Below are 230,686 nucleotides of genomic sequence, written 5' to 3'. Positions count from 1 at the left end.
AATCGCCGGTGTCAGTCCATGGTACTATTCAAGAAAGTTCAATGAAAGGTATGGCGTGGCTCCGCTGAGCTACCTGTCCCAATACCGCGTGTACCGCGCACAGGAACAGCTATTGTTAACTTCGGCAACCTCCCAGAAGGTAGCCAGACAAGTAGGCTTTGAGGATGTTCATTATTTCAGCCGCCGCTTCAAGCAGTTCACAGGAGTATCCCCGCGGAATTACGTCCAGACGCTAAGTCAACGCAAAATGGTCGTATTAAATCCGCTCTGTGCCGAAATTATGATTGAACTCGGTGTAATTCCACATGCCGTAGTTGTACCTCCCCTGCTTCTGGCTGAGCATCAGCGGGAGCAATTTATACACCATCAGGTTGAAATATTGGATACGCCGCAGTTTAATCTGGATGTGGAGAGGATCTCACATGCCGAGCCTGAACTGATCATTGGGACGTTCATTACGGAGAATAAGAAGCAGAAGCTGCACACAATTGCACCAATTATTGCCGATATGCCATCGAACCTGGAGGCTCAGCTTAACGCCTTGGCGGCATTGTTCCGGAAGGATAAGGAGGCCAGGAGCATTCGTGAGCACTTGGACCATCAATTAGATGAAGCACGAAAGCAACTGGATTCCCTGATCCACTCCGTGACTGTAATGGTTCTAAGAATTGAGCCTTTCGGTTACCGCTATATGGGGGGCTGCTCGAACGGGATGTCCAACGTGTTGTATGGTCAACTGCAATTAACGCTTCCAGAGCCATTAAGGACAGGAAAGGCCTGGTTTAATTCCTGCTCTGTCGAACTGCTAGGAAACGCTAATCCCGACTATTTATTTGTTGAGAAGCGGGTCATGGAGCATTTTGATGCCGAAGAGCAGATTAGAGAGTTGATGGAGAGCAGTGAATGGAGGCAGCTTAAAGCGGTTAAGAACAACCGTGTATTTTATATAGATACCCGTCTTTGGGTGGATGGATGCGGGGTCTTGGGGTATCCGATAATCCTGGACCAGATTGTCAGATGTCTAACAGGAGCGGATGAAGAGAAATGCTACGCACAATAATCCATATCAATACGCACAATACACTATGGAAAAGCCGCATTTTATTTGATAACCTTTGATAATAATTATCATTATCAATATAAGGGGCGAGTATTTCATGTTTAGACGTCGTTTCATCGGTATTGGATGATTGCTGTTGGCTGTGAGTCTGGTGCTTGGCGCCTGCTCCAGTGCATCCAATGCTGCAAATACGGGAGCAGAAAAAGCGGCGAACGAAGGAACCACAGCCAACGTGAGCAAGACCGTTCATGATACATTCGGGGATGTAGTCATTCCTGCGGAGCCCAAAAATCTGCTTGTAACCAATTCAAGCTACGCGGAATATCTGATTGAGATGGGCATTGTCCCGCAAATGGTACTTATGACTTTTGAGGTTGAACCGGAGTATCGTGCTCCTTATTTTGAGAAGCATGGTGTCAAAATGATTGAAAGTGATCAATATCAGTATAATTATGAGCAATTGCTGGCATTATCACCGGATCTGATCCTTACTCAAGGGGGAGGCATGGAGAAGACCGTATACGACGAGCTGTCGAAGATCGCTCCGACAGTAGCATTGAATACGAACAGCGAGATGGAGGCTGCCATGCCTTTAATGGCAGAGCTGTTCGACAAAACAGCCGAATCCGCAAAGGTTCTAGCAGAAAATGAAGAGAAGGTTGAACAAGCCAAGACAAAAATTGCCCAGGCTATTGGAGATAAAACTGTGCTTGTGCTTCGTGTGGAGTCTACTAGATACCGTTATTTAGGCTCAAAGGCAGGGGATAGCAGCAAGTTTTTCTATCAGACTCTAGGCCTTCATATTCCTGAAATTTTCAAGGATTCTGAAGACTGGTTTACGCCATTCTCATTGGAGATTCTGCCGGACATCAAACCGGATTACATTTTTTTGGAGGAAAGAGCGCTTAAAGGATATGATGCTTCACAATCATTAAAGGATCTGGAAAACAACCCGCTATGGCAGAACATGGATGCGGTTAAGAACGGGCATGTATTTCGCTGAAAACCAATGATTTTATTCAGGGTGTAGGTCCCATTGGATCTGTTCGGCTGATGGACTATATTGTAGAAAAGTTGGTGCCTTAAATGGACATGAAGCAACCGGATATTTATGACGTTACCATTGTTGGCGGCGGCCCAGCGGGTATGTACTCCGCTTTTTACAGTGGGATGAGGGCTATGCGTACCAAAATTATCGAGGCCAAAATGGAATTGGGCGGATTCATGCGTACTTATCCTGAAAAGCTTATCTGGGATGTTGGCGGGGTGGAGCCGATCCGCTGTGAAAGATTGATAGATTCCCTGGAGCGGCAAGCGAGAACCTTTGATCCAACCATTGTCTTCGGTCAGGAAATTGCCGATATGGAGCGCAGGGAGGACAATATTCTGGTGCTGACCTCCAAAACCGGCGAGCGTCATTACACACGTACGATATTGCTGTGTGCCGGAAGAGGGATGACACAGATTCAAAAGCTGGATGTGCAGGGGGCCAGCCGTTATGAATTGACGAATCTGCATTATACCATTACGGATTTGTCCCGATTTAAGGATAAACGTGTACTGATCTCCGGCGGTGGGGATTCTGCGGTAGATTGGGCGAATGAAATGGTGAAATTGGCCCGGCAAGTCACCGTTGTACATAGACGTAATAAATTTGCCGCGCTTGAGCAGTTTGTTGAACAGATGAAGGCATATGCGCAGGTATTGACCCCGTATAGTCTCTCTAAATTGTATGGGGCGGGAGATCGGATTGATCAAGTCGATCTTGTTCATACTGAGACAGGTGTTCCCCTGCAAATTGAAGTGGATGAAGTGGTTGTAAGTCATGGCTACGACCGTAATTTCGGCAATCTGGTAAGCTGGGGATTGAAACGGGAGGACTACGGGATAACCGTAGATTCACGGATGCGAACGAGTCAGCCGGGTGTGTTCGGAGCCGGTGATTTTATCACCCACGGCAGTAAGGTACGTCTCATCTCCGGTGCATTTAACGATGCCGTATTGGCTGTCAACAGTGCGAAATTGTACCTTGATCCTGCTGCCTCAGATATGGCAGGTGTCTCTTCCCATAATGCCCGATTCATAGAGAAGAACAAGGAGATTATTGGGCAAGAGGCCAAATAGTCAAAGCCCGCGCCAGGACGCGGGCTTTTTGTACATTTATTCTTCCCCGGCAGCCACCGGATTCTCCTCATAGCTAATCCAATCACTCCAGCTTCCCGCATAGAGCTTCACATTTTTGAATCCGGCCATCGTAAGCGCCAGCACATTCAGGCGAGCGCTTACGCCAGAGCTCAGCCTAATCCATCTGCAATTTCAGTGAGTTGAATATGTTGTAAAGTATTCTTTTACCGCCTGCCCCAAAAAAGATATAATTTCGTTAATGCTCCATTCCAGATAGAAAAGGTGAATCACGCTATGAATCCATTTATGAGAAAAGTCAATGTTCCTTACGTCAAATTCCGCAAAGCCAACACCCTCCGAAATGACTCGACCCAGCATGATTGGCAGCACTGGACGGGCTACCGGGATCAGATTCAGCAGGTTCTGGAGCAAACGCTGGAACATAACCGCTGCGGGCGCGGGCATATTTTACTGCTCGGAGCCGGGAACGGAAACGATGTGCCCATTTCGTATATCGAGACTATATTTGAACGGATCACGATCGTCGATATCGATGAAAAAGCGCTGGACCGCTTTCTGGCCAAGTCGGCACACCCGGAAAAATACGAACGGGCAATCATTGATCTGACCGGAGTAGGAATGGAAGTGTCTTCACCGGATGACTTGAAAGCAAAGGTTGACGAATTGCGGCCAAACGTGGATTTCTCGCCGCTGCATCCTCCTTTTGACGTGGTCATGAATTTATGCTTCACGACGCAGCTCATCTCCGCCTTTTTTTACCGGAAGAAAAACAAGGTTGCCCATACACCGGAATTCAGCGCTCAGCTGGATCGGCTGCTTGAACGGATTCATATCAACATCTTTCAATCTTTGCAGGGCCTCCTGGCACCGGACGGGGTGATTGTCCATTTAACCGATACTCTGCTGCTGCAGCGCATATCAACAACCGGCTATACCAGCCCGGCTACTGTTAAGACTCTGGAGCTGACGGGAGGAAATCTCCGGGAAAACTTGGACCTGATTTACGGGCATCTGCCGGAGATGGCGCAACAAGGCTTGTGCTTGCCGGGGGCATTTGTCCACGTTCATCCGCAAATTATGCGGCTCTATAAAGTTGAATTAAGGTTTTCGCTGTTGTGGGAGTTCGTCCATGATGAATACGAAGACAGGGATTACTTTGTGAGCGCTCATGTGTTGACCAAGCTGTAGCGGAAGGTAGCCGGAGTGGTCTTTAGCCGGGACTGACGAATGGGGGCGGAACCTGGGAGGAGGGGGTTTGGCTCTCCGAAAAATTCTGCATGGGCTTAACTTCAGCTCAAAGAGCCCGCGTTCAGCGCGGGCTCTCCGTATTTACTCTTCCCCTGTAGCCACCAAATTCTCTTCATACGAAATCCAGTCGCTCCAGCTTCCCGCATACAGCCGCACATTCTTGAACCCGGCCTTTTCCAGCGCGAGCACATTCGGGCAGGCGGTTACGCCGGAACCGCAATAGACGATAATCTCACGGTCCTTGTTAATTCCTGCAAAATGCTCCGCAAGCTCATCGGCGCTCTTGAAGCTTCCATCTGCATTCTGTGTGTCCTTCCAGAAGTAGTTGACCGCTCCAGGAATATGTCCGGCCTTCTTATCCATGGTCTCATTTTGGCCCTGATAGCGATCATTGGCACGGGAATCCACAAGAATGGGAAGAGCAGGAGTCGATGCGGAAGCGTCTGCCCCGGCCTCAACCGTCTGCCCGGACACCCGGCGAACCTCATCTACCCCCGCCAGCATCTGCGGCTGCACATTTGCGGTGAAGGTACTTGGCACCCGTACCGGCTGATGATCCGTGACCGGGAATTTGTCTGCCTTCCAGGCGCTGAAGCCGCCCTCCAGAATCAACACCTGCTCATGTCCCAGATAACGCAGCAGCCACCAGAGCCGCGCGGCGTTCATGCCGCTCTCATCGTCATAGGCAACAATGCGTGTATCGTTTCCGATTCCAAGCTTCGAGAGGCGTGTTGCCAGTGCCTGCGGGTCAGGCAGAGGGTGGCGTCCGCCATGTTCTCCTACCGGGCTTGAGAGATCCAGCTCCAGATCGAGATAGACCGCTCCCGGAATATGCTCCTGCTCATAGCTTTCTCGTCCAGCCTGAGGTTTCCCCAGTGTAAAACGGCAGTCCACAATCGTCTGCTCCGGCTCATAGAGTCTTGCCAGCAGCCAGCGCTTGGACACGGTAGCTTCCATAGTATCCCATCCTTTGCTCATATCAAGATGAATTTAATTATAGCGGAAAAAAACGACAGAGTCCGTTCTTTTAGAACAGATGCTGCCGTTTTTTTGGATACTTGATAAGGTATCATTTGAAATCAAAATTTTCCGTTATCATTGTTCCACTGGTCTTTTGCAGGGATTTTTTCAAGAGTGTCCCAGTGCTCAACAATCTTCCCGTTATCTACACGGTAAAGATCATAGAATGAGGTCGATGTATCTCCAATATGTCCTTCACTTATGGTCAATACAAAATTGCCTTGCCCAATTACATAATGAACCTTGTCATATTTGATTGCTTGTCCTTCTTTCGAGGCATTCTCAAGTTTGGTCTTGAAGCCCGTGAATCCATCCTGGCCTGTTGAGCTATGTTCAACAAAGTGTTTTCCATCAATATAATCCGCTGCTGCATTCAAATTTCCATCCTTTATGTTGTATGTATTGGGTTGGACTGATCCACCGCTTGAGCGCTGCACCGTCGCCATTCTCAAGTCTTTGGAGCACGGCAACGGCTTTGTCAGCATTACTCAAGGATACTTTGACATTGTGACTGGCTTGATTCCATTCCAAAGAATCCCCCAGACCTTGTACAATCAGCTCCGAAGGAATAAAAACCTGTCCTTTTACAAGTGTAGGTGCTACAGCTAATTTAAGGTTTTTTCCATTCACCTTGGCATTCTTACAGCCAATTTTGGCATAAATCTCGGTAGGGGGTTTGGTAATCAGTATGCTTTTCTCCGAATTATTCCATTCAATATGGGATAGCTTGTTACTGATTCCAAGCGCCACAGCCAGCGAGCGTAGCGGAAGTAGCACGGTATTGTTTTGTACTATAGCTTGTCCATCCAGCACCTGTCCTTCTACCAGAACTTTGATGCTCTGATTTGCTGCAAATGCAGAAGTGGACATGCTGAGAACGATTGCAGATGATAATAGAGCTATGCTAATTTTCTTCTTGGGTAACATAAACATTTAGCCTCCATAAATTTAAAATAGAAAAAAATGTAACTATCATAGTTACAAATTACAGGCGATGTCAACTTTCTTTTAGTAAAGCAAAGATAAATATATCGAACAGATTAGCTGTTCAATTCAGTGAAGAGCCCCGTTGTGAGTCTTCACAATAGGCTTTACAAAATCAATGAGTCGGTGTACTATGTAACTAATACACAAATACATTAATAAAATGTATTGTTAGGCCATAAATTTTGCCGATCAGGAGGCTGTTATGAATCAGATTGCGTATAAGCAAGAGCCTGCAGGGAATGAGGCTGATCTCCCAGTTCTGCAAATGGATGGAGTCAGCAAAATAATTAAGGGAAAAGCGATTGTGAACAAGCTGTCTTTTGACATCCGCAAGGGTGAGATTGTTGGACTGCTCGGTCCAAATGGTGCCGAAAAGACCACCACTATCCGTATGATGACAGGACTGATCCGAATGTCGGAAGGAGATGTAGTGGTACAGGGTCACAGCATCCGTAATGATTTCAACAAGGCTATCGCCCACATCGGTGCGATTATTGAGAATCCTGAATTTTACGGTCACATGACCGGCTATGACAATCTGATGCAATATGTGCGGATGAGCGATAACATTGCCGGGTCGCGGATTGCTGAGGTTGTGGAGCTGGTCGGTCTGCAGGAGGCAATGAGCAAGAAGGTTAGTGCCTATTCGCTGGGGATGCGGCAGCGTCTGGGGATCGCGCAAGCACTGCTGCATTCGCCGAAGCTGCTTATTCTGGATGAGCCTACAAACGGGCTTGACCCCGCAGGAATCCGTGAAATGCGCGAATATATGCGTAGGATAGCAGAGGTAGAGGGGATAGCGATTCTGATTTCCAGTCATATGCTTGCGGAGATCGAGCAGATTTGTCATCGTGCAGTTGTGATCCAGAATGGCAGTCTGGTGACAGTAACTTCACTTGGAGGAGAAGCGCAGGCAGAGGATGCTGTATCGCTTGCCATCCGTGTTGACGAGGTTGCTGCTGCCGTGACAGTCATTGAAGGGAAGCCGGGGGTACAGCTTGTCCGCATGGATGCGGCGCACTCCGAGGTTATTGTTAACCTGCCGGACTTGAAGGTGCCGGAGCTTGTTGCCGCTTTTAGTGAAGCCAAAGTGGGGGTCTACCGGATTACAGAAAATAAGCAAAGCCTAGAGGAAGATTTCCTGAAATGGACGGGAGGAAACCGCATTGCGTAAATTTAACAAGCTGGTGCTGAATGAGTGGCTGAAGCTATCGAAGAAACGCACCTTTTTCATCGCCTATGGGCTTCTGATTTTGCTGCCGTTATTGCTGGGCTACATTGTGCACACGGTTGCTGGTGAGAGCTATGCTTCGCCGTCAGCTTTTACAGCGGAAATGCTGCTGCCGACCCAAGTCGGCCAGATCCTGACCATTATGGTCATTATCGGAACGGCGGGGATTGTAGCTAAGGAGCATAGCCAGGGCACCATCAAGTTCCTGCTGATCCGCGCCCGCAGCCGGTCGGCGATTTTGGCCTCCAAATATGTAACCGTGCTGCTGTATGGCCTAAGCTTGACAATGGTTGCTGTGGCTGCAACGTTTCTCGCGGGGATGCTGTGGTTTGGAGGCAGCGGAGGCGATACAGGGATCACTGATATCCTTACCTCCTTGTTGTACACTTGCGTGTACATGATAGTGTATGCAACGCTCGCTTTCATGCTCGGAACACTGACCATCTCCACGGGCGTGACCATCGGCGCCACAATGTTCGCCATTACAATTGACCGGATGGTGCTCCCGCGCGAATTTTACAAATACGTATTATTTCCCAATCTGAATCTGTCTGCCTATGAGGGTGGCGGGGCGCCGATTCCGGGGATGACCCTGGGCTTTTCGATCATGATGCTTGCCGTCTATATGCTGCTGTTTCTTCTGGCGGGGTTTGCCGTGTTCAGACGAAGGGACGTTGCTTGATGACTATTGAATTTGACAACAATCAGCCGATTTATCTCCAGATTATGAATTACATCAAAGGGGAGATTGTTACTGGCAAGCTGAAGCCGGGCGATAAAATCCCCTCCGTGCGTGAATTGGCCGCTGAGCTGCAAATTAATCCGAATACAGTGCAAAGAACCTTTCAGGAACTGGAGCGTGAAGAAATCGTGGAAACCCGGCGGGGAATGGGCAGATATGTGACCGGCAATGAACAGACGATCCTGACGATCAAAAAAGAAATGGCGCAGGATGTGCTGGAACGTTTCATTCGCGGCATGCAGGAGCTTGGCTTTCAGGGTGAAGATATTCTGGCGGCTGTGGCGGAGAATATTGGGCTTGGCAATAAACAATAGGGGGATTGTCGCGGTGGACAGGATACTTCAAGTACAGAATGTAACCAAAAAATATGGCTCCAAACACGCACTGCGTGAGGTCTCATTTACGCTCAGTGCCGGTAAAATCGTCGGACTGCTTGGCAGCAACGGCAGCGGTAAAAGTACGCTTATGAAGCTGATCGCCGGACTGGCCCGGCCGACCTCAGGCAGTATTTCCGTACAGGGTGTGCCGGTAGGCGAAGCAAGCAAAACGCTGGTGTCGTTCATGCCGGACCGTCCTTTGACCGAACCTTGGATGAGTGTAAGAGACGCGCTGGAATTTCAGAAGGATTTCTATCCTGACTTCGACGAAGCCAAAGCGAAGCGGATGCTGGAATTCATGAAGCTTAGGGAGCAAGATAAGGTACGGACTCTGTCCAAAGGAATGAGCGAACGCCTGCAGTTGACTATGGTGCTCTCACGCAGAGCCAGCTTATATATCATGGATGAGCCGATTGGCGGCGTCGATCCGGTTGCTAGAACGAGGATTTTCAATGCGCTGGTGGAGTTCTATGAGGAAGACAGCACGATTCTGCTCTCCACGCACCTGGTGACGGACATTGAGCGGATTTTTGATGAAGTTATTTTTATAAAGGACGGCGAACTGGTGCTGCAAAGTGAAGTTGAGGATCTTCGGCTTCAGCGTGGAAAAAGCATTGATGAACTGTTTAGAGAGGTGTACGCAGAATGCTGAAGCTGTTGAAATATGAATATAGGCGCAAACGGGAGCGGGTGCTCGCTTTCTTCGTCATCATGCTGCTTGTCCAGGCTGGAATATGGATTACGAACAGATCCATGGGAACCGGTCTGCTCTCAATCAATATGCTGACGTATGGTGTTTTCGGTTATTCTATGGTGATCTCTGCCATCATCAGCTATGACCGTTATTTAAGATCCTATGCCAGACGGCTTGTGCCGGTCCCGGTCGTTCAGAATGTGCTTTCGCCGCTGCTGTTCTGCTGGGTGCTGCTGCTGTCTGTGGTAGGTATTGCCGCACTCCATTTGGGAATGTATATTCTGGCCTATTCTCCTGATTTTCTTAATGAGCATTTCTGGACTGTGGCTGCTTGGAACGTTTTTTATTTTGTCTGGCTGGCCGGTTTTGAACTCATTCTCCTGATGTTCGTCATTACTGTGGTCAGAAGCTTACGGATAAAAGGGAAAATATGGATTGGGATTGCGGTTTTTATGGTGCTTGAGAATGGTTTGAATTTTATAGAGATGCAGATATGGGGGAATCAGACAATTGGTCTTGAGAATGCCTTCCGGTTTAGTATTTATCAAACGTCACCTGCGCCAAGCAACCTTAAGGTGGATATCTCCGCAACCAATTTCTGGGCGTTCTTATTTGAGGCGGTTATTGGAGCGATACTCGTGTATGTTACTATTTTGCTTGTGAAAAAAAGGATCGAGAACTAGCTCCATTCCGCCGCGTGAAGCGAAAGCTTGGCATGAGCCGATCTTTCGCTTTTGTGCATAGGGAAGGCGTATGGGGGTCTGCAATCCAAAAAGACGTCCTCTGAAAGAGGGCGCCTATCAATCCAAATGTTCTATTGTCCCTGTGCGCTGCGTCCATTCGTCCAGATTTCCAGCTCACGGAGAAGCTGCTCTTCTTCCGCTTCCTGCAAATCAAGTCTTATCCCGTACTGGTATTGACCGAGCCCAAACATCCAGCCCCAGCGTACGCTGCCTTCGAATTGAAGCTTTTCTTCCGCAAGCTGGAAATGGATCGTCAGCTTCGTATCGCCCGTGGTAAAACGGATATTCAGCGAGGTGCGCACCTTGCAGCCGGAACGGCTGAGATCAAGCAGTACCCCTTCAGTTAATTTCCCGGCACCTGGACCGGAACTGCTAGCAGGAATTTCAAGCCAGCATTCTATTGGCTGGTTCATTACATATCGGAATGGTTCTTTTCTGCTGGAGTCGTCCATTTTTACCTCCGCTAGCTTTTTTGCTATTATATCGAAATGGACCGGGCAGGGCAATCTACTAAAGTGCTATTTTTAAAAAGAACAGGAGCACCGCGCTGCCCACCCGGGGACAAGGCGCGGGTATTCCTGTTTTTTATTGCAAATGCATATGTTTATTATATTCTCAGCTATTTTATCCGATACATATATTGACTCATTTCAATAAGGGAGAATTTGAATGTCCTTTAACCTGCGTACTTTATTTGCAAGTGCTTTTGCAGCCGCTATCATTCTTATAACTGTGTTGCTAGGCTATCTCATTGGCAGCCAGTCTGCGAAATCTGTTGAAGCCGGTATTGGCGGGTCGCTTGCCGAGGAGGCCTGTCAGTTGTCCGAGAAGCTGGATCAATTCATGTGGTCGCGTTCTGCAGAAGTTGAGGTGCTGAGCAAGCTTAAGGCTTTTCAGGAACCGGTAGATCAGGCAGAGGTCAGCGGCTTGCTGAATCAGTTGAAGAGCAGCCTGCCGGTGTTCACCTGGATTGGATTTCTCGATGCCAAAGGAAAGGTGCTTTCTTCTACAGACAATTTATTACTCGGACAAAATATCAGCCAAAGACCTGTCTTCCAGGAAGGCTTGAAGGGGCTGTACGCTGGCGATGTGCATGACGCGGTGCTGTTGTCCAAGCTGCTGCCGAATCCAAGCGGGGAAGTATTGCAATTTGTAGATGTAAGTGCTCCTGTCTACAGCACAAAGGGGCAGGTAAGCGGCGTGCTGGCTGCGCATCTTAGCTGGGAATGGTCGCGTGAGGTGGAGAAGTCCATTGTGGCTCCCCTGAAGGAACGTTTGCAGGACGTGGAGGCTTTTGTTGTCAGCAAGAAGGATAATACCATTGTGCTCGGTCCCGCGGAGCTGGTCGGCAAGCGAATGTCGGACGAAGCCCTCAAGCAGGCTAGAGCGGGAGCTAACTCATGGATGGTAGAAGCGGATGCTAATAACAAGGAGTCTTACTTGACAGGCTATGCTTACGGCAAGGGTTATCAGAATTATCCGGGGCTGGGGTGGACAGTGATCATCCGCCAGCCAACAGATGTGGCTTTTGCTTCGGTTCATCGGCTTGAACGCTTTGTTGTAATAAGTGGACTGGCAGCCGCCGTATTATTCGCTGTAATCGGCTGGTTTCTTGCAGGCTGGATTACCCGGCCGCTTAACAATATTACGAAAACAGCCGATCTTCTAAGCGCCGGGGCCAACGTGGAAATTCCTTCCTCAACCCGCTTCAAGGACGTGGCGGTTCTGTCCGAGTCCTTGCGCCATTTAGTCGGTAATCTGACCAAAGTAGAGAGCAAGCTGACCTATATGTCGGACATGGCGCTGCATGACAAGCTTACCGGGCTTCCGAACCGCGCGGCGCTGGATGAGTTCCTGGCTCATGCGGTCAGCAAAGCCAAGCAGAACCGGACCACACTCAGCTTCTTATACCTTGATCTGGACGGCTTCAAAAAAGTCAATGATACGCTTGGTCATGCTACAGGCGATGCTCTGCTGCAAGAAGTGGCTTTCCGGCTGCTTGATTGCACACGCGATAATGAAATTGTCGCCCGTCTGGGCGGAGATGAGTTCATCGTCGTCCTGAATACATCGGCAAGCAAACCCGCACACGAAGCGGAAATTGTGGCTTCACGGATCATCAGCAAGATTAACCTGCCCATTGTGATCAGAGGTGAGAATATTCATGTCGGCTGCAGCGTAGGCGCCGCTATCTGGTCGCCTGATGGTGCAGATACGGATGAGACGCTAAGGCTGGCGGATGAAGCGCTGTATATCTCCAAGCGCAGCGGCAAGAACCAGATTACCTTTGAGGCGGCTGGTTAAACATATCAAGCGATGCTGGAACCTTTCTTCATACCGCTGGTGAATTATCCGGCGTGCTGTGGAGAAAGGTTTTTTTTGTGATTCCGTCAGACCAACAGCACACGCATTTTGACGGAGCGAGCATTAGATGTAGAGAAAGGATGTGAGGACATGACGGAGAACGATTTTATTGCCACAATTGCGCCGTTTGCCGTTGCGGACATGAAACGCAGTCATATTGCGGCTTCGCTCACGATAGCACAGGCTGCACTGGAATCCGGCTGGGGCAGCAGCGGGTTAACTGTTAAGGCGGGCAACCTGTTCGGGATCAAAGGCAGCGGTCCAGCCGGAAGCATCACGATGCGGACCACTGAATACCGCAAGGGACAAGCCATCCAGATTTCTGCGGCTTTTCGCGCTTACAACCATTGGGGGGAATCCATTGCAGACCACTCTGCTGTAATCCTTGGAGGGGTCTCTTGGAATCGCAGCCTGTACAGCAAGGTAGCTTACACGGACGGGAGAACTGCTGCCCGTGAGATTGCAGCGGCAGGTTATGCCACTGATCCGGATTATGCGTCAAAGCTTATACAAATTATGAATACCTATAATTTATTTCAATATGATGAAGTGAAGGAGGAGGATGAGATGTCGGCAGAGGATAAACAGAAACTAATTGATTTGGAAACAGAGCTGAAGGAGCTCCGCCAACTGGTGTCCGGACTTACTGCGAGCAAAGATACACTAAAGACCGGATTTCAGGAGCAGGGCCAGACTCTTAAAAGTGTGCTGGAGCAGCTTAAGGCAGTCCAGGGACGAACAGCAATGGATGTGCCCGATTGGGCGCAATCTGCGGTTAACGCTGCCGTTGCCGCCGGCTTACTGGATACGCCTGCCGGTGGCAGCTATGATTTTTACAGAACGCTTGCTGTATTATACCGGGCGGGTCTGCTCTCAGCCAAGAAGGAGGTGTGATGCCAGGTGGGGAATGACGCGTTAAATAATGTGCTGGCGTTCGCTTCAGTCTTGGCCGTATTTGTAATGGCTCTTGTGCAACTGGTGAAGAATTCAGTGAAAATTCCGCGCAACCTCGTTCCGGCAGTAGGCTTAATTATCGGCCTGTTTGTCGGTGCAGTGGCGTATCCGTTTACAGACATGAATTTAGTTTTGCGCCTTTGGGCAGGAGGGCTGGCCGGGCTGTCGGCGACAGGACTTTTCGAACTGGCATTCAATAAAAGGGAAGGTTCAAAGAAAGAGTGATGGAAGCAATGAACAGCATCCTGTCTTCCTGCACATCATGGATATGACGGGATGCTGCTATTAATGAAGCAAGGCTTCTTGCGGTGGGGGCTGCTAAACGCAGCTTGCCTAAAAAATAAACCATTTTGCCCAATCTGCCAAAGGAAAAGGTACATATTCTGTTCTGTAGTGATCTTTCTGAAGGAGGTTATCTCATGGGAGCAAATTGCGGTTATGGCGGTAATGAAGCAGCAAATGTAGGTCCTTACGTTAGTCCTTTTACTTCTACATCTGCGATCCTGGTTCTTTACATCCTGCTGGTCATTATTTTGAGTGCCTGCTTCATCTAAGGCTGCGCTTCAATCAGCGCGTTTCCAGGGCTTATCATGCCTGGAACGCGCTTTTCTTGTGTTATTGCTGCGGACAAGTTCAAGCCGGTTAAGATGAATTAAATGTAACCTTTTACCATATGGTCCGTATTAGAAAAGGATGTTATTTTAGAGAGGAGATTACGGGATGAGCAAAAAAATCACATTCTTCCTAGTCTGTATTCTGCTGCTGGGTGGATGGTCTTGGCCGGCACCAGCCGCACACGGGGCAGGGCTAACGGTGAAATTCAGTATCGACAATGAGGTCCTGAAGTTTCCGGCCGGCGGCAACCCTTATGTAACCGGCAATACAGTAATGGTGCCTATTGGTACGGCGGGTAAAACGCTTGGCTTGGAAGTTGTTTACAGCAAAAAAGACAAGCTTCTGCAATTAAGCCGCAACGGGCAGCAGATATCACTGAAGCTGGGCAGCAGTGAAGTACTTATTAACGGAAAGGACAAGCTTGTAATGGATGGCAAGGCTGTTCAGCAGAACAACAGGATTTATGTCCCGTTATCATTATTCAACGCTATGGGATTAGTCACATCGTATGATTCAGCCTCAGCCCAAGCAGCAGTGAACACTCCGCAAAATTACTTAAAGACAGTTGTAAATCTGCTTGTCTCCGAAAAATTTGAGGTGTTATTCCAGCGTTATTTTAGCGAGGACGTGAAAAAAGCTCTTCCGGCAGCGGGGCTCCAGCAGGCTTGGGAGAGCACGGCTGCTCTATTTGGAGAGTTCATCAAGCTCAGTAACGTAACCAGCCACAGTGAGAACGGCCAGATTATCATTGCCGGTAAGGTTTCTTTTCTCAAGGGGGATTTAGTCATCACAACAGCCGTCAACAGCAGCGGTAAAATCATTGGCCTGAGGTTCTCGCTTCCTGCCAGCTCAGCTCCTGAGCTTAAGCTTCCCGAGGGAGTAACAGAGGAGGACGTCACTGTCGGTGCTGGAACCGCACATCCGCTCAAAGGCGTGCTGACGCTTCCCAAGAATGCGGCCCATCCGCTGCCTTCTGTAGTTCTTGTCCAAGGCTCCGGTGCTTCGGATTATGACGAAACGGCTTATGCATATAAGCCTTTCCGGGATATTGCATATGGACTTGCCCGGCAAGGTATTGCCGTCATTCGCTACGATAAGCGGAATCATGCATATCCTCAGGAATTCACAGGAGCTGCGGGGGCCCGCATAACTGTTAAGGAAGAAACGGTGGAGGATGCCATTGCCGCAGCTAAGCTGCTTAAGCAGGACAACCGGCTAGACCCTGGCAAAGTCTATTTGACCGGTCACAGTCTTGGCGGAATGCTCGCACCGAGAATTGACGCCGATGGCGGGGATTTTGCCGGATTAATTCTGCTGGCAGGCACACCGAGAAGCCTATGGGAAATCATGTACGACCAGAACAAGGCATTCCTTGATGCAATGGATAACGCCAATCCGCTCAAGGCACAGGGTAATGCAGCACTCGATGCTGAACTGACCAAAGCAAAATCATTGTCTGCGTTAACGCTTGAGCAAGCATTGGCAGCTCCAGATGTGTTCAATACTCCTGTTTATTATTTCAAGGAGATGGATTCACATAATACAGCGGATCTGGCCCGCAAGCTGACCAAACCGGTGCTTGTACTTCAGGGCAGTGATGATTTCCAGGTCTACGCGGACAAAGATTTTCCGTTGTGGAAGGAAGTTCTGAAAGGTGATGCCGCAGCATCCTTTAAGCTGTACCCCGGACTTAATCATTTCTTCATCAATTATGATGGAGCGGGTGCAGGAACAACTGCGGAATATAATATTCCCGGCATGGTAGATTCTCAGGTAATTACCGATATTGGTGAATGGATTAAAGCACAGCAGTAATTTTATAGGAGGGATAAATTTTGACTAATATTTCAAAGAACCTGACAGAACTGATTGGGAATACTCCACTGCTTGAGCTAACGAATTACGGGGAACGTCATCAGGTCCCGGCCAGACTGATCGCCAAGCTGGAATACTTCAACCCGGCAGGAAGCGTTAAAGACCGTATCGGTTATGCTATGATCAAAGACGCTGAAGCCAAAGGACTGATCCATAAGGATTCTGTTCTGATTGAGCCTACAAGCGGAAACACAGGGATTGGCCTTGCTTTTGCCGCTGCCGCGCTTGGTTATAAGCTGATCATTGTGCTGCCGGAAACGTTCAGTGTGGAACGCCGCAAGCTGCTTAGAGCACTTGGCGCAGAACTGGTGCTGACTCCAGGAGCTGAAGGGATGCTTGGTGCGGTCAAAAAAGCCGAACAATTGGCGGCTGCGACGCCCCACTCGTTTATTCCCCAGCAATTCAGCAATCCGGCTAATCCGCAAATCCACCGTGAGACTACTGCGGAGGAGATTTGGAGAGATACCGGAGGCGAAGTGGACATCTTTGTGGCGGGAGTAGGCACAGGAGGCACGGTTTCCGGCGTTGGAGAAGTTCTGAAAGCAAGAAAACCGGATGTACAGATCATTGCCGTTGAGCCTGCAGATTCGCCCGTTCTATCAGGAGGGAAACCAAACGCACATAAGATACAGGGCATCGGAGCCAATTTTGTGCCGGATAATTTCAATGATGAGGTTGTCGATGAAATCCTCCAGGTGAAGAATGAGGCTGCATTCGAAACAGCGCGGAGCATTGCCAGAACGGAAGGCCTGCTGGTGGGCATTTCATCCGGGGCCGCCGTATACGCCGCTGCTCAGATCGCCAAACGTCCGGAGAATAAAGGGAAGAATATCGTGGTTATCCTCCCGGATACCGGAGAACGATACTTGTCTACGCCGCTTTTTGAGGATGAGGGATGACTGATTGAAACGGCCTGGCATAGCTGACATGTTCAGAACCTTGTACACTTTCAGACGATGAAACTTCAAAGAAGACTCTCAATTTGGCTTCGCCAGATTCGAGGCTTCCATGACAGTCTCCTCTGTTCGGACATCGTTATTTCAGGATAGAATAAGCAGTTTGATTCTGGTACAATATATATAATAAGTTTGAAGGAGCGGAGCGCATGGATAACGATTTGGGACAATTGTTGCGATCTGTTATTCGGGAAGAATTGGTCCCTGTGAATGAACGATTGGACCGGATAGAAACTGAACAACAGAATATGAAACAAGACCAGAAAAAAATCTTAGAAGATCAGAATAATATGATAGTAGATCAGGAACTGATTAAACGTGCCGTCCTGGAAACGAATGAACGTGTGGTCAATATCGAATCCTTATTAGAGAACCAGCACACAATTATTGAACTGCTCTCGGCCCGATCCATTGAGCAGGAAGCCAAGCTTAAGCGAATCAAATAGTTAGCTTGATCCGGTGCACCCAGGCACCGGATTTTTGTTTGCTATCAGGACGATCTACTGCGATTCTCGGGGCTGCTGCTCATGAGAGGTGTATTTATACTTCCGACGCATTTAGATTATTACCTAATCGGCACCTAGCTACTGATTTTTGTGAATTATTCTTTATGTTGAATATCAAATAAACCCATGTTCCATAAGGGATAATGGACATAAAATCGGGCACCCCTTTCGGGGTGCCCTTTCATGGGAGAGGAGAAACCGGACGAAGAGCTTATGGGGAAACGTAAGCCTGCTCCGCGGTTGTCTACGACATTTTGTGATGTCGATAGTTACATGATGTCCCTGGGGTCCCATTCTTATACATAGACTGTCTGAAAAAATTTGCCGTCTCCTAAATATGACACATAAAGACATTCTTTTTATTTCAACGGACAATTGTGGTACTATAGGCTTGGACTTATGCCTTAGACGGCATAACTAACAGAGATACAAGAGCGGGTGAATGATTGGTGAGAGTTGTATCGGGAAGTGCAAAGGGCAGACCCTTGAAAAGTGTTCCGGGCAACGGAACGCGGCCCACAACCGACAAGGTGAAAGAAGCGATATTCAGCATGATCGGCCCTTATTTTGAAGGGGGAGCTGCACTGGATCTGTTTGCCGGGACAGGCGGACTGGGCATCGAAGCCTTGAGCAGAGGAATGGATAGCGCGGTTTTTGTGGATATGGAGCAGAAGAGCATTGATACAATACGCGCGAATCTGAAGGCAGCCAAGCTGGAGGAGCACGCAGAGGTCTACCGCAATGATGCTGGTAGGGCCTTAAGTGCGCTGGAGAAACGGGGAAGGGTATTTGATCTTGTATTCCTGGACCCTCCGTACCGGATGAAGCACGGGGATGAATTGATGCTGACCATGGTTCAGAAGGGACTGCTGCGCTTGGGGGCGGTTATTATGCTGGAGCATGAATCGGGCTATGAATATCCGGAGAATATTCCGGGATTCTATAGAACACGGCAGGCTGTATATGGAGAGACAACAGTCTCAATTTATGAGTTTGAAGCCGCGCCTCTTCAAGAAGAAGAGAGTGGTAAGGAGGGAAACGATGAGTCTGCAAATTAGAAAAGAACGTGTCGCCATTTATCCGGGAACCTTTGATCCGGTGACACTGGGACACATGGATATTATTCAGCGCGCAGCCAAACAGTTCGACAGACTGATTGTTGCCGTACTTAACAATTTAAGCAAGAATCCGCTATTTTCGGTTGAAGAGCGTACGGAGCTTTTGCGTCAGGCTACTGCGGATATTCCAAATGTGGAGGTGGACAGCTTCCGCGACCTGCTGGTTAATTACGTACGGCAAAAGGATGCCCAGGTGATCGTCCGGGGAATCCGCACGGTCACCGATTTCGAGTATGAGCTGCAGAACGCTTCTATTAATCATAATCTCGACCCTGATGCCGAAACGATATTTATGATGACTAATCCTAAGTACTCCTATCTTAGCTCCAGCGTTGTCAAGGAGATCGCCCATTTTGGCGGAAACGTCTCCGATTTTGTGACGCCAGAGGTGGAACAGGCAATGAAGGTCAAATTCAGCCGGATGGACGGCGGAGCCAAGTAATGACATAAACGGCCCCGGACAGGGCTATTAATAGCAGCAACAAAAGAGATTGCAGGCCAAACAACTGCGGCAGAGTGCTCCAGACGGTTAAAGGATTTAGTGTACCGGAGTGCAAGGCGGCTTCTGGAGCTGCAGCCGCAGGCAGAACAGCGGGGTGTAAGTTCAGCAACGGCTTCCACAGCAGTATGGTGAACAGGAAGGCGAATGTCCCGTGCAGCAGCCGGACAGCGGCAAAAGGCAAAAAACGGACGCCTGCCTGCTTCAGTACCGTCAAGGCTTGTAGCTGCCCGCAAATTCCGCTCCAGCCCAGAGCTGCAGACAGCATAGCTGCTCCAAGAATGCCTAAGGAGTCTAAGGGGGCAGGCGTTGTTCCTCCGGAAGTAAGGATATTTGCACCAAGATGAATCTCCAGCAGATTTGCCGGCAGTGCCGCAGGCAACTGCGGAAATGCAGTTGAGGCAATCTTGATGACTACAGCGAATATAATCATATAACCGCCAACGACCATCAGAGACTGCACTGCCGAACCAACAGATTCACCTAGCAGCCTGCCGAAGCTGCGGCCGTCCTGTGAACGGGCGGTTAAGGCTGCGAGATGTACACGTTTCAGCAAAGAGGCCTGTTTGTGGCTTGTCCTTGCTTTAGCGGATGCAGCTTGCTTCTTTGATTGTCCGCCAAGCAGAGCAGCGGTACAGCCGGCGGCCAGTCCTGCAAGCCAGTGAATGGCCAGCAAGCTATATCCTGCTGAAGAATTGTGCAACAAGGCTGCGCCCACCACAATAAGCAGTGTCACCGGACTGGCGAAATGAACCAGCGCGGCCATCCGTCCGGCCTCCTTGTCCGTAATGCTGCCTTGCTTGTGCAGTTGCATCACACCGACGGCTCCGGCGGGAAACCCTGCGGCCATGCCCAGCGCCAGCGTCCAGCCGCCGGCTCCCGGCAGCCGGAACAGCCGTTTCATTAGCGGCTCCAGAAGCACGCCTATCCCATGCACCAGACCTGAGGCGGTCAGCATTTCGGACAGGATCAGGAAGGGCAGCAACGCAGGAAAGACGATCGTCCACCAGAGCTTAAGGCCCTGCAGGGATGCCGCAAATGCAGACTCCGGCGCCAAGACGATGGCAATGGCGAGCAGAATGGCGACACCTCCGCCCAGAAAGGGCGCAGAGGCTGCAGTTATCCGGTGTATTTTAAAGTTATTCATTTTGAGCATCACCTCTTCATAGCATAGACAATAGCCTAAAGACTGTTATCAATTTATGCAGCTAAGACAACCATCATGCCTCAGTCGAAACGCTTGTTTTTATATAATCCAAGAATAATGAACATGTTCACACGCTGGATTATTCGAATGTATAGCATAGTGCCGTGGAAAGAAGGGAAAAGCAGTGAGGCAACCGAAACGCCGGGTAGGATTTCGCGCCGCAGCCTACTTGTTCACATTCGTGGTTATTCTCTATGTGGTTGTTTTTATGAATACGCCTTACATTGTTTATCAGCCGGGCAGCGCCTCCGAGGTGGCTCCGATGATTCATGTGCAGAATGCCGATTCCAGTGAACGGGGAACGTTCATGATGACTACGGTGTCCGCGAGTTACGCCAATGTGGCACTGCTGATCGCTTCTGTATTTAATTCGAATGCCGAAATTGTCCTTAAAGAGGCACGTCTTGGAGATAAAACAGAGCAGGAGTATGCGGCTGAGCAGGTCTATTACATGGACAGCTCGCAGTCGTTTGCTGTACAGGCGGCTTACCATGCGGCCAATATCCCCTATGAAGATGTTGTGGATTATTTGTTTGTGTTTTCGGTCCCGGCAACCGGCAATCAGGAGCAGTTCAAGCCCGGCGATAAAATCGTCACCGTTGAAGGACAGACCCTAAGCGGCCCAGAGGCTTTATCCGCTCTTCTGTCATCTAAGAAAGTCGGCGATAAGGTAGAGGTTGTACTGCAGCGGGAAGGTAAAGAAGTGAAGGAGCAAGTCACGCTCGTTGAGGTTAAGGATACGAAGACTGGAACGTCTAAGCCGGGTCTTGGCGTTGTTATCGGCGCTGTTCAAAAGGTGAAGCCCAAAGCGGCGGGGAAAACCGTCAGCTTTGTCAGTACGGATGTCGGCGGACCTTCGGCGGGCCTGATGTTCACAATGGAGATTTATAACCAGTTGACCCCTGGTGATCTAACCAAAGGCCACCGGGTTGCAGGTACAGGGACTATAGATCCTGAGGGGACCGTAGGAGCGATTGGCGGAGTCAAGCACAAGATTGTCGCGGCGGACCGGGAAGGGGCGGAAATTTTCTTCGTGCCGGTCAAAAATTATGAGGAAGCCAAGGCCAAGGCAGATGCAATCGGCACGTCCATGAAGCTTGTGCCTGTATCCACACTGGCGGAAGCGCTGAAATATATGGAGGAGCTGCCGGTCAAACCCTGACCGGCGGCTGTAAATAATCGTGGTACAGATCTGTGCGCAGCGGATTAGCGAACGCTCCCGCATAAGCGGATGCCGCCTGCAGATCCCACTCCAGATTAGGGTGGGAGAAGCGGGCAGGGCTTGTAACAACAGGCCAAGCTGCGCTGTGCTTCATTCTCTTCAGCAGTTGTCGCCCGCTCTCCCGGAAGCCAAGGACCCGGATATACCCGGGTCCTTGCGCCAGCTTAGCGGGCATCATTTCTGCTTTGCTGTGATTCAGCAGAACATGGAGCAGCAGACGCTGCAGTCTGGTGTGGGTGTAGCGTTTGCTCTTCAGTGCTTCTAACAGTCCGCTTACAGAGAAATGGGGCAGTGAAGGAAGAATCCGCAGCAGCCGGTGCTCCAGTCCTTCATTCATATCCTGCAGAGCGCGCAGCTCAGAGGCTGTGCGGGTAGAGAGCACATGGCGAAGCTGAATCCGGAAGCTCTCCAGATTCAGCGGACCTCTGCCTGCCGCATGCTCTCTCTCCAAGATGGATAGGCTATACTCCGGCATATAGGCCGCAGGCGATCCGCCCTCTGCAAGCAGCCTGCGGATTGCTGTGGCACTGGCAATGGATGAACCGCTCTGCAGCGGTTCATGGAAACCTGCGCCGGTACGCGGCACAGTTAACGGCTGGATCGCGCTGCCGAGCCGGCGAAGCGCGATCAGATAGTGCAGGCCGAGGCTGTTGTTCGGCTGGCGCAACAACTCGGCCGCATCAAAGGGTCTTTCATCTCCCATGAAAGACCCCTCCCAGACCGCCGCCGCCGCTGCGCTATACGCGGCGGGGAAGCTCGCTCCGAGCGCCATGCGGCGGCGGATCTCGCCCTGGAGCACGCTGCTCTCATCGGCCAGGAAGCCGGCCAGCGGCAGCAGCGCGCTTAAAGTGCCTGCTTCGGTGCCGAAGCACAAGCTGTCCACGACCCCGGTCGCTTCCAGCAGTGCTACTGCTCCGAAGGCGAACCATTCTGCCGGCTGAACGGCATACGCCACCGGCAGCTCAAGCACGAGGTCGGCGCCCATGTGGAGCGCCATCTCCGTGCGGGCCTGCTTGCTCACCGCCGCCGGTTCGCCGCGCTGGGTGAACGGACCGCTCATGACCACAATCGCGCTGTCCGCACCGGACAATTTTTTGGACGCTTCGAAGTGGTGGACATGTCCGTTATGTAAAGGATTGTACTCTGCAATAATGCCAACCGTATTCACGCTATATTCACTCCGTATCTGGATAATGGGATTCTGATTAGTTATATCATAATTTGTCTCCCCCCTTGAAACAATATAAAGGGAAAATGATTGACAAAGTTCGGCGATAATAGGTATAATAAATTTTGTTTGTTTGGAGTGATACTTATGAAGATTCACTTTCGCAAATTGGCTAATGCCGACGAGCCTCTGCATATTCAGGAAACGCTGGATGTCAGTGAGCTTGTCAAAGGGCGAAAGGATATTTTTGCTGTTGCACCACTTTCAGTGGACCTTAAAGCGCTGCCCGCGGACACCGATTGTGTGAACGTGGTGGGGAAATTGAATGGGAATGTGGACATGTTATGTGCACGTTGCCTTAGTGAGGTTAACAGTAAATTGAACATTCCTTTTGCTGAGACTTTCAAATGGCTTAAGCAGCCGCTTCTTCCCGAAGATGAAGATGATGAACTCATTTACATTGAGGACGAGATTGTGGATCTGGTCCCGTTCGTGGAAGAAAACTTCGTACTGCACTTGCCGGATTCGGTATTGTGCAAGGCAGACTGTCTTGGTCTTTGTCAGACATGCGGACAAAATTTGAACGAAGGCACCTGCAGTTGCGACAACACAGTGGTCGATCCAAGGCTCGCTGCGTTGAAAGGATTCTTTACCAAGCAAGATGACTAAGAACAAATCCCGGGTGATAACGGGTTAAAACGGAACTAGGAGGTGTAACACAATGGCAGTACCTCAACGGAGAACGTCCAAAACACGCCGTGACAAACGCCGCACCCACTTCAAACTGGTGGTGCCGGGCATGGTGAAATGCGAACAATGCGGAGAGCTGAAACTGGCTCACCACGTATGCAAAGTTTGCGGAACGTACAAAGCAAGAGAGATCATCAAGCAATAGTTTTAATAAAAGTAGCACCTCATCTGTCGGTGGGGTGTTATTTTTTTTGGAAATAGAAGAATGTTTGGGGGAAAAGATCAGCGGGCGGAGCCGCATGTGTCGGCTGGTTTGAAGTCAATGCTTTATTTTTGCAGCGGCATGCTTTATACTACATATTAGTACCTGGTTCTAAATGTTACTTATATCCATATAGCTTTTTACGACAGCGGCCATTCTCACGGCCGGATGCTTTTTTGCATGTGCCAGGAGGTGAGCCGACATAGAGCGGATGTCCAAGAAAGAGCGTCAGCAACAACTGCTGCAGATCATCGAAGGCAATCCTTTTGTGACTGACCGGGAGCTGACCCGGGAGCTGAAAGTCAGCATTCAGACGATCCGGCTGGACCGGATGGAGCTGGGGATTCCCGAGCTGCGCGAGCGGATGAAGCAGATGGCGGAGCATTCCTATGATCAGGTGCGCTCATTGCCTGCAGACGAAGTAATCGGTGATATAGTAGACTTACAACTGGACCGCAGCGGTATTTCCATATTTGAGATCCGTGAGGAGCATGTGTTCTCCAGAAACGGAATTGCCCGCGGCCATTATGTATTTGCCCAAGCCAACTCGCTGGCGGTTGCGGTTATCAATGACGAGATTGCCCTGACGGCTTCCGCCGATATCCGTTTTGTCCGTATGGTCCGTTTGGGTGAGAAATGTATTGCCAAAGCGCAGGTGCGTTCACTCGCAGGCCGGAACGGCAAAGCTGAAGTGGACGTATTTACCTATGTCGGAGAAGAACTGGTATTTCAGGGCCATTTCGTAGTGTACCGGTCCGCAGTCGAAGAATACAGCGAAGGGGGAAACCGCAGTGCTGATCGCCATTGATGCGATGGGTGGGGACAACGCACCCGAATGCAATGTTCAAGGCGCATTGTCCGCAGCCGCGGAGTGGAGTGACACGCAGATCGTTCTTGTCGGCGACGAAGCCAGGCTTGAACCGCTGCTGAAGAATAAACCGTCCAATGTGACTGTACGTCATGCAGGGGATGTGATTGGTTCCGATGAAGAGCCGGTGAAGGCGGTCCGCCGCAAAAAGGATTCATCCATGGTGGTTGCCGGACGTATGGTGCGCGAAGGTGAAGCGGATGCGATGATTTCCTCCGGGAACACCGGTGCCCTGATGGCTACGGGGCTGCTGATCGTGGGGAGAATGCAAGGTATAGAGCGTCCTGCGCTGGCCCCGATGATTCCGACCCTGGATGATGTCGGAGTGCTGGCCCTGGATCTTGGAGCCAATATGGATGCGAAGCCGCAGCATCTGGTGCAGTACGCGCTGATGGGCAGCATCTACCGCAGCAAGGTGCACGGCATGTCGAAGCCGCGTGTCGGACTGCTGAACGTAGGCACAGAGCCGGGCAAAGGCAACGAATTGACCAAGGAGGCATATCCGCTGCTGGAAGCACTGGATGGCATCCATTTTGTCGGCAATGTTGAAGCCCGTGATGTGCTGACAGGAAGCTGTGATGTGCTTGTCTGTGACGGCTTTGCCGGCAACATATTGCTGAAGACAATGGAAGGTACGGCAGGAGCGATGTTCTCACTGCTGAAGGAGCAGTTCAGCAAGTCGCTCAAGACTAAGCTGGGCGCGGGCCTGCTGATGCCGGAGCTTAGAGGCCTCAAGGGCAAGATGGATTATAAGGAGCACGGCGGTGCGCCGCTTCTTGGCTTGAGCGGACTGGTAGTGAAGGGACACGGATCATCGGACGGCAATGCGGTGAAGAATGCAGTCAGACAAGCGCGGATTGCATTGCAAGCTGAATTGGTATCCAGCATATCGAAGGAAATTAGCGGGAAGTGAGTGAAAACATGAAACAGTTGCGCCCGGTAGGGATTATCGGCACGGGAAAGTACGTGCCTGAACGGATTTTAACGAACAGTGATCTTGAGAAGATCGTCGAAACCAATGATGAATGGATCGTCTCCCGTACGGGGATTCGGGAACGGCACATCGCCGCTCCGCATGAAGCAACCTCGGATCTGGCTTACGAAGCCGCGCTCAAGGCGCTGGATTCCGCAGGCATGAAGGCTGAAGATTTGGATCTTATTATTGTAGCGACTGTTACACCGGATAGCACATTCCCTTCAACGGCCTGTATCCTGCAGGACAAGCTGGGAGCGAAAGGCGCAGCGGCATTTGACTTGTCGGCAGCCTGCTCCGGTTTCGTATACAGTCTGGCAACGGCAACCGGTTTTATCCAGAACGGTATGTACAACAACGCTCTGGTAATCGGTGCGGACACCTTGTCACGGATTACGGATTATAGTGACCGCAATACCTGCGTATTGTTCGGTGATGGTGCCGGCGCTGTTATTATCGGCGAGGTTCCGGAAGGCAGAGGCTTCCAGTCCTTCGATCTCGGTGCGGAAGGCTCCGGGGGAAGCCTGCTGAAGATGGAAGCGGGCGGTTCGCGTCTGCCGGCTTCTCATCAGACCATTGAAGACAAGAAGCATTTCATTTATATGAACGGCCGTGAGGTTTTCAAATTCGCAGTGCGGGTTATGGGCACGGCTACAGAACGCGTTCTTACCAAAGCGGGACTCGGCAAAGAGAACATTGATCTGTTCGTTCCGCATCAGGCAAATATCCGTATTATTCAATCTGCGATGCAGCGTCTGGATTTGCCGCCTGAGAAATGCGTAATTAATGTTGACAAATACGCGAATACATCAGCGGCATCCATTCCGCTTGCGCTGGTTGAAGCGGCAGAAGAAGGCCGGATGAAGGAAGGCGACACGGTGCTGATGGTCGGCTTTGGCGGCGGTCTCACATGGGGCGCTTCTGTACTGATCTGGTAATCCCGAGACCTCAACGAGAAGGAGTTCACATTTATGGGTAAAATCGCATTTGTCTTTCCCGGTCAGGGTGCACAGGCAGTCGGTATGGGTAAAGATGTATATGATGCTCTTCCACACAGCCGGGCGGTGTTTGAGAAGGGCGACGAGGTGCTTGGATTTCCGCTGAGCCGCCTTGTTTTTGAAGGACCGGACAGCGAGCTGAAACAGACAGCCAATACACAGCCTGCGCTTGTTACGACAAGTGTAGCCTATCTGGAGGCGCTTCGTGAACACGGAGTGAAGCCGGATTATGTTGCCGGGCACAGCCTGGGTGAATACAGCGCCCTGGTAGCCGCCGGAGTACTGTCATATGAGGATGCGGTCAGTCTGGTGCGCCTGCGCGGACGTTTCATGGAAGAGGCGGTTCCGGGCGGACAAGGCGCTATGGCGGCAGTGCTTGGTGCAGAACGCGAGGCGCTGGCTGGGTTATGCCGCAGTATTTCGGACGAAGGCAGTCCTGTGGAGCTGGCTAACGTCAACTGCCCGGGGCAGATTGTCGTCTCCGGTTCCCTGGCGGGTGTCAATGCCGTTGTTGAGCGCGTCAAAGAAATTGGCGGCAAACGGGCGATTCCGCTTGAAGTAAGCGGTCCTTTTCACTCCTCTTTAATGAAGGAGGCGGCAGAGCAGTTGGCTGTTGAACTGGAGAAAGTAACCTTTAATGCTCCCGCAATGCCTGTAGTTGTCAATGTCACGGCAGCTCCGGTTACAGATCCCGAAGAAATCCGTGAGCTTCTGGTGCGTCAGGTGTTCTCGCCGGTGCTCTGGCAGGACAGCGTAGAACACCTGATTGCTGCGGGAGTGGATACCTTCGTGGAGATCGGCTCCGGAAGTGTGCTGGCAGGCTTGATCCGTAAAATTGACAAGAACGTCAAGGTTGTCAATATTAACAGTCTGGAAAGTGCTCAAGCGGGCTTGTAGGCTACGGTATAACCAAAGTGAGTGGAATGGATGAAGGGGGAATATGACATGTTCTCAGCATTAAAAGGCCAGACGGCGCTTGTCACAGGCGGATCACGCGGCATTGGCCGCAGTATTGCGCTGCTGCTTGCGGAATATGGCGTGAAGGTGGCCGTGAATTATTCCGGCAACGAAGCGGCGGCACTGGAGACTGTGGCCCGCATCAACGAGCTCGGCTCGGAGGGCATTGCCCTCAAAGGCGATGTCGGCAACAGCCAGCAGGCAGAGGATCTGGTCAAAGAGGTTATTAACACCTGGGGCAAGATAGACATACTTGTCAACAATGCCGGTATTACCCGCGACAATCTCATTATGCGGATGAAGGAAGAAGAATTTGATCAGGTCATCGAAACCAATCTCAAAGGCGTGTTCAACTGTCTAAAATCAGTGACCCGCCCGATGATGAAGCAGCGTTACGGCCGGATCATCAATATTTCTTCGGTGATTGGCGTGATCGGAAATGCCGGACAGGTGAACTATTCCGCCGCCAAAGCCGGCATCATTGGGATGACAAAATCGGCTGCGCGTGAGCTGGCTTCCCGGGGCATTACGGTGAATTGCATCGCTCCCGGGTTTATTGACACCGAAATGACGCATCAATTGTCCGATGAAGTCCGCAGCGAGTATGAGAAGGGCATTCCCCTTGCCAGACTTGGGCGGCCGGAGGACATTGCTATGGCGGTCGTATTCCTGGCCTCGGAAGGGGCAACCTACATGACAGGCCAGACACTTCACGTGGATGGCGGAATGTACATGTAAGGCCAAAAAAGCAGTAAAAATGTTACGGGGGAAGAGAAGCGGGGCGGCCGGAAAGCGTTTTTGGTGCTCTATGGTATTTTGACTTCATATCTCGTATAATACCAAAAGAGGAGGTGAACCGGATGTCCGATGTATTGGAGCGTGTAAAACGCATTGTCATCGACCGCTTAGGTGCCGATGAAGCTGAGGTAACATTAGAAGCGTCTTTCAAAGATGATTTAGGTGCTGATTCTCTTGATGTTGTAGAATTGGTTATGGAATTGGAAGATGAATTCGACATGGAAATCTCTGATGAAGATGCAGAGAAGATTACGACCGTGGGTGAAGTTGTGAAGTACATACAATCTCATACCTAGAGTCATATGATTGAGAGTCCCGTTCCTACAGAGGGCGGGACTTCTCCTCATTTTATAGCGCCAAGGCTATGCCGGAGGATGCGAGATGCACCTTTACAGGGAAAATTACAGAACCGCTGATTATACAGTCATGCGGCGACTGAAGTTTATATAGTTTCTACTTAAGAAGATACAGCCTACAGATGGGGTGATTGCGTTTGAGTCATAGAGTGGTTGTTACCGGTATGGGCGTGATGACGTCATTGGGTAAGGATTTGGACACGTTCTGGAATAATCTGATGAGCGGCAAATCCGGAGTATCAGCGGTTGATTCCTTTGATGTCAGTGAATACCCTACCCAAATAGCAGCAGCAATTAGAGATTTTGATCCCGAAGCGTTGTTTGGCCGCAAGGAAGCCCGCAAGATGGACCGTTTTGTCCAATTTGCTCTGGCTGCGGGCGAAGAAGCGCTGAAGGACAGCGGACTTAAGATCGGTGAAGACATTGATGCGGATAGAATCGGTGTATCCGTCGGCTCCGGTATTGGTGGTCTGGGTACTTGGGAAGATAATCACAACATTCTTCTGGAGAAAGGACCGAAACGGGTCAGCCCATTCTTTATCCCGATGATGATTGCGAACATGGGTTCAGGCCAGCTATCCATTAGTTTCGGAGCGAAGGGCCCGAATACGACAACAGTGACCGCTTGTGCGACAGGAAGCCATTCCATTGGAGAATCCTTCCGTCTGATCCAGCGCGGAGATGCGGATGCAATGATCTGCGGCGGTTCCGAAGCAACGATCCGTCCGACAGGCATGGCAGGCTTTTGTGCAATGCGCGCCATGTCAACACGCAACGATGAACCTGAGAAGGCCAGCCGTCCATTTGACGTTGACCGCGACGGTTTTGTCATGGGTGAAGGCGCCGGTATTCTCATCTTGGAATCACTGGAGCATGCCGAGAAGCGCGGGGCGAAGATTTACGCGGAGGTCATTGGCTATGGACTGAGCGCTGATGCCCACCATATGACAGAGCCTGACCCGGATGGTGCGGCACGCTGCATGAAGATGGCGATCCGCGACGCCGGCATTGCACCTGAAGAGATTGATTACATTAATGCGCATGGCACTTCCACGCCTGTAGGCGACCGGTCGGAAACGGCTGCCGTCAAGAAGGCGCTGGGAGATCATGCCTATAAGGTCGCGATCAGCTCCACCAAATCAATGACAGGCCATTTGCTTGGCGCTGCCGGAGGTGTGGAAGCGATAATTTGCGGACTGTCTCTGCAAAAGAACATGATTGCTCCAACCATCAATTTGGACAATCCCGACCCGGAATGCGATCTGGATTATGTTCCGAATGTTCCGCGTGAGGCGGAGCTTAACATTGCCATGTCGAATTCATTCGGGTTCGGAGGACATAACGCGACCGTTATTCTCAAAAAATACAATCAGTAAGGGGACAGTGCAGTGAAAGGAGACCTGAAGCAGTTACAAAGCCAACTTCAAATCCAATTTCACGATGCTGTACTCCTGAAGCAGGCCTTTACCCACGCGTCTTATGTGAATGAACACCGTTTCAATCAGCACCAGGACAACGAACGTCTGGAGTTTCTTGGCGATGCGGTTCTGGAGCTTACGGTGTCAGAATATTTGTACAACTTGCTGCCGGACAGGCCTGAGGGAGAGCTGACCAAGCTGCGGGCTGCAATTGTATGCGAGCCTTCACTGGTCAGATTTGCGGAGAACCTGGGCTTTGGCCGTTATGTATTGTTGGGTAAAGGGGAAGAACTTACGGGCGGCAGAACCCGCCCGGCCTTGCTGGCCGATGTGTTTGAATCCTTCGTGGGAGCGCTTTATCTGGATCAGGGTCTTGAAACGGCCCGTAAGTTCCTGGATAATCATGTGTTCCCTCTGGTGGAAACGGACGGTAAGCTGCAAATGCAGATGAGCGATTTCAAGACGGAGCTTCAGGAGCTGATACAGCATCACGGTTTGGGTACGCTGGAATATCGGATTATTGAAGAACGCGGACCGGCACATGAACGGGAATTCGTCTCTGAAGTGTATATGTCGGGCCAGTCACTAGGTAAAGGAAGCGGCCGTTCCAAGAAGGAAGCGGAGCAGCAGGCCGCAGCGGCAGCACTTTTACATCTGAAGGAAGATGACGCATAAGTGCTCATTTTGCAAGATAAAATGAAATCAAGCCCGCGTTAAAGGGACTGTATAGAGTAGCAGACGGAGGAGAGCAGCAAGTGGTCTGAATGCCGGCGCAGAGGCGGAAGTCAGACCTTTGCTGCTCTTTTTCGAAATAGAACGTATATGTTTCACGCCATAAATTATTATTCTATTCTCGCTGAAACGGATACCGTCCTTATCAGGACGGCGTAGCCGTTTCTACTTGTATAGAGTGGTTCAAAACGCTATGGTATAATGGGGCGGAGGTGATAGGCGAGTTATGTTTTTGAAACGGATTGAATTAGCTGGCTTTAAATCATTTGCCGATAAAACGGAAATGGAATTTGTCCGCGGCATTACAGCCGTAGTAGGCCCGAATGGCAGCGGCAAGAGCAATATTTCCGATGGCATACGCTGGGTGCTGGGCGAGCAAAGCGCCAAGTCGCTGCGCGGCGGCAAGATGGAGGATATTATTTTTGCAGGCAGCGATGCGCGTAAAGCCGTCAATTACGGTGAAGTGTCGCTGACGCTGGATAATGAGGATCATGTGCTGCCGCTGGATTTCAGTGAAGTGACTGTAACGCGCCGTGTGCACCGCAGCGGTGAAAGTGAATATTTAATCAACAAGCAGGCTTGCCGGCTGAAGGATATCACAGAGCTGTTCATGGATACCGGGATCGGACGCGAGGCTTATTCAATTATCGGACAAGGCCGGATCGAAGAAATACTCAGTACCCGCTCTGAGGATCGCCGCGGCATCTTCGAAGAAGCCTCAGGTATCGTTAAATATAAATCACGTAAGAAAGACGCTGGACGCAAGCTGGATGAGACAGAGCAGAATTTGCTCCGTATTCATGATCTCATCAGTGAGCTGGAAGATCAGATCGGACCGCTTAAGGATCAATCCGAGAAGGCAATCCGCTACAAGGAGCTGCGGGAGCAGCTTAAGCAACTGGAGATTTCCGTATATGTCCATCAGATTGAAGGGATACATACCGCCTGGAAGGAAGGCAATGACAAGCTCGAGGTGCTGCGAGGTGAACAGCTTCAGTTGTCTACCGTTGTCTCAGCCCATGATGCAAGGCTTGAGAGCGGGCGTTCCGAGCTGCGGACGCTGGAGGAAGAAGTAGAGAAGCTGCAGGAGCAGCTCCTGCGGTATAGTGAAGCTAATGAAAAAAGCGAAGGGTACAGCGAGCTGTTGAAGGAACGCAGACGCAATCTGGAGAACAACCGGGAGCAGCTCATGGCTACGCTAGGTTCTGTAGGCGAACGTTCGGCCGACCGGCAGCGCGAGCTTGCGGAGCTGGAGCATAAGCTGAAGATGACCCGGCTGGCTCTTGAGGAGCTGCGGAAGGGGATCGCGGACGAGGAATCCCGGCTGGAAGGCGTCAGCGGCGGCATCAGCCAGAGTAAGGAAGAAAAGCTGAAGAGCGCTCTTCTCGAACTGATGAACCTGATGGCGCAGGCCCGTAACGAGATTCGCTATGCGGACCAGCAGAAGGAGAGCCTGGAGCGCCGGATGAGCCGCAGTCAGGAAGAGAGCGGTAAATGGACTGCCCGCCTGCAGGAGTTGACTTCCGCCCATACAGGGCTTAAGGATAAGATCGCCGGACTCGGCAAAGAGCTAGGCGCACTCCGCAATGCGTACATTACCGAGAGCGAGCAAACCAGTAAACGCCAGAAGCTGTTGGAGGAGACACAGGGCGGACTGCGCAAATGGGAGCAGAAGCGCGAAGCCCAGGTGTCCCGGCATGAGACGATGAAGGAAATGCAGGATGATTTCGATGGCTTCATGCTTGGAGTCAAAGAGGTGCTGAAGGGAGCACGCAAAGGCCAACTGAGCGGTGTGCACGGCGCTGTCGCGGAGCTGATCTCGGTTCCTGAGAAGTTGGAAATGGCGGTTGAGACCGCGCTGGGCGCTTCGCTGCAGCATGTGGTCATGGATAACGAAGCCGTGTCCCGGCAAGCGATTGCTTTTCTGAAGCAGCGCCAGCTTGGACGGGCCACCTTCTTGCCGCTGGATGTTATCCGGCCCCGGCAGATTAGCGGAAGCGATCTTAGTATGGTGGAAGGCGCGGAAGGTTTTGTTGGGATCGGTTCTGAGCTGGTGGGATTTGCAGATAAGTATGCCAGTATCGTCAGAAGCTTGCTTGGCAATGTTGTAATTGCTGAAAGCCTGGAGCAGGCGAACCGGATCGCGGCTAAATGCCAGTATCGCTATAGAGTGGTTACACTGGAAGGTGATGTAGTCAATGCGGGCGGCTCCATGACCGGGGGCAGCCAGCACAAGAAGAACAACAGCCTGTTAAGCCGCAAACGCCAGTTGGACCAGTTGTTCAGCGAGATCGAAGAGAGCGAGATTCAAATCTCCAAGCTGAAGCAGGGGATCAGCCGTTTGCGCGAGGAGCAGGAGAACGCTGCCCGGAAGCTGGAAGAGCTGCGGCATGACGGTGACGAGAAACGCCTGGAGGAGCAGCGTGTCTCCGGTGATTTGAAGCAGCTCGAACAGGAGCTGCGCCACGTACAGGAGCAGGTGGAAGGCGCAGGGGCCGAGCGCAGCAGCTTTGAGAGCGAGGTGCGCTCGCTGGAAGACAGCCGCAAGCAGGCGGTTGCCGAGCTGGAACGGCTGGAGCGGGAAGAGAAGACCGCGCACGAGGAGATCCGCAATGCCGAAACTGCCCGCAAGGCAAGTGAATCGGCCAAGGAAGAGTTGCAGAGCAAGCTGACCGGCATGAAGGTAACAGAGGGCAAGCTGGATCAGGAGATTTTCTCCCTGGAAGAGCAACTGCGGCGGATGAGGCAGGATGCCGGCTCGCAGGACAAAGAGCTGCGCCAGAGCCGCAGCCTCCTGATGACAATCGAGCAGGATTTGGAAGAAAACGCCCGGGAAGCCGTGCAACAGAAAGAAGACCTGAACAGCTACAAGCTAAAGAAAGAAGATACGGCCGCTAAGCTTGATTTGGCCAGAGCTGAGCGTGCAGCGCTGACACGCAAGCTGGAAATTGCCGAGGGCGAGACCAAGGATCAGCGGCAGGCACTGAGAACGGTTGAAGACAAGCTCCGCTCAACGGAGGTTGCCGTAGGCCGTCTGGATGTCGAGCTGGACAATATTCTCCGCAAGCTGAGCGACGATTATGAGCTAAGCTATGAGCTGGCGAAGCAGCGTTATCCTGTTCCTGAGGATGTGCCGGCAGCACAGGCGGAGGTGCAGCGGCTGAAACGAAGCATTTCATCTCTGGGCGAGGTAAATCTGGGTGCAATCGAGGAATACCAACGAGTACATGAGCGTTATACCTTCCTCAGCGGACAGAAGGATGATTTGGTGGAAGCCAAAACCACCCTTTACCATGTAATTCGTGAGATGGAAGAGGAGATGTCCAAACGCTTTAAGGTGACCTTTGATGCGATCCGCCGCCAGTTCGGCACGGTTTTCACGAAGCTGTTCGGCGGCGGCCGGGCGGACCTGATGCTGCTTGATCCCGAGCATTTGCTTGATACGGGGATTGATATTGTAGCACAGCCTCCAGGCAAAAAACTGCAAAACCTTCAGTTGTTGTCCGGTGGAGAACGGGCTCTGACTGCAATGGCGCTGCTGTTCGCAATTTTGCAGGTTAAGCCTGTGCCGTTCTGTGTGCTGGATGAGGTTGAAGCGGCGCTGGATGAAGCCAATGTGGTGCGTTTCGCCCAATACCTGCGGGAATTTTCGGGGCAAACGCAGTTTATCGTAGTCACCCACCGCAAAGGCACGATGGAGGAAGCGGATGTGCTCTATGGCGTGACGATGGAAGAAGGCGGAGTATCCAAGCTGGTCTCTGTTAAGCTGGAGGATGAGGAAGCGGAGATTGCCTAATGAGCAGTAATGCGCTGGTGCTTTGGCTCACAAGACTTTTGACGGATGCTTCCGAAGCGAGTTTTATTGCGAAGAATCTCAATGATATTATGCTCCATAAAACTTTAGGGGGAACTATATGAGTTTTTTTAGAAAATTGAAAGATAGCATCGCCGGCAAAACGGAAAGTGTAACCAAACAGTTCCGCGACGGTCTGGAGAAAACACGCAAAGGGTTCGTTGAGCGGGTATCGGATCTCATTATCCGGCGCAAAAAAATAGATGAAGAATTCTATGAGGAATTGGAAGAGATTCTGATCGGGGCCGACGTCGGTGTGAACACGGTTATGGTACTGGTTGAAGAGCTGCGTGCCGAAGTGAAGCAGAAGCGGATTGAGGATGCGTCGGAGCTTCAGCCTATCCTCTCGCGCAAGCTGATGGAGCTGCTGCGTGGCGATGATGATAACAGCCTGAAGGAGAATCCCGATGGAATCACCGTTATTTTGTTCGTTGGCGTGAACGGAGTCGGCAAGACGACAACCATCGGCAAGCTGGCTCACCGCTATAAGCAGGAGGGGAAAAAGGTGCTGCTGGCCGCAGGCGACACCTTCCGCGCAGGGGCCATAGAGCAGCTAGAGGTATGGGGTCAGCGGGCTGGTGTGGACGTTATCAAGCAGCAGGCGGGTTCTGATCCGGCTGCAGTAATGTTCGATGCCGTTCAAGCTGCCAAGCAGCGCAATGTGGATGTGCTGATCTGCGACACCGCAGGCCGGCTGCAGAATAAGAGCAATCTGATGGAAGAGCTGAACAAAATCTTCCGGGTCATCCAGCGCGAAATTCCAAGTGCGCCGCACGAAGTGCTGATGGTGCTGGATGCGACCACAGGGCAGAATGCTCTGACGCAAGCGAAGCTTTTTGGAGAAAAAAGCGGTGTTACCGGTCTGGTGCTGACCAAGCTTGATGGTACAGCCAAGGGCGGAATTGTCGTTGCGATCCGTCAAGAAATGAACCTGCCGGTGAAGCTGGTAGGACTTGGGGAGAAGATGGAGGATTTGCAGCCGTTTGATTCCACTCAATTTGTCCACGCTCTGTTCGCCGGCATGATTGCCGATGAATCGCTAGACGAAGAGCAGGAGTAATTCAAATAACTTTTCTTATAGAAGCTGTACTCTGTGAATGGAGTGCGGCTTCTTTTTTACAAAGTAATAAAGACCCGCAGAAGGCTGATTTCCCGCCAAACCGGATGGATGTTCTGATCGGACTTCCGCTGTTTCAATATATGAAAAATTCATAATAGTAATGCTTGTCAGCTCTCCTGCATACAATTCTATGTATTCTGTACAAACTCGCTTCCTAAATACAAACTCATTTAGAAAGGAAGCGATTCCATTTATGAAAAATGGTTCGTAAATTCCATTTCGTTGTTATATATATTGACATGAAGAATAACACTTACGTATTATTAATGTAATATTTAATGTTAGCGTATTTCGAATATTGTATTTCGAACGATTGTGTCAACAAACATCACACATTGATTGATTCGAAAGGGGTGGGGCTCATGTCCAAAATAGATCCTTTGCCCGGGCTGTCTCCGTATCCGCTGCAGCATTTTTATGATGAAATGTATGCTGATGAACGGAATGTCCGGCCGCATTACTCACATGTGAACCGCATGTTTTCCGGGATGAGCCCCGAGGAGCTGCAAGGCAAACAGAATCTGATGCAGCGCCGGATGATGGAAGAAGGCATTACCTTTACACTGTACAACCCTGCACAGGATCATCCGATGGAGCGCACGATTCCTTTTGACATGATCCCGCGGATTATCCCGAAAGGAGAGTGGGAGAGGCTTGAAGCCGGTATTGTTCAACGGATCACCGCTTTGAATCTGTTCATTCATGATATCTATCATGAGCAGTACATTGTCAAGGACGGTATTGTCCCGCGGCGGATGATTCTCTCCAATTGTTATTTCCGGCCGGAAATGTGCGGCTTACGGGTGCCTGGCGGGGCTTATGTCACTACTTCGGGTATTGACCTGATCCGTCACCATGATGGCGAGTATTACGTGTTAGAGGATAATTTGCGGACACCTTCCGGGTTTTCGTACCTTTTTAAAGGCAGATCCCTGATGAATCAGTTGTTTCCTGAATTGTCTTTTGCCAGCTCGATCCGCGACGTGGATCACAGCCTGAACCGGTTTCTGTCGGTGCTGCGCAGCCTGTCCCCCTCACGGATGAAGGACCCGGTCATTGCACTGCTGACTCCAGGTGAATACAATTCGGCTTACTATGAGCATGCTTTCCTGGCCCAGCAAATGGGGATCCACCTCGTGGAAGGACGCGACTTGGTTGCCCAAGACCATAATATATATTTGCGGGAAATGAACGGACTGCGCCGTGTGGATGTGCTGTACCGCCGGCTTGATGATGATTATATTGATCCGCTGGCCTTTCAGCCTGACTCGCTGCTCGGTGTTGCCGGCCTGATGAATGCTTACCGTGCAGGAAATATTGCCATCGCGAATGCACCCGGCACCGGCGTTGCCGACGACAAAGCAATGTACGTCTATGTCCCGGATATGATCCGCTACTATCTGAACGAGGAGCCTATCATTGGAAATGTGCCGACCTATCTGCTGTCCCGCCAACAGGAACGGCAGTACGTGCTTGATCATTTGCCCGAAATGGTGGTCAAGGAGACCTCGTTGTCCGGCGGATACGGCATGCTTATCGGAAGCGAGGCGACGAAGGAAGAATTAATGGAGTTCCGGCTCAAAATACTTGCCGATCCGGCACGTTACATTGCCCAGCCGATTATGTCGCTGTCGAGGGCGCCGGTGCTCTCAGGCGGCAGTATGATTCCTCGCCATATCGACCTGCGGGCATTTGTGCTGATGGGGGCAGACCGCAAGCCGCATGTGATTCCCGGAGGACTTACCCGGGTTGCCATGAAGGAAGGTTCACTGGTCGTGAACTCTTCACAGGGCGGAGGTGTTAAGGATACCTGGGTAATGGCCTAAGAATGAATGGACAGCAGAGCGTTTCAGAACGGACTCGTTAAGTACGGCATCCAAATGTTAAATAAAGGAGTGGCTACGATGCTGAATCGCAATGCGGAGGCTTTGTTTTGGATTGGGCGGTACATTGAACGGGCAGAGAATCACGCCAGGCTGATTGATGTGCACTATCATATTCAGCAAGAAGAAGACTTCCAGGCAGAAGGGCATAAGTGGTCAAGGCTGATTGATGCGCTTGGCGTCAGAGATGAATACCTGCAGCAATCGGGCAGCTTTTTGGAGCAGGATGTTTTGTCTTTCATCACGCTCGATCTGGGTAATTCCAATTCATTATTTTCTTGTGTGCATCAAGCCCGGAATAATCTTCGTACGCTCAGACAGCATTTGCCGAGTGAACTGTGGGATATTGTGAGCAGCTTCAATCTGTGGCTTGGCGAGCAGTCAGTGGCGGATATTATGTGCGGCCCTCACCAATTCTACCAGCATGTCAAAGAGCGGGCGGCGATGTTCCTTGGAGCAGAGCATTCGGTGATGCTGAGAGGCAATGAATGGCATTTTATCGAGAGTGGACGTTTTCTGGAGCGGGCGGAGAATACGACGCGGATTCTTCAGGCGGTGACGGTGTCCTGCAAGTCCAAGGATATCAACGCCATCTATACCCAGCTTCAAGCTGTACTTAAGTCGGTGAGCGGTTATCAGGCCTTCCGCCGCTATTATGCGGATGCAATGTCGCCGGAGAGTATTCTGGAGTTTCTGATTGCAAATGCCTATTTTCCACGGTCGATCCGATTCTCTTTTCACAAGCTGGAAGAACATCTGGCGAGACTTGAATTGGATACTTCGGAGAAGGGCTCCGGTCATGAGCGGGTGATCCGCCAAGCCGGCAAGATCAAGGCCGATCTCGATTATATGGAAAAAGAAGAAATCTCAGGCGATCTCGTGGAGGATGTGCTGGAGGCCCTGATGGAATCCTGCCAGAAGCTCGGCAAAACGATGGATGGTGCCTTTTTTCGCCGTGAAGGAGTGTCTGCATGAAAATTCAGATCGACCACACAACGACTTACAGCTACCCCGAGCCGGTCACGGACAGTGTCAATGAAATCCGGCTGACGCCGCGCACCAATTACCGTCAGTCCTGCTACCATCATGAGGTGGAGATTTTTCCACCGGCTAATTTGCTGACCTATGAGGATTTTTTTGGCAATCGGGTGCATGCTTACTCAGTGAACAAACCCCATACGGAGATGGTGATCCGCACCAGAGCGACTGTGGTTACTCTCGATAAATCTCAAGGCTCGGATCTGCCCCATATTTCACTTGAGGAGCAGGTTGAACTGCTGAACGATGAGCGATTTCAGAACCGCTATGTCGAGTTTATTTTGCCTACACGCTATACTGAAATAACGCCTGAACTGGTCGAATTTGCCTCGCAGCATCCTTTTGATGAAGCGGAAGATATGTATGAATGGACCAAACGGCTGTCATCGACGATTTACGAGCAGTTTACCTATGATCCCGAAGCGACCAGTGTCAATACAACCGTTAAAAAAGCGCTGAAGCTCAAACGCGGAGTGTGTCAGGATTACGCCCATCTGATGATTGCAGTCTGCCGCAGTGTCGGTCTGCCGTCGAGGTATGTGAGCGGATATCATTTTGTCGGTGACCTGCAGGGAGGCAATGCCAATTTCGAGCAGGCTTCGCATGCCTGGGTGGAGACACATATTCCCGGTACCGGCTGGCTCGGTTTTGATCCCACGAATAATGTTGAAGTGAACTGGCGTTATGTCAAGCTTGGGCACGGCAGAGATTATAAGGATATCGTTCCCGTAAAAGGCGTATACCGCGGAGTAGGCGGCACACTCACCGTAAAGGTGGATGTGCGGCATTTGGAGAATTGAATAATCGAAGCTAAGCCTGATATCGGCCCTGCTATTGCGGGGCTGTTTTCTTTTTTTGCATATTTTGATTATAAACAAGGCCGGTTTGGGTAATCTTGAAACAGAGAGTATTAAGCTGGAGGAAATGGAAGGGAGTGTATAGATGAGCCCGGATATAGCGAAAAAACAGCGGTTTCTTGGAAAAACAGCCATCATCACCGGTGCAGGCTCGGGAATCGGAAGAGCGACAGCGATTCAAATGGCCCGTGAAGGCGCCAATGTTGCCCTGTTCGACCTGGTGAATGACCGTACCTTTCTACTGGAGCAGAAGCTGAATAAGCTGCGCAAGGATTGTGCGCTGGCCATTGATGTGGATACCTCGGATGCTGAACGCATGGAGTCAGCGGTGCAAAAGGCAGTGGGGCATTTCGGCGGACTGGATATTGTTTTTGCCAATGCCGGGATTAACGGCGCAGTTGGGCCTATAGAGGAGCTTAGTCTCAGTGATTGGGAGCGCACCATCTCTGTCAATTTGACGGGTACCTTCCTGACGCTGAAATACAGCATTCCCCATCTCAAGGAAAAAGGCAAAGGGAGCATTATCATCACTAGCTCCATTAACGGCAACAGCCGTTTTGCCAGCTTTGGCTGGTCGCCATACAGTACTACTAAGGCGGGACAGGTCGCTTTTGCCAAGATGGCGGCCCTGGAGCTGGCGAAGTTCAAAATCCGCGTCAACGTCATTTGTCCGGGAGCGATTTCGACCAACATTGATGAAAGCACCGAGTTTAACGAGGAAGTCGAGAGCATCGTGATCCCGATTCAATTCCCGGAAGGTGCTCAGCCGCTCGCTGACGGACCAGGGAAGCCGGAAAATGTGGCCGAGCTGGTCTCCTTCCTCGCTTCAGACGAGTCGATCCACATCACAGGCGCGCAGATTGTGATTGATGGGGCAGAGTCTTTGCTTTCTTAAAAAAAGGTGCAGCTTTCGAGAGCATTCGCTGTATGAAGCAGTCTTATCCAATGGTCTTTCAGATCTGGGGGTAAGGCTGTTTGCGTTGAGATACAGTCCTTATCGGTTTATATAGCAAACAAAATAACAATAAAGTTGATAATAAGCAAACAAAATGATATTATGTCTACATAATAAACGAAAGAAGAGTTGGGTGATGAAGTTGCCGGATGGAAATGAACCGATCAGCATTTCGGAGAAATTCTGGAATGCCTCGATACTGGAGCTGAAGCAAGGTTATCAATATGAGGCCAGAGAGCATTCTGAATTTTATACTTGCCTTGTGTGTGGAGAAGAATTTGAGAAGGGCCTCATTTATAAGGAAGGGAACCAGTATTACGAAGCCGGGAAATTCGCAGCGCTTCATGTGGAGAGCGAGCATGGGGGCATGTTCAATTGGCTGCTGGGATTGGATAAGAAGCTTACCGGGCTGACGGAGCTGCAGAAGGGGCTGCTGAATGCTTTCCGGCAGAGCTTGAGTGATGGGGAGGCTGCGAAGGAACTGGGCATCGGCAGTACCTCCACTGTGCGCAACCACCGGTTTACACTGCGGGAGAAGGTGAAGCAGGCCAAGCTGTTCCTGGCTGTGATGGAGCTGGCCGAGGAGAAGCCGGGAACGTCGTCGCCCTTCGTCAGCATTCCCCGCTCTGCGGCGATAGTCGATGAGCGGTTTGCTATCACGGAAGAGGAGAATGCCGAGATTCTGAACACTTATTTTAAGATGGGACCGGAGGGGCCGTTGTCGGAATTTCCCAAGAAGCAGAAGCGGAAGGCCGCGATTCTCCGCCAATTGATCAAGCGTTTTGAGACGGGAAGGAAATATACGGAGAAAGAGGTTAACGCCATTCTTGGTGAAGCTTTCTCTGATCATGTTACGCTGCGGCGCTATCTGATTGATTACGGGCTGCTGGACCGCGAGGATGACGGAAGCAGCTATTGGGTTAGATTGTAACGGCGCCCGCCGTTACCGGATATTGAATTTGAAGGAGAGAAGAGAAGTTATGGAGAAAGCGAAACGCAAGGAGCTGGCTTACAGCTACGCGCACTCCCATCGTCCGATGGGTGTATATAGAATTGTTAATACGCAGAATGGTAAATCCTTGGTGGGCAGCAGCCTTAACCTGGACGGGGTCTGGAACAAGCATCAATTCATACTGGAAATCGGCAACCATGACAATAAGACACTTCAGGCCGATTGGAAGGAATATGGTAAAGAGGCATTTTCTTTTGAGATTTTGGAGCAGATCAAACCGGAGGAGGACTTCGTCGCTGAAGTATCTGAACTGGCGAAATACCGTAAGCTGCTGCCCGATCTGGAGAACAAATGGATGGAGCAGCTATCGCCTTACGGAGAACGCGGGTATCATAAGCACAAGCAAGGTTTATAACCCCCAGGATGAATTGCCCTAGCCGCTATGCTAAAATAAAGGCAATACGGAAGTGCCGGGAAGGTGGAGTGCTTGTAGAAGCGCCATTTCTTGGGCAGGGAAGAGGGGCGGTAGTATGGCGATATTATCCTGGCTCGCAGAGCAGCGCATTCAGGAGTCCATGCGAAATGGAGAGTTCGAGAATCTGCCGGGGCATGGCAAGCCGCTGGAGCTGGAGGATTTGTCCGGGGTGCCTGAAGACCTGAGAATGTCCTTCAAAATCATGAAAAATGCCGGTCTGCTCCCTGAAGAAGTGACGCTGCGTGCGGAATGTGCAACGCTGGAGAAACTGCTGGCAGCCTGTCATACAAGCGGGAATTCCGTTCATGGGGAACGGAAGGAGCTGGAGTCCAATCTTTCTCTGAAAAGACTGCGCCTGCAGGAGCTTTTACGGCAGCGCGGGCTGGAGAACAGCACGGTTTTCGCAGATTACGGCGATAGAATCCGGGAGCAATTGACCCGCCAAGAGGAATAACAAGGAGTTGCAGAAGTCATCCGGCCCTGAGCGGCTGGGTGGCTTTTTTGCAGAATATAAGAAAGTACTATATAGGTTGAACTTAAAAAAATCATAAAAAGGTAGGAGTGCGGAGGGGAAGTTTGGAACTGTAGGAGCGAACGCGTCCGCCTTTATGATTGAATTTCTACCGCGATCAGTGGTTTAAATCAGGAAATTCAATCATAACAGCGGCCGGAAGTCCAAACATTCCCCGCAGTTACGACCAGACCCAATATGAGAATCTATAGTTCAACCTATATAGGTTCACACATTACTTAATCCAGTGAAGCTTGAATTTCAGTCCGGTTTCGCCCATGATGTGTGTAGACAGGATATAGATGAAAAAGATTATGGAGAGATATGATGAAGCAGCTTCCAATTATGCAGGTGCTCCCTGATTTGCAGGCAATACTGAATACATCCCCTTCCGCCGTGCTTATTGCCGAGCCTGGAGCGGGGAAAACGACAGGAACACCGCCGGCTTTTCTGGATGCGCCGTGGATGGCCGGCAAAACCATACTGATGCTGGAGCCGAGACGGCTCGCAGCCCGTTCAGCCGCGGGCTACATGGCGGCCTGCATGGGCGAAAGTGTGGGCCAAACCGTAGGATACCGCATGCGTATGGATACTAAGGTGGGCAAAAACACGCGTATTATAGTAGTTACGGAAGGCGTGTTAACAAGAATGCTGCAAAGCGACCCGTCGCTTGGCGATGTGGGGCTGGTTATCTTTGACGAATTTCATGAGCGCAGCCTTCATGCTGATCTGGGACTGGCTTTGACACTGGAGGCGCAGTCTGTGCTGCGTGAGGACTTGCGGATTCTTGTCATGTCCGCCACACTGGACGGCGAGAGGGTCTCCGCTGTACTCGGGGATGCGCCCGTAGTGAAGTGTCCGGGCCGGACTTATCCGGTGGATACTATATATGTCCCGGGCACGGACGGGAAGCAGCTCGACAAATCGGCGGCATCCGCCGTCCGCCGGGCTTTATCCGAGCAGCCTGGCGATGTGCTTGTTTTTGTGCCCGGTGAACGGGAGATCCGGCAGACGGAAAGGGAGCTTGCGGGCGGCGGTCTGCCTCCCGGAACAGTGCTGCGGCCGCTCTATGGGCAGCTCCCGCAGGAGCAGCAGGACTTGGCGGTGGCGGCTGCTGTGCCGGGTGAACGCAAGGTGGTGCTCGCAACTTCGATTGCCGAGACCAGCTTAACGATTGAGGGCGTGCGCAGCGTAGTAGATACGGGCCTGCGGCGGACTCAGGTGTTCTCGCCGCGTACGGGCATGCCGCGGCTGACTACGGTGCCGGTCTCCAAGGCATCCGCCGACCAGCGGCGCGGCCGTGCGGGACGCACCGCGCCGGGTGTATGCTACCGGCTGTGGAGCCGGGAGGAGCATAACCGTCTTCCGGACGACAACGTGCCGGAAATCATGGAGACTGACCTGGCGCAGCTCGCGCTGGAGCTGGCGCTGTGGGGCGCGCGCAGTCCGGACGCGCTGCGCTGGCTGGACGCGCCGCCTGCTGCGCCTTACGCGCAGGCCGTAGCGCTGCTGCGCCAGCTCGGCGCGCTTGACGCCGGCGGCGCCATTACGCCGCACGGCCGCAGCATGGCCGCGCTCGGCGCACACCCGCGCATCGCGCACATGCTGCTGCGCGCGGCAGAGCTTGGAGCGGCGCCGCTCGCCTGCCGGCTGGCGGCGCTGCTCCAGGAGCGGGACCTCTTCAAGGGTCCCGCCGCACAGAGCTGCGACCTCACGCTGCGCGTGGAGGCGCTGCTCCGGTTCGAGCGCTCCGCTGACAGCGGCGGAGCGGACCCGGCGGCTCTGCGCGCGGTGCAGCGCGAGAGCCGGAATTTCCTGGCGCAGCTACAGGCAGCGCCAGGAGAAACGCCCGACAACATCAGCCGCACCGGGCTGCTGTTGTCGTTCGCCTACCCCGACCGGATCGGGCAGAAACGCGGCGATGGCGCGTTTCTGCTCTCCGGTGGCCGGGGGGCGGCGATGAAGGAAGGGCAGCCGCTTGCGCGCTCGCCCTATATTGTGGCGGCCGGCGTGGATGACCGTGCCGGCCAGAGCAGAGTCCTGCTGGCAGCCGACCTGCCGGCAGATGACCTGTTCATGCATCACAGGATTAGCTTCACGGAGGAACGTGAAGTCTACTGGGACAAGGACAGCGGAAGCGTGCAGGCGCGCAGACGGACGCGGCTTGGTGCGCTGGTCGTAAAGGAAACCGCACATGAACGGCCGACAGCGGAAGAAACAGAAGAGGTGCTGCTTGCCCTGATTGCTGCCGAAGGGCTGGAGCTGCTGCCCTGGGACAAGGGCACGGTTCAACTGCGCCAGCGGATGGAGTTCATGCATAGAATCAGAGAAGATTTTCCAGATGTGTCTGATAACGTACTGCTCGCTTCAGTTCATGAGTGGCTCCAGCCTTATATTCAGGGAATGCGTAATCTGCGCGACCTCCAGAGGGTGCCGTTATCGCGGGCGCTGGAAGGGATGCTGGACTGGAACAGCCGCCAGACTCTGGACAAGGAAGCTCCAACGCATATAACCGTTCCGAGCGGTTCCCGGATTCCTGTAGATTATGGGAACCCGGGCGCGCCGGTATTGGCGGTTAGACTGCAGGAGATGTTCGGGCAAGTGGATACGCCGAGAATCGGCGGGGGGAAGGTCGCGGTGCTGCTGCATCTGCTCTCGCCCGCGAGGCGGCCGATGCAGGTGACGGCGGATCTGGCCAGCTTTTGGCGCAGCACCTATTTTGAGGTCAAAAAGGATCTAAAGGGCCGCTACCCCAAACATTACTGGCCGGATGACCCTATGCAGGCAATCCCGACGAACCGGACGCGCCCGGCGAAATAAAGGCCATCCATTTATAATCATAATCTCGCAAAGACTGCACCACAGGCATGATCACCTGGGCTGCAGTCTTTTTATATTGCCTTAATCCACACCTGGAATTCTTACATTTCATCATATGAAAAATTCACAATAGAAAAATCAAAACAAAAGCACCCTTGTTACATCTCCTGACCCTACAACTACACCTGCCCTTATCACTTATCCCGAAAGAAAAAGGTGGGCAACACTCCCAAAATTTCTTATTGTGAAACTTGGAAAATAGTGCTTATACTAGAGTTAGAGCAGGAAACTTAAGGTAATCTACCCCTTTGGAGGTGTCTTATGGCGTTTATGATTGCCCAACGGGCTTTTATCAAGGTATACCTGATTACGATGGTTGAACAGCATAAAGGCTACGGCTATCAGATGCTGGAGGATTTGCGCAGAGACTTCAAGGCACACGGCTATTCGCCGCCTCAAAGTGAAATTTACCGCGCTCTTCATGAACTGGTCCAGCAGGGGATTCTATACCGTACCAAACAACTGAAGGGGAACGACCCTAAAGTGGATTTTCAGGAAATTGTGCTGTACCACTTCACAGCGGATGGAGAGGAAAAGGCGAAGCTGTACAAAAAACAGGTGAAGACGGATTTGGACCGCTGTCTGGGCATTTTAAATAAAGCTGTTGCAGATAACTATTAGAATGACGCATTTTACCGGGCATCAGAACTACAACTTTAGTGATATTTTCAGCTTGCTGTCACCCTGTTATAATGATTACTGCCGGATGAATGCAGTATATACTTGGAGGTAACTTAAATGGACGAACACATGAAACGCCGGTTGGACAAGCAAAGAAAGCTATTCAGCCAGCTTGGCATTACACTCGACGCGCTGACAATTCATGAGAAGGAATTTAACACGAAGCTGCGCGGTTATGACGCAGAGGAAGTGGACACGTTCCTGGATAGCGTAATCAAGGATTACGAACGTTTTTATGCTACGATTGCCGATTTGATGGATAAATGGCAGGAGCAGCAGATTGAGCTGCGCGAATTGAAGGACAAGGCCAAAGCACCGGAACCCATTCCTGCACCAATCGTTAGAGGTATTGATCCGCTGGATCTGGAGGATATTATTCTCAAGCTGGAGAGTAATGTACGGCAGTTAAAGGACAGATTGCCCCGGAGCGAAGGTTATCTGTAAGATCATATCATGGGACGCACGATGGAGGTTAGACCATTGCTGAACAAGCAAGCCTGGAGCTTGAAAATCCGGGGCAAAATTTCGCTTGGATATATCATGATCCTATTTATGCTAGGTCTGTTTCTCATCGTTGTATCCACTAGGATTACTGATCTTGAGAAAGAGACTGTTTTTCTGAGCGAGCATGATATGCAGGTGCATGAGCTTACCTATCAGATAGAGAAAAATGTGCTTGATATGGAATCCGGTCAACGGGGTTATGCCCTTACCGGCAATAGCGACTATCTGCAGTCCTATAATGATGGAAGTGTGCAGTGGCGGATGAATTACGAGAAATTAAGCGGACTGATCGCCGATAATCCGGGCCAACTGCAGAATCTGAGAACGATCAAAGACAACATTGAGCTATGGATCACATCCGCCGGGCAGCATGTTGTGGAGCTTAAGCGGAATGGACAGGATAAGGCGGTTGCCGCATTTTTCCGCAATGATACCGGCAAATTAATTATTGATTCCATCCGCAAGCAGTCTGATTATTTCCGCGATAACGAACGCAAGCTGACCACTGGACGCATTGTTGATCTCAAAGCGGGCAACCACAAGCTTATGGTAACAATGTATATTCTGTGGATACTGGTGGCAGTGCTGACTTCGCTTGTTACCTACCTGATCTCTGAGAGCATCGCCAAGCCGCTGCGAAGAGTGATTGAGGCGATTCACGGCATCGCTGGCGGCGGCAACATGTCAGAGCGCATTAAAGTAAGAACCCTTGATGAAATCTATGATCTGGCGAATGCAACAAATGATCTTCTGGATACCGTGCAGCGGGAGCAATGGAGCAGTGATCAACTGGCAGCCATGTCTTTGGCAATTCAGGAAGCGACAGAGCTTTCTTTACTGGGCAGAACCTTTATGAATAAACTGTCGCTTATGCTGGAGATGCAATACGGCGCCATTTTTGTGCTTAACAAAGAGGGAGAATTCAAGCGGGTCTACTCGTATGCCGGGGCAGAGGATCAAGAAACCCGCTTCGGCGCAGACACCATCAAGTCCGGCGAGGGCCTGATCGGCCAAAGCGCAGCGGATAAGAGACTTATGGTTATTGAGAATTTGCCGGAAGATTATATCCGTATTAATTCAGGTCTCGGGAGAACTGCACCCAGGTTTGCGGTAATTGCCCCGGTGCTTTTTGAGAATAAAACGGTAGCAGTACTGGAGATAGCCTCGCTTACGAAATGGGCCCCCTACCATTTTAAGCTTTTGACAGAGCTGCTGAATGTGCTGGGGGTAACCTTGAATTCTGTTATCACCCGTATGGAAATCCAGTATTTGTACCATGAATCACAGGTGATGAACGGGGAACTCCAGGTGCAATCCGAAGAGCTGCAGGTGCAGACCGGGGAGCTTCAGAACCATACCCATGAATTGCTGATTCTCAACCGGGAGCTGGATCATCAGAAGACGGTGGCAGAGAATGCAGCCGTTCAGCTAGTAAAATATAATGAACAGCTCGAGCAAAGCTCCAGCTATAAATCCGAGTTCCTGGCCAATATGTCGCATGAGCTCCGTACGCCGCTTAACAGCATGCTAATACTGTCACAACTGCTGACTGAGAATCGCAACGGGACGCTTACGGAAGAGGAAATGGGCTATGCTTCGGTAATCCATTCGTCCGGCAGCGACTTGCTCGCGATGATCAATGATATTCTGGATCTGTCCAAGGTAGAAGCCGGTAAAATGCTGGTGGAATGGGAGGCAGTCAATCTTACTGAGGTGCCTGCTATGCTGCTGGGCTATTTCAGCACAACAGCCGACCAGAAGCATATTGATTTTAAAGTGACTCTTCGGCAAGAGGTTCCTGATATGATTTTTACGGATGAAATGCGTTTGCATCAAATTCTGCGGAACCTGCTCTCCAATGCTTTCAAATTTACTGCGGAGGGTTTTGTAGAGGTTGTAGTTAACCGTCTGGAGTCCTATTCAGGAGCCGATTATGAAAGTGCCGGCCCAGTGATCACTTTTGCCGTCATGGACAGCGGAATCGGGGTCTCCGAGGAGAACCGGGAGCTGATCTTTGAAGCTTTCCGTCAGGCTGACGGCACAACGGCCCGTAAATTCGGCGGCACCGGATTGGGATTGTCAATATCGCTTCAGCTTGCCAGGCTGCTTGGCGGTACGATTGAGCTGGACAGTGAAGAGGGGAGAGGCAGCACCTTTACGCTTTATCTTCCTTGCCGTGAGGAGGATACCGACATAGTGCAGGCGACCTCAGAGGCCGCTGCTGCACTTGAACGGGAGGATTCGCACAGCCGCCCGCTCGAAGCGGACAAGAACCTTTTCGATGAAGAATATCGGAAGCTAAACGGCACAACGGTGCTGATCGTTGACGACGATATACGCAACATCTATGCTCTTGAGACCGGCCTTGCACCCTATAAAATGAATATTTTGACGGCACAGTCAGGGTTTGAATGCTTGCAAAAGGTTAGGGAGCATCCAGATGTGGATATTGTGCTGCTGGACATCATGATGCCGAATTTAGACGGGTATGATACGCTGTCCATTATCCGTGAAGAGCTGCTGCTGCCGGAGCTTCCAATTATCGCAATCTCGGCCAAAACGATGAAGGAAGACCGCGAGCGGTGCCTGGCAGCCGGAGCTTCCGATTTTATAACCAAACCTGTGGTTTTACAGGATGTAGTGACGCGGATGTGCAGATGGCTTGAAGAACCGGCTCTGTAAATTGCAGAACAACGGTCCCGAATTATTTATTCGGGGCTATTGCAATATCTATAATACCGAGTATAATACTTGGTATATACGGATTAAGGAGTCGGTACACATGTCAGTCAATGATTATCTGGATCTTTACAACTACGCCAAATCAATTAACGATGAGCAGTGGCAGGCTGACATCATAGAGAGCTTGAAGAATTTTAAGGAAACATCGGAAGAGCAGAGAAGAATAGAGGGTGTCACAGAGCTCTGGAACAGATTTGATCACATCAACCTGATGCTGATGGAATTGTTCGATAAGCTGAAAGATAATGAAGCCGCCCGGGAAAGCGGACTGTGGAAAGAACGGATTTGGGAATTGAAGCTGGAGCGGATTACAATAGCCAAGCAAATTCAAGAGAGATACATTAAGATTAAATAAAAAAAGGCATGCAGTTAGTCTGCTCTGCCAGAACCTGTGAAAGATTATTACTTGGACATTTGCATTCCTTCGCGCATCATCGTCATACACATTGTCATCATTTCATCACAGTCCTGCATTTTCTTCATCATCATATCCATGTCCATGTCCATCATGCCCATTTCAGTCATCTTTTCCATGCACATCTTCATGGTGTTCATCTTGGACATCATGTCTTCCATACACATGTTCATCATCATTTCCATACACATCTTTTCCATTGCCGGTTCCACCTTTCATATTTTGGTTGGTTCAATTCTTAAATTACTATATTTATCTGGGATAAGCAATATGCTGCATATAAAAAAGCGGTTCCTTTCATATTTGAGGAGCTGCTTTTCTGCGTTTATATTCGGAAGAATTAGAAATGTTATGATAATTGTATTGAATTATGATACAAAATGGCGCTGACATTCGTCTTACTTATAGCTGCAGCTAATAAGGAGGATTTACAGAATGGAATTTCCGGAATCTGAACTGTTTCGCACTGTATTTTATGAACACTATCCGGTGGTGAAGCGAAAGCTGACGGCACTGGTACGCGACGAGTCGGCAGCAGAGGATTTGGCGCAGGATGTGTTTCTCAGATTATACCGCAATCCGCCCGATGATCCGGACGCACTTGGGGCTTGGCTCCATAGAGTGCTTACCCGGATCGGATACGATTACTTAAATAAAAAAGTCAGGGAGCGGAAGCTCCAGGATAAGCAGGAGCTGCTGTTCGGCACAGAGGCAGGTCCTCCAACCGGTGAAGAGACTGTACTTAGCAAGCTGGATCAGGAGGATGTGCGGGGATGGCTGGACGGCCTGCCTGAGAGGGACAGACAAGCGCTGTTGCTGCGATACTCAGGCTACAGCTACTCGGAGATTGCCGTCCAGCTTGGCGTTAATCCGCCGGTTGTCGGAACGCTGCTTAGCCGGGCCACTTACAAATTAAGACAGCAGGCAACGGAGTCGCTTCCACAGCCGGACTCACAAACCAATTTTTAGGAGGAACCATGAAATGACCAATCCTGTAAATAAACTTACAGATAACCCCGGAACGGATGAAGCATGGACGAAAATGGAGCAGAAGCTCTCCACTGAACCAGTGAATCCGGTATGGGCAACCTGGGGGCAGCGCGCAGTGACTCAGCATGAACCTTCAATGTATGGGGAAGACGCGGCAGAAGCGCTTATCAATGAAACTGCAGAGTTGCAGGCAGTAGCGCCCGGAGCACCTGAGTATACAGATGAAAGAAAGACCCGTGGCCGCTCACAGCGTACCGTAATGACCCGGCGCCGGAAATGGGCGGCAGCAGCAGCCGGCGTAGCCGCATTTGCCGCAATACTCTCCACACCTGTAGGCAACACGGCAATGGCTGCCATACTGGGTCAATTCCGCGTACAGGAAGTTACGCTGGTCAATGAAGATGATCTGCGAAACCTGTTCTACCAGCTCGGGGAGGGAGGGACTATTGGTGAAGCGGTTAACAAATTCGGCAGCTTCAGCAATTCCTCCGGCACGGTGTACGGCGTGTTTCCAGTGAATGCACTGAAAGACAAACTGGGCTACGCTGCGCTGACGGGTGAAGCTTTTAACCACATTAAATCGGTGTCTGTAAGTCCTTCACAGAAGATTACGCTGACATTGAAGGTCGATGAGGTAAACCAAGCGCTGAAGCGTCTGGGAGCGAAACAGCTATTGCCCGAATCCATTGACGGCAAACCGGTCACTCTACAGGTTCCCGAGTCCGTAAGCTACGATCTGTCCAAGGATGACCGTTGGGCAAGTCTTTTGCAGATGAATACACCTGTGGTGGATGTTGATCCTTCTATTAATGTCGAAGAAGCTGTCCGGGCGGTTCTGGACTTCCCGCTGCTGCCGGATAGTTTGAAATCCAGTCTGCAGCTAAGCAGTATTCTGGCCGGAGATATCCCTATGCCTCTGATTAAAGGGAATCATTCCGAGCAGATCACCGTGAACGGGACACAGGTGATCTTGGAAACCAAGGAATATTTCAATGGGCCTGTCTACAATGCAACCTGGGTGAACAAGGGGCAACTGCTAGAGCTGTCGGGAGGATCGCTATATCAGGATAAAGAAAAGTTCATGAACCAGCTTCAGGAGTTGATCGCGCAATGAGTGTACCTGCAATCGAAGCACAGCTATTGACCAAGGAATACAGCAATGGACGCGGCTGCCGTGATGTTACTATTACTGTTGAGAAAGGGGAAGCCTTTGGCTTCCTCGGTCCCAACGGTGCCGGAAAAAGCACCTTTGTCAAAATGCTGGCCGGATTAATCCGGCCGTCCAGCGGAAGCGCCGCTATATTCGGGCATCCGATCGGCTCACTTGCGGCCAAGGAGAAGATCGGTTATCTGCCGGAGCTGTACCGGTATCAGGAATGGCTGACCGGGGAAGAGGTGGTTAGACTTCACGCCCGCTTATGCCGTATCGCTAAGCCCGTAGCAGACCGCAGAATACCTGAGCTGCTGGAAGAGGTGGGGATTGGGCAGCGTGGCCGTGACCGCGTGAAGCATTATTCCAAGGGGATGCAGCAGAGGTTAGGCCTCGCTTGCGCACTTGTGAATGATCCGGAGCTTGTTTTTCTGGACGAGCCTTCATCGGCTCTTGACCCTATTGGCCGTATGGAAGTGCGGAGTATACTGGATGGGCTGAAGCAGCGGGGCATTACTATTTTTCTCAACTCTCACCTGCTTGAGGATGTTGAGGTGCTGTGCGACCGGATGGCGCTGCTGAATAACGGCGAGATCCTGCGGCACGGTACAGTCTCGGAAGTATTAAATAAGCGAACTAGCTGGCATTTTAAAGTGGGCGGCTTTTCGCCTTTTTTGCTGTCCTGGCTGATTGAGCAGACCGGGCTGCAGATTAGACAGTCGGCGGAGAAAGCGGATTGTAAAGAGGGCAGGGCTATAGCGCCTTCACCGATTGAAGACAGCACTGTGTGGCTGGAGGCGGAGGTCGAGAGTGAGGAGCAAGTCGGCTGGCTGAATACACTGATAATCCGGCAGGGCATGACCTTATATGAGGTTACCAGTAAAAAGGAACGGCTGGAAGAATGGTTCATGGATGCTGTTTCAGGTCTTAGCCACAGGGGGGAGCGGGAATGAGGATTATAATGGGAATGACCTGGCGGGAGCTGCTCCGCAAGAAGGTTATGCTGATGACGCTGCTGATGACTGCTGCCTTCCTGCTCGCCTTCTGGTTTGTTGCGTCTACTCTTGGACAGAGCGGGTCCCCCCAGAGATCGGGCATCGCGAACGGGGACAGCCTGATTGAAAGTTTTACAAGGGGCGTATTTATTTTATCCGTAGGCTATTTCTTCGGAGCGTTTGTCATCGCATTTCTGGCAATCTTCAGCTCCTTCTCGGCCATCGCGGGGGAAGCGGAACAGGGGGTTATGCAAGCTTTACTGCCTCGTCCGCTGCCGCGCTGGAAATGGTATCTTGGCCGCTGGCTCGGTTATGTCACATTGGGAATTCTTTACGCATTGCTTCTGTTTGCCGCCATATTGCTGATAGCGGATGCGCATGCCGCCATCCCCCGCGACGGGGCAGCTCTTGTACAAGCTTTCCTGCTCTTCGCCTCTGTAGTGCCGCTGCTGATCAGCTTGTCCATGCTTGGCTCCGGCCTGTTCTCGGCAATCGGGAACGGTGTCTTCATGACCATGCTCTACGGAGCGGGCTGGATCGGCGGAATGATCGACAAGCTAAGCGGTTCGCTTGGTTTGAAGGAAGAAGCGCAGCATACGCTGCACAATCTGACAGGGATCATGTCACTGCTTATGCCGGCGGATGGACTGCAGCGCAAAATGACAGCGGAGCTGTTCAACCTCTCTGAAATTAGCAGTATGATTAATATGAATATCAGTTCCTTTACACTGCTGGACATGAGCTCCAGTCCTTCGAATTCATTTGTCGTTTATGCCACGCTGTATACGGTTGTTGTGTTTGCAATAGGCATGCTGCGGTTTCAGCGGAAGGATCTGTAGCCCTGCTTTCATTAACAATAAACATAACAAATAGCGCCCTTAGCTGATTCCTTTAGATGGAACCGGATAAGGGCGCTGTTTGCGCATGCATGGCGGACTTCATTTACTTGCGCCGATCTCAATCCAATCTGTTGACCAATTGCTGATTTCACCAAGAATTGGAGCGAGTGCGTTACCTTTGCTGGTTAATGAGTATTCAATGCGTACAGGGATTTCAGGGTAGACTGTGCGCTGAATGATGCCTTCGTTCTCCATTTCCTTCAAGCGGTCGGACAATACTTTGCCGCTAAGATTGGACAGGCAGCTCTCAATTTCTCCAAACCGGCGGGGACCATTCATGAGCACGAATACTATAAGCGCAACCCAGCGTTTGCTAAGCACGTCTACCGCTTTTTCAAAGCGAGGACACATTTCGAAATTTTCCATAAAGCTCACCTCCACATTCATTATATCATAAACTTACAATAAGTAATCATTATTATTTAAATATATATTATAACTTGACGAAGTTATATTACAATGATAAACTAACTTACAAATAGTTACTCACTCAATTGGTTGGAATAAAGTTGGAATATTAAAATTTTACATTATATGTTTAGGACGGTGTTATCATGATCAAACCAGAAATCTTATCCATTCTGCAGAATAAAATCAAACGGATTACCATGGATGATTCCACTAATATACTAGTCGGACCTATCACACTGCCTGTGAATCTGGATGGAGAGACCGTTACCTTCAAATGGTATAGCTGGCTCAAAGCCACGGACGAGGAATTGCAGGGCGGCGACAGCAAAGAAGCGACTGAACTGCTGATTTCGCGGCTATCCTCGATGAATCTTGCGGAAGGACAGCAATCCAGCGTACTGGTCTACGGTGATTTTGAACATTCTGACGATGCGCTGATCCGCATGCACAGCATTTGCCATACCGGAGATATTTTTGGCAGCAAACGCTGCGATTGCGGATTCCAGCTCCGCCAGTCAATGAAGATGATTGCGCAGCATGGATCGGGAGCCCTATTTTACCTGGCTAATCACGAAGGAAGAGGCATCGGCCTGTTCAGCAAGGCTATGGCATACATTCTGCAAGAAGAAGGGTATGATACTGTTGAAGCCAATCTGGAGCTGGGTTTTGCCGATGATTCCAGAGACTATAGAGATGCGATCAGCGTTCTGCAGCACCTGCGCAGCAAACCTGTGACATTAATTACGAACAATCCGAAGAAGCTGGATGCCTTGAAGGCGGCCGGCATGAATACTGGCAAAAGAGTACCTTTATGGGGCGATGTTTCGGTTTTCAATGAAAAGTACTTGCGGACGAAAGTGACGCGTTCGGGCCATCTGGAGGCAGTGCCGAACGGCGATTTTTTTGAGGGACGAGTAGCCAAATAACACAGAGATGTTATAATGGGTTACTGAACCTAATTCTTAGTCCTAGTGAGGTACAATATGAATGCAATTCAAGTGCAGGACTTGCGCAAAACCTTCAAAGTCCAAAAAAACCGCGAGGGCCTCAAAGGGGCCTTCGCTGATTTGTTTAAGCGGCAATATTCCGAGGTTACAGCGGTAAAGGATATCTCGTTCAGCATTCCGCAGGGCGAGATTTGCGGCTATATCGGCGAGAATGGTGCAGGCAAATCAACTACAATCAAAATGCTCACCGGCATTCTGGTTCCGACCTCCGGCAGTCTTTCCGTTGGGGGTTATGTACCCTATGAGGAACGCGAGAAATTTGTAGGCAATATCGGCGTTGTATTCGGACAGCGCAGCCAGCTATGGTGGGATATCGGCGTTATTGAGTCCTTCCAGTTGCTGCGCAAGGTGTACCGGGTGCCGGAGATCGAATTCAAGAAGCGGCTGGATGAGCTGGTTGAACGGCTGGAGCTTCAGGATTTGCTTAACCGTCCGGTCCGTAAGCTAAGCCTTGGACAGCGGATGCGGTGTGAACTGGTTGCGGCACTGCTGCACAATCCGTCCATTCTGTTTCTGGATGAGCCGACGATTGGTCTGGATATTGTTGTGAAGTCGGAAATCCGCCAGTTTCTGAAGGATATGAACCGCGAGCATGGCACGACGATTCTGCTGACCACCCATGACCTGCAGGATATTGAAGCGCTGTGCTCCCGGGTGATTATGCTGGATGACGGACGGATTATTTATGATGGCGGCCTTGAGGAATTGAAGCAGCGCTGGGGAACCGGTCGTGAGGTGATTTTCCAATTCGGGACTGCCACGAAGCTTGCACAGCTTATGCACTGGACAGAAGGGATGCCGGTGACCTGGACAGCCGAGAATGATCTTGGCGCCAAGGTCTGGATTCCACTGGAGCTGAATGTATCCGATGTGCTCGGAAGAGTCGTTGGACAAGCGGATATTACGGATATCAAGATTGTTGAAACGAATACGGATGATATCGTCCGCAGCATTTATCAATCAGGCTCGGCGGATAAACCGGAGGAGAAGATCCTTGCTTTGCAGGATGAGAAAGAGGTCATCCATGTCTAACAAGCTTAGAGCTGCGACAGCAGATGGCGGCTCCTCTGCGGGCGGTTCAGACGAGAAGGGATGGCGGCTGCTGCTCGGCGCTTATTTTGATTTTATCCGCATCCGTTTTCTGACCATGCTGGCTTACCGTGTCAATTATTACTCCGGCATTCTCATTTATACGCTGAACATTGGGGTGAATTATTTCACCTGGAAAGCCATTTACGGCAACGGCGAATCCCTCGGCGGCTTCACGGGTGCGCAGATGACAACTTATGTTGCTGTCTCGTGGATGGCTAGGGCCTTTTACTTCAACAATCTCGACCGGGAGATTTCTACGGATATCCGGGACGGCAGCATCGCTATTCAATTTATCCGGCCGTATAACTATGTGCTGGTCAAAATGATGCAGGGGCTTGGCGAAGGCGTGTTCCGCTTCATGATGCTGATGATCCCGGGCATGGTGATTGCGGTTCTGTTGTTTCCGGTGCACCTGCCGACAGCACCTTCGGCCTGGGCCGGCTTTCTCGTTATGCTTTTTTTCAGCTTCCTGATCAGTTCACAGATTAACGTCATTACAGGGTTATCCGCCTTCTTCGTGGAGAACAACGAGGGCATGATGCGTATGAAGCGTGTCGTGGTTGACCTCTTCTCCGGTCTGATTGTGCCGATCAGCTTGTTCCCGGGCTGGTTGTCTTCTGTCCTCAAAGTTCTGCCTTTTCAAGCGATTACCTACCTGCCGGGCTCCGTATTTACGGGACGGGTTCAGGGCGTGGGCATTTGGAATGTGCTGGGGGTCCAGGTTTTCTGGTTCCTGCTGCTGCTGATTCCAATTGTCTGGCTATACTATGCGGCGCGTCAGCGGCTGTTCGTGCAGGGAGGGTGAACGAGGTTGTATTACTTGGGATTATTATTTGAGTATTTGAAAAATTATATGAAGACCCGGCTGACCTACCGCGCTGACTTCTGGGTGGAGGTGGTGTCGGATTTGCTGTTTCAGGCGACCAACTTCATCTTCATTCTGGTTATCTTTATGCACACCGACAGCCTGGGCGGCTGGAGCCAGAATGAGGTAGTGTTCGTATACGGCTTCTTTATGGTGCCTTTTGGCGTCTTCAGTTGCTTCGTGAATATGTGGGGCTTCAGTGAGCGCTACATTGTCAAAGGCGAAATGGACCGCGTCCTGACCCGTCCTGCACATAATCTGTTCCAGATTTTTCTGGAAAATGTAGACCCGCCCTCACTGGTCGGTTCAATTATCGGACTGATCGTTATGGGGATCAGCGGCAGCAATCTGGGCCTGCCTTTTGAATGGTGGACGATTCCGATGCTGATTATCCTGACGCTGAGCGCAGTTGCGATTTACACAGGGATCTATACGACTCTGACCTCATTGTCATTCTATTCCGATGCTCCAACCGGAATTCTGCCGCTCATGTACAACATCCAGACCTACGGCCGTTATCCGGTAACGATCTATAACCGTGCGATTCAGGTGCTGCTTACGTGGATTGTCCCGTTTGCTTTTGTCGGCGTCTATCCGGCAGCGTTGTTTCTTCACCGGGAAGAAATGCAGCATATGGCGCTGCTGACTCCGGTGGTGGGAGCCGTGTTTTTGGGAATCGGACTTCTATCCTGGAATTACGGAGTGAAAAGATATAAAGGGGCCGGTTCATAACACCGGACTCCAGTGCAGCAGCAGTAAGGCAGACAGGCGGTGAACCGCCGGGTCTGTCTTTTTTTTGAAATATAAGGTTTGTTCCAAAAGTATTATAAGATGTTACATAAATCTCTTTTAACTTGTGCAGCGGTTCCCCATAATGATTAGTGAGATAAAAGGAAGCGGGGCGCGGAACAATGAGATCGTACATCATAGGAGTGGATTTGGGCGGAACCAACATTAAGGCGGCTTTATTTGATACCGGTTTTGCCGCAGTCGGCGAGGTGTCGGTTCCGACAGAGGCGGCGGAAGGGCCTGAGCATGTGCTTGGCCGGATTCGTTATGCGATAAAGCTGCTGACCGAAGACAAGGGGATCGGCCTACAGAGCGTCACCTGCATGGGCATGGGAGTTCCGGGGCTGCTTGATCCGAGGGAGGGGTTGTCCCTGTTCTCACCCAACTTTCCGGGCTGGGAGCAAGTACATATTGTAAATGAGTTGAAGCCATACTATGACTTTCCTGTGTTTATTGATAATGACGTAAGAGTGAATTTATATGGGGAATGGCTGCATGGCGCGGCAAAAGGGCATCAGAATGTGGTTCTGCTGACCTTGGGAACGGGTCTGGGTTCAGGGATTGTGAGTGACGGCAAGGTGGTCTATGGAACGACGTTCAGTGCAGGCGAAATCGGCCACATGAATATGTACAGGCAGGGCCGTCCCTGCCGCTGTGGGAGCTCAGGCTGTCTGGGCAGATATGTGTCTGCGGTGGGCATGGTAAATACGCTTAAGGAAAAGCTGGGCGAAGGCAGATCTAGTATCATCCAGACCTGGACAAGCGGCGATAATGAGCGGATAACGGCTCTGATGATCTCGGAAGCCTACGATCTGGAAGACGGGCTGGCGATGGAGGTAATGCATGAGACAGGGACGCTGCTTGGCTTTGGACTGGCTAACGTTATCAATCTGCTGAATCCCGAGGTTATTGTGATCGGCGGCGGGATGTCTGCGGCTGGGGAGCGGCTGCTGCGCAGTGTCCGTGCAACCGTGAAGGAACACGCGCTGAAGCTGTCTGCCAGCAAGTGCAGCATTGCCCAGGCCGGGCTTGGCAGCCGGGCGGGAACGCTGGGAGCTGCAGCCTATGCATACCGGAAGCGGCAAGCATGATATGCTGTAAGCATAATGAAGATTTAAGCAGGAGGGCAATGATGAAACACGACATTCAAAGAGTGCCTTACGGCTACGAGCCGCCGGCTGCGGAGCGCAAGGGAACGCTGGTGTTTTATGATTCTTTTGAGCGGATCACGGATCAGGAGCTTGAACTCGCAGCCCAAACCGCGGCGGACCGCAAATTCACCAAGCTGGTGCTGTATCCTCTGCATGAAGAAACGGTAAGACGGATGAGCAAAGAGCCTGTACAGGCGTTCTATAAGCGGGAGGATCGTCTGCATGAGTGGAAAAGAGAACAGGGGCGTTCCTTCATTACAGTAGAGAGTCTCGAAGGCAAACGAAAGAAGTACACGCCGCTGGATTCTGCCCTTCGTCATATCAGTACCGTGTATCCATCGCCGTATTTTCTGTATCTGACGCCGGAGACGGCGAATCAGTTCGCTTCCTATTCTTCTTTTGAGGAGTGGATTGTTAAGATTCGTCTAATCCTGTCAGCGGCCCCAGCTTATGTACACCCGCGTCTGGAGAAGTTCAGGCATCGCTGGGATGTTGCCGGGGAAGATCGTGAGGAGTAAAGCATATTGCGACACGGGCGCCTGGCGGCAGTCAGGCGCCCCGCTGCATGCAGGGGGAAGATTCAATGCACAACTTTCTGCTTGCGTCTATAGGTGTACATTTTCCATTGATAGTGGATGAAGCAGCCGATGCAGAAGCCGAGAATGGCGACTGTGGCAGCCGCGGCGACCATAGCCGTGAAGATGTAGGCGGCCACTGTCCAGCCTGCCAGAAAGCTGACCAGACCGGCCGTGAGGCAGAAGACGGCGATGCTCTGGTTGAACTGCTGCTGATCCCAATCTTCAAGCAGATAGCTGGAACGTTCTTTGGTCAGAAAAATGGCGGCAAGCTTAATGACCGGATTGTAACCGAACAACAGGCCAGACAGTCCGGCGGCAAGCGGCACTGCGAGAATCCAGTACTGACCTGTAAACCAGGTTGCCAGTACGGATAAGACGATGAACGCCTGATTGGTTTTGACAAGTGGGCGTGGAATTCCCCTACTTGAGCCATTCTTACTCAATTAAATCACACCTTTCGCATGGGATTAATAAAATTATAACTCATTCAATTTATGAGGGCAATCCAAAAAATGCTTTTAATTTTAAATTAATCTTGACATTTCCCGCAAATTCATGGTTTTATTATGTAGACCAATCGTTATAATACAAGAAGGAGTGGCACGCTTGTCAAACAAGCCCAATGCGCGTGATGCGATTGTGGATTCCGCAACAAGATTATTTTTTACACAAGGCTATCATGCTACCGGTCTGAGTCAAATTATCAAGGACAGCGACTCGCCCAAGGGATCGCTCTATTATTACTTCCCGCACGGCAAAGAGGAGCTGGCCCTAACCTGTATCAACAAGACGAGTGAAATCGTCGCAAGGCAGCTTAGGCATTATGTGGAGAAGGATGTAAATATCGTTCAGGCGGTTCAGGAGTTTATCATGCAGATGGTCAAGGATGCGGAGGAATCCGATTATACAGGAATAGTCCCATTCAGCTTTTGGGTAGCCGTGGAGACTTCCTGCATTAGCGAAGAACTGAGAACAGCATGCCAGGCTGTATTCAAGGACTGGCAGGATGTGATTATGCAGCGTCTGCTTGAGGAAGGAAGCGATAGCCGGCAAGCAGCGGATAGGGCGTCTGTAGTCGTCTCCTTGTTCGAAGGAGCGCTATTGCAGACATTGACCTGCCGGAGTACTGTTCCGCTGCTCGCTGCTGCCAGAATGGTTCCTGTACTGCTGGGTTAAGCAAGAAACACAGAGAGAGAAATAAACGTATAATCAGGAGGATCTAAGAGTGGAAGCCACTATGACTGGAAAGAAACAAACCGGAGAAAAAAAGTTCAAAACCATTCCGATTCTCGTCTCCCTGCTGCTTGCCGGGTTTATCGGCATGTTCAGTGAGACAGCTCTGAATGTCGCACTAAGTGATCTCATGAAGGTGCTCAATATTACACCGTCCACTGCACAATGGCTGACAACAGCTTATCTGCTGACACTGGGTATTCTTGTTCCTATATCCGGTCTGCTGCTGCAGTGGTTCACAACAAGACAATTGTTCGTTGCCGCAGTATCCTTCTCCATCCTGGGAACGTTCCTGGCTGCGGCTTCGCCGAATTTTGAATTTTTACTTACAGCCCGTGTCGTTCAGGCAATGGGAACCGCACTGCTCCTGCCGCTCATGTTCAATACGATTCTGGTCATTATCCCCGCTGAAAAAAGAGGTGCGGCGATGGGGCTCATCGGTCTTGTCATCATGGTCGCTCCTGCGATTGGCCCGACGATTGCCGGGCTGCTGATTGAGAGCCTGAGCTGGCACTGGATCTTCTGGCTGTCTCTGCCGTTCCTGGTGATCGCCCTGATCAGCGGAATTCTGTTCATGCAGAACGTGACCGAGGTCACGAAGCCGAAGATGGATCTGCTGTCGATTGTGCTGTCCAGCGTTGGTTTTGGCGGTGTGGTGTTCGGATTCAGCAGCGCCGGGGAAGCGGAGGGCTGGGGAAGCCCTAAAGTGATCATTGCCATCGCCATTGGCGTGATTGCGCTTGTCCTGTTCGTCATCCGTCAAAATACGATGAAGCAGCCAATGATTAATCTGCGTGCATTTAAGTATCCGATGTTCGTGGTTGGGGTGCTGATGGTCTTCATCTGCATGATGGTCATTCTGTCCTCAATGCTCATTCTTCCAATGTATCTTCAGCAGGGGCAAGGCTACTCAGCCTTCAAAGCCGGTCTGCTGCTGCTGCCCGGAGGATTTATCAACGGACTGATGTCACCGGTTATGGGGCGATTGTTCGATAAATACGGCCCGAAATGGCTGGTTATTCCCGGGCTGGTTATTGTAGCGGTATCGCTGTGGTTCTTCTCAAACATCAATGCTACCTCCACTGTAGTTTTCGTAATTGTGCTGCATAGCGCGCTGATGATCGGGGTATCCATGATCTTCATGCCTGCTCAGACCAACGGCATCAATCAGTTGCCTATGGAATTGTATCCGGACGGTACCGCCATCATGAATACCCTGCAGCAGGTTGCAGGTGCAATTGGTACGGCGCTGGCAGTTAGCATCATGACCGCAGGCTCCAAGAGCTATCTGCAGTCGGTGAGCAATCCGGCCGACCCGGCCAATCTGCTGCCTGCGTTTACGCAAGGTGTGCAGAATGCCTTTATTTTTGGAATGGCGATGGCTGTTATCGGTCTGCTGGTCGCCTTCTTCTTGAAGCGTGTCATTGTTCAGCATAAAGTACAGGCGTCGATGCATTAATAAGAATCAGAAATTGGGCACATCCGCGAGGCGGGTGTGCTCTTTATTGTGTCAGAGTATTCAGAATGAAGGCGAGGAAAAGCAGAAGAGCCGCCCAGTTGGGCGGCTTGGAGGGCAAGTTTTTAGATATCAGTCTTCCAAAAAAATACATAATATTATCACAAGGTATATCTTCTAATACAAGTGCCAATTCGATAACTTTCAATTCCATATCTGCTCAACAAGCTTGCTGTATCAAGCGGTTTACCTGAATTAATAATGCGTAACAAATCACGTTGACAGTTATTTTATACCAACGCCTCCTAACACCAAACTAGTCCAGCATCAGAGCTAACTCTGTGGGTGAAGTCATACACGCAGGGGTTGGTGTAGAGAAACCGCAGTAGCGAAGTCGGCTCTTAGGGACCGGAGAGCCGTTATTTTCAAGCAAACGCCACTATTTGCGGCTTAACGGACCGAGGGGAGCTTATGGTCTCTCCAAGGAACGTTTAGGAGCGGAATATTTCATCATAAGGCCTGTGGTGTCCGAAACTTACCCAAGCCGTGACTCTCATCGTAATTAAGCGCACCTCAGTCCGTAACGCAAGGGCGAAACGCCAATTTAAGAACGAACCCCGTCTGGAAAGGGGAACACCTGAGGGAGGAGCGCTCCACGCCTTCCGTCCTTCAGGCATCTCAGCCCCTAATCTGCCATGTTAAAAAATCTGACGCTCTACTACTAAAATTAGCATAAGTATTTTCCATTGTAAGTAGGATAGAACTGTTCTACTTAGCCATAAGTTTCGGTAATTCTTCAAGCAGGCGGGTTCTTGTCAGGAGATCATCGAAATTCCACTTGCTGTCGGCATAGTACATTTGTCCGTTCTTGACTGCCGGGATGGATTTCCAGATAGCGCTGTTCAGCAGTCCGTCCAAGGCTGACGAGGTTTCATTCGTCTTATCGCCAAGCACAAAGACTACATCTCCAGAATAAGAAGGCAGAACCTCCTCCGAAATTTCGCTGAACCGTTCTCCCTGATTAATCAGCTCCTGAACTTTAGGGTTCGGCGTGAATCCGAGCATATCATATAGCGATACCGATATGCCCTGATGACCCATAACATATAGTGTTTTGCCAAGCTGGAGAAAGACGGTTGCGGTTTCACCTGACTTCAGTTTCAGCTTCAATTGCTCCTTAACGCTGGCGGCATCTGTCTCGTAGTCGGCTATTTTCTGCTCGGCGATGTCTTGCTTGCCCAGAACGTCGGCGATCTGGCGCAATCTTACATACGTATCACCTTCACCGATAACGACCGTAGGTGCAATGGAAGACAGCGGCTCCAGCAATTTTTCATCCCAATCACTGAAAATAATGAGATCAGGATTGAGTGAGAGAATCTTCTCCGGTGAGGAAGGATAGCCGACATCTTCGATACCCTCAAGGAGTTCCGGATAAGCAACCTGTGATGCGATGACCGTCAGGCTTGCCCCTATAGGTTTTACACCAAGCACAAGCAGGTCGCCCGGGTCACTTCCTACATATACAATTTTCTGCGGATTTACCGGAATCTCAACCTCACGTCCCTTGGAATCGGTAAATTTGCGGGTCTTCCCGGAAGCAAACGTCTCAGCAGATGGGCTTGAGCTTGGAGCCGAGGTCTGTACATTGTCTTTGCTGTCTGCTGCGGATGTAACATTCCGGCTATTGTTAGCATTGCCGCTGCAGGCAGACAGCAAGAGCATGAACAGAAGTAGAGAGCTTAACATCGTTAGGCGGGTGTGAATTTTTTGCATGAATCGTGAACCCCTTCCAATATGAAAATGATAATCATTATCAAATAAGCTATCACATCATTTCAAATTGCACAATACATAAGATATAATAGGACGCTGCTTACAGGTGTTATAAAATCCAGATTTTTGGTTAATGTTTAATGTATGTTTTATTCCCAGCAGCTTGTGTAAATAATACAGGAGAGGTGGAATCCGATGTGAAACGCAAAATCGCAGCCGTTATCCTCAGTATTCTGTTATTGGCAGCCGGGTCAGCATTTATATCGCCGCAGAGCGTTCAAGCCGCAGATAATGTGAAGGTAGTTCTGAATGGACAGCTATTGCCGCTTGATGGTGCATCAGCTTATAAGAATGGGTCAGGGGTTATGATACCGCTGCGAGAGACAGCCGAAGCCTTAAGGTACAAGACAACCTACCAGGGCAGCACAGGCCAAATCCAATTGACACGCTATAAAGAGACCATTGAGTTCAAGCTCAGCGGCCAAGAGCTTACGCTTAACGGCAAAGAAAAAATATCTTTCAAGGAACCGATTGAGGTCAGACAGAAACGGATTTATGTTCCGCTTTCCTTTTTTCATGCGATTGGGTTAATTACCTCCTATAGCCAGGCCGAGAGCCAAGCTGAGATTTACACTCCCGAGGTAACGGCAGGAGCGGTATCCGGGCTGCTTGCCGCAGGCAAATACCAGGAGCTTCAGAACCGTTATTTCAGTGAGCCGGCAGCGGAGCAGCTCTCCTTGCCGCAGATTCAGAAGAGCTGGGAAGGCATTGCGGGTCCGGCTGGGAATTTCTTCGGCATAAAAGCAACGGAAAGCCAGTGGGGCGAGGAGAATATGACGATCCAGAGCGTGCTTTCTTTTACCAAAGCTGAAGTGGCATTGACTCTGTCAATAGACAAAACGGGTAAAATCAGCGGACTCAAGCTTGAGCCGGTAATTGCGGATGAAGCTCAGTCCAGCCAGGCGAATTAACAGGTATATGGGGTGTACAGGGGGCTGTGAATGAGCAGCCTTCTTTGTGTTGAACGATGTCTTGCGGATGAAACCGTTTCACTATAAATTTGCTTGACAGGAGCCTAAATTGAGAGTAATTTTAAGTTCGGATTAAACGCTGTTTAAAACAGAGTTTAGCAACATGTACCAGGAAAGGGGGGGGATCAGCCAGAGTTATGATGAAAGATGACAACATCGTTGAAATAACAGACAAGGATACGAAGCAAACTATACTTGAAGCGACTTTAGATCTCATTCGCAGCGATGGATTCCAGTGTGCCACCATGCGCAATATAGCCGCCAAAGCAGAAACGAATCTGGCCCTTGTCAATTATCATTTTGGCTCCAAAGAGAAGCTGTTGGCAGATGCGGTACGGATACTGCTCTCTACCTTCGACAATGCCTTTTCAGCGCTGGAGGACGACACAATGCTTCCAAGGGAGCGGCTTAAGCAATTTTTTCTTCGTTATATTGAAGAGCTTAAGCGTTACCCCGGATTGGCTAAACAAATGCTTGACCAGAGACACCATATCATGGGTTCCCTGGACGAATACACCCGTTACTGCAAAATGATGCGGCTCGAGAAGATTCTTCAGGCTATACAGGAAATCACCGGTGAGCATAATAAAAATGCTCTGATGACGATGTATCTTCAGCTATACGGCGCGGTGGTGTTTCCGGTAATCATGGTCTCAAGCCTGCCTGAGAATCAGACGGATATGCTGCCGTATTTCAATCTTCCTTCCATTGGGGAACAAATTGACGGACTGTTTGAACGTTATTTTGATTAATGCAAATATATAAAAAGAGAAAGAGTGGAGAATACATGTCAAAAACAACAAATGCGAAGAGTGCCCCGGTGGAGCAGCCTTTCTCATTAAAAGCTATACTGCCGCCGCTGCTGGCGATTATTGTCGGGATGATTATGGTTATCCTGGATGGTACGGTAGTCAATGTGGCTGTACCAAAGCTGGTCGATTACTTCAATACGGATCTCAAAACAGTGCAGTGGGCGATTACAGGCTACACCCTCGCCTTGGCTGCCGTCATTCCGCTGGCCGGTTATATGACAGACCGTTTCGGGTCCAAGCAGGTTTTCATCTCAACTGTTGCCATGTTCGTCTTAGGCTCGATGCTGTGCTCAATTGCGCAGACATCAACACAGCTTATTTTGTTCCGGGTCATTCAAGGACTTGGCGGCGGGATGGTTGCCCCAATAGGGATGGCGATGGTATTCAGACTTGCGCCGCCTGAACGAAGAGGCTCCATTATGGGGATGCTGGGTATTCCGATGCTGCTCGCTCCTGCACTTGGACCGGTATTGTCCGGTTGGCTGGTCGAGTATGTGAGCTGGCACTGGATCTTCCTGATCAACGTTCCCATCGGAATCGTCGGCATCATTCTTGGCATCAAATATTTGCCGAAGACAGAAAAGAAGGGCAAAGCCCATCTCGACATTCTGGGTATCATTCTGGCTCCGGTGGCGTTCTCCATGCTCGCCTACGGTGTAAATCAGGGCGGCAGCGAAAGCTGGTCTTCGACAGGAGCTGTTGTGGGCTTGGCTGTAGGCGGTGTGGCGCTGGTGCTGTTTGTTATCGTCGAGCTGCTTCACAAGCATCCGCTGCTTGAGCTGCGCGTGTTCCGTTCATCGGATTTCACCCGGGGGATTATTCTTAGCTGGGTGACGCAAGCGGCATTGTTCGGTTCCATGCTGTTCGTTCCGCTGTATCTCCAGCAGATCCGCAATTACACGCCGCTTGAGACCGGTCTGATCCTGCTGCCGCAGGCGCTGGCCTCCGGGATTGGGATGCCGCTGGGCGGAAGATTGTTTGACAAGATCGGTGCGCGTCCGCTGGTGTTTGTGGGTCTAAGTATTATTTCAACGGCACTGTTCCTGTTGTCTGGTGTGACCGTAGACACAAGCCTTCCAGTCATTATGGCCTGTCTCGGCTTGATGGGTCTGGGCATGGGTTTGTCGATGATGCCGGTCAATACACATGTACTGAATTCTGCGCCGCGTGAATGGGTCAACCGGGTAACTCCGCTAACCGCTGCTGCACAGCAAGTAGTTGTTTCCTTTGCCGTAGCAGGCATGACCGGTTACCTGACCAGTCAGATTACAACTCACATGGGCAAAATGGCCGCGGGGTCCAATCCGTTGTCGTCTATGGTGTTAGGGTTCAATGATGTGTTCTTCCTGTCCGCCTGCATTGCGATAGCGGGAGTGGTGCTAAGCCTAATTCTCCGCAAACCGAAGGTAGCTGTTGAAGCTTCACCAGACGGCCAGTCGACCGATCCGGCGATGATGATGGGCCATTAATCTGAATAAACGTGAAACATATAAATCCTTAAATTCCAAAAATGCCGCTTCAGCTTGTGCTGTTGCGGCATTTTTTTGCTTGAAATTATATCCAGTCCCTATAAATTGGCCCGCCGTTTCTTGTGCAGCCTGAAAGCTCCGGGGGCAAAATGCGCTTTGCCCAAAAGCTCGGAGAAGGCGATGCCCAGCAGAACGAGTGCCGCTCCGGTGTAGCCCTGCATCGACAGCTTCTCTCCGACAAACCAGTAGCCGAACAGGGCGGCGAATACCGGCTCCATGGAGAAGATCAGACCGGTGCGGGTCGGTGTCGTGTATTTCTGGGCAATGGGCTGAAGAATGAAGCCGCAGGCACTGCAAAAGAGTCCCAGCGCCAGAATGGCGATCCAGCCGGACGTCGAGGAGGGCAGCGAAGGGGTCTCGAACAAGGCGGACAGGACAAGCGCATATCCACCGGCGAAGCCTAGCTGCAGAATGCCGATGCTTAAGGAGTCGCAGGTTTTGACTGCTTTGCCAGTGAGCAGAATCTGCACCGCGTAGAATACAGCAGAGAGTATGCAGAGGAAGTCACCCGGTTGAATACGGAGTGAAGAATTTAAGGTCAGGAGTCCGATTCCGGCGATCGCCAATATAGTGCCAAATGCTTGTGGTGGCGCGACTTTTTTTCTGAATACAAGCACATCAATCATCGGGACAAAAATAACCGTCAAGGCGACGAGAAAACCCGCGTTCGAGGTAGTGGTGGTCTTAAGGCCGAAGGTGATGCAAGTAAACACGCCGAGCAGCAGGAATCCGAGCAATGCTCCGTATTTCAGTGTTCTGGTGTCCACCTTGCGGAGGCGCTTGTGAAACAGGAGTGCCGCCAGGATAAAAGCCAGTCCGAAGCGCAGCGCGATCAGATTAAACTCCCCGAGAGTCCCGAGCCCCATCTTCATGAACAGGTAGGAGGAACCCCAGAATATGGTTACTACAAAGAGCATCAGCTCAGCCTTGAGCGGCTTCATTTCATCATCATCCTTCTTCTATAAATCAATTGATTATAGTATAATACGCTCAAATACATAAGGTAACTGAATGTTTATCATACAAAACATGAGAATTATTCATGTATAACGGGAGGTGCCAAAGGCTTGAGTATTAGCAAATATGAGGTGTTCCTGAAGGTTGTCGAGCTGGGCAGCCTGACCAAAGCCGCAGAGGTGCTGGGTTTCACCCAGTCCGGGATCAGCCACACAATCAGCAGCCTGGAAATGGAGTTCGGCTTCTCCCTGCTGATTAGGAACCGTTCGGGCGTTAAATTGACAGTAAACGGGGAACAGGTTGTTCAGCCTATCCGCGAGATTATCAAATGGAATGAGCAGTTGAAGCAGCAGGTTGCGGACATCCACGGACTGGAGACAGGGACGATTACAATCGGCACCTTTACCAGTGTGTCAGTGCATTGGCTGCCGGGAATGATTAAGGAATTCCGCAAGGAATACCCTTATATTGAGTTCAAGCTGATGGAAGGGGGATATTTGGAGATTGAGCAATGGATCGAGGCCGGAGTTATTGATTGCGGCTTTATTTCGCTCCCTACAAGAGAGAAATTCGAGGTGTTTCCGCTGAAGCAGGACCGGATGCTGGCCATTCTCTCCAAGGAGCATCCCTTGAGCAGAGCGCCGTTTATGCCGCTCGCGCAGATTGCCTACGAGGATTTCATTATCCCGAAGGCCGGCTCGGATTATGATGTCAGACGGGTGCTGGAGAAGGCCGGAATCAAGCCGAACATCAAATTTTCAGCCGGAGATGATTATGCAATTATTGCGATGGTAGAGAATGGGCTGGGCATCAGCATTTTGCCGGAGCTGGTTATTCAGCGTCAAAAGCACAACGTAGCCATGCTGGAGCTGGAGGAGCGCAGCTTCCGCTCACTAGGGATAGCTGTCCATTCCATGAAATATGCGTCTCCGGCAACCAAACGATTCTTGAAGCATGTTCAGGATTGGTTCGTGGGAGAATAGCTTGGTTCGATTGGTGATTGGTGATTGACGAATGCCGATCTTCGTGAGAGAATGTACGCGTGTACATTATGAATTTCGAAACTATATCAGTTGGACTAAAGAAACCCTAAAACGGCCAGAAGTGCGGAGGGGAAGCTTGGAACTGTAGGAGCGGTATCGACCAGGCCCAACATGAAAATCTAAAGTTCAGCTTATATAGACTTACCTTGTGGAAAGGATGATTGCTATCGCAAGCCGCAAAGAAGTTGCCGAGCTGGCGGGAGTCTCCGAGGCGACCGTCTCCCGCGTATTGAACAACGTTGGGCCGCTTAAGGAGCAAACCAAGGAGCGGGTGCTGGCTGCTGCCAGAGAGCTTGGCTATACACCAAGCTCCCTGGCCCGCAGCTTTGCCCGCAGGCGGAGCGGCAACCTGGGTGTGATTATGCCTTACCTGCCCAAAGCGCGGTTATTCTCCGCGTATTACTTCTCCGAAATCCTCAGCGGTATCGGGAGCCGGGCAAGAGAAGAGGGGTATGATCTGTTAATGATCTTCCGCGATGCCGATGAACCGCTGGATTACAGCGAATTGTTCCGTATGCGCAAGGTGGATGCCTGCATCGTGCTTGGGGCCAAAGAGGACGCCGGAGAGCTTGCCGCTCTAAGGAAGCTGAAGGACGAAGGGCACCCGTTCTGTCTGGTCAACCAGCATTTTGAGGGCGAGAACTTTCACGAGGTGGATGCCGATCATGTTCTGGGCTGCCGCCTTGCGGTGAAGCATTTGCTTGAGCAGGGGTTCAGCAGAATTGCTTTCTTGAATGGGCCGGAGGCCTATTCGAACAGCCGCGACCGCCTGTCCGGATATACGAATGCTCTGGCGGATGCTGACATCCCTCTGGACCAGTCGCTCCTGTTCGAAGGGAATTTCAGCCGCAGAAGCGGAATTGCCGCTGCACGGCAAATTGCTGCGGAGCTTGAGCGCATTGAAGCTGTAGCCGTAGCCAATGACCGGATGGCGATTGGCCTGCAGCAAGGACTGCGGGAGCTGGGCATACCGGGAGAGAAGATGCCGGCAATCGTCGGTTATGACGATTCGGATGCCGCAGAGCTGGCGACACCTGCACTGAGCAGCGTGCGGGTTCCCTTTTACCAGTTGGGAGAAATTGCTGCGGCTAAAGTGCTGGCCCTCCCGGAGGGCAGCGAAGCCCAGGAAACAGGCGAAATCATTCGGGTCAAGCTTCCCGCTGAGCTGGTGGTTCGTGCTTCATCGCTAAAGGCTTGAAGAATCTGCACTTACATCACTTTGAGGAGGAATCAGATGAAACAGCTTCGTGTCGGAATGATTGGCTACAAGTTCATGGGGAAGGCGCACAGCAATGCGTACCGCAGTCTGCCGATGTTTTTCCCGAAAGCGCTTAAGCCGGAAATGTCCGTGTTATGCGGACGGGATACCGCGGCTGTACAGGAAGCGGCGGCCCGGCTAGGCTGGTCGGAAACGGTAACCGATTGGAGAGAGCTGGTCGCCCGCGACGATATTGATCTGATTGATATTAACGCGCCAAGCAATGTCCATAAGGAAATTGCGCTTGCGGCGGCGAAAGCGGGCAAGCATATCTTTTGTGAGAAGCCGTTGGCCCTGAACCTGGCGGATTCCCGCGAAATGCTGGAGGCTGCTGAAGCTGCCGGTGTTATTCATATGGTTGGCTTTAATTACCGGTTCTCTCCGGCTGTAAGGCTGGCCAAAAGGCTGGTGGAGAGCGGGCGGCTTGGAAAAATCTATCATTTTCGCGCCTGGTTTCTGCAGGACTGGATTATTGATCCCGAATTCCCGCTAGTGTGGCGGCTGCAGAAGGAGATCGCCGGGTCCGGCTCACATGGCGACCTCGGCGCGCATCTGATTGATCTGGCCCATTACCTGATCGGAGATATGGAGGAAGTGATCGGCATGAGTGAAACCTTCATCAAGGAGCGGCCTTTGGCAACTGAAATGACCGGACTTAGTGCCCGGGCGGGTGCCAATGCAGCTAAAGGACCGGTAACGGTAGATGATGCCACACTGTTCCTGGCACGTTTTGCAAACGGTGCGATTGGCAGCTTTGAGGCCACACGTTTTGCTGCCGGTCACCGCTCGACCAACTCTTTTGAGATCAATGGCAGCTTGGGCAGTGTAAAGTTTGATTTCGAGCGGATGAACGAGCTGGAGGTTTATCTGAGCTCAGATGCTGAGGATGTGCAGGGCTTCCGGCGTGTACTCGCCACCGATCCCGCCCATGACTACGCGGAAGCGTGGTGGCCGCCGGGACATACGATCGGGTTCGAGCATACCTTCATTCATGAAATACTGGAGCTGTCCTCCGCTGTTGCGGAAGGGCGCCAGCCCGTACCAAGCTTTGCCGATGGTGTGAAATGTCAGGCCGTGCTGGAGGCAGTGGAACGTTCCATTGAGGAACGCCGCTGGATTCCAATTTCTGAAATGTAGTTATTTCAATATTAGTATTCAGGAGAAGGAGTGACAATGATGAAGAAGGCATTAATCGTATGGGGCGGCTGGGATGGTCATGAGCCGGAGCAGGTTGCCGGAATATTCGCCGGGCTGCTGGGCCAGGAACGTTTCGAGGTAGAGGTTGCAGATACACTGGAGGTCTTTGGAGACCGGGAGAAGCTGCTGAGCCTTGATCTGATTGTTCCGGTCTGGACGATGGGGCAAATCACCCAGGAGCAGGTGGACAATGTATCGGCAGCCGTGCAGAACGGAACGGGACTTGCGGGCTGTCACGGTGGCATGTGCGACTCTTTCCGTAACAATGTGGATTGGCAGTTCATGACAGGTGGACAGTGGGTTGCCCATCCAGGCAATGACGGGGTTCATTACAAGGTGGAAATCCGGTCAAGCTCAAGTCCTCTTGTTGATGGCATTAGCGACTTTGATGTCTGCACTGAGCAATATTATCTTCATTATGATCCGGCGGTGGAGATTCTGGCTACAACACGGTTCCCCATTGTGGATGGGCCGCATGCCGCTAACAAAGCGGTAGATATGCCGGTTGTCTGGACCAAACGCTGGGGTCATGGCCGGGTCTACTACAATTCGCTGGGCCACCATGCCGATATCGTTGATCTACCTTCCGTGAAGGAATTGATGCGGCGCGGCTTTCTCTGGGCGGCGGACGGCAAAGAGATTGCTCAGGCGGCGTTAAAAGATCAAGCGGCTGTCGCCGGCTACAGCGGCATGGCGGACAGCCAACTATAAGGCGGAGGCGATCAGGACGATGGATAAAGTAAAAGTCGGCATTATCGGCTGCGGCAAAATCAGCGGCATCTATATGGAGAATTGTCAAAAGTTCGCGCTTTTGGACCTTGCCGCCTGTGCGGATATGGACCCTGCCAGAGCAGCGGAGCAGGCAGCAAACTACGGAATTCCCCTTGTCTATACGGTGGATCAGCTCCTGGAAGACCCGGAGATTGAGATCGTTATCAACTTAACGATACCTGCAGCACATGCCGAGATCAGCACCCGGGCGCTGGAGGCCGGAAAACATGTGTATGTGGAGAAACCGCTCACCGTTACGAGGGAGGAAGGGCGGAGAGTACTGGATTTGGCCGCAGAAAAAGGGCTGCTCGTCGGCAGCGCTCCCGAAACCTTCCTGGGAGCCGGTATCCAGACGGCGCTGAAGCTGATTGAAGACGGCGTTATCGGCCGTCCGGTTGCAGCAACAGCGTTCATGCTGGGCCGGGGACATGAGCATTGGCATCCTGATCCGGAGTTCTATTACGCTGCCGGCGGCGGACCGCTGTTTGATATGGGCCCCTACTATTTAACGGCACTTGTACAACTGCTTGGACCCATCCGCACCGTAGCGGGGATGACCGGCAAAGCCTTGGAAGAGAGAACCATCACCAGCGAGAAGAAGGCCGGGCAAAAGATTCCGGTGGACATTCCGACCCATGTCGCCGGAACGCTGCAATTTGCCGGCGGCGCAATTGCCACGCTGATCACAAGCTTTGACATCTTTGGCGGCAGCAGCCTGCCGCCGATTGAAATCTACGGCACGGAAGGAACCATTCAGGTGCCTGACCCCAATACCTTCGGCGGCCCGGTGAAATTCCGCCGGATTGGAGAAAGCGAGTGGAGTGAGCAGCCGCTCCTGCCAGGCTACGACCAGAATACCCGGGGAATCGGACCAGCGGATATGGCCTACGCTATCCGCAGCGGCCGGACGCACCGCGCCAGTGGTGAGCTGGCTTATCATGTGCTGGAAGCCATGTGGGCTTGTCATGATTCTTCGGATTCCCAACGGTTCTATGAAATGCAAAGCACCTGCAAACGGCCAGCCCCGCTTCCGCTTGGGCTGGAGCCATATACACTGGATTAAACCGGGTGGATGCTGTCAAGCCTTGGAAGGACGGATAAGGGCAATCTCTGTTCCCCGGATTCTTTCATAGCGGAAGCATACTCCGCACAAAAAGCTCCTCATTAGCCATGCGAATGAGGAGCTTTTTGTGTTGCGAAACCGGATTGTGCAGGCTGGACTAGAATCCTTTATATTGCGGCTCTTCTTTTTCCAGCTCGGTTACGCGGCTCTCTACCTGATCAACGATCTGCTGGGTCTGCTTCGCGGCACTCGTGAACAGGTTCTTGGCATCTTTATTTTGGGTTTCCATTGCGAACTGCTCCAAGCTGGCTTGGGCGCTTTTTAAAGATGAGACACAGGTCTTTACTTGTGAGGCTACTGTCATTTCATATTCCTCCTTGGATAGTGGCGCGTAATTTTCGCAACATAGTATCTGCCGGAGCTCTGGATTACATACAAGAAAAATTTTCTTGGTTAATCTCACTCCATTTTACGAATAATGAATGTTGGTACATCGCTTGATATATAGATAAGGAGGATTCACTAATGCCTGAATGGCTGGAGGTTGTTTGGCGAACGATGTTTGCGGTGGTCGTACTCTTCTTCTTGACGAAGCTGCTTGGGAAAAGACAGGTTTCACAGCTATCGTTCTTTGAGTACATTACAGGCATTACCATAGGCAGTCTGGCAGCTTACATATCTTTGGATACGGAAAAGACGTGGCACCTGGGCATCATTGCCCTTGTTGTCTGGGTAGGCTTCTCGCTGGGCATCGAGTTCCTGCAGATCAAGAGCAAAAAGATCAGAGACTTCATTGATTTCAAATCGACCGTGCTGATTAAGGATGGAAAGATCCTCGAAGACAATATGAAAAAAGAGCGTTTGACCACCGATGAATTGCTGGCAGAGCTGCGGAAAAAAGATGTGTTCAAGGTAGCGGATGTGGAATTCGCTATTATGGAGTCAGACGGGATGATTAACGTCCTGCTTACCCGGGAGAACCAGCCGCTAACGCCGAAGCATCTCGGTGTCAAAGTAGCGCCGGAGCAGGAGACGCAGGCAGTAATTATGGATGGCAAAATTATGGATGAACCGCTGGATACTCTCGGATTGACACGCGCCTGGCTGGATGGTGAGCTGGGAAAGCTTGAAGTGACCGCTGAAAATGTCTACCTGGGTCAGGTGGATTCCTACGGCGAGCTGACTGTAGACTTATATACTGACAGTGTGGAGCTGCCGCAGCCGCAGGACAAACCGCAGCTCTATGCCTTGCTGAAGAAATGTGAAGCGGACCTGGAGATGTTCGGCCTGTCAACCAATAATGAAAAAGCCAAGCAAATGTATGAGCAGTGCTCTGCGGATTTGCAGGCTCTGCTCACAAAGCTGAAGCCTTTCATTCAAAGCTGAATCCGGCGGTGCCGCAACGTATACAGCAGAACTAGCCAACAAAAATGATCCGTTTTTGTTGGTTTTTTGTTCTGTTCACATATATGTAATAATCTCCCTTAAAAACATCTGTACAATTACAAATATTTACTTATAGTGAAGATTAGGCTGACCGCTGCAAAAAAACAGAATCCTCAGCGATCTGCATATTACGAATCAGAGGAGGCTGACAGAAAAGATCATTGTTTGGTTAAAAAATACAAAACACTATGGAGGTTAATGTTAACGTGAAAATTAAAAAGAGATTTGCTCTCACCGCATGCGTTGCGCTTTCTGCTGCACTTGCTTTTGGCGGCTTACAATGGGGGATACCCTCAGTACAAGCAGCAAGTATTTTCAGCGATGATTTTGAGTCCGGCAATGCCGGCAATTGGACCAGCACGACTGGCACATGGTCTGTGATTAAGGACGGCGGCTCATCTGTATATTACCAGTCGGACAGCACCGAGGGGCGCACCTCGGCAGGCAGCAGCTCATGGAGCAATTACAGCGTTCAGGCTGATGTTAAGGTGGAGAATTTTAACGGAAGCAACCGTACTTATGTGTGCGGCCGCTATGTGGACGGCAATAACTACTACGCCGCTTCGTTGTCGAACAGCAATGGCGGGACACTTGAGATCCGCAAAAAATCCGGCGGTGCAAGCAGCACGCTTGCGGTCAAGACAGACTATCCAATCACAGCGGGAACTGTGTATACGGTTAAGCTCGAACTAAGCGGGGATTCGATCAGCATGTATGTGAATAATGAGCTGCAGTTAAATGCACACGATAACATTTTAACATCCGGGGGCATTGGCCTAGTCGCTTATAAGACCGCTGCCAAGTTTGACAACATTATTGTAAGCGGTACCAGTACGAGCACACCAACACCGTCTGCAACTGCTACGGCAACTCCGAAACCTAGCGCAACAGCGACAACCGGCCCGACAACAGCACCTACAACTACTCCAACTCCTATAGCAACGCCTTCGCCTACTCCAACGGCTGTACCTACATCTCCCCCGGTTTCGGGTGCGATATATGTGGCTCCGAACGGTGCAGCCGGCAATGCCGGGACGATTGGAAGCCCTACCACACTTGCATCTGCAATAACCAAGGTAGCGGCTGGCGGCACCATCTATATGCGGGGGGGTACGTATGCTTTTTCCTCGCCGGTTACTATTGAGCGGGATAACAGCGGCGCCTCCGGTTCACGCAAGAGCATTGTTGCTTACGGAAGTGAAAAGCCGGTGCTTGATTTCTCCGCCGAGAGCTTTGCCTCCACTGAACGCGGATTGCAAATCTTTGGACACTACTGGCAGGTAAAAGGGCTTGAGGTTAAGGGCGCGGGAGATAACGGAATTTTCATCGGCGGCAATTACAATATCATCGAGAATGTGGAGACCCACCATAATCGTGACTCCGGTCTGCAAATCAGCCGTTATGCTACATCGGCAGCAAGTATGAGCGACTGGCCGAGCTACAACCAGATTATCGGCGTATACTCCCATGATAATTTCGATCCTGACAATGGAGAGGATGCCGATGGCTTTGCCGCCAAGCTGACGATTGGTCCCGGCAATGTTTTTGACAAATGTATTTCGGCCTGGAATACGGATGACGGATGGGATCTGTACTCCAAGTCGGAAACCGGCCCGATTGGTGTCGTAACGATCAAGAACAGCATCGCTTACAAAAATGGGCAAACCTCGGACGGCAACACAACAGCCAACAGTGACGGAAACGGCTTCAAGCTGGGCGGCGACAAGATTGCTGTAAATCATATTGTGACGAACAGCATTGCCTTCCAGAATAAAAAGCATGGCTTCACCTACAACAGCAACCCCGGCTCTATTCAATTGACCAACAATACCTCATGGAGCAATGGCCAGAGCAACTTTGCTTTTGATGCAGGCACACATGTGTTCACGAACAACCTGAGCTTTGCCGGCACATCGAGCGACAAGACGAGCGGCACGGATGTTTCCGGCACCAATGTCTGGTGGAAAAGCAACGCCAGCACTAATGCCAAAGGCCTTGTGGCAAGCAGCGCCGATTTCGTGAGCCTGACCCCTTCGGTTGTGCGGAATGCGGATGGCTCGTTCAGCCTCGGCGGCTTCCTGAAGCTGGCCAGCGGCAGCGATCTGATTGGTTCCGGCACTCCAAGCGGCACGAATATCGGGGCAACAATTCAATAATCCTAAAGTGGGAGGAAATATATGACGGCGAAATTTCTGAAGTTCAAAATCCTTTCAGCGCTTGGCGTTGCACTAATTATGGCAATTGTTTGCATTCTCCCCGCCAGCGCCGCTTCTGTGGAGGAATTGTCTGAAATACCGGAGACTTCTGCGCTTGCAGCGGCAGGTTCGCTAAGCGCTTATAATCTGGCCGGATTCTCCGCAGGGAACATCGGCGGCGGTATCGTGGACGAATCGAACACCACGCTGTACAAGAAGGTGTATAACGCAACAGACCTGGCGGCGGCACTCAAGAAAGGCTCTGGTGTAAAGGTCGTGGAAATTATGAATGACCTGAGCCTGGGCTGGAATGAGCTTCCTTCTGCGGCCCGGACCTCGCCTTTTTCCGCCCATAATTCGCCGTTAACCCATCCGGTGCTGCTACAGACAGGAGTGAGCAAGATCAATCTGGACGGGTTCGACGGGCTGACGATTTTTTCGGCTAATGGAGCCAAGCTCAAGCATGTTGCTTTTACCATCAAACGCAGCTCGAATGTAATCATCCGCAATCTGGAATTTGATGAGCTGTGGGAATGGGATGAATCCACCAAAGGCGACTATGACAAAAATGATTGGGACTACATCACACTTGAAGAGGATACTAATGTATGGATTGACCACTGTACCTTCAACAAAGCTTATGACGGGCTGGTCGATTCCAAAAAAGGCACTACCGGTGTAACGATCTCCTGGTCTACCTTCAAGGGAGACGACAGAAGTGCAAATAGCTGGGTAACCCGGCAGATCAATGCGCTGGAGGCCAATCCTTCTGCTTATCCAATGTATGCCTACCTTCGCAGCAGCGCCGTGGGACTCAGCAAGGATGATGTGATCGCAATCGCAAGCTCGCAGAAAAAGGGGCACCTGGTCGGTGCGACATCTTTTGATGCCAGCAACGCCAAATTAACGATCACGCTGCATCATAACTATTACAAGGACATTCAGGACCGCCTGCCGCGTCTCAGAGGAGGGAATGCCCATGTATATAACATTCTGGCGGATAACTCTGCCGCTTGGGCAGCGAAATCAAGAATCACAGCAGCGATGGAAGCGGCTATTGCCTCCAAAGGCTATCACTTTACGGTCACCAGCAACGGTTCTATTGCTACGGAAGGCGGGGCTGTATTGCTTGAAAAGTCCAGTATTATAGATATTCTGTATCCGCTGCGCAACAATCAGACCGATCCGGCTGACGCCAGCTACACAGGTAAGATTAAAGCAACCGATACGATCTACTCTATGAACGGAGCCCTCTTTAGAGGCAATAGCGATACCGCAGGAAGTCCGCTGGCTCCAGTGCCAGCCGCAGTTATTCCGTTCACCTGGTCTGGCATATCGGCGCTGCCTTACAGCTACACACCCGATGATCCTGCAACACTGGCCGCCAGATTGACAGGCTCGGATGGTTCAGGAGCAGGGAAGCTGAGCTGGGCCAAGCAGAATTGGCTGAAAACATCGTATTGAGGGAAATGAGCGGATAGGGCTTGGTTTTTCAAATGTAGCTGGCAGAGATATACTATATAAGATTGGTAGTTTATATCATCTAATAGGGAGGCTGCTGTCAGTTATGGAATATGTAAAACTTGGCTCTACCGGGCTGGATGTCTCACGGATTTGTCTGGGCTGTATGAGTTACGGCATTCCTGAACGCGGGAATCATGCCTGGACCCTCAATGAACAGGAGAGCCGTCCGTTTATCCGGAAGGCGCTGGAGCTGGGCATTAACTTTTTCGACACCGCCAACGTCTATTCCGATGGAACGAGCGAGGAGATTGTCGGCAGAGCGCTCAAGGACTTTGCCACACGTGATGAAGTCGTTATTGCAACCAAGGTGCACGGAAGAATGCGGCCTGGTCCCAATGGCGGAGGCTTGTCGCGCAAGGCGATTATGACTGAGATTGACCACAGCCTGAAGCGGCTGGGTACGGATTATGTCGATCTGTATCAAATTCACCGCTGGGACCCGGCAACGCCGGTCGAAGAAACGATGGAGGCGCTGCATGACGTGGTCAAAGCAGGCAAAGCCCGTTATATCGGTGCCTCCTCGATGCCTGCGTGGCAGTTTCTCAAGGCGCTGCATGTCGCTGAACGCAATGGCTTCACGCGGTTCGTGTCCATGCAGAACTATGTGAATCTGCTGTACCGTGAAGAGGAGCGGGAGATGCTCCCGCTCTGTGAAGCGGAGGGAATTGGCGTAATTCCCTGGAGTCCGCTTGCCAGAGGCCGGCTGACGAGAGACTGGGAGGCCACAAGCACCCGTTCGGCAAACGATGAATTCGGCAAGTCACTGTATGCGAGAACCGAAGAAGCCGACCGGACTGTTGCGCTCCGGGTGAAGGAAATCGCCGGGGAACGGGGAGTTCCGCGTGCCCAAGTGGCGCTAGCCTGGGTGCTGCAGAAGAAGCCGGTGACGGCTCCAATTGTTGGAGCCACGAAGACGGAGCATCTGGACGATGCGGCTGCTGCGGTATCAATTAAGCTGAGCCCGGAAGAGATTCTGCGGTTGGAAGAAGCCTACCTTCCGCATCCGGTGGTTGGTTATTAGGATATTTGGGCTGAGATGGACTGAATGGATTTGAAGGTGCTGCGAAGCGGGACCGGCGGCTGCCGGTTCCTTTTTGCGTTGCATACATGCTGTAGGGTATAGCTGCGGCTATATTATTTCCGCTGAGACTTATCTATTATAATTTGGAGGCGCTTTCTGGTATGATTAAACTCTAATACATACCTAATATATGGAACGGATGGTGTTATTCCTCATGAATCTTCAGGAAGCTGCGGCAATAATACAAGCGATTAGAGTTAATCTGGGCAAGGTGGTTGTCGGCAAGGAAAAGGGGGTGGACCTGCTTCTAACTGCGCTGCTGGCGAATGGTCATGTACTGCTGGAGGATGTGCCCGGCACAGGAAAAACGCTGCTCGCCAAGACGCTGGCCCGCTCGCTGGACTGCTCCTTCAAGCGGATTCAGTTCACCCCGGATCTGCTTCCGTCGGACCTGAGCGGAATCAACTATTATAACCAGCAGACCGGTGAATTCCAGTTCCGCCCCGGGCCTGTATTCGCCAGTATTCTGCTGGCTGACGAGATTAACCGGGCTACGCCCAGAACCCAGTCCAGCCTGCTGGAATGCATGGAGGAGCGGCAGATTACGATTGACGGTGTGACGCATGGGCTGGATGCACCGTTCCTCGTCATTGCGACGCAGAATCCGGTGGACAGCCAAGGGACCTTTCCGCTGCCGGAGGCGCAGCTCGACCGGTTTCTGATGCGGATTACGACAGGTTATCCGACTTTTGAAGAGGGAGTTCACATCCTGCAAAGATTCCGCGAGAGCAATCCACTGCTGGATACGGCACCCGTTGCCGCAGCGGGAGAAATTCAGGAGCTCCAGCGGCTTGCTGCGGCGGTCAGCGTCAGCGATGATCTGCTGGCCTATATGGTTTCCATTGTCGAAGCTACCCGTAAGGCGCCTTCAGTCAGGCTCGGAGCAAGTCCCCGGGCAGGGTTCGCCCTGCTCCGCGCTTCGCAGGGGTACGCGCTCCTCAGAGGCCGGGATTATGTGCTGCCGGATGATATTAAGACAGTTGCCGGTGCCGTGCTGGCGCACCGCCTGCTCCTCCAGCGCGGACCGGGCTCCCGGGAAGGGCAGGCCGCCGAGCTTGTGGAGCAAGTGCTGCGTGAAGTGGAGGTTCCTGCGGAGACGGCTTCCGCATATAGAGGCGGAAGGGTGGAATAGCGATGACTCTGCCCTGGTTCATCATCAGCACTGTATTGCTGCTGATGTTCATTTCAGCGGTCTACCAGCGGAATGCGCTCAAGAAGGTCAGTTATTCCCGTTACTTCTCTTCCAAAGCTGTCTATGAAGGGGAGCAGGTTGAAATGGTAGAGGAAATCGTCAACGCCAAGCTGCTGCCGTTGCCCTGGCTGCGGCTGGAATCGAGTTTTGCCCGGGGTCTGGATTTCGGCAGCCAGGAAAATCTGGGCATTTCCAGCGGCGACATTTATCAGAACCATGTGAGCCTGTTCTACTTAAGATCCTACCGTCATATCAAACGCAGACATTCGGTCCGCTGTGAGAAGCGCGGGTTATTCCGCCTGGATACGGCCACCATGACCACAGGGGACTTGTTCGGGCTTAGCCGGAGCACCAGAACCTTTCCGCTGCAGCTCGAATTAATGGTGTATCCCGTGATGCTGCAACTGCATGAGCTCCCCCTCCCGATCCATAGCTGGCTTGGCGATTTGCCGGTCAAAAGATGGATTGTGGAGGACCCGTTCCTTACAGCAGGCACGCGTGAGTATAGTCCCGGGGATTCTCTGGGGTCGATTAACTGGAAGGCGACAGCCCGTACCGGACAACTGCAGGTGCACAAAAAGGATTATACGGCTGATTCCAGGCTGGTCATCTGTCTGAATGTGGAGATCAGCGATTCCATGTGGAGAACGGTCACGGATGTTGAACGGATTGAGCTGGGAATCCGGTATGCCGCCACTGTTGCAGAATATGGGATGGGGCATGGCATCGAGACCGGACTGCTTAGCAATGGAAGATTGGATGGCGAAGGAGAACGTGACCCGGTTCATGCGGAGCAAGTGGACCGGCTTGAAGACCTGCTGGGGCTATTGGCCAGGCTGAACCTGGACAGAACGCTGCCAATGAGCAGGCTGCTGGAACTGGAAGTGGAGAGTGGAGCCAGCGACACCGATTATCTGATCATTTCCTGTCACCGGGGTACGGAGCTCCAGGTTGCCGCCGAGCAGCTTAAGAGGCTGGGTAATGGTGTAGAGTGGCTGGATATTCCGGCGGAAGGGAGGGACAGCGCATGAAGCGGTGGACAATGCAGGAGCTAATAGCCGGTATTCGGCTCTGGCTCTCCTGGTTCGCAGTGTGGCTGCTCTTCCTTCCTGTGTGGATCATCCTGCAGGTCTATCTGCAGCCTGAACAGGGTGCTTTGCCTTGGGTGTATACCTTGCCGCTGGTAGCGGTGGCGGGTGTACTTCAGCGGAAATGGTGCAACCGGAAGTGGAAAAGGCTCGTTATCGCTTTGCAGCTTGGTACGGCAGCGCTGCTCCTGACGGGAGCACTTTCAATCCAAGCACTGCCGCTGCTTGCCGGCGGGTTCCTATATGCGTATATGGGCATGACCGCGGCTTCCCGCCAGAGCAACCGGTTAAGAACTTACATTATCGGGATTGCCCTGTATTTCATTGCCGCTATTAGCTATGCCCGCATTCCTGTACTCCAGCCAAGCGTGTCCATCTTGACCTGGAGCGGAAGCCTGTGCCTGGTTCTGGCTCTGCTGGATTCCAACAGCAGCCATTTGCGCTATAGCTCCTTTGCAGGGGAGACCGCGCGGCTTCCCGGAGGGCTGCGCCGCCATAACCGCTTGTTCGTCATTGTGTTTGTGGCCGTGGCCGCAGCGCTGGCAGCCGGTGCGGGCCGGGCACTTGGGCTGATGCTGTGGCAGGCCGTGCGGCTGATCTTCGCTTGGCTTAGCCAATTGTTCTCGGGCTCCGAGGAGTCCCCGCAGAACGAAGCCGCTCCGCCGCCGGCAATGCCTGAGCTGCCTGCGGCGGAAGCGAACGACCCGGGTCTGCTCGCTACAATTCTTAATTTTGCCTTCTATGCCTTGGCGACAGCGGTTATAGCGATCTTGCTGTATTATGGCTTGCGCTGGCTCTACCGCAATACAGGCGGACTGCTGCGCAGAATGATGGATGCCGTACTATCCATGCTCCGCAGAGAGCTGCCGCCGGAGGCAGCAGCCTACAAGGATGAAGAGAAGAGCATCTTCACCTGGGAAAAAACGGTGCAGGGGGTTAAGGACTATTGGCGCAACAAGCTGATTCCAGCCTCGCGCCGGGACCGGTGGGAGGATATGGACAGTTCCCGCGAGCAGACGCGCTGGCTATACCGTCATTGGCTGAATGCCAAACGTGCTGCCGGGTATGAGGTGAAACGCTACCTGACGCCCCAGGAGACAGAAGCGGATGTGGCCGAATGGGCGCAGACTGCTGTCAAGAAGCGGCCGCGTAAGGATCAGGAAGGCGCTTCGGCTGCGCCGGGGGAGCTTCTCCATCTGTACAATCAGGCCAGATACGGAGAGGCTGATCCTCCGGCGGCTGAAGTGGCTTCGCTTAAGGAGCGGTTGAAGCTATAACGACGCTTTTATAAGAGGACTTGGACTGGAGGGTTAGTAATGGTCCGCTATTTACGGGGAGAACTGGCAAAGGAAGCGCATGTGAATGCTGAAACGCTGCGGTATTACGAGAAGCACGGACTGCTTCCGGTACCCCAGCGCTCGGCAGCGGGTTACCGGGTCTACAGCGAGGAGACGCTGAAGCGGGTTGCTTTTATCCAGAACGCCAAGAGCTGCGGATTTACGCTGCGGGAAATCAAGAAAGCACTCGTCAAATCATCTGACAGCAGCATCGGAATTCCTGATTTTATTGCGGCAATTGAACGGAAAATCATCGCTGTCGAGCTTGAGATTGCCAAACGCGAGAACATCAAGGTTCAGCTTGGCGCTCTAAAAAGAAATCTTCTCTCGGCCAATCGGCACCCTGGTGTTGAGGAGACTCTGCAAATCTTGCATATGGATTCGTAAGCCGGGCCGCTTTCCTCTTGACTCTGTACTCAGATACAGGGTTTACAATGCAGGCATCATACCTGACAGGAGGAAAAACAAAGATGTCGAACCGTACAGATATGCTGAACGCAATAAAAAATCATCTGAAGCAAAACAATGGAAATGGTGTGCGAACTGTAACGCAAATCCGTGAGGACCTGATAGCTGCTGCCAAAAGCCTGCCAAGACTTCCCGGGGTGCAAGCTGTGAGTGTAACAATCGGCCGGCTGCATGGAGAGTGGGTTGACTGCACGGATGAAGCTGCCGGGTCGGGCAGAGGGAAAGTGATCCTCTATTATCACGGCGGAGGTTTTATTTCCGGCACTTGCGAAATCTATCGGGACTTGGCTGCACGTATATCGGCGGCCAGCGGTGCCCGTGTCCTTACTGTGGAGTATCGCCTGGCCCCTGAGCATGTCTATCCGGCTGCAAATGAAGATTGCCTGGCCGCATATGACTGGCTGCTTGCAGAGGGCTATTCACATAAGGACATTATTCTAGGAGGAGATTCAGTAGGAGCTTCTCTTGCGCTTATGACACTGATTACCCTGCGGGATGATGGCAAGAAGCTGCCCGCTGCTGCCTTTCTGCTCTCTCCGCATAGCGATCTTGTTCATCTGGACGGAGAATCCTATGACAGCAGGGCAGAGCTGGACCCGACGGGAAGCCGGGCGGGTAATCAACGGATTCTGGAGGATTATCTGGGAGACTATACCGGAGACATGCCTCTGCTGCTCTCCCCGCTGAGAGCGGATCTGCATGGACTGCCGCCGCTGCTGATTCAGGCCGGTGATCAGGAAGTACTGCTTAGCGATGCCGAACGCTTGGCTGAGCGAGCACGTGCTGCCGGAGTTCAGGTTACACTTGAAATTTGGGAGGACCTGTGGAGCGTATTTCAAATGATAGCCGCAATCCTCCCGGAAGGGCAGCAGGCGATCGGGAACATCGGCACTTATGTTAAGAACATCTGGAACCTGAAAGAGTAGGTTCAATGAAACAAATGCATATAAGCTGAACTAAAAAAATCCATGAAAAAGGTGGAGTGCGGAGGGGAAGTTTGGAACTGGAGGAGCGAATGCGTCCGCCTTTGTCTACGGATTTCATCCGCTACAAGCGGTATAAATCAAGAAATCTGTAGACAACAGCGGCCGGAAGTCCAAACATTCCCCGCAGTGACGACCAGACCTAATATGAAAATCTTTAGTTCAGTTTATGTATACAAAACAAGAAAGGAGCGGCTTATGATTTTCAAAAAAAACCTTATGGATAAAAAAAATCTGCTAAAAGAATTAGATTCGCTAGGTTATTCAGACCGGATAAACAGAATAGCACTATTAGGCCGTGATCATAACGGGTCCAGACAGTACTCCAAATTGATTGCTTCATTACTGGAGGGGGGCGCATATGAAGCCTATCTTGCACTAATTGGCGCTAGTGTGACAATGGACGCTAAGGTTATTTTGGCAGCATTACAGCATCCTACGGCTAGTGTTAGAAGCAGGGCGGCAGGGCTTTTAGTTAAAGTAGTTTCAGATAGTGACATTGAACGTGAACTTCCCCAGCTATCTCATGATTGCCGCCGCAAATTGTTGCGCAATATTTCAGGCAGTACACGCAAGGAATTAGCAGATCGTTTATTGCCTGTTGTGTATGCCCGGTGGGGAGCGAAGGAGGCATCCATCTTACTGCCAGCCTGCTCTAAGGAAATAGTCCGTAAATGGCTTGCAGATCTTGGATATGCCATAGAAAATTGGTCCAAATTAGCCAATCGTCATCTTGATCTGGTAGCGGAGTATTTTAGAACCACTTTGGAAAGTGCACCACCCCGGGAACGGGTATACGTTTGGTGGAGGTTTTCATCTGCTGCCGAAATTTTATGCAGGCTCAAGGCGGATTTGATGTTGGAATGTGCAATGACGTTAGGTCCAATAGATGTAATACATCCTGTGCTAAAAAAACAGCTCGGTACTTTAGTCCGCATAAATTCTGATGCTGTGTATATGCTGCTGACGCGTAAGGAGTCGCGAAGCGATCTGCTTGCTCATGGTGTGCCTGAGGGTATTTTGAAACGGAGAAATTATTTATCGAAGGATCAATGGATTGGACTGGCTAAATTACTTGCAGAGAATCCCATACATATAGCAAAATTACTTCATCATATTGCGCCTTCAAATCGTGAAGAGATTTTTGAGGCAGTATATGAGGAAGATAAACGCCGGGAGCGTATTTTTCCCGAAGCTTTGCTTTATATTTTACCGCATAAATTGCGTGATAAGGAAGCCGCCCGAATGTTGGGCCTTCGTGAAATCAGTGATGACCGGGACAAGACCATTTATATTACGGCTTGCCGCTTAATCAATAATTCAAGAGAGCTGCTGCAAAAAGCGGTGCAGGCATCAAATGCAGAGGAACGTGCAAGAGCGCTTGTGCAACTGATCAAGAGTACTGCGCTATCAAGGAATGGCGTTGCTGAGACTTTGACGTTTCTGGGCCGGATCAAAAATGATCAGGACCCTGTGCGCTGTGAGGTGCTTACTGAGCTTTCGAAATGTCCTGCCTCTATTTTTACAGATGAACATACAAAAGAGCTTACCCTGCTTGTGGATAGTGTTATTGAAGCTAGAGATACTTCATACGCTACACGTATGGCAACACAAAAATTAGCCTTTGGTCTTATGCAGTATAACAGCGCTAGTCCCAAAAGCGGGATTTTTAAATTCTCTTTAAGTACGATTACCAAACTGGCCAGGCAGACCGGTCAGCTTACGCTGCCCTCACTAGAGAAAAATTTGCCACAAGGAATTGAGCTGACCCTATTTGACGAGCTGTATCCCTTAGCTGTGGAGGAGAACAAAAAAGAAAATTACCATTTTGTGATTGCTCTGGCAAGCTCGTTTGGAAAAAGAGGCTTTAATATCATAAAGCTTCAGGACTTATTAAAGGAAGCAACAAAGGCAAAACCAGATGGCATCGCTGTACAAGCGACAAGACAATGGCTTGCGCCTCGAAATACACGTGATGAAAGAGTCAAAGAATTACTGGCTTGGGATAAGTCATTTATTACAATAAACGAAGTGTTCCGGCATGTGCATTTGAAACGTCAGGAATGGCTGGACCCGTTTATTTCTGGAGAAACGATTAAAGGTAAATTTTTAACAGGTAAAACCATTTATCTTGTCCCGGCTATGAACGGATTTGACAGGTGGCTGCCACGCCAGCAAAAATCCTTAAGTTCTCTACTAGAAAGAGTGGCGTCCGACACTAAGCGAAATCTTTGGGAGCGTTCAAGCGCTATAAAGATAATGGCAAGAATGCCTGATCTTTTCCCAAACAAGCTCATAGAGCTTTTGAAAGATGGTGAAGTATCAGTAGTAGAGGCTGTACTTCATGCATTATCATTAACTGAAGAGCCGGAAAAGGCGCTTCCAATTCTGCTGGAGCATTTAGATGGAGACCGGGCGCGTGTAGCCATGTATTCGATACCGAGATGTATTCGTAGAGTTAATCCGGGTGCATTAACTTCAATGCTCCAAGAGCTTTTAAACCGCGACAAGCTTAAGATCACTGTTAGAAAAGAGGCCATTAGGCTGCTGGGTGCCTATAAAAGCGGTGAAAGCCTTGCGTTGCTGATGAATGAGTCCGGCAAAACAAATGTGCATAAGGATGTAATCATTTCAATCGGACATGCAGCGAGACAGTTTCTGGATGATGAACGCGGGTGGAATATTTTAAGTGCAATCGCGGCTTCATCACAAAGTGACGTAGCAATAAGCCTGCTGTACCAACGGCCGAATGAGCTTCCAGCAGCCTATCGGTCCAAGTATTTAGAATTAATCATTAAAATAGCAAGCCATACGGAAGCGGCTGTTGGAAGAGAAGCTTTCAATTGTATGCGGCAGTGGACAAATGGAAGTGAAGAAAGGATTGCGAGTGTCACTGCGAAGGCTATTGTTGATTTAGAAGACCGTACCAGATGGAATGCTGCAATGGACACCTTGGCAGAAACATGCCGTGACGGCAGGGTAAATGAATTTGTGATCGGTGTTTTCGAGGATTTGGCCAGTGTTACAATAAATGAGAAATGGAATGCGGATACGCAAAGAGATGTGCCTTATCGGCAACGCCTGTTGAAATTTACGAATAAGTTAACCTCTATGCCAAAGCATACACGTTCAAGCCTAGTGCCTTTATATATGGGCATTATCGACTGTCTAGCGTCAAATGAAACATATAAGCATGTTGTGATGAAATTTTATATAGCGTCAATAGATTGGAATAATGTCGAGGAATCCGTTGCTTACCTTAAGCATATTGTAAATTGCATTACGGATCAGCCACATCTTTTAAGCGATGCATATAGAGGGATTGCCATAAATCTGAAGGATAACAAAGGACACTGGAGTCCGGAAGTAGTGCTGGAAATTGTAGACTTATTGTGGTCTGAAGACCGTTATGAATCTCAATATATTGGACTTTCCTTGCTTGAAGCTGCTGGGAGTGCTTTATTGTGGAATCCAGATTGTGCGCACCGCTTAAGATTATATAGAAATCATACAAACGTCGGGCTTAGCTCGCTTGCGCTAGACACTTGGACAGCAATAGAATAGCCATACATATGGCAGGCTCCTCCGCACTCGAACTCATTTTGGTGTGGAGGAGCCTTTTAATTTTCAAAAATGGAATTAATAGAGCACCAGAACGCCGAAGCCTTCAAGTGTGAAGGAGCCTGAGACTGTCCGGCCTGTCAGCAAATCTCTTTTCTGTGCTTTGAGCCGGATGGTTACGGGTTCTTCGCTGTAGTTAAGCAGGAACACGTAGCTGGCGGTTTCGCTTTTGCGGATTTGCAGTTCAACTTCACCGGGCAGCTCCAGCCAATCTGCAACCGGGGATGCTAAATTCAGGCTATCAACGATTTTGAGCGCGGCCTGTTCGTTAAATACGGCTCCGTAATACCATACCTCGCCTGTTCCGCGTTTGTTTCTGGTGACCGCCGGTTTGCCGGCATAATAATCGGAAGCGTACGTGCCCATAATCTCAACGCTGTCCTCTTCGACATGCAGAATATCATTGAAGGCATCCGCTCCGGTAAGCGCCTCAGGATCATTGCCCCACTGTATGGAGGTAGCAGGGCGGGTACCTTTGACCAGGGTGAATTCTTCTACGGTGATTCCGCAGAGGTCCTTGGCTGCGCCGGGAAAAGGCCGCATGTAGCACTGTCCGCGAGTATCCTTGTAGCCTGTCCGGCAGCCAAAAATCAGCGTTCCGCCTTGCTGCACATATTGATCAAGCAGCGCCGCGGTCGCATCACTCATAATCGCCGGATGCGGATAGATCAGCACCTCATAAGGAGTCAGGTCCTCGAGCGTGGTCTTGCTGCGCAAGTAAATGAGATCATTCGAGATATGCCGCTTCTGGAGCGCCTTGAACCATTCCTTGTTGCTCTGCCACATGAAAGGCCCGTACCAGACGTCGTATTCGCCGTCCCATTCATTGTCGTAATCACGGAGAAGGGCAATCTTCGCTTCGTTCCGCGTTCCGACGATGTGCTTGCCCGCTTCAGCCAGCTCCCGTCCAACCTGCGCCGCTTCCTTGACCCTGCGGTTGGGCTGGTTATGGTAATCATTGATGCCATGCCAATAGATTTCATTGCCCATCGTTGCCGTCCGCCAGCGGAAGTAGAGCAGCTTGTCTGCTCCGTGCGCAATGGACTGGTACGTCCAAAGACGCATTTGACCGGGCTTCGGAGACGGCATATCCATGCGGTTGACCCAGCCTCCGGGGCCGGACTGCTGCTCCATGATGCAGAAGTTCGGGCTGATGGAGCGGACTACAGACAACGAGAGGCTCCAGCTCCGGTCCCGCAGCGGGTTAACCTCATTTGAATCATCACTAATGGTGGAGAACTGTGGATAAGAGTCATAGCTGAAAAAGTCCAGCAGTTCGTCATTCAGCTCATGACTGTCCAGATGGCCGAACAAGCCGTTGGTGGTCACCCACTGGGAAGGGGCAACTTTACGGAGAATATCCGCCTGGATTCTGGCAAAAGAAATTGCGTTGTCGGAAATAAACCGCTTCTCATCCAGCGCCTGATGCGGATTGGGCTGCATCGGGGAAGGGGTGGGACGCGTCAGGAAGACCTGAGACCAGCTAGTGTAGGTCTGATTCCAGAAGACGGTCCCCCAGGCATCGTTCAGTCTCTCCAGTGTTTCGTATTTGGCCTGCACCCATTCACGGAAGGCTTGATGGTCACTCTCCGAATAGAACACATTGATCTCGCAGTTCAGCTCATTATCAATCTGCCAGCCGGCCACGCCCGGGTGAGTGTTATAATGCTGTGCTAGCTGTGTGGTTATTCTGGCGCAAAGCTCCCTGTACTTGGGGCTGCTGTAATTATAATGACGGCGGGAGCCGTGCTGCAGAGTTACCCCGTCATAAGTCACATTCAGCACTTCGGGATAACGCTCGGTCAGCCAGGCCGGAGGTGTAGCGGTCGGCGTGCCGAGAATGACCTTTAATCCATAGCTGTGAGCCAGATCTATGGCCCGGTCGAACAGCCCGAACTGAAACACGCCTTCCTGCGGCTCAAAGATGGACCAGGCAAATTCCGCCATCCGTACAATCGTGAATCCGGTTTCAACCATGCGCCGGAAATCGTCAGCCCAGAGCTGCTCCGGCCAGTGTTCAGGGTAGTAGCAGACACCAAGCTCGAACGTTTCCGCATTGGCATTAGTCTTCATTTTCCAACCTCCAAGTGTAAAAAATATGCTTTATGAACGCTATGAATCTATTGTAGTATTAGGCTAATGGGTTCTCATATAACACAATATTGCTATTATATAATTATATTGCGTGCTTGCTTAATACGGGTGAGGGATGGGTGCAGAATGAAAAAACAATGGGTGTTACCGGCGCCGGCGTACATGCATTATGTGTGTTACCCGGAATTTTTGGGACATTATACTGACTTTCCGCAGCATGCGGAGCGAAGAAGCGAAGGTTTTCTGAACAGTTATAATCTGCATCTGGTTTTTGGCGGCGAAGGGTATGTTTTTCAGGATGGTGAACGGATTCCAATAGGGCGGGGCAGAGGATTCCTGTTCCCGAAAGGTGCCTACCAGCAATATGGCTCTGACCCTGTTCAGCCCTGGGAGGTGCGCTGGATGCATTTCGGGACGTCGATATCCCTTCCTCTGCTGGAGGAGGTAGATCAGTCGCGCGGTTATTTTTTTGCATTTGATCCAGAAGCAGGTCTAATCCCCGTCATGGAGGAGATGTACAGGCTCAGTGATTCTTATGCAACCTCCAGCGAGCCGAGGCTGTCGGCCCTGCTCTATGAGCTGCTGACTACGCTGCTGCAGAATTCCGAACCGCTGCACGGATCGGTGCCGCTGGAGATCAGACACTCCATCCGCCGCACGGCGGATATAATCCACCGGGAATGCGAACGCCCCTGGACACTGGAGGCAATGGCCAGGCTTGCGGGTTACAGCAGCTATCATTTCCTGCGTCTGTTCCGGGCGATCATGGGGAAGACGCCGAACCGTTACTTAACCGATTGCCGCTTGGTGAGAGCGAAGCTGCTGCTGGTTTCGACGGAGCTATCTGTTGCACAGGTAGCCGCCCAGACGGGATTTCAGCAATCCAGCTATTTTATTAAAGTCTTCAAACAAATGGAAGGCATACCGCCCAACCAGTACAGACGGGCCTTCGGATTATAAGCAGGCAAGAGTTCTATGCAGCAGCCATGCCGCTCGTTCGCGGCCTTCAGACGAGGCTATTTCATAGAAGGCCCTCAATTTGTCTTCGCCCAATTCCAGGCTTACATAACGATGTCCTCTGTCCGGATGTCGTTATTTCAGGATAGAGAATTATCGAAGTTTATTACACAAACGGGGCATTCTGCGCTGTATTTGATATAAATGGAACAATAAGGTTACAACCGGAGTGGAAGGGTTACAAATTGGATACATTTCCCTCGTCCGCTGCCACTATAATTATTCTAGCTAAAATTCTTGGGGGGAAATTGATGAGAACGTATAAAAATACATATGTTGCCCTGCTCATAAGCACCATTGTTATCGGCCAATTAGCCGGCGGCATAACACCTGGAGCCGTGAAGGCTGCAGCCAGCTCCAAGACCGCATCTGCGGCAGCCGCGGCGGCGTCTGCAATAAAACCTGTCCAAATGGCGCCAGGGGTTACGGCAACAATTGAAAATGTGAATATATGGGCACAGCCTGGCGGCAACATTCTGGCGTATACGCTGAATTATTCCAATGCAAGCGGCGCAAACGCAAATTTAACGCAATATTTCTCGCGGGTAGTTACACCGGGCGGGTCCGTGATTCCTGCCAATCCGGTAACTGCCGATGTGCTCAAAAAGAAGGTCGGAGCCAAAGAAAACCTGCGAGTGACTTACTATGTCAATGTAGGCCAGACCAAGTCGCTTCAGGGCTTCAAGGTGTCCATGTACGTCTGGGATGCCAAGGCAAAAGGATATTTGAGGCAGGCAGGCAGCTTTGCCCTTCCGGCGGCCTACTCTACAACGGTGGCAACCGGGACAAGCCTGAATATGATTATGAACAATATCCCTGTTACTGCGGCGGCAGAATCTCTTCAGCTCTATAAATATAGCGGCAAGGTGTACGCCAAGGTGGGAATAAGCCTGACCAATAAAGGCAGCAAGGTGCTTACCGATCCCGGCTACACCGCTTATTTAGTTTCGTCCAGCGGGACATCCTTTGAGCTGGCCCTGAATAGTTCCCAATCTAGCTATAAGGTACAGCCAGAGGAGAAGAAGAGCATTTACTACCTGACTGAAATTCCAGCCTACCTGAAAACCGACAACATGAGGCTGCAATTCACACAAAAGGATGAGACTCTGAAGCTTGAGCTGGCCGGTGCAGCGTTTAAGCTTCCGGCAGTGACAATTCCAAATCTTGTGGTGGCTAACGGAGCCATTAAGAAAATTACAATCAACAGCAATACTATAGAAACCAAGCTCAGCAATGCTTCGGTGTATCCCGATAAGGCATCGGCTGCCTGGTCTTTTCAGCTTGAACTGAAAAATACCGGGAACAAGGCAGTCACTCTTCCCACATATGAGCTTGCCGTCAAATCTGCAAAAGGGACAAGCTTTCCTGTCAACGCCAAAGCCTTAAACGGCATAACGCTCAGACCTTTGGAAGTGAAGGTGATTCCGCTCACTGCCCAGGTCCCGCTTGAGGTGGAGCAGAACACGCTGCAGTTGCAAATGATCGAAGCGGTCAGCCAAGGCCAGGTGCAGTCTTCCGGCGGCTCCGGAGCATCTGATGCAGCCGGTGCATCCGGGACAACCGGAGGGGTAACAGCGGGAACTGAAAGTGATGCGGCTAAGATTACTTTCCCGATAGCTTATTTCACCATTCCGTATATGCCTCGTGCCGATATCCAGAAAGGGCAGGAGTATCGGACCACCACGCCTTTCGGTTCCTTCTCCTACAGCCTGCAGTCGATTCAGCGTTACCCGTGGAAGGATGACGATATCGTTGTAGCCAAAGTAAACCTGACCAATACACAGGCTGTAACACTTTCCCTGCCGGAGCTGAAGGGTGCGCTGAAGGTGGGAAATCTGGATTTGTCCGCTTCCACAGACCTGCTGCTGGATAAGGATTCCCAAGAACTGGCCCCGGGAAAAACCGCTGAAATCTCCATCATCACCAAAATTCCATATGCCGAAAACTTCGATTCAATGAACATCAGCATGTACACTACAGTAAACGAGGAGAAGCTGCCGTTCCTGTCGCTGACCACAAACAGTGCAATCAACGACATTCCTTCCATTGAACGCGGAGGCAGCTACACGGTTTCAGGCAAAGGTAAAAACGCCAAGCTTCAGGAGAACAGGACCATCGTCTATCCGGGCGGCGGGAACTTCAAAATTATCTATACGGAGCTGCTGATGAGCAATGAGGAAAAGAGACAAAGCGCACTAGCCCGTATGCAGGCCTATTATCAAACCACGGACGGACAGTTCTATGAAGCGCAGCCTGCCCAGACTACGGGGCTTGCGGCCCCCGGAGGCAAGCAATTGATTACCTTCTGGACCAAGATTCCGAAATCGGTGGCAACCTCGGAAATCTCTATGTATCTAGGTCCCGGAATTATCGGCAGCAAGCTTAGCGAGTCTGGTCAGGAAGCAACCGGATATATCAATATTGCCTCGCTGAAGCTTACTCCGCAGACGGTCACTCCGGCGAAGGATCTGTCGAGAATCTCGCTGTATCCGTATATCCTGACGGTGCTTAGCTCGGACGGCAAAATTACGGAGGGCAGTGACACCATAAGCATTGTACTGAATTACAATCTGATGCAGGACCGCACCTATGATACGCAAGCACTGAGTCATAAGCTGATCGTTAAAATCACTGATCCTTACGGCCAGTCCACGGAGAAATCGCTCACTCTTGGCACAGACCTGACAGAAGGCGACAACAATACGTACTCCACAACGATTGTCAGAAGCCTGTACAAGAAGATTGGAGGCGGTTCTTACAAAATTACGTTGTATGATGAATTCCAGGGCGAGCGGATTGAGCTGGGCAACCAGACTTATTTCCTGACCTATGAACCGCTGCCGGTCGTTGAGAAACCAGTCACTGAGAAGCCGGCCACTGAGAAATAACAAGGGTTCCATCTATCACAGTATAAGAAGGAGCAGCTTTTATGTTGCGAGTCGATAAAATTACACATTCCTTTAAGACCGGCAATGAATGGACCAAGGTCCTTCACGAAATCAGCTTTAACGTAAAAAAGGGGGAAATGGTTGCCCTTCTGGGCAGCTCGGGCTCCGGCAAATCTACAATGCTGAATTTGATGGCGGGTCTCATGAAGCCGACTGAAGGCCATATTTACATTGCCGATCAGGATATCGTCCGGATGAGCGAGAACAAGCTTGCCGAATTCCGCCGCAAGCACATCGGATTCATCTTTCAGGCGTACGAACTGATTACCAGTCTTACTGTAAGGGAGAATGTAGAGCTGCCGCTGGTATTCCAGTCGGTATCTCCCTCCATCCGCAAGCAGAAGGCGCTGGCCCTGCTGGAGCAGGTGGGGCTTCCCGACAAGGCGAATCTCTTCCCTTCACAGCTATCGGGCGGACAGCAGCAGCGTGTAAGTATTGCCCGCTCGCTGATCACCGAGCCTTCCGTCATCTTTGCGGATGAGCCCACCGGGAACCTGGATACCAAAACGGAGGAGGAAATCATCAGCATTCTGCTGAAGCTGAATCAAACGATGAAGACCACATTTATTGTTGTAACCCACGAGCAGGAAGTGGCGGACCAAATGCAGCGTACCTTCTCGCTACGCGACGGATATCTGATTAACGGACAGCAGACAGCGGTGGAAACGGAGCTCGCAGAGGAGGGGAATCCGTGAAAATCAGGGATATTTCCCGCATGGCCTGGGATCAGGTCAAGCGGCGCAAGGTGGTTACCGGATTGTGTATGGCCGGGATTTCCATCGGCTGCGCCGCAATTATTGCAGCACTAAGCATCGGACAATCCGCTCAGGTCTATGTGACCAATGAAGTGAACCGTAATTTCAAGATGGATGAAATTACGGTCACTCCGGGCGGCGGCATTCCTTCTTCAAAGGGAAGCAGCGGCTCATCTTCAGGTACGAGCAGCAACCTTGATCCCGGCAAGCTGACCTTCCAGAAGCTGAAGATCATACAGGGTCTTAATCACGTGGTTGCCGCAGCGCCTTTTCAGGATACGGGCTATATGCAGATGCTTACCGTCGATAACAAGATTACGGACGTTCAGGTTATCGCAACGGATTTGCGCATGCTGACCAAATATGACAAGACCTTCAAGCAAGGCGGACCGTCGGACCTCGCAGGTATGGTTGTCCTGAACCGCGGGGCGACCCTGGGCTTAATTGACCTTGAGACCCGGCAAAAGATTTTCGAAACGATGAATAACGATCCCTTCAACCAGGATGTAATGAACCAGTACAACAACCTCATGGTGGTGCCTTCAGAGATGTATCGTCAGAAGGTTCAACTGCAGGCGCAGGACTACAGCTCGTCCTCCACACAGCCAGCAGTCAAGCTTAGCTCTCCGCTTCAAGTGAGCGGGATTCTGGCCACTCCTTCAGGAACAAGTGATGACCGGGCAACCTACGATAAGATCATGTATGTGTCTCTGGAGACAGCCGCACAGCTCCAAAAGGAGCTAAGCTTCAATAGCGACGCAACCGTTCAATCCGTGGAAGAAGGAAGCTACAACTCCATCACCGTGAAGGTGGACAGCATGGATAACATCAAGCGGGTGGAAGAGCTGATTAAGAAGCTCTCATTAAATGCGAACGACAATCTGTACCAAATGGATCAGCTCAAGGAGCAATTTGACATGATCAAAATGGCGGCCCTTGGCATCGGCGTATTCATCCTTGTCATTGCTTCTATTTCAATTATCGTGGCCATGACCATGTCAACCCATCAGCGCCGGCGGCAGATCGGGATTATGAAGGTGCTCGGCGCCAATATGAGGCAGATCCGCAATATGTTCATCACGGAAGCGGCTCTGCTTGGACTGCTGGGCGGTTTGCTGGGTGTGCTGTTCTCTTATCTGATCATTATGGGACTGAACAAGCTCGTAAGCAGTTCTGGAGATGGCCTGTCCTTTTTCATCCCGCTGGTGACGATTCCGATTGGTTTGGCGTTCGCGATTATGACCGGAGTGCTCTCAGGGATCTATCCGGCGATCAGTGCCTCCAGGACCGATGCGCTCACAGCGATTAAGCGTGATTAGCCATGAACTTATACTTTCTTGTATTTCCAGTTGAAAGGAAGCAGAAACAATGAAAAGGATTATAAAGAGGACCGTGAAGTGGATTATCATCGTCGGAATCATTGGTGCTGCAGGCTATCTCCTGTACACCAAAGTCTTTAAGGGAGAGGAGCCGGCGGCTGTTGTAGAACCTCCGCAGGTGATTAGCTTCCCTGTTACCCAAGAGACGGTTACGAGCACTGTTCAGGTCAAAGGAAAGTCGAAATACCAGGAGGAAACGCTGGTCTATGCACCTTATGCATCCAAGGTAACAAAGTGGAAGGTGGAGAACGGCGGACAGGTGAAGAAAGGGGATGTGCTGTTCACGCTGGATGAGTCGGCTCTGGAAAACGAGATTGCCACAACTGAGGCAGCCATCCGCAAAGCGAAGCTGGAGGCGGAGCTGAACGCTTTTGTCAGCCAGCAGGAAGATACCTCCGCGACTCCGATAGGGACTGAAGCTGAACGGCTGAAGGCACTTGCAACCCAGGAAACAGCGCGACTGACGGATGAACTGAATCAGGCCAATTCCGCCATACAGGAACGGGAGCTTGCCGAGAAGAAAGCAAAGCTCAAAACCGCCGTGTATCATGCTCCTGCAACCGGGATTTTTCTGTATGACAGCAGCACCGAACGTCCTCAAATGCTTACGGACAATCAATACATCGGTAAAATTGTTGACCTGGGCAAGCTCGAATTCATCGCTCTTGTGGGAGAGCAGGACATCTTCCGCATCAAGCAGGGCATGCAGGTCAAGGTGAAAATGACTGCCATGAAGGACTTAACCATAGCAGGCAAGGTGACCAAGGTCTCGAAATTCGCCACCACTACCACCGGCCAGAACACGGCTGGACAAGTACCGCAATTCGAGGTTGTAATTTCTCTGCAGCCGGAAGAGCATTTGATCGGCGGTCTCAGCCTTAGCGGGGATATCGAGACATTGCGCAAGGAAAAAGCCACTGTAGTCTCCAGCATTGCCGTCATCCACGAGGGAGACAAGGCTTTTGTTATGCTGGACAAAGGAAATAGCCAATATGAACGCAAGGAGATCAAGATTGGCATTGAAACCACGGAGAAAACTGAGGTTGTCTCTGGACTCAAGCCGGGGGACACTGTAGTTCTGCAATAGTTCCTAATGGAAGATCAGCCTGTTTCAACGGAATTCAGTTTTCCGCTGAAGCAGGCTGATTCTGTTAAATAACTAGACTTATTAACCAAAAAATCTTACAAAGTGTTGCGCCAGGCTTTGATGTCCTGGTTCAATCGTGTAAGGTCGGGAACGGCGACAGGATTGTCGGTAAGCTGATACTTATGCTTGAGTGACAGTATGCGGTAGACGCTCTCATCTATTCTAGATTCTGGAATATCTCCGCTTCCCACAGCAGTCAGCAGCGCTTTACGCACTACCTGCTCATTGCTGTATTCGTGGGCAACCAGCAGAATATCGCTGCCTGCGAGCACCGTATCCACTGCGGCGGAAGCCAGGCTGTAGTTCTTGGCGATGGCCCCCATAGTCAGATCATCGGTGATGACAACTCCATTGAAGCCCATCTGTCCGCGAAGCTGCGCTCCGATGATCACCTTGGACAGGGAAGCTGGGAGCTTGGGATCAAGCTTCGGAAAAAGAATATGCGCTACCATGACTGCATCCGCTTGCTCCTTGAACGCAGCCTGGAAGGGCAGCCATTCCAGCTTCGCCAGTTGAGCTGTTGTTTTATTCACAACCGGAAGCTCCAGATGGGAATCGACGGAGGTATCGCCGTGTCCGGGAAAATGCTTGACCACCGGAATCACGCCCTCGCTCTCAATTCCCTTCAGCTCGGCAAGGCCAAGCGCCGTTACCCGGTCCGCGGTACTGCCGAACGAGCGGTCGCCGATCACCGGATTGTCCGGGTTGCTGTTAATATCAAGCACCGGAGCAAAGTCCATGTTAAAACCGGCGGACAGCACCTCCCTGGCCAGCAGCCTGCCCATCATTCCCGCAGCCTCGGCATTGCCGGTCGCGCCGACTTTTCCGTTAGCGGGGATCACGGCATATTCATCCGGCATCCGGCTGACTTTGCCGCCTTCCTGATCTACGCTGATGAAGAGAGGGGCGGGATTGCCTTCATTGCTCCGCTTCAGGTCATTGGTTAGCTTGACCATACCCTTCAGGGATTTAATATTATCCGCGTAGAGGATGATTCCGCCAACCTTGTCTTCGGCAATCATCTTGTTGGCCCGGTCGTCAAGCGCTGTACCCTCAATGCCGACAAGAAGCATCTGGCCGATTTTTTCTTCCAGTGTCATACCGGCTATTTGCTCTGTGATCGCCTCTTGAGCACCATTTTCAGTGGAACCAGAAGCCGTGGGAGACGCTGTATCTACCGGAGTTGGGAGCGCGGCTCTGGAAGGGGAGGGAACCGCAGCAACGGTCTGTTGGGGCACCGCCTCCCCAGGCGAAGCAGTATTGGAAGTTGCACTGCCGCTGCAGCCGCCAATCAGGAATAGACTGGTGAGGGCCACAGCCGAAATGAGAGCTTTACAGTCTGACCCGATCATTTGAAAATACCCTTCCTTTCGATTGCTGAATAACAAGCAGTAATGATAAGATAAAGGGGACTTTTACATAAAGACTTGCTTACTGTAATTACAAATTAATAGGATGAGGTGACGTGTCAATGAAAGAAGAATTGGTGAACACGCTTAACGAACAGATGAACTTTGAGTTTTACTCTGCCCATGTGTATCTGGCGATGGCCGCGTATTGTTCCGGTGAAAGTCTGGATGGCTTCGCCAACTTTTTCTTGATTCAGGCCGAAGAAGAACGGTTTCACGCGATGAAGATCTACAGATTCCTTAATGACCGCGACTACCGTGCGACCCTGGCGGCACTGCCTGAGCCGAAAAACGAATATACCTCGATGCTGGATGCATTCGAGCATGCCTTCGCCCATGAACAGCAGAACACCAAACGATTCTATCATCTTGCTGACCTGGCATTGGACGCGCGTGAGCATGCAACGATCTATTTCCTGAAGTGGTTCATTGATGAGCAGGTTGAAGAAGAAGCGCTGTTCAGCAATATTATCGCCAAGCTGAAACGTATCGAAACCGACAGCAACGCCTTCTACATGCTGGATGCAGAATTTGCCGCCCGCACCTTCACTGCTCCAGCCGAATAAGCAACAGAATCAGCAGCTCTTTTGAGCCGCTTCATCCCGGCAGCTTACAGCCGGAACGGATACTTTCCTATTGGGGAGGGTATCCGTTTTTTTATTTTATAGTGAAAGTTGAACAGAGGCAAACAATGTTACGACCTGCAAAACACTTCCGGCCTTCCAACTCTATTTGGCAGGGTTAACACTTGCGCTGTCCGGCAACACTGTTTCTCTAGACCCACCCGAAGGTCAGCGTGTAGTATGGAAGTATACTATTTTTTGGAGGTTCTTTTTTTGGAAAACTACAGCCAAATTAAACAGAGCGAAAAAGGAGCTTGGCTAAGCTTATTTGCCTACATACTGCTGTCTGCGGTCAAATTATTTATCGGAACGGTCTCGGGATCGCAGGCGCTGCTTGCCGACGGATTGAACAACAGTACGGATATTATAGCGTCGATTGCGATTCTGGTCGGACTCCGGATTTCGAGAAGACCGCCTGACTCCAATCACGGATATGGCCACTACAGAGCGGAGACCATAGCAGCGCTCGTTGCTTCTTTTATCATGATTGCTGTAGGCATCCAGGTTCTGTACCAGAGTGCGAACAAATTTATTCAGCCCGCTCTGGAGACTCCTGATCTCATTGCCGCTTGGACGGCTGCAGGTTGTGCCCTGGTTATGTTCGTAGTCTACATATACAACATCCGTTTGGCCCGTGCGCTGAGCAGCAATGCCATGCATGCAGTGGCACAGGATAACCGCTCGGATGCGCTTGTAAGTATCGGTGCTTTTGTCGGAATTATCGGCTCGCAGTTTGGTCTGCCTTGGCTTGATCCGCTGACAGGTACGATAGTTGGACTCTTGATCTGCAAGACAGCTTGGGATATATTCCGCAAGTCCTCTCATGACCTTACTGACGGATTTGATGCCTCAGAGCTGGAACTGATGAAGCAGACTGTGGCTGAAGTTGATGGTGTTGAATCCATTAAGGATATCAAAGCCCGGATACACGGCAATAACGTCCTGGTTGATACAACGGTGCTGGTAGATTCCACGCTGAATGTAGTCCAGAGCCATGACATTACCGAAGAAATTGAAGGTCAGTTGAAGGACCGGCACCAGGTGGCGAATGTTCTTGTTCATATAGAGCCTGTATAGATGCATACGAGGAGTTCGCTATAAAAGTTGAATTGAAGAAAACATAAAAAGGGTAGAAGTGCGGTAATAATGCAGACAACAGCGGCCGGAAGTCCAAACATTCCCCGCAGTTACGACCAGACCCTATATGAAAATCTAAAATTCAACTGATTATAGAAGCCGAAGCCTGAGGAATCAGGCTTTTTTTTGTTGTGCTGCCGATTAACTTTGTCTATAATAACATTATGATAATAACACTATGATAATAATTGAGAATAATCAAAGAAAGTAAAGGAGTCAGCATATGACCAAACGAGCAAAAACGGACCGAAACGGCTTAACCGAGCAGCAATATTTAGAAAAGTATAATCCCGGGATATATGAGCGTCCGTCCGTAACCGTTGACATGCTTATTTTTACCGTCATGGAGCAGGCGCAGAATAATTACCGCAAGCTGTCCGAGAAATCACTGCAGCTTCTGCTGATTCAGCGCGGGGAGCACCCTTATCTCGGACAATGGGCGCTGCCGGGCGGCTTCGTCTCTGTGGATGAGAGCCTGGAGGATGCTGCCCGCCGGGAGCTGTTCACGGAGACGAACATCGACAATATTTACATGGAGCAGCTCTATACCTGGGGAGAGGTCCAGCGTGATCCGCGGATGCGTGTCATCAGCAGCGCTTACATGGCGCTGGTTGACCGCACGGCCCTGAATGTACAGGCTGGGGATGACGCCGATGCAGCGGATTGGTTCAAGGTGTCTTATGATGTGCTTGAGGCCAGCCGCGAAGATCAGGCAAACGGCTATAAGCAGGAACAGCGGATACGCATTACCCTGACGAATGAGAGCACAACCTTGACAGGTGTGGTAAAAATTACGGAAACCGTTCAAGGCCACGTCCGGCGGGTTGAACGTGAAATTGCGGAGAATGACGGCTTCGCCTTCGATCATTTGAAGATGATTCAATATGCCATCGAACGCCTGCGCGGCAAGGTGGAATATACCGGTATTATTTTCAATCTGCTGCCGCCGCTGTTCACCTTGTCCGAGCTTCAGCGGGTCTACGAGATTATTCTGGGCAAAGAGCTGCTCGCTGCCGCCTTCCGCCGCAAAATCGCGGGCAGCGTGACTGAGACAGAGGAATTCACCAAGGATGCCGGTCATCGGCCTTCGAAGCTATACCGCTATAACGTGAACCAGGATTTGAATTAATGTAGAATGGAGAGTTACTAATGGAGCAATTTACTTATTTTTACCGGAGCGCATCGCCATTTTCACAGTGGTATCCCTGCAGTTTTACGGTGGAGGGAAATCTGTTCGATTGCGCGGAGCAGTACATGATGTATGGCAAAGCACGATTATTTAAGGATGAAGAAATAGCCAAGCAGATCTTAAGGGCCAGAACCCCCAGGGAGCAGAAGGAACTGGGAAGGAATGTGAGCGGCTTCGATAAAGCTGTATGGGATAAGCACTGCAAAGAGATTGTCTACCAAGGCAATAAGGAAAAATTCCTTCAGAATGAGGAGCTGCTGAAGATCCTGCTGGGTACTAAGGGGACTACACTAGTGGAGGCCAGCCCAACGGACCGGATTTGGGGTGTTGGATTGGCCGAGGATGACTGTCGTATCCGCAGCAGAGCGACCTGGCGCGGCACTAACTGGTTAGGAGAGATCCTGACGAATCTGCGGGAGGATCTATTGCAGGGAGAGCATAACCGGTCATAACCCTTGGCTCATAGCGTGCAATCAGTGCTAGTGCGTGAATACAGAGTATACTATAATTACCAGTGCAACAAGCATGATCAGCCAAGTGAGCGGGTGGTTGGGATTTAGGTTCCAGCCAATTCCAGAGATTTTGCGAGTAAACAACGGCTGTCCAGCGTTTTTACCGAAGTATCTGTCCCACATAGTGTACCTTCTTTCCATCGGAGAGCAGCAGAGCTGCTTCTTTACTGTGACCTAATAGTACTCCTCCGCGAGCCTAACTGTAAATGACATTCCCATCCATACCTGTATGTAGTACAGACCAATATTTTGTTGCACCTTGTCGTGTGATGTTGTTTATAGAACTTTTATGCAGATAAGTAGAGAATTAGTTAAGCTTGTCAAATGTAAATTATGGTAGAGGGTAGGGTGGGGCAGTGATTAACTGGAAGGAATCTTACGAAATTGGAGTGGAGCGGATTGACTGCCAGCACAGACAGTTGCTTGCGAAGCTGAACGAGTTTTTTGAAGCATGCACGAACCAGCAGGGAAAAGAAAAAATCGAAGAAACCCTGAAGTTTCTGAAGGAGTACACGCTTGAGCATTTCGGCAACGAGGAAGAATTGATGGAGGAGATCGATTTCCCCGAACTGGCCGAGCACCGCAAGACCCATGCCGAGTTTGTAAAAACCGTACTGGAACTGGAAGAAAGCGTAAAGGCGAAGGGTGTATCCGTACTTTCCACGATCAAGCTGAACCGTACATTGACGGACTGGCTGCTCAATCATATTAACAAATGTGATAAGCTGATCGGTGAATGCATTGCCAATAAGGGCAACCAAGCTGTATAACCTGGATATAAAAAGATGAAGATGCCGCAGGGCATTTTCTTTTTTTTGCTTTTTTTAAGGAATGTAGGTATGGAGCGGCAGGTTTATCTCATCCCCCGGGCAGAGTTTATATTCGTCAAATACTTTGTGTTATGATTTGAGGTAGAACGAATAGATAAACTGTGGGCTAAAGGAGTGGAATCATGAAAATATTGCGTATGCTCGCTTCGGGTCTGGTCATGCTGCTTGTGCTGGGACTTGTGAATGTCTACATTGGCTTCCATCTTTGGGTTTTGCTTGATTACTCGCTGCCGGGTATTTCGGCCGCGGTGTATTGGCCTGTTTTTCTGCTCGTTGCTTTTGCCTACATGATCGGGATGGTTCCCTGGCCGCGGGCGGTGAAGCCTGTAGGCAGATTGTTCAAGGTTGTCGGCTCCTATTATCTGGCTTGCATGGAGTTTGCCGTTATTATGCTGCCGCTTACTGATCTGCTGTATGGGGTGCTGGGGCTGATGGGCGTTGAACGCTCTGCCTTTATCGCTGAGGCTGGAGCAACGCTGGTGGTCCTGCTTGCCGTCTTCCTGATTTGGGGCTCACGCAATGCCTGGAGCACAGTCGTGCGCAAGCATCCGCTGCAGATCGGCAAGTCCATTGGAACGAGCGCTCCGCTTACCGTTGCTGTCGCTTCCGATCTGCATCTGGGCAACATTGTCGGCAACCGCCATCTGCGCAAAATGGTTGCGGAAATCAACCGGATGCAGCCGGATATCATCCTGCTCGCCGGGGATGTGCTGGATGACAGCATTGAGCCGTTTATCCGCAACCGGATGAGTGAGCAGATCAAGCAGCTCAAGGCGCGTTACGGTGTATATGCGGTGCTGGGCAATCATGAATATTACGGCGGCTCTATCGCTGAATACACGGAACTCATGAACAGTATCGGCATCAAAGTGCTGCAGGATGAGGTAGTGGAAACGGCAGGTCTTTATATTGTTGGCCGGAAAGACAAAACTGCGGAGTCCATGGAGGCCGGAGGACGGAAAAGCGTAGCATCCTTGCTGGAGGGACTTGATCTCTCGCGTCCTGTCATTATGATGGACCATCAGCCAACCGGATTTGACCTGGCAGCCAAGGCAGGGGTAGATGTTCTGCTCTCCGGTCACACGCACCGCGGGCAAATTGCCCCCAATCACTGGATTACGAAACGGCTGTTTGAGCTGGACTGGGGTTACTTGCGCAAGGATAACATGCATGTAGTCGTCTCCTCCGGTTATGGGACCTGGGGACCTCCGATCCGTCTGGCCAGCCGCTCCGAGCTGATCAAGCTGGAGATTATGCTGGAAGGCAGCAAGCAATATGGAGAGGAGTCCATTCACGGCAACCCTGTCCTGGTTTGACAGGCAGGCATCCGTTCGGCCTTTTTATCTTCTAAATAAGTGGCGTAGGGGAAGATTGGATACTTACGGAGCGAGAGCGTCCGCCTGAGAGCTTTCCGTAGGAAAGCTGGCCGTATCAATAGGCTGTCTGCGGATTTCCACCGCGAAGAGCGGTTTAAATCATGAAATCTGCAGGCGGCAGCGGCTGTCCAAACATTCCTTTGACATTCGCCGCGGGATAAGTTACCTTTATTTCAATATAGTTAAGCTATTAACTAAATGGAGAGGAACAATATCAATGGACAGAATGCAAGAAGACAGCATGGGAAATGAAAAAACAGAGATAGACGATTTGCAGCAGCTTGTGCTGGACCTGCCCGCGCCTAATGAGGCATTTTTTGCTCTGGTGGAGACGACGGCGAATCTGGTGGCGGTATCCGAGAAATACTGGCAGTCGCAAGGGCTGAACGGTGCAAGAATCCGTGTGCTGGTGGAGATTGCCCGGCAAGGCGGAGCCATTCTTCCTTCGGTGCTAGCCGGACGGATTGGGGTTACCAAGGCGAATATCAGCCTGTTGCTGACGCCGCTGGAGAGGGATGGATTCATTAGCAGGGCCGAGCATGTCCAAGACGGGAGGAAGACGATTATTTCACTTACTGAAGCAGGACGCACTCTACTGACTCAGCAGCTTCCCGGGAACCGCATTGCCATTGCGGAGAAGATGAACCGGCTGGACGCAGAGGAGTTAAGACAACTGATGTCGCTGCTGAGCAAGCTGAACAGACAGTAATTTGTGTAGTAAGGCAAGCTGCAATGATTGGTAAGCTGCAAAGTGATCCCGGCAATGACAAAGATTGTCCGAACATTCAGGTGGATGCTTTAGCTTACGGTTGAGAAATTCGTTGCAGCTACAATCTGAAACAATCCCGATGCAAATGCTCAGCAGTACCTCTGAAATGATAGTTAATAGCTTAACTAAATTAACATTGAAGGTGGGAACGAAATATGACAATCCTGATTACCGGAGCCACAGGCCAGCTTGGACAATTGATTATAGAACAGCTTGTGCAGCAGGTTCCGCCAGAGCAGATCATTGCCGGTATGCGCCAGCTTGACAAGGGGAAGGCGTTTAAGGAACGGGGAATCGGGCTTCGCCGCGTAGATTATGATGTGCCTGAGTCGCTGGAGGAAGCTTTTGCGGGGGTATCCAGGCTGCTGCTGATTTCCAGCCCGCATACGGATGATGCTGTCCGGATCACGCAGCACACTAACGTAGTGGAAGCAGCTAAGAAAGCAGGAGTTGCGCATATCCTTTATACCGGCTTTGCTTTTCCGCAGCATGGCAATAAGGCAGCGGGTAATGTACACGCGCAGACGGAACAGGCGATCCTCGATTCAGGGCTTAGTTATACTTTTGTGCGGAATGCGCTGTACATTGATTTCGTGGGTGTGCTCGGGTTGAACGAGGCGATAAGCAGCGGTGTGCTCCGGGCGTTACCCGGAGATTGGCGGTTCAATGCCGTTACCCGCAGCGATCTTGCGCTGGCAACCGCACAAATACTTGCCGGAAGCGGGCATGAGGGGCAGATTTATGAGCTGGCTGCACCGAAGACATGGACCTTTACCGAATTGGCACAGGCGCTTGCAGAGCTTGCCGGTAAACCGGTGGTTCATGTGGAGGATTCCGCAGCTCAGCACTGGATATACAATTTTGTGAGCAGCATTGATACGGTGTCTGTCTCAGAGGATTTGCAGCGTTTGATGGGACGCCCTGTAACTGCGCTTAAGATGAGCATATTGCCTTTTGTTAATCCCCGGAATTAGCAGCCTTGGTTGTCTAATCGGGCCAATGTTGCTACGATGAGGACAGCTATGCAGGGATTTATCGGGGAGTGTGAAGGAATGAAGAAGATATTGGTAGCCGATGATGATGTGAATATCCGCACGCTGCTGCGGCATGTGTTAACCAGGGATGGTTATTTGGCTGTAGAAGCCGCCGACGGGCGGGAAGCGATAGAGCTGATGAAGGGAAGCACTGTCGATCTTGCGGTGGTGGATGTGATGATGCCGCATATTGACGGGCTGGAGCTGTGTCAGCACATTCGGGAAACGTATGATATTCCGGTTATTTTGCTTACCGCCCGCCAGCAGCTCAGCGATAAGGAGCAGGGATATTTGCGCGGGACGGATGATTATGTGACCAAGCCCTTTGAGCCGGAGGAGCTGCTGTTCCGCATCAAGGCGCTGTTCCGACGGTATTCGGTGGCTGCAAGCGACAAGATCCGCCTCAATTCACTGGTGATTGACCGTAAGAATTATGAGATCAGCAGCGGTGAGGAGGTGCTTTTGCTGCCGGTGAAGGAATTTGAGCTGCTGTCACAGCTTGCACAGTATCCGGGGCGTCTATTCTCGCGCAGTGAGCTGATTGAGCTGGTGTGGGGAGCGGATTACGAGGGTGACGAGCGGACGGTGGATGTACATATCAAACGCCTGCGTGACCGGTTCAGCGATTACGGCAATGATTTTACCATCCGCACTGTACGGGGCATCGGCTACAAAGTCGAGCTGGTAAACCTATGAAATCCCTCTATGTAAGAATGAGTATATTGTTCTGCTCGGTGATTGTGATCAGCAGCCTGCTGGGCTTTCTCGTATCCAACGCCTATTATCAGGCTGCAGTCAAACCGCAGAACGACGCCAAGCTGACCGAAATGACCACCGGGGTGCAGCAGTTTATCGGGGACCACCCGGATACGGCAGAGGAATATCTGCAAAGCACCGCCTCCCTGGGCTACAAAATATATCTCTCGAATGATCAGGGCGATGAACGGTTCTATGGCTTGCCTTTCCGCAAAAATGATCTGGAAGAGGGAGTGCTGCAAAAGGTACTGGCCGGCGGCATCTATCATGGCGTAGCGGACTTTCCAAGCAAGGCGTTTATTACCGGATTCTTCGATAATCAGCTTAGCAACACAATAGGGGTGCCCATACGTATGAACGGCCAGACCTATGCGCTGTTTATGCGTCCGGATGCGGAGGTGCAGTTCGGCGAGCTGCGGATCTTTTTTGCGGTGCTGATTGCTTTTACAATTCTGTTCAGTCTGATCTTCGTTCTGATTACTGTCCTTCATGTGGTGAAACCGATCACCCGGCTGACCGAAGCGACGAAGAAAATCTCCAAGGGCAGGTACGATATTAAGCTCTATACCGCGCGGCGGGATGAAATCGGCCAATTGGCCTCCCACTTTATGATCATGAGCCGGGAGCTGGAGCGGACGAACCGGGCGCGGCAGGAATTTGTCGCCAACGTCTCGCATGAAATCGAATCGCCGCTGACCTCTATTCAGGGCTTTGCCCACGCGCTTAAGGACGGCACGCTGCCGGACCCGCAGAGAGTGGAGTACCTGTCCATCATTGAGGAGGAGAGCCGCAGACTATCCATGCTGAGCAAGCAACTGCTCACCTTGTCGTCGCTCGATTATGATGAGAATGCGCTGGACAAGAAGCGTTTTGACCTCCGTGCGCAGTTGCGCCAGGTTGTGCAGATTATGGAGTGGAGGCTGACGGAGAAGGAGCTTGCTGTACGGCTGCATGTGGCGGATATCACGCTTGAAGGCGACTCGAATCTGCTCTATCAGGTGTGGATGAATCTTTTGTCCAATGCGGTAAAATATACCCCTGCTGGCGGTTCCATTGCCATAGCGGCGCGTGTCTCGGATCAAAGCTGCATTGTTACAGTAGCAGATACGGGCGAGGGAATTCCGGCGGATCAACTGCCGATGATTTTTGACCGGTTCTACAAAGTAGACAAGGCGCGAACCCGCGACAGCAACAGCACCGGCCTGGGGCTTGCGATAGCCCGTAAAATCATCGAGGTGCATGGAGGCACCATCGAAGCAGCGAGCACACCGGGGACCGGGACAACCTTTACGGTGACACTGCCGTTCTTGTAATTTATTATTCATACTGCGTTCATTTTCACCTTCTAAACTGTGGTCATACAGAGCAGAAGGAGTGGTTACATGTTTTTGGCGATAAGGGAGATGAGGCACTCCAAAGCACGCTACAGCCTCATAATGGTCATTATGCTGCTGGTCTCGTTTCTGGTCCTGTTCGTGACCGGACTGGCCAGGGGCCTTGCCTATGCCAATATTTCAGCCGTGGAAAATATGCCCGCGAACTATTTTGCCGTGCAAAGCGACGCTGATCATACGTTCAGACGTTCCCAATTAAGTGATACCGAGCTTGCCGCCGCCCGTTCGATTGCCGGGGACAAGCATGCAACACCGCTGGCGGTGCAGATGAGCACGATTACGGCGGACGGTGCCGATGTGAAGGCGGACATTACTTATTTTGCCGTGGATATGGACGGTATGCTGGCTCCAAAGGTGGTAGAGGGTGCTGGCATTACCAATGAGATTACCGGCAGCGCGGTTGTGGATTCGAAGCTCAAGGAGTCGGGAATCAGCATCGGCAGCTTGGTGAAGGATCAAGCTACCGGGCTGACCTTTAAGGTAGCCGGTTTTGTGAAAGACAGCTCCTACAGCCATACTCCTGTCGTGTACATCAACAATCTGGACTGGCAGGCGATGAGACAGGGTACAGGACAGGGCGGCAGCAGCGCCCAGACGGTTCCTTTTAATGTAATTGCGCTCAAGGCTACTTCCGGCCAGGCCACACAGATCACAAGCAAGCTGGACAATGTGGAGGTCATTACGCAAAAGCAGGCGATCGCCAGCATCCCCGGTTATTCCGCGGAACAGAATTCTCTCTTGATGATGATCGTGTTCCTGTTCGTAATCGCCGGGTTCGTGCTTGCGGTATTCTTCTATGTGATCACGATCCAGAAGTCCAGCCAGTTCGGCATCCTGAAGGCAATGGGGACGAAAATGTCCTATTTGGCCTGGAGTGTCGTCGGTCAGGTGCTGATCCTCTCCGTTGCCAGTCTGGCGGTCAGCCTGCTGCTGACCTATGGAATGAATATGGGGCTGCCGGATTCGATGCCGTTTCAGTTGGAAGGCCGGACGATTGTGCTGACCAGTGTGCTGTTTGTGGGTATGTCCCTGTTAGGCTCGCTAATTTCCGTAGCCAGAGTAGCTAAAGTAGACGCCTTGGAAGCGATAGGGAGGACTGGAGCATGAGCGCCAAACTGATGATGAAGCAAGTGACACATACCTATGGTGACGGGGATGGGGCAATGACCATTCTTAAGTCTCTTGACCTTACCGTAAAGGAAGGTGAATTTGTTGCTGTACTGGGGCCTTCAGGCTCCGGTAAAAGCACCTTTCTCTCCGCCGCAGGAGCGCTGCTGACTCCGACCAGCGGGGAAATCTACATCGACGGCGAGCCGCTGGGCAATAAGGATAAAGGCGCTTTGACTGAACTGCGGCTGCAAAAAATCGGCTTTATGTTCCAAAGCGCACAGCTTCTTCCGTATCTGAAAGTAGAGGAGCAATTACTGTACGTAGCCAGATTGGCGAAGCTTGGTACCAGAGAAGCAAAGGAGCGTTCAGCCTATCTATTGAAGCGGCTGGGCATTTGGGAGCGGCGCAACCATTATCCCGAGAAGCTCTCCGGCGGCGAGAAGCAGCGGGTGGCGATTGCCAGAGCGTGGATGAACAAGCCGGCGGTTCTGTTCGCGGATGAGCCGACAGCCAGCCTCGATTACAGCCGCGGCAAAGAGGTTGTGCGCATGATCGCAGACGAGGTGAAGAACGAAGGCAAAGCGGCTGTTATGGTGACCCACGACGAGCGGATGCTGGAATGGTGCGACCGGGTGCTGCATTTGCAGGACGGCGTACTGGTAGAACAGTAGGCGGCGGGTTGCCCGAACCTGGGAATATTTTCTGACATTCGGGACACGATAGTTCAATATAACAGCGGTAGTCTGGGACGTTATTATTTCGTTCTTGGCTACCGCTGTTTCGCATGTGCGTCTGTTCAGGGCAAACGCTCAAGCTCCGGTGAATTGAACTGCCTGAACTGGCAAGCTATTCAACCTTCTTTGCTTGGCGGCAGAATTCGTTGCTCACAGGGATGCACGGTTCTGCTGCTTGAAGGTAAGCTTATAGAGAGTGATAACGGGAGGAGTGAATCGTCATGCTTAACGGTTACAATACGGTGCATGCCTGGTCCCCGGCTTCGCTGGGCGGTGGCGGTTATATTACGGGACTGATTCAGCATCCGTCTCGAAGCGGAGTGTTATATGCCCGCTGTGATGTGGCGGGGATCTTCTGCAGCTCTGACGGGGGCTTTAGCTGGGCAACCCGGAACGGGGGGCTGACCCATGCATATCACCACCAGGTCCAGAGCTTTGCCATTAGCCCGCATAACCCGGAGGTGCTGTTCCGCTGCTCCGGGGAGGTGAGAAGCCGTAAATTCTACGGCTCAGTACACAAATCCGCCGATGGCGGGCATAGCTGGCGGGAAGTCTGCACGGGTATGGGCTTCTATGGCAACGGGCCGACAAGGATGTACGGCGAGGTCATCGCCGCAGATCCTTGCGACCAGCGGATTGTAGCCGCCGGGGGTTATACTGGCGGCTTATGGATAAGCCGGGATGAAGGGGAGACCTGGAAGCAGACGCCGCTGCCGGAGGAGCGGTTCGGCTGTGTTGTTTTCCATCCCGGCATTCCCGGAGTGCTGTATGCAGGAACAATAAGCGATGACGATTTGAACATGGACTATGCCGAGGTGGGAGAAGAAGGCGTGCTTGGACTGCTTCAGGATCACCCCAGGGGCAAAAGAGGCAGATTGTATGCCAGCAGCGATCACGGCGAATCTTGGATGCTGCTGCATGAAGGCCCCAGCTTTGCCGAGCTGTCGTTTGACTGCCGGAATCCGCAGCGCCTAATGGCCGCCTGCATCTGGAAGGGTATCCGCAGCAGCGAGGATGGCGGGCGGACCTGGCAGCCCGCCATGACCGGACTGCTCCCGGGTGAACAGAGATACGGCACCATCATCCGGGACCTCCATCAGCCGCAGAGATGCTACACCGCCCCGGATTTGCGGCCGCAGATGCGGGATGTTCCGCCGGTTCCGCTGTATGTATCCGGTGACGGCGGCGAACAATGGGAGCTGCTTCAGCAGCATAAGGATGAGGATTTGAGCGGTTTTCCTGCGTACATGGACCATTTCGGTGGAGGGTCGCGGGCTTTCGCAACGGGTTGGGCCATCTCCAAAATCATTGTAGACCGTTTCACGGAAGATCGCCTCTATCTGACCAATTGGTACGGAGTAGCCGTTAGTGAGGATGGCGGCAGGACGTGGCAGGCAGGGCATTTCCGGGGGCTGGAAACCACTTGCATGGAGGCTGTAATCGCGGCTCCCCAGCAGCCGGGCAAGTTCTGTGTCACGATGGCGGACCACCCGCCCAAGGTAACAGAGGATGGAGGGCGAAGCTTCCGCGATCTGCCGGGACTGCCCGATTATTCGGGCAGCACAGCCATTGTTATCGCGAGAGATGACCATCGGCGCTATCTGTACGGGCTCGTTGGCCGGGGCCGGACAGCATGTATTGCCGCCAGCAATGACGATGGGAAAAGCGCCAGCGAAGTGCTGACCTTGGGCCGGGGACTGTTCGTTCAGGCTTTGCGGGAAGACGGCGTGCGCTCCGGCATCTTCTATGCCTATATTGACGGGCCAGTCGCATCAGGTGCCGGAATCTACCGTTCCGTGGATGGAGGAGCGTCCTGGCGGCAAACGGCATTCCGTCCGCCTACTTATATAGTGGAACTGCCGCATCAGAAGCGCTGGATTGAATCCGAGCTGCTGTCCGTAGTCGTCTATCAGGTCAAGAATGCTTGCGGAGCCAATCAATTGCTGGCGGCAAGCCCCTTCGGGGAAGGCCGGATTCTGGCGGGCGAATGGACCGAGGGCATCTGGCAATCTCCTGATGGTGGAGATACCTGGGAATCCATCGGCGAAGGACTTCCGTTCCAGCAAAGCGGTCCCGCTTCTGTATTGAATGCTGTGGCTTACTCCCTCAATCGTCCCGGTAAACTATATGCCGGCTTTATATCGGAAGGCTTATGGTGCAGCAGCGATGACGGCCAGAGCTGGAGCAAGCTGTACCCGGCTGCTGAAGGAGAAATTTTCAATGTTTCGGCATTATCCGTGGGTACCGGGGAACATGGCGAAGATCTGCTGATCCTTGCCAGTGAGCCGATGGTGGTGAACGGGACGGACTCACAGGTGGTGAGCAGCCGGGATGGCGGCGTCCACTGGGAGGCATGGAATCAGACAACACTCGGCGCGGTCCGCTGGAAAGGAATAACTCTCGATAGCGGGGGCAAAGGACTGCTTGGTGTATCTTGCGGGAACGGGGCTTTTCATTCCACGATCATAGACAAAGCATAGACAAAAACACAAATCTTTCATAAAAGCAGGACATCATTGCTGCAGCACACTTTTCGTTGCTGCTGTACCTTGTTGATTATTATAGTAAACGCTTACATTGGAGGTGCCGGACGATGTTATCATCGTAATTCCACCGGCTAAATCCCAATGGAGGCCTGATAAAAATGGTTCCACGAACGGGTAAGCAATGGTTCCAGGGTTGGCTCGCTGCAGTACTGTTGATCGCATCGCTTGTTGTGCCGCCAGCCGTGTCCAGGGCGGCTGGCGAGAATCTGCTCAGCAATCCCGGTTTTGAAGCCGGGGATACGGGGTGGGAGAAGTGGGGCAGTCCGGTGGTCACTGCCACCGAGAAGCATGGGGGAGCAAAAAGCCTCCAGGTTAAACGGAATACTGGAGGCGCATCAGCCTCAGTAGCCGTGCAGGAAGGTAAAACCTATCGTGTCGGATTGTGGGTCAAATTCGCCGGGACCGGCGTCACGAATGCTGTCATAGATATGGATGCTTTTGGCCCTACACAGACGAAGGAGCAGCTTCACTTCTCGGGTTCTACCGCCTGGGAGTACCGGCAACTGCTCTACACGCCGGGTCCCGGTGTGCAGTATGTCCGGCTCTCCTTCTGGAACAGCACCAGCAAGGATTATTACATTGATGATGCTGTGATCCGGGAGAATGTGGATATTGAACGTCCTAGCACTCCGGGGAAATGGCAGACCGTGCATGAACCGGACTCGCTGAAGCTAGTCTGGGCAGAGTCCACGGATGACATGGGTGTCGAAGCCTACCAGTTGTCCTACAAAAGGGCGGATGCCCCGGATTGGAGTACAGTAGCAATTCCTCAGCAGGCGAACGTTACAGAGTACACCTATACTTTGAACAACCTCGATCCGTTCTCTGTGTATGCCATTATGCTGCGGGCGAAGGATACCGCCGGTAATTCCTCAGATGCTGTCATGGAGCTGGAAGCTACCCCGGGAGCGAATCTAATTCTGAACGGAGATTTCGAAACCGGAGTCGTGGCTCCATCGCTGAGCACAGGGACGGTGCAGACCACAACCTATGATCCTTATTCGGGGCAATATGCGGTGCAACTGCAGAACCATTCTGCGCTGACAACAGCCGAGATACCCGCTCAAGGCGATACTTCCTATCTCGTCTCGTATTGGAGCAGATTCAATACCAGTACACCGGGTACCTTCACGGTAACCCTCGACGTTTATGGGGGAGGCTCTACCGCTTCAAATCCGCTCTATACTAACCGTACAGCGGCATGGTCGCGTTCGGAGCAGCAGATTCAGACGGTAACTGATGCGGTATACCTGAAGCTTCATGCAGGTAATTCAAGCGGCGGAGATATGTTCATGGATCAACTGTTTATCGGGGAAATGCCTGAGCTGCCGGCAGATCTTTCGCCGGGTGTGCCAACGGGGTTTGCGGTGGGCGCTGTGGATGGTGTATCTGCACAATTGGCATGGGTCGCTTCAACAGGACCTTTTGGCGTAAAAGCGTATAAGCTGCTATATAAAAAAACCTCCGCAGCCGAATGGAGCAGCCTGACGGTTCCACATGTTCCGGGCCAGTCGCAATACGCCTACAAGCTGGAGGGCCTGTCACCTCAAAGTCTATACGATATAGCGGTACAGGCCGTCAGTGAAGGAACTGCTGTCTCTGCTGCAAGTTCGCTTCAGGTAACAACCGGGACCATGTCTCCGGTTAATCCAAATGCGTCGGCAGAAGCGGCAGCTCTGCTGGACCGCCTGTATGCCACAGTGGGGAGTGCCGTCTATACGGGCCAGCATAATTATTACGAGCATCCTGCGCAGTGGTATGAGACGGCAGCAGAGCTGACCGGATATTATCCGGCATTATGGGGTTCGGATTTCGCCTACTATACAGGCGGGGATATGAGCACAATGCGGCAGGCCATGATTGATGAAGCGATAGCGAAAGGCCAAGCGGGCACGATGGTGACGCTGACGTATCACCAAATCCGGCCGATGGACCCGAATACCTCCGGCTGGGAGAGTGTCACGGGGGATGTGACGGAGGCGCAGATGACGGATATTGTGACCCCGGGTACAGCGCTGTACAATCAGTGGGCCGCTCAGGTGGACGAGGTTGCCGGATACCTGGAACAGCTTAAGGACGAGGGAATTCCAGTACTATGGCGGCCTTATCATGAGATGAATGCTGAATTTTTCTGGTGGGGTGCGCGGCCGGAGCTGTTCAAGCAGATGTGGAGGAATATGTACGACCGCTTCACCTATCTCCATGGGCTGGATAATCTGATCTGGGTATGGAATCCGAATGCGGAAAGCTCCTGGGCGTATGATTCGGCCCCGTATTATCCCGGCCATGAGTATGTGGATGTGCTGGCTATGGATATCTACAACAACGATTACCGCGACACGTATTATAACAAGCTTGTGCAGCTCAGCGGCGGGCGGCCCATAGCCATTGGGGAGAATGGGGAGCTGCCGGATATGCAGATGCTGCGGGAGAAGCAGCCGCGTTATGTGTATTTCATGACATGGGCAGAGTATTTGACGGATAAAAACTCAATCAGCAGCATTCAGGCATTATACAGTGATCCGCGTGCGCTGAGTAACGGCGAGACAGGCAACGGCCCCTTCATTCCTCCGCCAGTGGACAGCTATAGCATTGATGATTTTGAAGCATACGGCGGTTCGGATGGAAGCCTGCGCTCCAAATGGCAGCGCAATGTCTCCGGGAATGCCGCGACGGTAACTCTGGACACGTACCATCTGAACAGCGGCACTTACGGGCTGAAGCTGGATTATACCGTCGGCAATCCCGGCTATGCCGGAGTCTACCGCAGCATGGGCAAGGAATGGCCGGGCATGGAGGCCATATCGTTCTGGCTGCAGCCGGATGGCTCGAACCGGCAGCTTGCGGTTCAATTTCATGAGACGAACGGCGAGGTATGGGAAGCCAGCATCAAGATTGAAGGGACAACGCCAGTGCTTGTGACCATTCCCTTCACTGGTTTTGCCCGCCCCGGCTGGTCTACCGGCGGCAATGGGGTTATAGATCTGGGCTCCATTAAGGAATTCGCCTTCTATGTGGCGCAGGGCAGCGGGTCCCTGGGCAGCGGAACGCTGTATATCGACGATGTGAAGGCCATCAAGCTTACGGTTTCGGGGGAGTAGACCGGTTGTTGTTTTCCGGGTGCCGTGGTACCCGGCTTAACAGACGCAATACACGCTTCATTGCTGGACCACATTTTTCGTTGACCACGGTACTAGTGGCTCCTTCCCGATCTGCATAAGATGAAGATGTAGAGCAAAGAAACAGGAAGGATGACAGACGTGGAAATCCAACGAAAGCTCATCACTCGGGCGAAAGGAAAACAGGCCACCGGGTGGTCCAGGTGGATCAGGCAATGGGATATTCAGCTAATGGTCGTGCCGGCGCTGCTGTTCGTCTTTGTGTTCAGCTACTTGCCGATGTACGGGGTGCTGATGGCGTTTCAGGATTATCAGTTGTTTGGCGGTTTCTTGCACAGTCCCTGGGTCGGGCTGAAGCACTTTGAGGCATTCTTCAATTCGCCGGACTTCTGGACGGTCATGCGCAACACGATTGTCATCAGTCTGCTGAAGCTGTGCATTGGTTTTCCGGCTCCGATTCTGCTGGCGCTGCTGCTCAATGAAGTGCGGCATATACTGTTCAAAAGGATTATCCAGACGGTCAGCTATTTACCGCATTTTCTCTCGTGGGTGATCGTGGGCGGATTCGTCGGCTCCATGCTTTCGACTGATAATGGAAGCGTTAACATGCTGCTGATGAGCCTGCATCTCACGACTGAGCCGATCAGCTTCCTGTCGGTGCCGGAATACTTTTGGGGTATCCTTGTTGGAACGGGTGTTTGGAAAGAGATGGGCTTCGCAGCTATTGTCTATCTGGCAGCCATTGCCGGCATTGACCCGCATCTCTATGAAGCCGCTTCCATTGATGGAGCAGGGCGCTTTAAGCAGATTCAGCTAATCACGCTGCCCTGCATCCGGCCGGTCATTAACATCTTCATGATTCTGGCCGTGGGCAATATTCTGAATGCCGGCTTTGAGGATATTCTCATTCTGGCAACCAATCCGATTCTGCGGGATGTGTCCGATGTCATCGACACCTATGTCTACCGGATGGGGATTCTGAACAACCGGTTCTCCTACGCAGCGGCAGCGGGATTATTCAAGGCAGTTGTCAGTATCGGCCTGTTAGCTCTGGCTAACAAGGCAGCGAGAAAAATGGGCTCAAGCCTATGGTAAGCAAACAGACAGCTACTCTAATTGTGACAGGGGAAGCGGGGAACAGGTTATGTTGAGGCTGTCTTCGGGAGACAAAATACTGCACGCATGTATCTATACATTTCTGCTGCTGCTGGGCTTCATCACCCTGTACCCCTTTTGGAATTCCCTGGTGATTTCCTTCAATGTCGGCTCCGATACCGCACTTGGAGGGATCACGTTCTGGCCGCGCAGTCTAACGCTGGATAATTATGAGGTGGTGTTCCGGGACAGCCGGATCGGCCACGCCTTCCTGATCTCTATCCTGCGCACCATTGTGGGGACTACGCTGTCGGTGATGTTTACGGCTATTTTGGCATATGGCTTATCCCGGCAGGAGTTGATGGGACGCAAATTTTACATGGTGTTCTGCATCATTACGATGTATTTCAGCGGCGGGCTGATTCCAAGCTTCCTGCTGCTGCGCGAGCTGGGCATGCTGGATACGTTCTGGGTGCTTGTTATTCCCGGATTAGTCAGTGTGTATAACATGATCATCTTCCGGACTTTCTTTGTGGGGCTGCCGGCAGGTCTGGTCGAATCGGCGCGGATTGACGGCTGCAACCACATTGGGGTGCTGCTGCGCATCATTTTACCGATCTCCGGGCCTGTCGTGGCTACCTTGTCACTGTTTACGGCTGTCGGCCATTGGAATGATTGGTTCTCAGCCAGCATTTATATTAACAACCCCGATCTGATTCCCATCCAGACCCTGCTCAAGCAAATCCTCAACTCCAATATCGTAACAGATCAGCTACAGCAGGCAATAGGGAGCAATGCGGCGGCTCAGGACCGGCTGGCGCTGGTGCAATCGGTAACGAGCAAATCGCTGATTATGGCCACTACAATGGTAGCCACGCTGCCGATTATTATGGTCTATCCGTTTCTGCAGAAGTATTTTGTAAAAGGTGTGCTGATTGGTTCGCTCAAGGAGTAGGAGGAACCCTGAAGCAAGAGGCTTATAAAGGCCTGAAAGCAGGCCGCACCAAGTGAACATTAGAGAGGGGTTACTCATTTGAAGTCTACTAAACGTTTTTCACTGCTGACGGGTGTGCTGTGCACGGTGCTGCTGATGGCCGGTTGCGGGGGAGGAAATAATGCTGCGGCTCCAACCGCGAAACCTGCCAAGGAACCTGCCGCTACGGAGACTGCTGCTGCCAGTGCAACTGCAGATGCCGCATCACCAGCTATTGGAAGTACTGTGAAGCCGGTCGCCTTCACTTATTATAGCAATTACGATTGGGATACCACGGAAGAGTGGGGCAGGGATTCCACGACAAGCTGGATCGCAGACACCCTGAAGGTTACAATGACGCCGGTTCAATCCAGTGGCGCTGCGGAGACCAAATTCAGCACAATGATTGCCTCAGGCAGTCTGCCGGATCTCATTATGATGGACCGGGGAGCCAATGTGGAGCGCCTGCGGCAGCCCGGCCTGCTGGTTCCCCTGGATGATTATCTGGACCGTTACCCCAATTTGAAAAAAAATGCCGGAGACGCAACGCTGAACATGCTCCGCTCCGAGGACGGCAAGCTGTACCAGTTCCCGAACTGGTACACGTCAAGCCCGAACGGCAACGGCGGCTGGATCATTAACCGGAAGATTTATAAGGAGCTGGGGTCGCCGAAGCTGGAAACCTTCGATGAGCTTTATGCCTACCTGAAGCTGGTGAAGGGGAAATACAGCGATGTGGTTCCGCTTGAGGTCGGGGCCAAGGGCCGGGGAATAGATACGATGTACGGCGGTTTTGCCGAGAATAAGCCTTATCTGCCCAAAGCCAATCCGGTTGGCAATACGCTGCAATCTATTTTTGAGGATCAGGTGTTCACCCAGAATATGCAGTTCGCCAGCAAGCTGTTCCGCGAGAAGCTGATTACCCAGGACCTGTTCACGCAGACCGGCGACCAGATCACCGAGAAGCTCAAAACAGGCCGGGTGGCCGTCTACGTGGACGGAGATGTCGTGAACCCGGGCCGGGGGGCTGACAGTGCGCTGCGCGCAGCCGATCCCGAATCAGGCTACGACATCATCTGGCCGATTCATAAGGCTGGTCTTGATGCCGGCAAGATTACGCCGAACAATTACAACTCATTGGGCTGGAATGTGCTTGTAATCACGAAAAACGCGAAGGACCCGGAAGCTATATTCTCCTATCTGGATTGGGTTACAAGTGATCAAGGCCAGCGTATTCTGAATTTCGGACGCCAGGGTCTGTACTGGGATAAAACCGATGCGGACGGCGTGCCGATCCTGAATGAACAAGGGCTGAATACGCCGCAGAGTGACAAGGACAAAGAAAGAATCGGCCGCTTCAACTGGGTGGGCAATACCACTTTCATTGACCATACCAAAGCCAAGATGGATGCGCAGCTCCCGCCGGACAAACAAAACTGGACGACACTGGCCCAGCAGAAGGTCACCTGGAAGACTTCCAAGAACTTTACGGAGTTCGTAAATCTGGACCCGCTCCCTGACTCTGAGGAGGGAACCATTGCAACGGCTGTGAACGATATTTACCAGGAGGTCTTTGCCAAAGCACTGTATGCAAAAAGTGATGAGGAGGTCAGCAGCCTCTTGAGCAAAGCCAATGAGGATGCGAAACGCGCAGGATATGAGAAGCTGCTCAAATTCCAGACGGAAAAATGGCAAAACAACCTCAGCAAGATGAAATAAAGCTAGAGCGGGGTCTATGTGTGGGGTATACTGTAGCCAAGTGTACCCCCATTTTACTATAAAATGTAATTTTGATGGCGAATTCGAGCGGCTGAAGTCTGAGTTCGAAGGATGGGATAGGATGTACAAGGTGCTGCTGGTAGACGATGAGCTGCTGGATCTGGAGGGTCTCGAGCGATTCATGGACTGGGACGGTCTCGGCATGGAGGTGTGCGCAGCCGCGAGCAGCGGCTTTGAAGCGCTGAAGGTGCTGGAAGCCCAGGCTGTGGATATTATTGTCACGGATATCAGAATGCCGATTATGTCAGGGATGGAGCTTGCCCGGAGAGCTCTTGAGCTGCACCCGAAGCTGAAAATTATTTTTGTGAGCGGCTATGAGGACTTCCAGTATGCCAAGCAGGCGATTTCCATGAACGCCTCCGGCTATGTTCTGAAGCCAATGGACGATGAGGATATGCGGCGGACGCTGGTAGAGGTGCGGGAGACCCTGGACCGGGAAGGGGAGCACTCGCATTTGCAGCGCTGCTTCTCGGAATCGGAGCCGCTTGTCAAAAGAGAGCTGTTCCTCCAGCTTCTGGATGGGATGCCGGATGAGGCAAGAGTGCTGTCGCTGCTGAAGCGGGTCGGCATTACCTGGCGGACAACCCGGCTGTACACAGCGCTGCTGGAGCCGGATGATTTGTCCTGGAAGCTGAATGGCTACGGAGATGGGGCCAAGGCGGAGATGGAGAACCGGCTGGAGACAGCCGTCGAGCTTTTTTGCGCCGAGGAACGGATTCAGGCCTGTAGAACGGAGCGGTTCCACTATGCGCTGATTCTGGAGGAGAATGTGGACAGCGGACGGCTGCGCAGACTGATTGAACAGGCGGTAAGCGGAATGCCGCTCACGGTGACCATCGGGGTTGGACCTGCTGTGACGGGTCTCAGGGAGCTGCCGGACTCTTTTGAGAAGGCGAAACATGCGCTTGGACTGAAGCTGTTCCTGGGCAAAGGCAAGCTTATTCTCCACTCCGACGCCAGAGGGCCGATCTCAGCCAAAGCCAAGGATCTGGACAGCATCCTCCAGGCCTTATTTGCAGCTATGTCCTCTTACCGGCTGGTGGATGTGGACGACTGTAATGAAGAGCTGTTCGTGTGGGTAGGAAATATGGAGACCAAGCTTGAGATATATCAGTTGTTTCTGCACATTGTCTCCAAGCTGGACGCTTATCTGCATACGATCAATGAGGATTTCTATGCGCTGCTGGGACTGGAAAAGAAGCACCTGAGCATTCTCTATCATCTGGAGACGATTGAGGATATGAAATCCTGGCTCCGCCGCCGGATGTTCGAGCTATCCGAGCGGCTTCAGCGCAAGCGGCAGGGCAAGAAACGCAAGCTTGTCGCTGAGATTGAGAAGTACATCGAGGAGCGTCTGGAGCATAATGTCATGCTGCGGGATGCGGCGAACCATTTTTCCTTTTCACCCAATCATCTGGGACAGATTTTCTATGAAGAGACCGGGGTTTATTTCTCGGACTATGTCAGTCTGCGGCGGCTGGAGCGGGTCAAGCAATTGCTTGGCGATCCTAAGCTGAAGGTCTATGAAGCAGCCAACCGGGTAGGGTACAAGAACCTTTCCCATTTCAGCAAGCAGTTCAAGGAGTATTACGGCGTCAGCCCGGGCGACTACAGGAGACATTTGTAAGATGCGGCGCATATTGAACATTCCTTTCGGATACAAGCTGATTCTGCCCTACGTGCTGTGTCTGCTGGTTGCTGTACTGACGGTAGGACTGTTCGCCTATGCGCATTCCGTAAGCTCTCTCAAAGAGAAAACACGGGAGAATATTCAAGGCACACTGCGGCAAATGCGCGACAATATCCGTTACCGCACCGATGATATCGAACGGATTTCAAATATGCTGTACTACAACTACAGTCTGCAAAATGCATTGCGGCGCTATGATCAAGGCTGGTACAGCTATGAGACGATGACGAAAACTCTGATGCCGACGCTTGAAAATCTGCTCAATTATACAGCCAGCAATATTGGTCTTTCGCTGTATCTCAGGAACGACAGCTTTCCGGAAATTTTCTATAAAGATGAGGAGCAGAATCCGCTGCTCTCGACCAAACGGTATGAGATCTATCATCTACAGAGGATTGAGGATGTCGATTGGTACCGTATGCTGTGGGTTACGGGAACCCTGCCGGGTCTCAGCCGGTGGCAGCAGGTTGCGCAGGATAAGGAGGATGGAAATATTTCGCTGCTGCAGAAGCTCGATGATGTCCAGCGGGGACAGGAGATCGGGCTCGTCCGGGTGACCGTGCAGATTCGCGATCTGCTGGATTCCGTAGATTACCGCAAAATCGGGGAGTACAGCACGCTCTTAATACTCGACCAAGGCGGGAGAGTCGTTCTGGCGTCATCGCCGGATGGTGAAGCAGGACATATTGATACCGCAAAGCTGGCTGCGGGCCGGCTGCTGCTAAGTGAGCCGCTGCATGGACTCGGGTGGCAATTGCAAGCCTATATCCCGAACAGCCTGTTCGATGAGAGCGCTAATGAAGTTCGCCGGATGACTCTGCTCGTCAGTCTGGGGAGTGCCTTCGTGCTCGCTTGCCTGGGAATTGGGGTGTCCGGTTATTTCTCGCGGCGGATTCAGAAAATCGTGGACTCGCTGAATGCTTTTCACGACGGGGACTTTCACCAGAGAATCCGCTTCAAAGGCAATGATGAGCTGGCGCAAATCGCCACCGCCTTTAACCGGATGGGCAGCAATATGGAAGATTTGATTCATAAAAGCTATGTCGCCGATCTCCAGAAAAAAGAAGCGGAGCTGGAATCGCTGCAAGCGCAGATCAACCCCCATTTCCTCTACAATACCCTCTCCTCCATCAACCGCCTGGCCCAATTCGGAGATATAGAGAAGCTGCATATTCTTGTGCAGGAGCTGGCCAAATTTTACCGCCTCTCCTTGAACCGGGGAGAAATCTTAACTACCGTCGGCAAAGAAATCGAACATGCCAAAGCCTATATTGCCATTCAGTGCATCAAGTATAGCGACCGGCTGGCGGTCTATTATGATATTGACTCCGGGGTGCTGGAGTATACGACGGTCAAGCTGATTTTGCAGCCGATGATTGAAAATGCGCTGGAGCATGCCTGGTTCGGGGCTACGCTGGGCATCCGACTGGTGGTGAAGAAGCGGGAGAACGAGATAGTGTTCAAAATCATTGATAACGGCGTAGGCATGAACGCGGACACTATCCGGCAGATTCTTGCTCCGGAAGGCCCCCGGATCGGATACGGCATCCGCAACGTCGATTCCCGGATCAAGCTGCACGGCGGCAATGGCTTTGGGGTAACGATTGCCAGCCGTTCCGGCATAGGCACCTGTATACAGATCATTATTCCCTGCCGGATGTAGCGGGCCTGAATTCATAGGCAGGCAGAAGCATCCGCAGTAAAGGAGCCAAGGACCCGATTGAAGACCTTAATTACCGATTGCTGTGAAATCAGATTGGAAGGTCAAACAGGCAGCTTTGAAGCTTCACTTTGTGCAGTTAATAACAATGGGGAAAATGGCGTTCACTATGTGCGCCTTGACCTGCAAGCGCTGGCTCCGGCAGCTCCTCCCAGGTTTTCACTGAGCTGGAGCTATGCAGCGGTGGACGTCCAGGGCTTGTGGCACCCGGCGGTGGAGCGCAGCCGTGGGCTGATTCCCGATTGGTGGCAAGGCTTCTCCTCCAGAGCCACTTCCGCCGCTCCGGTCGTAGGCCTGTACGGTAACCGGGCCAACAATGTGTTGACCTTTGCCTGCTCCGATGTTTTGCAGCCCCTGGAGCTGCATGCGGGCCTTCATGAAGAAACGGCCAGCTTTCATTGTTCGGTTACGTTTTTTGCCGAGCCAAGCCCTCCGGTGGCGCATTATACGGCTATTTTGCGGCTGGATTCCCGCAGTATTCCTTACTATGAAGCGCTGGAAGGGATGGGTGATTGGTGGGCGGGGCTTGCAGGCTGTGAGCCATCCCCGGTGCCGGAAGCAGCCAGAGAGCCGATGTACTCGACCTGGTATAGCTTTCATCAGCAGCTTGAGCCGGAAGCGGTGGAGGCTGAGTGCAGATTAGCGGCGGAGCTGGGCTGCAAGGCAGTGATTGTGGATGATGGCTGGCAGACCTCGGATGAGGCCAGGGGTTATGCGTATTGCGGGGACTGGAGAAACAGCCCTGATAAAATACCGGATATGAAAGCCCATGTTGCCAGGGTCCACGGGCTTGGGATGAAGTACTTGCTGTGGTACGCAGTTCCGTTCATCGGCAAGCATAGCGAAGCATGGCAGCGTTTTGAGGATAAATTGCTGTATTACAGCGGGGAGTTTGGCGCGGGGGTTGCAGATCCGCGGTTTTCTGAGGTGCGTGAGTATTTGACGGCTCTATATGAGCGGGCTTTGCTGGATTGGGATCTGGATGGCTTTAAGCTTGATTTCGTAGACAGCTTTTATATTCCTAGAGGGACATCTGCGCTGAACGGCGGGGGGCGGGACACGGATTCCGTACCGGAAGCGGTGGATTTGCTGCTCAGCGGAATCATTTCCCGTCTGCGGCGGCTGAAGCCGGATATTCTGATCGAATTCCGCCAGAATTACACCGGTCCGCTGATGCGCAAATACGGCAATATGTTCCGGGCCGGCGATTGCCCGAACGATGCCCTGCAGAACCGGATCAAGACAATGGATATCCGGCTGATCTGCGGTGCAACGGCGGCCCATTCCGACATGCTGATGTGGAATCCCGGGGAGACTGCGGCAAACGCCGCCCTGCAGTTCATTAACGTGCTGTTCTCCGTTCCGCAAGTTTCTGTCCGGCTGGGGAATCTGCCACAGGCGCATTTTACAATGCTGTCCTTCTGGTTGTCCTTCTGGCGCGAGCACCGTGATGTGCTGCTGGACGGCCGCCTTGAGCCGCATCACCCTGAGCTGCTGTATCCTCTGGTCATCGCCCGCACGCCGCAGAAGTGGGTATTGGCAGCCTATCAGGATGCTGTGGTTCCCTTAACAGGGGATTTGCCGGAGCTCGTTCTTATAGTGAACGGCACGCTGCTCACCCGTCTGGTGCTGGAGCTGGACCGTGACCCGGGAGAGCTGGAGCTGCGCATCTGCGATTGCCAGGGGGCTGTAAGCGCGGAGTATACGGCGGCGTGGAGAAGTGGAGTATACGCCCTCGACGTGCCCCCGGCAGGTGTAATTGCGATTCGACCTGTGCGGGGGAGTGGGGTACCTGGGGAAATAGTTGGAGAGTGAGCAACGGTGAAGTGGACGGAAACGGCTGGTTCACATGAGGTACTGTGTGCTTAATTCAAGTGGGAGATGCATTCTATTCTGAAATAACCATGTCCGAACAGAGTACATGGTTATGAAAGCCTCGAATTTGGCGAATCCAAATTGAGTGCTTACTGTGAAATTTCATCGTCTGAAGTGCCGCGAAATTTGCGGCAATGTCTGCTGCACTTTTTACAGCAGATGCCCCCTATATCCATCGAAAAACAGAATGTATTGTACTCTGTGCAGCAGAATCCAGTGGATAAGGTGCTTTTGCCCTGAAATTGAGAGGTCTACTGTACGAAATACAGCAGAATCCCATTTGTCGCGAAATAATGAGCATTCTATTGCAGAAAGTGCAATCACTCAAGGAAATCCCTTATAAATAATGTGATTGAGGGAATGCGGTGTTGTCCGCCTACGTCTTCTGCAGCTCAAGCAGCTTCTGCACGAACATACTAACCGCCATACCTGCCGGATTGTCCTTGTGCCGGATAATCAGGAACTCCCGTTCAAGGAGTCTCCGCCGTAGCCGCAGCTCGCTGATTTCACCGCTGGCCAGTTCCTTGCGCACAATCCATCTGGACACCATGCCCAGTCCCAGACCGGCAGAGACCGCTTCCTTAACACCTTGACTGCTGTTGAACACATAGGTACGTTTGACGGAAAGGCCCGACGCCTCCAAAAAATGATCACTGAAGGCACGGGTGCCGGAGCCATGCTCCCGCAGCACCCATGTCTGATCCTGGAGCATAGCACTCTCGACCAAGATGTTGTTCGCAAGGGGATGCCCGGCAGGAGCGATAACGATCATTTCGTCCTTCATGTAGGGAATGATCGTCAGGTCTGTATCTTCGGTCTCCCCTTCAATAAAGCCGACATCCAGTATATTCGCTCTTACAGACGCAATGATTTCCTCGGTATTTCCAATCGTTACCTGAAGATTGACTTGCGGATATTGCTTGGCAAATTCAGCAAGTCTAACAGGCAGAATGTACTCTCCGATGGTGAAGCTGGCCCCGATATGGAGGTTTCCCGTGACTTCGTGCTGGAGCAGCCTAATCTCTCTGTCCGCCTCTTCATAATGGGAGAGAATCTGCTTGGCATGTCGATAGAGAATTGTTCCGGCTTCTGTCATGCGCACCTGTTTGGGGGAGCGGTGCAGCAGCTTCGTTCCCAATTCATTCTCCAAATTGCGGATATGCAGACTGACCCCCGGCTGTGACAGGTTCAGCAGCTCGCCGGCTTTGGAGAAATGGCTTTGCTCCACCACCGTTACAAACACCCTCAATGCATCGACAATCATAACAATACCTCATTTTTCTGCGAGTTTTCAGGCTTGTTCCCTATTGTAGTTCCTACTGTAACACACATGATCCCGTTAATCATAAGTATTTGTAATGATACAAATAGCAAAGGCATATTTCACTTCCCCGTCCGGCGCTCTTATAGTGAAGCTATGGAGAGTTAGCCGCCACGTGCGGCAGACGGAGGGGATAGTGAATGAATCACGTACACAAGCTGTATCACAGTACATTTAGACATGGAGGGTTTATCCAGGGAATCGCGGTTACGCTTGTGATTGCTGTTGCGGCCAAATTTTTAGCCCTGCTGCCGTTCTTAAGCATTATGGGACAACTGGTGCTGGCGATTCTGCTGGGCATGGCGGTGAGAGCAGTGATTGCTGTGCCGCAGAAGGCGATGGCAGGTATCCAGTTCTCGGGTAAAAGCTTGCTGCGCGCCGGGATCATTCTGCTCGGGATGCGTCTGAACCTGTATGACATAACAGCGGCAGGTCCCAAGGTATTCGCCATTGCCGCAATCAATATTATTTTCACCTTGTTCACTGTCTATGGATTGGCGAAATGGCTGAAGATAGATAGAAGGCTCAGCCTGCTGACCGCCTGCGGAACAGCAATTTGCGGTGCGGCAGCGGTAGCGGCGATTGCCCCGCAAATCAAGGCGACGGACAATGAGACGGTTGTGGGTGCAGCAACGGTGGCGATTCTAGGCACGATTTTTACGCTGATCTATACAGTGATTTATCCGTTTCTGGGTCTTAGCCCGGCTGGCTACGGCATCTTTGCGGGAGGTACACTTCATGAAGTGGCTCACGTGATTGCTGCGGCTGCGCCAGCCGGAAAAGCTGCTGCTGATTTGGCAGTGATAGTGAAGCTGACCCGCGTGGCGCTGCTTGTTCCCGTAGCAATTCTATTAGGAAGCTGGGAAAGATACCGGGAGCGCAGACAGGGGCGCCGAAGTGCAGATAAGGCTGTGGAAGAAAGCGGCAGGAAGGGCGGAAAACGGGTCGAGTGGAGCAAGCTTCCGGTTCCCTGGTTCATTTTGGGGTTTCTTTTGATGAGCGGCATTAACACATTGGGCATCCTCCCGGCGGATATCACTGCGGATATGATCGTACTCGCTTATTTATTACTCGGCATGGCAATGGCGGGAATGGGGCTTGGCGTGGATATGAGAACCTTTGGCAGAATGGGTAAAAGGCCATTTTTTGCCGGGCTTATCGGTTCAGTGCTGCTATCCTTGCTGGGATTTATGCTGGTGCATGTATTGGGCTTGGCGTAAGAACTGAGCCAAAGGCGGCAATTCATCAAATGGTTGCGCAAGCTTTGTCCATTCCGTTAACATAATGAATAGATAAATGGATTTGGAGAATAAAGGAGCAGTCCGCTATGAATAAGACGGATCGCCTGCTGGCGATTGTCCTGGAGCTACAACGGAAGGGAAGACAGAGGGCGGAGGATTTGGCCGAAACCTTTGAAACGAGTGTGCGGACCATTTATCGGGATGTGCAGGCGCTAAGTGAAGCCGGGGTTCCTGTAGTGGGCGCGCCTGGACAAGGTTATTGGCTGATGGACGGGTATTTCTTGCCTCCGGTTAGCTTTACTGCCGGGGAAGCGGTCAGCCTGCTGATCGGCAGTGATTTTGTAGAGCAGCAGTTCGATGCCGAATTTAGGGATAGTGCAGCAGCAGCGCGGGGTAAAATCGAGGCTGTGCTGCCAGAGCCGGTACAGCGTGAATCAGAGCAGATCCGTGCCGGTGTGCGGCTGATTACCCCTAAACGGCGCAGGCTCAATGATACAAATGCAGCCAACTTTGCGCTGCTGCGTCAGGCGATTCGGGAGCAGCGCAGCCTCACCATGGTATACTGCAAGCCGGGCGCTCCCGGCCCTGGCACTGCTGAACAAGCCGATTCCACCGTCAATAACTCTCCAAAGGCCAGGGAAATTGATCCCTACGGCTTGGTTTTTGTGTCTGGTAATTGGATGCTGGTTGCTTACTGTCATTTGCGGCATGGGCTGCGTCATTTTCTCCTGAGCAGGATACGCACGCTTCAGCTTTTGGACCAGACCTTTGACATTCCGCACAATTTCCGGCTGGAGGCATACATACCCAAAGATGACCGGCAGATGCATGTGAAGATATGGTTTGATTATGCGCTGAGTGCAAAGGTGAAGGAGCAGCAATATTTTTACATGGAGCAGTATGAGGAGCAAGCGGATGGAGTGCTTGTGACACTCAGGGTACGTCAACTGGAGGAGGTGCAGCATTGGGTGCTGGGCTGGGGGAGCGGTGCGGTAGTGCTGGAGCCGGACTCTCTCAGGCAGTATGTGCAGGCCGAAGCTAAAAAGATGCTAAAACGCTACTGACATAATGCTGTCAGTAGCGTTTTTTTATACTGGCAACAGAACTTAACCAAAGGAGTTGCTTAATCATGAACACAAAAGAAATCCTGCAGCGCTTCGAAGAAACCGCTGATGTATATCTGCAGAGTCTTGAGAGATTTACTATGGAGCAGCTTACCCGCAAGCCTGAGGAGGCTCAATGGTCGATAGGGCAAATGTACATGCACCTGATCAATTCCGCGCTTTATATGCACCTTCGCAATGCAGAGACCTGCTGCAATTCCAACAAACTAAGCTTTACCGGAGCTGAGAAGAGTGAGGCGGGAGCAAATGTATTTGCCGCAGGCAGCTTTCCGCCTGTGGCTATCCACGTGCCGCCTTCCAAGGAGTATACCCCGCTCCAGCCGGAGAGCAAAGAGCAGATCAGCAGCGGTCTCCGGGCTGTGATCAGCACAATGCGTGAGCTGGAGCCTCTGCTGGCTGCAAACCCGGGTCCTGCTGCTTGCCCCCACCCCCGGTTCGGGCCGTTAAACGGGCTTGAGTGGTTCCAGCTAGTGGAGATGCATTACCGCCATCACTTTATGCAAAAAGAGCGTCTGGAAGCACTTATATCCTAGAATGTGCCATACATCCCCCAACGGCAGGAACCGATCTTCCTGTAACAAAACCGGCGCTCATGGAAGAGATGTTAATCTCCGGGGGTGCCGGTGCGTCCGAGCATTTACCGGGGGGAAATTACGTGGGAAGCACCATCCCAGTAAGGTTCATCACTTGGCGGAACCCTATTTCAGCCGCGACAAGGTCGCCGTGGTTCGGCTGAGCCAGAGTTTCCACTTCATTTTTGCTTGAAGTAATGCGGATATTTCTCCATCAGCATGCCCTGGTCGGCGATGGTCAGCGCCAGATGCTCCTGCATAATTGTGTCGGCGAGTCCGGCATCCCGTTCCTTAATGGCCTCGTATAAATGAAGATGCTGCTGATACAGATGCTCCCAGTCATGATCAACCGCCAGTCTGAGCATCCGGCTCCGGTTCAAATGAACCTTGATCTGCTGAACAACCTCCAGCGTATTGATCTTCCCGCAGCCTTCAAAGATGTTCCGGTGAAAATCCTCATCCAGACGGAACATGGATTTGTAATCCTGCTCTTCAAGGCATACCCTCTGCATGGCTAGGTTCGTCTTCAGCTCCTTCAGCTTGTCCTCCGGGAAGGAGACGCACGCTTCGCGGACCACCGCACGCTCCAGATGCTCACGCATAAATCCGGCTTCCTCCACAAGCCCGGAATCAATCAGGGAGACGATGGTTCCACGCTGGGGATAAATCTCCAGCAGTCCTTCCTGCGCCAGGCGCACGAAGCTTTCTCTGACCGGTGTCCGGCTGACATTAAATTGTAGGGAAATCTCCTTCTCCGAAATTGCGGTTCCCGGAGGCAGCTCTAGCTGAAGTATCCGGTTCTTCAGAGAATGGTAGACCGCATCGCGGGAGGAACCCGATTTTGTGTGTATTGTAATGTCCAAAACAGAACCCTCCTGTAGGAAATGAAGAAGCACTACCATACTACCATACATGTATGGTAGTATGGTAGTGCTATCTAAGATGAACTTAAAAAATCATATAAGGCAGGAGTGCGGAGGGGAAGCTTGGAGCTGTAGGAGCGATAGCAACCGCCTGAGAGCTTTCCGCAGGAGAGCTGGCCGTATGATTAGGCTGTCTGCGGATTTCCACTGCGGGAGAGCGGTATAAATCAAGAAATCTGCAGACGGGCAGGGGCCGGAAGTCCAAACATTCCCCGCAGTTACGACCAAGATCTAGTATGACAATCAAAAGTTCAGCTTAAATAGCTAATTTGAAACAAGTTGGAGGAGACCCCTGTGACTACACCTTTTATACATGACGATTGGCTGTTGCTGAACAAAAGTGCGCAAACTCTGTATCACGACTATGCGAAGGCTATGCCGATTTATGATTTTCACAGCCATCTGAACCCCGAGGAAATCAGCACCAACAAAAGCTTCCGCAATATGACCGATCTTGCGTTATCCGGCGACCATTATAAATGGCGTGCCTTGCGCTGGCTTGGAATCGAAGAAGACCTGATTACCGGAGATGCCCCGGACAAGGATAAATTTATGGTATGGGCACGTTCGGTACCCGAAATGCTGGGCAACCCGCTCTATCACTGGACGCATCTGGAATTGCTCCGGTATTTCGGCATTGACGAATTGCTGTCCGCAGAGAATGCAGAGAGTGTCTGGGAACGCTGCAATGAACAGTTGCAAGGGGATGGACTAACCACACAGGGAATTCTTAAGCGCTTCAATGTTGAGGTGGTCTGCACCACAGATGATCCGATTGACTCGCTGGAGCATCACATCCGCATTAAGGCTGATTCTGAAGTGAACACGGCAGTTGCTCCAACCTTCCGCCCGGACCGTGTGCTTGATATCCGCAACGAACAATTTGGCGGATATGTGAGACAACTGAGCGAGGTCAGCGGGATCGAGATCAGCAGCTATGTACAGTTTATGGAGGCTGTAGCGGCTAGAATGGATTATTTCCATAAGCACGGCTGCCGTTTATCGGATCAGGGCTTCGGCGAACTTCCATACGCCCATTCCACCGAGCATGAAGCGGCCTACATATTTGCCCGTGCACTAAAGAGGGAACCGCTCAGCAATGCTGAAGAGCAAAAGTTCCAAAGCTTCACGCTTCTCCAACTGGGCCGCCTGTATCACGAACGCGGTTGGAGTATGCAGCTCCATATCGGTGCGCTCCGCAACAATAACTCCCGGATGTTTGCCCGGAAAGGCAGGGACAGCGGCTACGATTCCATTCTTGATTTCAACATGGCGCGGGAGCTGAACAGCCTGCTGAACGAGCTGGATCAGAGCGGACAATTGCCGCAGACCATCGTGTACACGCTGAACCCGTCACAATATGAAATGATCGCTACAACGATCGGGAATTTCCAGGGGACAGGAGTGAAAGGTAAGGTGCAGATGGGGTCAGGCTGGTGGTTCCATGATCAGAAGGAAGGCATGCTGCAGCAGTTAAAAGCGCTCTCAAGCATTGGCCTGATCAGTCCTTTTGTCGGAATGCTTACAGACTCCAGAAGCTTTCTATCGTTTACGCGACATGAATACTTCCGCCGGATTCTCTGCAATTTGTTCGGAACCTGGATCGAAGAGGGCGACCTGCCGCGCGACTACGCTTATGTAGGACGGACGGTGCAGAACATTTGCTATAACAATGCGCATGCCTATTTTGGCATAAAATAAGTTCGTTGCCGCTAATAACGCAGAAACGGATACTTCCCTAACACTTGGGGGGTATCCGTTTTTTTGTAACTCGCTAGAATTGTTCCGTCCATCTAATGCACAGCGAACAGGTTCATAAATGATTCTACCTGGTACTGCTCCGGTAAGCCGAAGGGGAGACTCCCGTTGCTTTTTTGAAATATTTCGAGAAATGGGCCAGCTCCATGCCTACCTGCTCAGCGATATCCGAGATGCTGGAGTCCGTGGAGGACAGCTTTTTCTTGGCTAACGCCATACGCTTGAGCTGCACGTACTGCATCGGGGGAACCCCCATAAATTTCTTGAAGTAGGGGATAAAATAGTTCGGATGCAGATGCACTAGCTCAGCCAGCTCCTCCACCTCCATAGGCTGCTTCAGCCGCTGGTCGATATACTGCAGCACGTTTGACAGCTTGCCCTGATCACTGGTATGCACCAGCTCACCTACGAAATCGGAGTACCCTCCTGCTTCCAGACACATGGCCAGTAAATTTAATAGAGAGGCCTGAATCCGCAATGTGGCGAGAAAGCCCTCATCCTGAAACAGGGCGATCATTTCGTTGAAGATGTCCCTCACGGCATCCGGGTCGGCGGCATCGCTGATATAGAGCTTATTGGCAGAATGGAACAGCGGCCACTCCCCGATCTGGGCGTCGAAATGGCAGAAATAACGTGCGTAGGGATTGGAGGGGGAGGTTTCGGTCGTTTGTGTGGAGCCGGCAGGCATAATCATCAATTGACCCGGCTTCGGGTAATGGACAACCCCGTTAATAATCACCTTGCCCTCGCCGCTGTCAATAAAATATAGCCGGTTAAAGGATGGCGTCTCGTTAATACGGTTCCAGCCGGGATAACGGGTGCTAAGCTGGGCATGCGTGACGGTCACGTTCAAATTCTGCAGCAGGCGTCCGGTCAAATTGCCTAAATGATCCATAATGCAGCTCCTTTGTGGAAGTCTATTTCCAGTATACCGCTTTCATTTAACTAATACATCTTATTTATATACAAAAACACCTTAATTACGGTCATGTTCACGATTTGAAAATCAGGTTATCCTCATAACATAAGCTCGTATTGGGAGGGACTTAGAAGATGGAAAAAGTGCGTTACGGCATTATTGGAGTCGGCAATATGGGCCGGTCCCATGCCTTGAGTCTGCTGGGTGAGGTAAAAGGAGCGGAGCTGACCGCAGTCTGCGACATCAGCCCTGAACGTCTGGAGTGGGCTGCAGAGCATCTGCCGGAACAGATCAGGCGTTACAAATCAGCGTCAGAGCTGTTCGAATCACAAAGCGTTGACGCTGTGTTGATCTCCACCCCGCATTATGATCATCCGCCGTTGGCGATTGAGGCGCTGCGGCATGGACTTCATGTCCTGATCGAAAAACCCGCAGGTGTACACACGCAGGCTGTGCAGGAGATGAATGACGCTGCCGCCAAGTCGGACCGGAAATTTGGCATCATGTACAACCAGCGGACGAATCCGCTCTACCAGAAGCTGCGGGAGCTGATCCAATCGGGAGAGCTTGGCGAAATCCGCCGCACGAACTGGATCATTACGAACTGGTACAGATCGCAGAATTATTACGACTCGGGAGGCTGGCGGGCAACCTGGGCGGGAGAGGGCGGCGGAGTGCTGCTGAACCAGGACCCGCATCAGCTCGATCTCTGGCAGTGGACAACGGGGATGATGCCGAAGCGCATCCGGGCCTTTTGCCATTTTGGAAAATACCGCAAGATTGAGGTAGAGGATGATGTAACCGCTTATGTGGAATACGCAAACGGGGCAACCGGCCTGTTCGTCACAACGACTGGCGAAGCACCGGGTACGAACCGCTTTGAAATTAACGGCGACAACGGAAAAATCGTCATTGAAGACGGCAAGCTGATCTTCTGGCGGCTGCGCACACCGGAGCCGGTTTTTAACGCGGAGTTTACCGGCGGCTTCGGGGCACCGGAGTGCTGGAAATGCGAGATCCCCGTAGCAGAGGGCGGAGGGGAGCAGCATGTAGGCATCCTACGTAATTTTACGAACGCGATTCTGCATAACGAGCCATTGCTCGCGCCCGGGGAAGAAGGCATCCACGGCTTGACCCTCTCCAATGCCATGTATCTGTCCGCCTGGACAGACAATTGGGTTGAGCTTCCCATCGACAGCGGGCGGTTTCATGAGATGCTCATGGATAAGGTACGGCAGTCCACCTTCCGTAAGGAAGCAGCCGTGCAGACTGCGCTTGATGTAACAGGCACGCACTAAGCTGTTGTTATTTTGCCATCAAAATTGATGAAGGAGTGAGCTTATTTATGCAAGCCTCAACCATTGCTGCGCAAATGTATACCCTGCGTGATTTCACCCGGACGGCGGAAAACTTACGGGCAAGCTTTTTGAAGCTGCGGGACATCGGCTATACTGCGGTGCAGATCTCGGCGATTGGCCCAATTGATCCGCATCTGGTGAAGCAATATGCCGACGAAGCCGGTCTTGTGATATGTGCCACTCATGTCTCCTGGGACCGGCTGGTGAATGATCTGGATGCGCTGGCCGCAGAGCACAAGCTGTGGAACTGCAACTATATCGGCTTGGGCGGATTGCCCGAGGAATACCGTACCAGTCAGGAAGGCTACCGCAGCTTTGCCCGCAAAGCATCCGAAATAGCCCATATTCTGAAGGAGCGGCATGGTCTGCAGTTCGTGTATCACAATCATGATTTTGAATTTGAACGGCTGGACGGGATAACCGGGCTTGAGCTGCTGCTGCAGGAGACCGATCCTGACATGTTCGGCTTCGAGCTGGATTTATATTGGGTTCAGGCCGGAGGCGGCAGTCCGGTAGATTGGATACATAAGGTGAACGGCAGAATGCAGGTGGTGCATTTCAAGGATATGGCCACTATTGCCAGACAGCCGGTGTTTGCTGAAATCGGTGAAGGGAACATGAACTATGAAGCTATTATTGCCGCTTGCCGCGAGACAGGTGTGGAGTGGTTTGTTGTGGAGCAGGATGAATGCCGGCGGGACCCTTTTGAGAGTCTGGCGATTAGCCTGAAGTATCTGCATACGCACTTATAAGCCTATTTTTTATTCAGATTTGGGAGGGATCGTCAGATGAGCCGTAAAGATGGAATGAACTACGCCCCCAAGCATGAGGCCAAACCGGTAGTGGGACCGGGAGAATTCATAATTGCCGCAATGGCGCTGGACCACGGGCATATCTATGGGATGTGCAATGGGCTGGTGGAAGCGGGAGCACAACTGAAATGGGTGTATGACCCGGACATCAATAAGGTAAAAGCCTTCACAGCCGCATTTCCGGGTGTCCGTGCTGCCCGCAGTGCGGAAGAGATTCTGGAGGACTCCGCAGTCCGCCTGGTGGCTGCTGCTGCCGTTCCTTCGGAGCGAGGTGCGCTTGGCCTTAAAGTGATGGCTCACGGTAAGGATTATTTTACGGATAAAGGCCCGTTCACTGCGATGGAGCAACTGCATGCGGCCCGGCTCCAGGCTGAGCGGACGAAGCAAAAGTATATGGTGTATTACAGTGAACGTCTGCATGTTGAGAGTGCGGTCTACGCCGGACAGTTGATCTCCCAGGGGGCGATTGGCCGTGTACTCCAGGTGATCGGGATGGGACCGCATCGCTTGAATGCTTTAAGCCGTCCCGGCTGGTTCTTCCAGCGGGAGAAGTATGGCGGGATTCTCTGTGATATCGGCAGCCATCAGATCGAACAGTTTCTCTTCTATAGCGGTTGCCGGGACGCGAAGGTGCTGCACAGCAAGGTAGCCAATTACAATCACAGCGCCTACCCGGAGCTGGAGGATTTTGGGGATGCGACGCTGGCGGGAGATAATGGGGCAACCCAATATTTTCGCGTGGATTGGTTCACTCCGGAGGGTCTTGGCACGTGGGGGGATGGACGCACAACGATTCTGGGTACCGATGGATATATAGAGCTGCGCAAATACACTGATATTGCCCGTGCCAGCACAACGGATCATGTGTTTTGGGTAGATGGCGAGGGTGAGCATTATGAGCATGTGGCCGGAAAGGTCGGGTATCCATTTTTCGGAGAGCTTATTCTGGACTGTCTGCAGCGCACCGAGCTGGCTATGTCGCAGGCGCATGTCTTCAAGGCGGCGGAGCTATGTCTGGAGGCACAGGCCCAAGCGCTCAATCTTACCCCGGATACGTTAAAATAATCGGAAGGTGAACTGGATGAGTACACTCGGAGCAGCCATCATCGGCTGTGGTTCGATTGCTCCTTTGCATGCCAAAGCGGTTGCGTCAATGGAAGGGGCAAAGCTTGTGGCCGTTGCCGACAGCCATCCTGCGCATGCGGAGCAATTTGCCAGGGAATACGGCGGGGAAGCCGTCTATGACTACACAGAGCTTCTCGGCAGAGCGGACATTGACATTGTCCATATCTGTACGCCGCATCACCAGCACGCCCAGATGGCGATTGACTTCCTGCGGGCCGGTAAACAGGTGCTGACGGAGAAACCGATGGCTGTTGACGTTCCATCCGCCAAGCGGATAGCAGAAGCGGCGGCGGTCAGCAAAGGTCAGCTAGGCGTAGTTTTTCAGAACCGCTATAATGACACCTCTGTGCGGATTAAGCAGACGATTGATTCGGGCATACTTGGCGGGCTGCGCTGCATGAAGGGAGTTGTGACCTGGCAACGAAGCGAAGCTTACTACAGGGACAGCCCCTGGAGAGGAAAATGGGCAACGGAAGGCGGCGGTGTGCTGATCAACCAGACGATCCATACGCTGGATTTGCTGCAGTGGTTCGGCGGTGAGATAGCATCCGTAAAGGGGAGTGTGACCACCGACGTGCTGGATGGTGTAATCGAGGTCGAGGACACGGCGCATGCCTGTATTCAATTTGAAAATAAGGTGCGCGGCCTATTCTACGGGACCAATGCGTATCTGGTGAATTCCCCTGTCGAACTGGAGCTTGTCTTCGAGCAGGGTACGCTGCTTCAGCGCAGGGACTGCCTGTATCTTTGGCAGGATGGACATGAAACGCTGTTATGTAAACCTTCCTCCGGCAAAGTTGAAGGCAAATCCTATTGGGGCACAGGTCACCAGCGGTTGATTCATGACTTCTATACCCACATCCGCGAGGACCGGCATTTCTGGATTGACGGCACCGAGGGAATAAAAGCGCTGGAGGTGATTGCCGGGATCTACCGGAGCAGCGCAAGCGCCAGTCCCAAGCCTGCAAAGTAGATGAACTTGTATTACCCGGAGTCTCCTTTACGCAAACACACGCCAAGCCCATGATTCTGTTCTCGCTCATAAAATCACCTCTATCTCTGCATAATACGGCACACTACTCTGTCAGTCATGGTAGAACTTTGAATATAATACTTCATAATTTTTAGTTTGTATTGCTCAGTTCTACGGGCTTCTGTATACTGATTTCAGTATAAATAATTCCGATTACAGATAGAGAGAGGATACTGATTATGGAACAGGCAATGTTTGCCGGAGGCTGCTTCTGGTGTATGGTTACGCCTTTTGAGGAGCTGCCCGGAATTCACGGGATTGTCTCTGGTTACGCAGGAGGATCGGTAGAGAATCCGACCTACGAGCAGGTCAAGACCGGAACGACAGGACACTATGAGGTTGTGCAGATCACATTTGATCCGGCGCTATTCCCGTATGAGAAGCTGCTGGAGCTGTTCTGGCCGCAGATTGATCCGACCGATGACGGCGGGCAGTTTCAGGATAGGGGAACACAGTACCGGACTGCGGTATTTTACTATACTGAGGAGCAGCGCCTGGCCGCCTTGGCTTCCCGGGAGCAGGTTGCAGCCAGCGGCAGATTTGAGGGACCTGTGGTAACAGAAATACTGCCTGCGCCGGTCTTTTACCGGGCTGAAGAATACCATCAGGACTATCACAAAAAGAATCCAAAGCACTATAAAGAGGACCGCGAGCAATCCGGCCGCGACACCTTCATTGCGAAGCATTGGTAGGAAAGAATCCCAATTCTTAAAGCCTTATCTCTAGTTTTCTGGAGAAATAAGGCTTTTCTTTTTGCAGAACGATAAGTCTAATATTGTGTTGATCCTCCCTCAGGTGCACCCATTCTCAGACGGGGTTTGTTCTTAAATTGGGTGTTTGACTCGGTGTTACGGACTGTGGTGCACTTATTTCGGATGAGAGTCAAGACTTTGGTTAGTTAAGGACACCACGGGCCTTATAATCGAATGTTCCGTTCCTGAACGTTCCTTTGAGAGACCATAAGCGCCCCTCGGTCCGTAAAGCCGCAAAAAGTAGCGTTTTCTTGAACATAACGGCTCTCGGGTCCGTAAGGAGCCGACTCAGTTGCTGTGGCTCCTGTTCACCAACCGCTGAGGGGATGACCTCACCCACAGAGGTTGATTTTACCCTCAAGGAGTTCATATTTTTGACAGAATAACAAACTCGGGGACCGTAATGGTCTCTGCGAATATAACGGGAATCGCCATAAAAAAAATCAGGTTCCACGGCTGATTATCCGCCAGCAGTGACAATATTGCGTCATGTTCATGTTAGTTCCTCCAATAGATTATATAACGTACAGAGTGATGTTATGAAAAAAGTATGTGGAAAGTAAGTAGTTTCACAGGTATGATTGAAAAAACTGCAGATGAAGCAGACACAATTGATTTTGGAGGGAGCAAGCCGAAGGATATGGGAAGATTGCAGAGCATTTTGTTTGATTTGGACGGCACCTTAACGGACCCCAAGGAAGGGATTACCAAAAGCGTAGAGTACGCGCTGGGCAAGTTCAATATTGCCGTGGAGCATCTGGACGAGCTTCTATCTTACATCGGTCCGCCATTATACGATTCATTCGTGGAAATCCAAGGCTTTACCGCTGAAAATGCACAAAAGGCGGTTGAATTCTACCGTGAACGTTACGCGACACTCGGGAAATACGAGAATGCGGTGATTCCCGGCATTCCGCAATTACTGGAGGAGCTGCGGGGCAGGGGCCTGGACCTGTACGTGGCTACTTCGAAACCGACGGTTTTTGCCGAAGATATCCTCCGGCACTATGGCTTGGACGGCTTCTTCAAGTATGTAGGCGGGAGCAATCTGGATGGGACCCGCTCCAGGAAGCAAGAGGTGATTCAACACGTGCTGGACGAGAATCATATTCCTGCAAATGAAGCGCTGATGATCGGGGACCGCGAGCATGATATTATCGGCGCCAAAGCCTGTGGTCTGCCGTCTATCGGAGTCATGATCGGGTATGGCTCGGAGGAAGAGCTGCGAAGTGCCGGTGCAGATGATATTGCATACAACGTGGCAGAGATAGGCGAGATAATATATCGTTTGACGTAAATAATATTGACACCTCTTAAGTGCTGAAATTGCGCATTTTTCCGTAAATATCTTCCAAACGGGAGGATGAACTTATTTTGTCTGAGCGGTTGACATTTGTTCAAGGGGTTCAGTATTATGTAACCAGCAACACCATATTCAAGGCGATGACCAAAGACATGATATCCTACACGGACTGGCCAGAGACAGAAGTGAAAGGTGAGAGCTTCTTACAGAGACCGGCAGGATGTTACCCCTTTGCAGCCGTGGCGCTGAACCCTCCCTGCTGTTAGGGCGGCTGTAAATGCCACCGTCTTATCCCCGATAACGGATACCAATGAGGATGCTGTATGTTGTCTTCCGCCCGAACAGCCGGGGGCGAGATGATGGCAGATCAAATTAGGGTGGAACCACGAGCAGAACGCACTCGTCCCTTTCCGGGAGAGATGCGTTTTTTTGCGTTCAACATTCAAACAAACCCTAAGAATTGGAGGCCACAATCATGGAGATCAAAGCAGCACTGCCGGATGGAACAATCAGGAGGTATGCACGCGGCACCACAATTGCCGAAGTTGCGGAATCTATCAGCATAAGTCTGAAGAAGCAGGCTGTAGCCGGTAAAATCGACGGTAAGCTCGTTGACTTACACCAGCCGATTGAGCAGGACAGCCTCGTTGAAATCGTCTTGGAGGGTAGTCCAGAGGGATTGTCCATCCTTAGACACAGCACTGCACATGTAATGGCTCAGGCCATCAAACGTATATACGGAGACCGCAAGGTCAAGCTGGGTATTGGTCCGGTAATCGAAGACGGCTTTTATTATGATATTGATATTGAGAAGCCGCTGTCTGCTGAGGAGCTTGCCGCTATCGAGCAGGAGATGAACAAGATTGTGGGAGCCAATCTGCCGATTGTCCGGCGGGTGGTCAGCCGCAGCGAGGCGCTTGCGCTTTTTGAAGCACGGGATGAACCCCTGAAGCTGGAGCTGATCCATGACCTGCCGGAGGAAGAAGTCATCAGCCTGTATGAGCAAGGCGAGTTCACAGATCTGTGCCGGGGTCCGCATTTGGCAGCGACTGGAGGGATCAAGGCCTTCAAGCTGCTGAGTGTGGCGGGTGCATACTGGCGCGGTGATTCCAATAACCAAATGCTGCAGCGCATTTACGGAACTGCTTTTCTGAAGAAGGCACAATTGGAAGAGCATCTGCACCTGCTGGAAGAAGCGAAAAAACGCGACCACCGGAAGCTGGGCAAGGAGCTCGGATTGTTCATGTTCTCGGAGGAAGCGCCGGGAATGCCATTTTATTTGCCGAAGGGCATGGTTCTTCGCACAGAGCTGGAGAATTTCTCACGTGGACTGCTGCACACGCACGATTATGAAGAAGTCCGCACACCGCTAATGATGAACAACCGGATGTGGGAGCAGTCAGGGCACTGGGACCACTACAAGGACAACATGTATTTTACTCAGGTGGACGAAACGAAATATGCACTCAAGCCGATGAATTGTCCGGGGCACATGCTGATCTTCAAGAACAGCCTGCGCTCCTACCGGGAGCTGCCGATCCGCCTCGCCGAGTTCGGGCAGGTGCACCGCCATGAATTCTCGGGTGCGCTGAACGGAATGATGCGGGTGCGCACATTTTGCCAGGATGATGCCCATCTGTTCGTGCTTCCAGAGCAAATCGAGAGTGAAATCGGCCGCGTGCTGGAGCTGATCGACCACATCTACAAGGTGTTTGGCTTCGAGTATAAGGTCGAGCTGTCCACACGTCCCGAGGATTATATGGGGTCCGATGGGCTATGGGATCAGGCGGAGCAGTCGCTGCAAAAGGTGTTGGAGAACAGCGCCATCCCTTACCGGCTGAACCCGGGAGACGGCGCTTTTTACGGGCCGAAGATTGACTTTCACATTCAGGATGCGCTGAAAAGAAGCTGGCAGTGCGGGACGATTCAACTGGATTTTCAAATGCCGGAGAAGTTCGATCTGACTTATATCGGCGAAGACGGCCAGAAGCACCGTCCGGTGGTCATTCACCGTGCTGTATATGGTTCAATCGACCGGTTCATGGGGATTGTTACAGAGCATTACAGCGGCGCTTTTCCGCTGTGGCTGTCTCCGGTGCAGGCGAAGCTGCTGCCTGTGTCCGGGATTTACGCCGATTATGCCTTTCAGGTCAAACAGTTGCTTCAGGAGGCCGGAATCCGCGCCGAGATTGATCTCCGGGAGGAGAAGCTGGGTTATAAAATCCGCGAAGCACAATTGGAGAAAGTGCCTTATATGCTTGTGCTTGGTGAAAATGAACACAACTCATCCACTGTTTCGGTGAGAAAGCGGACCGAAGGTGATCTGGGCTCGATGCCTGTGGAAATGCTCCTGAAGCAGATTCGCCGTGAGCTTGCGGCCAGAAGCTAAAGATTGAGAGATTTAAGTTACAAATAGACTGTTTCATTATATAGTTAATGAAGCAGTCTTTATTTTATAAAGGAGGCAAGAAGCAAGTGCAGCAGCAAACTATACAAGAGTTGAAGGGCAGCTTTATCCGTCTTGTTCCCATGGAAGACATCCATAGGCCAGAGCTGGTGGAGCTGCTCCAAAATCCGCAAATCTGGGAATGTACCTGGCGCAAAATATCTACAGTCGAACAAGTGAATGAGTTAATCGAAACTGCACTAGCCAATAAAGAGAAAGGTTCGGAAATTCCTTTTGTCATGGTCGAGCGGTCTTCGGGTAAAGTAATCGGTACCTCGCGGATCAAGAATCTGGACCGGACCCACCGCAATGCGGAGATTGGCTGCACTTGGATATCACCGGATTTCTGGAGAACTTCGGCCAACACGGAATCGAAGTCACTTTTGCTGCATTATTGCTTTGAAGAGCTTGGACTCATTCGGATTGATTTCACGATTGTGGGAGGTAATCTGAGATCGCAAAGAGCGATTGAGCGGATAGGCGCTGTCCGGGAAGGTATGCTGCGCAAGCACAGAATTACATCTGACGGTACAGTCCTGGATAACGTGCTGTACAGCATCATCGACGACGAATGGCCTGCGGTCAAAGCCAATTTGCACTACTTGCTTAATGTGAAGTATGTATGAGACTGAAGAACGCTTTTCCGAATACAAGGTAGTTTTCAAGAACAAATAAATGATATAATAGAAACATATATTCCCCAAAGCTGAATTGTATAAGAGTTTCCTAACCCATATTCCACCCTCCATGGGGCAGATATGGGTTTATGTTATGTTGTAGGGCTTCCCCAGGAAGTCCTAAATTACGAAGTGATGGCGAGGTTGGCGTGAAGCATGAATTGGAGTGATTTTGGAGAACGGAACCGGCGGCTCAATCCCTTATGGACCTTGGGGGCGGGGATGAATCTCGGCGAGCTGCAGCCCTATAAGGAAATGATTGCGCTCAGCGTGCTGCTGCAGGTCTATTATCTGGAGCTGGAATCGAGCGAGCGGAGAGCCAGAGAAGATATTGTGGAACTGGCCTGGAGTTCACTGGAACGGTTCAATATTGTAAGGCTCGGCACTGCCGAGTCTGTGGAACGGCTGGTAGACGGACTACTGTGGAGCGGGAGCGGCGGGGATTTCGAAGCCTACTATTATGATGATAGCTCCCGGCAAATGGAAGTGCAGAAATACAAATATTTCACTGTAGATGAGGATGCCACGCGCACAAGCTGGGAAGAGAGCGGCAGAACAGTCTACCGGCTCTCGGAGTATGCCATGGAGCTGATCTTCATGAGCCATGAAATTATTGAAGAATTTCAGATCAGCATTAAGCTGCTGGAAATCCAGATGCACATCAAGCACGGGCGGGTCACACGCGCGCTGCAGGATGTGGGCGAGCTGATCTCGCGGGTGCGGAAGATGACTCAGCAGCAGCAGGAATACCGCAATGCGCTGCGCCGCAATCCGAAGCATATGTTCAGCGAATACGGCGTGCTGCGGCATCAGCGGCTGGAGGATATTCATCAGCAGTTCGATGAGGAGCGCAAGCACTTCGATAATATCCACCGCTCGCTGGCCCGGCTGGCCAATGATGAGAAGGATATCATCGACTTCAATGAGCTGCGTCAGCTTTCGGAGCGGGTGGAGCTGTCCAGGCGGGTGCATGATGAGCTGGCTGAGGTGGTGCTGAGCATCTTTGAGGCGGAGACGAATCTGCGGCTGAACTTCCCGGAGCTGTTCTGGGGAGCGGCTGGCTTCAATTTCCGCACCAACGTCTGGGAGGAATGGGTCAAGACCGAAGGTCTGCCGGAGGCGGACAGCCTTGAGCTGCTGGTCAGCGGACTGTTCACGCCCAGCCAGGACTTCATCTATCCGCTCGCTTGGGCGTGGGAAGAGCAGGATGTCGGCTTTCTGCCTGAAGATGTTATCGACGAGCCGGACGAAGCCGGAGAAGAGGAGAGCATTCCCTATACCCCCAAGTCGATTCCCTGGCCGCGGGTTACGGAGCTGTGGCTCCCGGTGTTCACGGGACTGGCCGCGCATGGGAAATTTACATTTTCAGCGGAAGCATTTACAGAAGAGGAGCAGCGGATGTGGTCACATACGCCGGATGCTGTTGATTTGTGGGTGCAATTTTTCCACACGGAGATTACGGTATTGAATCAGGGAGCGGACAGTCAGAGCGGAGCGGCGGACGAATGCCAGAAATTAATCCAGTGCCTGCTGGCTGCAAGGCCGGAGCTTGAGGTGCTGCGCGGGAAGCTGCTGTGGACAACGATACAGGCTGGCGGCAGCGAAGGCGTCATCTGGCCCGGCCTGGAAATGAGTCCTTATACCATTACTATAGTAGAGAGGTGAGATGATACAGCATGAGCTATTCACTGGAACAATTGCAGATGGCCTCGCGGCTGTTTTTTGACCTGCTTCGCCGGAAGGTGATATCGCTTGATGATCCTGCGGCTGCTGAATGCCTGCAAGACCCGGGAGCATACGATGCACTTCAATATCTGGCCAAGGAAGGGGGTTGCCGGATTATGAACTCCGGACACCGCCTGCATCTGCTGGTCAATCCGCTTGGTTCGGGTTTTGCCACGAATTTTACGCAATTGCGTAACAAATATACGCGTATCGAGCGCAAAACCCATTTACATATCATCAACATCATCATTCTGGTATTTCTGGCCGAGATGGATCAGGATGAGCACCATTTCAAGCCGGGACAAGACAGCATGTCCTATATTCAAATCTCCGATCAGGTATCCTCATTATTTCAAGCTTGGATTGACATGGATGGCGAGGGTGCATTCAGCAAGCAGTGGCGGTTGGATATTCAGGCGATGTACAAGGTGTGGACCAGCCTCTACATGCAGACCAAAAGCCAGGAGGAAGGCGATTCCCTGACCAGAGGGGCCGGCTCCCGGGTCGGACTGATCCATGAGGGCATGAAGCTGCTGGAGGATGAGCATCTGGTATTCATTTCAGAGAATGAGAAGCGAATCTTCCCGCGGGAAGAACTATATGAAAGAATGCGTTACCTGTACCATGATGTTGACCGTTATAAGGAGCTGAAGGCACTCATCGGGGTCACCTTGGCAGAGAAGGAGGGGGAAGCCAATGCCGCGTATTGAACGAATCCGGATTGCCGGACTGAAATATGAGAAAATGCTCAAAAAGTATGACGATATGGTCCTGGACCTGAGCAATGAGGAGGGGCCGGCCAACACCCTGATTACTCTGATGAACGGCGGCGGCAAGGGAGTGCTGCTGCAGTCTATTTTCCAGTTGCTCATTCCGAAGGCGGCGTGGGGCAAGGATAACGAGAATCAGGTCGAGGCTTTTTTCCATAATCACAAAAAACAGCTCAAGCCCTACACCTTCCACGTAGCGATTGAATGGCGGCTTGATAACAGTGAGCGTACAGAGTATATGACCACGGGCATCGCGATGACGGCCCATAGCTCCGTCGATCAACTGGAGATCAAGGTGGACTACCTGCTCTATGCGCTGCTGGAGTATGAGGAGCATGCCGAGCTTACGCTCTCGACACTTCCGCTGTATGATGCCGCTGCCGGAGGTCCGGTGAGCTTCGAGAGCATTCAGCAGTTTGTGCGCGACCGGCGGAGCGAGATTGTTACCTTCGGGAGCCACAGCTCGGATCTGAAAAAATACTACAATTTCCTGGCGGAGCGGGACATTCATATCGGCGAGTGGCGGAACATGCGGCGGATTAACGGTGAAGAAGGCGGGATTAAGGGCTACTTCCAGAAAAATGATGCTTTCACGAACCAGAATCTGTTCGAAAAGCTCATTATTCCCGAAATCGGCTCCAGCCTGAACGAAGGCCTGCCCGAACAGGAAGGCTCGCTTCAGAAAATGTTCATGGACGCGGCCATCGTTGCCCAGAGACTGCCGATGCTGGAGCAGCGCGAAAAAGCTTTTGCCGAGTTCACCCTGCTGGCTGCCCCATTATATGAGCTTGTCAAGCAGGGAACGGAGGCTGACCGCAGCTTTCAGGAAACGGAGCTTCTGGGACGGCAAATCTATACAGTGATTCAAGACGAGCTGAAAACAGCCGAAGATGCGCGCCGCAAGAAGGCGGACGAGCTGGTCCGGCTGCATCAGGAAGCCCGGGAGCTGCGTTTTGAGGAGGATAATCTGAACTATCTGCGCAGCAAAGACGAAACGGACCGGAAGCAGGAGGACTTCAAGCGGGTAAGCGATAATCAGGCCCGGGCCCGCCAGCGGCTGGAGGAGTCCAAGGCGAAGGAAAAGAGTCTTGAGGTCGCGCACTATCTGGCCAGACGCAAGGCTCAGCTCCGGCAGATCGGGCAGTGGCAGAAAGAGATCGAGGCCATCGAAGGGTCGCTTGAAATGAAAGAGCGGCAAGAGGTAATCCAAGCCGCGAAGGAGGAGCTGCGCAAGCAGTGGGAGCAGGTATTCAAGCTGTGGCAGGGTCAATTGTCTGTGTTCAGCCGGCGCCAGCAATTGTTGACCAGAGAAGAAGCGGGACTGCGCAAGGAACGGGAGAGCTTTCTGCTGGAGCTGGGCGGACTTGACAGCCGGATCAGCGAGTTGACCACCGCAATCCGCCAGTACACCGAAGAGCTGGGGGCTTTTGCCTCCCGGCACGGGCAGGAGGCCGCCCATTCACCGGCTGCGTCGCTGCAGCGGGCAATCCTTGCCGTCAGAAGCTTCACCGAGAATATCAGCGGCCTTCAAGCGCAGCGGAAGACTGCGGAGGAAGACAGGCTGAATCTGCATAAGAAGCATACCCAGCTCAGCGAAAAGCTGCTCGGGCAGGAGCAGCAGACAGGCGAGCTAAGAGCGCAGCTTGAAGCACAAATGGGCAAGGAATCGCAGCTCTGGTCGCAACTGGTAGTGCTGCTGGAAATGTATGAGGAACACAACCGGCTTGGCGCTACAGCGTTGTTTGAAGCAAAATCAGCGGTTCAGGAGCGTTTCATCCGCCGGCTGGATGAAGCGGAGGTGCAGACCAAACGGCTCCGCAGAGACTACTATAATCAACTGCTGGATGTGGAGCTGCAGCATGAGGCGTATTGGCTGCCGAACAGCGATATCCTGACGGTAAAAGACACGCTGGATTCGCTTAAGATCAGCTCCATGCCGGGCAGCGCCTTCCTGAACGATCAGCCCTACCTGATCCGTGAAGAAGAGCTGGAACGGCATCCGCTGTTGCCTTACGGGCTTATTCTAACCGAACGTGAAGCTGCCAAGCTTCCGCCGGATCTCCTCAAGGAGCTGCTGCTGAAGTCGGCTGTCCCGCTGTTTGTCCGTGAACAGATGGGCGAGGCTGCTGTGCAGCCATTCCTGCTTCCCGATAGTCAAGGTCCGTTAATGGTTCTGCAGCCGGACCGTTTTCTGGAGTGGAAGACGGGAATCGCAGCCAGACTGAAGGAGCAGGAAACTGAACTGCAGGATGCGGAAGGTTATCTCGCGAAGCTGAAATCAGCGCGGCAGGAATATGAGCGATTATTTCAGGGCGGGCATACGGTTAGCCTGAAGTCCAAGCTTACAGCAATGGAAGCTCTACAGCATGAACTGCGTGAGAGCCTGGGCGGACTGAATGCGGAGATCAGCAGCAATGAGGAAGCCATTGCCGTCATCGCACGGGAATTGGCTGATTGTGAAGCCGATAAGGCGGAGCAGGAAGCCAGAGTACTCGCCCTGCGCGAATGGAATGAGCGGACCCAGAAGCAGGAGCAGGATTATAAGGACAAGCAGACAGCGCAGGACCGCAAAAGCTACCTCAGCAAAGAGAGTACAGGCAAGGATCAGCAGCTTGCCCAGATCAAAGCGGAGCAGGAGAGCACCGCCCGGGAGCGGGAAAAGTGGATCGGAGATACGAAATACTCGCTGTTCCCAAGGCTCCAGACCTGGTTCCCTGAGCTTGTATTCCCGAGCGAACAACCGTCTGCAAGTGATAACGGAACGGAACACGAAGAAGCCATTCTTGGTCCTGACGTTCAGGAACGGCTGCAGCAAACCTTGAGCACCGTAGAGAGCCTGCAGCAATCCTTGAGCCGCAATGAGCTTGAGATCCGTACCCGCGCCGCGCAGATCAAATCGGCCAGTGAGCAGATGGCAGAGCTTGAGGCAGCGGTGCAGCAGGTGGATTCTGATTGGCGAAGCGTACCGGAGCCGGAGGATACCCCGGACTTCATCATGTCGGTCAAAGCGCGGCAGAAGAGCGATACTGCCATTCTGGACGAGGATTATCAGCATATCCGCGATTCTTTTATCCGCAGCCAGACCGAGCTGGAGCAGCTTCAGAAGCAATTGCTCAAAGCCGAGAAGTCGATAAAGGAGAAGCATGAGCGGACAGTCGAGCTGTGGCATGAGCCCCTGGATCAGACAGCGCAGGAGATTGAGGGGCGTTCCCGGGACAATGAGCATCTGCTGAATGCTTGCAAGCAAGCGATATCTGCAATGGACCAATGGCTGCAGACGCTTGCCAATCAGAGCAAAATTATGGATACCCATGTAGAAGGCCGGGTGCAGCTCCGGGATGTGCCGGATGAGGTGCAGCAGCAGGTAAAAGAGGATTGCGAGCCGCTGGTCGCCGAATGGCTGCTCCGCAGCAAGGAAAGCCGCAGCGAGCGGGGCGAAATTGCGCGCAAAGTCAAGGAAGAGAAGAACGCCTTAAGCGGCAAGCTGGCCAAGAGCGGCTGGAATGCCGAACTGGAGACCAAAATCCAGGACCGGCTGAACACCGTGCACTGGGAAGACTTCTCCATTGCGCTTCAGGTGCTGGATTCAATGCTTCAAAGCTCGCGCGACCAGATTGAGAGCATCCGCAGCGACAAGGAAGGGATGGAGCTGTCCCGCAAGCTGTGGGTTGGCCGCGCCGCCAAACGGGTCGTGCAGATTGTGGATATCCTGAAACGCATGGAGCGCCGGATGATCATTCATAATGAGAACGGCTATGCGTTTCCGCTTGTGCGGCTGAATTACAAGCACATCAGCGTACCGAAGACCACCGACGATATTGAGCCTTTGGTCAGCGAATATTTCAACCGCTGCATTACCGGCCTGCTGGAGAAGTATCCGAAGATTGAACAGGTTCCGGCTGCTGCGGTCAAGGATCTGATCAGTGACGGCAAGATTGTCTACGCTGCGCTGCAGAACCGCTTCCCGGTGCTTCAGGTCTACAAGCCTGTGACGGAGAACTATTTCCTGTACGCGGAGCCTGAGGAGTACCACTATTCGGATTGGGAGGTCATCAACCGCGGGGCGCTGGATGAAGCGGTCGGCAGCGGCGGACAGCGCCAATCGGTACAGCTATTAGTGGCGATGATGATCATGACGCATAAGCGGGTCAACCGCGAGAACAAGGGCTGGACGGTCTTTTTGTACGATAATCCATTTGGTGAAATGGTCTCCAATAACGTGCTTGATCCGGTATTCGAAATCTCCAAAGCGCTTAAGTTCCAATGGCTGATCGTAACACCGCCCGAGCTGGTGAAGAACGATGTCAGCGTACGTTTCGGTGTCTACTGGCAGCTCTATTTCGGAGGCGAAAAGGGTGAAATGCTCGAATCGACACTGATTAAGGGCGGCCGCAAGCTGATTCCGGCTTCATTGTTCTAAATCCGACAATTTAACAAACTGAAACCTTTACTCTCTCAATATCGTCTATGATGGGGTATGTGGGCTAACGCCCGAATCTATTAACAGGCATCATCAGGGAGGATATTTAGAAGTGAACTCTTCATCATTACCAGAACGTTCTACTGTCCGTAAGAAGAAACCTGTCCGCAAGCGCAAGAAAAAAAGCTTTTTTCGCAGACTAACCAGAGTTTTCCTGTTCTTCATTTTTCTGCTCCTGGTTGGTGCAGGCTGGCTCTATTTCGCACCATCCGCGAAGAACACGCGATATTTGATCGCAGATACGCTGATTACCACACAACACCGCTATTTGGCGAAATATATTATTGGCGAAGATGAACTGAAGAACCGTGTCGCTGAGTACAACCAGAAGTTTGATCATATGGGCGATGAGAGGGATACCCATAAGATTGAACGCACACCTGAGGAAGCGGCGAAACCGCTGGTCGAAATCGAGAAGGTTACCGGCACTGGTTATACCGGATTTGTCATGACTGTGAACGACCCGACCAAAGTCAGATTAGGCGTTCCGGATAAGGTCGGCTCAGGCGAGAAGGTAACCAGCATGGTAGCCCGGACAGGGGCTATTGCCGGTGTAAATGGCGGAGGATTTGCCGATCCTAACTGGAAGGGCAACGGATTTAAGCCCATTGGCCTTGTGGTTTCCCAGGGGAAGCTCTTTTACAACGGTCTAGGCGGTAAAAAATCAACACAGATTGTAGGTCTAGACAAGCAGGGGAAAATGATTGCCGGCAACTACACGCTGGATGAGCTAAGCAAGCTTGGGGTACAGGAAGCCGTGTCTTTTCAGCCGCGGATTATTGTGAACGGCAAGGGCTTGGTCAAGAATGCGGCGGATGGCTGGGGAATCGCCCCAAGAACCGCGATGGGCCAACGTGCGGACGGTGCGCTGATCTTCGTTGTGATCGACGGCAGACAGCCTGGTTACAGCATTGGCGCCAATTTGTACGATGTTCAGAATATTATGCTTAAGCATGGGGCCGTAATCGCTGCCAACCTAGACGGCGGTTCATCCACCGTTCTGGTGAAGGATAATGAAATTGTCAATAAACCCTCCTCACAATACGGTGAGCGGTATTTGCCGACTGCATTTCTGGTGTTTGAGCATCCCGAGCAAGCGGATATCAAGAACATCTGGGAGGGCCTCGATCCATCCAAAATTGATGCGGGAAAGAAGCGTACTCAATAAGGCGCAAGCTTATATAAGAGGAGGAACTCGGTTTGACTTTGCAGCAGCTCCGCTACGCAATCGAGATTGCCAATAGCGGCTCTATGAACGAAGCGGCCAAACGGCTTTTTGTATCTCAACCGAGTCTCTCAAATGCAATCAAGGAGCTGGAGAGCGAGCTTGGAATTACGATCTTTGAACGGAATAACCGGGGCATCAGCATCTCGGCGGAGGGTGTGGAATTTCTGGGCTATGCCCGGCAAATTATAGAGCAGACCGAGTTCATGGAGAACCGCTATACCGGCAAAAAACGCAGTCCGATCTACTTCGCGGTGTCTACCCAGCATTATGCTTTTGCCGTGGATGCATTTGTGAAGCTGATGAAGGGAAGCAAAGTGCCCGAATACAACTTCAGCCTGAGAGAGACGCAAACCTACGAAATCATTGAGGATGTGCGTACGCTCCGCAGTGATCTGGGGATTCTCTATATCAATGAGAGCAATTATAAAGTAATGAACAAGCTGTTCAGCGACGGGAACCTGAAGTTCACCCCGCTGTTCAATACCCAGCCGCATGTGTATGTGCGGGCCGGGCATATTCTTGCCGGTAAGGAACTGATTACTATAGATGACATTCTTCCGTTCCCGTATATTACCTTTGAACAGGGGGACAACAACTCACTGCATTTTTCGGAGGAAATGCTTAGCTTCACGCAGATTGAGAAAAATATTAGCGTCACAGACCGGGCCACACTGACCAATCTGCTGCTTGGCAGCGACTCGTATACGGTGGGTACGGGGATTATGGGCTCTGAACTGAATGGCGACGGGCTGGTGACAATTCCCTTTGACAGTCCGGAAGTGTTCACCGTTGGCTGGATCGCCCACAAGGACCGCAGACCGGGCGAGATCATGTCTGCGTATATTGATATTCTTAATGACCTTGTTTCCAGAAACTATTTCGATCTCAATCATTTCTTACTCTAACAGCAGGAGGGACTATGACCAGTTCAGTTATCGGCTCCATCAGACATGCTCCGCCCTTTCGCTATGACATTGTTGGCAGCTTCCTCCGCACGGATGAGCTGAAGGCTGCGCGCGCGTTGCACCTCCAAGGCGAAATTTCGGCAGAGCGGCTTCATGAAATCGAAAATATAGAAATTGCCAAGCTGCTGGAGCAGGAAAAGGCTGTGGAGCTTAAGGCTGTGACAGACGGGGAATTCCGCCGTTCCTGGTGGCATCTCGACTTCTTCCTCGGAATTACCGGCACGCAGAAGATCAGTCTGGATCAAGGAAAGGGCGCGAAGGATGCCGTTCAACGGGCGGAGAGCTTCAAGATAGTCGGCAAAATTGCGTTCGGGAATCACCACATGGTCGGTCAATTTGTGGAATTGCAGCAAATGGCCGGGAACACGCTTGCCAAAATGACTATCCCTTCTCCCGCTTTGTTTCATTTTGTGCAGGATTTCAACGGAAATGAGATTTACCCGGACCGGGAGACGCTGTACCGCGATATTATAAGTGCCTACCGGGCAGCCATTCAGGCGTTCTACGATGCGGGCTGCCGTTATCTCCAGCTCGATGATACAACCTGGGGAACCCTTTGCAGCGGCAGACACCGGGCGCATTTGCGCAGCCGGGGCATTGATCCTGATCAATTGGCCCAGGATTATGTGCGGCTGATCAACGAGAGTATTGCCGGGCGGCCGGCGGATATGACCATCGCCCTGCATGTCTGCAGGGGCAATTTCCGGTCCACCTGGTTTGCCGCCGGGGGATATGAGCCGGTAGCGGAAGTGTTATTCGGCCAAGCTGAGGTCGATGCTTTTTTTCTTGAATATGACAATGAACGCTCCGGCGATTTCACTCCGCTGCGCTACATCCGGGACCAGCAGGTGGTGCTGGGGCTTGTAACGACGAAGCATGGCGGGCTGGAGAGCAAGGAACAGATTATTGCCCGGATCGAGGAAGCAGCCCAGTATGTAAGCATTGACCAGTTGTGCCTCAGCGCGCAATGCGGGTTCGCCTCCACCGAGGAAGGAAATATTCTGACCGAGGAAGAGCAGTGGGCCAAGCTGCGCTTCATCAAGGAGATTGCCGACGAAGTCTGGCATTAAGACATAGCTCAGCATAACGAAAAGATAAGAGCCAGCTCCCGGCAAGTTCAGGAGCTGGCTCTTTTTGGCGGTGGGAATCGAAGTCTATCAACGATAAAGTTTAACCGTCTTCGCAATCAAGCTCTGAAGATCACGCAGGCGGTTAGGGGTGTTCACCGTAGAGTGACTGATCATCTCGCAGAGGGAGGTGAGATCCTCAAGCTTCGAGAGTAGCTTCCAATTATCCTCAAGCACGCCTCCATGAGCTGTATACGCTGAAATAAAATGCTGCTCAAACAGCGAGCCGTCTTCTTCATAACGAAGTATGTTCCCGATATCGGTGTACCGGCTGCAGGAAAAGGCAAACTCCCAGTCGAGAACAGCCGACACTGTGACTGTGCAGTCACCCGCATTTGGCTCCATCAGTATATTTAGACCGTTGAAATCCGAATGTACGAGCACTGGTGAAAGTTTTCTATCCGATAGTTCATTGCTGTGTGACTGGCAGAAGCTCCACAGCTCTTGTGTCAGCTCATCGCCCAGCCATTTCGCGCCCTGGTTGTGGAAGAGACTGTTGCCGATGATGGAAAGAAACAGCTCTCCGCCCATTTGGAAGGGCTGAATAATCTCCAGATCCCTGTCCAAAAATCCTGCTGCTGGAAACGTATAGCTATGTATTTGGGCAAGAACAGTGCCAACAGAAGTGGCGGCGGATACGATCTCTTGCGCCGTTCCTGCTTTTAACACATCCCGTAAATGAATCCCCGCCTTCCATTCCATAACTGCCCAAGGCTTGTCGAAGCTGCTGCAGCTAGTATCGACGTAGAGAAAGTCAGCAACAGGAACGGTGTCCCGTATGCGCTCTGCAAGAGCCAATTCTTTGTCAGCGATTCCTTCAGTGTCACTATACAAACGAAGAACCAGGGGATCTGATTTCCCGTCCAGGTGAATTTTATAATTTGAATTATGAAGCCCGATTCCAAGCCTTTCCGCGCCTATTACCCGTGTACCCTGAAATGCAGATCTCACAATGCCGTTAATTTGTCTGAGGTCAAGTGATACTTGCTGCTCTGTGCGTTCCCAGCCTTCTTTCACATCAATCGCCTCCATAATTTACTAATCTGCCTATTATCGTAACACATAGTGGAGCAGCAGGCTGTGATTGACAGCAGAATTTGAGCGGTGATCGGAAGGCTTATCTCGCCCGGGCCTGACGGATAATATCGGCACTGCTGTCTGAGAATGTTGCCCGGAACCGGCAGGAAGGGGTTGAGCATGGGCTGCTGCTTCATGAACAGCAATGGGTTGATGCCTTTAGTCCGATTTTCAGCCGGCACGGGGACTGCCCTTTACGAGATATATCGAACAGAGGTATAATAGATGGGACTGTTTTTTAATTAATGTTGGAAAGTGAGCGCGAACAATATGGGTCGTAAATGGAATAATATTAAGGAAAAGAAGGCATCCAAGGATGCCAATACAAGTAAGGTCTATGCCAAATTTGGTGTAGAGATTTATGTAGCTGCGAAGAAGGGCGAACCTGATCCGGAATCGAACCGGGCGCTGAAGGTCGTTCTGGAACGCGCCAAAACGTATAATGTGCCTAAGGCAATCATTGACCGGGCACTGGATAAAGCGAAGGGCAGCGGAGACGAGACTTATGTAGAGCTGCGTTATGAAGGTTTTGGCCCAAGCGGCTCGATGATTATTATTGATGCGTTGACCAACAACGTCAACCGTACGGCCCCTCTGGTACGCTCCGCATTCAGCAAGAATGGCGGCAACATGGGGGTCAGCGGTTCAGTAACCTATATGTTCGAACCAACGGCTGTTATCGGCGTGGAAGGTAAAACCGCTGACGAGGTTATGGAATTGCTGATTGAAGCGGACGTGGATGTGCGCGATGTGCTGGAAGAAGATGAAGCGGTTATTGTCTATGCCGAGCCTGACCAGTTCCATACCGTACAGGAAGCCTTCCGTACTGCCGGAATTACAGAATTTACCGTGGCCGAGCTGACCATGCTTCCACAGAACTATGTATCCATTCCTGAAGATGCCGAAGCCCAGTTCGAGAAGCTGATCGACGCTTTGGAGGAACTGGACGACGTACAGCAGGTGTACCACAACGTGGATTCGGAATAATAGAGTTATCATCCACTGCAACCGGACAGGCAGATGCTTCATCTGCTTATCCGGTTTTTTTGTCCGGAGTATAATCTTCCCTGCATATTGCCACAATAAGCTGAAATGACCAGACCTACTAAGGAGGCAGCACAGCGATGGATCATACCAAGCCGGACAAGAATCTGATCAACACGGTCAAGGAGCTTGAGCAAAACCCGGTGACCAGCCAGGAAGCACAGCAATTGGAGCAGAAAAAGAGTGACACTCGCAAAGAATCGCTCCGGGATGAACGAACGACGTACAAGAAAACCGAAGAGAACACCTATAAGTAAGCGTCAAGCGTGAGAAAAGGCGTTCAAGATGGAGCAGTGGCAGGGATGAGCCTGTCACTGCTTTTTATTTTGTACAAGCCGGAAATACCAAGATCTAAATTCGCCAGTTGGCTACACATCTTGCTTGGCAAGCAAATATGGGATACGATGCACTAAGTACAGAGACGGGAATAGAGAGGAATCTAATTATGACGAAGAAGCTATATTACGAATCTGCTTATCTGCAGGAGTGGGAAACGGAAATCAATAGAGTGGTTGAAAGAGAAGACGGAATGTATTTGGTGCTGGAGGAGACGGCTTTTTATCCGCATGGAGGCGGACAGCCCTGTGACACCGGAACCATTGGCGGGATTTCGATGCTTGACGTTATCCTCGAAGAGGATGAGGTGCTGCATAGAGTAGAGTCCGTGCCTGCCGGGAAGAAGGTAAGCTGCCGGATTGACTGGGACCGGAGATTCGACCATATGCAGCAGCATAGCGGCCAGCATTTGCTCTCGGCGGTATTCCTTGAACTGTGCCAGGCTAAGACACTAAGCTTCCACCTGGGCAGCGATTACGACACCATTGATCTTGAACTGCCGGAGCTTTCGCCGGAGCAGCTAACTATAGTAGAGAAAGAGGTTAACCGGCAGGCCATGCTGAACCGCAGCATCACCAGCTATACAGTCACAGCGGAGGAAATGGCGCGTCTGCCGCTGGTTAAGCTGCCCAAGGTGACTGAGAATATCCGCATTGTTGAAATTGAGGGCGTGGAGCATAATGCCTGCGGAGGGACACATGTCGCCTCAACTGGCAGCATCGGGATGATCAAGCTGCTGAGAGCGGAGAAGATGAAGGGGAACACTCGGATTACTTTTAAATGCGGAGGGCGCGCACTGGATGAGTGCAATAATAATCAGCGTATTCTCGGCGCACTCGCCGCCAAGTTCAACACCGGCAAGGATGAGATTCTTGGGCGGATTGAGAAGTGGGAAGCCGAGCAGAAGCTGCTGCAGGCGGAATTAGCCACACTCAAAGAACAAAACGACGGTTATGCGGCGCAGGAGCTGCTATCTGCACAGGAACCGGGAGCACGCGTGATCGCTCATGTTTTTGAAGACAAATCACTCAAGGATTTGCAGAGCTTGGCAGTCAAGCTGACGACTTCGACTGAGCTTCCCGTGCTGCTGCTGACCGCTGCGGAGAACAAGGTGGTGCTGGCGTGTAGCGGCGGCACAGGCTTCTCCTGCGGAGCTTTCTTCAAAGCGAACCTTGGCGAGTTCCAGGGAAAAGGCGGCGGCAGCGACACAATGGCGCAAGCCGGGTTCCCCGCTTGGGAGAATGCGTTTGGTTTTTATGCGCTTGCAAAAAGCTCGATTTAGGGAGTATGCAGTGCAATAAGGGTGTTCCTGGGTGAAACCGGGAGCACCCGTTTTTTAAATATAGAAGTTATAAGTCTTTACCCTTCTATTTCTCGCTGAAACGGATTTAGAAGGACGAAATAGCCGTTTCCACTTATCAGCCCTAACTGTATTTCGTACAACTAAAAAGCCGTATTTTCGTGCTGAATCTGACTTAATTGCATTCTGTACATTTAAATTGGCAGCAATCCGATAAAAATATAGTTTTAGCCATTTTTATTGCACAGAATACAGTTACCGCTACAAATACGAGTTAAAGCAGCCTTTTAACTGCAGTAAATACAATTAACCAATACAAGGGTCAGACTACATTATGTTTGGGAATGTAGTCTGGCTCACAAGCCCGGCGCAGTCTATCCAACGTTCACAGGTTAGGTTTACTTCGTGTCTAGCTCCCCTGGTTAGTTTATCTTATCGTTTTCTCGCGCTTAAGGATTATTTAATAACTGCCCCTTTATAATCACTATAGAGTCAACAGAAGGGGGAAGCGTACCAGTGTTTTGGAAAATACTTAAGAAGGACCTGAAGCGTAAAAAAGCAATGAATATTGTGCTGTTAGTGTTCATCCTCCTGGCATCCATGCTTGTGGCGAGCAGCACGAACCTGATGTATTCTACTTCAACGGCGATTAATAGTTTCATTAACCAAAGCCGGGTAGCGGACTTAAACGCTATAATGACCAACACGGACGAGAACAACCAGGGCGTTGCCGCTTGGGCCGAGAGTCAGAAAGCTATCGACACCACTTATTCCCAACTGCAGATCGGGGTATTGTCCAAGGACATTACTGTGCCCAAGGGCCGAAAAAACTTTTCCGGCAATACCGGCCTTGTACTGTCTACCATTCCTGAGGATGTAAATCTAGTCTTTGGAGAGGATGATGCGGAATTTACGCTTCAGCGGGGAGAACTTGCTCTTCCAATCAGTCTCATGAATGCAACCGGGCTTGAACTAGGCGATCCGTTGACGGTTCATTTGGAAGGCACGGATACAACATTTAAGGTTGCGCGTTTTTTCAAGGACGCCTACATGGGCTCAGATATGATGGGTCTCAAAAGGATACTGCTCTCGGAGCAGGATTTCACTGCCCTTCAGCAAGTGGTTCCGGTAGAGTCAATGACAAAGCTATGGAGCTTTAACACGGTTCCTGGTGTGCAAGGCGGTCTGACATCGGCTTTTTCCAAGCAGGATTTCACGGTTAATTTCGTCATTGATAAAAATCTGGTAGCTATGTCTTTCATGACAGACAGGATTCTCTCGGCCATGCTGTTTGTGATCAGCCTGTTTTTGATTTTTATCGCTTTTTTGACGCTGCATTTCACGATTGTCTCTACACTGCAGGATGATTATAAGGAGATCGGGGTGATGAAGGCGATTGGATTCCGTAACTCCGCGATCAAACGGCTATATTTGACCAAATATCTGGGCCTGGGCGTAACTGGCGGCATAGTGGGCATGGGCATCAGTCTCCCGCTCTCAGAGCTGATGTCCCGTAAAATCTCCCAATACATCATTACCCCCGGTGGTATCACCGGTGTAATAGTCTCTATTATCAGCACGATAGTCATGATCGCGGTAACACTGCTCTTCTGTATGCTCTGCATGCGCAAGATCAGCAAAGCCTCGGCCATTGATGCGATCAGACAGGGGCATACAGGGGAGCGTTTCAAGGCATCGCGAAAAATTCATCTGCACAGCAGCAAGCTGCTGTCTCCGGCACTGTTTCTAGCGTTAAGCGATGTACTGAACAAGCTGAAGAGCTACTCCGCCCTGATCCTTACCTTTATCCTAAGCACAGCAATTATTATTATTCCAGTCAACCTGATGAATACGATCGTGACACCGAAGTTTATTGGATATTTTGGCACCATTGAGGCGGATTTCTATACCAAAAGCGAGGTTCTCAATAAACCGGTGGCAGAGATTCGGAAGGAATTAGCCAAGCTGGCACAGGAAATGCAGGATAAAAAGTTCCCGGTCACGCTGACGGTGGATTACTCGTTCAACACGAAATATATCTCTGATAACGGTGAAGATAATATGCGCATCAGCGGGATGAAAAGCGAGCCTGCCGCAGCCTTCCAGTACCTGGACGGAGAAGCCCCGAAGCTGGCGAACGAGATTGCGATTACCAGTATTATGGCCGAACAATATGACAAGCGTATTGGGGATTACATAACCTTTGAGATTGAAGGCAAAAAAGGCAGCTTCCTGATTACCGGACTGATCCAGACCATCAGCAATGAAGGCTATATGGTCAGGCTCGGAGATGAATATACTCCGGCGAGTGCATCTTCGTATCAATTTGCGGGAAGGATCAACGCGCCTGAGGCTGAGAAGGCACAGATAATAGAAGATATGAAGCAGCAGCTCAGCGGGTTCGATCTCAAAAGCGCAACTGATTTGCTTGGGGAGATTACTGGCGGCTTCATGGGCCAACTGAAGAGCATTATTTCTCTGCTTACTGTTATTGTCTGTCTGGTCACTTTTTTTATTACCAGCTTGTTTGTGAGGCTGTTGATTACCAAGGAAGTGCAGAGCATTGCGGTCATGAAGAGCCTTGGCTTCAAAAATGGCATCATCCGCCGCTGGCAGGTTCTACGCATTAGTATACTGCTGGTTGGTTCGATCATCATTGGCGTGATTACAGCAAATGTTCTGGGTGAACGGCTGATTGGTATCATCTTCCGTATGTTCGGATTGACCCAAATGAGCTTCAATATTGTGCCGCAGCAGGTTTATCTTTTATTCCCGCTTCTGATCCTGACCGTTGTAGTACTAGCGGTGATTATAAGCTGCGGGCAAATTAAGCGGGTACAGATATGGAACATGAACCAGGAATAGGCTAAGAAGAATAGTACTCTGCGCAGAGAAAATAATGATCGGGAGGCTGGTTGTAATGACCGCAGTATTAGAGGTTACCAACTTATGCAAAACCTATATTGTAAACAAAGGGCAGAACAATGTGCTGAGAAATGTGAATCTGACGCTCCATGAGGGTGAATTCGTATCCATTATGGGACCGTCCGGGTCAGGAAAATCAACCTTGCTGTATACAGTAAGCGGGATGGACCGTTTAACGGCAGGAGAGGTTATTTTTGATAGGATAAGCATATCCGGGCTGTCGGAGAAAGGGATGGCTGAACTGCGTATGCACAAGATGGGATTCATTTTTCAGCAAATGCACATGCTAGGCAATCTATCGGTTTATGATAATATTATTCTATCGGGCTATGAGGCCTTGAAAAGAAAGGGAGAGAAGCGCAGCCGTATTGACGTTAACCGGTATGCTGACAGTCTCATGCGCAAGCTTGGCATCATTGAAACCGCAGGGCATGATATCACCGAGGTGTCGGGTGGGCAACTGCAGCGGGCCTGTATATGCCGGGCGCTGATTAATAGTCCAAAGATGCTGTTTGCCGATGAGCCGACAGGTGCCTTGAATTCCAAGGCTGCCAAAGAGGTGCTTACAGAGCTGTGCCGGATCAACCGTGAAGGAACAACGATTATGATGGTTACCCATGACGTGAAGGTGGCTGCACAGAGTGACAAGGTGCTCTATATGGTGGATGGCACAATTCATGGTGAATATCCTTTGGGCAAATATGATGAAGGACAAGGAATGAAGGAGCGGGAACAATTCCTAACGAAATGGCTGATGGAGATGGGGTGGTAGGAAGTGAAATGCTCATCGCTTCAGCAGTATCGTCTGATAGAGGGAGCTGGGGGGAGGGCATTATGGCCGACATACTGGTTATTGAAGACAACATGGAGCTTGCTGATTTGATTCGAGATTTCTTGCAGGTGGAAGGGTATTCTGTGTTCACTGCGGTAAGCGGTGAAGAAGGACTGGAATATTTGGCTGGGCACACTGTGAAGATGCTGCTGCTGGATATCATGCTGCCGGAGCTGGATGGCTTCGCCGTCTGCAGAATTGTGAGGGAGCAGCACAATCTGCCGATACTGATCATGAGCGCCCGGCATGGGGATGACAATAAAATCATTGGCCTTGAGCTGGGGGCAGACGATTATCTGGAGAAGCCGTTCTCTGTCAATCTGTTGACAGCTAAGGTCAAAGCGCATCTGCGCCGCAGCTATGATATGAATGACAACAAACAACTGCTGGCCGACGGCGATATTGTGATTAACCGGACTTCCATGCAGGTATATAAAAAAGATCAGCCGCTGGTCCTGACGGCCAAGGAATACGAGCTGCTTGTGCTGCTGTTGAACAACAAGGGCAAAGCACTGCGCAAAGAGTGGCTGTTCGAAAGGGTATGGGGAGTGAACAGCTTCAGCGAGCCTTCTACCCTCACCGTACATGTTAATAAATTGCGCGATAAAATCGAGAACAACCCCAAGGAGCCGAAACGTATCGTTACTGTATGGGGAGTAGGATACAAATATGAGACGGTTTAATGTCCTGATCCTCTGGACCGTATTGATTGGACTAGGGCTGATCGCCGCCTGTACCGCTTATACAGCCTACCTTGGGAATGCCCAGACGGACCGGAGATACCGGACTGAAATCAACCGCATTCTTAAGCAGGTCAGCGAAGGTGTTCACCTGAATGATATTGTGCTGCATCCGGGTAAACCGGGAGCTGTCCGCACACTTGATTGGATTGGCACGAAGGCAGAGCCACTGAGAATCGGGCAATTTTTTGATGGAGCGGGGCTTAAGGACAGAGAGGAGTTCACGGTTAAGCCGGTCTATGTGGGGCAGGTGCTGTCAGGGTATTTACGTTTCTCTTACCTACCTGTTAAAGACACAGCCAAGGTTATTATTTTCGAGAGTCTGATCCTGTTGCTGGCGCTGGGAGGGATTGTCGGACTTCTGCTCTATGTGAAACTGCAGATTATCAAACCGTTTCATACGATTGAAGCATTGCCTTATGAATTATCCAAAGGGCACTTGAATCGGGGCATGAAAGAGAACCAAAGCCGCTTCTTCGGCAAGTTCATTTGGGGGCTCGATCTGCTAAGGGAAACCCTGGAATCCCAGAAGATGACCAATCTGAGCCTGGAAAAAGACCGGCAGACCCTTGTCGCATCGCTGTCACATGAGCTGAAAACACCAGTAGCAGCTATTAAGCTGTATTCCAGCGCACTGGTTGAGGAAATCTATGAGAGCGAAGACAAGCGCAAAGCGTGCGCCAGACTCATCGGGCAGAAAGCCGAGCATATCGAAACCTTGATCGGGGAGATTATTACGGCGTCTGTTTCTTCGCTTCAGAATATCGAAGTTAAGCAGGGGGAGTTCTACCTTGGGGATTGGCTCAAGAGGTTGCTGCCTGCCCACAAGGAACGGCTGCATTTGCTGAAAATCAATTTGGAGGTTGGCGAATTTGCCGAAAAGCTGTTGCTCGGAGACTCTGACAAACTGCTGGAAGTCATGGATAACCTCATCGAAAATGCGATTAAGTACGGGGACGGGGGCTGTATCAGGATCTCTTTTCAGGAAGAGGATATGCGGCAACTGATTGTAGTTGAGAATTCGGGCATTCCGCTCGCGGCAGGTGAGTTGCCCTATATATTCACAAGCTTCTGGCGCGGCTCCAATACTGAAGGCAAGAAGGGAAATGGTCTCGGCCTCTATATTTGCAAGCAGTTGCTGCAGAAAATGGGCGGGGACATATACGCTGAAGCCACCTTGCAGAGCATGCGGTTTGTGCTGGTGCTCAGATATTGATCCGCCCTTACATACAGCCTACCCGCCGCTCTTGCGGAAGGATTTCATATGAAAATTGGTAATGTGTCGGAATAAGGTTTGTCCATCATCCAAGATGGGAAAATTCTCGCGGATTGGCAGCACCATCGCCCGGTAGGGTTCAGGCACCCAAATATATTGATGCACATAATCCGTAGCGGTAAAACCGCAATGCTCCCAGAAATGCACCCGCGCGGCATCCTCTTCTGTTCCGCCAGCTTCAACCTCAATCAGAATGGCCTGGATATGATGCTCGCGCAGGGACCAGTCTCGGATCTGCTCCAGGAGCTGTCTTCCGAGGCCTTGTCCGCGAAGCTCCGCAGCTATAGCCATATAGTCAATAATCAGCAGCCGTTCCCCGGCGGAACCGCTAAGCCCTGTGATTGCCATTGCAGCGAGCCGGCCGTCTTGATATCCGGCATGAAGCCAGGCTATCTTACGGTCCAGCATCGCCTTCAGAATGTTCACCGGCTTGGCGCCGTGCGGGAAGGCTTCCCGGTAGAGCGGTTCAATGGTTGCCCACAGTGCGTCATCCCACTGATCATAAGTCATGAACGTAAGTTTCATGTTCAAATCGCCTCCAGCAACATCATAGCAGATATCTTGAAACTTTTCCCAGGCGGAAGCGTCCAAACTATTAGAACATATTCGTATTCGTAAGGAGAAGCTGCAAATGAAGAAATGGAAGGTATCGCTTGCTGGTGCTGCTGTACTGCTGGTTTTGGGTTCGGGCTCGGCGCTTGCCGCCAAAGAAAGCGCCATCCTGCTGAATGACAAGCAAACTACGCTCGGGAGCAGTCAGATTATAGAGGAGAACAGCACATTAGTTCCTTTAAAAGCTCTAGCGGAGGCAATGGGCTACACATTTTTCTGGAACCAGAAGTCCAAAATTGCAGTGCTGATCCGTCCGGGTCGGGAGGTTCTCTTCACAACAGGCTCCACAGCAGTACAAGTTAACGGCGGAGCCTTGAAGCTTACCAAAACACCACATATTATCAAGGGAACTGTATACGTCCCGCTTGTCTCTGCCGTGAGCGCCATGGGCGGCAAAACCTGGACCGACCGAAGCAGCGGCAACATCATGCTGGTGGACGAACCCCGATTCACCCAGGTATCTATTCAGAACAGAACCTATTGGGTCTCCCAGAATAGCGGAGAACTCTTTCTTAAAGCTGCAACGGATAGCAAGCCGAAGTCTATCGGTACCTTTCCTCTCACCGGATGGCCCTATTCACACTCGCTTCAGATCAAGAATGCAGGAGGAGGCAATGACTTGCTGCTTCTGACCGATAAGCATTATGCCATGTTCAATGATTTTACAAACGAATATCAGGCGCTGATCCGAAACGGAACAATTCTGAAGCAAACAGACTATCACTACAGCATCGTTTCCTATCCGCATGAAGCTGAGCCCGCAACGGAACAGCTATATATGAGAGATGATACAAGCCTCCAGTATATTAATACGGATGGCAGTCTTGGCAAGCCGTTTGATCTAGCGAAGAGTACCGGGAGAACAGGGGATTTCACCGTAGAATATGTGTCCAAAGATGTCGCGCTGATCCGTTATTTGGAACATGCTGAGTTGTTTGCGATTCATACTGTGACCGGAGAAATTACGAACCTTAATGAGAAATTGATTATGCCTGAGGACCGGAAGGAATGGAACACGGCAGACGGAAGAGACACGTTCGTGGTCACGAAAATGCTGGCGTTAAAAAAACGCGAAGGAAACGTAATGACTTTCACGTATGCAACCCTTCCCGAGGGCAAAGTAAAAACAGTTGTCTATACCATCAAGTAGCGGTAAATATACAGTTGCATAAGCTGAAACGGCAACGCCGTACTTGCACGAGAGTGCACCCATATCTCCAAAAAAGACCTAAACCCGGCGTTTGCCGAAGCTCAGGTCTTTTTTGGGCGGCTACCCTGCCGCAGATTCCTGCGGACTAAGCCATCAGCAGTACGGAAGAGGCCTTGATGACTGCCGTAACGCTGGAGCCTTCCTTCAGTTCAAGATCGTGCAGCGCATCCACGGAGATAATGGATGTGATCTGCTGGCCCCCGGTATCAACTACAACCTTAGCGTTGACTTGTCCCTCCTCGATGGAGATCACTTTCCCTTCGAACTGGTTTCTGGCACTGATTTTCATAGACGAATCCTTCCTTTCAGTTATGATAATAACAGGCAGGTTATCTATATTGTCGCTCTTGGATGTTGTAGGCGAAAAGTGCTTAAATGTAATTTGATCATACTAGATATGAATTGGACAGACAAGAATTTCCCATTAATCTCTAAATCTGAAGCAGGAAGGATATACAGCACTTTATGAAAAATATTACGCTTGGTCTGCTCGCACATGTGGATGCGGGAAAAACGACCTTCGCCGAGCAGTTGCTCTATCATTCGGGGGCGATCCGCAGCCGGGGCAGAGTGGACCATCAGGATACATTTTTGGATACCCATGAGATTGAAAAAGCACGGGGGATTACCGTTTTTGCCGACCAGGCGGAATTTCTCTACGGGAATTCCCGTTTTTTTCTGCTGGATACCCCGGGCCATGTCGATTTCTCACCGGAGATGGAACGTGCGCTACAGGTGCTGGATTATGCGGTGGTGATCATCAGCGCGGTCGAAGGGGTCGAAGGACATACGGAGACCGTCTGGCAATTGCTGCGCAGGCACCGGATTCCGACCTTTTTCTTCATTAACAAAATCGACCGGACCGGAGCTGATCCTCAGCGGGTATTTGAAGAAATTCATGATCAGCTTAGCGGAGATGCGTTGATGCTGCCGGAAGCGGAGAAGGCAGGACTGCCTGAAGCGATAAAAGCGTTTATGGCCGAACGCGACGACCACCTGCTTGACGCTTACCTGGAAGGTTCTATGTCCGATTCAGCCTGGCAAGAAGCGATGATCCGAATGATTCGGTCAGGCCAGCTTTTTCCATGCTTGCAAGGCTCGGCACTGCTGGATCTTGGAATAGATAGTTTTCTGCGCCGGCTGGAAGCTTTGACCATAACCGGTTATGACGCTCAGCCGCCGTTTGCCGGACGGGTGTTCAAGGTCCGTCATGACGAGAAGGGAACACGGATTACATATATTAAAGCACTGCAGGGAGTACTCCAAGTGAGGGAGGAGCTGGCGTCTGGCGCGGTTCATGATCCGCTGTGCGAGCGGATTACCGGAATCCGCAAATATAGCGGACTTAAATATGCTTCGGCTGACTGGGCGGCAGCAGGAGAATTGTTTGCGGTCACCGGATTGTCGGCTGCAAGGCCAGGGGAGGGCGTCGGGGCATTGCGGGGCAGCGTTGGCAGTGAGCTTGTTCCGACGCTGAAGTCCAAGGTGCAGTATGAGCCGCCTGTACACCTGAAGGAGGTATTGCATTCTTTTCAATTGCTGGGTGCTGAAGATCCTTCCCTGAATGTAAGCTGGGACGAAGCGGTGCAGGAGCTGCACATCCATGTGATGGGTCAGATTCAACTGGAAATTCTGGAGCAGATAATGCGGGAGCGCTTTGCGGTTCCGGTCACTTTTGGTCCGCCGGAGATTCTATATATGGAGACGATTTCAGCCCCGGTGTATGGCTGCGGACATTTTGAGCCGCTGAAGCATTACGCCGAGGTGCTGCTGAAGCTTGCGCCGGGTGAACGCGGCAGCGGTATCGTATTTTTTAACCAGTGCCATCCTGACGACTTGGCGGCCGGGTATCAGCATCAGATTGAGCAGTATTTGCTGGAGAGCGGGCATCATGGTCTGCTCACCGGCTCTCCGCTTACGGATCTGCGGATTACGCTGCTGAGCGGAAGGGCACATAACAAGCACACACACGGCGGCGATTTCCGCGAAGCGGCGCTGCGGGCATTGCGCCAGGGGCTGGAGCAAGCGGACAATATTGTGCTGGAGCCTATATATGACCTCAAAATCAGGATTGACACCGATGACTTAGGCAAAGTAATGACGGACATTCAGCAGGCCAGCGGCAGCTTCGCACCTCCTGAAATTATCGGCAGCAAAGCGGTCATAACCGGCAAGGCTCCTGTCGCCACCTTCATGAATTATGCAGTTCGTCTTGCTTCGATGACTCAGGGCAAAGGCGCTCTGTCGCTGAAGGTAGCAGAATATCAGCCGTGCCACCAGACGGAGGCAGTCATCCGGCTTAAAAACTACAATAAAAATGCCGATCCGGCCTACACGTCCGCCTCAATTTTTTGCGCCAAGGGACAAGCCTATTCCGTGCCCTGGGATGAAGCGCAGGAACATATGCATATCAAATATGACCTTTTGCCAAATGAATGAGCTGCTGAGCTGAGGACATATGTCCTTCCGAATATGCGGGAAATGGACTTTAATAGTGAGAGCATCGAGCAAGTAATTGAGGAGGATTGAGGTAGGAAATGACAGAGATTATAGATAAAATTGCCTGGATCGCCGTTGCGGAAGGACGGGTGCTTGGCGCACGCTCCAAAGGAAAGGATACTTATTATTTTCCCGGAGGAAAAAGAGAGCCTGGAGAGACAGATACCGAAACACTGGTGCGGGAAGTAAAAGAAGAGCTGTCCGTGGACATCCTGCCGGATACGGTGTCGCTCTTCGGCACATTTGAAGCGGAGGCGCATGGCAAAGCGGAGGGGGTGCGGGTTAAAATGACCTGTTACACCGCTGATTACATCGGAGACTTAACCCCGGAATCGGAAATTGAAGACATTGCCTGGCTTGCCTTTAAGGACCGGGAGCAACTCTCGGCGGTTAGCCGGATCATTTTTGACAGGCTGCATGAGATGAAGCTTTTATGGTAAACCCGCTGAGGCGGGTTTTATCTTTTTTTACGGGATTATCCGCCCTCTTAGGGACAGCGTAGCCGTTTCTGCTCGGGTAAGGACATATGTCCTACCGCAAAATCCGAATATGTCATTTAATTAAAGCAGAGATTAAGATAGAGGAGAGAGAAGTTATGAGAGGGATTATTTTTGCGTTCTTGGGCGGGGCCTGTATTACACTACAGGGGGTGGCCAATGCGCGGATCAGTCAGGACATCGGCACATGGCAAGCGGCCACGGTTACCCAGTTTACCGGGTTCGTAATGGCTCTGATCATTCTGCTGTTCGTTCGGGACGGGAAGAAACAGGGCTTCAAGCAGGTTAATCCGTTATATCTGATCGGCGGCGCGTTTGCCGCATTTGTTATTTTTAGTGAAGTGACGGCGATACAGGGCATCGGTGTTACGCTGACGATTTCCGCGCTGCTGATCGCCCAGCTCTGCCTGACCTTTGTCATTGATATCAACGGCTGGTTCGGTGTGGCGAAGCAGAAGATGCGGCTGCCGCAATTTATCGGGATCGGCATGATGATTGCCGGAGTGGTGATTTTAAAATTCTGATCGCAGGAGCGGACCATGAAAGAAATTCAAGATACAGAGCGGCTTCTGGCCTATCTAAAGGCGTATTCCATCGAACCTGTGTTCAATGAACAGTTGATGGCACATTTGCACCTATGCAGCTTCGCCCAAGGGGAGCATATCTGCTCCAAAGGAGATCCATCCGGGAATCTCTATGTCCTGGTTAAGGGGAAGCTCAAAATCTTCACCACTTCGCCGGAAGGTAAAACGCTGATCATCTCCTTCAAATCACCGCTGGAGCTGATTGGCGATGTTGAATATATTCAGGGAACGGAAATGATCAATACGGTGGAGGCAGTGTCTCCAGTCCATATGCTCTGTATTGAGTACCGCTGGCTGAAAAAATACGGCAAGGATCATCCGCCGCTGCTGCATTTTATGCTGGAGATCATTACACAGAAGTTCTACCGGAAGTCCAATTTTCTCAGCATGAATCTGATGCATCCGGTGGAGGTGCGGCTCGCCAGCTATTTGCTGTCCATTTTCTATGATGAGTCCGATCCTAACTTTACCGGGCAACTGAATACGATCAGCCTGGTCGATACTGCCAATTTCATTGGCACGAGCTACCGGCATTTGAACCGGGTGATTCAAAAGCTAAGCCAGGAAGGCCTGATTGAACGCAGCAATGGACTCATTCTGATAAAAAACAGAGCCGGACTCAGCGAGCTGGCCAGCCGCAATATTTATGAGCCTACGTGAGCGGTAACGCTAACAAAACTAAGCGTATGCTTCCGAAGTGAATTTTGTATGAAGAATCTTCAATGGAGCTATGCTGACAAAATTTTTAAGGAGTGACAAATATGTTAATAGGGATAGTACTGGCGCTTATTGCCGGTTCGCTTGTCAGTCTGCAGAATATTTTTAACAGTAAGGTTAATGAGCATACAGGTTCCTGGTCTACCACCACGCTGGTGTTAGGCATGGGTTTTATCGCTTCGCTGGCGATGGGGCTGATTATGGAAGGGGGGGATATGTTCACGTTGAAGCATATGCAGCCCTGGTATTGGTTCAGCGGAATGATTGGTGTAGGCGTGGTAATCTGTCTGGTGCAAGCCACCAAGCTGCTCAGTCCCACTTATGCAATCTCCGTCGTTCTGACCTCACAGCTCGGATTTGCACTGCTATGGGATTCCCTGGGCTGGCTGGGTCTGACCAAGGTTCCTTTTACGTCTAAACAGTTAATTGGCGTGCTGGTCATCGTCGGCGGAATACTGGTCTTCAAATTAGGCGGCGGGCGTGAACCGCAGGAAGCAACCAAGCCAGCCAAGCAGCAGGCAGTGAATGTGGAGTAAGAGCCTAATCTTTATACAAAAAGACGGATCGGTACCCAAGCGACCGATCCGTCCGAATATAAAAGTCAGTTACCTCTCAATTTATCGAATTGACTTCAGGAGCTGGCTGAGCAATGCCGCGGCTTCTTGCTTGAGCATGATATCTTTGGGCCGATAGTCTACCGGACCTGTTGAAGACGTCTGTACATCGGGACCGAACAACCGCTTTCCGGCGACAAACTGCAGACCTTCAGATGCCCAAGAAGAGTACGGGCCTTTCAAGTCCGATTGCACCGGGGCCGCGCTCAGGACAATTTTGACCAATCGCCAGACAAGGGTTGCCGCTTCTTCACGAGTGATCGGCTGGTCAGGATTGAACGTTCCGTTTGTATATCCGCTAACAATGCCAATTTCGTATGCCGACTGGATATATGCCTCGTATGGATTTCCTTTTGTGTCACCAAAAGAAGAGGGCTTCTGAGAAAGCGGATAAGTGGATAAATGGACGAGCATAGCTACAAATTGGCCGCGGGTGATCGGCTTGCCCGGCTCAAAATGGCCTGGACCTCCTTGGATGGCTCCCGATTGAGCAAGCTCATAAATGTATTGGGCATAAGGATGATCCTCGGGTACGTCTTGGAATTTGGGCAGCTCGGGGGACTTCACCGACCAACTGCCAGGCTTGTTGTATGCAAAGTAAAGGATGTTGCCACTGGCGTCCGTTCTAAATCCTGCGGCAACGCCCTCTTCGTCATAGAAAAGCAAATCGTCCGCTTGCCGCAGAGTATGATTACCCGAAGGGGCCTTGACCATCAATGCGCCGTCCACGGCCGAAATATCATAGCTCCAGGCCGGACTGCGCGCATCGCGGTATTTTCCCTCAAAGCGAAGCAACTGCTGCTTGGTCGGTTCCGGTTGCACAAAAGCCGGGCCTTGTCCCTTGTTCGGGAAGTAACGATTCATGAATTGCTCGAAGAAAGGCGGGCGCAAATTGCCTTTGTCGCTGTTCGAAACGAGAAAGACCCCTGTCTTCTCATCAGGCAACAGCCATATGTTCGAATGGAATCCGGGCAAATCGCCGCCCTTCTCTACGACATTGTATCCGTTGTAATATTGGGTATAGTTAGATTCCAAACCGTAGCCGGCCCCTGGGACTTTAGGGTGAATGGTAACGCTATTATGTTCCATCGCTCGTATAGAAGCCTCGGTCAGAATACGATGGTCACTTGCCGGGTTATCGTTCAGCATGGCCAGAAGAAACTTGGACATATCGGTTCCAGTGGAAAACATACCGCCGGCCGGCTGGTTAACCGGTACATTGACGATTTGCTGGGCCTGCTTAAGCGAGCTGTCATAGGGAGTGGCGATCGCTTTCTTGACTTTATCGGTGAAGATATAATCACTGTTGTTCATGCCGAGAGGCGCAAACAGGTTCTTCTTCATATACTCTTCAAATGGAAGACCGGCCACCTTTTCGATAATGTACCCTTGCAAATCATAGCCGTAATTATTGTAGCTGTACAGTTCGCCAGGCGTTGTGATGACGGTCGGTACGGTCGCCTTGATGTAGTCTCTTAGCGAATATGTTTTTTGAGGATCTTCTGAAGCACCTGCGTCGAAGCCGCCCGTGTGAGTCATAAGATGTTTCAAAGTGAGCGGCGCTCCGGTTTTATTCGGAATTTGAACATCTGGTACATAGGCTTGAACGTCCTTGTCCAGGTCCAGTTTTCCGCTTTCAGCCAACTGCATAATCCCCACAGCAGTAAACAGTTTGGATACGGATGCCACGCGGAAGACGGTATTATCAGGGTCGAACGGTTTGTGGGAGCCGATATCCGCATAGCCATAGCCTTCATTGAGCAGGACTTGCCCGTTTTTTACGACGACGAGAACAGCACCTGCAAGCTGGTCTTTTATTTCTTTTTGCTGAAAAAAAGTTTTCGCGAATGCTTCAATTTCGGCCTTGTTGAGGTTGACAGGGGAAGCATTCTTTTCTGGATCTGCTGCTGCAACAGTCGATGGAACGAGCAGAACGGCAGCGAGAATGAACTGGATCATTTTTTTCATTGTAATTTGTAACTCTCCTTTCATGAATAATGGATTACAGTATGTCGAGAATTAAGTGCATCCTCGTCTTGGCCCCCTTTCCTTGCTAGACCAAGTATAGAAACGAAAACATAAGAAGAGCTTAAGCTAATTATTAATAATATCTTAAGACCGGGGGACTCTAGCAATAAGTGAGATGGGAGATGATGTCTCATGGCTTAATCCAGAAAAAATACCATACAGCATCAGCTCTAAATCTGTGTCTTAGGACAGAGTCTTTGTGGCCCGGAAAGAGAGGGGTTCGTCGTCGTATCCATTCTCCTGATCTTTGCGGACCGTAAAGCCCTTATCTCCTCTTCAGCAGGTGTATTTGGGTTAAATATTCGCCTATAAGAGCTCTGGAGTCCGTTCACTTGCCCAAAAAAATGGCTTCCAGTAGAAATAAGAGCGGCTCAGTCCGTTGCAAACGGGTAGTAGACTCTTCCGATCAAAAGATAATTCTGTTCGTGGGGCTGAAAAGCAGATGCAGCAGGTCTGCGCCACCCGCAACGGAGTATCCCGGTTCAGACGGTCAATATAGAGATCCTCGCACGACCAGTTCTTGCGATTGCATCGTTTGTGCTCGTTCATGGCGTTGGAGCAAGCGGCACGCTCCCAGATCGGTTAGGCATTGGCAATAGAGTTGGCTGACTGTCATAATAAAAGTGATTGCAGTCACAGGGGGGCACTCCATAACCGGATTATACTTGTGCCCGTAATTCATTCGAGATAGCCCTGCTAGCAAAGGAGAGAACTTGATATGTACATTCAATTAGACACACTCGCTTCGAAACGTTTGGAAGAGCATCTGGCGGAGCAATCCGGTTACCTTAAGCTGTTCTATGACACGGAAGGCTGCGGCTGCAATGGCGTGCTTGTCATCCAGATTGTGAGCGAACCGAACAATACTGACATTGTGATTCAGAGAGAGCCCTTCACCTTTCTCTGTGACCGCCAGCAGGAATCCTTATTCGATGAGCGGATGAGGCTGGAGGCGGATGAACACTATCCTTCCTTTAAGCTTAGCAGTGACTCCAGTTTATTCAGCAACAACGTTAGAATTCAGGACCTGCGCACAGCAGACTGAAGCAGATCGAAGCAAAGCCCGTTCCCGCAAAACATAGGGGAACGGGCTTTTTCTGCTTCATTGGGCACCTCGGGCTTACATTTATAGTATAATTGTGCTTATCTGACACAGGAGGCTGTACGAGAATGAAGCCGATTACGATCTTGATTGCGGATGATGAGACTGAAATCGCCGAGCTGATTGCGATGCATCTGGAAAAAGAAGGGTATCACACGATCATAGCCGCCGACGGGAGCGCAGCCATTCAGGCGGTCCAATCCCAGCCGGTGGATTTGGCGATACTGGATGTGATGATGCCCAAGCTGGATGGCCTTGAGGTCACTCGTCAAATCCGTGAGAAATACCGGATGCCGATTATTTTTTTGAGCGCGAAGGCCTCGGATCTGGATAAAATCACGGGACTTGTCATCGGAGCAGATGACTATATGACCAAGCCGTTTAACCCGATGGAATTGGTTGCACGGGTCAAGGCCCAACTGCGCCGCTTCATAGTGTTGAACCCGTCGCCCGCGGATTCCCCGTCTATGCTGCAAATCCGCGGGTTAACCATCGACCCGGAAAAGCGCACAGTTACGATATATGATCAGACGATAGATCTGACACCGAAGGAATTTGATATTTTGCATCTGCTTGCAGGCCATCCGAATAAGGTGTTCAGCGCAGAGAATATCTTTATGCAGATCTGGGGCGAATCGTATTATGACAGCGGAAATACGGTAATGGTCCACATTCGCACACTCCGCAAGAAGCTGGGCGAAGACCCGAAGAAATTTATAAAAACCGTATGGGGAGTAGGGTATACGTTCAATGACTAGACAAAGGCGCAGCTTTCGCACCAGTATGCTGATGCTGTTCGGACTTAGCATGCTCATCTCAGGTTTCCTCACTTATTTGGTCTATAAAGGCTTGCAGCGGTATTATCATGAGAAGGTCTTTGCGGAGGATGATTTGGCCCGTCTAAGACTTTTCATAAATCAGGTAGGGGATTTGAATTTCTTTTTGATCCTGTTTATACCGCTCGCGATTATTTTTTTCTTCCTGCTGACCAAGCGCTACGCAGATTATTTTGAGCGGATTTCCGGGGGAATACATAAGCTAGCCAACGGCGACTTTGACTCGCGGGTTGAAATTACCTCCCATGATGAGTTCCAGCTCATTGCCGAAGATATTAACCGGGCCAGCGAACAACTGCAAAAAGCTTTGGAAAGAGGCGATTTTGCTGAGAGCAGCAAGGATCAACTGGTGCTGAACCTGGCGCATGATATCCGGACCCCGCTGACCTCTGTTCTGGGATATCTGGATTTTATTCTGAAATCTGAGGATTTGACGGCTGAGCAGGCCCAACATTATACAACCATTGCCTATGCCAAATCGCAGCGGCTTGAGAAGCTGATCGAAGAGCTGTTCGAGATCACCAGAATGAATTACGGGAAGCTGACCGTGAATAAGGAGCCGATTGACTTAAGTGAGCTGTTGCTCCAATTGAATGAGGAGCTGTTTCCGCTTTTGGAACAGAGCAAGCTGGTCACCCGGCTGTACATTGATCCGCATCTGACGGTTCCGGCAGACGGGGAGCTGCTTGCCCGTGTCTTTGAGAATCTTTTGAGCAATGCTGTGAGATACGGCAAGGACGGGCAATATGTGGATATACATTGCAGGCTGGAGGCTGATTCCGGTGCAGCGGTTGTTCAGATGGTTAATTACGGGCATTTCATCCCGCCGGAGGAGCTGCCTTACCTCTTTGACATGTTCTACACAGGCGACCGGGCACGAAGCTCCAATGGCGGCAGTACCGGCCTCGGCCTGTTCATCGCCAAAAATATCGTGGAGGGGCACGGGGGGACGATATCCGCCGAGAGCAGTGTGACCCGGACGATCTTTGAAGTGCGTTTGCCGCTTCGCTCCTGAAAATCAAGTAGAAACTAAATAAGATGACTAAAAAAATCATAAAACCGGAAGTCCAAACATTCCCCGCAGTTACGACCAGACCCTAGTATGTAAATCTAAAGTTCAACTTTTATCAATTTAAGAAAAACTTTATTTTTAGCCCACTTTGAACTTAAACATTTCCCATTAGTCTAGCTGAAGACACACTAAAGGGAGATGCTTATTGTGAAGAAGTGGCTTTTTTTATGCATAGTACTGCTCGTCGTCGGGTTTAGATTCTATCAGAAGGAAGAGTCGTCTGTTAAATACCGGCCGGATTCAAAGACAGTTGCTGTGCAATCAGAGACTGAAGGCAGCGAGAAAACGATACATATTGATAAAGAACAAATTTACGAGGGTAATCTGATACTGGTCAATAAAGATTATCCTATCCACAAGAAAGGCACTGCCTCAGACATCATCAAGTTATCTCAGCATGAAGAGCTGACTAGCGGATTTAGCCTGCTTGATCATTCGATACGATTGTCACAATCCGTGACGGAGCAGTTTGCACGGTTGACGGAGGCTGCGGCGAAGGAGGGGGTTACCCATTTTCGGATCAGCAGCGGCTACAGGGATTCTGAAGAGCAGGAGGTACTGTACCGGGAGAAAGGCGCCGATTACGCGCTGCCTGCGGGATACAGCGAGCATAACTCAGGGTTGTCGCTGGATATTGGTTCTACCCTTGGTGAAATCGGGAAAGCGCCTGAAGGAGACTGGCTCAAGGCTAACGCCTGGAGCTATGGATTTATTTTAAGATATCCGGAGGACAAGACAGCAATTACCGGCATTAAGTATGAAGCCTGGCATTTCCGCTATGCCGGCCTGCCCCACAGCCAAATTATGAAGGACAAGAATATGGTTCTGGAAGAATATCTGGAGTATCTGAAGCAGCAGCAGAGCGTACAGATTACTGTCGATAACCGAAAATATCTGGTATTGTACGCCCCCGTTTCCAAGAATACGAGCATTCAGATCCCGGCAGGCCATCCATATGAGATTTCTGGAAACAACAGCGACGGCGTTATTGTCACGGTCCTGTTGAGTACGTGGAAGATATGAAGCGGCTGAGTCGAAGTCTCGTCATTCTGCTCTATGTCGTGTATCTGTACCTGCTGATCAAGATCATCCTGTTCAAGCTAGGCTCGGGGGACCATTTAGGATATATGTGGCTTCAACTGCAAGAGATATTTGCAAATCCTGAGATCCTTCAGCGACGGTTGATATTTGCCAATTTCATTCCTTTTGTATCCATCACAGGGAATCTGAAAAGGCTGTCCGATCCGCATGAATTTATCAATCTGGTGGGGAATATCGCACTTTTTGTTCCCCATGGGATATTCATACGATTAACGGTGAAAAGAAGCTTTGTCAGAGCACTCCTCTATTCCTTTGCCTTAACCTTAGCCTTGGAAAGCGCTCAAGTAATCTTTTCAATGGGAACCTTCGATGTGGATGATCTTATCCTTAACACCCTTGGAGGCTTGATTGGATATGGAATATTTATGAATACATCACAAAACGTTACTATTCAAAGTAAATCGTAAGTTTGCACCCTTACTATTTAAAGTGAACACGTTATAGTATAAATCGCTGCGCAATTATAGAGGGGAAGGAGGACTGCATTGCCGGGAAAGCAAGATGAAACTGCCAATATCTCTAAGTGGAAAGGAAGTCGACAATGAAAGCTTTTGTTAAAAAGCATCGCCTTCTTCACAGCTTTCTGCTGTTTCTGTCTGCCGTACTGCTCTTTGGGGCAGTCAGCGCAAGTGCTTCAAGCGAAAAACTCACAAATGATGTGTTCTGGAAGGATACCTCTAACAATCCTATCTATTCGCAGGGCGGCGGCATATTGAAGGTAGGCAGCACTTATTATTGGTATGGCGTCAAGTATAACGGGGCGGTGACCTATTACAACAATCCCGTCTCCAAAAACAATGATTCCAGCTTTAATGCAGTGACTTGCTATTCTTCTACGGATTTGGTCCATTGGAAGTATGAAGGAAATGTTATTAATTCGGCTTCCGATGGTTCAACCTGGGATACCGATTGGGTGGGCAGGCTGGGTGTAGTCTACAACAGCAATACCAAGAAATATGTGCTCATTACCCAATATGTCGGGTCTGCCGGATCGGGCATCGCTTTTGCAACAAGCAGCAGTCCTACAGGGACCTTTGTATTTGATCATGTGCAGTCCTCCATTACCAATGTAGTGAACAATATGTCGGGGGATCAGTCGATATTCATCGACGACGACGGCAAGCCTTACCTGGTCTTCAGCAACACGCAAGGGCGAAGCCATCTGTATGTATCGCCGCTGCGCGCCTCGGATTATCTGAATGTCGAACCGGCTGTCAATGTGTTCAACAGCAGCTCGGGCGGGCGGGAAGGCAACGCCATGTTCAAGTACAATGGGGTTTATTATTTGGCTTCCTCCGATTTGCACGGCTGGAATTCATCCCATACGTACTACATTACCGCCACCAATATTCTCGGCCCGTATTCCGCTGAAGCGGTAATGAATAATACGGATGCGGATTTCTCGCATGTCACACAAACCGGGCTGTTTGTCAGCGTGCAGGGAACCTCCGGCACCACCGTCCTGTTTGGAGGCGACCGCTGGAGTGATTTTGCCGGAAATGGGATCGGGTACAATCAGTGGATGCCGATTACCTTTAACGGAACCGTTCCAACACTCAACTCCTTGAGCGAATTCAATCTTGATGCGGCTGCGGGCACGTGGAGTGTTGGAAGCGGTAACAATTATGCGCTTAACCCGAGCTATGAAGCGGACCGGGTAGCACAGACTGCGCTGGCGGGCTGGACGAATTGGACAAATGCGGCAACGGACCCGAACAGCAATGTGCTCGGCGGGCATACTGGAAGATGGTCTGCACAGCAATCGGGAACGGCAGCCTACAGCGCCAGCCGGTATCAGAATCTGACTAATATACCTAACGGCACGTATACGTTAAAAGTATGGGTTCAAAGCAGCGGCGGACAATCGACCGCCCAGATCTTTGTGAAGAACTATGGCGGGACGGAAAAGAATGCAGCCATCAACACTGCCATAGGCAGTTGGACACAAGTGACTATTCCCAATATCAATGTGACGAATGGCTCTGCCCAGATCGGTGTCTACAGTGTCGCAAATGCCGGCAATTGGGTTAAGGTGGATGACTGGACATTCATTAAGAATTAACCGGATTAAGTTAATCCAGGCAGAAACGGCTTCTCCGTCCTTAAAAGGACGGTTTTAAAAAGCCAAAGGGTACATAGCGCCATTCAGGGCTGCTGTTGTACCCTTTTTACTTGGCTGAAATTCACGTATAATGCTTAGAAGTAAACGGGAGGGAAGCTTATGAAAATGATTGGGATAGATATTGGGACGACCTCCATTTCGGGTCTGGTATACGATTTGGAGCAGCGTTGTGTACTGCATGTCATTACAGAATCCAATTTGGCTAACCTGCCCGGCAGTCAAGGGGAATGGGAACGCCTGCAAGACCCGGAGGTTATTATACAATCGGTGGAAAATGTGCTTGAGCAACTGTTCATCCGGGAGCCTGAGGTTGCGGGAATTGGACTTACCGGACAAATGCACGGCATTGTGTATACAGACCAAACGGGCAAGCATGTGAGTCCGCTGTTTACCTGGCAGGATGGCAGAGGAGGGTTGTCTTATGACAATGATAGCTCTCATACCTATGCGCAGAAGCTAAGCGAAGCAACGGGATATGCCGTCGCCCCCGGTTACGGATTGGCAACGCATTTCTATAACATGCAGCAAAACCTTGTCCCTCATGAAGCGGTCAGCATGTGCACTATTGCTGATTATGCGGCGATGCGGCTCGCCGGAAGGACAACGCCCCTTATGGATGCAACTCAAGCGGCGGGGTTAGGCTGTTATGGCTTCGCTGCCGGTGATTTTGACAAGCCGGCCCTTGCAAAAGCGGGAATACACCCTGACATGCTGCCTCAGGTTGTCCCGTCAGGGACACCGGCTGGCCTTACCAGTGACGGACTTGCAGTCTATACTTCTATTGGTGACAACCAGGCCAGCTTTCTTGGCAGTGTGCCGTTTCCTGAGGAGGCAATCCTGCTTAACATCGGAACGGGAAGCCAAATATCCGTGCTGATGGCTGATTTACACAGCTATGCCGGAGAGCTCGAAGCGCGGCCTTATCCCGGCGGCGGTAACCTGCTCGTCGGCGCAGCCCTTAGCGGCGGGAAATCCTATGCGCTGCTGGAACAATTCTTCCGGCAAATTATTGAAGCTTATACCGGGGAAACCCAGGGGAAGTTATACCCGTTAATGGACACACTTTTACAGAACGGGACCTCCTCAAGCGGTCTAACGGTGAAGCCGCAGTTCCTGGGAACACGGCTAAATCCCGAAAATCAGGGCAGTATCGAGGGAATTACGCCCGGCAATTTCACACCCGGTATGCTGACCCATGCTTTTCTTCAAGGTATGGTCGATGAATTGTATGCTTTTTATAGAAGCCTTTGCGCTGCGGAATCTGCGAAGCCCTGGACACGGTTAATCGGCTCCGGCAACGCGCTGCGCGCAAATCCGGTGCTCTGCAGGAAGGTAGAGGAAAGGTTCGGGCTGCCGCTGCTGTTGAGCACAGCTACGGAAGAAGCTGCGGTCGGCGCAGCATTATGCGCAGCGGTGGGGGCGGGAATGATCGGCAGCTTCAGGGAAGCAGGGAAGTATCTTGGATGGCGGTAACGGCAGCCGTCCGTATAAGGACGGTATCCGTTTCAGTGAGAAAAAGGCGCGACCTCCAGCTTCATGCCGGTGATCGCGCCTTTTAAATTAAAGAATGGACAAGGTAAACCGGAAAGTATAAGGCCGGTTAGCCGGTAGGGTGAACTGATCATGCGTTGGTGCGCCCCAGCTATCGTCTCCGCCGACTCCCATTTGTTTGTAGTTGACTCTTAGCACACTCTTGGTGGAAACCGGCAGCTTATACGGATGATCGCTTGCTTCCAGCTCTTCCGGCGTCCAAGGAAGCACGTTGACTTCCATAGGCAAGGTGCTCTCCAGATGAAATCCGTTGCCGGTTGCACTCTCCGTGAGGGAAGCAAACCGTACATCGGTTTTGTTGCCGCATTCCTGAGGACGGAGATAATTAATGAACTGCTCACTCACCTTGCCGGTATAACGTCCCAGTTTGGCGCCGGTCTTGCGGTCCCAATAGTTCTCATGCGGCCCATTGCCGTACCAGGATACGGTATCGAGCTGTTCATCCAGCAAGAATACCAGCCCGAACTCAGGAATTTCCGGCAGTCCGGTGCTTCCGGGGTTCAATTCCTGAGTGATTTCCACAGTTCCGTCCGGGGTGATCTCATAGCGCAGACGCAATGTGGAAGCAGGACTTGTTGCCAGCAGGTAGTTGACCGTTACAACGCAGAGATTGTCGCCGCTGGAGTAGGAGAAGCCCGTGAGTGTTCTATTGTAGGAAGCTTCTTTCCAGACTGCACAACGTTTGTCCAGACCATTGCCCAGATCATTGTCCGTTACCGCTCTCCAGAAGTTAGGTCTTACAGGGGCAAGCAGACGTTCCTTGCCGGAAGATGTATAGGAGAATAAGTCTCCGGTTGCGGTGCTGAATGCCAGCGCGAATTGATCGCCTTGAATGGTGACTGCCTGCTCTTGTTCGGTTACGTGCAGTCCATTTCCAGCGGCACCGGAAGCGCTTCTTCCGGTGTAAGGTGTCAATACAAACTGTTCCCAGGCGATCTCATGATCTGGCTGCGACCAAGAGGTTGCCTCATGCTGGGTGAAGGACAGGGTGAGAACAGCTTCCTGCTCCCCGGTAATGGAGCTCCATTCATAAGGAACTGTGATTTGGACGGTTTCCCCAGGCTGGGCAGAGACACGCAGAACACCCTGCTGTCCAGACTGACCGTTCAAGGCAATTTCCCAGTTCAGTTCGAACTCTTCGATATTGGTGAACAAGAATCCGTTACGGATCTGAAACAGGCCTTTTTGAAGATCAACAGCCGTTATTTTCACATTCTGATAGCATTTCTTAACCTCAAGCAGCTTAGGCGTTACTTCACGGTCGGCGAACAGCAAGCCGTTGCCGCTGAAATTGCCGTCATGCGGAGTTTCGCCAAAATCGCCGCCATAAGCCAAGTACTCGATTCCCTCAGCAGTTTTGGTGCGGATCGCCTGATCGACCCAGTCCCAAATGAAACCGCCCTGAAGAATATCATATTTGTCAAACAGGTCTGTGTACAAATGCAGACCGCCGCAGGAGTTGCCCATCGCATGGCTGTATTCGCAGAGGATATATGGCTTCTTGGGCTCATTCAGGGCATATTTTTCAACGTCAACCGGCTTCACATACATCGTGGATTCGATATCGCTTGCCGCTTCGGATGGCCGGTAGTGGTAAATACCTTCATAATGAATAACCCGGCTTGGATCAGCCTCTTCCAGCATATCATGCATTGCGATAAAGTTATCGCCGCCGAAGGACTCATTGCCGAGCGACCAGATAATGACGGATGGATGGTTCTTGTCTCTTTGCATCATGGAGTTGCAGCGGTCCAGCACATTGGCGCGCCATTCCGGCTTGCTTGCAGGAACGTTGAATTCATTCAGTTCCTTTTGCCCATATTTCCAGGAGCCATGCGTCTCCAGGTTGGTTTCGTCAATAACATAGAGTCCATACTGGTCGCACAGCTCATACCAAATGGATTGGTTCGGGTAATGGGAGGTACGCACCGCGTTGATGTTATGGGCTTTCATCAGCTCAATGTCGCGGATCATATCCTCTTTGCCAAGGGCGCGGCCGGTCTCGCAGGAGAATTCATGGCGGTTCGTGCCTTTGAAGAGAATTCTTTGTCCGTTAATCTTCATCAGGCCGTCCTTGATTTCAAATGTGCGGAATCCCACCTTGCTGCTGACCGCTTCCAGTAAATGGCCCTGCTCATCCAGCAATGAAATGACAATTGTATATAGATTAGGCTTCTCGGCGCTCCATTTAAGCGGGTTCGCAACAGGCGCGCCCAATTTAAACTTCAGGACATCGCTCTCATGAAAAGACACTTCACCGGACACCGGTGCTGTCCATACAGTCCCGCCATTAGCGTCATAGAGCTGCATTTGAAGCGTGTACGGACTTAGCTCCGCGTTAAAATAATTCTCCACCTTCAGGTCCACATTGAGTTCTGCATCAACGTAATGCTCATCCAGATCGGTATGAACGAAGAAATCGGCAATGTGAACGGAAGGGGCTGTATACAAATAGACATCACGGAAAATGCCGCTGAGCCGCCAGAAATCCTGATCCTCCAGCCAGCTTGCATCACACCAGCGGTAGACTTCAACCGCCAGCTTATTCTCACCTTCCTGGAGGTATGGAGTAATGTCGTATTCAGATGGGGTAAAGGTGTCTTCGCCATAGCCGACCAATTCTCCATTTACCCATACATAGAAGGCAGATTCTACGCCCTGAAAGCTGAGGTAGACCGGCTGGCCCGTCCAGGCTTCCGGCACTGTAAAGGTTCGCACATAGGAGCCTACCGGATTATACACTGTTGGCGCAAAAGGCGGCTTCAAATCCGGCTCGGATACCGCCCACGGATACCGCACATTCGTATATTGAGGGTAGTCATGGCCGTGGAATTGCCAATGGGACGGTACAGGAATTTCGCCCCAGTTGCTGCTGTCATAGTCTGCTGTATAGAAGTCCTTGATCCGCTGATCCGGAGTTTCGGCGAAGGCAAATTTCCATGTACCGTTCAGCGAGCGGTAATTAGGGGAAGCGGTTTTGTCTCCTTGCAAGGCTTCACTAATGGTGGTGTAAGAAATCATGGAAGCATGCGCATCCAAACGGTTCAGTTGAAAAATTTCAGGGTTGTTGTTCCATTCCGGGTAGCCATTGACTGGCGGCTGATAGATAAACTTCTTGCGCACATTAACATCTCCTTATGTTATGATATTCATATTATAAATTGGAGACATTGCAAGAGATATAGTAAAATATTCGCACACATATCAAAATATGAAACTGGAGACCGGACATGGAGAGCAAACTGATCTTTTGTGAGACGGAGGAAATTTCGTTACTCCCGCTATATGTGACAACCATCGGATTCTGGGAGCATCAGCCTGAAATGGAGCGGCCTGCCGGCTTTCCGGATTATCAGCTTCATCAGGTACTGGAAGGCAAAGGGGAACTGATCTTAGGGGATAAACGGTACATTGTGGAGCCGGGCGATGTGTTCTTTCTGTTCCCGGATATTAAGCATGCTTACGCTCCCATCAGCCAGCATTGGAAGCTGTCATGGGTCTCCTTCAGTGGCAGGGAAGCAGGAGGGATGCTGCTGTATGCCGGAATCCGGGAGTCCGGTCTGGGAAGGCTCAGCGATCACCAATTGATGAAGCCTCTGGAGAAAATGCTGCTGATGCCAAACGGCAACGACCTGGAGGAGAATCTGGAACGGTCCAAGCTGCTCTATGCACTGCTGCTTGACCTCAAACACTTGCTGTCGGCCCCTGCAAATGAGAAGGATGAGATGGAACGCATCAAGCCGGTGCTCCAGCATATTGAGCTTAATCTGCACCGGCCGCTGGCACTGAAGGAATTAGCCGACGTGGCATCCGTTTCGCCGCAATATTTGTGCCGCTTGTTCAGGAGGACGATGCATGAGCGGCCTGTAACCTATATTAACAAACAGCGGATTAACCGGAGCAAGCAGCTCATGTTCAGCGGCAGAGAAAAGAAGATATATGAGATTGCAGAGCAGGCCGGATTCGAGAATACCAGCTACTTTTGTGCGGTGTTCAAACGGGTGACCGGAATGAAGCCGGAGGAGTTCAAGCAGTTGCATGGCCTGGCTTAAGTTGTGGTCTATGGTTGACAAAGGGCTGGCTCACAGTAGATTTATCTACGAATGAGCCAGCCCTTCTTATTTTATAGCAGGGAGCAATGTTGTCAGGAGGTCTTGCCCGATTTGCGGAAGGTCAGCACCAGCGGCAGCATGCAGACAAGCAGTATGGCTACCAGCATAAATACCTGCTGCACACCGTAGACTACAGCTTCAGAGCTATTCACCGTTGCCGTTCCGTCTGAGGAATAAATGACTGTTCTCCAGGTGTAGAACGCAGTGAAGATTGCAATAGAAAGCGAACCCATGCATTGGCGGAACCAGCTTGTCATCGAAGTGGCGTATCCGATCAGGTTGTCGGACAAACCGGACAGCCCTGCATTCATCAGCGGCATCGACGAGAAGGCGATCCCGATATTTCGGGTAACCGTCCACAGGATCACTTCGGCATTAGCTGTATCCACCGTCATACGCGAGAGCATCCAGGTGCCAAGCACCATCAGAGAAATCCCTGCGGACGCCAGCTTCATCGGCCCCAGCCGGGAATAGAGCTTGCCTACCAAGGGGAGCAGGAGCACCATCACTACAGAAGAAGGCAGCATCACAAGCCCGGTGCTGGCAGCAGGGACCCCCTTGGCCGTCTGCAGAAAATAGGGCACGAAGTAGACCGCCGCGAACAATGCGGCATTGATCAGTCCGAGCAGCAGAACGCTTATCGCGTATGTGCGGTTACGAAATACGCGGAATTCGAGCAGCGGAGTACTCGCTCCCAGTTGCCGTCTGACGAAGAGAATCAGCAGCAGGATTCCAGCCGCGAGCAGCAGCAAGGTTTTGCTGTCCAGAAGGCCCCAGGCGGAGGCTCTGCTGAAGGCAAAGAGCACAGTGAAGCTTCCGGTGCTGGATAATACAGCACTGAGCTTGTCCAGCCGCATGCTTGAATCTCCCGGACTTGCGGGTACATAGCGGAGAACGAGGAAAACAGACAGCAGGAGCAGCGGCAGATTCAGCAGGAACAGCCACCGCCAGCTTAAGAACTGGAGACAAAGGCCGGAGACGGCAGGGCCGAGTGCCGGACCCAGCCAACCGGCTGCCTCCCAGAGACTGACAGCCATTGGCTGCTGCTTGCGCTCAACCGTCCGGTAGAGCAGAGTAAGCGTGACGGGCAGCATCAGTCCGGCGCAGCCCCCTTGAAACACTCTTGCAGCAATCAGGAACAGGGGATTCCAGGCCAAGGAGCAGAGCAGAGAGGCGAAGGAAAAGCCAATTAATGTAGCTGCATAAACCTTCTTCGTGCCGAATCTGGAAATCAGGAAACCGGCGAGCGGTGAGCCGATGCCGATAGCCATCATATACCCCGTAAGTGCCCACTGGATAATTGCCATTTCGGAATGAAACACCTTCATCAGCGTTGGTACGGCAAGATTGACCGTGCTTGTATTGAGATTCGAGATAAATACACTGCAGAAGACAGCAATCATAATAGGCGCCAGCGGGACGGAGGCGGCCTGCTTGGATGTGGATTTCAATGCGTTACATCTCCTTGCAGATTTCAATCATAATAGAGCGGTGCCAGCTTTGCGGTCTGGATAAAACCCGGATCATGCAGCGGGAACAGCATACTGCCGGGTTCTCCGGCAAGCTGCTTCAGCCGCAGGATGGAAGCCAGGGCCTGTGCGTCATCACTTGCAGAGCCGGGGAGCAGATTCTGCTCGAAATTCTGCAGGAAGTCTCCCGCGTCGAAGGTGAGCACAAGGCGGGTCCCGCTTGGCAGAGAGATGAGTGCAGACTGATGCCCCGGCGTATGCCCGGGTGTGGAGATGAGCTGGATGCCCGGCATCAGCTCGCAGTCTCCTTCAATGAGCTGCCAGTCCAGCTCTGGAAGATTGTAATCCTCTATGATATTTCCCAGCTCAGGCGGTGTGTGCAGAGCATAATGATGTTCTGCCCGCTGGGCGATAATTTTCGCGTGGCGGAACAGCTTGAGATAGCCGGTATGATCGACATGCATATGGGACAGTACAACCTGATGAATGTCTTCCGGGCGTACTCCAATCTCCTCGAGCTGCCCGGTCAGAGAATGAGCGGGATGCACGACAGGTAGCGTAGTCCAGCCCCGGTCGATATAATAGGTTTGGGCCAGAACCGGATCATGGATTCGTGAAGCGTCGATGCCTGTATCGAACAGGACCCAGCCAATTTCCGTTTCCGCAAGATAAGCACAGATCGGCTCTGCAACAATAATACGGTTATCGCTGCCCCGGATGGAGACTCCCAATGGGAGGACCTCGAACCCGCACAGCAGGACATATAATTTTTTGACTGCAGTAGCTGCCATAATGCCTCCAATCCGCACAGGGCTGTAGACCCGGCTTCGCGTATAATATTTATTCCTTGGAGTGAAGCAGATCAACGATTTCCTTCTTGAGTGCAATGAACGGCTCCGAGTCCTTAAGTTCCTTATTCTGGCGCATGTCGGCTGGTATTTCAATCTCCCGGACAATGCGGCCGGGCCGGCTTTTCATTACATAGAGCCGTTCCGACAGGAAGATTGCTTCCTCGATATCGTGGGTGATGAAGAGAATGGTGGCTTTTTCATGCTTCTGAATATTCAGCAGCAGCTCCTGCATGTCTCCCCGCGTTTGAGCGTCAAGTGCGGCAAAAGGCTCGTCCATCAGCAGCATTTCCGGGGAATTGGCCAGCGCTCTGGCAATCGCCACCCGTTGCTTCATCCCGCCGGATAACTGTTTGGGATAGGTATCCCCGAAATTCACAAGGTTCACCAGCTCCAGATATTTATCCGAGACTTCTCTGCGCTGCTTGCGCGGAACGTTCTTTAGCTCAAGGCCGAACTCAATGTTGTCACGGACAGTCAGCCAGGGGAAGAGGGTATAGGATTGAAAAACAACCCCCCGGTCTGCCCCGGGTCCTTCAATCGTTCTGCCGGAGATGGAGGCCGTTCCCGAGGACGCATCTTCAAGTCCGGCCAAGATCCGCAGCATGGTGGATTTTCCGCAGCCGGAAGGGCCGACAAGGGTCACGAACTCATTTTCATAAATATGTGCGTTCACTTGATCCAGGGCCAGAAAACGTTCCTTTTTCGTTTCATAGCTTTTGGATAAAGCATTGACTACGATTTTGCGTTTTTTGGATTCACCCGAAGCGGCGGAGTAACCGGAAACCATGTTGCTGTAGTTTGTACTCATCTTATCGTCCTCCTTCAGCCCAAGGGAACAGCTTCTTGTTAAGCAGTGCGAACAGCCGGTCAATAAGGAGCCCCAGCAGCCCGATGATGAGAATCGCCATGAAAATAGTCTCAGTCTGCATATAGCGCTGTGCACGTATAATCATGAATCCAAGCCCCGAGCTTGCAGCGAACAGTTCAGCCGCTACCAGGTAGGACCAGGCCCAGCCCATGATCAGGCGCATGGAGTTCATCAGATCCGGCAGCAATGCAGGGAGCAGCACCTTGCGGAGCACTTGAATTTTGCTTGCACCCAGTGTATAGGAAGCCTGAAGCAGATCGCCGGAGACAGATTTGGCATTATCAGCGACCATGAGTACCATCTGGAAGAAGCAGCCGACGAAGATCACTGATATTTTGGCGGATTCCCCCAGTCCAATCCATACAATAATTAACGGAATGAAGGCTGTGGCCGGCATGTAGCGGATAAATTCGGTTACAGGTACGATGATGGCCTCGAAAATCTTGAACGTTCCCGCCAGAATGCCGAGCGGAATAGCGAGCAGACAGGTCAGCAGATAGCCCATCAGTACACGGTAGGCGCTAATTCCGACATACCCCCAGAAATCCGCATCTTGCAGATTCGTGGTGAAGGACTGCCATACTTTTCCTGGAGAAGGCAAAAAGGTTGCACTGACCATATTTCCATAGCTGAGCAGGCTCCAAAACGCGAGTATCGCGGCAAATGTTGCGAATACAGTGATCAAATATGCCTTGCGGCTGATTTCACCGCGAATTTTGAACAGTTGCCTATTGTTCTTTTTCTTCATCTAAAAGCTCTCCCTCCGTTAAGCGGCCTTGCGGATTACTATTGGTTGACAAGCACCCGTATTATACGGATGCTTGTTTCTCCTTGCCCCAAGCTTCAATTAAAGGAACCATTTCATCGGAATTCGTGCGGGATGCGTGCTGCAGATAAGTCATGGCCTTGAGGGACGCTTCGTGTGCTTCATCACTGGAGCCACGACAGCCGTCATGAACGACGCGGATATAATAATCATGCTGATGGGCATCCACTGCCGTGTAATGTACGCAGACATCGGTGTAATAGCCGCCCATGATCAGCGTTTGAATGTTCAGCCCGCGCAGCAGAATGTCCAGGTCTGTTCCGAAAAAGCAACTGTAGCGGCGCTTCATATTCGTGAACTCACCATCAATGGGCTGCAGACGTTCAATAATGTCGATATACTCCGAGCCTTCAAGACAATGGATGTTCTCGTTTCCGTCCAGCTCCCGTCCATAATCCACCATTTCCTTGCGGTGAATTTCCTGGAAGAAGATGACCGGCATGCCGGCTTCCCGGGCAGCCTTTAGCACACGCTCCAGCGCTACCACGGACGCTTCCACATCCTTGGCGGGAGATTTATAAATTCCTTTTTGCGGATCAACTAGCAGCAGGGCGGGATTTCCGATGATTTTACGCGATTCTTTTTCCATTGTTCATTCTCCTTTTTTATTCATATAGAAAAGTATTGATGATGCCTGCAGGATCGACTGGCGAGGTGATGATCTTCTGGTCCATAAAGAATGCGGAGAAGCCGCCCATCGTGGTTTCCCATTCCTGTTTGTTGTCCACCAGCATCGTTTTGGAAGCCTCGGAGGTCGTCAGATCCAGGGTGGCAATTGTACTGTCTACAGCGGCAACATCCATACCGAGCGCATCAGCGACAATTTTTTTGCCTTCATCGGTAGTGCTGAACAGCTTCAACCCTTCATCAAAAGAAGCAACCATTGCTTTCAGCGCTTCCGGGTGCTCATCAATCATGCTTTTCTTAACGACCAGCGCATCGACAATAAGGTTCGGCGCGTCCGCAGTGGAATAGAGCAGATGTCCGCCCTTGGCGGCGGCTTCAGACAGGTAAGGCTCCCAGGTAACCGCAGCATCGACTTTACCTGCCATGAAGGTGGAGCCGGCCAGGTTGTTGTTCATGTTGACAATATTTACGTCGCTTTCCTTCATATTTACCGTCTGAAGTGCATTCAGCAGCAGGAAGTGGGCGACTGAACCGATGGATACGGCAACGTCCTTGCCTTTGAGATCCTGCAGAGTGGCGACATCCTTGCTTGCAATAATTCCATCCGCACCTTTGGAGCGGTCAATCACGGCAATAACCTGAACCGGGTCTTTCGGATCTTCAGCGGCTTTCATTTGTACCACAGCGTCCAGAGATTGCACCACCGCATCCAGCTTGCCCGACATAAACGCATCCTTCGTGTTGCCTTCCATTTGCACAAATTCTACGTTTACACCTTTATCAGCAAAAATTTTCTTCTCGTTGGCGACAATCGCACCGGCAGAACCGAGCCACGGGCTGTAGCCAAAGCGAATGTTCACATCATCTGGTGCCGGGGCGGCTGAACTTGAGGCTTCGGCTGTCGGTGCCGTTGTTGCTACATTGTTAGCGGCACCGTTGTTTACATTTCCGCCTCCACAGCCAGCGATAAAAAGCAGAGTGGACATGGCGAGTGCAAAAAATCCCTTTTGATTTTTTTTCATTTAGGTACCCTCCGTATAATGTATTGTTTACTGTCCTATCCGTTTAATCCAACCGCTGCCTCCTTGTATTATTTTTCAACACATAAAATGAAAAACCCGGGAGATTATTTGGTAATAATCTCCCGGGTTTTTATCCCTCCGTGTCACATGCCTCCCAAAAAGCAGCATGTGGTTTACTCTCGGACCTGACCCCGTTAAGGCGGAACCCTAGTAAACTATTTGGTATTCGATTTATGTTACGTATACTAACATATACTTTTTTGATCTGACAAGCTATTCTTTAAAAAAACTTAAAATTTACTGAAACATGCCGAAAAATGTTGAATAATGTCATTTTCTAAATAATTGTTTGACATATTTAAAAAGTAAATGTTATATTAACTGACGTAATGATAAGCGTGATTCTAATTGAATATCTATAGTTTACTAGGGTTCCGCCGGTATCAGTGCCGGGGCTGGTCCGAGAGTAGACAGCTTGCCGCAGAGCGGCCAGCGGACACGGAAGGATAAAAACCTGGGAGATATCATCAAGACGCCAAGTCTTGTGATGTCTCCCTTTTATTTTTCCATAAAACAGACAGTAGAGGAGATGGGCGGGATGAAATCGCAGCAATATTGGAGTGAACGGATGACCCCGGGAGGCAAATGGTCAGGCAGCATCGGAAAGGGGAAGCTGGTCCGCTTCACGGCACTGGAGCAGGGGGCGAATGTCTCGCTTCTTCTGTACAACATGCACGATTTAACGGAACGCTACAACATGCCGGATACCTTAAAGGCGCAGCACACTGCCCATCTGACTCAAGGCCATGTGCTGATGAGCGACAACGGAAGAGCAATGGCCAGCATTGTTCAGGACAGTCTGGGCTGGCATGATCCGATTGGCGGTTATACCTTGCGTTCGGCAACGGAAGCCAAATATGGAATAAGCCGCTACCAGGAGGTGCGCAATGAACGATACCGCAGCGGACAGGATAATTTCTCAGTAGAACTGGTACGCAATGGGCTGACAGTCAGAGATTTGTCTCCGGCCATCAATCTGTTCTCCAAAATCTTCTGTGATGAGGCAGGGAATATTCATTTTGCAGAAGGACATTGTCCGGCGGGTTCAAGTGTAACGCTGCGCACGGAAATGGATATCATGCTGCTGATTTCCAATACCCCTAATCCGCTTGATCCTTGCAGTACCTTTCCTTCGGTTCCGGTCAATATCGAAATTCTCGCCGCTGAACCGCTGGAAGCAGACGATGAATGTGTGAACGCCCGGCCGGAGAGCCGGCGCGCCTTCGAGAATACATGGAAGTATTATGCGCTGCAAGGTTGAGCCAACATCTACAGAAACAGGGAGGATACAAAAATGGGTGGATTTCATCGGGTGGAAAGCAGCCGCACGGCTGATGAAGCAATATATAGCAAGATCATCCCCGCAGGAGAGGGCTGGATGCAGGAGCTGAAGCCGGGTCAGGTGCTGCGGATAGTTGATTTGGAGGGCAACCAGGCCGCAGACACTCTGCTCTATGATGCTGAGCATCCCGAAGATCACTATAGCGCGGTGCAGTCTATCGCTGCCCAGAGGAACATTTATCTGACCACAGGCTCCGTGCTGATGACTGAATCGGGACAGCCGCTTGCCACCATTGTAGCGGATACCTGCGGGCGTCATGATACGCTGGGGGGCGCCTGCTCTTCACAGAGCAATACTGTGCGGTATGCCCATGAGAAGGGCTACATGCATAATTGCCGGGATACCTTCATGCTGGAGCTGTCACGCCACCCTGAGAGCCATAAGTACGGAAAACGTGATCTGGCGCCGAATATAAATTTCTTCATGAATGTGCCCGTAACCCCGACAGGCGGCTTGACCTTCGAAGACGGCGTATCTGCTCCCGGTGCCTATGTGGAAATGCAGGCGCAGCGGCGGGCCACCGTACTAATAAGCAATTGTCCGCAGCTTAACAACCCCTGCAATGCCTATAATCCAACACCGGTGCAGGTATTAATCTGGGATAAATAAGATCGAGACCTCAGGGAGGAGGGCAATTATGTTTACCAAAGTGCTAATTGCGAACAGAGGTGCAATCGCCGTCCGCATTGAGCGTACGCTCCGAGCCATGGGGATTGCTTCTGTAGCGGTCTATACCACAGCAGATCAAGCCAGTCTTCATGTTGCCGGAGCGGATGAAGCTGTTCTGATCGGAGAAGGCGCTCCGCAGATGAGCTATCTGAATGCCGAGCTGATCCTGCAGATTGCCAAGCAGACCGGGGCGGAAGCGATTCATCCCGGTTATGGCTTTCTGAGCGAGAATGCCGGATTTGCCCGCGCCTGCCGGGAGCAGGGGATCGTGTTCATTGGTCCATCGCCCGAGCAAATAGAGATATTCGGACTTAAGCATTCCGCCCGGGAAATCGCTGAAGCCGCCGGAGTTCCGCTGCTGCCGGGAACCCCGCTGCTGACCGAGCTGGAGGAAGCGCTGCATGCAGCCGACGCCATCGGCTATCCGGTTATGCTCAAGAGCACAGCCGGGGGCGGAGGGATCGGAATGCGGGTCTGCGGTACGGCGTCCGAACTGAAGGAAGCCTTTACTTCCGTAACCCATCTGGCAGCGGCCAACTTCAATAACGGCGGTGTCTTCGTTGAGAAATACATCGCCAAAGCCCGGCATATCGAAGTGCAAATCTTCGGAAACAGGTTAGGCGAAATCGCCGTTCTCGGAGAGCGGGACTGCTCCATTCAGCGGCGCAACCAGAAGGTGGTGGAAGAGACCCCGGCTCCGCTGCTGCCGCAGCAGGTAAGGGCCGAATTGCTGGAGTCCGCCCGCAAGCTGGCAGCAGCGGCCGGCTACCGCAGTGCCGGAACGGTCGAATTTCTTTACGATCCGAATGCTGAGGCCTTTTATTTCCTGGAGGTGAACACCCGGCTGCAGGTGGAGCATGGGGTCACCGAAGAGGTGCTCGGCCTGGATCTCGTGGAATGGATGGTGCGCGAAGCTGCCGACGAGCTGTACGGACTGCAGGCGCTTGTGCCTGAACCGCAAGGACACAGCATCCAGGCCCGCATTTATGCCGAGGATTGCCTGCGCGATTTCCGGCCCAGTGCGGGACGGCTGGATCAGGTCATACTTTCATCGGGCTCCCGCAATGAAACCTGGGTGACGGATGGTGTAGAGGTGAGCACCCTGTATGACCCGATGCTTGCCAAGGTCATTGTTCACGGCAAGAACCGCGAGGAGGCCATTCAACGGCTTGAAGAGGCGCTTTCAGCAAGCCGCTTCTATGGTGTAACAACGAATTTGTCCTATATTTGCGGACTGCTTCGAGAGCAGGAGTTCACGGCTGGACGTGTCTATACCCGGCTGCTGGACGGATTAGCGCCATCCGAGGATGCCTTGGAGGTAATAGACGGCGGAGTGCAGACGACTGTGCAAGATTACCCTGGACGGACTGGCTATTGGGATGTGGGAGTCCCTCCCTGCGGACCGGTGGACCCGCTGTCCTTCCGAATCGGCAACAAGCTTCTGGGCAATCCCGATGATGCTCCCGGACTTGAGCTGACCTTGCGCGGTGGGGCTTACCGCTTCCGCGGCACCATGTGGTTCTGTCTGACAGGAGCGGATATGAAGCCAGTGCTGGATGGACTTCCTGTTCCAATGTTCCGCCCGGTCCTGGCTGAAGCGGGCCAGACGCTGGTGTTCGGCGAAGCACAGTGCGGAATGCGGACTTACCTGCTGCTGGGAGGCGGCCTGGACATGCCCCTGGTGCTGGGCAGCGCCTCCACCTTCACGCTTGGCGGCTTCGGCGGACATGGCGGCCGCGCAGTGCGGACAGGAGATGTGCTGGGGGTCAAGTCTGCGGCGGCCCCGGCCTCCGCAGTGGAACTGCTTCCCGGGAACCGTCCGGCACTGGTCCGGCACTGGTCAATCGGAGTTATTCCGGGACCTCACAGCACCGAAGAGTTCCTGAAGCCTTCCTATTTGGAGCAGCTTACGGGGACCGAATGGGAGGTGCATTTCAACAGCTCCCGGACCGGAGTCCGTCTGATGGGACCGGCACCGCTCTGGGCACGCGAGGATGGCGGGGATGCCGGACTGCATCCCTCCAACATCCATGACAACGCCTATTCCATTGGCGCTCTGGATCTTACCGGCGATATGCCCATTCTGCTTGGTCCCGACGGACCGTCGCTTGGCGGTTTTGTCTGTCCTGTCACTACCGCTTCTGCGGAATTCTGGAAGATCGGTCAGCTTCGTCCGGGTGACCTAGTCAGCTTCCGGCTGCTGACGCTGGAAGACGCGGAGAGGCTCCGGCAAGCGCAGGAGCAATTCCTTATTGAGCTTGGCGAGGGCAAGATCAGGGGGACGCTGCCTGTGCTGACAACCACTAATATCCAGGTCGAGCCGGATGATCCAATACTCCATCACGAAGAGGCGGGCCGCCAGTTTACAGTGACGATCCGCGCCAGCGGGGATGCCAACCTTCTGGTGGAATACGGGGAGATGGAGCTGAATCTCCTGCTCCGCTTCCAGGTTCATGCGCTGATGCAGGCCATTCAGGAGCATGGAGAAATTCCGGTCACGGACCTGACTCCGGGCATCCGCTCCCTGCAGATTCATCTGGATGCTTCACGGATGACGGTCAAAGAAGCTGCGCTCCTCATTGCCGAAATTGACCGCTCGCTGCCGCCGCTGGATTCCATCCGCGTCCCTTCGCGGATTGTGCATCTTCCGCTATCCTGGGATGATCCCGCTACCCGGATTGCTATCGAGCGGTATCAGCAAACCGTTCGGCCGGATGCCCCCTGGTGTCCGAGCAATATTGAATTTATCCGCCGAATTAACGGTCTGGACAGCATAGAAGAGGTCAAGAACATCGTGTTCGAAGCCAATTATCTTGTGCTTGGCCTTGGAGATGTCTATCTGGGCGCTCCGGTGGCAACACCGGTTGATCCCCGCCACCGGCTGGTCACGACCAAATATAACCCGGCCCGAACCTGGACCCCGGAAAATGCGGTCGGTATCGGCGGAGCGTACCTGTGTGTGTACGGCATGGAGGGGCCGGGCGGCTACCAATTCGTCGGACGCACGATCCAAATGTGGAACCGCCTCAGATCCACAGCCAGCTTCCAGCCGGGCAAGCCGTGGCTGCTGCGCTTCTTCGATCAAATCCGGTTCTATCCGGTAAGCGCTGAAGAGCTGCTGACGCTTCGTGAAGATTTCCTGCTGGGACGCTTTGACGCCAGAATTGAAGAAACGACCTTCGATCTCGGAGAATATCTGGATTTCCTTGCATCCATTGATGAGAGCACCGCCGAATTCCGTGCCCGCCAGCAGAAGGCGTTCAAAGAGGAGCGGGAGAGCTGGAAAAAGCTCGGACTCGCTGAATACATGTCGGAGCAAGACCACGCTCGGCCGGAAGCCGAACAGGAACTGCCTCCCGGCACTGTCGCAGTGCGGAGCGATATGCCAGGCAGTGTGTGGAAGATCATGGTTACCCCGGGCCAGCAAATCCATGCCGGAGACACGGTGGTCATTCAGGAGAGCATGAAGATGGAATTCAATCAGAAGGCAGCCTCATCGGGAACAGTCGAGGCGATCTATGTTGCCCAGGGTGACACCGTGCAGGCGGGCCAGCTTCTGGTCAGCATTGTTACTTAGGAGAGGAGAGGCCTGTATCATGACCAAAAAATCCATCCCAGACAAACTAACGGTAGCCGGATTGCGGGCTGCTTATCTAAACGGAGACACCACGCCGCACGAAATCATTCATGAAATTATTGAGCGAGCAGATAGGGACAAGAGGTTCAACATTTGGATCACAGCCCCCGACCTGGAGTTCATACGGCCTTACCTGGACCGCTTATCTGCGCAGAATCCGCTGGATTACCCGCTTTGGGGGATTCCCTTTGCCATCAAGGATAACATTGACCTTGGCGGGGTGCCGACTACCGCGGGATGCCCTGAATATTCCTATACGCCTGAACAGCATTCCGGTGTGGTTGAGCGTCTGATCGCCGCAGGAGCCATTCCGGTCGGCAAAAGCAACCTCGACCAGTTCGCCACCGGTCTCGTCGGTACCCGCAGCCCCTACGGCGAAGCGCATAACGCGCTGCGCCCGGAGCTGATCAGCGGCGGCTCCAGCTCCGGCTCCGCAGTCGCCGTTGCCCGGGGCCAGGCCGCTTTCTCGCTCGGAACCGACACCGCCGGCTCCGGCCGCGTGCCGGCTGCGCTGCACGGCCTGGTCGGCTGGAAGCCCAGTCTGGGCTCCTGGCCGACGGTAGGCGTCGTCCCAGCCTGTGCCAGTCTGGACTGCGTTACCGTCATGGCTCATACCCTCGCGGATGCGCTCGAGGTAGACCGCGCGGCAAGCGGCTTCCACGAAGCTGATCCGTGGTCGCGCCGCCTGCCGCAGCCCGAAGAGAAACCGCCGCTCGGCATAGCGGTTCCGGCAGAGCCGCCAATGTTCTACGGGCCATTCGCAGACAGCTACAGAGCAGCCTGGGCATCCGCGCTCGTGAGCCTGAAAGAGCTTGGAATTCCGCTGGTTCCCGTCGATACGGCGCTGTTCTCGGAAGCCGCCGCAGTGCTGTACGGCGGTCCGTGGGTAGCCGAGCGCTGGGCAGATCTCGGCGACTTCATTGAAGCGAATCCCGGAACGGCCTTCCCGGTGACGGAGACCGTTCTGCGCTCTGGAGCGGCAGCAGAATATACTGCCGCCTCCGTCTTCCAGGCGATGCACAAGCTGCAAGGCTTCAAGCTTGAGGCACGGAAGCTGCTGAAAGACGCAGTGCTTGTGCTGCCGACAGCGGGCGGAACCTGGACGCGGGAGCAGGTGCGGGAAGATCCGGTCTTCACGAACAGCCAGATGGGGCTGTATACCAATCACTGCAATCTGCTGGACTTCTGTGCGGTGTCGCTGCCTGCCGGAGAAGCGGAAGATCATCTTCCGTTTGGCATCAGCTTGTTCACACCGGCTGAGGAAGAAGGCCGCCTGCGCGCTTTTGCCAGACTATATTTGAAGAATGCGGGAGGCGATCAATGATGGAACAGCAAACGATTACGATTGGAGTATGTGGCCTGCATATGCGCGGATTGCCGCTTGAGCAGCAAATGAATAGCTGCGGCGCGCAATTTTTGCGCGAAGCGGTTACGGCAGCAAAGTATAAGCTGTACAAGCTCCCCACAGTTCCTGCCAAACCGGGTCTGATCAAACAGACAAAGGGTGGAGCGGCCATCCGTCTGGAGCTGTGGGAGATGCCGCTTGCCGCGTTTGGCGTTTTTACCGCATCCATACCGGCGCCGCTGGGCATCGGCAAGGTGGAGCTGGATAACGGTGAAGAGGTTAGCGGCTTCATCTGCGAGGGCTATGCGGCGGACACAGCCGAAGACATCACCTCATTCGGCGGATGGCGCAGCTTCATTTCCTAGACGTATTGTTCAACAGACATCCATGCCGCTCTTTCGCGGCACTTCAGACGATGAAATTTCATAGGACAGAGTCCTTCCAGCCGAAAAAAACCTTGCCTGGGCCCATACCCAGCAAGGTTTTTTCGGCTGCTCATGAAAGTGCATAAGCTCCAGATTCGGCTACAGTTTACCATAAATGAAATCTTCCGCTTCTGAGGCGGCATCCCGAACGTCCGGGTTCGAATTGTCAATGTGCCGGATATTCCCGGCCGGAAGCGGCCAGGCCACCGTGCGGCTGCCCAGCGCTGAGCGGAATTCGCTCCAGTGATTGAATTTCCAGTCATCCAGCGGCGAGTGTCTGCCCTCAATCCGCTCCCGGTACAGCTCTTCACTCCCCAGATCCACCAGCACGACCTTGACCTGGGTATCCAGAAGTGAGCGTCCGATCCGGTGCAGCTCGCTACTGATCCACTCCGAATTGGCAGCTTCCTTCGTAAAAGGCCCCACTACAAACACATCACAATCCAGCCCGATGTTGTCGAGCGCGGCATCCATTGTAATCCGGTAGCCCAGGTCGCGGCAGAGCCGTTTGTATGCAGCGGAATCCCGGTCCGCCGGGTCCAGTCCGTGCATCGTCATGATGGCGTCGGCGGCAGGCCGCAGCAGAATATCCATATCCAAAACAGCGGCTTTGCGGCGGGACGCTACGGCTTTGGCCAGTGTCGTTTTGCCCGCACCCGCCGGTCCCAGAAAAAATACAAGCTGATTCATCGGGGTCTCTCCTTAGCTCACAGGTTCATCAGTACTATCGTATCATCTTTTGCCAATAAAATCGCTGGTAGAAGCATGTCTTATCACTGACAGCCTTCGCAGGAAAATGCTACCTTAGTCATATCGCTAAGCAAGAGGTGATCTTTATGTGTGGTAGCTTCACAGAAACGTTAACCTACTCTTTAAGTGACAGCAGCGGCGGGACTGACCATTATTATGCCGATGTTGCCGCTTTTACCGATGAGGTGCTGGCAAAATTGCATACAGAACAAGCTGTAGGCAAGTTCAGCCGTTATCTTGCACTCCGTAAGCTGGAACTGTTTGCTCCAGACGTGTGTGCCCTCGAATATCTGATGATCGGTGTATTATGGAAGGTATATGGAGATAGAGCAGTTGCGGGTAGTGTGTTTACCGGACGGCTGCTGTCATCGCTTTACGGTCAAAAAGGGCGGAGCGCGGGAGCGCGCAGAGCGGTGGATCGGCTGAAGGGGATTGCCGGAACCGCCATATTGGCACGGCACAGACGTTCTGAGGTGCGGATACGTTTGCAGGAGTTCGCCAGACTTGTGGGCTGGCTTCAGGCGAGCGGAGAGTTCGAGCAGGAGTGTAAACGCCTCGCGCTCTGGCTGGATTTTATGAAGGGGTTACCGGATGAGGAAAGTGACAGTATCCTGGTAAAAGCAGTTAAGAAGGCCGTCTGGTTCGAACACGAAAGTGCCGGGCGTCTGGGGAGCTACACAACCAGCGTAGATTCATATATTGAACGCAACCAGCAGCGCTTGAAGTGGCAGGAAAATCGGATCTTCTGCAGCCGCGCACGTGTGGAGTATCATCTGAATATGGTGGGCGCAGAGATCATGAATCGGGTCTTTCACGAGGGCTTCCTGGCAGCCACAGAGAAAATGGTCTTCCTCCCCGTGTGCATGCGCAATAAAGCGGCTGAGGCTTGCCGGGCTGTACAGGAAGGAACGGGATATGTCTGCAAAGGCTGCTCCGTGAACTGCCGGGTAAATGCTGCTACGAAAATGGCCGCAGCCTACGGCTGCAAGGTGCTGATGATCCCGCATGCCTCGACTGCGTTCGGCCGGGAGCGCATACAGAGGGGAGAGGTTGGTATCGTCGGTGTGGCCTGCGTGCTGAATCTGATTTCCGGCGGATATAAAGCGAAAGAAATGGGATACGAACCGCAGTGTGTGCTGCTCCATCATACAGGCTGTGTGCAGCATTGGCACCCGGAAGGCATTGAGACCTGCATAGATCTGGAGCGGCTGGAGCGGATTTTGCAGGAAGGACAGACCTCCTGAATTTGCTGGTTTAAACGGGTAGTTACGGTATACAAGGTTCGGAACATAAACTCTGGGGGGATTTGAAATTGAAATTGAGAAGATTTGTTTGGCTATTCATTTGTGCGCTTTTTAGTCTGTCAACGTTTGGGAGTTCTACGATCTCGGCTAAGTCTGAGAAACCGGTGATAGTGAATCTGACAACATGGAGTCATCCGGTGAAAAAGGTGTTTGAATCTAATGGAGTAACTGTGAATAGAGTGGAGCTTTATCAGAAGGGGACTTACCCAATGTTCTATGTAACACTGCCGTTTAAAATGCTGGAAAGCAACGAATCGCAATTGAAAGACCTGGTCGCGGAGAGCGCCCGGGCGAACAGCTACTGGAGCTTTGAGCTGATCGACAGCAAGCAGTCTGCCACCATTAAGGTGCTCTGTGATCCACAGAATAAGACGGTTAAGACAACATTAGTTAACGGGACAGACAATTTTTTCGACAGGAGCTTTGAAACGTATCTAAACGGAATCCGTAAGCTCGGTGAGCTTGATGTAAAAGCCAAAGCCGACATAGATGGCGACAAGCAACTGGAGTATGTGGTATATACGAAGTCGGCTGAGGACACTTCAGATGCAGTGAATCTGCATGTTGTCCGCTGGAACGGTTCGAAATTCGAAAACCTTGGCAAGTTGGAAGATGCGGTATTTGTTGTGCATGGATTGGATCATGTAGAGATAGCGAGAATGGATCAGACCAATACAAACTATATAGCAGTGTACATGCTCGGCGGTTTAGGCGGCTATGGATTTAATCTGTATCAGTGGGTCAAGGGCCATCCTGTCCTTATTGAGAGCAATTTCCCCAATGCTACGGGAGAAGGGAACCGTTACCTTAAGGATATGGATCAGGATGGAGTAAAAGACAGTGTTTACGAATATAGCTACGACGATCTCCAATCCCATACTCTATATTTTTATAAGCGGTTTGACGGAAAGGGGCCTGAGAAATACAAGGTAGTCTATAACAATAAGCCCGGAAAATTTACATATCCGCAAACTGCGGAGCAGGTGATCCAGAATTATATTGAAGACAGCTATTGGCCGGAGGCTTATTCCTCTGAAATGAAGCTTTTGGTAGCCTCCTCTGGTGTTCTGAAATTTAAAGTAAGCAATGAAGTGGATCTCGAAATGCTGGAGTATGGTCCCTTAGAGCTGGAATTCAAAATCCTCTCTGATAAAAACGGCAGCAGGAAGATAGAAGTAACGCAGAAGGGCGGAACTGATTCCAAGTCTCTGCAATTTACAATGATAACAAGCAACGGTCAGTGGAAAATTAAAAGTATCCAGGAGGCAAACTGAATTGAACCGCCGTAAACTTCAACTGTTAATACTTACAGCAGCCTTACCGCTGCAGCTTGCCGGATGTGATGCTGAGCAAGCTGCACAGCCGGAGAAATCGCCGGCAATACCTATAACGGATAATGTTTCAAGCAAGGATACAGTGGCTGCTCAAGGCAGAGAATATATATTTCAAGACAGCAGCACAGCGTTGTTAACTGAAGCCAATCTCAGCAACATCGACAGCAGAATGCTGGAGCTTGCCCGGAATGAGATATTTGCCCGGCATGGATTGGTGTTTAAGCGTGCGGACCTGAACGCCTTCTTTGCAAGTAAACGCTGGTATAAGCCGGATGCCGAATACAAAAGCGGTCTATCGGAGATAGAGAGCAAGAATATCAAGCTGATTCAACAACACGAAAAGCTGCTCGCGGCGAACAAGCTGACAAGAGAATGGGACGTAGATTATCATGTGCTGGGTTATCCGCAGGTGAAGGGTACAAAGAGGCTACAGGATGCCTATGTGGACTTAGACGGTGACGGAACAGTCGAGCATATCCAAATGACGTTGAGCAAACACAATGAAGAAGATGACGAGTGGGTGCTTCAGGTGAACGGTACCTCAGTGAAATTTGTTCTGTCCAATTATGTGCCGAGACCCTATTTCAAAATCGTAGATGCCGATATCCAAGACCCGTATTTTGAGCTCGCCTTGGAGGATGTCAATATAAGCGCACAGCGTTACACGAATTACTACTACTATAATGGGAAAAAGCTGATCAGCATGGGGGCTCTGGACGGTCACACCGGAAACGCGCAAGCGATGGATGGGCAGGGGGTCACTGTTTCTCCGCGACAAGCCTATGACTTTCAATGCTGGTTCTATCTTGAAAAGTATAAGCTGGACAGCAATCACTTGTGGAAGGAAGCTCCTGCAGATTTTTATCCTATGGAGCCGCCGACTCCATGGGTTGCCAAAGTACGGTTCCCGATGTACCAAACCTCCGGGAGTCAGGAGATCCTCAAATGGGTAGAGCCGGGGGAGACGGTTTATTTTCTGGGCGGAGACACCGAGAAATATGGAAAGATTAAGACGAAGAGTGGTGCAACCGGCTGGATTCGGCTTGAGAATGATAAGCTTTCCGGGACGGATACGGATATCAACGATTGTTTTGACGGGAGATTATTGTACGGGTAGCGAATTTGACAACTAAACCGTCCAGACGGTATAGTTATTTCAGGACGGTGATGAATATGGATTCGCAAGCCCGAGATCAAGAGAACATCCCCAAGCGGAAATTAATTCTGATGGCTGCCTCATCTGTGATGAAGGAGCTGGGCGGAGAGCAATTGACCCTGGAGTTGGTTGCCAAGAGAGCGGGCGTCAGCAAAGGCGGATTGTTGTACCATTTCCCCAGCAAAGAAGCGCTGGTGCTTGGTGTGGTGGAGGAGATGACAAATGTCTTTGAGGCCGATATCGCAAGAAGAATTGAGCAAGATAAGGATAAGGAAGACTGCGGGAGATGGAGCAGGGCTTATATCGAATCTACCTTTGATGATGCGGGTGTCGGTAATGAAATGGGTCCGGTGCTGTCTTCGGCGCTCTTTTTTAATCCGGAATCATTACAAAGTATGCGGTCTGCATATGAGAAGTGGCAGCACAACATTGAGAACGACGGGCTTGATCCTGTACAATCGACCATTGCCCGCCTTGCGGCTGACGGCTTATGGTTCGCAGAAATGTTCGGCCTTGCGCCTCCTGATCAGGACTTGAAGCAGAAGATCCGAAACCAGTTGCTGCTCTACGCAAAGGAGGTGAGATGATGGCTTACTTATTATTGGCCTTATCCATATCCAGTGAGCTGCTTGGAACCTCGATGCTGAAGGCTTCTCAGGGCTTCACCCGGCTGTACCCATCCATCGTGACGGTTATTGCTTTCATCTGCTCGTTCTACTTCCTGTCGATCTCGCTGAAGACCATCCCGCTGAATGCGGCCTATGCGATCTGGTCAGGGCTTGGTACAGTTGTCACAGTAATTATTTCCGTATTTATTTGGAAGGAAAAGATTAATACGGCAAGTGTTGTTGGCATCGCGCTCATCATCATTGGAGTGGTTGTCCTCAATCTGTTCGGCCCGGGCCACGGTTCCGCTGAAGCTGCGGACTCCCCGGACGGACAAATTCATACAGTGCCGGAGCAAAGCGGGCTCCAATAAGAAGCATAGCTATATCAGTTGAATTAAAGAAAATATAAAAAGGGCGAAGTGACGGAGGGGAAGTTTGGAACTGGAGGAGCGAACGCGTCCGCCTTTGTCTGCAGATTTCAACCGCGAAGAGCGGTATAAATCAAGAAATCTGCAGACAACAGCGGCCGGAAGTCCAAACATTTCCCGCAGTTACGACCAGACCTATTATGAAAATCTATAGTTGAACTAATATAGAACGCCCAAAAAAGCCACTTCAGATGTTGAAGTGGCTCTTTGGGCAGTTCGTATTATTTGTTCGTATTATTTGGAACGCAATGGTTTCAAAGCACCGCTCCAGGCAAGCACTTGATCAAGCATTGCATTTACGTTAGCAGTGTGGAGTTCTGCTGGTTTGAACACAGAGCCGTTCTCGAAGTCGGTGAACAGGGACAGAAGCGGATGTACGCGAACGTCAGCAACCATCAATTCGCCAAGGATTCCGCGCAGATGCTCGGCTGCACGAACGCCGCCGGCAGAGCCATAGCTGACGATACCCGCTGCTTTGTTGTTCCATTCCTCACGGGCGGAATCCAGCGCATTCTTCAAAGCGCCTGTAAGGCTGTGGTTATATTCCTGGGCAATGAATACGAAGCCGTCCAGAGTAGCCAGCTTAGCCGCCCAAGCCTGTGCCGGAGCATAGTCATCTGATTCTCCAAGAAGAGGCAGCTTGTAGTCGGCAATATCTACGATTTCATAGTTCGCATCGCCGCGTGCATCCGCAATACCTTTTACCCATTCGCCTACCTGTGGGCTTACACGTCCTTGACGGGTGCTGCCCAGAATAATTCCGATGTTTAGAGTTGTCATTTGAAATTCCTCCTAAATAGTTGATTGTACTTGCCAAATCTGATTTGCTCTTAACATGTTTTTATTATAGCACATTACTTTTATATAGCAAGTTTTATTTTGAAAGCATAAAATTTTATTAATCCAGCTCGATCCTGAACACAACCGGCAGCGTACTTGCAACTGTAGTTGTCGTAAGGATAAGCGCTTCTTCCGTTCTCTTCCAGGCCGGGACTTCATCGAAGCCAAGGATACTGATCTGCTTGATGATCCCTTGGAAATGAGGGGAATTCTCCTTAAGGGACTGAATATGCACCGAACCCTTCTTAGGATACACAAGGACAGTGGCATATAGAACCGATCCTTTGACCGTAAAACGGATATCCCCGCTTGTGAACAGCTTGGTCTGGCCGTCAGTAAATTGGCCTTCCTGAATTTCCGTCGGTCCTTCACCGAACGTGCGCCAGTAAGACGTGTCATAAATAGCTTCGCCATTAGCATCTAGCCATCCCCCGATCTCCAGAAGAATATTCTGGTCCGCCTCGGGAATAGTGCCGTCCGCCTTAGGGCCAATGTTCAGCAGCAGATTGCCGTTTTTACTGACGATATCGACCAGATCCCTGATAATCTCCGCAGCGGATTTGTAATTGTTGTTTTCGGTATAACACCAGGAGTTTTTGGCCACGGCCGTATCTGTCTGCCAGAAATAAGGCTTAAGCCCGGCAAATTGACCCCGCTCCACATCGGGAACGGCAGCGCCGAACATAAAGGCATCATGCTTATAATTGATCGCCACAGGGAACCCCCATTCTTCACCTTTATTGTAGTAATAGGCGGCGAATTTCTTCAGATAAGGCTTAAAGACCGCATTCTGAATCCACCAGTCAAAATAAAAAACCTTAGGCTGATACTGGTCAACCAGCTCACAGCATCGGATCAGCCAATCCTCCAGAAATTCATCAGTCGGGGGAGAACCATACAAGTCATGATGATCCGGCTCAGGCATGGACGGCCAATAGAAATCTCCGGGAGCTAACGGCTCCTGAACATCGGATTCGAATTCTTTGCCATGCGACATGAAGAACCAGTGCTCCGCACGGTGTGAAGACACACACAGCTCCAGCCCCTGCTCGGCGAAGGCGGCCTTCATTTCAGTGAGAAGATCACGTTTTGGCCCCATTTCGTACGTGTTATAATGTGAGTATGCGCTTTTATACATTTGATAACCGTCATGATGCTCTGCAACCGGCATAACGTATTTCGCCCCGGACTGCTTGAAAAGCTCCGCCCATTCGGCCGCATTAAAGCGCTCCGCCTTGAACAACGGGATGAAATCCTTATAGCCGAAATCTGTATGCTTGCCGTATACAGCCAGGTGATGCTCATATTCCGGGGAGCCTTGAATGTACATATTGCGGGAATACCACTCGCTCCCAAAAGCGGGAACCGAGTAGAGGCCCCAATGAATGAAAATGCCGAATTTCGCTTGCTTGTACCAGGAAGGAACCTCGAACTCACTCAACGAGTCCCACGTATCCTTGAATCTGCCACACTCGATCGTATCCTTAATCACCTGTAAATAGCCGGTTTTGTCCATTATTAATCCCATCCTCTCGGAATTCTTGTACCGCTCTCATTGTAGCGGGGGATGGAGTGAATAGGTATGTAGATCATTAACTTGTTGATGTATAAAAATAACTCTCTGAGGCGGTCTTTTCATGGAGAATCACACGCTGCTCACCAGCTACATATCCAACCTGAAGCTCGATTTAATTATGGCTGACTATAATCTGTGCAGCACGGAGTGGAAGGATTTGAACTATACACCTGACTACAGCAAGCTCTATTTCATATGCGAAGGCGAAGGGTGGCTGAAGATCGGGGATCGGGAGTATTATCCTCAGCCAGGTGAGCTTTTTTTGATGCCGGAGGGAGTGCAGCAATCTTATTCCTGTATCAGCAGCAAGCCCTTCCTCAAATATTGGTGCCACTTCAGCGTGAGGTCAGGAGATATTAATCTGTTCAAAATATTGGAGCTGAGCCACACCTGCAGCGCCGTGGACCCTGAGGTTGTCAAGGAAATGTTCAGCAGTATCGTGCTCCACGTCAAATCGGGTGAGATCTACGCCCAATTGCTCGCCAAGAGCAAGCTGATGGAGCTTTTTTCCTATTACCTCAGCAAGCTGGACCCGACTGAAATCACGCTGAAGAATCTGTCCTCTGTCGAGAAGCTAACCAAAATTCTGAACCACATTGAAACGAATATTGAACAAAATATTACGATTCATGAGCTTGCTGAGATTGCCCACATGCACCCCAATTACTTCATCCGTCTGTTCAAGAAGCAGCTCGGCGTGCCGCCCATACAGTACATAACGCGAAAAAAGATCGACAAAGCCAAGGAGCTGCTCACATCTACCACCAGCACCATTAGTGAAATCGCCGTGCAGCTCGGGTTCAGCGACATGTTCTACTTCTCCAAGCAGTTCAAGAAAAATGCAGGCCTTGCACCCACAGACTTCAGAAAGCAAATGCAGCTCCTGCCGGACAATAAGGGCGTCTGACATCCAAAGTCAGGCTTCTTAAGTCCGGTTAGCATAGCTGTGCCGCCATAGTAATATTGCTGATACAACTGACTCCTGCCAGTGAACTATTCTCCGGCAGGAGTCTTTGTTATGGGCATATTCCCGCAAGCTTATGGATGGAATTCCCTTAGGTGAGTTTTATTAACTGTGACTAAAGAAAACTGTTTTTTGGCACACTTTAGGTTATAGCCTAGCACCTGCGAAAGGATGATCAGGATGTGGTCAACTATTGTTTCTTATATTCCTGATTGGGAAACATTTATGCAGGCGGCAATAACGCTAGTGTGTCCGATAGGAATTTATTTTATCTACAACGCGCTGTACTCCGCTATTGGGAGCGGAAGGGCCGCAAAAGCAGGGAAAGCCCCGGCTCACCCTCCAACTACAGATAAGGCTGAACCGGCCAGTCCAAAGCTTAGCGGGAATTATGATGCTGACCTGATGTCCATTAAGCAAGCTATTGGCGGGAACAGTGATGTGCATTTTCGTGAATTTACGGTGAAGACGCATAAGCTCAGGGCAGTGCTTATCTTTGTAGAAGGCCTGCAGGATGAAGCCATGATTAACAAGCAGGTCCTGCAGGTGTTGATGCTGGACAACCAACTTGAGAATGAAGCCATGACCCTATCTCTGTTAAAAGAAAGTATGCTTCCGCTGACTGAGATTAATGAAATCAATGAAATGAACAGCCTGCAGGAGTTGATTCTGTTTGGCAATACCGCGTTAATCGTAGAAGGAATGTCTACAGCACTGCTGGTGGGATCGCGGGACGGGAGCAAACGCGCGATTACTGAGCCTACCTCTGAAGCCTTGCTCCGCGGACCGCGGATCGCATTTTCAGAGACATTAAGCGAGAATACCTCCATGCTGCGCCGCCAAGGTCTGAGTACAAATCTGGAGATGAAGATGTATGAGGTTGGCAGCCGCATGAAGAGAAATCTGGTCATTGCCTACATTAAGGATATCGTTAACCAGGAACTGCTGCAGGAGGTTAAGGATCGAATAGCCAAAATAGACATGGACTTTCTCGCTGAATCCGGATACGTGGAGCAACTGATTGAAGACAACTATTTGAGCCCCTTCCAGCAGACTCAGAACACAGAGCGGCCTGACCGGGTGATTAATTCATTGCTGGAAGGACGGGTAGCCATACTGCTGGACGGCACTCCGTTTGCACTTATCGTCCCTGTGACCTTTAGCATGCTGCTGCAATCTCCGGAGGATTATTATGAGCGGTGGCTTCCGGGAACTATGCTGCGGCTGCTGAGGTTTTTCGCAGCCTTTCTGGCATTGCTGGCTCCGGCGTTGTATATATCGTTCATCTCGTTCCATCCCGGCTTAATCCCCACGGAATTGGCAATTACCATCATGGAGACCCGACAAGGCGTACCGTTTCCATCCGTCATTGAGGTTATGATTCTTGAGGTATCCATTGAGATTCTGCGTGAAGCGGGGATTCGGCTGCCCAAGCCGATTGGGCCGGCAATGGGGATCGTAGGAGGGCTGATTATTGGGGATGCTGCTGTCAATGCCGGGATTGTCAGTCCATTTCTGGTGATTGTCGTTGCGGTTACTGCCATCTCTTCCTTCTCCATACCGATGTACAGCGCTGGCATAACACTCCGTATTTTGCGTTTTGTGGGCATGCTGTTTGCCTCCGTACTGGGGATGTTCGGCACGATATTGTTTTTTCTGCTGATTATCGTTCATCTCACCAAATTAAAGAGCTTTGGAGTGCCTTATGTTACCCCCTTCTCACCCATGCGTTTCAGTGACTGGAAGGACCTCTACATTCGTGCCCCGATCCCGGTTATGAAACAGAGACCCGAGATGTTGAAGCCGCAGAAGAAAAAACGCAGATCCTAAGAAGTAAAGGAAGGGGGAGAAGAAATGTTTGTACGTTCCGATGATAAAATCACAACGAGGCAGGCATCGTTATTCTTGACGAACACGATCCTTGGCGCAGGAATCCTGACTTTGCCCAGAGACGTAGTGGAAACGGTCAAGACTCCGGATGCATGGATATCCGTAGTGCTTGGTGGGATTATTGTTATGCTGGCAATTGTGGTAATGGTGAAATTGAGCCAGCAATTTCCTGGCAAGACCTTCTACCAATACTCCAAGCGCATCGTAGGCACATACCCTGGAGGATTTTTATCCTCTTTGTTAATCATATATTTTCTGATCAGTGCCGGATTCCAGAATCGTGCATTAGCTGAAATTGCGGTGTTTTTCCTGCTCGAAGGGACGCCTATTTGGGCAATCATCATTCCATTCATCTGGCTCGGAGCGTATCTGGTGTTTGGAGGAATCAATCCCATCGCCAGAGTCTATCAAATTATTTTCCCTATAAGCTTTTTAATTTTGATCCTATGTTATGTCCTTAGCGTAAGATTTTTTGACATTAACCATCTGCGTCCTGTACTGAGTGAGGGCTTTATACCGGTAATCCGGGGGCTGAGGTCCACTATACTCGTCTTTACGGGCTGCGAAGTGGTAATGATCATCACAGCCTTCATGCAGCATCCGGAGCATGCGTTAAAGGCCATGCTAACGGGAATCGGGATACCACTGGCCTTATACACCCTGACTGTGGTTATGGCTATTGGCGGCTTGTCCATTGATTCTGTGATCACGAGCACCTGGCCTACAATTGATTTAGTGCGCAGCTTTGAGATTTCCGGATACTTTTTTGAACGCTTCGAGTTTCCGCTATTGGTGATCTGGATGATGCAAATGTATTGTATTTTCAGCAGCTACTTCTTCAATGCTTCCTTGGGGATCTCTCAGGTGTTCAAGCTCAAGCTTGTCCCGGTGATCTTTGGGCTGATGCCCTTGATATTTATCTTCGCAATGATCCCCAGACGTATTAATGATTTATTTGCCATTGGGGACATTATCGGAATCATGGGGGGATTTTTATTTATTCTGATGCCTATACTGCTGTTGACAGTGCTCATGATTCGAAAGAAGGGATTGAAGCAGGATGTGTGAACATCAACCACTCCTTGAGAAAAGCAAAAGGAAGGAGGATAAGAAATGTTTGTACGTTCCGATGATAAGATCACATCAAAGCAGGCTGCGTTATTCTTGACGAATACCGTACTGGGCGCGGGAATCCTGACTTTGCCGAGAAGTGTTACTGAATCCGCCAAGACCCCGGACTCATGGATGTCCGTACTGCTGGGCGGAGCCGTTGTATTGCTGGTGATTTGGGTAATGGTGAAATTGAGTCAACAATTCCCCGGCAAGACCATCTATCAATACTCCAAGCGTATCGTGGGAATATATTTGGGAGGATTTTTGTGCACGCTGTTAATCATTTACTTCATGATCATAGCCGGCTTTGAGATACGCGTATTAGTTGAAATTACGTTATTTTTTCTGCTGGAGGGCACACCCGACTGGGCCATCGTCATTCCGTTCATCTGGGTGGGAGCGTATCTGGTGTTTGGAGGAATCAATTCCATCGCCAGAGTCTATGGAATTATTTTCCCGATTAGTATTCTCATATTGTTCCTATGTTACATCTTTAGCATTAGAGTATTTGACCTTAACCATCTGCGTCCAGTGCTGAGCGAAGGCTTTATGCCGGTAATTAAGGGGTTGAAGTCTACGATTCTTGTCTATACGGGCTGTGAAGTGGTGATGACGATTACAGCCTTCATGCAGCATCCGGAGCATGCGATCAGAGCTATGTTCGTTGGAATTGGCATACCTATGGGCCTATACTTGGTGACAGTCATTCTGGTTGTGGGGGGGCTGTCCATAGATGCTGTAGTGATGAGCACGTGGCCTACCATAGATTTAGTCCGCAGCTTTGAGATTTCCGGATACTTTTTTGAACGGTTCGAGTTTCCGCTGCTGGTGATTTGGATGATGCAGATGTTCTGCAACTTTTGCAGCTTCTTCTTCAATGCGTCCCTGGGGATTTCCCAGGTCTTCAAGCTCAAGCTTGTCCCTGTAATCTTTGGAATGATGCCGCTGATCTTCATCTCAACCATGATTCCCAAACGTATTAATGATGTATTTGCCCTTGGGGATGCTATCGGAATTATGGGGGTGATCTTGTTTATTTTGGTGCCTGTATTGCTGTCGGTAGTAATGATTATTCGAAAGAAGGGATTGAAGCAGGATGTGTAAACGCCGACCACTCCTTGTATTGCTCGTTGCTGCGCTTCTGATTACACAATCCGGCTGCTGGAGCAGTAAGGAAATAGAAGATCTCAGTCTCTACACCGGACTGGCTCTTGACAAAGGGGAGCTTACTTCAACTGAGCAGGCCTTAGAGGATGAGGGAGGGAGCTATTTCAAGAACAACAAGATTACCGCCACAATTCAGATTGTTCCCAAAAAATCGGTAGGCGGCAGTTCATCCACGTCATTCGACAGCGAAAAGACGCCCAGTTATACCAATGTCTCGGAAACAGGCGACTCATTGCTTGAGATTTTCCGCCAATACTCGATTCGTCTGGACCGCCCGATCATTGGCCATCACCTGAAGGTAATCGTAATTTCTTCGCAACTGCTGGAGCAGCAGAGGATACAGCAATTGATGGATTTCGCGCTGCGTGACAACGATATCCGCCCAAGCTTGTTTGTCTTCTTGAATGAGGGGCGGGCAGCCAATGCTTTTGTTATGAAGGATAAGGATGAAATTCCTTCCTTCCATATCAGGGATATGCTTCGCAACCGTTTTCGCACCAGCAAAATTATGAAGGCTGTGAAGCTTTCCACTCTCGATGCGCTGATGCATTCTAAGCAAAGCTTTGTGCTGCAAAATATTGTTGAAGCCAACGGAGAACTAGAGTTTTCAGGGGGCGGAATAATCAAGGGAAACACCGGCAAGTGGATCGGCTCATTAAGCCAAGAGGACCTGAGCAGTATTGCCTGGATCAATGGAGAGGTCAAAGGCGGGACGATCAAGACGTACAATCAGCACCATGAAACGATAACCTATGAAATCAAGTCCGCAAAAAGTAAAATAACATCTAAAGTTTCGGAAGACAACAAGGTCTCATTTCACGTAAGTATCGAATCGGAAGGACGCTTAATTGAAAATTGGGACCCGGAGCAGCGTTCGACAGAGGTACCTGCGTTCAAAGAGAGGGAGCAATTCTTCAAAAAAAGGTTGACCGGCATGCTTGAACACTTGCTGCAAAAGATGCAGTCAACCTACAAAGTGGATGTTGCCGGATTTGGGGACCGGTTACGTATTGAACACCCCAAGGTATGGAAAAATTATAAGGACCATTGGGACGATGTCTTTAGCCATACCCCCGTTACCTTTGATATTAAGCTCTCAATCACGGATTATGGAGCATTTAATAAATGAAACAGGAAACCGCCAAAATGCAGTTTCCTGTTTTTTTTGTAAATATGCGCAGCAAAGCCGGTCTATTTCTTGGCATCCTTCTTGCCGGCCTTTATTAATCCGTTAACGCGCTTGAGCTTGATTACTCTGCGGAACATCGTTTTTTCCTTCAGTTGATTGAAGATGTATGCATCGGGATAGGTGTTAACCTCAATAATCCAAGGTTTCATTTCCGTATCTATTCCTATATCAAGGCCCAGCTCCTTAAAGCCCGGGTGTTTTTTCTGAAAAGCATCCGCCACCTCATAACCCAGGCTGACCAGCTTACGGATATACTCTTTTTTCTTATCTCCCTTGAGATAGGGGCTGAGCAGCGTTTCCAAGGGGAGGGGTTTTCCGCTGTTATGAAAGTTGGTTACGACCTTTTGCGGGTGCGCAAGCCGCCCGATATAACCGCTGACCTCCCATTTCTTAACCTCATTCTTCTGGATCATGATACGGATATCAAAAATCCGTTCCTGATACTTCAGCAAATGTATCCCTTGTTGAATCAGGTACGGGCGGTTTAGTTTCTTATTACCCAGCGCAGTGTAGAGGCCTGAGAATGTTGAAAAACTGCGGGGAATGGTGCCGGAATGGTAAGCATATTTGTTCTCACCGTGTTTAATAACCTTGATAACGCCATTGCCGCAGGAGCCGTTAACCGGCTTCACATAGACCATCTTATGCTTATTCAGCATCGTATTGAGGTTTTCCTGTGAGTACATGACTGTTGTGGGAATCAACTGGCTCAAACGCGGATGCTTCAGCAGAATCTTTGTTTTTAACCATTTGCTAACCAGTGTGCTTTTTATTTTCGGTTTTATCTTTTCCGTTGTAGTCATCGGACAGATCCTCTCATTCGGATTTTTGAAGGGAACAGATATAACAGAATATGAATAACCGCTACAAATAACCACGGGCAGACACACAGACGATTGGTGGAATATTTAATTAGACAACAAGCCGCTGAGGGAGGCTGTCCAAGCGAAAACATATGAAACTAACTCGGAGAATCAGCACATGCTTATGGTTTATCGCTGCAGCAGCGGGATTATTCCTGACCATTTTTCTGTCCATTTCATACGGGGCCAAGGAATTGACACTGCGGACGGTCTGGTCGGCAGTCTTTCAATATGATCCGTCCTTAACCGCTCATCAAATTGTGCATGATAGTACTCGGGCTTAAGCCGGATGTCATCTATATTGATGAAGAATATTCGGGAGAGGACCTGGTCAAATTCCAAAAAATCGCCCCGACCATCTACATTGACATGAATAGCGGAACCTGGAGAGATCATCTGAAGCGGATTGCCGCAAATGTAGGGCGCGAGAAGGAAGCCGATGCTTTTATTCAGGATTATGAAGCCAAGGCTGAACAAATGAGCAGCCTGATCACAGCCAAGCTTGGTGCAGATGCCAAAGTGATGGCTATTCGCATGACTGCGAAGGAGCTGCGCGTGATGGGAACCAAGAGACCGCTGGGACCGATTATGTTCAAGGATCTGAAGCTCAAGATGGCGGATGGGGTAGAGAAGATCCCGGCGGATGAGCCGTATCAGGTGATTTCCAAGGAGGTCTTGCCTGACTTCAATGCCGATGCCATCTTCGTCATCATCAGCAAGGGCAAGGAAGCGAAGGGGAGCTTCGAAGAGCTGGAGAAAAATCCGGTATGGCAAAATCTGAAGGCTGTCAAAAACAATCACGTCTATCTTCTGGATGGTCAGAAATGGCTTGATTACTCCTCGATAGGCCAAAGCATGGCGCTTGATGATGCCAAGCAGTTGTTCAGCAAATAAGCATGCTTTTACAGAAGGTACTCCTCCAGGCTTGACGTCTGAGGGAGTATCTTTTTTTGCCTGTTTTACACAACCAAACTTACAAGCTCTTGCAGCACTTGCTCTTCTAAATTGATTATTTCATGCATTTTTTTGTGGATTTTACTTCGCTGCCCCAGCTTATTCCCTGAGCACATGATCTTCATCATGAATTGATTGACCGCATGCCACTGTTCCCCGGCATATTGATAGCTGTCCGCGATCTGCTTGAGAGCTGCCGGATTGGAATCTCCAGAAATGTAATTTAAGAAGAGGCTGTATCTCACCCGGCTGATAGGGATGCTATTTGCTGCCATCAGGAAATAAGAGCTGTATTCTGCGGGCGATTCTGCCGAAATTCCCGCTTCCAGATAGGTGTCGGCATAGACTCTGAGATGACCCGCCACATCGGCAGGCTGCAATTCATTTGCCGGATTGAGCAGGGTGTGCTTAAGTACGCTGTGCCAATCGGCAGGGGAGCGCGTCTCCTCACACTCTGTAAATATCGCGTAGAAATGACAGGACCGCTCTAACTCGTCAAAATCTACCCATTCATGAGGTCTTCCATAATATGCATCTAATAATTCAACCCTGCGGTGCGAACGGTCAAGCCCGATGGCAAGACAAGCATGGCTGGTATGAAGCTTGCGGTAGGCGTTGCACCAGGGGCAATTGTAGGAATCAAACCCAACCAACACGGGCATACCCGAAGCTATTTGGCTTACAAGCATATCGAGCATGAAATGGTTATCCATGAAAGAATCATCCCGTGCGATATAGCTGAACTGGATTCCATGATACTCAGCGAGGTATTCCCGGCTGATATGTGGAATATGCACCCGCTCAATCAGTTGTTGATCTGGAGACTGCTGATCTGCATACGTAAGCTGCCAGGCATTGCCGTACATGCACTTGTTGCCTTTGCTGAGCCCCTCGGCTACTGATTGGATACTGTCATCTATACAACTGCGAATCGTAGGGTAGGGGGTGCTTTTAGCGGGCAGTATGTTCAGCATAGCTCATCATCTCCTTCACTGATGAAAAATGGCTATGCAGCCAATTCCGGTAGCTGGCTGGAGTCATTCCACTGTATTCGCGGAACAAGCGGTAGAAATATTTCATATCCCCGATCCCGACCTCCAAGGCAATCTTCTGAATCCCAAGGTCCGAGAAGATGAGCAGAATGCAGGTGTACTTCATACGGATTTCCTGAAGCATCTGGATAAAGGATTTGCCGGTCTTAAGCTTGAATAATCTCTGAAATTGCCGGGAGCTCATAGAAATATAGCGGCTAATCTCCTTCAGCGAGATTCTCTGCCGAAAATTAGTAATCATGAACAGGATCACATCATGCAGCGGATCATTGTTTTTCCGCGGAGCATCTGTGAACGGAATACAGGCGGACGGACCGATGAGGCCGAGAAGTTCAAACACTAATGGATACATTCTTAGCTTGTTCATGGAAGAACTGTCATTACTCAATTCTTGTAAGCGGCCGAACAAACCTGCCAATTCCATCTTTTGCTCCCTGTACCCGAACCAGCATTTCTGCTCCCGGAAACGAGTTAATCTGACAAGATCAGCTTCGGAGAACTGTTCAGACAATTCCTCTGGGACCTCAAACACTTCGGGTCTGAGCATACAGTTCAGAATACGCAGCGGTTCGGAGCCTGTTAAATCCTGCGGATGGAATACATGGGACACTCCGGGTGGAATCACAAACAAATCGCCCTTTGCAACCTGTATTTTATTCTCGGCAACAAGATGTATCCCCTCCCCCTGATAGACATAGGCAATTTCCATAAAATCATGCTGATGACGTACCGATGTGAGTGTTTCCTCAGTCAGGAGCAATTGAACCGGTGAATGGGTATCAAATAGATATTCTCCAGTAACAACCGGATAAAATTCCATAGATAAACCTCCGTTTCCTACTTCCTTATTAAGAAAAAATATGACATATGCTTGAAACCTCCCTAGTATAACTGAATATTTTGGCGCATTCAACCATATATTGCCATGTTATATTTTGATATATTCATATCATTCTTTCCTAACACTTGCAGAAAGGGGAACGCATATGCAGCAAAAAATAATTGAAATCATCGCCGAAATCAAGGAGGAGCCCCGGCTGCTGCAGACGCTTAACGGAGCTTCCGATCTGACAATGGATGCCGCACTGGATTCACTGCAAATCATTAATTTTATTCTGAGAATCGAAGATGAGTTTGATATTGAGGTTGATTTCGACACCTTTGATCTGGAGCATTTGAAATCGGTTGGCCGGTTCACCGAGTATGTGGCCGGACTTGCCGTACAATGAAGACCATAGTGCATTGCGGCAGCTTTGAATCGGAGCGGTATTGGCGGGAGAAGGATTTGGCCGTATTGCCTTCAATACCCGATGCCGGCGCTGTATCCATTGTTCAGGCTATGGATGAGATGCTGTTTGTTTTCTGCGGCAGTGATGATATTCTGCTGACGCGCGGGGGAATGGATAAGGCGCAGCTTGATTATTTGCGTTCTCTTGGACACTCGTTTAGCACTAATTTGTGTCCGCTGACAGGAGAGAGTGAGACTTCAGGAACGCTGGACGGGCTGAATGTGTTTGAACTGCTTGGCAGGCTGGAGCCGGAAGGGACTGCAGGGTCGCTGATTCCTGAAGGAGCGGTGCTTGAGCCCTTTGCCGTACTTCCCGGGACACAGCATGCCGCCCGTCGACACCGGATGTCAACCCATCTTCCTGATGAACAGACGGTTCGGAAGGTGAATACCAAAACCTATTCGATTACGATGCGCGACAGATTATCACTGCCTAACGTGGGCATTGCGGTTTCCGGCGTTACCGAAATGCTGCAGACCGGGCAGCAGCTATTGGAGCGGGGATCATTCCTGATCAAGGATGAGTACGGCGTATCGGGTAAAGGAAACCAGCTTGTGGATAATGAACGCACCTTGCGGAGACTCGCCGGATACCTTGAATCCGGCAGGAACAAGGATAGAACAATACGATTTGTACTGGAGCCGTATCTAGACCGCGAAACGGATTTCTCCTGTCAGTTCAATATTGATCCGGAAGGTGAGATTTCGATTCTGTCTGTGCAGCAGCTAGTGAACAATGGCTTCGCTTTTGGTGAATCCCATTCTCCGGGTCCGATGCTGCTTGAGAAGCTGGAGCGCGAGAGCTATTGGGAACTCATGCACAATATCGGCAAGGAACTATATGCAGATGGCTATCATGGCGATGTCTGCGTGGATTCAATGCTGCTTCGTGATGGAACCCTCGCGCCTTTGGTAGAAATCAACGCCAGAAAGTCAATGAGTCTGATCAAGCATCAAGTAGACCGCCTTATTCACCAAGAAAGGATGCAGACCTGTCTTATACAAATCCCGCTAATCTCCAAAGGCGATGCGCTTTACGGAGATCTTCTGCAGCGGCTGGAGCAGGAAGGCGTTCTGTTCACCCCGGCGAGCGGAGAAGGGGTCATTCCTTTATCGGCGGGAACTCTTCGTCCCGCAGGTTCCCGCAAGGGTAAGCTGTATGCTGCACTTGCCTATCCAGACAGCGGCCATAAGAACAGGCTGTCACTTAAGCTGGACGAAGCGCTGCAAGATTCAGGTTATACCATTTTGCGATAATGAAAGGAAGCAGCAGATGAAGGATACAGTGACAATTCTATGCTCTGGCTTTGGGCTTGGCTTCTATGTCCCGGGATTACTGATTGAGCTGAGGCTTAAGGCACTCGGCATCCAGGCGGAGGCTGAGGTTTTTGAAACGCTTATGACTGACGGGAAAAAGAAGCAGACGGACGATAGCCGCAAGGCGTATAGGGAGAGTTTTGCGGTGGCGCTGACTTCACAAAAAATACCGGGAGACATCAGAAACAGCCTTGATATGACCGCTGTCGAAACCATGTTTGCCCGCTGGCGTTCAGAGGGAAGACGGCATTTCATTGTGCTGTCCGGGCACTGGGTTCATGTTATGGATATGTACCGGGAGACTGCTGCTCAACCAATTTCCGTAGACCTGCTATATATCGACGCTGATCTTTCTCCCTCCTGGAAAAATCTGCGCAAGCTGAACCCCGGCTATGCCGACGGTTACCATGAAGTAAATCTGTATGACCGCGGGAAGCGGGAGGTACGGTGCAGCATTTCTGCGGGAGCCCTGGAACCGCTGCCTGCCCACACAAGAAATGGCCGGCTGGTCGTTCATGGCGGGGGCTGGGGGATCGGAACCTTCCGCCAAAAGTTCAATGAACTGGAGTCGGCGGGATACCAACTGGATATTGCCGCTTACAGCGTAGGTGAGATCAGTGATGAGACCGCCGGGAGACATTACTATATGAATGATCCAGAGTGGCGGACTTGGCGCCGTGACGAAGAGGGGAAATACACCTTTCCCCCTTTTTCCAGAGTGCGCCAAAGTGCAACCAACAGCTTCCCGCCTTGCCGTCACTATCACGAAGGAATGTTCGGTGTTATCCGGCAGGCTGCAGCCGTCATTAGCAAGCCCGGGGGAGGCGCATTGATTGATTCGCTGGCTTCGGGAACCCCATTAGTGCTGCTGGAGCCGTTTGGCCCTCATGAGAAGATTAATAGCGACCTCTGGGAAGCTCTCGGCTTCGGCATCCGTTATGAGCAGTGGCAGCAAACCGGCTTTGACAGTGAAGAACTGCGGCGGTTGTCGGGCAACATTATCGCGGCCAGAGAAGGTTATCCAGATTATGCTGCAAGCTATGCGGAACGTCTGTATACAGCGGAAGGGAGAAGAGACTAATGCAGCCTACCAGCAAAGTAACCCTGGATACCCAATCGTTCGAGGCGCTGAAACGCACGATCAAGAATGTCGTTGTACCGCACAGACAGCGGAAGCAGAATCCCGGATTCAAGACAGTCATGCCTGAAATTATGTCATTGAAGCTGACCAACCGCTGTAACCTCCGCTGCAAGCACTGCTACCAATGGAACGAAGACGGCTACCATCATGATATGGACAAGGACGAACAGAATTTGGATATGGATCTGGAGATGATCCGTGAACTGCTGGAGGAGACGGACGAGGCACAGTCCCGATTGTATTTATGGGGAGGGGAGCCGTTGTTTCACCGGGAGGCCAAGCAAATTCTGGAGCTCTTGCAGAAGCACCCCCGGGATACAACCATATGCACCAATGCCTACATGATTGACAAATATGAAGAGGAGCTATGTGCAATCTCGGACAATCTGGAGCTGCTGATTCCGATCGAGGGGTTTGAGCAGGAGCATGATTGGCTGCGCGGCAAGGGCTCTTTTCAGAAAGTGCTTCAGAGTGTAGACAGACTGCTGATCTTGCGGGAGCAGGGAAAGTTCAAGGGCAGAATTTCGGTGCATAATATGATCAATGACAATATGATCGGCAGGCTGTATGAGCTGGTAGAATTTTTCGAGCAAAAGGGAGTCGATCTGGTGCTGCTGTGCTTCCCCTGGTATATCTCCCCGGAGACGAGCCTGGCGATGGACCAGTTCTATAATGATCACTTTCAGTGGCTTGCCAAGCTGGAGCCGAACCACCGCAGCAGTTGGCATGCTTTCAAGTATCATATCAAGCCTGACAATGTTAGCAGGCTGACGGAGGACCTGAAACAGATCAATGCGCATACGTGGCATAACACCCGTATCCGTTACCAGCCTGGACTGGATTTTGATGAGATTGAGGATTTCGTGGCCGGTAAGCCAATAGCCTCGCGCAGCTCGTCGAAATGCCTGGCGCTCAGCACCAGAGTGGATATTGCCCCGAATGGAAAAGTGAGCGCCTGCAAGTTTTTTGAAGAGCTGTCCATCGGCAATGTGAACGAGCAGTCCTTAACGGAAATCTGGAACTCACACCGTTACGACTCACTGCGGCGGATTCTGGATGAAGGCTTGTCCCCGGCCTGCTCCAAATGCAACGTGCTGTACCTGAATACCTATTCGGCTCTGACACACATATGAACACCGGGAGCGGTAAACGTACCTATCGGTTAGGCCTTCTCGGTGCCTCAAATATTGCCGGTCCCGCCCTGCTCGAACCGGCCCGGTATGTTGATTCGATAACTGTGTCCGCAATTGCCAACCGGACACAAGCGAAAGCTGTAAAGATGGCCGAAGCCTACCAGATTCCCTGCATTGCAGGCAGTCCTGACGAGCTCCTGGCGATGGAGGAGCTGGATGCCATAGTTATTGCCCTCAGTAATGATCTGCATACGGAGTGGGCCATTAAGGCACTGGAGGCCGGTAAGCATGTTCTGGTCGAGAAGCCGATTGCTCTGACTCCTGAAGAAGCAGATCGCTTGAAAGCTGCTGCGGAGCGCACGCCAGCCCTTAGACTCGTTGAAGGGCTCATGGTGGCGCACCATCCCTGGCAGCAAATCTTGAAGTCCATTGTAGACTCCGGGGAATACGGTCAACTGCGCAAGATCAGGACCCGCATCTCCGTGCCTGCTAAAGACCGGCATTCCGGGAATTACCGCAGCAGCAAGCCTAAAGGCGGGGGAGCTTTTGCCGATCTGGGCTGCTACTGGCTGCAGTTCCTGCAAGCGCTTGTCGGTCTTCAGAACACGGAGGTCTCCGCTCACTCGGAGTTTGCCGGACCGGATGGCTGTGATTGGACCTTCCAGGCAGCGCTCCGTTACAGCAGCGGTTTGGAGGCAGAGTGTCTTACTTCCTTTGAACTGCCGTATCGCGCTTCGCACACGTTGTATTTTGACCGGACGGTGCTGACGGTTCCAGACTTTTTCAGGGCGATCAAAGGGTTCTACAAAATCAAAATCCGCCATGACCTGTCTGAGAACCGCAGCACGCTCCATGAGTTTCCGCCAATGAACTATTATGTGAACCAACTTGAGGCTTTCGCAGAAATGCTGGATGGGCATCGGGCGGGGGAGCTTGAGCCTTCTCTGGAACGGGTAAAGCTCCAATCCAGAATTATGTCTGTGGCTGAACATGAACGGGTCCATCGGTGAACACGCAGCAGCCTGCATCCAGTGCCGGAACCAAGGGTACTTCATGCAGGCTGTTTTTGTGCAAATTAACGATCCTGTAAAGGAGGAGGCTGGTCTATCCAGCTCCGCTCATTGTTCTTTACATAAATGCCTAATGCCTGATCAAAGGAAAGGCCCGGGTTATAGAATACGAGCATCATTGTAGCGAACCGTACACTTTTGCCGGCACTTGGATGTTGCAGCAGCTCACTGGCCAGCTTCCTGAAATTTTTCGGCTTGTGCTCCACAGTCTCCACCGTATCAAGCAAAGCCTTGTGGCTGGGGAATAATACCCGATTGTACGCTAAAATAATCCGGCCGCTGAACAAGACCAGATTGCTCACCGCATGAGCGAGCAGGTAGGGGTCATTCTTCTTCGCAGCTTCCTTGGCGAAATAAAAAGCATGCAAATAAATCTGGGCGGTGAAATCCTGCAAATTCCGTTCGCGGTTCTCCTCGGGGTAGACCGGGATTCGGGCCACCAGTTCATCCAAACCGGGGATTCTGGAGAACAGCACCTCTGACCCGGTAAAAGCATACCGTGCTGGCTCATTGCCCTGTGTGGCGGCAAGCTCCAGAAAACGGAGGTTGATGACCTTCACATCTGCGTAGCCGCCTTCATAGGTGCTGACCTCGCGATCCACAAAGGACAGGGTATTATTCCTGCAATGTTCCTCGTACGCTTCATCGGTTACCACCAGGTGGACATCCACATCGGAGTTAACCCCTGCGTGTCCCTGAGCGACCGAACCGCTGGTTATGACAGCCAGGCAGGCAGGGTCCTTTTCCAACTTATGTACCAGATTTTCCAGAGTTTGCTGATGATGCTCATACATCCGTTTCATCCTTTCTGCCTATTATCTTTCCTATCCTAAAGGTAACGATTACAGCGCCTGGCGGCTATGGTCAATTCAGACATCTGCACTTCTGATTGACTGACAGAAATATTTATCTGTGCTACAATATGAATGAATTAAAATATATTCATTCATTGCAGATAATATCAGTAAAAAGTCATTCATAGGAGGACTTCGATGAAAAAAGTCACGGTATTTCTCGGCACACCACGAAAGCAAGCAACATACAAGGGGGTACTCGAATTCGAGGGTTATCTAAGAAAACATGCTGAAATTGAATTTGAGTATGTATTTTTGAAAGATTACCGGCTGGAATATTGTCTCGGCTGCAAGGCTTGTTTTGACAAGGGTGAGGAATATTGCCCCTTAAAGGATGACCGTGATGTGCTGCTGGGGAAGATGCAGGCTTCCGATGGCATTATTTTTGCGACCCCGGTGTATGCATTTCAAGTATCTGCACCCATGAAGAATTTGCTGGACCGTCTCGCTTTTGTATTCCATAGACCGCAGTTTTTTGGCAAAACCTTTACGTCAATTGTCTCTCAAGGAATACTCGGCGGAGAGAAAATTGTGAAATACCTGGATAGCATGGGAGAACACTACGGCTTTCAAGTCGCCAAGGGCTGTGTCTTGAAGACATTAGAGCCAACGCCCGAAGCTGTGCAGGCTAGTAACTCCCGTAAACTGGAGAAGGCTGCAGCGAGATTTCACAAGGAGCTCATGCGTACGTCCATTCCTGTTCCTTCATTGTTCAGACTGATGTTATTTCGTATCGCCCGAACAAACATAAAGAGCATGCTGAATCCCAAGTACCGCGATTACAGACATTACGAGGAGAAAGGCTGGTTCGAGTCCGGCTATTATTACCCCGTATCTCTGGGGCCTCACAAAAAAATATTCGGCCGCCTGTTTGACTTATTGGGGACACGAATGTTTAACCGCCCTTAGCATGAGCATAGAAGAGAGGAGCACGCGTGCATGAAAAAAATATTTTTTAAAGTGTTTCTGGGGATTGTTGTTCTGCTGATTATAGGTGGCGCTGTTTCCTGGATTATGCTGTCCAAAGAGCAGCGTAAAGCGAAGAATCTTTCTCTTGATTCGAGTTATTTTCAGCATCTCCAAGACGGCACTTATGTGGGGGAATACGAAGGTGGCATGTACAAATGGAGAGCGAATGCGGTTCGGGTAACAGTCTACTCCGGAAAAGTTACAACCATTGAGCTGTTGCAGAACAAAGAGAATCAGCCGTTGGAATTCACGAATACACTATACGGCAGGGTAATAACTTCACAGTCACTACAGGTGGACACGATGAGCGGCGCAACCCTCACTTCCAAGGCCTATCTCAAGTCGGTGGAGAGCGCACTGGCCAAAGCCCAGAAACCATAATTGAAGCGGCTTAAGTTGAGTTATTAAGAAAATAATGAAATCACCCTCATCAATATTCTCGGCTCGGAGGCTGACGACGTCATCAAGCAAATCGATCTCAAGATCGAGAAGGGATAGAGATTTTGAAAATTGCAGTAACTTTGAGAAATCTAAAGGGATAACATCCTTTTGGATTTTTTTTGCTGCATAGGAGTATGGTCTTACAAACGCTATTGACAAATTGATCGTCAACCCATATATTCAATATATCGAAACGATATATCTCGAATAAATATATATAACTTAGCTATATTTAAACGGAGATAATCTCCCTTTGATTTCAGAAGGATCATTCACTATATCAGCAAAGAAGGGATAGATTGTATGTTGATTTATGTAATCCTTGGCTTCCTCTGCGAAAAGGATATGACGGGGTATGAAATCAAGCAGAAGATGACGTTAAGTACTTCCAACTTTATTGATGCCAGCTTCGGAAGCATATATCCTATGCTAAAAAAAATGGAAAAGGGGGAGCTGATCAAGTATGAAGAAGTGGTAGAGGATGGCAGATTCAAAAAATCATATGGTATCACGGAAAAAGGGAAGAGTGAATTTATAGAATGGCTGAAAACACCATGTGCTTTTTCCCCTTTTAATTATGAGTTTTTGAGTAAGCTTTTTTTCTATAGATATCTTGATGATCTTGAGGTTGTTCAATTGATCGCCAGCTTTCAGACCACTGTCGCCAGTGAATATAACAAGCTTGCACTAATAGAAGAGAAACACGTGCATGAGATGGGCGAATATGAGCACGCGACCTTGATGTTTGGCAAAGAATATTATGGGATGATTATGAATTGGCACGATGGACTCACAAGAAAAATTACAGGAAAGAAGGAGGCTCAAGATGAGAATAACCAAGAAATTTAAACTGCAGATTGCAGCTAAAAATGTGGATTTGTACAAATGGGTGACGGAGATGACTCCAGCCGAATATGAAACATTTTCAAAAGGTCACAGGGCAATGGGCAGTCATTTTGAAAATGGGGAGTTCTATATGGTTAATGTGGAAAATATGGGGAATGAGATGATTGTTCAGCATTATCAATTAAAAGAGCACTCAAAGGAGCATTTACGTTTCTACTCTGACAGGACGGAAGCCTACATATGGCGATGGATACCAGCTATTGTTGGAGTTCCATGGGAAATGACGGTCACGCCTATAGATAACAGCTCTTGCGAATTTAGCTGTACGATTGGAGCGGACTTTCCGTCTCGGCTGCTGGCTTTTGCAGCTTGGATAAACGGCTTTGGCGGATTCTTTATGAGAAAACATTTAGCCGATGAAGGCGGGAAATTTGCTAAAGATATAGAAAAGAAATTTCATACCGGCAGGTATGCATAATTTACCCATTTCAAAGCCCGATCTGGTAAAGCGGAGATCCAGCGCTGAAGTTGACTTTAAATCAGGGCGGATAGTTATTTGCCGGCCTCAGCACACAGCACATAAACAGTCCGCCCGTCGCGTAATCCTTGAACCTAACTTGAAGTTCCTCGGCTTTGCTCGAATTTCGTTGGAGTATGAAATCGTCCACAATGAATCCTCAGATTACCGGGTGCTTCAGCACACCAAGCTCCTGAAGGCCGCTCTAGTTTCAGGGTTGTGGTGGATGTTGAGAGCATAAAGCCATACCGTTTACGGTTCTATCCCATAAATGAGCTTCCCCTTATGGTAGACTGTAATCCGGTCGTTGGCTGTATAGCTGGTAAGGGATGGCTTAAACGAATAATCATCGGCCTGATTGTAGTTCGCCCAGTTATTTTTGTGAATGCGGAACTGAATGTCACCGGTTGTGCCGGAAGCGGCGAGAGCGCCTGCGTTTGAAGTGAAGCTGATTTCCGCATAAGTGTCGGCACCGGCGGACGGCTGGGCTATGGTAACAACCGACGTCAGCAATTTATCTTTGCCCATAGCTGCGTAATCCAATTCCACGGTCTGCGCTGCGCTTCCGTCACTGGTATACCAATAACGGACCGTAAGTTCACTCAAGGGGATGGAAGCACCGGATTCGTTCTTGAGCTGCAGACTGGCCCTGATCGCGTTGACAGCAGTTCCTGTCTCGCCAACGCGGTAGAGGGGAGTCACTTTAGCATTCCCGGGGTCCGGTTCCCCGCCAGGTTCGCCAATCGGCGTAAAAGTTACCGGTTTCATAATAACGTCCAGCATCGTCTGCTTTGGTTCATTCCAGGAGGTCCAATCATCCAGCAGCAGACCGCCCGTATCTCCGCTATTCGGGTTAAGGCTCCAGTAGGTCCAATATAGATTGTTCTGGCCAATATATTTCACCAGCGCATTTTGCCATTTTCCTTCCACGGATAGGGTATCTACACTGCGGCCGCCAAATTCACCTGCAAGAACCGGCGCGATTTGTTCCTTGCTGATGTAGCCCCACATATTATCCCAGAGCTCCGGCATATTGTTCGGGAAGTTGGCGGCACTGAACCAGGGTTGTGAGGCGACGCCGGGACCGTAATCATGCGGGGAATAGACCACGCGATTCGGAACCGAAAGCTGAACCGGATAGTTCCGTACCCCCGTCAGATTGCCTCCCCACCAGTAACCGCTCGAGTTTCCTTGCACATTTTTTTCAATGCCTTCCACAATGATCAGCCAGTTCGGGTTCACGGCCAGAATCGCATTTCCCGCCCGCTGGCTGGCAAGCCGCCAATCGGTGTTAAGATCACCGGTGCCCCAGCTTGCCGTTCCATGCGGCTCATTATGGAGATCTGCTCCGATGACGACCGGATTATTCGCATAACGTCCGGCGAGCATCACCCAATCACTGATCCACCGGGATTCAGGATAGGCTGCGGTGTACCACAGTGTCGATTGTCCGCCTGAATCCGGCCGGTGCCGGTCGAGGAAAATCCGAATCCCGCGGGCTCCGGCTTTTTCAATTAGTTTATCCATAATTTGAATCGGCTTGAGACCCGCCAGATCCTGGTTCTTGGCATAATCAATACTGTTAGCCTCCGAGCCTGCATCAAACATTTGGTTACAGTAGGGCAAGCGGATCAGGTTATAGCCCTTTGCCTTGATCTGGTCCAGCACATCATCCATTGAACGTGACCATAAGCCGTGCGGGGAATAATTTGAGGTTTCGAAACCAAACCAATTGAGGCCGTTAAAAACGGCCGGGTTGCCTGCAGCATCCACAATCCGGTTGCCGGAGGTGTGATAATAGCCTTCCCCGCCGGCGGCCTTAACCGGTTGACCGGGATAGGCGTATGCACCCGCAAGCAGCACCAAAGCAAGCAAAACTAACCTAAGCTTCCTGAAACCAAGGATCATTCATTTTCCTCCTCTTTCTGATTTGAGAACATGAGGTCAGACTTTATAGTCTACGAACGAAAAGAAAACGTATTCATGGCAGCCAAGCTGTAAATATGGCGAAACGGAAAATTAAAGGGTTAGTCCGCACGATTGGCTACCTTTATTGCGCTAACGTACAGAATGAATATAAACGTCTTTTCTGTTGAGTAAGCTATTCCACCTGGCTACCATAAAATCACACCAAAACAAAGTGAGTGAGCTTATGATTGGAAACGCTAACACACTAAATAATTATTATTCGAGACACGGAAGGATTTAGGCCGCCCTTGCTAATTCACTTCCGTGACAATTACTTGAAATATGGTTTTACCAAGGGAACAGCACAATAAAAATGCTTTTTGAAAGTGAAGGGTTCGGGGTGGAGGCCGCTTACGGCTGTAGCGCGGGGCAATTCGGGTATAATCCATTAATGATCAACAGCATAGAAATCATGTTGGTTTCACTCCTCAATTAAAGGGAGAGCCATCACTGATCGGAAGAGTCTGCCCGTTTGTACGGACTGAGCCGCTCTTATTTCTACTGGAAGTCATTTCTCCGCAAATTAATGGACTCCAGCGCCCTTATGTGCGGACATTCACCCCAATGATCCCTGTCGAAGAGGCAATAAGCGCTTTACGGTCTGTTAGCTCGGCTAAATGTACCCCTTTCGGAAAATAAGGGCTTTACGGTCCGGAATGATCAGGAGGATGGATACGAAGAATTCTTCTCCCCCCAAGCCACAAAGGCTCCGTCCTGAGCACAGATTTAGAACTGATGCTGTACTTAGTACTTATTTCACGATAGCTGATCCCATAAAAAATGCCCCAGAGCCGTTTTACCGGCTTGTGGGGCACCTCATCTTAGATAAATAAATTATGGCCGGAATGCTCGGCTTGACCGAGATAATAACCTACGCCTCCGAGGCCAACGCCGTCAATAAGCTCTTCATGGCTGATTCCCATAAGATCCATGGACATTTGGCAGGCGACAATCTCAACACCCTGGTCGATAGCTGATTGGATTAATGCCTCCAATGATAAAACGTTCTTGCTCTTCATCAGTGAACGGATCATCTGAGAGCCCATGCCCAGCATGTGCATATTGGACAGCTTCAGCTTCCGGCTGCCCCGGGGCATCATCGCACCGAACATTTTACCCATGAGGTTCTTGTCCACGGCTACCTTCTCATGCTTGCGGATAATATTCAGTCCCCAGAAGGTGAAGAACATCGTTACTTTCTTGCCGCTGGAGGCGGCTCCGTTCGCAATGATGAATGAGGCAATCGCCTTGTCCAGATCCCCGCTGAAAACAACCATCGTGCTGCCGCTATGAGCCTGAGTCACTGGGGAGGTTGCCGGCTTATCCTCCTCGGGGATGCCTTTGCATAAGTAAGCTTCGATCATGCCACCCGGCAGCTTGGTCAGCTTGGTCAGCTTCATCAGCCGGTTGCCGGACATTTGCGCCCAAGCCTTAATATCTTCGAAGAAACCGGGATCGGAGGCGGTTACCCTCAAGACCTGTCCGTCCTGCAAACGGTCCATGCTATGTCTTACCTGAATGAGCGGTCCCGGGCAGCACAATCCGCAAGCGTCCAGAACATCATCGGGTGTTAATTCCGAATGAGAACCAGACGGTTCTTTAGCCGGTTCAGATGGCGCAGGCGGGGCGGTCAGATTATCTTTTTTGGGGGGAACAGGATGACTCATCAGATATGTTTTATAGCCGCCGGTCAGGTTCTTCACCCGCAAGCCATGCTGTTTCAGAATTCGGGATGCCGTATAACCCCGCAAGCCGACCTGGCAGTACACCCAGATCTCCTTGCTTGGATCAAGCTCGGCCAGACGTTCACGCAGATCGTCCACGGGAATGTTAATGGAGCCTTCAATATGTCCATTCGCATGCTCCAGCTCCGAGCGCACATCCACCAGAAGGGTATTATTCCTATCGCGCTGCTTGAGGTCTGCCGGAACAAAAACCTCGGTCAACCCTGACAATACGTTCTCCGCGGTATAACCCGCCATATTGACAGGGTCCTTCGCGGACGAATAGGGCGGGGCGTAAGCCAGCTCCAGTTCAGTCAAATCTGTAACTGTGCCCCTGAAGCGGATCACCGTTGCAATGTCATCAATCCGCTTATCCACGCCGTCATAGCCGACAGCCTGGGCCCCGAGCACCGTGCCTTGTTTATCGAAGAGCAGCTTCAGGGATAAGGGAGTAGCGCCCGGATAATAGGAGGCATGGGAATTAGGGTGAACATGGATGACATGATAGGGGATATTCAGCCGCTGCAGCGTTTTTTCGTTGTTGCCGGTAGCAGCTCCAGTCAGACCGAACACTTTAATGATAGATGTTCCTTGTGAGCCTTTGTAGGTTGTTCCCAGTCCGCATACATTGTCCGCAGCAATCCGTCCTTGTTTGTTCGCCGGGCCGGCCAGTGGAATAGCGGTTTTGCTGCCATTGACGAAATCTACAACTTCCACCGCATCGCCAACTGCAAACACATTTTCCAGATGGGTCTCCATGCGTTCATTGACGAGGATGTGCCCGCGGGGACCAAACGCCAACCCGCTGTCCTTCAGGAAGGAGGTGTCCGGCGATACCCCGATAGCCATCAGAACCATATCACTCTGAACCGTAGCGCCGCTCGATAGACTAACCTCAATTTGGGTTCCTTTGTCTGCGAAGCCTTGCACCAGATCAGAGAGAATAAGGTTCACCCCGTGATCCTCAAGCTCCTTGGCCAGCACTGAAGCCATTTCCGCATCGAAGGGAGCCATGATCTGCGGACCTGCTTCGATCAGCGTGACTTCAAGACCCGCATCTCTGAGATTCTCCGCCATTTCCACCCCGATAAAGCCGCCTCCGATCACAACAACCGAACGTGTCGCCTCCTCAGTAATCTTGGCTTTGATCCGGTCCGTATCAGGTATATTCCGCAGCGTGTGAATTCTGGAGCTTTCAATACCCGGCAGAGCAGGGCGGACCGGCTTGGCACCCGGGGATAGAATAAGCGCATCATAGCTTTCCTCGTACACGCCTTTGTCCTTGCTCTGAACACGGACCGTCTTGTTCTCAGCATCAATCGAGAGGACTTCGCTCTGAATCCGCACATCAATGTTAAAACGTTGATGCATCGCCTCAGGAGTTTGAACGAGCAGCTTGGAACGGTCTTGGATGGAACCCCCTATATAGTAGGGCAGACCACAGTTGGCAAAAGAAATATAAGGATCACGCTCAAACATCACAATCTGCGCCTCTTCATCCAATCTGCGCAGACGGGCGGCGGCGGAAGCACCTCCTGCAACTCCACCCACAATCAGTACTTTTTTACTCATGATCCTCTGTTCCTCCCAAGAATAATTGAATGAGCTGTCTGACTTTCTCATTCTTGACCGAATAATTCACCTCAAGGCCATTTCGTTCGGTCTCAACGATGCCTGCGGCTCTTAGCTTCTGAAGATGCTGGGAAACTGTGGATTGCGGAAGCTCCAGGCATTCCTGCATAAAACTTACGTTGCAGCTTCCTTTTCTCAGCAGGCCTTTAACGATGCATAACCGCACGGGATGAGCCAGAACCTTTAAGAGCTCAGCCGTTTCGTTATAGGTTTTAAAATTATTATCCATAGAGCGTAACACCTCATTTCGTTTTCACTGAATCACTATATCGCAATATTACGATATTGTGATATTAAAATCAAGCCTCTAATAATTTTCCTCTAAATAATATTTAAAATGTGACGATAATAATTATAAATATTCACATTTAGGAGATGCCTCATGAATAACTTGACTGCATTAGTATTGGCCGCACCTTTTATTAAACAGATTCATTCCCAAGATATTATGGTCGGAATTACCGATAAGGAGATCTTTCATTATTACGCGCCCAGCAAGGTGCTCGACTTCGGGCTGACCAAAGGAAGTCCCGTTCCGCCGGATGATCCGTCGCTCAGGAATGCCCTTGCCGGACGCGCAACGACAAATCGCCTGTCGCCCGAGTTATATGGCTCCACCGTGATTTCCTCCGCAGTGCCGATTGTGGGTGAAGAAGGGGAAGTTATCGGCGCATTTGCGATTGCCTATACCTTGGAGAATGAAGACAAGATGGAGCAATTAACCGAGAGCATCAACCTGATCAGCGGCCAATTGGTCGATATGGTCCAGAACGTGGCTGCCCAGTCTGAAGAGCTGTCAGCTACCACGGCACAAATTCTGGAGAATTCACGTAAGACAGTAGAGGAGTCCGCGCAGGTAAGTAAAGTGGCCGGCTTCATCCGTGAGATTTCCGAGCAGACGAACTTGCTTGGCCTGAATGCAGCTATTGAGGCGGCCCGTGTCGGAGAGCAGGGAGCAGGCTTCGGTGTAGTGGCAACAGAGGTCCGCAAGCTGTCAGTCAATACGAAGGAAGCGACCAAGTCGATTGAAGAATCGCTAAGCCGAGTTCAGCGTTCCATCCAAATGATGGAGAAGGAGATTGAAGCCATTGCCGCTTCCTCTCACGAACAGGCCGAGCTTGTCACCGAGTTCAGCGATGTCATTGAACGTCTGAATGAGACCAGCAGCGAGATGGCAAGTTTCATTTCATCCATTATTCAATAGAGCTTCCATAACGTAGCCTTAAGCCAACCCCCGGGATGATTTTTTTCCGGGGGTTGGCTTATAATGAGTGGAGCGGATACGTACTTGAGAGGAGATTGAATGCGAGATGGGCTGCAAGCGATCATAAGGGCAATGAGATTTTATAGTATTAGACGCAGAAGGGATATGGCAAGATAATTCCTGTCTTAGTGCCATCTTAATGCGATCTTAATGCTGCGGCCAAAGTTGTAACACTATGCTGATTTTTCCCGTGATATACTAGCGCTAAAACTCAGAAAGGGGGGGGATATCCCTGCTTCATCGGACTTCGGACAAACCGGCGGAGAAAAAAAGCGGAAGGCTTAAAATATTTTTCGGCTATGCGGCGGGTGTCGGCAAAACCTGCGCCATGCTGAATGCCGCACAGGAGGAGCAAAAGAACGGGAGCGATGTGGTCGCAGGGTTTATAGAGTCCCATGAAAGGCCGGAAACGGCAGTTCTTACAAAGGGGCTGGAGCTGATGCCGCCACTGGAAATCCCCCTTAACGGTGCTGTTATCCAAGAATTTGATCTGGATCACGCCATTCGCCGAAGCCCGGAGCTGATCCTGTTGGACGATCTTGCCCATTCCAATGCTGCCGGCTGCCGGCACAGAAAAAGATATCAGGATATTGAGGAGCTTCTCCGGGCGGGAATTCACGTATATACCACTGTTAATGTTCAGCACATAGAAAGCTTGAATGATGTTGTCGCCGCCATTACCGGCAGCTTTGTGCATGAA

General features: G+C 51.1%; 202 protein-coding genes, 3 pseudogenes and 2 riboswitches (2 of these 207 running past the window's edge). Of the genes and pseudogenes, 165 read left to right on the top strand and 40 right to left on the bottom strand.

Features of this window, described 5'->3' with window-relative positions:
* The 3 genes from B212_RS0113130 to B212_RS0113120 all read left to right on the top strand — a co-directional run.
* A protein-coding gene (locus B212_RS0113130) for a helix-turn-helix domain-containing protein (protein ID WP_051128171.1) crosses the window boundary here: on the top strand, positions 1-1,060 show its 3' portion. The gene continues 569 nt to the left of window position 1, outside the view; the window shows 1,060 of its 1,629 coding nt (coding positions 570-1,629); its start codon lies off the left edge, out of view; its stop codon occupies positions 1,058-1,060.
* A 142-nt stretch (positions 1,061-1,202) separates the two neighbouring features.
* Complete coding sequence (locus B212_RS0113125; RefSeq protein WP_232231553.1) at positions 1,203-2,063, top strand: ABC transporter substrate-binding protein; 861 nt, start codon at positions 1,203-1,205, stop codon at positions 2,061-2,063.
* A gap of 83 nt (positions 2,064-2,146) precedes the next feature.
* Positions 2,147-3,184, top strand: coding sequence for an FAD-dependent oxidoreductase (locus B212_RS0113120; RefSeq protein WP_019911259.1), 1,038 nt, complete (start codon positions 2,147-2,149; stop codon positions 3,182-3,184).
* Positions 3,185-3,220: 36 nt separating this feature from the next.
* On the opposite strand, the pseudogene B212_RS34495 reads toward B212_RS0113120, so the two are convergent.
* Positions 3,221-3,352: pseudogene (locus B212_RS34495) on the bottom strand (sulfurtransferase); the annotation flags it as partial.
* 126 nt (positions 3,353-3,478) lie between these two features.
* Here B212_RS34495 and B212_RS0113110 point away from each other — a divergent pair.
* Positions 3,479-4,393, top strand: coding sequence for a hypothetical protein (locus tag B212_RS0113110; protein WP_019911257.1), 915 nt, complete (start codon positions 3,479-3,481; stop codon positions 4,391-4,393).
* Positions 4,394-4,534: 141 nt separating this feature from the next.
* Here the strand turns inward: B212_RS0113110 and B212_RS0113105 are convergent, their stop codons facing one another.
* The 3 genes from B212_RS0113105 to B212_RS0113095 form a co-directional block, all read right to left on the bottom strand.
* Entirely contained in the window at positions 4,535-5,410 is an 876-nt protein-coding gene (locus B212_RS0113105) for a sulfurtransferase (protein ID WP_019911256.1), read from the bottom strand.
* Positions 5,411-5,532: 122 nt separating this feature from the next.
* Complete coding sequence (locus B212_RS0113100; protein WP_019911255.1) at positions 5,533-5,850, bottom strand: nuclear transport factor 2 family protein; 318 nt, start codon at positions 5,848-5,850, stop codon at positions 5,533-5,535.
* Positions 5,825-6,400, bottom strand: a complete 576-nt coding sequence (locus B212_RS0113095) for a copper amine oxidase N-terminal domain-containing protein (protein ID WP_019911254.1) — start codon at positions 6,398-6,400, stop codon at positions 5,825-5,827. Before B212_RS0113095 ends, B212_RS0113100 begins: the two co-directional genes overlap by 26 nt.
* Before the next feature lie 262 nt (positions 6,401-6,662).
* Here B212_RS0113095 and B212_RS0113090 point away from each other — a divergent pair, with 262 nt between their 5' ends.
* The 5 genes from B212_RS0113090 to B212_RS0113070 are packed head-to-tail and all read left to right on the top strand — an operon-like array spanning position 6,663 to position 10,187.
* Positions 6,663-7,634, top strand: coding sequence for an ABC transporter ATP-binding protein (locus B212_RS0113090; protein ID WP_019911253.1), 972 nt, complete (start codon positions 6,663-6,665; stop codon positions 7,632-7,634).
* Positions 7,627-8,373, top strand: coding sequence for an ABC transporter permease (locus tag B212_RS0113085; RefSeq protein WP_019911252.1), 747 nt, complete (start codon positions 7,627-7,629; stop codon positions 8,371-8,373). The genes B212_RS0113090 and B212_RS0113085 overlap by 8 nt, the downstream gene beginning before the upstream one ends.
* Positions 8,373-8,747 (top strand): GntR family transcriptional regulator, encoded by a 375-nt coding sequence (locus tag B212_RS0113080; RefSeq protein ID WP_019911251.1) that lies wholly within the window; start codon positions 8,373-8,375, stop codon positions 8,745-8,747. Before B212_RS0113085 ends, B212_RS0113080 begins: the two co-directional genes overlap by 1 nt.
* A 13-nt stretch (positions 8,748-8,760) precedes the next feature.
* On the top strand, positions 8,761-9,462 hold the full coding sequence (locus B212_RS0113075) for an ABC transporter ATP-binding protein (RefSeq protein WP_019911250.1): 702 nt from the start codon (positions 8,761-8,763) through the stop codon (positions 9,460-9,462).
* A complete protein-coding gene (locus tag B212_RS0113070) occupies positions 9,456-10,187 on the top strand; it encodes a hypothetical protein (RefSeq protein ID WP_019911249.1) in 732 nt (243 codons plus the stop codon). Before B212_RS0113075 ends, B212_RS0113070 begins: the two co-directional genes overlap by 7 nt.
* 131 nt (positions 10,188-10,318) lie before the next feature.
* Here the strand turns inward: B212_RS0113070 and B212_RS0113065 are convergent, their stop codons facing one another.
* Positions 10,319-10,699 carry a PilZ domain-containing protein gene (locus tag B212_RS0113065; protein WP_019911248.1) on the bottom strand — a complete coding sequence of 127 codons (381 nt, stop codon included), beginning with the start codon at positions 10,697-10,699 and terminating at the stop codon, positions 10,319-10,321.
* A 217-nt stretch (positions 10,700-10,916) separates the two neighbouring features.
* Between B212_RS0113065 and B212_RS0113060 the strand changes: the two genes are divergently transcribed.
* The 9 genes from B212_RS0113060 to coaD all read left to right on the top strand — a co-directional run bounded on the left by B212_RS0113060 (position 10,917) and on the right by coaD (position 19,077).
* Entirely contained in the window at positions 10,917-12,551 is a 1,635-nt protein-coding gene (locus B212_RS0113060; protein WP_019911247.1) for a sensor domain-containing diguanylate cyclase, read from the top strand.
* Positions 12,552-12,701: 150 nt separating this feature from the next.
* Entirely contained in the window at positions 12,702-13,505 is an 804-nt protein-coding gene (locus tag B212_RS0113055) for a glycoside hydrolase family 73 protein (protein ID WP_019911246.1), read from the top strand.
* Between the two features lie 6 nt (positions 13,506-13,511).
* Positions 13,512-13,790, top strand: coding sequence for a holin (locus B212_RS0113050; RefSeq protein WP_019911245.1), 279 nt, complete (start codon positions 13,512-13,514; stop codon positions 13,788-13,790).
* Between the two features lie 194 nt (positions 13,791-13,984).
* Entirely contained in the window at positions 13,985-14,119 is a 135-nt protein-coding gene (locus B212_RS35355) for a hypothetical protein (RefSeq protein ID WP_019911244.1), read from the top strand.
* Positions 14,120-14,285: 166 nt separating this feature from the next.
* A complete protein-coding gene (locus tag B212_RS31400) occupies positions 14,286-15,995 on the top strand; it encodes an alpha/beta fold hydrolase (RefSeq protein ID WP_019911243.1) in 1,710 nt (569 codons plus the stop codon).
* A gap of 20 nt (positions 15,996-16,015) precedes the next feature.
* Positions 16,016-16,954, top strand: a complete 939-nt coding sequence (gene cysK, locus B212_RS0113035; RefSeq protein ID WP_019911242.1) for a cysteine synthase A — start codon at positions 16,016-16,018, stop codon at positions 16,952-16,954.
* Between the two features lie 206 nt (positions 16,955-17,160).
* Positions 17,161-17,457, top strand: a complete 297-nt coding sequence (locus B212_RS0113030; RefSeq protein WP_019911241.1) for a hypothetical protein — start codon at positions 17,161-17,163, stop codon at positions 17,455-17,457.
* A 509-nt stretch (positions 17,458-17,966) separates the two neighbouring features.
* Positions 17,967-18,575 (top strand): 16S rRNA (guanine(966)-N(2))-methyltransferase RsmD, encoded by a 609-nt coding sequence (rsmD, locus tag B212_RS0113025; protein WP_036669327.1) that lies wholly within the window; start codon positions 17,967-17,969, stop codon positions 18,573-18,575.
* Positions 18,559-19,077 (top strand): pantetheine-phosphate adenylyltransferase, encoded by a 519-nt coding sequence (coaD, locus tag B212_RS0113020; protein ID WP_019911239.1) that lies wholly within the window; start codon positions 18,559-18,561, stop codon positions 19,075-19,077. The genes rsmD and coaD overlap by 17 nt, the downstream gene beginning before the upstream one ends.
* Here the strand turns inward: coaD and B212_RS0113015 are convergent.
* A complete protein-coding gene (locus tag B212_RS0113015) occupies positions 19,049-20,281 on the bottom strand; it encodes a nucleoside recognition domain-containing protein (protein ID WP_019911238.1) in 1,233 nt (410 codons plus the stop codon). The genes coaD and B212_RS0113015 overlap by 29 nt on opposite strands.
* Before the next feature lie 184 nt (positions 20,282-20,465).
* Here B212_RS0113015 and B212_RS0113010 point away from each other — a divergent pair, with 184 nt between their 5' ends.
* The gene (locus B212_RS0113010) at positions 20,466-21,503 is read left to right on the top strand and encodes a SepM family pheromone-processing serine protease (protein ID WP_019911237.1); all 1,038 of its coding nucleotides are present in this window, start codon (positions 20,466-20,468) and stop codon (positions 21,501-21,503) included.
* On the opposite strand, the gene B212_RS0113005 is transcribed toward B212_RS0113010, so the two are convergent.
* Positions 21,493-22,731, bottom strand: coding sequence for a tRNA(Met) cytidine acetate ligase (locus tag B212_RS0113005; protein WP_019911236.1), 1,239 nt, complete (start codon positions 22,729-22,731; stop codon positions 21,493-21,495). The genes B212_RS0113010 and B212_RS0113005 overlap by 11 nt on opposite strands.
* A gap of 147 nt (positions 22,732-22,878) precedes the next feature.
* Between B212_RS0113005 and B212_RS0113000 the strand changes: the two genes are divergently transcribed.
* The 25 genes from B212_RS0113000 (at position 22,879) to B212_RS0112880 (ending at position 49,589) form a co-directional block, all read left to right on the top strand.
* Positions 22,879-23,400, top strand: a complete 522-nt coding sequence (locus tag B212_RS0113000) for a YceD family protein (RefSeq protein ID WP_019911235.1) — start codon at positions 22,879-22,881, stop codon at positions 23,398-23,400.
* 52 nt (positions 23,401-23,452) lie between these two features.
* Positions 23,453-23,626, top strand: coding sequence for a 50S ribosomal protein L32 (gene rpmF, locus B212_RS0112995; RefSeq protein WP_019911234.1), 174 nt, complete (start codon positions 23,453-23,455; stop codon positions 23,624-23,626).
* 268 nt (positions 23,627-23,894) lie between these two features.
* Positions 23,895-24,491, top strand: a complete 597-nt coding sequence (fapR, locus tag B212_RS0112990; RefSeq protein ID WP_019911233.1) for a transcription factor FapR — start codon at positions 23,895-23,897, stop codon at positions 24,489-24,491.
* On the top strand, positions 24,475-25,464 hold the full coding sequence (plsX, locus tag B212_RS0112985) for a phosphate acyltransferase PlsX (RefSeq protein WP_019911232.1): 990 nt from the start codon (positions 24,475-24,477) through the stop codon (positions 25,462-25,464). The genes fapR and plsX overlap by 17 nt, the downstream gene beginning before the upstream one ends.
* An 8-nt stretch (positions 25,465-25,472) precedes the next feature.
* On the top strand, positions 25,473-26,462 hold the full coding sequence (locus B212_RS0112980; protein WP_028530800.1) for a beta-ketoacyl-ACP synthase III: 990 nt from the start codon (positions 25,473-25,475) through the stop codon (positions 26,460-26,462).
* A 33-nt stretch (positions 26,463-26,495) separates the two neighbouring features.
* The gene (gene fabD, locus B212_RS0112975) at positions 26,496-27,419 is read left to right on the top strand and encodes an ACP S-malonyltransferase (protein WP_019911230.1); all 924 of its coding nucleotides are present in this window, start codon (positions 26,496-26,498) and stop codon (positions 27,417-27,419) included.
* A gap of 48 nt (positions 27,420-27,467) precedes the next feature.
* A complete protein-coding gene (fabG, locus tag B212_RS0112970) occupies positions 27,468-28,217 on the top strand; it encodes a 3-oxoacyl-[acyl-carrier-protein] reductase (RefSeq protein WP_019911229.1) in 750 nt (249 codons plus the stop codon).
* Between the two features lie 122 nt (positions 28,218-28,339).
* Positions 28,340-28,573: an acyl carrier protein gene (locus B212_RS0112965; protein ID WP_019911228.1), complete on the top strand. Its 234-nt coding sequence runs from the start codon at positions 28,340-28,342 to the stop codon at positions 28,571-28,573.
* A gap of 197 nt (positions 28,574-28,770) precedes the next feature.
* Positions 28,771-30,009: a beta-ketoacyl-ACP synthase II gene (fabF, locus tag B212_RS0112960; protein WP_084673287.1), complete on the top strand. Its 1,239-nt coding sequence runs from the start codon at positions 28,771-28,773 to the stop codon at positions 30,007-30,009.
* 12 nt (positions 30,010-30,021) lie between these two features.
* Entirely contained in the window at positions 30,022-30,726 is a 705-nt protein-coding gene (gene rnc / locus B212_RS0112955) for a ribonuclease III (protein WP_019911226.1), read from the top strand.
* A gap of 283 nt (positions 30,727-31,009) precedes the next feature.
* A complete protein-coding gene (gene smc, locus B212_RS0112950; protein ID WP_019911225.1) occupies positions 31,010-34,579 on the top strand; it encodes a chromosome segregation protein SMC in 3,570 nt (1,189 codons plus the stop codon).
* Positions 34,579-34,701: a hypothetical protein gene (locus B212_RS35710; RefSeq protein WP_019911224.1), complete on the top strand. Its 123-nt coding sequence runs from the start codon at positions 34,579-34,581 to the stop codon at positions 34,699-34,701. Before smc ends, B212_RS35710 begins: the two co-directional genes overlap by 1 nt.
* On the top strand, positions 34,698-35,696 hold the full coding sequence (gene ftsY, locus B212_RS0112940; RefSeq protein WP_019911223.1) for a signal recognition particle-docking protein FtsY: 999 nt from the start codon (positions 34,698-34,700) through the stop codon (positions 35,694-35,696). The genes B212_RS35710 and ftsY overlap by 4 nt, the downstream gene beginning before the upstream one ends.
* Before the next feature lie 422 nt (positions 35,697-36,118).
* Positions 36,119-37,582, top strand: coding sequence for a circularly permuted type 2 ATP-grasp protein (locus B212_RS0112935; RefSeq protein ID WP_019911222.1), 1,464 nt, complete (start codon positions 36,119-36,121; stop codon positions 37,580-37,582).
* A gap of 78 nt (positions 37,583-37,660) precedes the next feature.
* The gene (locus B212_RS0112930; protein WP_019911221.1) at positions 37,661-38,614 is read left to right on the top strand and encodes an alpha-E domain-containing protein; all 954 of its coding nucleotides are present in this window, start codon (positions 37,661-37,663) and stop codon (positions 38,612-38,614) included.
* Positions 38,611-39,477: a transglutaminase family protein gene (locus B212_RS0112925; protein WP_019911220.1), complete on the top strand. Its 867-nt coding sequence runs from the start codon at positions 38,611-38,613 to the stop codon at positions 39,475-39,477. Before B212_RS0112930 ends, B212_RS0112925 begins: the two co-directional genes overlap by 4 nt.
* Before the next feature lie 142 nt (positions 39,478-39,619).
* Entirely contained in the window at positions 39,620-40,429 is an 810-nt protein-coding gene (locus B212_RS0112920) for an SDR family oxidoreductase (RefSeq protein ID WP_019911219.1), read from the top strand.
* A gap of 196 nt (positions 40,430-40,625) precedes the next feature.
* Positions 40,626-41,420, top strand: a complete 795-nt coding sequence (locus B212_RS0112915) for a DUF2087 domain-containing protein (protein WP_019911218.1) — start codon at positions 40,626-40,628, stop codon at positions 41,418-41,420.
* A 49-nt stretch (positions 41,421-41,469) separates the two neighbouring features.
* On the top strand, positions 41,470-41,856 hold the full coding sequence (locus B212_RS0112910) for a GIY-YIG nuclease family protein (RefSeq protein WP_019911217.1): 387 nt from the start codon (positions 41,470-41,472) through the stop codon (positions 41,854-41,856).
* 115 nt (positions 41,857-41,971) lie between these two features.
* The gene (locus B212_RS0112905; RefSeq protein WP_019911216.1) at positions 41,972-42,370 is read left to right on the top strand and encodes a J-domain-containing protein; all 399 of its coding nucleotides are present in this window, start codon (positions 41,972-41,974) and stop codon (positions 42,368-42,370) included.
* Between the two features lie 384 nt (positions 42,371-42,754).
* Positions 42,755-45,247 carry an ATP-dependent helicase HrpB gene (gene hrpB / locus B212_RS0112900; protein ID WP_019911215.1) on the top strand — a complete coding sequence of 831 codons (2,493 nt, stop codon included), beginning with the start codon at positions 42,755-42,757 and terminating at the stop codon, positions 45,245-45,247.
* Positions 45,248-45,568: 321 nt separating this feature from the next.
* On the top strand, positions 45,569-45,928 hold the full coding sequence (locus B212_RS0112895) for a helix-turn-helix transcriptional regulator (protein WP_019911214.1): 360 nt from the start codon (positions 45,569-45,571) through the stop codon (positions 45,926-45,928).
* A gap of 117 nt (positions 45,929-46,045) precedes the next feature.
* Positions 46,046-46,432: a DivIVA domain-containing protein gene (locus B212_RS0112890; RefSeq protein WP_019911213.1), complete on the top strand. Its 387-nt coding sequence runs from the start codon at positions 46,046-46,048 to the stop codon at positions 46,430-46,432.
* Positions 46,433-46,468: 36 nt separating this feature from the next.
* Positions 46,469-49,174: a CHASE3 domain-containing protein gene (locus B212_RS0112885; protein ID WP_019911212.1), complete on the top strand. Its 2,706-nt coding sequence runs from the start codon at positions 46,469-46,471 to the stop codon at positions 49,172-49,174.
* 100 nt (positions 49,175-49,274) lie between these two features.
* Entirely contained in the window at positions 49,275-49,589 is a 315-nt protein-coding gene (locus B212_RS0112880) for a hypothetical protein (RefSeq protein ID WP_019911211.1), read from the top strand.
* 47 nt (positions 49,590-49,636) lie between these two features.
* Here B212_RS0112880 and B212_RS0112875 read toward each other — a convergent pair whose 3' ends face one another.
* Positions 49,637-49,849: a hypothetical protein gene (locus tag B212_RS0112875; protein WP_019911210.1), complete on the bottom strand. Its 213-nt coding sequence runs from the start codon at positions 49,847-49,849 to the stop codon at positions 49,637-49,639.
* A gap of 235 nt (positions 49,850-50,084) precedes the next feature.
* Between B212_RS0112875 and B212_RS0112870 the strand changes: the two genes are divergently transcribed.
* The 4 genes from B212_RS0112870 to B212_RS0112855 are packed head-to-tail and all read left to right on the top strand — an operon-like array spanning position 50,085 to position 53,623.
* The gene (locus B212_RS0112870) at positions 50,085-50,618 is read left to right on the top strand and encodes a sigma-70 family RNA polymerase sigma factor (protein ID WP_019911209.1); all 534 of its coding nucleotides are present in this window, start codon (positions 50,085-50,087) and stop codon (positions 50,616-50,618) included.
* Between the two features lie 13 nt (positions 50,619-50,631).
* On the top strand, positions 50,632-51,753 hold the full coding sequence (locus B212_RS0112865; RefSeq protein WP_019911208.1) for a hypothetical protein: 1,122 nt from the start codon (positions 50,632-50,634) through the stop codon (positions 51,751-51,753).
* Positions 51,750-52,742 carry an ABC transporter ATP-binding protein gene (locus tag B212_RS0112860; RefSeq protein WP_019911207.1) on the top strand — a complete coding sequence of 331 codons (993 nt, stop codon included), beginning with the start codon at positions 51,750-51,752 and terminating at the stop codon, positions 52,740-52,742. The genes B212_RS0112865 and B212_RS0112860 overlap by 4 nt, the downstream gene beginning before the upstream one ends.
* Positions 52,739-53,623: an ABC transporter permease subunit gene (locus tag B212_RS0112855; RefSeq protein WP_019911206.1), complete on the top strand. Its 885-nt coding sequence runs from the start codon at positions 52,739-52,741 to the stop codon at positions 53,621-53,623. The genes B212_RS0112860 and B212_RS0112855 overlap by 4 nt, the downstream gene beginning before the upstream one ends.
* 99 nt (positions 53,624-53,722) lie before the next feature.
* Here B212_RS0112855 and B212_RS0112850 read toward each other — a convergent pair whose 3' ends face one another.
* Positions 53,723-54,049, bottom strand: coding sequence for a winged helix-turn-helix transcriptional regulator (locus B212_RS0112850; RefSeq protein WP_019911205.1), 327 nt, complete (start codon positions 54,047-54,049; stop codon positions 53,723-53,725).
* A 242-nt stretch (positions 54,050-54,291) separates the two neighbouring features.
* On the opposite strand from B212_RS0112850, the gene B212_RS0112845 reads away from it, so the two are divergent.
* From B212_RS0112845 to B212_RS0112820, 6 genes are all read left to right on the top strand, one after another.
* Positions 54,292-55,020, top strand: coding sequence for a GTP cyclohydrolase II (locus tag B212_RS0112845; RefSeq protein ID WP_442950113.1), 729 nt, complete (start codon positions 54,292-54,294; stop codon positions 55,018-55,020).
* 57 nt (positions 55,021-55,077) lie between these two features.
* A complete protein-coding gene (locus B212_RS0112840; RefSeq protein WP_019911203.1) occupies positions 55,078-56,133 on the top strand; it encodes an ABC transporter ATP-binding protein in 1,056 nt (351 codons plus the stop codon).
* A gap of 70 nt (positions 56,134-56,203) precedes the next feature.
* Positions 56,204-56,998 (top strand): ABC transporter permease, encoded by a 795-nt coding sequence (locus B212_RS0112835; protein WP_028530797.1) that lies wholly within the window; start codon positions 56,204-56,206, stop codon positions 56,996-56,998.
* A gap of 48 nt (positions 56,999-57,046) precedes the next feature.
* Positions 57,047-57,790, top strand: a complete 744-nt coding sequence (locus B212_RS0112830; protein ID WP_198015924.1) for an ABC transporter permease — start codon at positions 57,047-57,049, stop codon at positions 57,788-57,790.
* 179 nt (positions 57,791-57,969) lie between these two features.
* Entirely contained in the window at positions 57,970-58,938 is a 969-nt protein-coding gene (locus B212_RS0112825; protein WP_028530796.1) for an ROK family protein, read from the top strand.
* Positions 58,939-58,979: 41 nt separating this feature from the next.
* A complete protein-coding gene (locus B212_RS0112820) occupies positions 58,980-59,516 on the top strand; it encodes a hypothetical protein (RefSeq protein ID WP_019911199.1) in 537 nt (178 codons plus the stop codon).
* A 62-nt stretch (positions 59,517-59,578) separates the two neighbouring features.
* Here the strand turns inward: B212_RS0112820 and B212_RS0112815 are convergent, their stop codons facing one another.
* Positions 59,579-60,019, bottom strand: coding sequence for a DUF4395 domain-containing protein (locus B212_RS0112815; protein WP_019911198.1), 441 nt, complete (start codon positions 60,017-60,019; stop codon positions 59,579-59,581).
* A 163-nt stretch (positions 60,020-60,182) separates the two neighbouring features.
* Here B212_RS0112815 and B212_RS0112810 point away from each other — a divergent pair, with 163 nt between their 5' ends.
* Positions 60,183-60,752, top strand: a complete 570-nt coding sequence (locus B212_RS0112810; protein ID WP_019911197.1) for a TetR/AcrR family transcriptional regulator — start codon at positions 60,183-60,185, stop codon at positions 60,750-60,752.
* A gap of 61 nt (positions 60,753-60,813) precedes the next feature.
* The gene (locus tag B212_RS0112805) at positions 60,814-62,268 is read left to right on the top strand and encodes a DHA2 family efflux MFS transporter permease subunit (RefSeq protein WP_028530795.1); all 1,455 of its coding nucleotides are present in this window, start codon (positions 60,814-60,816) and stop codon (positions 62,266-62,268) included.
* Between the two features lie 765 nt (positions 62,269-63,033).
* Here B212_RS0112805 and B212_RS0112800 read toward each other — a convergent pair.
* On the bottom strand, positions 63,034-64,041 hold the full coding sequence (locus tag B212_RS0112800) for an ABC transporter substrate-binding protein (RefSeq protein ID WP_019911195.1): 1,008 nt from the start codon (positions 64,039-64,041) through the stop codon (positions 63,034-63,036).
* Positions 64,042-64,238: 197 nt separating this feature from the next.
* On the opposite strand from B212_RS0112800, the gene B212_RS0112795 reads away from it, so the two are divergent.
* The 3 genes from B212_RS0112795 to B212_RS0112785 all read left to right on the top strand — a co-directional run bounded on the left by B212_RS0112795 (position 64,239) and on the right by B212_RS0112785 (position 67,353).
* Positions 64,239-65,012, top strand: a complete 774-nt coding sequence (locus tag B212_RS0112795; RefSeq protein WP_198015857.1) for a stalk domain-containing protein — start codon at positions 64,239-64,241, stop codon at positions 65,010-65,012.
* Between the two features lie 197 nt (positions 65,013-65,209).
* Positions 65,210-65,824: a TetR/AcrR family transcriptional regulator gene (locus B212_RS0112790; RefSeq protein ID WP_019911193.1), complete on the top strand. Its 615-nt coding sequence runs from the start codon at positions 65,210-65,212 to the stop codon at positions 65,822-65,824.
* Positions 65,824-67,353 carry an MDR family MFS transporter gene (locus B212_RS0112785; RefSeq protein ID WP_332258042.1) on the top strand — a complete coding sequence of 510 codons (1,530 nt, stop codon included), beginning with the start codon at positions 65,824-65,826 and terminating at the stop codon, positions 67,351-67,353. The genes B212_RS0112790 and B212_RS0112785 overlap by 1 nt, the downstream gene beginning before the upstream one ends.
* A 98-nt stretch (positions 67,354-67,451) precedes the next feature.
* On the opposite strand, the gene B212_RS0112780 is transcribed toward B212_RS0112785, so the two are convergent.
* Positions 67,452-68,354: a DMT family transporter gene (locus B212_RS0112780; RefSeq protein ID WP_019911191.1), complete on the bottom strand. Its 903-nt coding sequence runs from the start codon at positions 68,352-68,354 to the stop codon at positions 67,452-67,454.
* 126 nt (positions 68,355-68,480) lie between these two features.
* On the opposite strand from B212_RS0112780, the gene B212_RS0112775 reads away from it, so the two are divergent.
* The 5 genes from B212_RS0112775 to B212_RS0112755 all read left to right on the top strand — a co-directional run bounded on the left by B212_RS0112775 (position 68,481) and on the right by B212_RS0112755 (position 73,702).
* Positions 68,481-69,353 carry a LysR family transcriptional regulator gene (locus tag B212_RS0112775; protein ID WP_019911190.1) on the top strand — a complete coding sequence of 291 codons (873 nt, stop codon included), beginning with the start codon at positions 68,481-68,483 and terminating at the stop codon, positions 69,351-69,353.
* A gap of 217 nt (positions 69,354-69,570) precedes the next feature.
* On the top strand, positions 69,571-70,611 hold the full coding sequence (locus B212_RS0112770) for a LacI family DNA-binding transcriptional regulator (protein WP_019911189.1): 1,041 nt from the start codon (positions 69,571-69,573) through the stop codon (positions 70,609-70,611).
* A 36-nt stretch (positions 70,612-70,647) separates the two neighbouring features.
* Positions 70,648-71,808 carry a Gfo/Idh/MocA family protein gene (locus B212_RS0112765; RefSeq protein WP_019911188.1) on the top strand — a complete coding sequence of 387 codons (1,161 nt, stop codon included), beginning with the start codon at positions 70,648-70,650 and terminating at the stop codon, positions 71,806-71,808.
* 39 nt (positions 71,809-71,847) lie between these two features.
* Positions 71,848-72,579 (top strand): ThuA domain-containing protein, encoded by a 732-nt coding sequence (locus tag B212_RS0112760; RefSeq protein ID WP_028530794.1) that lies wholly within the window; start codon positions 71,848-71,850, stop codon positions 72,577-72,579.
* Positions 72,580-72,598: 19 nt separating this feature from the next.
* On the top strand, positions 72,599-73,702 hold the full coding sequence (locus B212_RS0112755) for a Gfo/Idh/MocA family protein (RefSeq protein WP_019911186.1): 1,104 nt from the start codon (positions 72,599-72,601) through the stop codon (positions 73,700-73,702).
* A 157-nt stretch (positions 73,703-73,859) separates the two neighbouring features.
* On the opposite strand, the gene B212_RS0112750 is transcribed toward B212_RS0112755, so the two are convergent.
* Positions 73,860-74,066, bottom strand: coding sequence for a DUF1657 domain-containing protein (locus B212_RS0112750; RefSeq protein ID WP_019911185.1), 207 nt, complete (start codon positions 74,064-74,066; stop codon positions 73,860-73,862).
* A gap of 161 nt (positions 74,067-74,227) precedes the next feature.
* Between B212_RS0112750 and B212_RS0112745 the strand changes: the two genes are divergently transcribed.
* The 10 genes from B212_RS0112745 (at position 74,228) to B212_RS0112700 (ending at position 88,580) form a co-directional block, all read left to right on the top strand.
* On the top strand, positions 74,228-75,088 hold the full coding sequence (locus B212_RS0112745) for a DUF421 domain-containing protein (RefSeq protein WP_019911184.1): 861 nt from the start codon (positions 74,228-74,230) through the stop codon (positions 75,086-75,088).
* Between the two features lie 995 nt (positions 75,089-76,083).
* Positions 76,084-77,304 carry a right-handed parallel beta-helix repeat-containing protein gene (locus B212_RS31395; protein WP_036669323.1) on the top strand — a complete coding sequence of 407 codons (1,221 nt, stop codon included), beginning with the start codon at positions 76,084-76,086 and terminating at the stop codon, positions 77,302-77,304.
* A gap of 21 nt (positions 77,305-77,325) precedes the next feature.
* Complete coding sequence (locus B212_RS0112735; RefSeq protein WP_019911182.1) at positions 77,326-78,807, top strand: pectate lyase family protein; 1,482 nt, start codon at positions 77,326-77,328, stop codon at positions 78,805-78,807.
* 103 nt (positions 78,808-78,910) lie between these two features.
* On the top strand, positions 78,911-79,888 hold the full coding sequence (locus tag B212_RS0112730; RefSeq protein WP_019911181.1) for an aldo/keto reductase: 978 nt from the start codon (positions 78,911-78,913) through the stop codon (positions 79,886-79,888).
* A 214-nt stretch (positions 79,889-80,102) separates the two neighbouring features.
* Positions 80,103-81,080, top strand: coding sequence for an AAA family ATPase (locus B212_RS0112725; protein WP_019911180.1), 978 nt, complete (start codon positions 80,103-80,105; stop codon positions 81,078-81,080).
* A gap of 2 nt (positions 81,081-81,082) precedes the next feature.
* Entirely contained in the window at positions 81,083-82,171 is a 1,089-nt protein-coding gene (locus B212_RS0112720; protein WP_019911179.1) for a DUF58 domain-containing protein, read from the top strand.
* Positions 82,168-83,505, top strand: coding sequence for a hypothetical protein (locus tag B212_RS0112715; protein ID WP_019911178.1), 1,338 nt, complete (start codon positions 82,168-82,170; stop codon positions 83,503-83,505). The genes B212_RS0112720 and B212_RS0112715 overlap by 4 nt, the downstream gene beginning before the upstream one ends.
* A 39-nt stretch (positions 83,506-83,544) precedes the next feature.
* Positions 83,545-83,952, top strand: a complete 408-nt coding sequence (locus B212_RS33150; protein WP_019911177.1) for a MerR family transcriptional regulator — start codon at positions 83,545-83,547, stop codon at positions 83,950-83,952.
* 83 nt (positions 83,953-84,035) lie between these two features.
* The gene (locus B212_RS31385) at positions 84,036-84,959 is read left to right on the top strand and encodes an alpha/beta hydrolase (RefSeq protein WP_019911176.1); all 924 of its coding nucleotides are present in this window, start codon (positions 84,036-84,038) and stop codon (positions 84,957-84,959) included.
* 255 nt (positions 84,960-85,214) lie between these two features.
* A complete protein-coding gene (locus tag B212_RS0112700; RefSeq protein ID WP_019911175.1) occupies positions 85,215-88,580 on the top strand; it encodes a HEAT repeat domain-containing protein in 3,366 nt (1,121 codons plus the stop codon).
* 75 nt (positions 88,581-88,655) lie between these two features.
* On the opposite strand, the gene B212_RS0112695 is transcribed toward B212_RS0112700, so the two are convergent.
* Positions 88,656-90,710 (bottom strand): beta-galactosidase, encoded by a 2,055-nt coding sequence (locus B212_RS0112695; protein WP_019911174.1) that lies wholly within the window; start codon positions 90,708-90,710, stop codon positions 88,656-88,658.
* A gap of 147 nt (positions 90,711-90,857) precedes the next feature.
* Between B212_RS0112695 and B212_RS0112690 the strand changes: the two genes are divergently transcribed.
* From B212_RS0112690 to B212_RS0112670, 5 genes are all read left to right on the top strand, one after another.
* Positions 90,858-91,691: a helix-turn-helix transcriptional regulator gene (locus B212_RS0112690; RefSeq protein WP_019911173.1), complete on the top strand. Its 834-nt coding sequence runs from the start codon at positions 90,858-90,860 to the stop codon at positions 91,689-91,691.
* Positions 91,692-91,999: 308 nt separating this feature from the next.
* The gene (locus B212_RS0112685) at positions 92,000-94,636 is read left to right on the top strand and encodes a hypothetical protein (protein ID WP_019911172.1); all 2,637 of its coding nucleotides are present in this window, start codon (positions 92,000-92,002) and stop codon (positions 94,634-94,636) included.
* Between the two features lie 41 nt (positions 94,637-94,677).
* Positions 94,678-95,391 carry an ABC transporter ATP-binding protein gene (locus B212_RS0112680; RefSeq protein ID WP_019911171.1) on the top strand — a complete coding sequence of 238 codons (714 nt, stop codon included), beginning with the start codon at positions 94,678-94,680 and terminating at the stop codon, positions 95,389-95,391.
* Complete coding sequence (locus tag B212_RS0112675; RefSeq protein ID WP_019911170.1) at positions 95,388-96,770, top strand: ABC transporter permease; 1,383 nt, start codon at positions 95,388-95,390, stop codon at positions 96,768-96,770. Before B212_RS0112680 ends, B212_RS0112675 begins: the two co-directional genes overlap by 4 nt.
* A gap of 49 nt (positions 96,771-96,819) precedes the next feature.
* Complete coding sequence (locus tag B212_RS0112670; protein ID WP_019911169.1) at positions 96,820-97,917, top strand: efflux RND transporter periplasmic adaptor subunit; 1,098 nt, start codon at positions 96,820-96,822, stop codon at positions 97,915-97,917.
* Positions 97,918-98,012: 95 nt separating this feature from the next.
* Here B212_RS0112670 and nagZ read toward each other — a convergent pair whose 3' ends face one another.
* Positions 98,013-99,329: a beta-N-acetylhexosaminidase gene (gene nagZ / locus B212_RS0112665; RefSeq protein WP_019911168.1), complete on the bottom strand. Its 1,317-nt coding sequence runs from the start codon at positions 99,327-99,329 to the stop codon at positions 98,013-98,015.
* A gap of 119 nt (positions 99,330-99,448) precedes the next feature.
* Between nagZ and B212_RS0112660 the strand changes: the two genes are divergently transcribed.
* The 20 genes from B212_RS0112660 to B212_RS0112555 all read left to right on the top strand — a co-directional run bounded on the left by B212_RS0112660 (position 99,449) and on the right by B212_RS0112555 (position 125,587).
* Positions 99,449-99,952, top strand: a complete 504-nt coding sequence (locus B212_RS0112660; protein WP_019911167.1) for a ferritin — start codon at positions 99,449-99,451, stop codon at positions 99,950-99,952.
* 270 nt (positions 99,953-100,222) lie between these two features.
* Positions 100,223-101,086: a cation diffusion facilitator family transporter gene (locus B212_RS0112655; RefSeq protein WP_019911166.1), complete on the top strand. Its 864-nt coding sequence runs from the start codon at positions 100,223-100,225 to the stop codon at positions 101,084-101,086.
* 283 nt (positions 101,087-101,369) lie between these two features.
* A complete protein-coding gene (locus B212_RS0112650; RefSeq protein ID WP_019911165.1) occupies positions 101,370-102,275 on the top strand; it encodes an NUDIX hydrolase in 906 nt (301 codons plus the stop codon).
* A gap of 20 nt (positions 102,276-102,295) precedes the next feature.
* The gene (locus B212_RS0112645) at positions 102,296-102,787 is read left to right on the top strand and encodes an NADAR family protein (RefSeq protein ID WP_019911164.1); all 492 of its coding nucleotides are present in this window, start codon (positions 102,296-102,298) and stop codon (positions 102,785-102,787) included.
* Positions 102,788-103,203: 416 nt separating this feature from the next.
* Positions 103,204-103,617 carry a bacteriohemerythrin gene (locus B212_RS0112635; protein WP_019911162.1) on the top strand — a complete coding sequence of 138 codons (414 nt, stop codon included), beginning with the start codon at positions 103,204-103,206 and terminating at the stop codon, positions 103,615-103,617.
* 182 nt (positions 103,618-103,799) lie between these two features.
* Complete coding sequence (locus tag B212_RS0112625) at positions 103,800-104,993, top strand: metallophosphoesterase (RefSeq protein WP_019911160.1); 1,194 nt, start codon at positions 103,800-103,802, stop codon at positions 104,991-104,993.
* Positions 104,994-105,270: 277 nt separating this feature from the next.
* Positions 105,271-105,762, top strand: a complete 492-nt coding sequence (locus B212_RS0112620; RefSeq protein ID WP_019911159.1) for a MarR family winged helix-turn-helix transcriptional regulator — start codon at positions 105,271-105,273, stop codon at positions 105,760-105,762.
* Between the two features lie 215 nt (positions 105,763-105,977).
* Entirely contained in the window at positions 105,978-106,796 is an 819-nt protein-coding gene (locus B212_RS0112615) for an SDR family oxidoreductase (protein WP_019911158.1), read from the top strand.
* Positions 106,797-106,874: 78 nt separating this feature from the next.
* Positions 106,875-107,552 carry a response regulator transcription factor gene (locus B212_RS0112610; protein WP_036669309.1) on the top strand — a complete coding sequence of 226 codons (678 nt, stop codon included), beginning with the start codon at positions 106,875-106,877 and terminating at the stop codon, positions 107,550-107,552.
* Positions 107,549-108,925 (top strand): sensor histidine kinase, encoded by a 1,377-nt coding sequence (locus tag B212_RS0112605; RefSeq protein ID WP_019911156.1) that lies wholly within the window; start codon positions 107,549-107,551, stop codon positions 108,923-108,925. Before B212_RS0112610 ends, B212_RS0112605 begins: the two co-directional genes overlap by 4 nt.
* A 69-nt stretch (positions 108,926-108,994) precedes the next feature.
* Positions 108,995-110,113, top strand: a complete 1,119-nt coding sequence (locus tag B212_RS0112600; RefSeq protein WP_019911155.1) for an ABC transporter permease — start codon at positions 108,995-108,997, stop codon at positions 110,111-110,113.
* Complete coding sequence (locus B212_RS0112595) at positions 110,110-110,787, top strand: ABC transporter ATP-binding protein (protein ID WP_019911154.1); 678 nt, start codon at positions 110,110-110,112, stop codon at positions 110,785-110,787. Before B212_RS0112600 ends, B212_RS0112595 begins: the two co-directional genes overlap by 4 nt.
* Positions 110,788-111,071: 284 nt before the next feature.
* Positions 111,072-113,330 (top strand): WD40/YVTN/BNR-like repeat-containing protein, encoded by a 2,259-nt coding sequence (locus B212_RS0112590; RefSeq protein ID WP_019911153.1) that lies wholly within the window; start codon positions 111,072-111,074, stop codon positions 113,328-113,330.
* A gap of 164 nt (positions 113,331-113,494) precedes the next feature.
* A complete protein-coding gene (locus tag B212_RS33145) occupies positions 113,495-116,497 on the top strand; it encodes a glycosyl hydrolase (protein WP_019911152.1) in 3,003 nt (1,000 codons plus the stop codon).
* A gap of 249 nt (positions 116,498-116,746) precedes the next feature.
* Positions 116,747-117,610 carry an ABC transporter permease subunit gene (locus tag B212_RS0112580; RefSeq protein ID WP_019911151.1) on the top strand — a complete coding sequence of 288 codons (864 nt, stop codon included), beginning with the start codon at positions 116,747-116,749 and terminating at the stop codon, positions 117,608-117,610.
* 49 nt (positions 117,611-117,659) lie between these two features.
* On the top strand, positions 117,660-118,565 hold the full coding sequence (locus B212_RS0112575) for a carbohydrate ABC transporter permease (RefSeq protein WP_019911150.1): 906 nt from the start codon (positions 117,660-117,662) through the stop codon (positions 118,563-118,565).
* Positions 118,566-118,700: 135 nt separating this feature from the next.
* Complete coding sequence (locus B212_RS0112570) at positions 118,701-120,302, top strand: extracellular solute-binding protein (RefSeq protein ID WP_051128286.1); 1,602 nt, start codon at positions 118,701-118,703, stop codon at positions 120,300-120,302.
* 121 nt (positions 120,303-120,423) lie between these two features.
* Positions 120,424-121,989, top strand: a complete 1,566-nt coding sequence (locus B212_RS0112565; RefSeq protein ID WP_019911148.1) for a response regulator — start codon at positions 120,424-120,426, stop codon at positions 121,987-121,989.
* A gap of 1 nt (position 121,990) precedes the next feature.
* On the top strand, positions 121,991-123,715 hold the full coding sequence (locus B212_RS0112560; protein ID WP_019911147.1) for a cache domain-containing sensor histidine kinase: 1,725 nt from the start codon (positions 121,991-121,993) through the stop codon (positions 123,713-123,715).
* A gap of 57 nt (positions 123,716-123,772) precedes the next feature.
* Positions 123,773-125,587 (top strand): glycoside hydrolase family 36 protein, encoded by a 1,815-nt coding sequence (locus B212_RS0112555; protein ID WP_019911146.1) that lies wholly within the window; start codon positions 123,773-123,775, stop codon positions 125,585-125,587.
* A gap of 436 nt (positions 125,588-126,023) precedes the next feature.
* Here the strand turns inward: B212_RS0112555 and B212_RS0112550 are convergent, their stop codons facing one another.
* Complete coding sequence (locus B212_RS0112550; RefSeq protein WP_019911145.1) at positions 126,024-126,911, bottom strand: LysR family transcriptional regulator; 888 nt, start codon at positions 126,909-126,911, stop codon at positions 126,024-126,026.
* Positions 126,912-127,108: 197 nt separating this feature from the next.
* On the opposite strand from B212_RS0112550, the gene B212_RS0112545 reads away from it, so the two are divergent.
* The 3 genes from B212_RS0112545 (at position 127,109) to B212_RS0112535 (ending at position 129,866) form a co-directional block, all read left to right on the top strand.
* Positions 127,109-128,188: a YeiH family protein gene (locus B212_RS0112545; protein WP_019911144.1), complete on the top strand. Its 1,080-nt coding sequence runs from the start codon at positions 127,109-127,111 to the stop codon at positions 128,186-128,188.
* Positions 128,189-128,295: 107 nt separating this feature from the next.
* Entirely contained in the window at positions 128,296-129,273 is a 978-nt protein-coding gene (locus B212_RS0112540) for a helix-turn-helix transcriptional regulator (RefSeq protein WP_019911143.1), read from the top strand.
* A gap of 65 nt (positions 129,274-129,338) precedes the next feature.
* Positions 129,339-129,866: a DinB family protein gene (locus tag B212_RS0112535; protein ID WP_019911142.1), complete on the top strand. Its 528-nt coding sequence runs from the start codon at positions 129,339-129,341 to the stop codon at positions 129,864-129,866.
* A 218-nt stretch (positions 129,867-130,084) separates the two neighbouring features.
* Here B212_RS0112535 and B212_RS0112530 read toward each other — a convergent pair whose 3' ends face one another.
* Positions 130,085-130,768, bottom strand: coding sequence for a GntR family transcriptional regulator (locus B212_RS0112530; protein ID WP_019911141.1), 684 nt, complete (start codon positions 130,766-130,768; stop codon positions 130,085-130,087).
* Positions 130,769-131,122: 354 nt separating this feature from the next.
* On the opposite strand from B212_RS0112530, the gene uxaC reads away from it, so the two are divergent.
* A complete protein-coding gene (gene uxaC, locus B212_RS0112525; protein ID WP_019911140.1) occupies positions 131,123-132,529 on the top strand; it encodes a glucuronate isomerase in 1,407 nt (468 codons plus the stop codon).
* 124 nt (positions 132,530-132,653) lie between these two features.
* On the opposite strand, the gene B212_RS0112520 is transcribed toward uxaC, so the two are convergent.
* Complete coding sequence (locus B212_RS0112520) at positions 132,654-133,481, bottom strand: helix-turn-helix domain-containing protein (protein ID WP_019911139.1); 828 nt, start codon at positions 133,479-133,481, stop codon at positions 132,654-132,656.
* Between the two features lie 158 nt (positions 133,482-133,639).
* Between B212_RS0112520 and B212_RS0112515 the strand changes: the two genes are divergently transcribed.
* The 5 genes from B212_RS0112515 (at position 133,640) to msrA (ending at position 138,525) form a co-directional block, all read left to right on the top strand.
* Positions 133,640-134,803: a Gfo/Idh/MocA family protein gene (locus tag B212_RS0112515; protein WP_019911138.1), complete on the top strand. Its 1,164-nt coding sequence runs from the start codon at positions 133,640-133,642 to the stop codon at positions 134,801-134,803.
* 47 nt (positions 134,804-134,850) lie between these two features.
* Positions 134,851-135,615: a sugar phosphate isomerase/epimerase family protein gene (locus B212_RS0112510; RefSeq protein ID WP_019911137.1), complete on the top strand. Its 765-nt coding sequence runs from the start codon at positions 134,851-134,853 to the stop codon at positions 135,613-135,615.
* 36 nt (positions 135,616-135,651) lie between these two features.
* Positions 135,652-136,740: a Gfo/Idh/MocA family protein gene (locus B212_RS0112505; protein WP_019911136.1), complete on the top strand. Its 1,089-nt coding sequence runs from the start codon at positions 135,652-135,654 to the stop codon at positions 136,738-136,740.
* A 16-nt stretch (positions 136,741-136,756) separates the two neighbouring features.
* A complete protein-coding gene (locus tag B212_RS0112500; protein ID WP_019911135.1) occupies positions 136,757-137,773 on the top strand; it encodes a Gfo/Idh/MocA family protein in 1,017 nt (338 codons plus the stop codon).
* Positions 137,774-138,012: 239 nt separating this feature from the next.
* Positions 138,013-138,525 (top strand): peptide-methionine (S)-S-oxide reductase MsrA, encoded by a 513-nt coding sequence (msrA, locus tag B212_RS0112495; RefSeq protein ID WP_019911134.1) that lies wholly within the window; start codon positions 138,013-138,015, stop codon positions 138,523-138,525.
* 426 nt (positions 138,526-138,951) lie between these two features.
* On the opposite strand, the gene B212_RS35795 is transcribed toward msrA, so the two are convergent.
* The gene (locus tag B212_RS35795; RefSeq protein WP_332258147.1) at positions 138,952-139,020 is read right to left on the bottom strand and encodes a hypothetical protein; all 69 of its coding nucleotides are present in this window, start codon (positions 139,018-139,020) and stop codon (positions 138,952-138,954) included.
* 142 nt (positions 139,021-139,162) lie between these two features.
* Here B212_RS35795 and B212_RS0112485 point away from each other — a divergent pair, with 142 nt between their 5' ends.
* From B212_RS0112485 to B212_RS0112440, 9 genes are all read left to right on the top strand, one after another.
* Positions 139,163-139,882 carry an HAD family hydrolase gene (locus B212_RS0112485; RefSeq protein WP_019911132.1) on the top strand — a complete coding sequence of 240 codons (720 nt, stop codon included), beginning with the start codon at positions 139,163-139,165 and terminating at the stop codon, positions 139,880-139,882.
* 481 nt (positions 139,883-140,363) lie between these two features.
* Positions 140,364-142,277, top strand: a complete 1,914-nt coding sequence (gene thrS / locus B212_RS0112475) for a threonine--tRNA ligase (RefSeq protein ID WP_019911130.1) — start codon at positions 140,364-140,366, stop codon at positions 142,275-142,277.
* Positions 142,278-142,363: 86 nt separating this feature from the next.
* Positions 142,364-142,960: a GNAT family N-acetyltransferase gene (locus B212_RS0112470; RefSeq protein ID WP_019911129.1), complete on the top strand. Its 597-nt coding sequence runs from the start codon at positions 142,364-142,366 to the stop codon at positions 142,958-142,960.
* 207 nt (positions 142,961-143,167) lie between these two features.
* Positions 143,168-144,676 carry a hypothetical protein gene (locus tag B212_RS0112465; protein WP_156830119.1) on the top strand — a complete coding sequence of 503 codons (1,509 nt, stop codon included), beginning with the start codon at positions 143,168-143,170 and terminating at the stop codon, positions 144,674-144,676.
* An 11-nt stretch (positions 144,677-144,687) separates the two neighbouring features.
* The gene (locus B212_RS0112460; protein ID WP_019911127.1) at positions 144,688-145,446 is read left to right on the top strand and encodes a DUF6063 family protein; all 759 of its coding nucleotides are present in this window, start codon (positions 144,688-144,690) and stop codon (positions 145,444-145,446) included.
* Entirely contained in the window at positions 145,433-149,926 is a 4,494-nt protein-coding gene (locus B212_RS0112455) for a hypothetical protein (RefSeq protein ID WP_019911126.1), read from the top strand. Before B212_RS0112460 ends, B212_RS0112455 begins: the two co-directional genes overlap by 14 nt.
* A 112-nt stretch (positions 149,927-150,038) precedes the next feature.
* Complete coding sequence (locus B212_RS0112450; protein WP_019911125.1) at positions 150,039-151,154, top strand: phosphodiester glycosidase family protein; 1,116 nt, start codon at positions 150,039-150,041, stop codon at positions 151,152-151,154.
* A gap of 32 nt (positions 151,155-151,186) precedes the next feature.
* Positions 151,187-152,119 (top strand): LysR family transcriptional regulator, encoded by a 933-nt coding sequence (locus tag B212_RS0112445; RefSeq protein WP_019911124.1) that lies wholly within the window; start codon positions 151,187-151,189, stop codon positions 152,117-152,119.
* A 14-nt stretch (positions 152,120-152,133) separates the two neighbouring features.
* The gene (locus B212_RS0112440) at positions 152,134-153,249 is read left to right on the top strand and encodes a 5-methyltetrahydropteroyltriglutamate--homocysteine S-methyltransferase (protein ID WP_019911123.1); all 1,116 of its coding nucleotides are present in this window, start codon (positions 152,134-152,136) and stop codon (positions 153,247-153,249) included.
* 87 nt (positions 153,250-153,336) lie between these two features.
* Here the strand turns inward: B212_RS0112440 and B212_RS0112435 are convergent, their stop codons facing one another.
* Complete coding sequence (locus tag B212_RS0112435; RefSeq protein WP_019911122.1) at positions 153,337-154,323, bottom strand: phosphotransferase family protein; 987 nt, start codon at positions 154,321-154,323, stop codon at positions 153,337-153,339.
* A 330-nt stretch (positions 154,324-154,653) separates the two neighbouring features.
* On the opposite strand from B212_RS0112435, the gene B212_RS0112430 reads away from it, so the two are divergent.
* The 7 genes from B212_RS0112430 (at position 154,654) to B212_RS31375 (ending at position 162,776) form a co-directional block, all read left to right on the top strand.
* Positions 154,654-155,370: a YebC/PmpR family DNA-binding transcriptional regulator gene (locus B212_RS0112430; protein ID WP_019911121.1), complete on the top strand. Its 717-nt coding sequence runs from the start codon at positions 154,654-154,656 to the stop codon at positions 155,368-155,370.
* A gap of 137 nt (positions 155,371-155,507) precedes the next feature.
* The gene (locus B212_RS35005) at positions 155,508-155,684 is read left to right on the top strand and encodes a hypothetical protein (protein WP_019911120.1); all 177 of its coding nucleotides are present in this window, start codon (positions 155,508-155,510) and stop codon (positions 155,682-155,684) included.
* A gap of 188 nt (positions 155,685-155,872) precedes the next feature.
* Positions 155,873-157,045 (top strand): alanyl-tRNA editing protein, encoded by a 1,173-nt coding sequence (locus B212_RS0112420; protein ID WP_019911119.1) that lies wholly within the window; start codon positions 155,873-155,875, stop codon positions 157,043-157,045.
* A gap of 534 nt (positions 157,046-157,579) precedes the next feature.
* A complete protein-coding gene (locus B212_RS0112415) occupies positions 157,580-159,928 on the top strand; it encodes an ABC transporter permease (protein WP_019911118.1) in 2,349 nt (782 codons plus the stop codon).
* Between the two features lie 55 nt (positions 159,929-159,983).
* A complete protein-coding gene (locus B212_RS0112410) occupies positions 159,984-160,760 on the top strand; it encodes an ABC transporter ATP-binding protein (protein ID WP_019911117.1) in 777 nt (258 codons plus the stop codon).
* A gap of 62 nt (positions 160,761-160,822) precedes the next feature.
* Complete coding sequence (locus tag B212_RS0112405) at positions 160,823-161,503, top strand: response regulator transcription factor (protein ID WP_019911116.1); 681 nt, start codon at positions 160,823-160,825, stop codon at positions 161,501-161,503.
* A complete protein-coding gene (locus B212_RS31375; protein ID WP_019911115.1) occupies positions 161,490-162,776 on the top strand; it encodes a sensor histidine kinase in 1,287 nt (428 codons plus the stop codon). Before B212_RS0112405 ends, B212_RS31375 begins: the two co-directional genes overlap by 14 nt.
* An 18-nt stretch (positions 162,777-162,794) precedes the next feature.
* Here B212_RS31375 and B212_RS0112395 read toward each other — a convergent pair whose 3' ends face one another.
* Positions 162,795-163,361, bottom strand: a complete 567-nt coding sequence (locus tag B212_RS0112395; RefSeq protein ID WP_019911114.1) for a GNAT family N-acetyltransferase — start codon at positions 163,359-163,361, stop codon at positions 162,795-162,797.
* Between the two features lie 106 nt (positions 163,362-163,467).
* Between B212_RS0112395 and B212_RS0112390 the strand changes: the two genes are divergently transcribed.
* Positions 163,468-164,598: a copper amine oxidase N-terminal domain-containing protein gene (locus B212_RS0112390; RefSeq protein ID WP_019911113.1), complete on the top strand. Its 1,131-nt coding sequence runs from the start codon at positions 163,468-163,470 to the stop codon at positions 164,596-164,598.
* Positions 164,599-164,743: 145 nt separating this feature from the next.
* Here the strand turns inward: B212_RS0112390 and B212_RS0112385 are convergent, their stop codons facing one another.
* Entirely contained in the window at positions 164,744-164,947 is a 204-nt protein-coding gene (locus tag B212_RS0112385; protein ID WP_019911112.1) for a TOBE domain-containing protein, read from the bottom strand.
* 176 nt (positions 164,948-165,123) lie between these two features.
* On the opposite strand from B212_RS0112385, the gene B212_RS0112380 reads away from it, so the two are divergent.
* From B212_RS0112380 to B212_RS0112360, 5 genes are all read left to right on the top strand, one after another.
* Positions 165,124-167,097, top strand: coding sequence for an elongation factor G (locus B212_RS0112380; protein WP_019911111.1), 1,974 nt, complete (start codon positions 165,124-165,126; stop codon positions 167,095-167,097).
* A gap of 98 nt (positions 167,098-167,195) precedes the next feature.
* A complete protein-coding gene (locus B212_RS0112375) occupies positions 167,196-167,597 on the top strand; it encodes an NUDIX hydrolase (RefSeq protein WP_019911110.1) in 402 nt (133 codons plus the stop codon).
* Between the two features lie 155 nt (positions 167,598-167,752).
* Positions 167,753-168,178: a DMT family transporter gene (locus B212_RS0112370; protein WP_019911109.1), complete on the top strand. Its 426-nt coding sequence runs from the start codon at positions 167,753-167,755 to the stop codon at positions 168,176-168,178.
* Between the two features lie 15 nt (positions 168,179-168,193).
* Positions 168,194-168,898 (top strand): Crp/Fnr family transcriptional regulator, encoded by a 705-nt coding sequence (locus B212_RS0112365; protein WP_019911108.1) that lies wholly within the window; start codon positions 168,194-168,196, stop codon positions 168,896-168,898.
* 101 nt (positions 168,899-168,999) lie between these two features.
* The gene (locus tag B212_RS0112360) at positions 169,000-169,491 is read left to right on the top strand and encodes a DMT family transporter (RefSeq protein ID WP_019911107.1); all 492 of its coding nucleotides are present in this window, start codon (positions 169,000-169,002) and stop codon (positions 169,489-169,491) included.
* Between the two features lie 81 nt (positions 169,492-169,572).
* On the opposite strand, the gene B212_RS0112355 is transcribed toward B212_RS0112360, so the two are convergent.
* Positions 169,573-171,537, bottom strand: coding sequence for a serine hydrolase (locus B212_RS0112355; RefSeq protein ID WP_019911106.1), 1,965 nt, complete (start codon positions 171,535-171,537; stop codon positions 169,573-169,575).
* A gap of 778 nt (positions 171,538-172,315) precedes the next feature.
* On the opposite strand from B212_RS0112355, the gene B212_RS0112350 reads away from it, so the two are divergent.
* The 7 genes from B212_RS0112350 (at position 172,316) to B212_RS31370 (ending at position 179,303) form a co-directional block, all read left to right on the top strand.
* Entirely contained in the window at positions 172,316-172,642 is a 327-nt protein-coding gene (locus tag B212_RS0112350) for an iron-sulfur cluster biosynthesis family protein (RefSeq protein WP_019911105.1), read from the top strand.
* Between the two features lie 125 nt (positions 172,643-172,767).
* On the top strand, positions 172,768-173,457 hold the full coding sequence (locus B212_RS0112345; RefSeq protein ID WP_019911104.1) for a response regulator transcription factor: 690 nt from the start codon (positions 172,768-172,770) through the stop codon (positions 173,455-173,457).
* On the top strand, positions 173,450-174,550 hold the full coding sequence (locus B212_RS0112340; RefSeq protein WP_028530784.1) for a sensor histidine kinase: 1,101 nt from the start codon (positions 173,450-173,452) through the stop codon (positions 174,548-174,550). The genes B212_RS0112345 and B212_RS0112340 overlap by 8 nt, the downstream gene beginning before the upstream one ends.
* Positions 174,551-174,754: 204 nt before the next feature.
* A complete protein-coding gene (locus B212_RS0112335) occupies positions 174,755-175,630 on the top strand; it encodes a D-Ala-D-Ala carboxypeptidase VanY (RefSeq protein ID WP_019911102.1) in 876 nt (291 codons plus the stop codon).
* Positions 175,627-176,115 (top strand): VanZ family protein, encoded by a 489-nt coding sequence (locus B212_RS0112330; RefSeq protein ID WP_019911101.1) that lies wholly within the window; start codon positions 175,627-175,629, stop codon positions 176,113-176,115. Before B212_RS0112335 ends, B212_RS0112330 begins: the two co-directional genes overlap by 4 nt.
* Before the next feature lie 134 nt (positions 176,116-176,249).
* Entirely contained in the window at positions 176,250-177,770 is a 1,521-nt protein-coding gene (locus tag B212_RS0112325; protein WP_019911100.1) for a family 43 glycosylhydrolase, read from the top strand.
* A 159-nt stretch (positions 177,771-177,929) separates the two neighbouring features.
* A complete protein-coding gene (locus B212_RS31370; RefSeq protein WP_019911099.1) occupies positions 177,930-179,303 on the top strand; it encodes a sedoheptulokinase in 1,374 nt (457 codons plus the stop codon).
* Positions 179,304-179,390: 87 nt separating this feature from the next.
* On the opposite strand, the gene B212_RS0112315 is transcribed toward B212_RS31370, so the two are convergent.
* Positions 179,391-182,504, bottom strand: coding sequence for a glycoside hydrolase family 2 TIM barrel-domain containing protein (locus B212_RS0112315; RefSeq protein WP_019911098.1), 3,114 nt, complete (start codon positions 182,502-182,504; stop codon positions 179,391-179,393).
* A 107-nt stretch (positions 182,505-182,611) separates the two neighbouring features.
* Here B212_RS0112315 and B212_RS0112310 point away from each other — a divergent pair, with 107 nt between their 5' ends.
* Positions 182,612-183,433 (top strand): AraC family transcriptional regulator, encoded by an 822-nt coding sequence (locus B212_RS0112310; protein ID WP_019911097.1) that lies wholly within the window; start codon positions 182,612-182,614, stop codon positions 183,431-183,433.
* A gap of 92 nt (positions 183,434-183,525) precedes the next feature.
* On the opposite strand, the gene B212_RS31365 is transcribed toward B212_RS0112310, so the two are convergent.
* From B212_RS31365 to B212_RS33140, 6 genes are all read right to left on the bottom strand, one after another.
* On the bottom strand, positions 183,526-184,944 hold the full coding sequence (locus B212_RS31365; RefSeq protein WP_019911096.1) for a DHA2 family efflux MFS transporter permease subunit: 1,419 nt from the start codon (positions 184,942-184,944) through the stop codon (positions 183,526-183,528).
* 23 nt (positions 184,945-184,967) lie between these two features.
* Positions 184,968-185,753, bottom strand: a complete 786-nt coding sequence (locus tag B212_RS0112300; RefSeq protein WP_019911094.1) for an N-acyl homoserine lactonase family protein — start codon at positions 185,751-185,753, stop codon at positions 184,968-184,970.
* A 49-nt stretch (positions 185,754-185,802) separates the two neighbouring features.
* Positions 185,803-186,621 (bottom strand): ABC transporter ATP-binding protein, encoded by an 819-nt coding sequence (locus tag B212_RS0112295; protein ID WP_019911093.1) that lies wholly within the window; start codon positions 186,619-186,621, stop codon positions 185,803-185,805.
* Between the two features lies 1 nt (position 186,622).
* Positions 186,623-187,429 carry an ABC transporter permease gene (locus B212_RS0112290; protein WP_019911092.1) on the bottom strand — a complete coding sequence of 269 codons (807 nt, stop codon included), beginning with the start codon at positions 187,427-187,429 and terminating at the stop codon, positions 186,623-186,625.
* Positions 187,430-187,490: 61 nt separating this feature from the next.
* Positions 187,491-188,096 (bottom strand): cysteine hydrolase family protein, encoded by a 606-nt coding sequence (locus tag B212_RS0112285; RefSeq protein WP_019911091.1) that lies wholly within the window; start codon positions 188,094-188,096, stop codon positions 187,491-187,493.
* Positions 188,097-188,112: 16 nt separating this feature from the next.
* Positions 188,113-189,156 (bottom strand): ABC transporter substrate-binding protein, encoded by a 1,044-nt coding sequence (locus tag B212_RS33140; protein ID WP_019911090.1) that lies wholly within the window; start codon positions 189,154-189,156, stop codon positions 188,113-188,115.
* 117 nt (positions 189,157-189,273) lie between these two features.
* A riboswitch (guanidine-I (ykkC/yxkD leader) is annotated at positions 189,274-189,378 on the bottom strand.
* Between the two features lie 193 nt (positions 189,379-189,571).
* Positions 189,572-189,679, top strand: a riboswitch (guanidine-I (ykkC/yxkD leader).
* Between the two features lie 75 nt (positions 189,680-189,754).
* Between B212_RS33140 and B212_RS0112275 the strand changes: the two genes are divergently transcribed.
* The 4 genes and pseudogenes from B212_RS0112275 to atzF all read left to right on the top strand — a co-directional run bounded on the left by B212_RS0112275 (position 189,755) and on the right by atzF (position 196,574).
* Positions 189,755-190,477: an urea amidolyase associated protein UAAP1 gene (locus tag B212_RS0112275; protein ID WP_198015856.1), complete on the top strand. Its 723-nt coding sequence runs from the start codon at positions 189,755-189,757 to the stop codon at positions 190,475-190,477.
* A 33-nt stretch (positions 190,478-190,510) separates the two neighbouring features.
* A complete protein-coding gene (locus B212_RS0112270) occupies positions 190,511-191,167 on the top strand; it encodes an urea amidolyase associated protein UAAP2 (RefSeq protein ID WP_019911088.1) in 657 nt (218 codons plus the stop codon).
* Positions 191,168-191,195: 28 nt separating this feature from the next.
* Positions 191,196-194,804 carry an urea carboxylase gene (gene uca, locus B212_RS0112265; protein WP_019911087.1) on the top strand — a complete coding sequence of 1,203 codons (3,609 nt, stop codon included), beginning with the start codon at positions 191,196-191,198 and terminating at the stop codon, positions 194,802-194,804.
* Positions 194,805-194,823: 19 nt separating this feature from the next.
* A pseudogene (atzF, locus tag B212_RS31355) lies at positions 194,824-196,574 on the top strand (allophanate hydrolase).
* A gap of 159 nt (positions 196,575-196,733) precedes the next feature.
* Here atzF and B212_RS0112255 read toward each other — a convergent pair.
* On the bottom strand, positions 196,734-197,324 hold the full coding sequence (locus B212_RS0112255; RefSeq protein WP_019911086.1) for an AAA family ATPase: 591 nt from the start codon (positions 197,322-197,324) through the stop codon (positions 196,734-196,736).
* A 146-nt stretch (positions 197,325-197,470) separates the two neighbouring features.
* On the opposite strand from B212_RS0112255, the gene B212_RS0112250 reads away from it, so the two are divergent.
* The 5 genes from B212_RS0112250 to B212_RS0112230 all read left to right on the top strand — a co-directional run bounded on the left by B212_RS0112250 (position 197,471) and on the right by B212_RS0112230 (position 202,157).
* Positions 197,471-198,628, top strand: coding sequence for a DUF116 domain-containing protein (locus B212_RS0112250; RefSeq protein ID WP_019911085.1), 1,158 nt, complete (start codon positions 197,471-197,473; stop codon positions 198,626-198,628).
* 269 nt (positions 198,629-198,897) lie between these two features.
* On the top strand, positions 198,898-199,962 hold the full coding sequence (locus tag B212_RS0112245) for a hypothetical protein (RefSeq protein ID WP_019911084.1): 1,065 nt from the start codon (positions 198,898-198,900) through the stop codon (positions 199,960-199,962).
* 1 nt (position 199,963) lies between these two features.
* Entirely contained in the window at positions 199,964-201,139 is a 1,176-nt protein-coding gene (locus tag B212_RS0112240; protein WP_019911083.1) for a YARHG domain-containing protein, read from the top strand.
* 56 nt (positions 201,140-201,195) lie between these two features.
* Complete coding sequence (locus B212_RS0112235) at positions 201,196-201,765, top strand: TetR/AcrR family transcriptional regulator (RefSeq protein ID WP_019911082.1); 570 nt, start codon at positions 201,196-201,198, stop codon at positions 201,763-201,765.
* Positions 201,765-202,157, top strand: coding sequence for a DMT family transporter (locus B212_RS0112230; RefSeq protein WP_019911081.1), 393 nt, complete (start codon positions 201,765-201,767; stop codon positions 202,155-202,157). The genes B212_RS0112235 and B212_RS0112230 overlap by 1 nt, the downstream gene beginning before the upstream one ends.
* Positions 202,158-202,448: 291 nt before the next feature.
* On the opposite strand, the gene B212_RS0112220 is transcribed toward B212_RS0112230, so the two are convergent.
* Positions 202,449-202,994 (bottom strand): NADPH-dependent FMN reductase, encoded by a 546-nt coding sequence (locus B212_RS0112220; RefSeq protein WP_019911077.1) that lies wholly within the window; start codon positions 202,992-202,994, stop codon positions 202,449-202,451.
* Positions 202,995-203,112: 118 nt separating this feature from the next.
* The gene (locus tag B212_RS0112215; RefSeq protein ID WP_019911076.1) at positions 203,113-204,570 is read right to left on the bottom strand and encodes an alpha-L-fucosidase; all 1,458 of its coding nucleotides are present in this window, start codon (positions 204,568-204,570) and stop codon (positions 203,113-203,115) included.
* Between the two features lie 121 nt (positions 204,571-204,691).
* Here B212_RS0112215 and B212_RS0112210 point away from each other — a divergent pair, with 121 nt between their 5' ends.
* The 5 genes from B212_RS0112210 to B212_RS0112190 all read left to right on the top strand — a co-directional run bounded on the left by B212_RS0112210 (position 204,692) and on the right by B212_RS0112190 (position 210,893).
* A complete protein-coding gene (locus tag B212_RS0112210; RefSeq protein WP_019911075.1) occupies positions 204,692-205,537 on the top strand; it encodes an AraC family transcriptional regulator in 846 nt (281 codons plus the stop codon).
* 237 nt (positions 205,538-205,774) lie between these two features.
* Positions 205,775-207,424, top strand: a complete 1,650-nt coding sequence (locus B212_RS0112205; protein WP_019911074.1) for a spore germination protein — start codon at positions 205,775-205,777, stop codon at positions 207,422-207,424.
* A gap of 24 nt (positions 207,425-207,448) precedes the next feature.
* Positions 207,449-208,552, top strand: coding sequence for a GerAB/ArcD/ProY family transporter (locus B212_RS0112200; RefSeq protein WP_019911073.1), 1,104 nt, complete (start codon positions 207,449-207,451; stop codon positions 208,550-208,552).
* A 45-nt stretch (positions 208,553-208,597) separates the two neighbouring features.
* Entirely contained in the window at positions 208,598-209,701 is a 1,104-nt protein-coding gene (locus B212_RS0112195; protein ID WP_019911072.1) for a GerAB/ArcD/ProY family transporter, read from the top strand.
* Positions 209,694-210,893 (top strand): Ger(x)C family spore germination protein, encoded by a 1,200-nt coding sequence (locus tag B212_RS0112190; RefSeq protein WP_019911071.1) that lies wholly within the window; start codon positions 209,694-209,696, stop codon positions 210,891-210,893. The genes B212_RS0112195 and B212_RS0112190 overlap by 8 nt, the downstream gene beginning before the upstream one ends.
* A gap of 62 nt (positions 210,894-210,955) precedes the next feature.
* Here the strand turns inward: B212_RS0112190 and B212_RS0112185 are convergent, their stop codons facing one another.
* A complete protein-coding gene (locus B212_RS0112185; protein WP_019911070.1) occupies positions 210,956-211,756 on the bottom strand; it encodes a YheC/YheD family protein in 801 nt (266 codons plus the stop codon).
* A gap of 324 nt (positions 211,757-212,080) precedes the next feature.
* Here B212_RS0112185 and B212_RS31350 point away from each other — a divergent pair, with 324 nt between their 5' ends.
* Positions 212,081-212,710 (top strand): ABC transporter substrate-binding protein, encoded by a 630-nt coding sequence (locus tag B212_RS31350; RefSeq protein ID WP_019911067.1) that lies wholly within the window; start codon positions 212,081-212,083, stop codon positions 212,708-212,710.
* Positions 212,711-212,775: 65 nt separating this feature from the next.
* On the opposite strand, the gene B212_RS0112175 is transcribed toward B212_RS31350, so the two are convergent.
* On the bottom strand, positions 212,776-213,744 hold the full coding sequence (locus tag B212_RS0112175; RefSeq protein ID WP_019911066.1) for a hypothetical protein: 969 nt from the start codon (positions 213,742-213,744) through the stop codon (positions 212,776-212,778).
* Entirely contained in the window at positions 213,722-214,642 is a 921-nt protein-coding gene (locus tag B212_RS33135) for an AraC family transcriptional regulator (RefSeq protein ID WP_019911065.1), read from the bottom strand. The genes B212_RS0112175 and B212_RS33135 overlap by 23 nt, the downstream gene beginning before the upstream one ends.
* 166 nt (positions 214,643-214,808) lie before the next feature.
* Here B212_RS33135 and B212_RS0112165 point away from each other — a divergent pair, with 166 nt between their 5' ends.
* Genes B212_RS0112165 through B212_RS0112145 form a run of 5 tightly spaced genes read left to right on the top strand, consistent with a single transcriptional unit; the run spans position 214,809 to position 219,711 of the window.
* Entirely contained in the window at positions 214,809-215,051 is a 243-nt protein-coding gene (locus B212_RS0112165; protein ID WP_019911064.1) for an acyl carrier protein, read from the top strand.
* The gene (locus B212_RS31340) at positions 215,048-216,367 is read left to right on the top strand and encodes a hypothetical protein (RefSeq protein WP_019911063.1); all 1,320 of its coding nucleotides are present in this window, start codon (positions 215,048-215,050) and stop codon (positions 216,365-216,367) included. Before B212_RS0112165 ends, B212_RS31340 begins: the two co-directional genes overlap by 4 nt.
* A 16-nt stretch (positions 216,368-216,383) precedes the next feature.
* On the top strand, positions 216,384-217,508 hold the full coding sequence (locus B212_RS0112155) for a hypothetical protein (RefSeq protein ID WP_019911062.1): 1,125 nt from the start codon (positions 216,384-216,386) through the stop codon (positions 217,506-217,508).
* Positions 217,508-218,701: a radical SAM/SPASM domain-containing protein gene (locus tag B212_RS0112150; RefSeq protein WP_019911061.1), complete on the top strand. Its 1,194-nt coding sequence runs from the start codon at positions 217,508-217,510 to the stop codon at positions 218,699-218,701. The genes B212_RS0112155 and B212_RS0112150 overlap by 1 nt, the downstream gene beginning before the upstream one ends.
* The gene (locus B212_RS0112145; RefSeq protein ID WP_019911060.1) at positions 218,698-219,711 is read left to right on the top strand and encodes a Gfo/Idh/MocA family protein; all 1,014 of its coding nucleotides are present in this window, start codon (positions 218,698-218,700) and stop codon (positions 219,709-219,711) included. Before B212_RS0112150 ends, B212_RS0112145 begins: the two co-directional genes overlap by 4 nt.
* Before the next feature lie 65 nt (positions 219,712-219,776).
* Here the strand turns inward: B212_RS0112145 and B212_RS0112140 are convergent, their stop codons facing one another.
* Positions 219,777-220,565, bottom strand: coding sequence for a hypothetical protein (locus B212_RS0112140; protein ID WP_019911059.1), 789 nt, complete (start codon positions 220,563-220,565; stop codon positions 219,777-219,779).
* 198 nt (positions 220,566-220,763) lie between these two features.
* On the opposite strand from B212_RS0112140, the gene B212_RS0112135 reads away from it, so the two are divergent.
* The 5 genes and pseudogenes from B212_RS0112135 to B212_RS0112120 all read left to right on the top strand — a co-directional run bounded on the left by B212_RS0112135 (position 220,764) and on the right by B212_RS0112120 (position 223,359).
* Complete coding sequence (locus tag B212_RS0112135) at positions 220,764-221,534, top strand: flavodoxin family protein (RefSeq protein ID WP_019911057.1); 771 nt, start codon at positions 220,764-220,766, stop codon at positions 221,532-221,534.
* A 30-nt stretch (positions 221,535-221,564) separates the two neighbouring features.
* Positions 221,565-221,975, top strand: a complete 411-nt coding sequence (locus B212_RS0112130) for an FMN-binding protein (protein WP_019911056.1) — start codon at positions 221,565-221,567, stop codon at positions 221,973-221,975.
* Between the two features lie 27 nt (positions 221,976-222,002).
* A pseudogene (locus B212_RS35350) lies at positions 222,003-222,086 on the top strand (RNA polymerase subunit sigma-70); the annotation flags it as partial.
* 252 nt (positions 222,087-222,338) lie between these two features.
* A complete protein-coding gene (locus B212_RS0112125; protein ID WP_019911055.1) occupies positions 222,339-222,884 on the top strand; it encodes a PadR family transcriptional regulator in 546 nt (181 codons plus the stop codon).
* Positions 222,862-223,359 carry a hypothetical protein gene (locus B212_RS0112120; RefSeq protein WP_019911054.1) on the top strand — a complete coding sequence of 166 codons (498 nt, stop codon included), beginning with the start codon at positions 222,862-222,864 and terminating at the stop codon, positions 223,357-223,359. The genes B212_RS0112125 and B212_RS0112120 overlap by 23 nt, the downstream gene beginning before the upstream one ends.
* 291 nt (positions 223,360-223,650) lie before the next feature.
* Here the strand turns inward: B212_RS0112120 and B212_RS0112115 are convergent, their stop codons facing one another.
* The 3 genes from B212_RS0112115 to B212_RS0112105 form a co-directional block, all read right to left on the bottom strand.
* Positions 223,651-225,306, bottom strand: coding sequence for a cellulase family glycosylhydrolase (locus B212_RS0112115; protein WP_019911053.1), 1,656 nt, complete (start codon positions 225,304-225,306; stop codon positions 223,651-223,653).
* 881 nt (positions 225,307-226,187) lie between these two features.
* Positions 226,188-228,662, bottom strand: coding sequence for an FAD-dependent oxidoreductase (locus B212_RS0112110; protein ID WP_019911051.1), 2,475 nt, complete (start codon positions 228,660-228,662; stop codon positions 226,188-226,190).
* Positions 228,655-228,951, bottom strand: a complete 297-nt coding sequence (locus B212_RS0112105) for an ArsR/SmtB family transcription factor (protein ID WP_019911050.1) — start codon at positions 228,949-228,951, stop codon at positions 228,655-228,657. The genes B212_RS0112110 and B212_RS0112105 overlap by 8 nt, the downstream gene beginning before the upstream one ends.
* A gap of 153 nt (positions 228,952-229,104) precedes the next feature.
* Here B212_RS0112105 and B212_RS0112100 point away from each other — a divergent pair, with 153 nt between their 5' ends.
* On the top strand, positions 229,105-229,926 hold the full coding sequence (locus B212_RS0112100) for a methyl-accepting chemotaxis protein (protein ID WP_019911047.1): 822 nt from the start codon (positions 229,105-229,107) through the stop codon (positions 229,924-229,926).
* Between the two features lie 286 nt (positions 229,927-230,212).
* A protein-coding gene (locus B212_RS0112095) for a sensor histidine kinase (RefSeq protein ID WP_051128169.1) crosses the window boundary here: on the top strand, positions 230,213-230,686 show its beginning. 2,205 nt of this gene lie beyond the right edge of the window; only the first 474 of its 2,679 coding nucleotides appear in the window; it begins with the start codon at positions 230,213-230,215; its stop codon lies off the right edge, out of view.

The organism is Paenibacillus sp. HW567, assembly GCF_000374185.1.
GTDB lineage: Bacteria > Bacillota > Bacilli > Paenibacillales > Paenibacillaceae > Paenibacillus_AQ.
Note: the sequence above shows the minus strand (reverse complement) of the source record. Positions and strands in the feature narration are given on the sequence as shown.

What these genes read in the sequence shown, in the direction of transcription:
- B212_RS0112420 (WP_019911119.1), top strand. Translation starts at nt 155,873, where the DNA reads ATGACGAAGAAGCTATATTACGAATCTGCTTATCTGCAGGAGTGGGAA.
- B212_RS31340 (WP_019911063.1), top strand. Translation starts at nt 215,048, where the DNA reads ATGAAGACCATAGTGCATTGCGGCAGCTTTGAATCGGAGCGGTATTGG.
- B212_RS0112845 (WP_442950113.1), top strand. Translation starts at nt 54,292, where the DNA reads ATGGATGATTCCACTAATATACTAGTCGGACCTATCACACTGCCTGTG.
- B212_RS0112930 (WP_019911221.1), top strand. Translation starts at nt 37,661, where the DNA reads ATGCTGAATCGCAATGCGGAGGCTTTGTTTTGGATTGGGCGGTACATT.
- ftsY (WP_019911223.1), top strand. Translation starts at nt 34,698, where the DNA reads ATGAGTTTTTTTAGAAAATTGAAAGATAGCATCGCCGGCAAAACGGAA.
- B212_RS0113060 (WP_019911247.1), top strand. Translation starts at nt 10,917, where the DNA reads ATGTCCTTTAACCTGCGTACTTTATTTGCAAGTGCTTTTGCAGCCGCT.
- B212_RS0112565 (WP_019911148.1), top strand. Translation starts at nt 120,424, where the DNA reads ATGTACAAGGTGCTGCTGGTAGACGATGAGCTGCTGGATCTGGAGGGT.
- B212_RS0112230 (WP_019911081.1), top strand. Translation starts at nt 201,765, where the DNA reads ATGGCTTACTTATTATTGGCCTTATCCATATCCAGTGAGCTGCTTGGA.
- B212_RS0112285 (WP_019911091.1), bottom strand. Translation starts at nt 188,096, where the DNA reads ATGGAAAAAGAATCGCGTAAAATCATCGGAAATCCCGCCCTGCTGCTA.
- B212_RS31400 (WP_019911243.1), top strand. Translation starts at nt 14,286, where the DNA reads ATGAGCAAAAAAATCACATTCTTCCTAGTCTGTATTCTGCTGCTGGGT.
- B212_RS0112570 (WP_051128286.1), top strand. Translation starts at nt 118,701, where the DNA reads ATGGCCGGTTGCGGGGGAGGAAATAATGCTGCGGCTCCAACCGCGAAA.
- B212_RS0112760 (WP_028530794.1), top strand. Translation starts at nt 71,848, where the DNA reads ATGAAGAAGGCATTAATCGTATGGGGCGGCTGGGATGGTCATGAGCCG.
- B212_RS31350 (WP_019911067.1), top strand. Translation starts at nt 212,081, where the DNA reads ATGATAGTACTCGGGCTTAAGCCGGATGTCATCTATATTGATGAAGAA.
- B212_RS0112605 (WP_019911156.1), top strand. Translation starts at nt 107,549, where the DNA reads ATGAAATCCCTCTATGTAAGAATGAGTATATTGTTCTGCTCGGTGATT.
- B212_RS0112905 (WP_019911216.1), top strand. Translation starts at nt 41,972, where the DNA reads ATGGCGATATTATCCTGGCTCGCAGAGCAGCGCATTCAGGAGTCCATG.
- B212_RS0112175 (WP_019911066.1), bottom strand. Translation starts at nt 213,744, where the DNA reads ATGCTGAACATACTGCCCGCTAAAAGCACCCCCTACCCTACGATTCGC.
- B212_RS0112300 (WP_019911094.1), bottom strand. Translation starts at nt 185,753, where the DNA reads ATGGCAGCTACTGCAGTCAAAAAATTATATGTCCTGCTGTGCGGGTTC.
- B212_RS0112715 (WP_019911178.1), top strand. Translation starts at nt 82,168, where the DNA reads ATGAAGCGGTGGACAATGCAGGAGCTAATAGCCGGTATTCGGCTCTGG.
- B212_RS0112200 (WP_019911073.1), top strand. Translation starts at nt 207,449, where the DNA reads ATGTTTGTACGTTCCGATGATAAAATCACAACGAGGCAGGCATCGTTA.
- B212_RS33140 (WP_019911090.1), bottom strand. Translation starts at nt 189,156, where the DNA reads ATGAAAAAAAATCAAAAGGGATTTTTTGCACTCGCCATGTCCACTCTG.
- B212_RS0113015 (WP_019911238.1), bottom strand. Translation starts at nt 20,281, where the DNA reads ATGAATAACTTTAAAATACACCGGATAACTGCAGCCTCTGCGCCCTTT.
- B212_RS0112755 (WP_019911186.1), top strand. Translation starts at nt 72,599, where the DNA reads ATGGATAAAGTAAAAGTCGGCATTATCGGCTGCGGCAAAATCAGCGGC.
- B212_RS0113070 (WP_019911249.1), top strand. Translation starts at nt 9,456, where the DNA reads ATGCTGAAGCTGTTGAAATATGAATATAGGCGCAAACGGGAGCGGGTG.
- B212_RS0112290 (WP_019911092.1), bottom strand. Translation starts at nt 187,429, where the DNA reads ATGAAGAAAAAGAACAATAGGCAACTGTTCAAAATTCGCGGTGAAATC.
- coaD (WP_019911239.1), top strand. Translation starts at nt 18,559, where the DNA reads ATGAGTCTGCAAATTAGAAAAGAACGTGTCGCCATTTATCCGGGAACC.
- B212_RS0112725 (WP_019911180.1), top strand. Translation starts at nt 80,103, where the DNA reads ATGAATCTTCAGGAAGCTGCGGCAATAATACAAGCGATTAGAGTTAAT.
- B212_RS0112690 (WP_019911173.1), top strand. Translation starts at nt 90,858, where the DNA reads ATGAAAAAACAATGGGTGTTACCGGCGCCGGCGTACATGCATTATGTG.
- B212_RS0112120 (WP_019911054.1), top strand. Translation starts at nt 222,862, where the DNA reads ATGAGAATAACCAAGAAATTTAAACTGCAGATTGCAGCTAAAAATGTG.
- B212_RS0112745 (WP_019911184.1), top strand. Translation starts at nt 74,228, where the DNA reads ATGCCTGAATGGCTGGAGGTTGTTTGGCGAACGATGTTTGCGGTGGTC.
- msrA (WP_019911134.1), top strand. Translation starts at nt 138,013, where the DNA reads ATGGAACAGGCAATGTTTGCCGGAGGCTGCTTCTGGTGTATGGTTACG.
- B212_RS0112205 (WP_019911074.1), top strand. Translation starts at nt 205,775, where the DNA reads ATGTGGTCAACTATTGTTTCTTATATTCCTGATTGGGAAACATTTATG.
- B212_RS0112140 (WP_019911059.1), bottom strand. Translation starts at nt 220,565, where the DNA reads ATGTATGAGCATCATCAGCAAACTCTGGAAAATCTGGTACATAAGTTG.
- B212_RS0112965 (WP_019911228.1), top strand. Translation starts at nt 28,340, where the DNA reads ATGTCCGATGTATTGGAGCGTGTAAAACGCATTGTCATCGACCGCTTA.
- B212_RS0112155 (WP_019911062.1), top strand. Translation starts at nt 216,384, where the DNA reads ATGAAGGATACAGTGACAATTCTATGCTCTGGCTTTGGGCTTGGCTTC.
- B212_RS0112380 (WP_019911111.1), top strand. Translation starts at nt 165,124, where the DNA reads ATGAAAAATATTACGCTTGGTCTGCTCGCACATGTGGATGCGGGAAAA.
- B212_RS0112190 (WP_019911071.1), top strand. Translation starts at nt 209,694, where the DNA reads ATGTGTAAACGCCGACCACTCCTTGTATTGCTCGTTGCTGCGCTTCTG.
- B212_RS0112430 (WP_019911121.1), top strand. Translation starts at nt 154,654, where the DNA reads ATGGGTCGTAAATGGAATAATATTAAGGAAAAGAAGGCATCCAAGGAT.
- B212_RS0112250 (WP_019911085.1), top strand. Translation starts at nt 197,471, where the DNA reads ATGTGTGGTAGCTTCACAGAAACGTTAACCTACTCTTTAAGTGACAGC.
- B212_RS0112325 (WP_019911100.1), top strand. Translation starts at nt 176,250, where the DNA reads ATGAAAGCTTTTGTTAAAAAGCATCGCCTTCTTCACAGCTTTCTGCTG.
- B212_RS0112370 (WP_019911109.1), top strand. Translation starts at nt 167,753, where the DNA reads ATGAGAGGGATTATTTTTGCGTTCTTGGGCGGGGCCTGTATTACACTA.
- B212_RS0113000 (WP_019911235.1), top strand. Translation starts at nt 22,879, where the DNA reads ATGAAGATTCACTTTCGCAAATTGGCTAATGCCGACGAGCCTCTGCAT.
- B212_RS0112275 (WP_198015856.1), top strand. Translation starts at nt 189,755, where the DNA reads ATGAAATCGCAGCAATATTGGAGTGAACGGATGACCCCGGGAGGCAAA.
- B212_RS0112135 (WP_019911057.1), top strand. Translation starts at nt 220,764, where the DNA reads ATGAAAAAAGTCACGGTATTTCTCGGCACACCACGAAAGCAAGCAACA.
- B212_RS0112685 (WP_019911172.1), top strand. Translation starts at nt 92,000, where the DNA reads ATGAGAACGTATAAAAATACATATGTTGCCCTGCTCATAAGCACCATT.
- B212_RS33145 (WP_019911152.1), top strand. Translation starts at nt 113,495, where the DNA reads ATGGTTCCACGAACGGGTAAGCAATGGTTCCAGGGTTGGCTCGCTGCA.
- B212_RS0112645 (WP_019911164.1), top strand. Translation starts at nt 102,296, where the DNA reads ATGGAGCAATTTACTTATTTTTACCGGAGCGCATCGCCATTTTCACAG.
- B212_RS0112820 (WP_019911199.1), top strand. Translation starts at nt 58,980, where the DNA reads ATGAAACACGACATTCAAAGAGTGCCTTACGGCTACGAGCCGCCGGCT.
- B212_RS0112375 (WP_019911110.1), top strand. Translation starts at nt 167,196, where the DNA reads ATGACAGAGATTATAGATAAAATTGCCTGGATCGCCGTTGCGGAAGGA.
- B212_RS0112610 (WP_036669309.1), top strand. Translation starts at nt 106,875, where the DNA reads ATGAAGAAGATATTGGTAGCCGATGATGATGTGAATATCCGCACGCTG.
- B212_RS0112215 (WP_019911076.1), bottom strand. Translation starts at nt 204,570, where the DNA reads ATGGACAAAACCGGCTATTTACAGGTGATTAAGGATACGATCGAGTGT.
- fapR (WP_019911233.1), top strand. Translation starts at nt 23,895, where the DNA reads ATGTCCAAGAAAGAGCGTCAGCAACAACTGCTGCAGATCATCGAAGGC.
- B212_RS0112920 (WP_019911219.1), top strand. Translation starts at nt 39,620, where the DNA reads ATGAGCCCGGATATAGCGAAAAAACAGCGGTTTCTTGGAAAAACAGCC.
- B212_RS0112595 (WP_019911154.1), top strand. Translation starts at nt 110,110, where the DNA reads ATGAGCGCCAAACTGATGATGAAGCAAGTGACACATACCTATGGTGAC.
- B212_RS0112220 (WP_019911077.1), bottom strand. Translation starts at nt 202,994, where the DNA reads ATGACAACTCTAAACATCGGAATTATTCTGGGCAGCACCCGTCAAGGA.
- B212_RS0112720 (WP_019911179.1), top strand. Translation starts at nt 81,083, where the DNA reads ATGACTCTGCCCTGGTTCATCATCAGCACTGTATTGCTGCTGATGTTC.
- B212_RS0113095 (WP_019911254.1), bottom strand. Translation starts at nt 6,400, where the DNA reads ATGTTACCCAAGAAGAAAATTAGCATAGCTCTATTATCATCTGCAATC.
- B212_RS0112915 (WP_019911218.1), top strand. Translation starts at nt 40,626, where the DNA reads ATGAAGTTGCCGGATGGAAATGAACCGATCAGCATTTCGGAGAAATTC.
- B212_RS0112650 (WP_019911165.1), top strand. Translation starts at nt 101,370, where the DNA reads ATGACCAAACGAGCAAAAACGGACCGAAACGGCTTAACCGAGCAGCAA.
- B212_RS0112890 (WP_019911213.1), top strand. Translation starts at nt 46,046, where the DNA reads ATGGACGAACACATGAAACGCCGGTTGGACAAGCAAAGAAAGCTATTC.
- B212_RS0112620 (WP_019911159.1), top strand. Translation starts at nt 105,271, where the DNA reads ATGGACAGAATGCAAGAAGACAGCATGGGAAATGAAAAAACAGAGATA.
- B212_RS0112865 (WP_019911208.1), top strand. Translation starts at nt 50,632, where the DNA reads ATGACCAATCCTGTAAATAAACTTACAGATAACCCCGGAACGGATGAA.
- B212_RS0112925 (WP_019911220.1), top strand. Translation starts at nt 38,611, where the DNA reads ATGAAAATTCAGATCGACCACACAACGACTTACAGCTACCCCGAGCCG.
- B212_RS0112535 (WP_019911142.1), top strand. Translation starts at nt 129,339, where the DNA reads ATGAACACAAAAGAAATCCTGCAGCGCTTCGAAGAAACCGCTGATGTA.
- B212_RS0112270 (WP_019911088.1), top strand. Translation starts at nt 190,511, where the DNA reads ATGGGTGGATTTCATCGGGTGGAAAGCAGCCGCACGGCTGATGAAGCA.
- B212_RS0112695 (WP_019911174.1), bottom strand. Translation starts at nt 90,710, where the DNA reads ATGAAGACTAATGCCAATGCGGAAACGTTCGAGCTTGGTGTCTGCTAC.
- B212_RS33150 (WP_019911177.1), top strand. Translation starts at nt 83,545, where the DNA reads ATGGTCCGCTATTTACGGGGAGAACTGGCAAAGGAAGCGCATGTGAAT.
- B212_RS0112545 (WP_019911144.1), top strand. Translation starts at nt 127,109, where the DNA reads ATGAATCACGTACACAAGCTGTATCACAGTACATTTAGACATGGAGGG.
- B212_RS0112110 (WP_019911051.1), bottom strand. Translation starts at nt 228,662, where the DNA reads ATGAGTAAAAAAGTACTGATTGTGGGTGGAGTTGCAGGAGGTGCTTCC.
- B212_RS0113110 (WP_019911257.1), top strand. Translation starts at nt 3,479, where the DNA reads ATGAATCCATTTATGAGAAAAGTCAATGTTCCTTACGTCAAATTCCGC.
- B212_RS0112195 (WP_019911072.1), top strand. Translation starts at nt 208,598, where the DNA reads ATGTTTGTACGTTCCGATGATAAGATCACATCAAAGCAGGCTGCGTTA.
- B212_RS0113080 (WP_019911251.1), top strand. Translation starts at nt 8,373, where the DNA reads ATGACTATTGAATTTGACAACAATCAGCCGATTTATCTCCAGATTATG.
- fabD (WP_019911230.1), top strand. Translation starts at nt 26,496, where the DNA reads ATGGGTAAAATCGCATTTGTCTTTCCCGGTCAGGGTGCACAGGCAGTC.
- B212_RS0112100 (WP_019911047.1), top strand. Translation starts at nt 229,105, where the DNA reads ATGAATAACTTGACTGCATTAGTATTGGCCGCACCTTTTATTAAACAG.
- B212_RS0112145 (WP_019911060.1), top strand. Translation starts at nt 218,698, where the DNA reads ATGAACACCGGGAGCGGTAAACGTACCTATCGGTTAGGCCTTCTCGGT.
- B212_RS31385 (WP_019911176.1), top strand. Translation starts at nt 84,036, where the DNA reads ATGTCGAACCGTACAGATATGCTGAACGCAATAAAAAATCATCTGAAG.
- B212_RS35005 (WP_019911120.1), top strand. Translation starts at nt 155,508, where the DNA reads ATGGATCATACCAAGCCGGACAAGAATCTGATCAACACGGTCAAGGAG.
- B212_RS0113065 (WP_019911248.1), bottom strand. Translation starts at nt 10,699, where the DNA reads ATGGACGACTCCAGCAGAAAAGAACCATTCCGATATGTAATGAACCAG.
- B212_RS0112735 (WP_019911182.1), top strand. Translation starts at nt 77,326, where the DNA reads ATGACGGCGAAATTTCTGAAGTTCAAAATCCTTTCAGCGCTTGGCGTT.
- B212_RS0112365 (WP_019911108.1), top strand. Translation starts at nt 168,194, where the DNA reads ATGAAAGAAATTCAAGATACAGAGCGGCTTCTGGCCTATCTAAAGGCG.
- B212_RS0113055 (WP_019911246.1), top strand. Translation starts at nt 12,702, where the DNA reads ATGACGGAGAACGATTTTATTGCCACAATTGCGCCGTTTGCCGTTGCG.
- B212_RS33135 (WP_019911065.1), bottom strand. Translation starts at nt 214,642, where the DNA reads ATGGAATTTTATCCGGTTGTTACTGGAGAATATCTATTTGATACCCAT.
- B212_RS0112125 (WP_019911055.1), top strand. Translation starts at nt 222,339, where the DNA reads ATGTTGATTTATGTAATCCTTGGCTTCCTCTGCGAAAAGGATATGACG.
- B212_RS0113030 (WP_019911241.1), top strand. Translation starts at nt 17,161, where the DNA reads ATGGATAACGATTTGGGACAATTGTTGCGATCTGTTATTCGGGAAGAA.
- B212_RS0112115 (WP_019911053.1), bottom strand. Translation starts at nt 225,306, where the DNA reads ATGATCCTTGGTTTCAGGAAGCTTAGGTTAGTTTTGCTTGCTTTGGTG.
- B212_RS0112485 (WP_019911132.1), top strand. Translation starts at nt 139,163, where the DNA reads ATGATTGAAAAAACTGCAGATGAAGCAGACACAATTGATTTTGGAGGG.
- B212_RS0112805 (WP_028530795.1), top strand. Translation starts at nt 60,814, where the DNA reads ATGACTGGAAAGAAACAAACCGGAGAAAAAAAGTTCAAAACCATTCCG.
- B212_RS0112295 (WP_019911093.1), bottom strand. Translation starts at nt 186,621, where the DNA reads ATGAGTACAAACTACAGCAACATGGTTTCCGGTTACTCCGCCGCTTCG.
- B212_RS0112105 (WP_019911050.1), bottom strand. Translation starts at nt 228,951, where the DNA reads ATGGATAATAATTTTAAAACCTATAACGAAACGGCTGAGCTCTTAAAG.
- B212_RS0112500 (WP_019911135.1), top strand. Translation starts at nt 136,757, where the DNA reads ATGAGTACACTCGGAGCAGCCATCATCGGCTGTGGTTCGATTGCTCCT.
- B212_RS0112770 (WP_019911189.1), top strand. Translation starts at nt 69,571, where the DNA reads ATGATTGCTATCGCAAGCCGCAAAGAAGTTGCCGAGCTGGCGGGAGTC.
- B212_RS0112785 (WP_332258042.1), top strand. Translation starts at nt 65,824, where the DNA reads ATGCAAATATATAAAAAGAGAAAGAGTGGAGAATACATGTCAAAAACA.
- B212_RS0112150 (WP_019911061.1), top strand. Translation starts at nt 217,508, where the DNA reads ATGCAGCCTACCAGCAAAGTAACCCTGGATACCCAATCGTTCGAGGCG.
- B212_RS0112590 (WP_019911153.1), top strand. Translation starts at nt 111,072, where the DNA reads ATGCTTAACGGTTACAATACGGTGCATGCCTGGTCCCCGGCTTCGCTG.
- B212_RS0112360 (WP_019911107.1), top strand. Translation starts at nt 169,000, where the DNA reads ATGTTAATAGGGATAGTACTGGCGCTTATTGCCGGTTCGCTTGTCAGT.
- B212_RS0112550 (WP_019911145.1), bottom strand. Translation starts at nt 126,911, where the DNA reads ATGATTGTCGATGCATTGAGGGTGTTTGTAACGGTGGTGGAGCAAAGC.
- B212_RS31375 (WP_019911115.1), top strand. Translation starts at nt 161,490, where the DNA reads ATGAGACGGTTTAATGTCCTGATCCTCTGGACCGTATTGATTGGACTA.
- B212_RS0112185 (WP_019911070.1), bottom strand. Translation starts at nt 211,756, where the DNA reads ATGACTACAACGGAAAAGATAAAACCGAAAATAAAAAGCACACTGGTT.
- B212_RS0112660 (WP_019911167.1), top strand. Translation starts at nt 99,449, where the DNA reads ATGAAAGAAGAATTGGTGAACACGCTTAACGAACAGATGAACTTTGAG.
- B212_RS0112245 (WP_019911084.1), top strand. Translation starts at nt 198,898, where the DNA reads ATGTTCTATGTAACACTGCCGTTTAAAATGCTGGAAAGCAACGAATCG.
- B212_RS0112560 (WP_019911147.1), top strand. Translation starts at nt 121,991, where the DNA reads ATGCGGCGCATATTGAACATTCCTTTCGGATACAAGCTGATTCTGCCC.
- B212_RS0112310 (WP_019911097.1), top strand. Translation starts at nt 182,612, where the DNA reads ATGGAGAGCAAACTGATCTTTTGTGAGACGGAGGAAATTTCGTTACTC.
- B212_RS0112790 (WP_019911193.1), top strand. Translation starts at nt 65,210, where the DNA reads ATGATGAAAGATGACAACATCGTTGAAATAACAGACAAGGATACGAAG.
- B212_RS31370 (WP_019911099.1), top strand. Translation starts at nt 177,930, where the DNA reads ATGAAAATGATTGGGATAGATATTGGGACGACCTCCATTTCGGGTCTG.
- B212_RS0112465 (WP_156830119.1), top strand. Translation starts at nt 143,168, where the DNA reads ATGAATTGGAGTGATTTTGGAGAACGGAACCGGCGGCTCAATCCCTTA.
- B212_RS0112235 (WP_019911082.1), top strand. Translation starts at nt 201,196, where the DNA reads ATGGATTCGCAAGCCCGAGATCAAGAGAACATCCCCAAGCGGAAATTA.
- B212_RS0112130 (WP_019911056.1), top strand. Translation starts at nt 221,565, where the DNA reads ATGAAAAAAATATTTTTTAAAGTGTTTCTGGGGATTGTTGTTCTGCTG.
- B212_RS0112540 (WP_019911143.1), top strand. Translation starts at nt 128,296, where the DNA reads ATGAATAAGACGGATCGCCTGCTGGCGATTGTCCTGGAGCTACAACGG.
- B212_RS0112730 (WP_019911181.1), top strand. Translation starts at nt 78,911, where the DNA reads ATGGAATATGTAAAACTTGGCTCTACCGGGCTGGATGTCTCACGGATT.
- B212_RS0112875 (WP_019911210.1), bottom strand. Translation starts at nt 49,849, where the DNA reads ATGGAAAAGATGTGTATGGAAATGATGATGAACATGTGTATGGAAGAC.
- B212_RS0112455 (WP_019911126.1), top strand. Translation starts at nt 145,433, where the DNA reads ATGCCGCGTATTGAACGAATCCGGATTGCCGGACTGAAATATGAGAAA.
- B212_RS0112860 (WP_019911207.1), top strand. Translation starts at nt 51,750, where the DNA reads ATGAGTGTACCTGCAATCGAAGCACAGCTATTGACCAAGGAATACAGC.
- B212_RS0112575 (WP_019911150.1), top strand. Translation starts at nt 117,660, where the DNA reads ATGTTGAGGCTGTCTTCGGGAGACAAAATACTGCACGCATGTATCTAT.
- B212_RS0112800 (WP_019911195.1), bottom strand. Translation starts at nt 64,041, where the DNA reads ATGCAAAAAATTCACACCCGCCTAACGATGTTAAGCTCTCTACTTCTG.
- B212_RS0112780 (WP_019911191.1), bottom strand. Translation starts at nt 68,354, where the DNA reads ATGAAGCCGCTCAAGGCTGAGCTGATGCTCTTTGTAGTAACCATATTC.
- B212_RS0112390 (WP_019911113.1), top strand. Translation starts at nt 163,468, where the DNA reads ATGAAGAAATGGAAGGTATCGCTTGCTGGTGCTGCTGTACTGCTGGTT.
- B212_RS0112340 (WP_028530784.1), top strand. Translation starts at nt 173,450, where the DNA reads ATGACTAGACAAAGGCGCAGCTTTCGCACCAGTATGCTGATGCTGTTC.
- B212_RS0112870 (WP_019911209.1), top strand. Translation starts at nt 50,085, where the DNA reads ATGGAATTTCCGGAATCTGAACTGTTTCGCACTGTATTTTATGAACAC.
- fabG (WP_019911229.1), top strand. Translation starts at nt 27,468, where the DNA reads ATGTTCTCAGCATTAAAAGGCCAGACGGCGCTTGTCACAGGCGGATCA.
- B212_RS0112855 (WP_019911206.1), top strand. Translation starts at nt 52,739, where the DNA reads ATGAGGATTATAATGGGAATGACCTGGCGGGAGCTGCTCCGCAAGAAG.
- B212_RS0113120 (WP_019911259.1), top strand. Translation starts at nt 2,147, where the DNA reads ATGGACATGAAGCAACCGGATATTTATGACGTTACCATTGTTGGCGGC.
- B212_RS0112350 (WP_019911105.1), top strand. Translation starts at nt 172,316, where the DNA reads ATGTACATTCAATTAGACACACTCGCTTCGAAACGTTTGGAAGAGCAT.
- B212_RS0112895 (WP_019911214.1), top strand. Translation starts at nt 45,569, where the DNA reads ATGGCGTTTATGATTGCCCAACGGGCTTTTATCAAGGTATACCTGATT.
- B212_RS0112510 (WP_019911137.1), top strand. Translation starts at nt 134,851, where the DNA reads ATGCAAGCCTCAACCATTGCTGCGCAAATGTATACCCTGCGTGATTTC.
- B212_RS0112880 (WP_019911211.1), top strand. Translation starts at nt 49,275, where the DNA reads ATGTCAGTCAATGATTATCTGGATCTTTACAACTACGCCAAATCAATT.
- B212_RS0112680 (WP_019911171.1), top strand. Translation starts at nt 94,678, where the DNA reads ATGTTGCGAGTCGATAAAATTACACATTCCTTTAAGACCGGCAATGAA.
- B212_RS0112460 (WP_019911127.1), top strand. Translation starts at nt 144,688, where the DNA reads ATGAGCTATTCACTGGAACAATTGCAGATGGCCTCGCGGCTGTTTTTT.
- B212_RS0112850 (WP_019911205.1), bottom strand. Translation starts at nt 54,049, where the DNA reads ATGGAAAATTTCGAAATGTGTCCTCGCTTTGAAAAAGCGGTAGACGTG.
- B212_RS0112520 (WP_019911139.1), bottom strand. Translation starts at nt 133,481, where the DNA reads ATGGATCATTTAGGCAATTTGACCGGACGCCTGCTGCAGAATTTGAAC.
- B212_RS0112625 (WP_019911160.1), top strand. Translation starts at nt 103,800, where the DNA reads ATGAAAATATTGCGTATGCTCGCTTCGGGTCTGGTCATGCTGCTTGTG.
- hrpB (WP_019911215.1), top strand. Translation starts at nt 42,755, where the DNA reads ATGAAGCAGCTTCCAATTATGCAGGTGCTCCCTGATTTGCAGGCAATA.
- B212_RS0112395 (WP_019911114.1), bottom strand. Translation starts at nt 163,361, where the DNA reads ATGAAACTTACGTTCATGACTTATGATCAGTGGGATGACGCACTGTGG.
- B212_RS0112405 (WP_019911116.1), top strand. Translation starts at nt 160,823, where the DNA reads ATGGCCGACATACTGGTTATTGAAGACAACATGGAGCTTGCTGATTTG.
- B212_RS0112765 (WP_019911188.1), top strand. Translation starts at nt 70,648, where the DNA reads ATGAAACAGCTTCGTGTCGGAATGATTGGCTACAAGTTCATGGGGAAG.
- thrS (WP_019911130.1), top strand. Translation starts at nt 140,364, where the DNA reads ATGGAGATCAAAGCAGCACTGCCGGATGGAACAATCAGGAGGTATGCA.
- B212_RS0112750 (WP_019911185.1), bottom strand. Translation starts at nt 74,066, where the DNA reads ATGACAGTAGCCTCACAAGTAAAGACCTGTGTCTCATCTTTAAAAAGC.
- B212_RS0112980 (WP_028530800.1), top strand. Translation starts at nt 25,473, where the DNA reads ATGAAACAGTTGCGCCCGGTAGGGATTATCGGCACGGGAAAGTACGTG.
- B212_RS0112165 (WP_019911064.1), top strand. Translation starts at nt 214,809, where the DNA reads ATGCAGCAAAAAATAATTGAAATCATCGCCGAAATCAAGGAGGAGCCC.
- nagZ (WP_019911168.1), bottom strand. Translation starts at nt 99,329, where the DNA reads ATGATCGGGTCAGACTGTAAAGCTCTCATTTCGGCTGTGGCCCTCACC.
- B212_RS0112700 (WP_019911175.1), top strand. Translation starts at nt 85,215, where the DNA reads ATGATTTTCAAAAAAAACCTTATGGATAAAAAAAATCTGCTAAAAGAA.
- B212_RS0112840 (WP_019911203.1), top strand. Translation starts at nt 55,078, where the DNA reads ATGAATGCAATTCAAGTGCAGGACTTGCGCAAAACCTTCAAAGTCCAA.
- B212_RS0112440 (WP_019911123.1), top strand. Translation starts at nt 152,134, where the DNA reads ATGACCAGTTCAGTTATCGGCTCCATCAGACATGCTCCGCCCTTTCGC.
- B212_RS0112330 (WP_019911101.1), top strand. Translation starts at nt 175,627, where the DNA reads ATGAAGCGGCTGAGTCGAAGTCTCGTCATTCTGCTCTATGTCGTGTAT.
- B212_RS0112580 (WP_019911151.1), top strand. Translation starts at nt 116,747, where the DNA reads ATGGTCGTGCCGGCGCTGCTGTTCGTCTTTGTGTTCAGCTACTTGCCG.
- B212_RS0112615 (WP_019911158.1), top strand. Translation starts at nt 105,978, where the DNA reads ATGACAATCCTGATTACCGGAGCCACAGGCCAGCTTGGACAATTGATT.
- uca (WP_019911087.1), top strand. Translation starts at nt 191,196, where the DNA reads ATGTTTACCAAAGTGCTAATTGCGAACAGAGGTGCAATCGCCGTCCGC.
- B212_RS0112505 (WP_019911136.1), top strand. Translation starts at nt 135,652, where the DNA reads ATGAGCCGTAAAGATGGAATGAACTACGCCCCCAAGCATGAGGCCAAA.
- B212_RS0113105 (WP_019911256.1), bottom strand. Translation starts at nt 5,410, where the DNA reads ATGGAAGCTACCGTGTCCAAGCGCTGGCTGCTGGCAAGACTCTATGAG.
- B212_RS0112385 (WP_019911112.1), bottom strand. Translation starts at nt 164,947, where the DNA reads ATGAAAATCAGTGCCAGAAACCAGTTCGAAGGGAAAGTGATCTCCATC.
- B212_RS0113090 (WP_019911253.1), top strand. Translation starts at nt 6,663, where the DNA reads ATGAATCAGATTGCGTATAAGCAAGAGCCTGCAGGGAATGAGGCTGAT.
- B212_RS0112830 (WP_198015924.1), top strand. Translation starts at nt 57,047, where the DNA reads ATGAAGACCCGGCTGACCTACCGCGCTGACTTCTGGGTGGAGGTGGTG.
- B212_RS0112825 (WP_028530796.1), top strand. Translation starts at nt 57,970, where the DNA reads ATGAGATCGTACATCATAGGAGTGGATTTGGGCGGAACCAACATTAAG.
- B212_RS0112935 (WP_019911222.1), top strand. Translation starts at nt 36,119, where the DNA reads ATGTCCAAAATAGATCCTTTGCCCGGGCTGTCTCCGTATCCGCTGCAG.
- B212_RS0112255 (WP_019911086.1), bottom strand. Translation starts at nt 197,324, where the DNA reads ATGAATCAGCTTGTATTTTTTCTGGGACCGGCGGGTGCGGGCAAAACG.
- rpmF (WP_019911234.1), top strand. Translation starts at nt 23,453, where the DNA reads ATGGCAGTACCTCAACGGAGAACGTCCAAAACACGCCGTGACAAACGC.
- B212_RS0112210 (WP_019911075.1), top strand. Translation starts at nt 204,692, where the DNA reads ATGGAGAATCACACGCTGCTCACCAGCTACATATCCAACCTGAAGCTC.
- B212_RS0112600 (WP_019911155.1), top strand. Translation starts at nt 108,995, where the DNA reads ATGTTTTTGGCGATAAGGGAGATGAGGCACTCCAAAGCACGCTACAGC.
- B212_RS0112410 (WP_019911117.1), top strand. Translation starts at nt 159,984, where the DNA reads ATGACCGCAGTATTAGAGGTTACCAACTTATGCAAAACCTATATTGTA.
- B212_RS0112670 (WP_019911169.1), top strand. Translation starts at nt 96,820, where the DNA reads ATGAAAAGGATTATAAAGAGGACCGTGAAGTGGATTATCATCGTCGGA.
- B212_RS35710 (WP_019911224.1), top strand. Translation starts at nt 34,579, where the DNA reads ATGAGCAGTAATGCGCTGGTGCTTTGGCTCACAAGACTTTTGACGGAT.
- B212_RS0112515 (WP_019911138.1), top strand. Translation starts at nt 133,640, where the DNA reads ATGGAAAAAGTGCGTTACGGCATTATTGGAGTCGGCAATATGGGCCGG.
- B212_RS35355 (WP_019911244.1), top strand. Translation starts at nt 13,985, where the DNA reads ATGGGAGCAAATTGCGGTTATGGCGGTAATGAAGCAGCAAATGTAGGT.
- smc (WP_019911225.1), top strand. Translation starts at nt 31,010, where the DNA reads ATGTTTTTGAAACGGATTGAATTAGCTGGCTTTAAATCATTTGCCGAT.
- B212_RS0112345 (WP_019911104.1), top strand. Translation starts at nt 172,768, where the DNA reads ATGAAGCCGATTACGATCTTGATTGCGGATGATGAGACTGAAATCGCC.
- B212_RS0112910 (WP_019911217.1), top strand. Translation starts at nt 41,470, where the DNA reads ATGGAGAAAGCGAAACGCAAGGAGCTGGCTTACAGCTACGCGCACTCC.
- B212_RS0112355 (WP_019911106.1), bottom strand. Translation starts at nt 171,537, where the DNA reads ATGAAAAAAATGATCCAGTTCATTCTCGCTGCCGTTCTGCTCGTTCCA.